A 172,902-nucleotide genomic window follows, 5' to 3' on the forward strand; every position below is an offset into this window, starting at 1 on the left:
GCCCGTTGGCCGGGGTCACAACCACAGGCGAGCCAGTCACTGGCGCACCAACCGTGGCGGTGTAAGTCACGGTGCCGCCTTCAGCGACCGACGTATCGGCGGTCAGTTTGACGGTCGAGGTGTCGATGGTGTCGGTGACAGTCGTCACGGCCGGAGCTGTGCTCGGAACGAGATTCTCGAAATTGCCACCGGCAGCGCTCGTGATCGTCGCCTGCACAGAGCCGGCGTCTTTGTAGACGTCATCAGAAGGTGCCGGAACGGTCGCGGTGCCGGTGGTTTCGCCTGCTTTGATGGTGATCACGGCGCCGTTCGACAGGGTCACGGTCACTGGCGAGCCAGCGGCGTTGGTCAGGGTTGCGGTGTACGTAATCTGGCCACCTTCAGCCACCGAATTGCTGGCGCTGAGCGACAGATTTGTAGTGTCGGCAACGTCGGTGACGGAAGTTGAAACCGGAGTTTTGTCCGCCACCAGATCTTCGAAATTGCCGCCAGTTACGCCAGTGATCGAGTTGGTGATCGGGGCGTTGCTAGTCAGTGCATCGTTCGGAGCAACAGCGGTTGCAGTGCCAGTGGTCTGACCGACGCCGATGGTGATGGTCTGGCCGTTGGCCAGAGTTACCACAACAGGCGAACCAGTAACTGGCGCACCAACGGTGGCGGTGTAAGTCACGGTGCCGCCTTCGGCTACCGACGTATCGGCGGTCAGTTTGACGGTCGACGTGTCGATGGTGTCGGTGACCTGAGTGATCGCAGGCGTAGTGCTCGGAACGAGATTCTCGAAGTTACCGCCGGTAGCGCTGGTGATCGTCGCCTGCACAGAGCCGGCGTCTTTGTAAACGTCATCGGACGGTGCCGGAACGGTCACATTGCCGGTGGTTTCGCCAGCCTTGATGGTGATCACAGCGCCGTTCGACAGGGTCACGGTCACTGGCGAGCCAGCGGCGTTGGTCAATGTCGCGGTGTAAGTGATCTGGCCACCTTCAGCCACCGAATTGCTGGCGCTGAGCGACAGATTGGTGGTGTCGTTGACATCCGTAACAGTGGTCGAGACCGGAGTTTTGTCGGCAACCAGATCTTCGAAGTTGCCGCCGGTCACGCCAGTGATCGAATTGGTGATCGGAGCATTACCGGCCAACGCATCGTTCGCAGCAACAGCAGTTGCAGTGCCAGTAGTCTGGCCGACGCCAATGGTGATGGTCTGACCGTTCGCCAACGTCACGACAACAGGCGAACCGGTTACCGGCGCTCCGACGGTGGCGGTGTAAGTCACAGTGCCGCCTTCGCCTACCGACGTATCGGCGGTCAGTTTGACGGTCGAAGTGTCAATGGTGTCGGTGACTGTCGTCACGGCCGGAGCAGTGCTCGGAACGAGGTTTTCGAAGTTACCACCGGTGGCACTGGTGATCGTGGCCTGAACAGAGCCGGCATCTTTGTAGACGTCATCAGATGGTGCCGCAACGGTTGCAGTGCCGGTGGTTTCGCCAGCCTTGATGGTGATCAAAGCGCCGTTCGACAAGGTCACCGTCACTGGCGAGCCAGCGGCGTTGGTCAAGGTCGCGGTGTAGGTGATCTGGCCACCTTCGGCAACAGAGTTGGTGGCGCTCAAGGACAGATTTGTAGTGTCGGTAACGTCGGTGACAGAAGTCGAGACCGGAGTTTTGTCCGCCACCAGATCTTCGAAATTGCCGCCAGTTACGCCAGTGATCGAGTTGGTAATCGGAGCATTCCCGGTCAGCGCATCGTTCGCAGCAACAGCGGTTGCAGTGCCAGTGGTCTGACCGACGCCGATGGTGATTGTCTGGCCGTTGGCCAAAGTCACGACGACAGGCGAACCGGTAACCGGAGCGCCGACGGTGGCGGTGTAGGTGACAGTGCCGCCTTCAGCCACCGAAGTATCGGCAGTCAGTTTGACGGTCGAAGTGTCGATGGTATCGGTGACATTGGTCACCGCTGGAACCGCGCTTGGCACCAGGTTCTCGAAGTTGCCGCCGGTCGCACCCTCGATGGTCACTTCGACTTTACCGGCATCTTTATAGACATCGTCTTTCGGTGCATCGACTGTCACGGTGCCGGTGGTTTTGCCCGCGTCGATAGTGATGGTGGCGCCGTTCGACAGGGTCACGGTCACCGGTGTGCCGGCCGGGTTGGTCAGGGTTGCGGTGTAGGTGATCTGGCCGCCTTCGGCGACCGAATCGCTGGCGCTCAGGTTCAGATTGGTGGTGTCGGTAGTGTCCGATACCACGGTGTCGGCGGACTTGCCGTCGACCACCAATTTTTCGTAGTTGCCGCCCGTGGCGCCATCAATGATCACGCTCAGCGAGCTGCCGCCCGCCAGCGGGCTGTTCGGCGCGACGTAGTTGACGCTGCCGGTGGTTTCGCCGACCGCGATGGTAATGGTCTGGCCGTTGGACAGGCTGACGATGACCGGCGAACCGGTCACTGGCGCGCCCACGGTGGCGGTGTAGACCACGGTTTCGCCTTCAGCGACGTTCGCAGTGGCGCTCAGCGACACGGTGGTGGTGTCGATGGTGTCGTTGACCGTGGTCACCACCGGCTCTTTGCTGGTGACGAGGTTTTCGAAGTTGCCGCCGGTTGCGCTCTGGATGGTCGCTTCAACGCTGCCGGCGTCTTTGTAGACGTCGTCTTTCGGAGCATCGACGGTCACGCTGCCGGTGGTTTTGCCGGCCTCGATGAGGATAGTCGCACCGTTCGACAGGGTCACGGTGACCGGTGTGCCGGCGGCGTTGCTCAGGGTCGCGGTGTAGGTGATCTGGCCGCCTTCGTTCACCGCACCAGTGGCGCTGAGCGACAGGTTGGTGGTGTCGACGGTGTCGGTCACGCTGGTGCTGACCGGGGTCTGGTCGGCGATGAGGTTTTCGAAGTTGCCGCCGCTGACGTTGGTGATCGAGTTGGTCAGCGGCGCGTGGCCGGCGAGGACGTCGTTCGGCGCGGTAGTGCTGACGCTGCCGCTGGTCTTGCCGACTTCGATGGTGATGTTCTGACCGTTGGCCAGGGTGACGACCACAGGCGAGCCGGTGACCGGTGCGCCGACGGTGGCGGTGTAGGTGACGGTGCCACCTTCGGCCGCGATTTCGGTCGCGGTCAGTTTGACCGTCGAGGTGTCGACGGTGTCGGTGACATCAGTAACCGCTGGCGTGGTGCTTGGCACCAGGTTTTCAAAGTTGCCGCCAGTGGCGTCCTTGATCGTGACTTCAACTTTGCCGGCGTCTTTATAGACGTCATCGGCAGGTGCCGGAACGGTGACGGTGCCGCTGGTTTTGCCGGCCTCGATGGTGATCACCGCGCCGTTGCTCAGGCTCACGGTCACCGGCGTGCCGGCCGGGTTGCTCAGGGTCGCGGTGTAGACAATCGAACCGCCCTCGGCCACGGAGCCGGTCGCGGACAGCGACAGGTTGGTGGTGTCGGCGACGTCGGTTACCGAGGTCACCGCCGGGGTTTGGTCAGCCACAAGATTTTCGTAATTGCCACCAATGGCGCCGTCGATTTTCACGCTCAGGGTGTTGCCGCCGGCCTGTGCATCGTTCGGCGTGGTGAAGTTGACGCTGGCGCTGCTGGCGCCGACCGGAATGGTGATGATCTGGCCGTTGGACAGAGTCACCACCACTGGCGAGCCGGTGACCGGTGCGGTCACGGACGCGGTGTAGACAACCACGCCGCCTTCTACCGCGCTGGCGCTGGCGGTCAGCGCAACGGTGCTGTTGTCGATGGTGTCGGTGACATCAGTTACCGCAGGAGTCTTGTCGATCACCAGGTTTTCAAAGTTGCCACCGCTGGTCTTGGTGATGCTCGCATCGACCTTGCCGGCGTCCTTGTACACGTCATCGCCAGGCGCGGCGACGGTCGCAGTGCCAGTGCTCGCACCCTTGGCAATGTTGATCACCGCGCCGTTGCTCAGGGTCACGCTCATGGCGGTGCCGGCCGGATTACTCAGAGTTGCCGTGTAGACGATCGAGCCGCCCTCGGCAACGCTGCCGGTAGCGCTCAGGCTGATGTCGGTGGTGTCGACGGCGTCGGTGACTTTGGTCACCACAGCCGAACGATCGGCATCGACGCGCTCGAAATTGCCGCCGCTGTGGCTGGCGATCGCCGTCCGCACGTTGCTGCCATCGATGTACGGCGTATTGGCGGGCGCCGGGAAATTCACCGAACCGCTGGTAGCACCGGCAGCGATGTTGATCACCGCGCCGTTGGCCAGGGTCACGGTCATCGCAGTGCCGGCCGGGTTGCTCAGGGTCGCGGTGTAGGTGATCTGGCCACCTTCGCTGACGGTATCGCTGGCGGTCAGGGTCAGTGCGGTTGTGTCGACGGTGTCGTTGACCGTGGTGCTGACCGGAGTCTTGCTGACGTCGAGTTTCTCGAAGTTGCCGCCGCTGGCGTCGGTCATGGTCACGGTGAGCTTGCTGAGGTCCTTGTAGACGTCATCGCTCGGTGCGGCGATCGTCACCGAACCGCTGGTCTTGCCGGCTTCGATGGTGATGGTCTGGCCATTGCTCAGATTGACGGTTACCGGCGTTTGCGCGGCGTTGGTCAGCGTGGCGGTGTAAGTGATCGAAGAGCCTTCGAGCACATAGCTTTCTGCGCTGAGGGTCAGGTGCGTGGTGTTGACCGTGTCGGCAACGTTGGTCACCGCAGGCGTAGTGCTCGGCACCAGATTTTCGAAGTTGCCGCCGGTGGCGTCCTTGATGGTGACTTCGACTTTGCCGGCGTCTTTGTAGACGTCATCGGCAGGTGCCGGAACGGTCACGGTGCCGGTGGTCTTGCCGGCTTCAATTGTGATGACCGAACCGTTGCTCAGGTTAACCGTGACCGGCGTACCGGCCGGGTTGCTCAGCGTCGCGGTGTAGGTGATCTGCCCGCCTTCGTTGACGTTGCCGGTGGCAGTCAGCGCGACGCTGGTGGTGTCGACGGTGTCGGTCACAGTGGTGCTGACCGGGGTCTTGTCGGCGACCAGATTCTCGTAGTTGCCGCCGCTGACGTTGGTGATCGAGTTGGTCAGTGGTGCGTGACCGATCTGCACGTCATTCGATACCGGGGCGGTGACGCTGCCGGTGGTCTGGCCCACGGCGATGGTGATGCTCTGGCCGTTGGCCAGCGTCACGACAACAGGCGAGCCGGTGACGGGCGCGCCGACAGTGGCGGTGTAGGTGACGGTGCCGCCTTCCGCGACCGAGGTGTCGGCGGTCAATCTGACCGTCGAGGTGTCGATGGTGTCGGTGACTTGAGTGACCGCTGGCGTGGTGCTCGGAACGAGGTTCTCGAAGTTGCCGCCGGTGGCGCTGGTGATGGTGGCCTGCACGGAGCCTGAGTCTTTGTAGACGTCGTCGGACGGAGCCGGGAAGCTCACATTACCGCTGGTTTCGCCTGCCTGGATGGTGATGGCGGCGCCGTTCGACAAGGTCACGGTCACTGGCGAGCCAGCAGCATTGGTCAAGGTGGCGGTGTAAGTGATCTGGCCGCCTTCAGCCACGGAAGCGGTCGCACTCAGCGACAGATTGGTGGTGTCGGCCACGTCGGTGACGGTGGTCGAAACTGGAGTGTTGTCCGCCACCAGGTTTTCGTAATTGCCGCCGCTTACGCCAGTGATCGAGTTGGTCAGCGGAGCGTTGCCGGTCAAGGCATCGTTCGGTGCAGTGTAGGTGATGGAGCCAGTGGTCTGGCCGACGGCAATGGTGATGTTCTGGCCGTTGGCCAACGTCACGACGACAGGCGAGCCGGTGACTGGCGCGCCGACGGTGGCGGTGTAAGTCACGGTGCCGCCTTCCGCAACCGAGTTGTCTGCGGTCAGTTTCACCGTCGAGGTATCGACGGTGTCAGTGATTTCGGTCACAGCAGGCGTAATGTTCGGCACCAGATTTTCAAAGTTGCCGCCGGTGGCGTCCTTGATGCTGACTTCGACCTGGCCGGCGTCTTTGTAGGCGTCATCGGCCGGCGCTGGAACGGTAACGGTGCCTGTGGTTTTGCCGGCATCAATGGTGATCACCGAGCCGTTGCTCAGGGTCACGGTTACCGGGGTGCCGGCCGGATTCGTCAACGTCGCGGTGTAGGTGATCTGGCCGCCCTCGGCCACAGAACCGGTGGCGCTGAGGCTCAGGCCAGTGTCATCCACCGAGTCGGTAATCGTGGTCACCGCAGGCGTGTTGCTTGGCACCAGGTTTTCGAAGTTGCCACCGGTTGCACTGGTGATGGTCGTGCTGACGGTGCTGCCATTGTTGTACACGTCATTGGCCGCAGTCGGCACGTTGACGGTGCCAACGGTTTCGCCCGCAGCAATGGTGATGGTCGAGCCGTTCGACAGGGTGACGGTAACCGGCGTCTGCGCTGGATTAGTCAGCGTGGCGGTGTAAGTGATCTGACCGCCTTCAACGATGTTGTTGGTCGCGGTCAACGTCAGACCGGTGTTATCAACCGAATCAGTGATCGTGGTAACGGCTGGCGTGGTGTTTGGCACCAGGTTTTCGAAGTTGCCACCGGTAGCGCCAGTGATCGTGGTGCTGAGGGTGCTGCCATTGTTGTAAACGTCATTGGCCGCAGTCGGCACGTTGACGGTGCCTACGGTTTCGCCAGCAGCAATGGTGATGGTCGAGCCGTTGGACAGAGTGACGGTCACCGGGGTTTGCGCCGGGTTGGTCAAGGTCGCGGTGTAGGTGATCTGGCCGCCTTCAACAATGTTGTTGGTCGCGGTCAGGGTCAGGCCGGTGTTGTCGACCGAGTCGGTAATGGTGGTAACGGCTGGCGTCGGGTTCGGCACCAGATTTTCGAAATTGCCACCGGTAGCGCCGGTGATCGTGGTCGTAACGGTACTGCCATTGTTGTAGACGTCATTAGCTGGCGTCGGCACGTTAACAGTGCCGGTAGTCTGGCCAGCGCCAATGGTAATGGTCGAGCCGTTCGACAGCGTGACGGTTACCGGAGTTTGCGCCGGGTTGGTCAAAGTCGCCGTATAGGTAATCTGCCCGCCTTCGGTCACGCTCGAACCAGCCGTCAACGTGAGGGTAGTGGTATCGACGGTGTCGGTCACTTGAGTGGTTGCCGGGACAGTCGGCGGGGTCACGGTGATGCCGTTGCCGCCGCTGGTGCCGGTGACGGTCACGTCGATCTGGGTCGGGTCGTTGTAGACCGTGTCGTTCGGCGCCAGCGGCACGTTGACGGTGCCGGTGGTGGCGCCGGCCGGGATGACGATCACTGCGCCATTGGACAGGGTGATGGTCAGGTCGGTCAGCGGCGCCTGGGTCAGGGTCGCGGTGTACACCAGCACGCCGCCGGCTTCGGTGATGGTCGGCGTGGCGCTGAGGCTCAGGGTCGAGTCACGCAGCGCGTTGGTGGTGGTGTCGGTGGTCAGGCCGCCGGTGGTGTCCTGCGCGACTTGCCCGGCAGAATTGATGCCCGCCGTCGGGAAGCCAATGGTCGGATCGACGCGGCCTGCGGTGGCGTCGAGCATGACGAAGCTGTGACCGCCACCGGCAGCACCACCGGTACCTGCGGCGGTCGGGCCGGCCGCGGTGGATTCAAGTGCGGTGGTCGGGTCGACACCGGCGGCAATGGCTTGCTGCAGTTCTTCTACAGAAGGCGCAGCCTGCGCGGTGGCTTCGGCCAGGTCAGTGCTGGAGTCAGGCGAGCTGGCGCTCCACTGGGTGTCGCGACCCAGATCGAGCATGCGGCCATCGGCCAGTTCCAGCGACACCGCGCCGGACAGACCGGTATCGATCTGGTCGCCGACATACAGGCGATCGCCTTCAACGAGTACGCGACGCACGCCCTCTGGGGACACCACGAAAACCTGACCGACAATGCTTTTGACGACGGCAACAACACTGCTCATTGAAGACTCTCCGGGGTGTCACATTCAGTTGACTTCCATGGACCTGACGGGCGTCGGCGCCACTTCAGTCTGGACGTACTTTCTATAGATGGATAACTTATTGACGCTGTATTTCCGTCAAAAATATGGCTATAAATTATCGCGATTAACTTTATGCCAAACTATTGACCTTCTGGGAGCCATCCTAAACAATCGCCCCACTAATGTCACATTGATATTTCCGCGGCGACCTGTCCTTCAGCCTGTCATCCAGTTCCTGTTTTGAACTTTCCGACATACGGTCTTTCGGGTTGCCATCATCCGACGCAGCGCCACGTTTCTGCTGTGATTCAAGACAAGAAGTTCCGGGAAAATTCCAACCATGCGTTCGCTTTTGCTCTTTGCCGCTCCCTTCGCTCTCGCCGCCTCTTTTGTACAAGCACAATCCTTACCAGAAGCCATGCAACAGGCGCTGGATGTCCATCCGGAGATTCAGGCGGGGGTCAACAGTCGGTTGGCGGCGGATTATCAGTTGAAGGCTGCGAAAGGGGGGTACCTGCCCAAGGTCGATCTGCTCGGCGGTTATGGCCGTGAAGGCACTGACAGTGTGACCACTCGAGCGAACGGTGGAAGCAATCACTGGGAGACGTTGAACCGCAGCGAGTCAAGTTTACGTCTCTCGCAAATGGTTTTTGACGGTTTCGCGACGTCCAACGAAGTTGCGCGTCAACAAGCCAACGTCAGTTCCCGTGCTTACTCGTTGCTGGGCACTTCCGAGCGCACTGCGCTGACCGTCGCCCAGGTGTATCTGGACGTGCTGACCCGTCGCGAATTCGTCCGTCTGGCCGAGGAAAACCTCAAGAGCCACCAGCGCATCTACGATCAGATCCAGCTGCGCACCCAGCGCGGTGTCGGCAGCGGTGCCGACCTTGATCAGGCCGAAGCCCGTATGGCCCAGGCCCGCAACAATCTGATCACCGAACAGACCAACCTCGCCGACGCGGAAACCAACTTCCTCAGCGCCGTCGGCCAGATGCCCGACCAGCTCGAGCGCCCGGCGCCGTTCATGGCGATGATGCCGGCCAACCTCAATGAAGCCCGCGCGCAGATGCTGGAAAACAGCCCGATCCTGCGTTCCGCCGAGTCGGACATCGCCGCTGCCGAGAAGCAGTTCGCTACCGCCAAATCGACCTTTTACCCGCGCTTCGACGCCGAACTGGGCCGTACCGCCGATAACGATATCGACGGCCAGAACGGCCATAACAACGAATGGCAGGCCATGCTGCGCATGCGCTTCAACCTGTATTCCGGTGGCAGCAACAAGGCCGATCTGGAATCCAAGTCGTACCTGGCCAACCAGGCGCTGGACATCCGTAACAACGCCCTGCGTCAGTTGAACGAAGAGCTCGGCCTGGCCTGGAACGCGCTGAACAATGCCAACGCCCAGGTGCCGATCGCCCAGCAATACGTCGATCGCAGCACTTCGGTGCGTACTGCTTACCAGCGTCAATTCAGCCTCGGCGAACGCACCCTGCTGGACTTGCTCGACAGCGAAAACGAATTGTTCACCGCCTCGCGGCGTCTGGCGGAAATCAAGAACATTCAGTTATTTACTCAGTATCGAATCAAGGCGACCATGGGCCAATTGCTCAAAAGCCAGGGAGTGGTCGCGCCGTTGGCATCCGTTGTGCAGAACGACGTGAAGCCCAAGGTCCAGCTGCCTGGGATGAACTGAGTTATCCCTTTCAACTGTTAAAGAGTGTCGAGCGTGGAATCAGAAGTCAGTCGAGTTCAACTCAGCCATGATTCACGCGCGTTGCACGACGATCCGTTGCTGGATGGTCTGCTCGCCCTGTGCATGCTGCACCAGAAGCCTGCCAGCGCGGCGATGCTGACCACTGGCCTGCCGCTGCCCAAACAACGTTTGAGTGTCGAGTTGCTGCCGCGCGCAGCAGCTCGCGCCGGCCTGCAGGGGCGGGTGTTGCAGCGCAAACTCGAAGAAATCCCGGCGATCGCCATGCCCGCGCTGTTATTGCTCAAGGATGGCCGCAGCGCCGTCCTGCTCGGCTGGCAGGGCGACGACGAAGCACGAGTGCTGCTCAGCGAAAGCGATGGCGGCGAGTCGGTGGTCAGCCGTGAACTGCTGACCGACGATTACACCGGCAAAGTCTTCTTCGCCCAGCCGCAGCACAAATTCGACGTCAACCACGGCACGCTGATCCCGCGCGCACGCTCGTGGTTCCGTGACACCCTCAAGCGTTCGCGCTGGCTGTACGCCGATGCGATCGCCGCCAGTTTCCTGATCAACATCATCGCCATGGCCGCGCCGCTGTTCGTGATGAATGTCTACGACCGCGTGGTACCGAACCAGGCCGAAGCAACCCTTTGGGTGCTGGCGCTGGGCATCACCGGCGCTTACATCTTCGACTTGATCCTCAAGAGCCTGCGCAGCCTGTGCCTGGATCTGGCCGGGAAGAAAACCGACCTGATCATCTCCGCCACGCTGTTCGAGCGCATTGTCGGCATGGCGATGAAATACCGCCCGGCGCGGGTCGGCAGCTTTGCCCAGAACATCCACGAGTTTCAGAGCCTGCGCGACTTTCTCGCCTCGCTGACCCTGACCAGTCTGATCGACCTGCCGTTCACCATCCTGATTTTCATCGTCATCGCCATTCTCGGCGGGCATCTGGTGTGGATTCCGGTGCTGGCGTTCCCGATTGCCCTGTTGATCGGCTACGCCTTGCAGAAGCCGCTGATCGCGACCATGGAGCGCACCATGGCGCTGGGCGCCGAGCGCCAGTCGAGCCTGATCGAAACCCTCGCCGGCCTGGATGCGGTCAAGGTCAACAACGCTGAAAGCGAGCGCCAGTATCAGTGGGAGCAGACCATCGGCACCCTCAGCCGTCTCGAGCTGCGAGTGAAAATGCTCTCCGGTCTGGCAATGAACATCACCTTGCTGATCCAGCAACTGGCCGGGGTGATCATGATCGTCTTCGGCGTGTACCAGATCATCGCCGGCAACCTGAGCATGGGCGGGCTGATTGCCTGCTACATGCTCAGTGGCCGCGCGCTGAGCCCGCTGGCGTCGCTGTCCGGCCTGCTCACGCGCTATCAACAGGCGCGGGTGACCATGACCTCGGTCGACCAGATGATGGAGCTGCCGCAGGAGCGCAACTTCGAGGAGCGCCCGCTGAGCCGCAAGGTGCTGCAGGGTGCGATCGAATGCCGTCAGCTCAGCTTCACCTACCCGGACCAGCAGAACCCGGCGCTGAAGAACATCAACCTGGTGATCCGTCCCGGCGAGAAGATCGGCATCATCGGCCGCAGCGGTTCGGGCAAGAGTTCGCTGGCGAAACTGCTGGTGGGCCTGTACCAACCGGACGACGGTGCCTTGCTGGTCGACGGCGTGGACATCCGCCAGATCGACGTCAGCGAACTGCGCTACAACATCGGTTACGTGCCGCAGGACATTCAGCTGCTGTCCGGCACCCTGCGTGACAACCTGGTGTCCGGCGCGCGTTACGTCGAAGACGAGCTGGTGCTGCAAGCCGCCGAACTAGCCGGCGTGCACGAGTTCGCCCGTCTGCACCCGCAAGGCTACGAGCTGCAAGTCGGTGAGCGCGGGCAGAACCTCTCCGGCGGCCAGCGGCAGAACGTCGCCCTGGCCCGGGCCTTGTTGCTCAATCCACCGATTCTGCTGATGGATGAGCCAACCAGTGCGATGGACAACACCGGCGAAGAACGCCTCAAGCAACGCCTCGCAGCAGTGATTGAAAACAAGACCGTGGTGCTGGTCACGCACCGGGCATCGCTGTTGTCGCTGGTCGATCGCCTGCTGGTGATCGACCGCGGGCAGATTCTCGCCGACGGCCCGAAAGCCGCCGTGATGGAAGCGTTGAAGAAGGGGCAGATCAGTGTTGCTTAAGTCCGGTGTCAAGGAGTCGATCCGTCGCTACTTCAAGGGCTCTGCCTCGCTGCAGGGCCAGCCGCTGCCAGAGGTCAACAAGGCGCTGATCGAAGACGCCCCGCGCGTCGTGCGCCTGACCATCTGGGCGATCATCGGCTTTTTCGTGTTCCTCATGCTCTGGGCCAACTTCGCCGTGATCGACGAAGTGACCAAGGGCGACGGCAAGGCGATTCCGTCTTCCAAGATCCAGAAAATCCAGAACCTGGAGGGCGGTATCGTCTCCGAGCTGTTCGTCAAGGAAGGCCAGATCGTTGAGGCCGGCGCGCCGCTGATTCGTCTCGACGACACGCGTTTTGCCTCCAATGTCGGCGAAACCGAGGCTGATCGCCTGTCGATGCTGCTGCGGGTCGAGCGCCTGAGCGCGGAAGTCGATGATCGTCCGCTGAATTTCCCCGAGGACGTGCTCAAAGCCGTGCCGGGCCAGGCGAAAAGCGAAGAGTCGCTGTACATCAGCCGCCGTCAGCAGTTGCACGATGAAATCGGCGGCTTGCAGGAGCAATTGATCCAGCGCCAGCAAGAGCTGCGGGAGTTCAGCTCCAAGCAGGCGCAGTACCGTCAGCAACTCGGCTTGCAGCGTCAGGAAATCAACATGTCCGAGCCGCTGGTGGCGCAGGGCGCGGTCTCGCCGGTGGAAGTGTTGCGCCTCAAACGTGCCGAAGTGGAAACCCGTGGCCAGCTCGATGCGACCACGCTGGCCATTCCGCGCGCGGAATCGGCGATCAAGGAAGTGCAGCGCAAGATCGACGAAACCCGCGGCAAATTCCGCAGCGAAGCGCTGACCCAGCTCAACGAAGCGCGCACCGATCTGAACAAGGCCCAAGCCACCGGCAAGGCGCTGGAAGACCGCGTCAGCCGTACGCTGGTTACGTCACCCGTGCGGGGCATCGTCAACAAGTTGCTGGTCAACACTATCGGCGGTGTGATCCAGCCGGGCAGCGACATGGTCGAAATCGTGCCGCTGGACGACACCCTGCTGGTCGAAGCCAAGATCCGCCCGCAGGACATCGCGTTCCTGCATCCGGGTCAGGAAGCAATCGTCAAATTCACCGCCTATGACTACACCATTTACGGCGGGCTCAAGGCGCAGCTAGAGCAGATCGGTGCGGATACCATTACCGACGAAGACAAGAAAACCACCTACTACGTGATCAAGGTGCGCACCGAGCGCAGCCACTTGGGCACGGATGAAAAGCCACTGCTGATCATCCCGGGGATGGTCGCTTCGGTGGATATCATCACCGGCAAGAAGTCGGTGTTGAGCTATTTGCTCAAGCCGATCATCCGCGCGCGGGCTGAGGCGTTGCACGAGCGCTAGATCTTCGGCGCTGATGACGGCCTATTCGCGAGCAGGCTCGCTCCCACAGGAGATTGCATTCCAACTGTGGGAGCGAGCCTGCTCGCGAAGGCGTCCTCCGAAGCGCTACATATCCGTCGGTAAGTGACACAAATGGTCACCCACGCCCTCACCATTCGCCATATCGTTATTCATTAACGGTATTTAATTTCCAATTCTTATAGCTATAAAGTCATCTCCCTGCGTACCTGCCGACCAATCGGCGCGCCGCACGACCTGAACCGACACGCAATCCAGCGTGAGTGTCTGATCGACGAGCGCGTCCGTGAGCGCGCCGTGCGTGGGAGATGATTGATGTCCGCCGCTACTGCCACCGAAAGCGCCGCAACTGCCGCGCCACAAGTTTTTGAAATTCGTCCCTTCAGCGGTGCCGTCGGCGCCGAGATCGTTGGCCTCGACCTCAGCCGGCCGGTCAATGATCAGGACTTCGCGCGGATTCACCGCGCGCACCTGGATCACCACGTCGTGGTCTTTCGCGATCAGCAGATTACCCCGCAACAGCAAATCGATTTCAGCCGCCGTTTCGGCGTGTTGCAGATCCACGTGCTCAAACAATTCCTCTTGGCCAATCACCCGGAAATCCTCATCGTTTCCAACATCATCGAGAACGGCCAGAACATCGGTCTCGGAGACGCCGGCAAGTTCTGGCATTCCGATCTCTCCTATAAAGAGCTGCCGAGTCTCGGCTCGATGCTGCACGCCCAAGAGCTGCCCGCCGAGGGCGGCGACACGCTGTTTGCCGACATGCACAAAGCCTGGGACGACTTGCCCGCTGCGTTGCGCAATGCAGTCGAAGGCCGCTTCGCCGCGCACTCCTACACGGCGCGCTACAGCGAAACCAAGTTCGAGGGCAACTGGCGCCCGACCCTGACCCCGGAACAGTTGGCTCAGGTCGCCGAAGTGGTGCATCCGGTGGTGCGCACCCATCCGGAAAACGGCCGCAAGGCCTTGTTCGTCAGCGAAGGCTTCACCACGCGAATTGTCGGTCTGCCGGAAGACGAAAGTCGTCAGTTGCTCGGCGAACTCTTCGCCCACAGCGTGCTGCCGCAAAACATCTACCGCCATCAGTGGGAACCGCATGACCTGGTGTTCTGGGACAACCGCTCGCTGATCCACCTTGCCGCCGGGTGCCCTGCGCATCTGCGCCGCAAGCTGTATCGCACGACCATTCAGGGCGACGCGCCTTTTTGATTTGCCGGAGATCGATCATGAACGCCCCTTTGCCAGGCCACGCGGCCAGCAACCCGATCGCCCGCAGCGAAGCGTTGCTGGCCGTCGATCACGTCAGCCTCGAATACCGCACGCCGCAGCGGGTGGTGCGCGCTACCCATCAAGTCAGTTTCGCCGTCGACCCGGCTGATCGTTTCGTCCTGCTCGGCCCATCCGGTTGCGGGAAATCGACCTTGCTCAAGGCGGTCGCCGGGTTCATCCAGCCTTGCGAAGGCGAGATCCGCCTGCAAGGCCAGCGCGTCGATGCGCCGGGGCCGGACCGCATTGTGGTGTTTCAGGAATTCGACCAGTTGCCGCCGTGGAAAACCGTCAAGCAGAACGTGATGTTCCCGTTGCTCGCCTCGCGCACCTTGAACAAGAAAGACGCCGAAGAGCGTGCGTTGCATTATCTGGAAAAGGTCGGCCTCGCAGCATTCGCCGACGCCTATCCACACACCTTGTCCGGCGGCATGAAAGCGCGGGTGGCGATCGCCCGGGCCTTGGCCATGCAACCGAAAATCCTCTTGATGGACGAACCCTTCGCTGCACTCGATGCGTTGACCCGCCGCAAGATGCAGGAGGAGTTGCTGCTGCTCTGGGAAGAGGTGCGTTTCACCCTGCTGTTCGTCACTCATTCGATCGAAGAAGCCTTGGTGATCGGCAATCGCATCCTCTTGCTGTCGCCGCATCCGGGGCGGGTGCGCGCCGAAGTGCGCAGCCATCAATACGATTTGCACAGCCTCGGCGGCGTGGCGTTTCAGGAGTCGGCGCGGCGCATTCATCGTCTGCTGTTCGATGAGGGCCAGGCGCCGGAGACCGAACGTGATCACGACTTCAACGATATTCGCATCGCCTATTGAGCGGCCAGGAGGACTACCCGATGAGCCATTCATCATCCGTGCGTGAAGAATTCGAAACCGTGCTCGAGCCGCTGACCGCAGTGCCGGTCGAGCGCGAATTGCCGCTTGGCACGCGCCTGTGGCAACAGGGCTGGTTGCGCAAAAGCCTGATCCTGATCGTATTGGCGATTATCTGGGAAGTGGTCGCGCGGATTCAGAACAACGACCTGATGCTGCCGAGTTTTCTGCAAACCGCACATGCCTTGTTCGACGGGCTGCTCAGTGGCGAGCTGCTGGCCAAGGTGTGGATATCTTTGGTGGTGCTGATCAAGGGCTACCTGATCGGCATCGTCCTCGCGTTCGCCCTGACGACATTGGCGGTCTCGACCCAGTTGGGACGTGATCTGCTCAGCACCATGACTTCGATGTTCAATCCGTTGCCGGCGATTGCCCTGCTGCCGCTGGCGCTGCTCTGGTTCGGATTGGGGCAGAACAGTCTGATTTTCGTGCTGGTGCATTCGGTGCTGTGGGCGCTGGCGCTGAACACCTATGCCGGATTTCTCGGCGTCTCCGAAACGCTGCGTATGGCCGGGCGCAATTATGGTCTCAAGGGGTTGCGCCTTGTGTTGTTCATCCTGATCCCGGCGGCACTGCCGTCGATTCTCGCCGGGCTGAAAATTGGCTGGGCGTTTGCCTGGCGCACCTTGATCGCCGCCGAACTGGTGTTTGGCGCGACCAGTGGCAAGGGCGGGCTGGGCTGGTACATCTTCCAGAATCGCAATGAGCTGTACACCGACAAGGTGTTTGCCGGGTTGGCGGTGGTGATCCTGATTGGTTTGCTGGTGGAGAATCTGGTGTTTGCCACCCTTGAGCGGGTGACCGTCAAGCGCTGGGGTATGCAGCGCTGAGATCTTCGTTGGCTGGGCGGCCTCTTCGCGAGCAGGCTCGCTTCCATATGAGAACGCATTCCAAGGTGGGAGCGAGCCTGCTCGCGAAGAGGCCAGCGCTGGCATCGTCACTCTTGAGGGATGTTTGCTAGCATTGCGCCCGGATCAATCCAGATCAGCCAAGAGTGCTCAACATGCAACTCCCGGACATGAACCTTCTGGTCGCCCTCGATGCCTTGCTCGACGAGGGCAGTGTGGTCGGTGCGGCGCGGCGCATGAACCTCAGTCCGGCGGCCATGAGCCGCACGCTGACGCGGATTCGCGAAGCCATCGGCGATCCGATTCTGGTGCGCGCCGGGCGTGGCCTGGTGCCGACCCCCAAGGCCCTCGAACTGCGCGAACAGGTGCGCGACGTGGTCGAGCAGGCGGCGCTGCTGTTTCGCTCCGCCGATAGCGTCGAACTGGGCACCTTGCGTCGACGCTTCAGCATTCGCGCCAATGATTTCTTCGTCGGCGTTTACGGCGGCAAGCTGTTCGATACCCTCGACCAACTCGCCCCGCATTGCGAATTGCGCTTCGTCCCGGAAGGCGATGGCGACGATGAAGCGCTACGCGAAGGGCGCATCGATCTGAGCGTCAGCAACACTCGTCCGCTTACGCCGGAAGTGAAAGTGCAGAACCTGTTCTCCACGCATTTCGTCGGCCTGGTGCGCGAGAATCATCCGTTGCTCGATGGCGAAATCACCGCTGAGCGCTACGCCGGTTTTTCCCACATCAGCATGTCGCGACGTGGCATCGCTCGCGGCCCGATCGACACGGCGTTGAATGCGTTGGGGCTGGAGCGCCGGGTGGCGGTGATCGCGCCGAGTTTCCATGCAGCAATGTTTGCCTTGCCCGACTCCGACCTGATCCTGCCGGTGCCCAAAGAAGCACTGCTCAGCGTGCGGCGGCTGGGCCTGAAACTGCGTTCATTCGACCTGCCGATTCCGCTGCCCATGCTCATGCTGACCCAGGCCTGGCACCCGCGCTTCGACAAGGACCCGGCCCACCGCTGGCTGCGCGAAACCCTCAAGACCTGCTGCGATGAAACGTGGCTGGCGGCACAGCCGTAAATCATCAGGCACCATCGAATCCCTGTGGGAGCGAGCCTGCTCGCGAAGGCGTCGAATCAGTCACCTCAATGGCGACTGGTCCACCGCTTTCGCGAGCAGGCTCGCTCCCACATACGCATTCACCGTTGTGTCTGATGCACTTATAACCTGCCAATAAGTCAATTTTCGTCAGCATCAAGCCCCACTAAAATGCTCCGGTATTTCACCGCCGGAGTTTTCATTCATGACATCCCTGACGGTCCCGGCACCCCTTGCCGCGACCAGCCCGGCGACGGCGGCTGCGCCTCCGGTGTTCGGGGCGCGGATCATCATTGGTCTGGTCGGCGTGCTGTTGGCCGTGCTGGGCTCGGGCCTCAACGAGATGGTCACCAAAGTCGCACTCGCCGACATTCGCGGCGCGCTGCACATCGGCTACGACGAAGGCACCTGGCTGGTCGCCAGCTACACGGCGACGTCGGTCGCGGCCATGGCCTTCGCGCCGTGGTGCTCGGTGACCTTCTCGCTGCGCCGCTTCACCCTCTGCGCGATCGGCCTGTTTACTCTGCTCGGCGTGCTGTGCCCGTTCGCCCCGAACTACGAAAGTCTGCTGCTGATGCGCATCCTCCAAGGCCTCGCCGGTGGTGCATTGCCGCCGATGCTGATGACCGTCGCGCTGCGCTTCCTCCCGGCGAACATCAAACTCTACGGACTGGCCGGCTACGCACTGACCGCGACTTTCGGCCCGGGACTCGGCACGCCGCTGGCCGGTCTGTGGACTGAATACGTCGGCTGGCAATGGACCTTCTGGCAGATCATCGTGCCGTGCCTGATCGCCATGGCCGCAGTGGCTTACGGATTGCCCCAGGATCCGCTGCGCTTGGAGCGCCTCAAGTCGTTCAACTGGAAAGGCCTGCTGCTGGGCTTTCCGGCGATCTGCATGCTGGTGATCGGTCTGTTGCAGGGCAATCGACTGGACTGGTTCGAGTCGAATCTGATCTGTGGATTACTAGGTGCCGGTTCGCTACTGCTGGTGGCTTTTATGATCAATGAATGGTCGCAGCCGATTCCGTTTTTCAAACTGCAAATGCTCGGCATCCGCAACCTGCTGTTTGCGTTGATCACCCTCGCCGGGGTGCTGATCGTGCTGCTGGCGGTGGTGCTGATTCCGTCGAGTTATCTGGCCCAGGTGCAGGGTTATCGTCCGGCGCAAACCGCGCCGATCATGCTCATTGCCGCGCTGCCGCAGTTGATCGCGCTGCCATTGGTGGCGGCGCTATGCAACTTGCGCTGGGTCGATTGCCGCTGGGTGCTCGGCATTGGTCTGAGCATGCTCGCGCTGTCCTGCCTGGGCGGTTCGCACCTGACTTCGGCGTGGATTCGCGATGATTTCTACGTCCTGCAATGGCTGCAGATTTTCGGCCAGCCGATGGCGGTGTTGCCGCTGCTGATGTTGTCGACCGGCAGTATCACGCCGATGGAAGGGCCGTTCGCATCGGCGTGGTTCAACACTGTCAAAGGCCTGGCCGCCGTGGTCGCCACCGGCGTCATCGAAGCGCTGACCACCGCGCGCCTGCATTTTCATTCGAGCATGTTGGTCGACAGCCTCGGCAATTCGCCGCTGGCCGATCACAGCGATCCGGGCCTCGCTCACCGCGTGCATGAGCAGGCGGTGGTGCTGACTTCGTCCGATTTGTACGTGTGCATGGCCGGCGTCGCCGTGGCTTTGATCCTGCTGATTTTCTGGCTGCCGACGCGGATTTATCCGCCGCGCGCGCCGACCTGATCGCTGTACTGAAACTGAAGGTTTTTTATGACTCAATCCAAGCAAAAACTCGCGGTGGCCGTGGCTGCCGCGCTGGCGGTGGGCGTGCTGGTATATCTGGCAATGCCCGGGCTGTTCGGCCAACGCACCGAGCAAACCACCAACGACGCCTTCGTCTCCGCCGACTACACGCTGGTGGTGCCGCGCGTGGCCGGGTTCATCAAGCAGGTGCTGGTCGAAGACAACCAACAGGTCAAGGCCGGGCAGTTGCTGGCGCTGATCGATGACCGTGATCTACGCGCAGCGGCGGAAGCGGCGGATGCGCAAACCCTGGTCGCGCGGGCGCAGTTGCAGAACGCCAACGCGACTCTCGAGCGGCAGGCTTCGCTGATCGCTCAGGCGCAGGCCACCGTGGTCTCGGCCAAAGCGGAAATGGCTTTTGCGCAGCAGGAACTGAACCGCTACAACCATCTCGCCGGTGTCGGCGCTGGCACCGTGCAGAACGCGCAGCAGGCGCGCACGCGCATTGATCAGGCCTCGGCGCGCCTCGACACCGCGACCGCGAAGCTGGCGGCCGAACGCAAGCAGGTCGAGATTCTCACCGCCCAGCGCAACGCCGCCGACGGCAATCTGAAACACGCGCAGGCGGCGCTGGAGATTGCCAGTTTCAACTTGTCCTACACGCGTATCACCGCGCCGCAGGACGGCATGATCGGCGAGCGTGCGGTGCGCGTCGGCGCCTACGTCACGCCGGGCAGCAAACTGTTGGCGGTGGTGCCGTTGCAGCAGGCCTATGTGGTGGCCAATTTTCAGGAAACCCAGTTGACCGATGTGCAGCCCGGGCAGGGTGTGCAAGTGCGGGTCGACAGCCTTGGCGGCGAAGCCTTGAGCGGTCGCGTCGAGAGCATTGCGCCGGCAACTGGCGTGACCTTCGCGGCGGTGAAACCGGATAACGCCACCGGTAATTTCACCAAGGTTGTGCAGCGGATTCCGGTGAAGATCGTGCTGGAACCGGGCCAGCCACTGGCTGAGCGGTTGCGGGTGGGGATGTCGGTCGAGGCGAGCATTGATACCGCCAGCTCAAAGGCGTCCGGGCGCGAGGTGACGCAGCGATGATCGGTGTTGAATCGGTTGGCCTCATCGCTGGCAAGCCAGCTCCCACAGGGGTCATTGGCAGGCTGAACCATTTTGCACAACCTGCGCAATCCTTGTGGGAGCTGGCTTGCCAGCGATGGCGGCATAGGCAGCAGCTCACCCTGAGTGCCTTGCTTGCAGTCAGCCTCAGCGCTTGTACCGTCGGCCCGGACTTTCAGAAACCCGAAACCAGGCAGCCTGCCGACTGGGCCAAACCGAGCCAATCCGCCCCGAGCCAGGCCGTCAGCGAACCCCTGAACGAACGCTGGTGGGAAACCTTTCAGGACCCGCAACTTTCCGCGCTCACCCAGCGCGCGCTGAACAACAACCTCGACCTGCAACTGGCCAGCAGCCGCCTGCAACAAAGCCGCGCCGCGCGTCAGGTGATCACCGCCGAGCGCTATCCGCACAGCTCTGCCACCGGCAGCTACGGGCGCAAACGCAACAGTGGCAAAGGCTTGAACGATCCATCGGGAAATAACGGCGACGAGGCTTTCAATCTGTGGGATGCCGGTTTCTCCGCCTCATGGGAACTGGACTTCTGGGGTCGCGTGCGCCGTGAAACCGAAGCCGCTGATGCCAATCTCGAAGTGGCAGAAAACGACCGTCGTGACGTACTGCTGACGGTGCTTGCCGACACCGCGCAAAACTACATTCAGCTGCGCGGGGTGCAGAACGCCCGCGCCGTCACCGAGCAGAACCTCGACGTCGCTCGCCACAGCCTGAAACTCTCGCAGTTGCGGCTGGCCGATGGCGTGGCCACCGACCTGGACGTCGCCGAAGCCGCCGCGCAAGTCGCCGCCATCGAGGCACGGCTGCCGGCGCTCGAGCAGCGTCAGGCGCAACTGATCAACGCGATCAGTCTGCTGATGGGCGAACCGCCGCAGGCCCTCGCTCAAGCGTTATCCACAGACGCGGCAGTGCCGCAGTCGCCACTGCAAGTCGCCATCGGCCTGCCGTCGCAATTGGCCGAACGCCGTCCGGATATCCGCCAGGCCGAAGCGCGTCTGCACGCCGCCACCGCCAACATCGGTGTGGCCAAGGGTGATTTCTATCCGCGCATCACCCTGTCCGGCAACCTCGGTTCACAGGCCATGCAACTGAGCGATTTCGGTTCATGGGGCTCGCGTGCCTTTGCCATTGGCCCGCAATTCAGCCTGCCGTTGTTCGACGGCGGACGCCTGCGCGGCATGCTGCAATTGCGTGAAGCCCAACAGCAGGAAGCGGCGATCGCCTACCAGCAAACCGTGCTGCGTGCCTGGCATGAAATCGATGATCAACTGACGGCCTACAACGCCAGCCAGCGCCGTCGCGACAGCCTCGCCGAAGCCGTGCGCCAGAACCAGATCGCCTTGCGCACCGCGCAACAGCAATACGTCGAAGGCGTGGTCGATTTCGTCAACGTCCTCACCGTGCAAAGCGCCTTGCTCGCCACGCAGGAACAATGGGTGGAAAGCTCGACCGGCGTTTCCCTGGCGATGGTCGGTTTGTACAAGGCGTTGGGCGGCGGATGGCAGTCGGTCTATCCGGCAGCGCAACTGGCCGCAGGCTCACTTGACGTCGCCAAACCCTGAACCCACCGCGACAGCTATGATCAACTTCACTGCAGCGAACGGCGCAACGCCGGACCTGAATTGCAGAGGAGTTGCATCATGGAAAATCCGCAGCACAGCCTACCGGCCCTGTTCAAGCAACTCGGCCTCGCCGACGACCCGACCGGCATCGACCAATTCATCGCCAGCCATTCCCCGCTCAAGCCGGATTTGCATCTGGCTGACGCGTTTTTCTGGATAGCAGGTCAGGCGCAGTTTCTGCGCGAAGAGATTTTGGACGATGCGGATTGGGCAGAGGTTGTAGATCAACTGAATGTGATGTTGCACAAGGGGCGACTAGGGTGAACCTTTGCGACCTCTGTAACCACAGCAATTGATAAGCTTCGATATCGACCGAAATTTCGATCGCATTCGAGGTCTTTACCATGCAAAGCGTTCTGGCCGATATGGCCGTCAGTATTTCTCAATTGAAGAAAAATCCTGCTGCCGTGCTAAAAGACGCAAATGGGGGTGCTGTGGCAGTGCTCAATCATAACCGGGTCATGGGCTACATGGTGCCTGCTGATGTGTACGAAGCATTGGTCGAGCGGCTTGATGATCTTGAGCTTATGCAGATTGCGCGTTCCCGAGCTCACGAGACACCCATGCCCGTAGATCTGGATGACTTATAAGCTTGAGTTTCTGTTGTCTGGAAACAAGCTGCGTCATTGGTTGCCGGGGCGCTTCACGAAAGAAACGCAGCGTGTAAAAAAAATTGTAGGAAAAGGCTGAAATGTAAAAAAAACATGCCTACTGTAAAAAAAACTGGGCTTTAATCGTCGCAGTGGATTTTTTCTGTGGAAGATGACGATGCCAGCTGTTGGATATGCCTACCTGCGTGACGCGCTGAAGCTCAAGGCATTTGCTCCCAAGCGCGTTGCGATGATCAAACCGGTCACCCGAGTTACCTTGATCGGTGATTGTCTTGCTGTTCCAGCCGCCGTCGCGCCTGCACAGGGATCAACGATCGAGCACATTCTTTTTGCGCTAAAACATGAAGGAATAAACCTGTGCATTCTTGCCCAGGCCTTGGAATCTGTTGAAGCGAGCGATCTGTTAAGTGAGCTTGGCAGATCCCCGAACGGGGTATACATCCGTAAAGCCTGTTTTCTATGGGAAAGCTTTACTGGCAAACAACTGGACTACTCAGTCCCGGTTCGAGGCAGTGTCGTCGCCTTGTTCGATCCCAAGCGCTACGTCACCGGGCCAGCGGTTCGGAATAGTCGCTGGCGAGTCGATTTCAATGGTTTGGGGTCATTGCATTACTGCGCCACCGTTGAGCGAACGGTGAAACTACAGGAGCTGATCGATCGGGACATCATTGGGCGAGCCCAGGTTTTCATGGCGACGTTGCCGCCGGAGATGATGGATCGGGCAATCAATTGGGCCTACCTGCATGAGACTCGCGATTCCTTCGCTATCGAAAAAGAAGAGCCCAGCGAAGAAAAGTCGCGGCGCTTTGTTCGGCTCTTACGTCAAGCTCACGAGCGCACAGAGCTCAGCGAGGACTATCTGGTCGAGTTGCAAAACAGCACGGTCTCGAATCCCTTCGATAAAGCAGTGCTCTTCCGTCATCAACAGAACCATTTACACAACGGCTTGAGAGGCGCCGCCGGAGTCAGTTATGTGCCGCCAGATCCGCAATTGTGTCGTGAGTTGATGGAGAATTTGATGGCGTTCGCCAATCACTCGGCGAAGCAGGTGGATCCGCTGATAGCAGCGGCGGTTGTGGCGTTTGGGTTTGTTTTTCTTCACCCGTTCATGGATGGCAACGGTCGGCTCTCACGATTTCTTATTCACCAGACGCTTTGCCATTCCGGTGCACTGCAAAACGGCTTGTTGCTGCCCGTTTCCGTGGCGATGAAGCATGAGGAATCCAGCTACTTGGAAGCGCTGAAAGAGTTTTCGAAACCAGCAAGAGAGTTCTGGAATGTCACTTGGCTGGATTCCGATGAGATGACGTTCGATTTCATCGGTCACGACGCTATCTACCGATTCTGGGATGCTACTCAATGCGCAGAATTTACTTTGCAGATGGCCATGCGGGCACTGGAAGTGGAGCTACGCGAGGAGACCGCGTTTCTTGAAAAATACGATTTCGTCATCAAAGCGGTGAATGACCGTTTCGATGTTCGGGGAAGCGATCTTTCGAAGTTGGTAATGATGTGCCTGGACAACGCTGACAAGGTTTCAAAGCATCGCCGCAAGCAATTTCAGTACAGCGTGCCGGAGGAGGTGTTCGATTACATCGAGGAAATGTCCTCAGCCTATGGCGGCTGACGATTCTGCTATGACCAAGCGCTTGGGCAATGCCGGATGTTATGGCAGGCGCTTGATCAGGGTATTCGCCGCGAGTGCTTCAAAGATTTGTTTCAAAACTTGACTGAAATTCCCCTCCAATGCGATATTGATAGTTAGCAAACTAACAGTGTCCCTTGTCCCGTGTCCGACTCCCTCGACAGTCTCCAGATGAACATCAGCAGCGCCATGGTGGTGGCCGCCCGGCATTGGCGGAAGATCTGCCAGACCACGCTGGTCAACTACGGAATTTCCGAAGCCTGCGCCGTGCCCTTGTTGATGATCGGCCGCTTGGGCGAGGGCGTGCGTCAGGTGCAAGTCGCCCAGGCTGCGGGGATGGAGAGTCCTTCGCTGGTGCGCTTGCTCGATCAGTTGTGCCATGCCGGTTACGTCTGTCGCACCGAAGACGCTCAGGATCGCCGCGCCAAGTGCCTGAGCCTGACCGATACCGGCCGCGAGCTGGTGCAGGCGGTGGAGGCCGAGCTGGTGCGCCTGCGCCACGAAGTGCTGGAAGGCATCGAGCGCAGCGATCTGGAAGCTACGCTTCGGGTACTGAGGGCTTTTGAGGCGGCGAGTTCGCCTGTGGTGGTCAATTCTTGAACGGTTTTTTCACTGGCATGCCGCCGGCCCGTGACTGGTTTTACGGGGTCCGTACTTTTGCAGCGTCGATGATTGCGTTGTACATCGCCTTGCTCATGCAAATGCCGCGTCCTTACTGGGCGATGGCCACGGTGTATATCGTCTCCAGCCCGTTTCTCGGCCCGACCAGCTCCAAAGCGCTGTACCGCGCGGCCGGTACATTTCTCGGCGCGGCGGCGGCGGTGCTGTTCGTGCCGATGTTCGTGCAGAGCCCGTATGTGCTCGTGGTGGTGATTGCCTTGTGGACGGGGATCTTGTTGTTCATGTCCCTGCATCTGCGCACCGCCAACAGCTATGCACTGATGCTGGCCGGCTACACCTTGCCGCTGATTGCCCTGCCGGTGGTGGATAATCCGCTGGCGGTGTGGGACGTGGCCGAGGCGCGTACCGAAGAGATTTTCCTTGGCATCGCCGTCGCTGCGGTGGTCGGTGCGATGTTCTGGCCGCGTCGGCTGGCGCCGGTGTTCAACGATGCAGTAAGCAAGTGGTTCGCCGACGCGACGAGCTACAGCCTGAAGTTTCTCAGCCGCGATGTGCAGCCGGAAGAAGTTACCGCGCTGCGCATGGCCATGGTCGCCAACTTCAACAGCCTCGAGTTGATGATCGGCCAGTTGCCCCACGAAGGCGCGCGGCCACAAACCGTGCGTAACACCAAGGAACTGCGCGGGCGGATGATTCACCTGTTGCCGGTGATCGATGCCCTCGAGGATTCGCTTTACGCCCTCGAACGCCGCACCCCGGAACTGGTGGAAAAATTCCAGCCGTTGCTGACCGCGACCCGGGAATGGCTGGGCCACGCGGACGCCAATCTCGAGCGCTGGCAAGCACTGAGAGATCAACTCGACGCGTTGCAACCGAGCGCCGAAGCGCTGGAGGAGCGCAAACAGTTGCTGTTCTCCAACGCGATCTACCGCCTCGGTGAATTCATCGATCTGTGGCAGGACTGCCGCAGCCTGCAGGATGCGATTCTGTGCGAGCGCCAGGACAGCTGGCGCGCGGTGTACCGGCATTGGCGCCTGGGCCGGTTGACGCCGTTCATCGATCGCGGGCTGATGCTCTACTCGGTGACCTCGACCATTCTGGCGATCATCGTTGCTTCGGTGCTGTGGATCCTGCTCGGCTGGCCGGACGGCGGCAGCGCGGTGATCCTGGCGGCGGTGGCGTGCAGCTTCTTTGCCTCGATGGACGACCCGGCGCCGCAGATTTACCGGTTCTTTTTCTGGACCGGGATGTCGGTGCTGTTCGCCAGCCTTTACCTGTTTCTGATTCTGCCCAACCTGCACGATTTCCCGATGCTGGTGCTGGCGTTTGCCGTGCCGTTCATTTGCGTCGGCACGCTGACCGTGCAGCCGCGATTCTACCTCGGCATGCTGCTGACGCTGGTCAATACCTCGTCGTTCATCAGTATTCAGGGCGCCTACGACGCTGACTTTTTCGCCTTTGCCAACTCCAACCTCGCCGGGCCGCTGGGGCTGTTGTTCGCTTTCATCTGGACGCTGGTGGCGCGACCGTTCGGCGCCGAGCTGGCGGCCAAGCGTCTGACCCGGTTCAGCTGGAAAGACATCGTCAGCATGACCGAGCCGGCCAGCCTCGCCGAGCATCGGCACTTGGGCGTGCAACTGCTTGATCGGCTGATGCAGCACCTGCCGCGCCTGGCCCTGACCGGTCAGGACACCGGTATCGCCATGCGCGAAGTGCGTGTCGGTCTGAACATGCTCGATCTGCTTGCCTACACCCCGCGCGTCACTGGCGTGCCAAACGCCCTGCTGCGACAAGTGGTGGGCGAGGTTGGCGAGTATTTCCGCGCCTGCCTCAAAGCCGACGAACGCCTGCCGGCACCGAGCGGTCTGCTGATGACCCTTGATCGCACCCGCCGTGCGCTGAACGGCCAGGGCGACGATGAAACCCGTCGACACCTGTTGCACGCCTTGAGCGGTCTGCGTCTGGCCTTGCTGCCCGGCGTCGAGTTCGTCTCCAGCGCCGAGCCCGAAGAACCGCTGCCCGATGGAGCGCCCCTATGATCGGTGATCTGGATATCAGCGGCATCTTCCTGCCGACCCTGCTGGTGCTGATGGGCATCACTTACGTGCTGTTTTTGTTGGTGCATGGCGTGCTGCAACGCCTGCACTTTTACCGTCTGGTCTGGCACCGGGCATTGTTCAACGTGGCGCTCTACGCCGTGCTGCTGTACGGCGTGGACTCACTCAGTCGATACCTGATGACATGAAAAAACCGTTTCTGACCATCGGTCGCGTGGTCCTGACCCTGCTGATCGTGACTTTTGCCGTTGTCCTCGTCTGGCGCATGGTGATGTATTACATGTTCGCGCCGTGGACCCGCGACGGCCACATTCGCGCCGACATCATCCAGATCGCCCCAGATGTGTCCGGGCTGATTCAGCAGGTCGAGGTGAAAGACAACCAGTTGATCAAGCGTGGCCAGGTGCTGTTCAGCATCGACCAGGACCGCTTCAAACTGGCTCTGCGCCAGGCCAAGGCCGCCGTCGCCGATCGCGAAGAAACCCTCGCCCAGGCCCAGCGTGAAGCGAAGCGCAACCGTGGCCTCGGCAATCTGGTGCCGGCCGAACAACTGGAAGAAAGCCAGTCGCGCGTCGCCCGTGCACAGTCGGCATTGGCCGAAGCCTTAGTGGCGGTCGATAGTGCGCAGCTCAACCTCGATCGCTCGGTGATCCGCAGCCCGGTCGACGGTTACGTCAACGACCGCGCGCCGCGTCCGCAGGAATTCGTCACCGCCGGGCGCCCGGTGTTGTCGGTGGTCGACAGCAACTCCTTCCACATCGATGGCTATTTTGAAGAAACCAAACTCGACGGCATCCATGTCGGGCAATCGGTGGATATTCGCGTGATCGGTGACCGCGCCAGGTTGCGCGGGCATGTCGAAAGCATCGTCGCCGGCATCGAAGACCGCGACCGCACCAGCGGCAGCAACCTGCTGCCCAACGTCAACCCGGCGTTCAGTTGGGTACGCCTGGCGCAGCGGATTCCGGTGCGCATCGCTTTTGACGAGGTGCCGGCCGACTTCCGCATGATCGCCGGGCGTACCGCCACCGTGTCGATCATCGACGACCAGCTTGAGGAGTCGCAGCCATGAGCAGGGCCTGGTTGATCGCCGGGTTGGGCGTGATGCTCTCGGCCTGTCAGATGGTCGGCCCGGATTATCAGATGCCCACTGACGCGGCGGTGCAGCGCAAGGATATTCAGGGCGAGCTGGCAGTCGCCGGCAAACCAGTAATCTCGGCGCCGGTACCGGCGGACTGGTGGCGGCTGTATAAAGACCCGCGCCTCGATCAACTGGTGCAGCAGGCCATGGCTTCCAATACCGACCTGCGCGTGGCGGCGGCGAACCTGTCGAGGGCACGTGCTCAGGTGGATGAAGCCGAGGCCGCTGGCGGCTGGAGCGGCGGGGTGAAAATGGGCGCGCAACGTTTGCAGGAATCCGGTCAGGCGTTCCTGCTGCCGGAGAAAGTCCCGGTGGCCAACATTGCCGATATCGGCATCAGCGCTTCGTACCAGTTCGACCTGTGGGGCACCTTGCAACGCGGCATCGAAGCGGCCAAAGCCAATGCCGATGCGACTCAGGCCGCAGCCGACACGGCGCGTATCACCTTGGTGGCGGACGTTGTTCGCGCCTATACGCAAGTCTGCGCAGCCAACGAAGAGCGGGAAATCGCCGAGCACTCTCTCGACCTGCAATCGCAGAGCACCACGCTGATCCAGCGTCTGCGCGATGCCGGGCGTGGTGACGAGACTCAGGTCACCCGTTCGCAGACCCAATTCAAATCCCTGCGCGCCGACTTGCCGCGCTATGAAGCCGCGCGTCAGGCGGGGCTGTTCCGTCTGTCGATGCTGCTGGCCAAACCGGTCGAACAGTTGCCGGCAGGTACCGCCAGTTGCGCCGAGTTGCCGAAGATCGCGCAACTGGTGCCGGTCGGTGACGGCGCTGCGCTGCTCAAGCGCCGCCCGGATATTCGTCGGGCCGGGGGGCGTCTTGCGGCGGCAACCGCCGGCATCGGCATCGCCACCGGTGAGCTGTACCCGGACATCAGCATCGGCGCGACCATCGGCACCGTCGGCATCATTGATGACCTCGGCGATCCGTCGACCAACCGCTGGGGCTTTGGCCCGTCGCTGAGCTGGAAAGTACCGACCAACGGCGCCCGTGCGCGCATTCGTGAAGCCGAGGCCAACACTCAAGGCGCGCTGGCGCATTTCGACGGCGTGGTGCTCAACGCCATCCGCGAAACGCAGACCGGTCTGGCCCAGTACAGCGCCTTGCTGCAACGCCGCGATGCGCTGGCCGAAGCCGAGCAGTCGGCCAAGCTCGCCGCCGAGCAGACGCACCGCTTCTTCCAGGCCGGCCGCGAGTCGTTCCTTGCCGACCTGCAAGCAACCCGCACCTACACCGATGTCACCGCGCAACTGGCCGCCGCCAACACCCAGGTCGCGATGAGCCAGATCGATTTGTTCCTCGCCCTGGGCGGTGGCTGGGAAAGCGGACGAACGAACACCTCGAGCGCCAGCAAACCCTGAGGCCGTTGCTATGCTTTGAAGTGTTGGAGGGGCGCCCCATGCCAAGCGCTCCTGCAATGCACATTGCTAGTGCTGGTCCAGGGGAAACCAATAATGAAAAACCCTTACGCTCTCGGCTTCTGGTGCGCTCTGGTCGCACTGGTGCTGCTCTCGGCCACGTATTTCTACGGGATCATGCTGGCCCACCAGATCGATACGGCGATGATCTTCCTCGACAGCGCCGTTGCGCTGATCGCGGTGATGGCGATCGTCGTCGTCGCGTGGACCTCAATTCAGCTGCAACGGGTCAAGAAGCGCCAGCTCGAACGCGGCAAGATGCTCGTGCTGATCTGGGACACCAAAGTCGCCCTGCGCCGGGTCGAAACCGTGTTCGACCGCTACTTCTGGGGCAGTTACTGGCAGCCCGGGCGAACCTTTGCCGAAGTCATGGGCGAGCTCACCGGCACGCCGCTGGAAAAAAGCCTCGAAGCCCTGAAGAAGCAATGCCTGGAACTCGACAAGCAGATCGCCGATGACGGCTGGCACTGGCTGAACAACGCCCGCGAGCTGTCCGACGTCGCCACGGCCATGGCTCGTGAACGCTATCAGCTGGATTTCTGCGATGTGCGAGCGGATACCACCGGCGGGGCGGTGATCGATCGCGACTTTGAAGTGCTGGTGTATACCTGGACCGCGCGGCTGAAGAGCTTTGATCATCAGTTGGATGAAATCGAGCTTCAGTACTCCTGATTTGCTGTGAATCCACCGACCTCTTCGCTCCTGCCGACTGTCCATTCCCCCCATAGACACTCTTTAACCTTTAAACATTGGGCCGTCGTCCGCGCCCGGTGCTAATCTCCACCGCTTAATTGCGCACAGTCGAGCCGCGACCCGATCCCGGGTTCAAGGAAGACGACTTCATCCACAGCCACGGAAACCGATCAGGTCATTCATGAATAAATCAGCAGGCGTGCTTCTCGGAATTGTTGTTGCCATTGGCGCGATCAGCGCAGGCGGGGCCTGGTACACCGGGACCAAGATCGAAGGCGTGCTGAACAACGCCGTGACCAATGCCAACAAAGAGTTGCAGACCGCCATGGCCGGCTCCAACGGCACCGCGTCGCTGGAACTGGTGTCGCTGGAACGCCACACCTTCACCAGCACCGCGCACTATCGCCTCAAGGGCGAAGGCGAAATGTTCGGTGATGCGCCGGTCGAGCTGCTGTTTGTCGACCACATCGAGCACGGCCCGCTGCCGTTCTCGCGTCTGGTTTCGCTGAAGTGGCTGCCGGTCATGGCCACCAGCAACTACGAGCTGGAAAAGAGCCCGTCCACGGAAAAATGGTTCGCCGCCACCAACGGCGCCGCGCCGCTCAAGGGCGTGACCAACATCGGTTACGACGAATCGACCACCAGCACTCTGAATCTGGTGCCGTTCGAAACTGCGCTGGATGAGCAATCGAGCCTGAAGTTTTCCGGTCTGAGCATGGACATCGCCGCCAGCGCCCAGGCGCAGAAGGTCAAGGCCGACGGCTACATGGACAACCTGAAACTGGTCACCGTGTCGGAAGACCAGGCGCCGGTGCAGGTCGAGCTCAACGGTCTGACCCTGGCCAGCAACCTCGCCAAGAGCAGCTACGGCTACTACACCGGGGAAAACACCCTGGAAGTGACCAGCAGCAAAACCACCTTCGGCGCCAAGCCGATGGTGCTGGGCGTGAAGAACTTCGAAATGAAGAACCGCACCGAAGAAAGCGGCAGCAACGCCTCGGGGCGTGCCGACTACAAAATCGGCGAAGTGACGCTTAACGACAAGAAAGTCGGTTCGGCGGCCATGGCCATGAGCCTGAAGAACCTCGACATTCCGTCGACCATGTCGCTGATGCAGATCTACCAGACCAAATTGCAGCCGTATGAAAAAGCCGCCGCCGAGGCCGCCGCACAAGGTTTGCCGGCACCGGAGCTGAATCTGACCGAAGCGGAAAACGCCCAGGTCAAAGCCGATCTGCAGAAGTTGCTGGCGGCCGGTCCGCAGCTGGCGCTGGAGAACCTGTCGTTCAACACCGCCAACGGTGAAAGCCGCGCCAATCTGGTGATCGACCTGACCAAGCCGCAATCGATGGACCTGCCGCCGGATCAACTCGGCAAGCAACTGATCGCGCTGCTCGACCTGAACATTCAGGTGTCCAAGCCGATGCTGGTCGATCTGCTCAGCGTGCAGGCGCAACTCGATGGCCAGACTGACGCCAAAGCCATCGTCGATCAGTCCAAGGAAGCGGCGGACATGTTCGCCGGCATGGCGGTCGGCTCGCAATTGGCTGTCGCCGACGGCACCAACGTGGTGACCAAACTGCATTACGCGGCCAATCAGGTCGAATTCAACGGCCAAAAGATGACCGTCGAGCAGTTCATCGGCTTCCTGATGAGCAAGTTTGCCGGCGTCACCCAAGAGCAATAAGCCCACCGCGCGCCCTCCAGACGCCCGGCCCCTGTGTAAACAGGCGCCGGGCGTTTTGCTGTACGGGTTTTTTACAGACAGGCCGATTCTGAACAATTATTGCGTTGTGAAAACTCGACTACGCTTGCGTGCAGACTGCCTCACCAAGCTTGGCCGAAGGCTGTCATTGTCGGCCACCGTTACGAATGGGCAAGGAGGGCATTGCGACCCGGCTGGCCATGTAAGGATGCTGACAAATGCCGCGTATTGATGGCCCTGTATTACATCGTGGTTTGCGCCCTTTGTTCCGATTCGCCCTGTGCAGCCAGTTGCTCTGGCCAGTGCTGGCGTTGGCCGACACACCCTACGACGAGATGGTGCGCGATGCCCGCGCCGGGCATTACACGCCTGCGCTGACGGTTTTGCGTCAGGTGCCGCCGGGCCAGGCCAGCGACGGCCAGGTCAGCGATCACCTGCAAATCGCCAGTTGGGCCGGGCTCGATGCCGAAGTGGTCAAGGTCTATGAAACCCAAGGTCGCGACCGCGTCCTGCCGGTGCAGGCACTGACCGCCGCCGCGCGTGCCTATCGCAACCTCAAGCGCTGGGATCAGGCCACCCAGGTCTACAACAAAGCGCTGGCGCTGGAGCCGGACAACGCTGACCTGCAACTGGGCCTCGCGCTGACCCAGGCCGATGCCGGCAAGCCCGATCAGGCCGTCACCCGCGCCCAGGCGCTGGTCGCCGCCAAACCCGACGATCCGTCACGCCGCCTGGCCTTGGGCTATGCCCTCGGCCGCGCCGGCAAACAATACGATGCGCTGTTTGAATTCGATCAAGCCTTCATCCGCGCCGGCAACAAACCGGAAGTCGCCCGCGAGTACGTGGTCGCCCTGCAAAAAGCCCGCCTGCCTGAACCGGCGCTGCGTCTGGCCAGTCAACGTCCTGGCCTGATTGATCCGGTGACCTTGCGCCGGCTCGAAGGTGATCTCGCCGCCGAACGCGTGCGCCTCGCCGAACTGGCCACGCGCAGCGAGAAGGAACGCTACGTCATTGCCGACCGCGCGCTGGCCGATTACGACAAATTGCTCGCGACCTGGACCCCTGACGCCACTGCTCACGACGACGTGACGCGCTGGCGCATTGATCGCATGGGCGCGCTCAAGGCCCGCGCGCGCACCGCCGACGTCATCAGCGAGTACCAGGAACTGCAAGCCGAAGGCGTGGAGATTCCGACTTACGCCTTGCGTTGGGTAGCGGCGTCTTATCTGGATCAACGCGAGCCTGAGATTGCCACCGATCTGTATCGCCAGGTGCTTTCGGCGCCGGACGCCGATGTCGGTGATCGTCTTGAGGACACCACTGCGCTGTACTACTCGCTGCTGGAAAGCGACCGCGCCGACGAAGCACGCAAGGTCGCCGAGGACGCAGCGAAAGCTCAGCGTCCGCGCGTCGAGCTCAAGGGCTTGCCGATCGGCAACCCCAACGACGAATGGATGGACGCCCAGCAACTCGCCGCCCAGGCCGGCACCTACGGTTCCGATCTTCCGCACGGCGAAGAGCGTTTGCAGACGCTGGTCGATCAGGCGCCGGGCAACCTTGGCTTGCGTCTGGCCCAGGCCGATCTCTACCTCGCCCGCCAGATGCCGCGCCGCGCGGAAAGCCAGCTCAAGGAAACCGAGAGCATGGCCCCGCGCGATGCCGGCCTGGAGGTCGCGCAGGCGCGCACCGCGATGGAGTTGCAGGAGTGGCGGCAGAACGATGCACTGGTCGACGACGTGGTCGCGCGCTATCCGGACAACCGCCAGGTGCAGCGCCTGGCTCGCGAACGGGAAGTGCATGACATGGCCGAACTGCGCGTCGAAGCCTACGGCGGCAAGGCCAACGGTGGCGGCAGCGGCGATGCCGGTGCGGTCAGCGGCAGCCGTGATTTCGGTATCCAGAGCACCCTTTACAGCCCACCGATCAACGAAGACTGGCGGGGGTTCGCCGGGGCCGGTTATGCCACCCGGGATTTCGCCGAAGGCACCGGTCACCATCGCTTCCAGCGCGTCGGCCTGGAACGGCGCACCCGTGACATGACCCTCGAAGCCGAGGTGTCGAATCACGATTACGGCTTCGGTGACAAACAGGGCGCGCGCCTGGCGATCGCCCGCGACATCAACGATCACTGGCAGTACGGCGGCAGCCTCGAATACCTCTCGGCGGAAACCCCGCTGCGCGCGCTCAACAGCGACATCAAGGCTAACGGCGGCAGTGCGTTCCTGCGCTGGCGCGCCAACGAAAGCCGCGAGTGGCGCGTGTCGGTCAGCCCGTCGCACTTCAGCGATGGCAACAATCGCGTCGAAGCCCTGGTGACCGGGCGCGAGGGCATTTACACCGCGCCGAACATCCAGGTCGACGCCGGCCTGGAAGTCGGCACCAGCCACAACTCGAAATCCGACGACGTACCGTACTTCAACCCGAAGTCGGACTTCAGCGTGATGCCGCTGGTCAACGTCAATCACGTGCTCTACCACCGCTACGAGACTTCCTGGAGCCAGCAATTTCAGGCCGGCGCGGGCACCTACAGCCAGCGCGACCACGGCACCGGCGGCATGGCATTGCTCGGTTACGGCCAACGGTACGCCTGGAACGACGTGTTCGATGTGGGCGGCATGTTCAGTGTGATCAACCGGCCTTACGACGGTGATCGGGAAACTGATCTGCGTCTGCTCGTCGACCTCACTTTCCGCTTCTAGAAGAGTTTGAAGATGCCTTTTATCTCGCGTTTCATCCTTCTGCTGGGAGCGCTGCTGATCAGCGCCTGCGCCCAGCAAGCCCCGGCCTTCGCGCCGCCCTCCGAGCGCCCGGTCGCGGCCAGTGAACAACCGTGGCCAAAAAACCATGTGCTCGGCATTGCCTACCACGATGTCGAAGACCGTGATCCCGATCAGGCCGTGGTGGCGGTGCGCACCGAGCGCATGATCGAGCAGCTCGCCTGGCTGCGCGAGAACGGCTACAAACCAGTGACCGTCGACCAGATCATGGCCGCGCGCAAGGGTGGCCCGGAGCTGCCGGCGAGAGCGGTGCTGCTCAGTTTCGACGACGGTTACGCCAGCTTCTATACCCGCGTGCTGCCGGTGCTGCGCGCCTACAACTGGCCAGCCTTGCTGGCGCCGGTGGGCACCTGGATCGACACGCCGCTCAATCAACCGGTGGATTTCGCCGGCACGCCGCGTAACCGTGACAACTTCCTGACCTGGCAGCAGATCCGCGAAATTTCCAAGTCCGGTCTGGTAGAGATCGCCGCTCACACCGATGCCAACCACAAAGGCATCCTTGGCAACCCGCAGGGCAACCTGCAGCCGGCCGCCGCGACCCGGCGTTATGACCCGGTGACCAAGCGCTATGAATCCGAAGCCGATTTCCAGGCACGCATTCGTACCGACGTGAAGAACATTTCCGAGAAGATCCGCAAGGCCACCGGTTACAAACCTCGGGTCTGGGTCTGGCCGTACGGCACCGCCGACGGTACCTCGCTGACCGTGGTCGGTGAGGAGGGCTATGAAATGGCCCTGACCCTGGACGACGGCCTCGACACCCTCGATAACCTGATGAGCGGGCCGCGCTTCCTCGTCGCGTCCGATCCTGACGGCGAGCATTTCGCCAACAGCATCGTTTCGGTGCAGGCCGAAGGGCCGATGCGCGTGGTGCATGTCGATCTCGACAACGTCTACGACCCGGACCCGGCCCAGCAGGACATCAACCTCGGCAAACTGGTGCAGCGCATGGCTGACCTGGGCGCCAGCACGGTGTTCCTGCAAGCCTTCGCCGATCCCAAGGGCGATGGTCTGGTGCATTCGCTGTACTTCCCCAACCGCCACCTGCCGATGCGCGCCGACCTGTTCGACCGCGTCGCCTGGCAGTTGCGCACCCGTGCCCATGTGAAAGTCTTTGCATGGATGCCGGTGCTGAGTTTCGAACTGGATTCGAAGCTGCCGCGTGTAACCCGCTGGGACCCGAAAACCGCCATCACCTCGGTCGATCCGAAGCAGTACAAACGCCTGTCACCGTTCAATCCCGAAGTGCGCAAGATCATCGGTGAAATCTATGAAGACGTGGCGCGGCTGACCTCGGTCGACGGCATTCTCTACCACGACGATGCGGTGCTCTCGGATTTCGAAGACGCCAGCCCGGATGCCATGAAGGCCTACGCCGCTCAAGGTCTGCCGGGTTCGATTGCCGCGCTGCGTGACGATCCGGCGGCGATGCAACGCTGGACGCGCTTCAAGAGCCGCTACCTGATCGACTTCACCAACGAACTGACCGCCAAGGTCCGTGCGATTCGCGGCCCGCAAGTGCTGACCGCGCGCAACATCTTCGCCGAACCGATGCTCAACCCTGAAAGCGAAGCGTGGTTCGCGCAGAACCTCGATGACTTCCTCGCCACCTACGACTGGACGGCGCCGATGGCCATGCCATTGATGGAAAAACAGACGCTGGCCGAATCCGGCCCGTGGCTGGAAGAACTGGTTGCCACGGTGAAGAAACGTCCCGGCGCGCTCAACCGCACCGTGTTCGAATTGCAGGCGCGTGACTGGAACCAGAAGGATCAGGCCGATATCGATGCCGTGCATCTGGCGGACTGGATGGGCCGGCTCAAGCGCCAGGGCGCGACCAGTTTCGGTTACTACCCGGACAACTTCCTCGACAACCTGCCAGACCTGAAAACCGTAAGGCCTGCACTCTCCAACAAATGGAATCCATAACATGCTGGATAGACTGTTAGCCCTGCTTGTTCTGGCGATTGTCCTTGGCGTTCCGCTGGGGCTGATCTTCCTCGTGACCGGCCAGTTCCTGATGTCGTTCGTGTTCTTCTACCCACTGTTCATGTCCGGGTTGTGGATCGCCGGCGGCCTGTATTTCTGGCTGCACTGGGAGCGTCACTGGCCATGGCAGGACGACACGCTGCCGCCGCCGCTGGAAGGTGAGCCGCTGATTTCGATCCTGATTCCTTGCTACAACGAAGGCGATAACGCTGCCGATACCATTTACGCGGCGCTGGCCCAGCACTACCCGAACATCGAAGTCATCGCGATCAACGACGGCTCCAAGGACAACACTGCCGAAGTGCTCGATGCGCTGGCCAAGGAAGATCCGCGACTGCGGGTTCTGCATCTGGCGGAAAACCAGGGCAAGGCTGTGGCTCTGCGCATGGGCGCGATCGCTGCGCGCAGCGAGTATCTGGTGTGCATCGACGGCGACGCCTTGCTGGCCCCGAACACTGCGGCTTATCTGGTCGCGCCGATGCTGGATAACGCACGTCTTGGCGCGGTCACCGGCAACCCGCGTATCCGCACGCGTTCGACCTTGATCGGGCGGGTGCAGGTCGGCGAGTTCTCTTCGATCATCGGTCTGATCAAACGCACGCAACGGGTGTTCGGGCGCATCTTTACCGTCTCCGGCGTGATCGTCGCGTTCCGTCGTACTGCGCTGAACCGGGTCGGCTACTGGAGCCCGGACATGATCACCGAAGACATCGACATCAGCTGGAAGCTGCAACTCGATCACTGGAGCATCTTCTACGAACCGCGTGCGCTGTGCTGGATCCTCATGCCGGAAACCCTCGGTGGCCTGTGGAAGCAGCGTCTGCGCTGGGCTCAGGGCGGCGCCGAAGTGCTGTTCAAGAACATTCGCGGCATCTGGCAGTACCGCCATCGCTACCTGTGGCCGCTGCTGTTCGAGTACTGCCTGTCCACCGGTTGGGCGTTCACTTTCCTGCTGTCGGTGATTTTCTGGGGCATGGGCAAGTTCATGGTCATGCCCGACGCGATCGCCGTCGATCACCTGATGCCACCGGCCTTTACCGGTCTGTTGCTGGCGTTCGTCTGCCTGGTGCAGTTCGCTGTCAGCATCATCATCGATCGGCGCTATGAACCGGGTCTGGGCAAGACCATGTTCTGGGTGGTCTGGTATCCGCTGGTGTTCTGGCTCGTCAGTCTGCTGACCACCCTGGTCAGCTTCCCCAAGGTGTTGTTCAGCCAACACAAAAAACGCGCGCGCTGGGTCAGTCCTGATCGGGGTATCAAACCGCTGGGCGACGACCAGGAGGAAGTCATCAAATGAAAATTATCCGGACTCGCCAACGGCCCTTTCTGGTGGTGATCGACGTGATCCTCACCGTCCTGGCCTGGGTCGGCCTGCTGTTCCTGCTGGTACGCGGGTTATGGCCATTGATCGAAACCAGCGGCGGCCCGCGCATCGATCATTCGGCGTTCGATGCCTTGGGGACTCTGCAGGTTTATATGTGGGTGGCGCTCGTCAACGCGGTGATCCTGATCGGTTGGGCGCGTTACCAGCAACGCAAAAGCCGCAGCTTCGCCCAGCGCCGTTTGCCGTCGCCGGTAATTGGTGATGAAGGTCTGAGCAAGAGTTTCAAACTGTGCGATGAGCGTTTCCAGAAACTGCGCACGCCGGGGGTGATGACCATTCACAACGATCAGGACGGCGACATCAGCCATGTCGAAACGCATTTGTGGCCGCTTCAGCAGCAAGCACTACCGGCGCCGCTGGCACCTTTGGAGCATCCACGGGTGATCTTTCTGCATGCCGAAGAAGACGACAGTCGCGAGCCGGTGAAACGCCTGACCTGACCTCGTACAGCGCCGGTGTCAGGCCTGGATCAGCGTCCAGGCCTCTTTCATCCGCAAAGGTTGCTTCATGCGCTCAGCCAGCAGCGCCATTGCGCGTTGCTTGTCGCAGGCCATCGCCGCAACAACGATGCCGTCTTTTGCGAACAGGCCAATGAACGGCGGCTGTTCCGGCTCACCGCTGAACTCGACCTCGTCCCATTCTTGAGCGTGACCGAGATAGTCGTAGTTCTTGCCAAAGTGGTAGGTCCAGAAAAACGGCACATCCAGATAATGTTCCTCGCCACCGAGCATGTTGGCCGCAGCGATGCGCGCGTGTTGCTGGGCCAGGCGCCAATGCTCAATGCGGGTTGGCTGGCCGTTCAACGGAAACGTGGCGATATCGCCGATGGCCCACAGGCCATCGGCGACGCGCATGCCGTCATCGACACGCAAGGATTGGTCTTCTTCCTTGGGCAATGATTCGAAAGGTTCAGTGGCCGGGTGAACGCCGACGCCGGCGAGAACCAGATCCGCTGCCAAGCGCAGACCGTTGTCGAGCAGCACGCCCTCGACCTTGTCCTCGCCAAGGATCTGCGTAGCCTCGTGTTCGTTGATGTACTTCACCCCGTGCTCTTCGTGCAACCCGCGAATCGCTTTGCCCACGGCCTCGCCGAATTGCTTGGCAAACGGGACTGCGTGGCGTGCCATCACGGTAACGTCGAGGCCGAACTCGCGCAGGGCTGACGCGCATTCGAGGGCGATGAAACTGTCGCCGATGATCACCGCGCGCTGGCCCGGTTGAGCGGCGTTGATGATCTGTTCAGCCTGTGCTTTCGAACGCAGGACGAAGACGTTGGCCAACTCGGCACCAGGCAGCTTCAACGGATTGGGCACGCCACCGGTGGCGAGTACAGCGGCGTCGTAGCGCAGGATGCCGCCGTTGTTCAGATGGAGCGCTTTGCCTGGGGCGTCGAGTGAAGTCACTTCGCTTTGTACGCGTTCAATGCGTTGCGCTTGATAGAACGCCTCATCGCGCAGGGGCGGCACTTCTTTCGGCGACATCTCCCCGGCGAGAACAAATTTGCTCAACACCGTGCGGTCGTAGCCGGCATCCGGTTCGCCATCGACCAGCACGATGCGTCCGCCGAAACCCTTCTCCCGTAGCGCCGCCGCGCAAGCCGTGCCCGCGGCGCCGGCACCCACGACAACAAAGGTTCTTGGATCGTCAGCGGGCGGGGTGTGCGGATCGGGCAGGGGCTGGTCATCGACCCAGACTTCATCGCCACGCAACTCCAGCGGATAGCGCTTGAGACTGTCCAGCGATGGCGGCTCGCACAGGCCACCGTCCTCGGCGCGGTACGCGGCTTTGTGCCAGGGGCAGATCAACCGGCCGTGACACAACGCCCCCTCGGCCAACGGTGCGCCGGCATGTGGACACAGGCCCTGAAACGCCCGCAACTCGCCGTTGGCACGCAGCAGGACGATCTTGCAGTCACCGATTTCGACTTGCAGGCCACGGTCTTGCGGGACATCGGCGAAACGGGCGACACGGTGCAGGGACATTTTCGGCTTCCTCGCAGGCATTTCTCTTGTGAGTTGGCGGCGCCGCGCGAGGTTCAGCCATTTGCTACTGCCAAGGCACGAACGGTACAGCTATAGTTTGCGGGCCGACGACGGCCTCACTGCACAAGGTGCTCCCGGAATGACCCGATTGACCTCTTTCAACCCATGGCTGGCGGCCATCGCCGTGACCCTTTGCATGCAGTTCCCGGCACAGGCCCAGGAGCGCTTCACCCTGAGCATCCCCGGCGTGTCGGATAACCGTCTGTTCACCTCGGCCGCCGCCAGCGACGCACCCGGTTGCGGCGGCAAGAACCAGTCGCCGGCGCTGAGCTGGAACGCCGGCCCGGCCGGAACCCAGAGCTACGCCATCGTCATGCACGACCCGGATGGCCAGAAAGGTCTGGGCGTCGATCACTGGATTCACTACGGCATCAAACCCACCACCCACCAGATCGCGGCCGGCGTCGGCGCCAAATCCGCGCTCGAAGGCGTCGGCGGCACCAACAGCAAAGGCAACACCCACTACATGGGTCCGTGCCCGCCAGTGGGCGACAGCGCGCACCACTACATCATCCAGATCTACGCCCTCGATCTTGCCCCGGACGCCTTGCCCGCCGGCCTGACCCGCGCCGAGCTGATGGAAAAAATCAAAGGCCATGTGCTGCGTAACAGCAGCGCGGTGCGGCGTTATCACCGCTGAGGTTCGGCCGCTCACGGGCGGCTGACTGCCCGATTCCCCAGCCATTTGGCATTGCCCCGCGAAAACGCGCACTATCGATCCATTGCCAATGCGCTGGAGGACACCGTGGCAGCAAAAATCGACCGCATCGCCCAGCTACTCAACTGCCCGGAAAAGGGCGAACAAATGCGGCGTGCAGTAACCGAGACACGTAAGGAATTTCTGCTGAATCAGCCGGAAGAAGACCTCGTTGAAGAAGACGAGGTATTTGACGAGGCTGAGGAGGAGGGGGATGACGACGATGAATATGATGAGTTTGACTGGACCACGGAGTGACGTGCTTTGAAATCCTACCTCCATAGGCGATGGATGCGTTTGACCCTTGACCGCGAATAGCTGACGCCTGCACGCCGTTGGCTATTTGCTGATTGACCCAAGACTTCTTAAAAGAGCACTATTAGGTACTTTTTTACGTACCCTTGGAGTCGTTATGGAGCAGCTGCTTGCTAATCGCTCGGTGAGTATTACCGAATTGAAACGCAGTCCCAGTACGGTGATTGACCAGGCTGGGACAGAACCCATCGCCGTTCTCAACCATAATCGTCCGGCTGCCTATTTATTAGCCCATGCGACATATCAAGAACTATTAGATCGTCTTCGAGCGGCTGAATTGCGTGAAGCGATTGCTGCAAGTCGAAATGATCTTCGTCCGCCTGTTGCAGCCGATACGGTATTTGCGGAGCTTGATGCGCTTATAGATGGCATCGAAGCTGAGCAAAATCATGGATGAAGCGATTATTATTTTCTGAAATCTCTCGAGATGATCTGTTGCAGATTGTCCGCTATATCGCTCGTGACAATCCTGGACGTGCTCGTTCTTTCGTCGCCGAATTACGTATGCGATGTGCTCAATTGACCAGTTTGCCAAATCAAGGAATTGCCCGGGAGGATTGCGCCAGAGGTCTGAAAATGATCACTCACGGCAGATACCTCATTTTCTACTCAATATTGAAAAGTGATGTGCTGATAGAGCGGGTACTACATGGCGCGCGGGATACAACGCGGCTATTTGATACCCCCACCACGGATCAGCCTCAATAAGTCTCATATATCGTTACCCACAAAAAAGCCCCGGACCATCACAGTCCGGGGCTTTCTCGTTTGATTCATGGTGCACCAGGCGGGATTCGAACCCACGACCCCTGCCTTCGGAGGGCAGTACTCTATCCAGCTGAGCTACTGGTGCAGCGGGCGACATCATACCTAGGTCGGCTCAGGGCGTCCATGCCGGGTTTGGCGGGTTTTGTCAGTGTGCGTGTCGGCACAAAATCGCTGCATTCCTTAAAGCGGTAACGTCCTGCAAAACCCTCGCTTGGCGCTTTGCCGGGGTTGATCTAAGGTTTTTCCTGCGGCAAGGGTTTTCGGTACGTTGATCTGAAAAGCGGCATTTTTGTTCTTTTTTTCGAACGACCTATTGTCCTTTACCCCCTTTGAACCTACGATCCGTTTGAGATTTCAAACGCTCTTTGGCGGGATGTTGCAGCGCAAGTGCGCCCGGTCGTGCACTGTTGATGCGCCACAATCCGCTCACTGATTTCCCTGACGGCAGCCTTGCGAGGCGCCTTTCTACAATCATAATTTGCTCCGCGCAGGCCGCGGTGCTGTTAAGGAAAGCCGACATGCAGCTTAAAGACACCCAGTTGTTTCGCCAGCAAGCCTTCATCGATGGCGCTTGGGTCGATGCCGACAACGGTCAGACGATCAAGGTCAACAACCCGGCCACCGGCGAAATCCTCGGCACCGTGCCGAAGATGGGCGCCGCTGAAACCCGCCGTGCCATCGAGGCCGCCGACAAGGCGCTGCCGGCCTGGCGTGCACTGACTGCCAAAGAGCGTGCCGGCAAGCTGCGTCGCTGGTTCGAACTGATGATCGAGAACCAGGACGATCTCGCGCGCCTGATGACCCTCGAGCAAGGCAAGCCGCTGGCCGAAGCCAAGGGCGAAATCGTTTACGCCGCATCGTTCATCGAGTGGTTCGCCGAAGAAGCCAAGCGCATCTACGGTGATGTGATTCCAGGCCACCAGCCGGACAAGCGCCTGATCGTGATCAAGCAGCCGATCGGCGTCACAGCTGCGATCACCCCGTGGAACTTCCCGGCAGCAATGATCACTCGCAAGGCCGGCCCGGCGTTGGCCGCCGGTTGCACCATGGTGCTCAAGCCGGCTTCGCAAACTCCGTTTTCCGCTTTCGCCCTGGCCGAACTGGCTCAGCGTGCAGGCATTCCGGCGGGCGTGTTCAGCGTGGTATCCGGCAGCGCCGGCGACATCGGCAGCGAGCTGACCAGCAACCCGATCGTGCGCAAACTGTCCTTCACCGGCTCGACCGAAATCGGTCGCCAGTTGATGGCCGAATGCGCCAAGGACATCAAGAAAGTCTCGCTGGAACTGGGCGGCAACGCGCCGTTCATCGTGTTCGACGACGCCGATCTGGATAAGGCCGTCGAAGGCGCGATCATTTCCAAGTACCGCAACAACGGTCAGACCTGCGTCTGCGCCAACCGTCTGTACATTCAGGACGCGGTCTACGATGCGTTCGCCGAGAAGCTGAAAGTGGCGGTGGCCAAACTGAAGATCGGCAACGGTCTGGAAGACGGCACCACCACCGGCCCGCTGATCGACGAAAAAGCCGTGGCCAAGGTTCAGGAACACATCGCTGACGCCGTAAGCAAAGGCGCCACCGTGCTGGCGGGCGGCAAGGCGATGGAAGGCAATTTCTTCGAGCCGACCATCCTGACCAACGTGCCTAAAAACGCGGCCGTGGCCAAGGAAGAAACCTTCGGTCCGCTGGCGCCGCTGTTCCGCTTCAAAGACGAAGCCGAAGTGATCGCCATGTCCAACGACACCGAATTCGGTCTGGCCTCGTATTTCTATGCACGTGATCTGGGCCGCGTGTTCCGTGTCGCCGAAGCGCTGGAGTACGGCATGGTCGGCGTCAACACCGGGCTGATCTCCAACGAAGTCGCGCCGTTTGGCGGCATCAAGGCTTCCGGCCTGGGCCGTGAAGGCTCCAAGTACGGCATTGAAGATTACCTGGAAATCAAATACCTCTGCCTGGGCATCTAAGCCGGGAAAGGGATCGCTGCAAACGCAAAGGGCACGAGAGCGCTGTCCCTTTGCGTGGTTTCAAACAGAAATTTTCTCTGCGGCCGGGAACGCCGTGGCAGTCGATCATCGCATGCTGCCACCGCCGATTCCTCCCGCTTCATCCTTGAACCACGCCGCCCGATGAGCGGCGAATGAGGACTGTAATGAGCAAGACTAACGCTGAACTGATGGCCCGCCGCACCAATGCCGTACCTCGTGGTGTTGGCCAGATTCACCCGATCTTCGCCGAGTCGGCAAAGAACGCCACCGTGACCGACGTTGAAGGTCGCGAGTTCATCGACTTCGCTGGCGGTATCGCTGTACTGAACACCGGCCACGTGCACCCGAAAATCATCGCCGCCGTGACTGAACAGCTGAACAAGCTGACCCACACCTGCTTCCAGGTGCTGGCTTACGAGCCCTACGTTGAGCTGTGCGAAAAAATCAACGCCAAGGTTCCGGGTGACTTCGCCAAGAAAACCCTGCTGGTCACCACCGGTTCCGAAGCCGTCGAAAACGCCGTGAAGATCGCCCGTGCCGCCACTGGCCGCGCTGGCGTGATCGCTTTCACCGGCGCTTACCACGGTCGCACCATGATGACCCTCGGCCTGACCGGTAAAGTCGTGCCGTACTCGGCGGGCATGGGCCTGATGCCAGGCGGCATCTTCCGCGCGCTGTACCCGAACGAACTGCACGGCGTGAGCATCGACGATTCGATCGCTTCCATCGAACGCATCTTCAAGAACGACGCCGAGCCGAAAGACATCGCTGCAATCATCATCGAGCCGGTGCAGGGCGAAGGCGGTTTCTACGTCGCGCCGAAGGAATTCATGAAGCGTCTGCGCGCTTTGTGCGACCAGCACGGCATTCTGCTGATTGCGGACGAAGTGCAGACCGGCGCTGGCCGTACCGGCACCTTCTTCGCCATGGAACAGATGGGCGTTGCCGCCGATCTGACCACTTTCGCCAAGTCTATCGCTGGCGGCTTCCCGCTGGCCGGCGTGTGCGGCAAGGCCGAGTACATGGACGCCATCGCTCCGGGCGGTCTGGGCGGCACCTACGCCGGTAGCCCGATCGCTTGCGCCGCTGCGCTGGCAGTCATGGAAGTGTTTGAAGAAGAGCAACTGCTGGACCGCTGCAAGGCTGTCGGCGAGCGCCTGGTCACCGGTTTGAAGGCGATTCAGGCCAAGTACCCGGTCATCGGTGAAGTGCGTGCGCTGGGCGCAATGATCGCGGTCGAGCTGTTCGAAAACGGCGACAGCCACAAGCCGAACCCGACTGCCGTGGCTGCCGTGGTGGCCAAGGCGCGTGACAAGGGCCTGATCCTGCTGTCCTGCGGCACTTACGGTAACGTGCTGCGTGTGCTGGTTCCGCTGACGTCGCCGGACGAGCAACTGGACAAAGGCCTGGCGATCATCGAAGAGTGCTTCTCTGAACTCTGATCCGCTCGCGTGACCCGCTCGACAAAAACCCGCTTCGGCGGGTTTTTTTCGTCCCTTGAAACACATCGGACCTGTTTGCGCTGTATCGAATCGCCAGCATTGGCTAAGGTTCAGGCATTGCAAGGAGAGCGCGCATGACTGCCGTTGATTTACCCGCCGTACCCCGGGTGCTGATTGCCGAGGCTGATCCCTGGTCCCGCGACCTGCTCAAACAAGTGCTGCTCAACGTGCGCTGCGATGCGCGCCTGGATTTGTGTGCCGATGGCCAGCAGGCGATGTCGTTGCTCAGCGAGGTGCCCTATGACTTGGCCATCGTCGATTGGGAGCTGCCTGGCATCGACGGATTGCATGTGCTGCGCAGCGTCCGCCAGCGCAAACGCAATCCGCCGTTGCCGTTCATTCTGATGAGCAGCCGCAACGACAGCGCCAGCGTGCGCGAAGCGATTCCGCTGGCGCCGACGGCGTACCTGACCAAACCGTTGAACATGGAAGGCCTGACCGAGCGCTTGCAGGGCTTGCTGCTCAACGCTGGCGAAGCGGTGGTTTGCGAAGTGCCGGCACTGGCGCCGGGCATGACCCTGTCGGTGTTCCTTGAGCGGCGTCGCGAGCAGGCTGATGGCGCGCCGCTGATGACCGACGTGCAAGTGGCGGTCAAGCGCAGCCTCAATCCCGAGGGGCTGGACCTCAAGCTGCTGGAGGAAGAGGTCCGCACCGATCCGCAGATTACCGCCGTGCTGATCGCAGCCGCCAACAGTGCCGCGCAACACTACGGCGCGCCGGTGCAAACCCTGGCCCAGGCGCTGCACCGACTCGGCACCGGGCAAAGCATGAACCTGATTCTCGGCCTGGCGCTCAAACGCAGCGCGCGGCTCAGCGATCCATGCCTGGCGGATTACGCCGAGCGCTATTGGGGGCTGTCACTGCACACGGCGGAATACGCCCGCACGCTGGCGCGCCTGCTCGATCTCGATCAGGAGCGCTGCTATTGCGCGGGCATGCTGCATCGGCTCGGCGATCTGGCGCTGCTGCGCTGCCTGCAGGAATGGCAGCAAGCTGGCGGCGAACTGGACGAGTTGGAGGAGGTCGGTGAAGCGTTGGCGAAGTTTGGCGCCTCTTATGGCTCGGCATTGCGCACCCGCTGGCGTCTGCCGCTGGAGTTGCGCGAGTTGATTGCTTCGGCCTACCAGCTCGGTGGTGGCGTTTACAGTCGCGAGGCGCTGGTGATGCACATGGCCGCGCAGATGGCGCGGCTGACCGAGCATGAAGGCGTTGAGGAACTGGCGAAGAGCCGGACGGCGCGGTTGCTCAAGATCGGGCTGCCGGAGTTGATGCGGATGCGCAAATGACAGATCACCACATTCCGATGTGGGAGAGAGCCTGCTCGCGAAGGTGGCGTGTCATTCAGCTTTGAGTTCACTGACAGAACGCTTTCGCGAGCAGGCTCGTTCCCACAGGTACAGCACCAGGCGTGGAAACCGGGATCAGGCCGCAATGATCCGGTTCTTGCCCTGCCGTTTCGCCTCGTACATCGCGGCATCCGCGCGGGCGAACAGGCTGTCCAGGCTCTTGTCTTCGTCGGTGAGGTTGGTCAGGCCCTGGCTTACGGTGATGCTGAATGCTTGGCCGTCGTGGTTGAAGCGCAGTCGCTGGATCTCCTGTTGCAGGCGCTCCGCCACTTGCACGGCCATCTCCGGCGCGCAGCCGGGAAACACCGCGGCGAACTCCTCACCGCCAATCCGCCCGAACAGGTCGCCACGGCGCAATGAGCCGCGCCCGCATTCGGCGATCCGTTGCAGCACATTGTCGCCTTCGGGGTGGCCGTAGCTGTCGTTGATCACTTTGAAATCGTCGATGTCCAGCAGCAGGAAGGCCAGCGGTGTGCCTTGGCGCCGCGCCTCGGCGAACTCGCGGTGGGCGCATTCGAAGAAGTGGCGGCGGTTGCTGCTTTGCGTCAGCACATCGGTGGTGGCCAAGCGTTGCAGCTCGGTTTCCATGTGTTTTTTGTCGGTGATGTCTTCGGCGATGCCGACGATGATCACCGGCTGCCCGGGCTCGTCCTGGCGATTGATAAAGCATTTGTCGCTGAGCCAGCGCACCTGGCCATCGGCCGCGATGATGCGGTACTCGCGATCTTCCACCGCACCTCGGTGCAGGACTTCGGCAAGGCTTTGTTCAGCGTACTCCAGATCATCGGGGTAAATGCTGTCACGCCACTGGTTGTAGTCAGCCAGCACAAGCGCGGCGGAACGGCCGAAGATCCGCTCATAGGCCGGACTGACGTACAGCACCTGCCGGGTTTCCCAGTTGAAAGCCCAGAGCACGGCGTTGACGCTGACCAGCAGCGAACTGATCAATTGTTCGCGCTCGCTCAGGCGCGCGACTTCGCCCTGCGCATGCATCAGCGCCATCAGCGTTTGCGCGGCCTCGGGCCATTGGGTGAAGGTTGTGTCTTTCTGGTTGTTGTTGACCATCGGCACAAATCTCAAAGGGCGCGCCGCAATATCGACAACGGCCACAGGACAACCCGCCGGAGTGGCGAAGTGTCTTTGAGATAGAGGATTTTCGGCGAAGTTCCCGGCCATTACCGAGTCCCGCCGGGCGGCGGGGTTAAGGAGGCGACGTGTGTAACGAGGCTGCGATCTTCGAGATCGCAGCCTCGTTGCAGGTCAGGCAGTCGCAGGACGCAGCGAGTAGGTTTTCAGCTGATCAGCAAAATCCCGCAACGACTGGATGCCACTGGCCTCGGCCTCGTGAATCCATTCCTTGATGGCGGCCAGCATGTCGTGGCCATTGGAACTGGTCTTGACCCAGATCTGCTGCAAAGCCAGGCGCTTCTCGTAGATCACTTTCAAAGCATGGCTGTGTTCGAGCATGGTCTGGATGCGCAGGTGATGACGGTCTTCCAGCAGGCTGGTTTCCCGCGACAGCAGGCGTTTGGCCCGGTGGAACTGGTGGCGCACCGAATGATCGACCTTGGCCAGCTCTTGCTTGACCAGCGGACCGATCACCAATTTGCGGTACTGGGCCATGATCTGGAAGCGGTTGTTGAGGATCGCCATGGCGGTGTCCATGTCCAGGCTGCCCTTGCCTTCGACGCGGTGGGCAATCGGTGCGACCCGCTGCACCTTGGCCAGACGCAGGAAGCAGAAGACCTTGATCCACGCCCAGCCGAGGTCGAATTCCCACTTCTTCACCGACAGCTTGGCCGAGTTGGGGTAGGTGTGATGGTTGTTGTGCAGCTCTTCGCCGCCGATCAGGATGCCCCACGGTACCAGATTGGTCGCCGCGTCACGGCATTCGAAGTTGCGGTAGCCGACAGCATGGCCCAGACCGTTGATCACGCCAGCGGCCCACACCGGAATCCACATCATCTGGATCGCCCAGATGGTGATGCCGATGGTGCCGAACAGCAGCAGGTCGATCACGCCCATGATCGCCACACCCAGCAGCGGATAGCGGCTGTAGACGTTGCGTTCGATCCAGTCTTCCGGGCAGTTCTTGCCGTAGATGCGCAGGGTTTCCGGGTTCTGCGCTTCGCTGCGATACAGCTCGGCGCCGGTGCGCAGCACCGTGGACAAGCCCTTGATGACCGGGCTGTGCGGGTCATCTTCGGTTTCGCATTTGGCGTGGTGTTTACGGTGGATGGCGGTCCACTCGCGGGTGTTCTGCGCCGTGGTCAGCCACAGCCAGAAACGGAAAAAGTGCTTGAGACCCGCATTCAGCTCGAGCGAGCGGTGGGCCGAGTAACGGTGCAGATAGACCGTGACGGCAACAATCGTCACATGGGTCATCAGCAGGGTGACCGCGACCAGTGACCAGGCCGACAAGCCAAGAAAACCTTCGTACCACATAGGCTATAGGGCCCTCGATAAAGATAAAAACAGCCGTTGCATTATCACTAAGCACACAGATAAAACCAGTCGCCCTTTCAGATAAGAAGTCGCTGAATGTTTCTTCACCTATAATTCCAACCTTTTTGTAGGGACATGGACGACCGAATGTCTGCGACTTACCGCGATGCCATGCGTGCAGCGCTGCTCTACCTCGTACTCGCCGCCGTATGGCTGCAGGTTTCTGATCATTTATTGAGCAGATTCTTCGATGACTCCAGTGCGCTGGCCCGTTGGCAACTGATCAACGGTTATTTGCTGGCAGCGATCAGTGCCGGGCTGATTTTTCTCGCGCGGGCGCGGCTGTGTCGGTTTCTCGGCATCGGTGCCCGCCTGCGCGAGCGCCACAGCGACCGTGAGCGTCTGCGTCAGGCGGCCGCCGTGTTCGATTGCACCCGCGAAGGCGTGCTGGTTACCGATCACCGGGGCCTGATCGTCCACGTCAACCGCGCCTTTATCCAGATCACCGGTTATCGGCGCGACGAAGTCATCGGCCAGCAGCCCAGTCTGTTCAAGTCCGGCCATCATCCGCCGGGCTTCTATCAGGCGATGTTCGCCACCCTTGAGGCTGAAGGTGAATGGAGCGGTGAGATCTGGAACCGGCGCAAGACCGGCGAGATTTATCCACAGTGGCAGACCATTCGGGTGATTCACGATGATTTCGGCCGGCTCAGCCATTACGTGGCGGTGTTCTCCGACATCAGTGCGATCAAGGATTCCGAGTCCGAGCTCAAACACCTGGCGCATCACGATCCGTTGACCGATCTGCCCAATCGCCTGCTGTTCAGCGACCGCGCCGAGCAGGCGTTGGCGTCGGCGCAGACACACAAGCGTGGCTGCGCGCTGCTGATGCTCGATCTGGATCATTTCAAGATGATCAACGACAGCCTCGGGCATAACGTCGGCGACCGATTGCTCAAAGCGGTGGCGACGAGGTTACAGGCATTGTTCGGCCCCGGCATCACCCTCGCAAGGCTCGGCGGTGACGAGTTCGCGGTGCTCGCGGAAAGTTGTCCACAGCCGGCCCAGGCCGCCGCGCTGGCGCAACGGACTCTGGACGCGTTGAAGGAGCCGGTGCTGGTAGATGGCAATCAACTGTTCATCAACGCGAGCATCGGCATCAGCCTGTTTCCCAGCGATGCCCTCAGCGCCGAGCAGTTGTTGCGCAATGCCGACAGTGCGCTGTTCAAGGCCAAAAGCAGCGGGCGCAATGGCTACGCGCTGTACACCGAAGAGCTCACCGCCCACGCCCAGCAACGGGTCGAAATCGCCTTCGAGCTGCGCCGCGCACTGGAGCAGGACGAGCTGCGCGTCTACTACCAACCGGTGCATGACCTGCAAAGCAGCCGTCTGATCGGCGTCGAGGCACTGGTGCGCTGGCAGCATCCGCAGCGCGGCCTGGTGTCGCCGGCGGAATTCATTCCGATTGCCGAGCGCACCGGGCTGATCGCCGAGATCGATGCCTGGGTGATGCAGCAGGCCTGCCGACAGATGTGCCAATGGCAGCAGAGCGGTGTGGTGCTGGCGTTCGTCGCGGTGAATGTTTCGTCGCGGCTGTTTGCCCGACGTGAGCTTTACCAGCAGGTAGCGCAGGTGCTGCACGACACGGGGCTGGATCCGGCGTACCTGGAACTGGAAGTTACCGAAAGCGCGGTGATGGACGACCCGGAAGTGGCGCTGGAACAAATGCATCGCTTGCGCGAACTGGGTGTGCGTCTGGCCATCGATGATTTCGGCACGGGTTATTCCTCGCTGTTGCGGCTCAAGCGCCTGCCGGTGCAGAAACTCAAGATCGATCAGGGCTTCGTCGCAGGGTTGCCGTGGGATGAGGATGACGTGGCGATTGTCCGGGTGATCATCGCGCTGGCGCGGAGCATGGGTATGCAGGTGCATGCCGAGGGGATCGAGCAGGCTGAGCAGGCAACATTTCTGTTGGCGCAGGAATGCGATCTGGGGCAGGGCTACTGGTTTGGGCGGCCGGTGTCTGCGGATCGGCTTGATTGGGCGAAAACGCCATTGATTGGCTGAATAGGCCTATCTGGCTATCACCGACCTTGTGGTGAGGGGATTTATCCCCGTTGGACTGCGTAGCAGTCCCTTTTTTTGGGGCCGCTTCGCGACCCAACGGGGATAAATCCCCTCGCCACAAGTTCTCTTGACGAGTTCAAATCAGCGCAAACCCCTTGCCCTTCCTCATATTATTTTCTGGTTATATAAACATTCTTAAATAGTCTTTTTAAGAATATCCATGCCTCTCTTATATTGCTCCCACGCCGAACGCAGTGCCGCCCACTGCCAGGCAAATCCCCTTCAAAGGAGCAGCACCATGAGCGCATCCCTTCGCAGCGTTGACGGTCAGGACGAAAGCACCATCTTGCGGGAAATCCAGAGCGCCCTGCGCGATCTGCGGTTCGGCGCGGTGGAGATCACTGTGCACAACGCGCAAGTCGTACAGATCGAACGCAAAGAGAAATTCCGTTTGCAGCAACCCGCTAAGCAACCGGGCTGAGATCAAAAGATCGCAGCCTGCGGCGGCTCCTACAGGGGGCTGTGTGCAGGAGCTGGCGAAGGCGGCGATCTTTCAACGGGACCCGATTCCAACAATACACAAGAAAAAGCCACCACCAAGAATTCAGGAGCTTTCACCATGTCGTCGATTCGCCGTTATGCTTTGGCCGCGCTGGCCAGTGCCGTGTTTGCCGGTTCCGCCGTTGCCAAGGATTACGAGCTGCTCAACGTGTCGTATGACCCGACGCGCGAGCTGTATCAGGAATACAACGCCGAATTCATCAAGTTCTGGCAGCAGGATCATGCCGGCGACACGGTGAAAATCCAGCAGTCCCATGGCGGTTCGGGCAAGCAGGGCCGTGCGGTAATCGACGGTCTGCGTGCTGACGTGGTGACCCTGGCCCTGGCCGGTGACATCGATGAAATCGCCAAGCTCGGCAAGAGCCTGCCCGCCGACTGGCAGAAGCGTCTGCCGGAAGCGAGCACGCCGTACACCTCGACCATCGTGTTTCTGGTGCGCAAGGGCAACCCGAAAGGCATCAAGGACTGGGGCGATCTGGTCAAGAACGACGTCTCGGTGATCACGCCGAACCCGAAAACTTCGGGTGGCGCGCGCTGGAACTTCCTCGCCGCTTGGGCCTATGGCCTGAAAGCCAACGGTGGTGACGAAGCCAAGGCGAAGGAATACGTACAGACTCTGTTCAAGCACGTGCCGATCCTCGATACCGGCGCCCGTGGTTCGACCATTACCTTCGTCAACAACGGTCAGGGCGACGTGTTGCTAGCCTGGGAGAACGAAGCATTCCTGGCGCTGAAAGAAGACGGCGGCGCAGACAAGTTCGATATCGTCGTGCCGTCGCTGTCGATCCTCGCCGAACCGCCAGTGGCGGTGGTCGACAAGAATGCCGAGAAGAAGGGCAACGCGCAGATCGCCGAAGCCTACCTCAAGCATCTGTACAGCCCGGCCGGCCAGGAAATCGCCGCGAAAAACTTCTATCGTCCACGTGACAAGGACGTAGCGGCCAAGTACGCCCAGCAGTTCCCGAAACTGGAGCTGGTGACCATCGACAAGGACTTCGGCGGCTGGAAATCCGCGCAGCCGAAATTCTTCAACGACGGCGGCGTGTTCGACCAGATTTATCAGGCGCAGTAATCTGACTTGCAAACTGAGGGAGTGAACTCTTGTGGCGAGGGGATTTATCCCCGTTGGGCTACGCAGTAGCCCCAAAATCAGCAATTGCGACAAACCAGATACACCGCATGCGATGGTTTTGGGGCAGCTACGCTGCCCAACGGGGATAAATCCCCTCGCCACAGGGCTCGCTCCCACATTGATGCGTTCAGCGGAATGCTTTTAACCAGGGACTTTTATGTCGCGTCGTATCTCCCCCGTCATACCCGGCTTCGGGCTGACGCTGGGTTACACCTTGGTGTACCTCAGTCTGATTGTGCTTATCCCGCTGGCGGCGATGTTCGTCCACGCCGCCCAGCTGACCTGGGATCAGTTCTGGACGATCATCTCCGCGCCGCGTGTGCTGGCCGCTTTGAAGCTGAGCTTCGGCACCGCGCTGTGCGCGGCGATCATCAACGGCATCATCGGCACGTTGCTGGCCTGGGTGCTGGTGCGCTACACCTTCCCCGGGCGCAAGGTGATCGACGCGATGATCGATCTGCCGTTCGCCCTGCCGACAGCCGTGGCCGGTATTGCGCTGACCGCGCTGTACGCGCCGGCCGGGCTGGTCGGGCAATTTGCCGCTGACCTCGGTTTCAAGATCGCCTACACCCCGCTGGGCATCACCCTCGCGCTGACCTTCGTCACGCTGCCGTTCGTGGTGCGCACGGTGCAACCGGTACTGGCCGATATTCCCCGTGAAGTCGAAGAAGCGGCGGCGTGCCTGGGTGCGAAGCCATGGCAGGTATTTCGCCACATTCTGGTTCCGGCACTGCTGCCCGCCTGGCTGACCGGTTTTGCCCTGGCGTTCGCGCGTGGCGTCGGCGAGTACGGTTCGGTGATTTTCATCGCCGGCAACATGCCGATGAAAACCGAGATCCTGCCGCTGCTGATCATGGTCAAACTCGACCAGTACGATTACACCGGCGCTACCGCCATTGGCGTACTGATGCTGGTGGTTTCCTTCATCCTGTTGCTGCTGATCAACTTGCTGCAGCGGCGCATCGAAACCCCATAAGGAGGCGCGAACATGTCCCAATCGTCCATTGCGGCCGCCTCTTCGGCCAACGCTGCACGCCGTGGCAGTGCCACTTCGCGCAGAGTCCTGATCGGTCTTGGCTGGCTGATTTTTTTCCTGTTTCTGCTGCTGCCGTTGTTCATCGTCGTATCGCAAGGTCTGAAAAACGGTCTCGGCGCGTTCTTCACCGCGATCTTTGAGCCGGACGCGCTTTCGGCACTGAAACTCACCGTGTTCGCGGTGCTGATCTCGGTGCCGCTGAACCTGGTATTCGGCGTCAGTGCGGCATGGTGCGTGAGCAAATACTCGTTCCGTGGCAAGAGCATGCTGGTGACGCTGATCGACCTGCCGTTCTCGGTGTCGCCGGTGATTGCCGGTCTGGTCTACGTGCTCATGTTCGGCGCTCAGGGCCTGTTCGGGCCGTGGTTGCAGGATCACGACATCCAGATCGTCTTCTCCCTGCCGGGCATCGTGCTGGCGACGATTTTTGTCACCGTGCCGTTCGTGGCCCGTGAACTGATCCCGCTAATGCAGGAACAAGGCACCCAAGAGGAAGAAGCCGCGCGTCTGCTCGGCGCCAATGGCTGGCAGATGTTCTGGCACGTCACCGTGCCCAACATCAAGTGGGGCCTGATTTACGGCGTGGTGCTGTGTACCGCGCGGGCTATGGGCGAGTTCGGTGCGGTGTCGGTGGTTTCCGGGCACATTCGCGGGGTGACCAACACCTTGCCGCTGCACGTCGAGATCCTCTACAACGAATACAACCACGTTGCCGCGTTCGCCGTGGCGAGCCTGTTGCTGATCCTGGCGCTCTTCATCCTGCTGCTCAAGCAGTGGAGCGAAAACCGTATCAACCGCCTGCGCGCCAGCGCCGCGGAGGAATAATTCATGTCGATCGAAGTGCGTAACGTCAGCAAGAATTTCAACGCGTTCAAGGCGCTGGACAACATCAGCCTGGATATCCACAGCGGTGAGCTGGTCGCGCTGCTTGGTCCGTCGGGCTGCGGCAAAACCACCTTGCTGCGCATTATTGCCGGTCTGGAAACCCCGGATCAGGGCAACATCGTTTTTCACGGCGAAGACGTTTCCGGCCACGACGTGCGTGATCGCAACGTCGGTTTCGTGTTCCAGCATTACGCCTTGTTCCGCCACATGACGGTGTTCGACAACGTCGCGTTCGGCCTGCGCATGAAACCGAAAAACCAGCGCCCGAGCGAAAGCCAGATCGCCACCAAGGTTCACGAACTGCTGAACATGGTGCAACTGGACTGGTTGTCGGATCGCTACCCGGAGCAGTTGTCCGGAGGCCAGCGTCAGCGTATCGCGTTGGCCCGAGCCCTGGCGGTGGAACCGAAAGTGTTGCTGCTCGACGAGCCTTTCGGCGCCCTCGATGCCAAGGTGCGCAAGGAACTGCGGCGCTGGTTGGCGCGGCTGCACGAAGATATCAACCTGACGTCGGTGTTCGTGACCCACGACCAGGAAGAAGCGATGGAAGTCGCCGATCGTATCGTGGTGATGAACAAAGGCGTGATCGAGCAGATCGGCTCACCGGGCGACGTCTACGAAAACCCGGCCAGCGACTTTGTTTATCACTTCCTCGGCGACTCGAACCGCTTGCTGCTGAGCGATGACAACCATGTGCTGTTCCGCCCGCACGAAGTGTCGTTGTCCAGGCATGAGCTGGAAGATCACCATGCCGCTGAAGTGCGTGATATCCGCCCATTGGGTGCGACGACGCGGGTGACACTGAAGGTGGAAGGGCAGACCGATCTGATCGAAGCGGAAGTGGTCAAGGATCACGACAGCCTGATCGGTCTGGCCAAGGGTGAGACCTTGTTCTTCAAGCCGAAGGTCTGGCAGAAAGTCGCCAATATTTAAAGGCAAAAGCTTCGCGAGCAGGCTCGCTCCCACAGGGAAAACTCATTCCAAATGTGGGAGCGAGCCTGCTCGCGAATACGATCTAGACAGCAGCGCGATTCGGATTGACCCGCACCACCCCCGCCCGCAACTCGATCTCTTGTTTCAATTCCTGCCGCAGCCCGAGCAAGAACGCCAGCTCGGCCACGACAAACAACGGCCCGACAATCAGCCCGCTGATGTCATCGACAAATGCCGGTTTGCGCCCTTCATAGTGATGCCCGACAAACTGGATCACCCAGCCGATCACGAACATCGCCAGGCCGCTGCTCAGCCAGACCAGGGTGCTCTGCTGCGCCAGTGCATGTCCGGCCCACACCGACAGGCCCATCAGCACTGTCATCAACACGCCGAACTTCAACTCCAGACGCAGGTAAAACCACGCCGAGGCCAGCGCCACTAAAACGGCTGGAGATATCCACAACCCGCCCAGCGCCCACTGCGGCCGAGACAGCAGCACAGCCACCGCCACCACGATCAGCGGAATGCCGATAAAGTGGCTGGCGATGTTGCGCGGGTCGCGGTGGTAGGCGGCGTATTGACTGAGGTGGTCGACGAGGCTTTTCATTGTTGTTCCTCCAGTGGGGTTGAATGCATCATCCCTCGGGATCCGCGTTCGCTCTGTCGGGCAGGCGACACTCCAGGAGTGGTTATGCAAATTCGTGCACGGTTGCTCAACGGCCAGTGGTTCAGCCATCTGCCTGCATCTTTTCAGGATAGCCTGCTGGCGCTGGCCCGAGAGCGGCGGCTGACGGCGGGGCAACGGCTGTTCCAGCGTGGCGATGCACCGTGCGGTCTGTACGCGGTGCTCGATGGCGCCGTGCGCATTGGCGCGGTGAGCGAGCAGGGCAAGGAGGCGTTGTTGAGTCTGGTGGAGGCGCCGCACTGGTTCGGCGAAATCTGCCTGTTCGACGGTCAGCCACGCACCCATGACGCCTATGCGGTCGGGCCGTGTACCTTGCTGAATATTCCCCAGGCGGCGTTGCTCAAATTGCTCGACGAACAGCCGCAGTATTGGCGGCATCTGGCGCTGTTGATGAGCCACAAATTGCGCCTGGCCTTCATCAATCTCGAACAGCTGAGCCTGCTGCCCGCCCCGGCGCGTCTGGCGCATCGCTTGCTGATGATCGCCGAAGGCTATGGCGAACTCGACGCACCACGCCGGACGCTGCAACTGCCGCAGGAGCAGTTGGCGGCGATGCTATCGCTGTCGCGGCAGACCACCAATCAGATCCTCAAGGATCTGCAGGGGCAGGGGATTATCGGGTTGGCTTACGGCGAAATCGAAATTCTCGATGCCGCAAGACTGCGTGCCCTGGCCACGATCTAAAAACTCACGCCGATCCAATGTCGGAACTGGCACCTGTGGCGAGGGGATTTATCCCCGCCGGGGCGCGCAGCGGCCCTGAAAAAATGGGACCGCTGCGCAGTCCAACGGGGATAAACCCCCTCGCCACAGAGACCAGTTCCAACAAAGGATCTGTGTTTATCTTACGACCCGCGATAGGTCGAGAAACCGTACGGGCTCAGCAGCAGCGGGATGTGGTAGTGCTGATCTGTCTGCTTGACCTGGAAGATCACCGGAATTTCCGGGAAGAACGTCTCGTGCTTGATCTTCTGGTAGTACTCGCCGGTCTTGAACACCACGCGGTATTCACCGGCTTCGAATGGCTGTTTGGCCGGGAACAGCTCGGCGATCCGCCCTTGCTCGTTGGTGGTGCCTTGGGCCAGTGGTTGCCAGTTTTCGCCGACGTGTTTTTCCAGGGTTACGTTGATGCCCGGTGACGGCAGGCCGTTTTCCAGGTTGAGCACGTGCACGCTCAGCGGATTGCCGGCGGCCAGCGCCAGGCTGGAAACAGCGCTCAGGCCGAGCGCGGCGAGGGTCATGCGCAGGGTGGTCATGGTGGATCTCCTTAGTGGGAACGGGTGATGCTCAGGCCGGCTTTGTCGGCGGCGGCGCGGGCGCAGTTTTCATCTTGTTCACCGCCGCCGGAACCGGCCACGCCCATGGCGCCGACCAGTTCGCTGCCGGCGAACAGCGGAATGCCGCCGCCGAGCAAGAGCAATTCATCGAGGGTGTTGAGGTTGGCGGTTTCCGGATTGCTGCGGGCGCGCTCGGCGAACAGCCGCGTCGGCGTCTTGGTCGACAGCGCGGTGTAGGCCTTGCGCTGGCTGGCGGCGGTGTTGTGCGGGCCAACCCCGTCACCACGCAGAGTCACCAGCAGGTTGCCGCCACGGTCGAGTACCGACACCGTGCCGGTGCAACTGCTCATCGCCTTGTCCGCCAGCCAGCGTGCGGTTTTCAGGTCGAGATCGGCGTGGCGCGGCAGTTCTGGCGTGGCGCTCGCTACGCCGCTGAGGCCGAGGATCAGGCTGGCGACAAGGTATTTGACGGTCATGTGCAGGCTCCGATTGAGAAGGTCTGCACCTTAACCGGCGCACTTCGTCAGAACCCCGTCAGGCGGATTACAAGTTTGTAATGGGCAACGGCGGCGAACACGCCTAGCCTGTGTACCTGATCAATCGAGGTGTGCCATGCGTTTGCTGGTCGTAGAAGATGAAGCCAAAACCGCGAATTTCCTCGCCAAGGGCCTGGGCGAGTCGGGATTCGCCGTGGACGTGGCGCTCAATGGCCTCGACGGCCGCTATTTTATCGAGCAGCAGGAATACGACCTGATCATCCTCGACGTGATGCTGCCCGGTCTAAACGGCTGGCAATTGCTCCAGCTGATCCGCCAGCGCGGCGCCACACCGGTGCTGTTTCTCACCGCCAAGGACGCCATCGAAGACCGCGTCCGTGGTCTTGAGCTGGGCGCCGATGACTACCTGCTCAAACCCTTCGCCTTCGCCGAGTTGCTCGCGCGCGTGCGCACGCTGCTGCGGCGCGGGCCGATGCGCGAAGCCGAGTCGTACAGCATCGCCGACCTGGAAATCGACGTACTGCGCCGCCGGGTCAGTCGCGGCGGCCAGCGCATTGCCCTGACCAACAAGGAATTCGCCCTGTTGCAGCTGCTCGCCAGCCGCGAGGGCGAAGTGCTTTCGCGCACGCTGATTGCCTCGCAGGTGTGGAACCTGAATTTCGACAGCGACACCAACATGGTCGAGGTCGCCGTGCGTCGCCTGCGTGCCAAGGTCGATGACCCGTACATGCCGAAACTTATCCACACCGTGCGTGGCGTCGGTTATCAACTGGAAGCGCCGGACGATGTGGAGTAAGTCGATCGCCTGGCGATTGGCGCTGGCCTTCGCCATGGTCTGCGCGCTGGTGCTGAGCGCAATCGGCGTGTTTCTCTACCGCTCGCTGGCCTCGGAACTGGCCTTTCGTGACGACATGGCCTTGCTCGGTCGCCTCGAGCAAGTGCGCGCCTTGCTCGCCGACAGCGACAGCCTCGACGCCTTGCAGGCACGGCCACGGCTGTATCAAAACATGCTCGGCAATCTCGACAGTCTGCTGCTGGTGCGCCGGGCCGACGGCTCCAGCGTGATCGCGATCAACCCGCGCCAACGTGAATTGCCGGCGCTCAATGCATTAGCGCGAGAGCAAATTCCGCAGCGCCGTGACGTGCTCACCTGGCAGGCGAGTGACGGCGCCGAGCTGGCCTTGCTGTCCGGCCAGGCCCAAGGCCCCAACGGTGAAACCCTGACGGTGATCGCCGGCAAAGTGCTCAGCGAGCGCGAGCAGATGCTCGGCAGTTATCGCCTGCGTCTGTATCTGTCCGTCGGCCTCGGCGCGGTGCTCGCGTTTGCTCTGGGCCTGCTGTTGCTGCGGCGTGGCTTGCAGCCCTTGCATCAGTTGAGCGAAGCGGTGCGCAGTATCGATCTGCGCAGCCTCGATCGACGCCTGCCCACCGAGGGCACGCCGAGCGAACTGCGCGAACCGGTGCACGCGCTCAACACCATGCTGGCGCGGCTGGACGACAGCGTGCAGCGCCTGTCGCAGTTCTCCGCCGACCTTGCCCACGAAATCCGCACGCCGCTGCACACCTTGCTCGCCAGCAACGGCCAGGCCCTGAACCACCCGCGCAGCACGGCCGAATATCAGGAAGTGCTGGCCTCGAACATGGAAGAGTTCGAACGGCTCAAGCGCATGGCCGAGAACCTGATGTTCCTCGCCCGCGCTGAGCAGGCCGAACGCGCGCTCAATCTGCACACACTGAATTTGCGCAACGTCGGCGACGAACTCTGCGATTACTTCGAAGCCCTGGCCGATGATCGCGAGCTTCAACTTGAAAACCGCATGCACGACGAGTTGCTCGCCGACCAGCAACTGCTGCAACGCGCCCTCGGCAACCTGCTGGCCAACGCCGTACGCCACGCCGACCCCGGCACCCTGATCAGTCTGCAACGCTTCGATGAACCGGGTATGTGCTGGCTGCAAGTGCACAACCACGGCCCGGTCATCGCGCCAGAGCATCTGGGCAAACTGTTCGACCGTTTCTACCGCGTCGATCCTTCACGTGCGGAACCGGGAGATTCGGGTGGGCTGGGTTTGGCGATCGTGCAGTCGATCATGCAATTGCATGGCGGGCGGGTGCGGGTGAGGAGTGACGCCGACGGCACTGTTTTTGAGCTGGGGTTTGTGGTGGTCTGACGGCCTCTTCGCGAGCAGGCTCGCTCCCACAGGGGAACGCATTCCAACCGTGGCAGCGAGCCTGCTCGCCATGGCGCCGGATCAAACAATGGTGATTTCAGCTCAACGCAACCCATCGCGAAACTGCCCCGGCGTCATCCCGGTCCAGCGCTTGAACGCGCGGCTGAAGCTGCTGGTGTCGGCGAATCCCAGCAGATAGCTGACTTCACTCAAGGAACACTGCGGGTCACGCAGGTGCAGCAGCGCCAGATTTTCACGGCTTTCGTTGAGCAGGGTGTCGAAGCGACAGCCCTCATCCGCCAGATGCCGCTGCAGGCTGCGCAGGCTCAGGTGCAAGGCCTGGGCGATGCGTTCGGCGCTCGGTTCGCCGTCGGGCAGTTGTTCTTCAATGGCATCGCGCACCTTGCGCTCCCAGGTCAGCGGTTTGAGCTGGGCGAGGGTGCGTTTGAGTACGGCTTCGTTGTGTTCGGCCAGTTCCGGGTTGGCGTCGTCGAGGTGGCTGTCGAAGTCGCTGAGGGCGAATTCCAGGCGGTCTTCGGCGGCGCAAAAGTGCACCGGCGCGCGGAAGACTTTGTGCCATTGCTGGGCATCGCTCGGTTCGGGGCGGCGCAAGTACACCGCCAGCGGTGCGTAGTCACGGCCGAGGCGATTGCGGCAGGTACGCACGTAGATCGCCGCGAAGGCGTCGATGGCTTCGACGGCCGGCGCCGGGTTGCCGGGCGGAATTTTCAGGCGGAATTGATAGCGGTCTTCGCTGCGGCTGAGCTCCAGTTCCAGCGCATCGCTGACCACCGGGTGATAGCGCACGATGCGCTCGAACACCTCGCGCAAGCTGCCGCTGGCCACCAGTGCATAACCGAGCGCGTGGAAGGTGGTCGGGCTGACGAAACGCGACACGCGCAAGCCCAGCGCCGGGTCGCCGCTGGCCTGCACGGCGAGTGCCCACAAGCGCGTGGTGCCGGACAGCGGATAGCGCGCGTTTGGGTCGTCCATCAGCGCTGGGTCGAGCCCGGCCTGTTGGCACAAGGCAAGGCTGTCCAGCCCGAGCGCGTCAAGTTGTTTGCGCAAGGCGCGGGTCCAGCTGGCGAGGGAGGTCGGTTCCTTCATGCGGATTGGCGCGTCCGGTCAACAGGTTGGCGTTCTTGGCTAGCGCGGATCGAACCCCGGCAAGGCACGATGCATTCATCTTAGACCCGAGGATGGAAGCATGGACGGTACTTCTGCAAGCCCTGAACGACTGAATGCGGCGCAGCGCTCGGCACATATTCGCCAGGTGGTGCTGGCCAAAGGTGCGCAATTGCGTGAGCGCTACCCGATTCTTCAGCATCAGGATGCCCTCGGTGCGGGGATTCTGGCGTTCGCGCTGGCCGGGATGATCGGCTCGGCGGCGCTGTACATCACTGGCCATATGGCTTGGTGGGTGTGCCTGCTGCTCAACGGGTTTTTCGCCTCGCTGACCCATGAGCTGGAACACGACCTGATCCACAGCATGTACTTCCGTAAACAACGCGTGCCGCACAACCTGATGATGGGCCTGGTCTGGCTGGCGCGGCCGAGCACGATCAACCCGTGGATCCGTCGTCATCTGCACCTCAACCATCACAAGGTTTCCGGCACTGAAGCCGATATGGAAGAGCGCGCAATCACCAACGGCGAGCCGTGGGGTTTTGCCCGTCTGCTGATGGTCGGCGACAACCTGATGTCGGCGTTTATCCGCCTGCTCCGCGCCAAGACCTGGGCACACAAGTGGAGCATCGGCAAACGCGTGCTCAAGGTCTACGCACCGCTGGCGCTGCTGCATTGGGGCGCGTGGTATGTGTTTCTCGGCTTTCACGCGGCCAATGGCATCGCGCATTTGCTCGGTTCGCCCATCGAGTGGTCGGCCACCACGCTGTCGGTGATGCAGGTGATTGATATCGCCGCCGTGGTGATCATCGGCCCCAACGTGCTGCGCACTTTCTGCCTGCACTTCATCAGCTCGAACATGCATTACTACGGCGACGTCGAACCGGGCAATGTGCTGCAGCAATGTCAGGTGCTGAATCCTTGGTGGCTGTGGCCGTTGCAAGCGTTCTGCTTCAACTTCGGCAGCAGTCACGCGATTCATCATTTCGTGGTCAAGGAGCCGTTTTACATTCGCCAGATGACCGTGCCGGTAGCGCACAAGGTGATGCGCGAGATGGGCGTGCGGTTCAATGATTTCGGCACGTTCGGGCGGGCTAACCGGTTTGTGCGCAAAGATGAGGAAGTGGTGTCCGGGGAAGCGGTGGAGGCCTGACAGATGCCCCTCACCCTAACCCTCTCCCAAGGGAGAGGGGACTGACCGAGGGATATTGAAGAGCTACACCGACGTGAAAGAGCGCCAGTGAATCCATAATCGACCTGGATTTCGCAGGTCGATGTTTGACGGCAGACAACTCGGTCGGCTCCCTCTCCCTCTGGGAGAGGGCTGGGGTGAGGGGGGCTTTTGATCTTGCTTCAATCCGGCTGAAACGGCGAAGCACTGAGGATTACTCCGGTCTCCTCGACATACCGCTGCCAATGCGCGATCAAGTCAGTGAGTTTCTGCGGCTGACTCAACGCCAGATCATGAATCTCCCCCGGATCGCTGGCCAGATCATAAAGCTGCCAGGTCGCCGGCCCCACGGGTCCCGGAATGAATACCGCTTTCCACGAGCCTTGGCGAATCGCCCGACGTCCGAACAATTCCCAACCGGTGACCGTATGCTCGTCATGCACCTGCGCGGTCTCGCCGGACAAAAAGCCCAGCCACGACTTGCCGCGCAGTTGCGCCACCGCTTTGCCTTTCCACTGTTTACCCGGATGCCGCACGCCAGCCAGATCGAGAATGGTCGGGGTGATGTCCATCACCGTGCCGAAACCATGGCTGATCTGCCCTTTGAGCGGCAATTGTGGATAGTGCAGCAGCGCCGGCACGCGGATCCCGCCCTCGGTGGTGAAAGCCTTGAACAAGCGTGACGGCGCGGTTGCCACTTGCGCCCAGTTCGGCCCGTACCAGACGTAGGAATTGGCCCGGCCGATGTTGTCGAGGCTGTTGTCGTAATGCTGGTTGAGGTAGGTCATCAGCTCCGGGCCGAACTTGGGGAACGCTTCCAGCAGCGCGCCTTCGGCACCGTTGTCGGACATGAACAGGATGAAGGTGTTGTCGAGCTGGCCTTGCTGGCGCAGGTAATCGACGACCCGGCCGATGTTCCAGTCCATGCGCTCGACCATCGCCGCGTAGACCTCCATCGCTCGTGCGGAGAACTGCTTTTGCTCGTCGCTTAACGCGTCCCACTGTTTGGTCAACTGAATCAGCGGATGCGGCTCGACGTCTGGCTCAATCAGACGGAGGGCTTTAAGTTTTTCCAGGCGCTCCAAACGCAGCACTTCCGGACCCGCGTCGTAGCGGCCGCGGTATTTCTCAACGATCTCGGCGGGCGCCTGCAACGGCCAGTGCGGTGCGGAGAAGGGCAAATAGGCGAAGAACGGCCGGGTCTGATCGCGTTCCTTGAGGTACTGCAGCAACTTGTCGCCGAAGGCGTCGGAGGAATAGAAATCCTTCGGCAACTCGTCGAGAAACTGATCGTCTTCGATGTACAGCGCCGGGGTGGATTTCAGCAGCCCGGGGGTTTGCTCATCGTAGGTCGGCTCGAACCCATAGTGGTTTGCGGCGCCCGGCAGCAGCGAAAACGAGCGCTCGAAGCCGCGTGCATGGGGCGCCAGTTCAGCCTTCAGGCCGAGGTGCCATTTGCCGCTCATCAAGGTTTGATAACCGGCCTCGCGCAGCAGCTCGGGCAGGGCGACGACGCAGTCGTTGAGGTAGCCTTCGTAGCCGGGTTTGCCGATCAGGTCCGGGGTCAGCGCTTCGGCCATGGTGCCGATGCCGGCGATGTGGTGATCGGTGCCGGTCAGCAACATCGAGCGCGTCGGCGAGCAGGTCGGTGCGGTGTGGAAATCGGTCAGGCGCAGGCCGTTCTCGGCCAGCGCATCGAGGTTCGGCGTAGCGATTTCGCCGCCGAACGCACCGATGTCGGAAAAGCCCAGGTCGTCGGCCAGAATCACTAGAAAGTTGGGACGTTGCGGCATCGCGAAACTCCTGTTCAGCAGGCAATGAACGTCAGCGGCAGATCGCGGATCTGCACCGCTGCGCTCGGTTGGTAATGGTCATCACTGGTCAACTCGTGCAGCAGTTCTTCACGCAACTGATGGAAGTCGTAACTGCTGCGCTGGCGCGGGTGCGGCAAAGCGATGCCGACCACTTGCTTGATCCGCCCCGGACGCGGCTCCATCACCACCACGCGGTCGGCCAGAAAAATCGCTTCCTCGACATCGTGGGTCACCAGAATCGTGGTGATCTTTGCCCGATCGCGGATCGCCAGCAGCTCGTCCTGCATTTGCTGGCGAGTCAGCGCATCGAGGGCGCCGAAGGGTTCGTCGAGCAACAGGATTCGCGGGCTGGCGACGAGGCCGCGAGCGATCGCCACGCGCTGCGCCATGCCGCCGGAGAGTTGATGCGGATAGGCCTGGGTGAAATCGCTGAGGCCGACCAGCTCGATGAAATCCTTGATGCGCTGTTGTTTCTGCGCGCCGCTCAGCGGTTCATTGACCAGACCGAGGCCGATGTTGTCGGCGACGGTCAGCCACGGAAACAGGCGATGTTCCTGAAAGACGATGCCGCGCTCGCCGCCGATGCCGCTGACAGCTTTGCCATCGACGCTGATCTGTCCGCGAAACTCGGTGTCGAGGCCGACCAGCAAACGCAGCAAAGTGGATTTGCCGCAGCCGCTGGAACCGACAATGGCGACGAATTCGCCCTCGGCAATGTCCAGGTTGAATTCGCGAATCGCCTCCAGTTCGAAACCGTTGACGGCGAAGGATTTGCCTACGTGGTTGAAGCTGACAATCGGTGCGTTCATGCGTGTCTCCAGCGGGTCGCGCGAATTTCCAGGCGTTGGCCGATCAGGTTGAGCAGGGCGCCGGTGAGGCCGACCAGCAGCATGCCGGCCATGATCAGGTCCATGCGCAGCAACTGTTGTGCGCCGATCATCTGGCTGCCGATGCCGCCATTGGACGGCATGAAATATTCAGCGCCGATGGTGCCGAGCCAGGCGTAGATCAGGCTCAATCTGAGCCCTGCGAAAATCCCCGGCGCAGCGCCGGGCAGGACCAGTCGACGCAGGCGCTGGCCGAGGCTCAGGCGCAGCACTTGCGCGGCTTCGTTGAGTTGCGGCGAGAGGTTGGCGACGCTGCGCTGGGTGGCGACGAACAGCGGAAAGAATGCAGCGAGAGCGACGAACACCCACTTGGCCAGTTCGCCGAGACCGAACCACGCGGTGAGCAGCGGCACCCAGGCGAAAATCGCAATCTGCCGCAGTGCGGCGTGTGTCGGGCCGAGCAGGCGTTCGCTGAAACGCGACAGGCCGAGCAACAAGCCCAGGGCGAAACCGAGTCCGCCCCCGATCAGCAAACCGCCGAGGGTGCGGCTCAGGCTCAGCGCCATGCCGTTGACCAGCGTACCGTCGAGCAGTCCGTCCCATGTCGTGCTCAGCACAGCCGCAGGGCTGATCAGAATATTCGCGTCGACCCAGTGCTGATCATTGGCGTGTTGCCAGAGCGCCAACAAGCCCAGCGGCAACAGCCACGGTTGCAGGCGTTGCCAGCCCTGATAGCGCGGGCCGCGAGTGATGTGCGCGGTGGCCGGGTGCGGCCAGTGCACCAGTCTGCGGTCGAGCAGACCGATGCCGCGATCCATGGCCACACCGATCAGACCGATGACCACGATGCACACGAACACGATGTCGAGCATGAACAGCTGCCGCGCCCAGACCATCAGATAGCCGATGCCTTCACTGGAGGCCAGCAGCTCGACCGCCAGCAACGAGGTCCAGCCGGCGGCGAGTGCCAGGCGCACGCCGGCCATGAACGCCGGCAGCGCAGCGGGAAGCACCAGGCGCCGAATCAGCAGACGCGGCGGCAGGCGCAACACGGCGGCGGCTTCGCGCAGTTTCGGTTGTGCATCGCGTACGCCAACCAGTGTGTGCAAGGTCACCGGCACCACAATGGCCTTGATCAGCACCACCAGTTTCAGCAGTTCGCCGATGCCGAAAAACACCATGAACAGCGGAATCCACGCCAGCGTCGGCACCTGCGCCAACCCGGCGAATGTCGGGAAAACCAGGCGCTCCAGACGTCGACTGAAACCCAGTGCGGCGCCAAGCACCGCGCCGGTCGAAACGCCTGCCAACAAGCCCCAGAACAACCGTTGCAGGCTGATCCACAAATGACTCCACAACTCGCCTTGGGCCAGTTCCACAGCGCTGCTCCACACCAGCGATGGCGCCGGTAAAATCTGCTCGCTCATCCACTGATTGCGCGCGGCCAGCCACCACAGGACGAACAGGCTGGCGGGCAACAGCCAGGGCAGCAGGCGTTGATTCAGGCTCGGCCAGGTGCGACGGCTTTTCAGCGGCGGCGCGGCCAGCGGCAGGCTGAGCAGGGATTGACGGGCCATGGGTGACCTCCGTTGTCGGGTTGGATCAAGATCGAGTCAAGACCAGAAGATCGCAGCCTTCGGCAGCTCCTACATGAATCGCAATCCCCTGTAGGAGCTGCCGAGGGCTGCGATCTTTAGCGGTATTAGCCACACTAAAATAGTTATAAGCCGGCGATTAAAATATCAATTTGGAGATAAGCGAAGCCATTTAAGGCTTACAGCCCTGACGCATCCAATGCATTCGAAGAATATTTTCGATGCTGTTAATGCATATCGCGCTGCAAACCGCACACGCCCTCGCTTAGCTCATATGGATATAAAAATGTGCATTTATAGTATTTAAGTGAAGGTGGGCATCCAGCCTACTTTCGGCTCCTCAGCGATCAAGGAGCCGCACCCATGAACCTTTCCTTCAAACAAATCATCAGCCTGCTGGCCGCCCCGGCGCTTGCAGGCTTTCTTGCGCTTGGCGCCCAAGCCGAAGAACTCAAGGAAATCCGCATCGCCGTGCCCGACCTCAGCGCCGGTACTCAACACAGCGGCGGCGGCATCGTCGATGTGCTGCGCGATCAGCAGATCTTCGAAAAGGCCTTCGCTGAGCAGGGCATCAAGATCCAGTGGAGTTTCTTCAAGGGCGCCGGGCCGGTGATCAATGAGGCGTTTGCCAATGGGCAGGTCGATCTGGCCTATCTCGGCGATCTGGCCGCGATCATCGGCAAATCCAATGGTCTGGACACGCGCCTGCTCAGCGCCACGGCGCGTGGGGTCAAGCAATACCTCGGCGTGGTGCCCGGCTCGGGGATCAAGACGCTGCAGGATCTCAAGGGCAAACGCGTGGCGATCTTTCGCGGGACGGCGACGCAGCTGTCGTTCGATGCGGCGCTCGCCAGTCAGGGCCTGAGCGAGAAGGATCTGAAGGTCATCAATCTGGATTTCAACGCGGCGGTTTCGGCACTCGCGGCCAAGCAGATCGATGCCTCGTGGGGCAGCTCCGCGCTGAGTGCCTTGCAAGCCAAAGGCCTGGCGGAATTGCCGCTCAACACCAAGGACCTCGGCGGCGCTGGCAGCGTGCAGGCGGTGTTGCTGGGTAATGGCAAATTTGTCGACGCCCATCCTCAGGTCATTGCGAAACTGCTCAAGGCGCAGCAGCAAGCGGTCGAGTGGCTGACGCAGGACAGCAACAAGGACGCCTATGTGCAGCTGGTATCTGGGCTGGCCAGTTATCCGCCGGTGATTCTGGCTCAGGATCTCAAGGATCAGAATCTCAGCGAGATTTTCCCGTCGACACTGGATCCGGTGTTCTTGAGCGGCCTGCAGGACAAGGTCGACCTGGCGGCGCAGCAGAAGCTGATTCGCAAGCCGTTCAAGGTCAGCGATTGGGTGGCGCCTGAACTCTCAGCGGCCAAACTTTAGCTAACAGATCGTTCCCACGCAGAGCGTGGGAACGATCGGCGTCTGCCACGAAGGTTTTTCAGACGGCGACGCTAACGTCCTGCCGATCCACCGCCACCAACGTTTCTATCATTGCCCTCGCCGCTGGCGACAGCCGGAATCCGGTGCGGCTGACGATGCCGCAGCGTGCATTCATGCTTTCAAGGTTCTGCGGCAGGTTGCGCCAGTGCAACAGCACCAGCGAGCCCTTGGCGACATCCTCGACAAACGCCTCCTCGGTACCGACACCTATCGCATTGGATTGCAGCACCACTTTGACCAGTGCCGGAAAGTGCTCGGTTTCGATGGTCGGCGAGAAATCGATGCGCCCGCTGAGGTTCGCCAGCAGCTTGCGAATGCCTGGTGGAATCAGCGTCGCGGCCAGCGGGTAGTCGAACATGTCGTTGGTCGACAGGCTTTCCTTGGCCAGCAACGGATGCCCGGGCCGGCAGAAAAATACCCCGCGCTTGGGCGTCAGCGGTTGCGTCTGGAAATTCGGGTCGGACTCGAAATGGCGGATGTCGGCGATGAAGAATTCGATCTCTTCGCGGCTCAGCGCGCGACTGAGTTTTTCCCAGTTATCCACCTGAAAACAGGTGCGCACTTTCGGGTGCGCATTGATGAACTGCGCCACCGCGTCCGGCACCAGTTTCACCGCCGGCGCCGGCCCGCAACCAAAATGCACTTCGCCGGCGTCGAGCTTGGTCATTTGTGTCACTTCAGCGCTGAGCAATGCCGCGCCCTGCACCAGGCTCAGGGCGTGTTGCAGCACCACCTGGCCTTCGGGCGTAGGGCGCAGATCCTTATTGCCGCGATCAACCAGCACGCAGCCGAACTCTTGCTCCAGCCCCTGAATGCTGCGGCTGAACGCCGGTTGAGTGATGCCCATGGCGTCGGCCGCGCGGACAAAGCTGCGGTGTTCGTTGAGGGCGATGAAGTAGCGCAACTGGCGAAGATCCATATGCTTTTCCGGCATCCTAAAAATAGCTCGAAGGCATTTGCGACGAGGGTTGCTTGAGGTTTTAAATGCAAGCTCTTATTCCGTCAACGAAGCATGTGAATATCTATTAGATATAAATGGAATATAGATAGAGCGTTGTTTCGCTGCCGCCAAAACCGCAAACCGTCGATGAGGGTCTTCCCATGAGCAATGCTGCACTCGCCGTAAAACCCGTTTCTCACGCGCTGGAAATTCACCCGGTAGCCGGTCGTATCGGTGCCGAAATCCGCGGCGTGCATCTTTCCGGTGAGCTGGACGCCGCCACTGTCGAAGCCATCCAGCAAGCCTTGGTCGAATACAAAGTGCTGTTCTTCCGCGAGCAGACGCAACTCGACGATCAGCGTCAGGAAGCCTTCGCCCATCTGCTTGGCGAACCGGTGGCACACCCGACCGTGCCATCGCGCGAAGGCACCCGTTACCTGCTCGAGCTGGACGGCGCCGAAGGTCAGCGCGCCAACTCCTGGCACACCGACGTGACTTTCGTCGACGCTTACCCGAAAGCCTCGATCCTGCGCTCGGTGGTCGCCCCGGCCTTCGGCGGCGATACGCTGTGGGCCAACACCGCAACGGCATACAGCGGCTTGCCGAGCGAGCTGCGTGAGCTGGCCGACAAACTGACCGCTGTGCACAGCAACGAGTACGACTACGCCGGTGCGAAGCCGGACGTCTCGGCAGAGAAGCTGGAGCGCTATCGCAAAGTCTTCACCTCGACTGTCTACGAAACCGAGCACCCGGTGGTGCGCGTGCACCCGATCAGCGGCGAGAAGAGCTTGCTGCTGGGGCATTTCGTCAAACGCATCAAAGGTTATTCACAGGCAGATTCGGCACACCTGTTCGGTTTGCTGCAGAGCCATGTGATCCGCCAGGAAAACACCGTACGCTGGCGCTGGCAGGCTGGAGATGTGGCGATCTGGGACAACCGCTCGACGCAGCATTACGCGATTGATGATTACGGCACCCAGGATCGCGTGGTGCGCCGGGTGACGCTCAAGGGCGAGGTGCCAGTGGGGGTGAGTGGGCAGCGAAGTCAGACCATCAAAGGTCCGGATATCGTCGGCGTCTGATTGGCCTCTTCGCGAGCAGGCTCGCTCCCACAATGGATTTGTGCCGAACATTAGGATGTGATCGACGCCAATCCCATGGGAGCGAGCCTGCTCACGAAGGGCTTTCACCACACTCCGATCTGAACCACCTTCTCGGTTTCCGGCTCACCATAACGAAACCGCTGCCCGCGCAAGTCGATCTCCTGATGGCTGATCGTCGTCCGTCGCTTCAGCCCGCGCATCCATTCAAACAGATACCCCGCATGCTCCTCGCGCACCGCCGCGTACGCCGGGTCCTCACCCAGATCATTGAGCTCCTGCGGATCATTCAACAGATCAAACAGCTGCGGTCTAAAGCCGTCGTACGCCAGGTATTTCCAGCGCTCGCTGCGGACCATGGTCATGCGGCAACGGTCGATCGGCTGGCCGAGGCGTTCCCGCGCCGGGGCCTGAAAGGCGTAGTCGTATTCGCTGATCGCGAAGCGGCGCCAATCGGGATTTTCCCCGTGCAGCAACGGGATCAATGAACGCCCTTCCAGCCGGTGTTCCGCGCCCGCTAATCCTAACGCTTGAAGAAACGTCGGCAACGCATCAATGGTTTCCGCCAGCCGCTCATCGACAGTGCCGCGAGTGACATCCGCCGCCGCCCGAGGATCGCGAACGATCAGCGGCACGCCCACCGCCTGCTCCAGCAGAAATTCCTTCTCACCGAGCCAATGATCGCCAAGGAAATCGCCGTGATCGCTGGTGAACACGATCAACGTGTCATCCCAACGCCCGTTGCTCTGCAGAAAATCGAACAGTCTTCCCAACTGATCATCCACTTGCTTGATCAGCCCCATATAGGTGGGGATTACATTCAATCGTACTGGGTCGCGGGAGAAGTTGAGGCTTCCCTCATGTTGACGAAAGGCAGTGTATACGGGGTGATTGCTGGCTTCGGAGGGCGTCGCGCGGATCGGTTTCAGAATCGATTTCGTACTGTACAAGGCGTGGTATGGCGCCGGTACGATGTAGGGCCAGTGCGGTTTGATGTACGAGAGGTGTAAACACCAGGATTTCTCGCCTTGCTCAGCGATGAAGTCGATGGCGCGATTTGTAGTGTAGACAGTCTCGGAGTGTTGCTCGGGAATTCGTGCTGGCAAATTCGCATTGCGCATTTTCCAGCCGCTGAGGATTTCGCCGTTCTCGCCTGCGGCGGCATTCGCCCAGTCGTGCCAGGGGTTTCGGCCATCGAAACCGTGCTCGCGCAGGTAATGCGTGTAGGGGGCGGATTCGCGCTTGTCGTCGAATAACGGATCGTCGGGGTAAATGCCGTCGTGGCGCAGGTACGGTTCGAAGCCGACCTCATTGAGCAACTCGGCTTGCGCGCTTTCAGGGTTGATCGCCAGACGCTGCAAGGCGTCGACATTTGCCGTCGCATGGGTCTTGCCGACCAGCGCGGTGCGGATGCCGTGGGGTCGCAGGTAATCGCCGATCGTCAATTCATCCAGCGGCAACGGCACCGCGTTCCAGGCCACTTGATGGCTGCTCACATAGCGCCCGGTGTAGGCAGACATCCGCGACGGGCCGCAGATCGTGCCTTGGGTGTAGGCGCGGCTGAAACGGACGCCTTCGGCAGCGAGACGATCGATGTTCGGCGTGTGCAGATGCGGGTGGCCGTAGCAGGACAGGTAATCGCGGCGCAGTTGATCGCACATGATGTACAGCACGTTGCGCACGGGGTTGGGCGAGGTGGGCATGGGGTTCACCGGTCATTGGGACAGGTGGGGGTTTTCGCTTTCGCGTGGGGTGTTCGGCAAGTGCATTTGGGGAATGAGTTTTATGCAGCGATTGCATCAGCCTCTTCGCGAGCAGGCTCGCTCCCACATTGGAAATGCGTATTCCTGTGGGAGCGAGCCTGCTCGCGAAGGGGCCAGCTCAGACAGCAAAATTCTCCAGCGAACACACCTCCTCATCCTCCGCATCAACCACTTTGATCTGCTCAATCATCGCTTCGGCCAGCGGCGACAGCCGATACCCCGCGCGGCTGACAATGCCGTAGCGGGTGTACAGCTCCTCCAGATCATCCGCCAGGCCTTCGATCTTCAAACAGACCAGCTCACCGTTGGCCAGATGCAGCGCATCGGAATACGCGCCGACAATTCCGATCGCCTCCGAACGCAGCACCACGCTCAACAGCGTCGAACCGTTTTCGCATTCCACATTCGGGGTGAAATCAGGGCGGCCGCTGAGGTCGACGATGACCTTGCGCAGGTTCGGCGGGCGGATGCTCACCGCCAGTGGATAACTCAGCAACTGCTCGGCGGTGATTCGTTCAAACGCCGTCAATGGATGCCCGGCACGGCAGCAGAAATGCCATTTGCGCGCCCGCAAGCGGTGGGTCTGGTAATCCGGATCTGCCTCGAATTGCCGGGTGTCGGCGACGAAGAATTCGAACTCTTCGCTGAGCAGGCGTTTGCTCAGGCTCTGCCAGTCATCGACCTGAAATTGCACCCGCGCTTTCGGGTAGCGGCCGATGAAGGCGCCGATCGCGCGCGGGATCAATCCGGCGGCTGGCGCCGGCCCGCAACCGAAGCGCAATTCCCCAGCTGCGAGGCCATTGATCTGGCTGATCTCGTTGGCCATCTGCTGCGCACCGCTGACCAATCGCCGCGCGTGTTCGAGCAGGACCTGGCCCTGTTTGGTTGGCGGCAACTCCTTGCGCCCACGGTCGACCAACTGGCAGCCGACGCTGTGTTCCAGCGCCTGAATGCTGCGACTGAACGCCGACTGCGACAGGTTCACCGCCTGCGCGCCGGCGACGAAGCTGCGTTGTTCAGCCAGAGCGATGAAGTGACGAAGTTGGCGCAAGTCGATATGCATTTTTCACATAAAAAATATCCGGGAAATGCATTGGATATGCATTAGGTCGACTCCTTATAAAGGCAATCTCTTATGCAGTAAATATTTGTAAATCCATAAATAAATAACTGAAAAGAATATGCAGTAGTGAATATGTCTGTGTGTTTTTTGACCAGGAGCCGCGCCATGAGTCCGTTGAATCTCGCGTTACCCCCATCTCCCCGACGGCTCAAACGCCTGCCTTTGGCGCTGTTGCTAGCAGGCAGCGCCACCTGGACTCACGGCTATGCCGCCGAAGCCGAAACCCCTCCGCCCGTCCCCGCAGGCACAGCGGCGGCCAATGGTTCGCAGCTGGAAACGGTGACCGTCACCACCCGCCGTCGTGAAGAAAGCTCGCAAGACGTGCCGACGCCGATGAGTGTGGTCAGTGGGCAGAATCTGGAGACGCAACGGGTGTACCGGATTCAGGATCTGCAGCAACTGGTGCCCAGCGTCAACGTCGCCTACATGCATGCGCGCCAGTCCAGCGTGTCGATCCGTGGCCTGGGCAACAACCCGGCCAGTGATGGTCTGGAAGGCAGCGTTGGTCTGTACATCGACAACGTCTATCTGGGCCGTCCGGGGATGGCGGTGTTCGATCTGATGGACATCGAGCAGCTCGAAGTTCTGCGCGGTCCGCAGGGCACGCTGTTCGGCAAGAACACCACCGCAGGGGTCATCAACATCAGTACCCGCGCGCCAACGTTCACGCCTGAGCGCAGCGTCGAAACCTCGGTCGGCGAAGACGGTTATTTCCAGACCAAGGGCACCATTTCCGGGCCGCTCAATGATCAGTTGGCCGGGCGATTTTCTGCCTACCGCACGCGCAGTGACGGCGACATCAAGAACGAGTACAACGGCCACGATCTCAATGGCGGCTCCCGTGAGGGCTTCCGCGCGCAACTGTTGTTCAAGCCCAATGAAGATTTCAATCTGCGCTGGATCGGCGATTACAACGAAGAAGATTCCAGCGCCGGCACTCGCGTGTTGTACAACACAGGGCCGACCATCAACGGCGTCAACCTGTATGAATCGCGGGCCAGTGCAGCCGGGGCAACGCTGGTCAACGGCCGGCATCGCAAGGTCAATCTCGATAACGACCAGCACGTCACCGTGCATCAGGGCGGCACGTCGGTGGAAGCCAACTGGACGTTGCCGAGCGACTTCACCCTGACGTCGGTCAGCTCTTATCGTTTCTGGAATTTCACCCCGCGCAACGACGATGGCCTCAACGTGCCGGCCAGTTACAACGCCGGCGTGTCGGTGGAAGACAAACAGTATTCGCAGGAATTTCGCCTGGCCTCGCCCAAGGGTGAGTTCTTCGATTATGTGGTCGGCGCCTACTATTTCGGCTCGGATCTGGACAACAAATCCTTCTCCTATTACGGCCCGCAGGCCGACATCTGGAATGGCACACCGGCGGGCAGCCTGGCCAACGTCACCAGCGTCGGCAACGGCCATATCCAGACCGACAGTTTCGCCCTGTTTGCCCAAGGCACCTGGCACCTGAGTGAACGTCTCGATTTTACCGCCGGGGTGCGTGGCACCTACGAAGAGAAAAACGCTTCGGTCAGCCGCAACGCGCCGGTCGGCGGCGTGGCGGTGGCGGGTGCGGCAGCCAATGCGCGTCGGGGGCGTGCCGGCGTCTACGATTCCGGTGATTTGAATCAGTACAGCTCCAGCCCCTCGGGACTGCTCAACCTGAGCTATCGCATCACCGATGATGTGCTCGGTTACGCCACGCTGTCCCACGGCGAGAAATCCGGCGGGGTCAACCTCGCGGTCGGCTCCGCACCTACCGCTGGCGCCGACTCGTTATTGATCGGCACCGAGCGCGCCAACAACGCCGAACTCGGTTTCAAAAGCACCCTGTGGGATCGCCGCCTGCAACTCAACGCCAACGTATTCTGGACCCAGGTCAACGCCTACCAGACCAACGCCTATGACGCCGCCAACCGCGTGCAATACCTGACCAACGCAGGCTCGGTGCGCTCGCGTGGCATCGAGTTCGAAAGCACCTTGGTGCCGCTGCGTGGCCTGACGCTGAACTTCAACGGTTCGTACAACGACGTCAGCTACCTCTCGTACAAGGATGCACCGTGCCCGCCGGAAGTCAGCCAGGCCCCGGGTGCACCGGCCTCGTGCGACCTCAGCGGCCATCAAGTGGTCGGCGCGTCGAAATGGATCGGCAACGCCAACGGCGAATACAAATGGAATCTGGCTAACGGCTTCGAACCCTACGTCACCGGCAGCTATGCGTTCCGCTCCAAAGCGGTGGGCACGGTCGAGGATTCCGATTACGGGCAGATCCCCAGTTACGCGGTGGTCAACTTCTCCACCGGCCTGCGCGGCGATTTCAATCAGGGCCAATGGGACGTCTCGCTGTGGCTGAAAAACGCCTTCGACAAAACCTACTACACGACCCTGTGGACCGGCGGCAACGGCGGCTATGAGGGCCTGCTCGGCACGCCACGGACCCTCGGCGTTACCGGTCGCTACGACTTCTGATTTGCCTTCAAGGAGCTGCACCATGTTGCCCATCAAAAGCGCTTTACCCCTGCTGTTATCCGGCGCAGTCCTGAGCAGCGGCGCCTTCGCCGCGCCCAGCGTGTACCCGACTGGGGTCACCCGTTATGTCCCGGACAAGGCGTTCAACCAGTACGTGATCTTCAGCGGCGCCGACAAGCAGACGCACCTGATCGACATGAACGGCAACGAAGTGAAAGCCTGGGCGCAGGCCGGTTTCCCTTCAGCCATCATCGACCCGCAACTGGTCGGCGGTAAACGCGGCCACGTACTGCTGCAATTGAGTGAAAAGGATCCCGGCAAGCTCGGCTCTGCGGGTAATGGCTTGGGCAACCAGAGCGTAGGCGAACTCGACTGGGACGGCAAAGTGGTCTGGCAGTGGGGCGACAAGGCGCCCGGTGGCGCGGCGCAGCAGCACCATGATCAGCGCCGCTTGAGCAACGGCAACACCGTGGTGCTGGCGAACAAGGTGCACAAGGCCACAGGCTTCAAGGCGCCCGAAGTGATCGATGATGTGATCTACGAAGTCAGCCCCGACGGTGCAGTGAAATGGCAGTGGCTGGCCTCGGATCATCTGAACGAATTCGGCTTCACTGCCGAGCAACTGAAGCTGGTGCGCGCCAGTGACAATCCGGATTACCTGCACATCAACAACCTCAGTCTGGTCGGGCCGAACAAGTGGTTCGACGGCGGGGACAAGCGCTTCAATCCGGACAATCTGTTGATCGATTCACGCAACGCCAACTTCATCGCCATCATCGACAAAAGCAGCGGCAAAGTGGTCTGGCGTTTAGGGCCGAACCTGCCGCTGATCAATCCTAAAACCGCGCAGAAACTACCGCGTCCGGTGGATCAGTTCGTCGGCCAGCACGATGCGCACATCATCCCTGCCGGGCTGCCCGGGGCCGGCAATCTGCTGGTGTTCGACAACCAGGGCTCGGCGGGCTATCCGAACGTCACCCTGGGCTTGATCTCCGGCTCGCGGGTCTTGGAAATCGACCCGCAGAAAAATGAAATCGTCTGGCAGTACAGCGCGGCCAATTCGAAGCAGCCGGGCTGGGCGTTCTACAGCTCGTTCATCAGCAGTGCGCGACGGTTGCCCAATGGCAACACGTTGATCGATGAAGGCATGAACGGACGGTTTTTCCAGGTAACCGCCAGCGGTGAAAACGTCTGGGAGTACGTCAGCCCGTATCTGGGCAAAGCGCCGGGTGGGGACGCGATCAGCAACTGGGTGTATCGAGCGCTGCCGGTGAGCTACGACTGGGTGCCGGTCGGTACGCCACGCTCGGAGACGGCGGTAATCGCCCCCGCGATCGGCGTTCAGCAAGCCAATGCCAGTCGTTGAGAGGCGCTGGCGGATGCCGTGGGCGAATACTTTTCATGCCGCAAAAGCATGGGGTTTATCGCTGATCGCTGCAGCCCTTGTGGCGCGCGGCCTCGGTGGAAAAAGCCGATTTGTATATTCCATGCAGATCTACGCATAACTTTAAAGATTACTTTCGGTGATAAGCGTTCAGGCCCAATGATTGCCCCGTCGACTACGCCGTGGGGGCATCACGAATGGCGAGTCGATCGCTTTGGTTAGTAGAACGAAAGAGACCGCAGGGAGTTGAACAATGGGCAATGTCCAGACCGCCGCCAGCGCAGGGGAATTGCTGTGGCGGCACACGCCGAGTGGCGAACTGGTCGATCTTGGCCGGCCGCATCGGGTGCCGTTGGGGCAGTTGCGTTTACAGCGTGCACCCAAGGGCATTTTGAGCCGGCGCGAAACCCTTCTGCTGGGTGTGCTCGCGTTGGTCGTGCATGGCGCGGTGATTTACTGGGTCAGCCAGAAACCGACACCGGTGCTGCCGGTGGTGCCGCCGGAAATTCCGCCGATGACCATCGAGTTTTCGCGTCCGGCTCCGCCCGCGCCGCCGGTTGTTGCGCCGCCACCACCGGCGCCGGTGGTAGAACCGCCACCGCCGGTGGAGGACGAGTTGGCAGTGAAACCGCCGCCGCCCAAGCCGATCGCCAAACCCAAACCGGTGGTAAACCCGCCGCCAAACCCCGCGCCGAAGGCCGTAGAGCAACCGCCAGCGCCAGCGAAACCGGCAGCCCCGGTCGCCGCGCCAGCGCCTCCTGCGCCACCGGCACCGGCGCCCGTTACGCCGGCGTCAGCCAACGCTGCGTATCTGAAAAACCCGGCACCGGAATATCCGTCGTTGGCCCAGCGTCGCGGTTGGGAAGGCACAGTGTTGTTGCGGGTGCATGTGTTGGCCAGCGGCAAGCCGGGCGAGATCCAGATTGCCAAAAGCAGCGGCCGCCAGCAGCTCGACGACGCCGCGCTCAACGCTGTGAAGCGCTGGAGCTTCGTCCCGGCCAAGCAGGGTGATGTCGCCCAGGACGGCTGGGTCAGCGTGCCCATCGATTTCAAGATTCATTAAACCGCAACCAAATTCGCGCGAAATGTTTACACGAGGGAATACATCATGACGTTACTGGCATCTCCACTGGAATCCATCGAAAGCGCGGTGATCTGGCTGCTGGTGGTTTTCTCTGTCGCTACTTGGGGCCTGGCTCTGCTCAAGGCTGTGCAGTTCGGTCGTCTGAAGGCCCAGGACCGGCGCTTTCATAAACGCTTCTGGGCAGCGTCGAGTCTGGATGCCGCGGCAGAGCTGAGCGAAACCCAGCCCGGCGCCGCAGCGCGAGTAGCGCAGGCGGGCTATGCAGCGATCCAGGTGGGCGAGGCGCCGCAGGCGAATGATCTGAGCCAGGCGATCAACCATCAGGATCGCCTCGAGCGCGCCCTGCGCCAGCAGATCGTCCGCGAACGGCGTTCGCTGGAAACCGGTCTGGCGGTTGTCGCGAGTATTGGCAGCACCTCGCCGTTCATTGGTCTGTTCGGCACGGTGTGGGGAATCATGGAAGCGTTGAAAGGCATCAGCGCCGCCGGTTCGGCGAGCCTGGAAACCGTGGCCGGGCCGATCGGTGCGGCACTGGTTGCGACCGGCGTGGGTATCGCCGTCGCGGTGCCAGCGGTGCTGGTTTACAACTACTTTCTGCGCCGTCTGAAGTTGACCGCAGCGGATCTGGATGACTTCGCCCATGACTTCTACAGCCTGGCGCAGAAGAGTGCGTTCCGCGTACTGATTCACCCAACCGCGCACAAGGTAGCAACACCGGGCAACGCGGCAAAAGTGAAGGAGGCGTCCTGATATGGCCTTCTCCACGCAAGACACGGACGAGGTGCTCAGCGAGATTAACGTGACGCCGCTGGTGGACGTGATGCTGGTGCTGCTGGTGGTGTTCATCGTCACCGCGCCGCTGCTGACCAACGCGATCCCGATCAACCTGCCGAAGACCGAAGCGGTGGCACCGGTCGAGCAGAAGGATCCGCTGGTGGTGAGCATCGACGGCGCCGGCAAGCTGTTTATCAACAAGGACCAGATTCAGCCCGACTTGCTGGAATTCAACCTCAAGTCGGCCAAGGCCAAGGACCCGGAAGTGCGCGTGCAATTGCAGGCCGATGACGGGGTGAACTACGGCGAAGTGGCGCGAGCCATGGCTTCGATTGAGCGGGCGGGGATTACCAAGTTGTCGGTGATTACTGCGCGGTGACAGGTTTTTGCTTTTCCGGGGCCGTCTCCTTGGCAGGGTGCGGCCCTTTTTTTATCCCGCGTTATTGCCACAACACACTCACCCTGTGGGAGCGAGCCTGCTCGCGAAGGCGCCATTGACCACAACATCAGCGCCGACTGATGCACCGCATCCGCGAGCAGGCTCGCTCCCACAGGATTCGCGCCTCATATGCATTATGGGTATTAATAAATAGCTTCTTATTCCTTAACGAATATAACTCCCATCCCTATACTCGACCCGGAACAGACACGCCGCAGGAGAGCTTCCCCATGCGCAACGAATCAATCCGTTACCTGATTGTGCCGGGCTGGCAAGGATCGCCAGAAGATCATTGGCAAAGCCACTGGCAGAACAGCCTGCCGAACAGCGCACGGGTGGAACAGGCCGATTGGCTGACGCCGCGCCGTGAGGACTGGGTCGCCGCGCTAGCCGAAGCGATTGCCGCCGACAGCACGCCGGTCATTCTCATCGCTCACAGCCTCGGTTGCATCACCGTTGCTCACTGGGCGGCGACTGCGCCGTTGCAGTACCTGCGTCAGGTGCGCGGGGCGTTGCTGGTCGCGCCGGCCGATGTCGAGCGTCCTGCCTGCGCGCCAGCGCTGCGCAACTTCGCACCGATTCCGACGGACCTGTTGCCATTCCCCAGTCAGGTCGTCAGCTCCGACAACGACGCCGCCGTCAGTGCGCCGCGCGCATTGGAACTGGCGCGCAACTGGGGCGCGGAGGCGGGGATTCTCGCCGGGGCCGGGCACATCAACGTCAAGTCCGGGCATCAGCGTTGGGAGCAGGGATTTGCCTATCTCTATCGCCTGCAAAACCGTCTGGAACATCACGCCCGCCGTCGCGCCTGACCTTACTATTCAACGCCCCCGTCGGCTGGCGGTTTTGGGCGGGAGCCTGCCATGAGTCTCGAAACCTTCGGTCAGCCCTTGTTGACCTTTCCCGATGCGGAAAAAAGCCCCCTGAGCATTCGCGCCAAGGCGTTGGTGTTCGTCGACCCACGCTCGCGGCAATTGCGCGAGGAGTTGGAGCAGTTGGCTCCCCGTTCGATTTCAGTGTTGATTCGCGGTGAGACTGGCACCGGTAAAGAGCTGCTCGCCCGGCATATCCACCGCGCCAGTGATCGCAGCGGTCTGTTCGTTTCGGTGAACTGCGGCGCGATCAGCCCGACCTACGCCGACGCCGAACTGTTCGGCTACGCCGCCGGCAGCTACAGCGGTTCGGCCAGCAGCCGCGCCGGCTGGTTCGGCTCGGCCAACGGCGGCACCTTGTACCTGGATGAGATCGGCGATCTGCCGCTGCCGATCCAGATCAAGTTGCTCGCGGCATTGGAAAACCACGAAGTCACCCGCGTCGGTGCGCATCAGCCGAGCCCGGTGGATGTGCGTCTGGTGGCGGCGACCAGCATCGATCTGGCCCAGGCCGTGGATGCCGGGAAATTCCACGAGCGGCTCTATCACTACCTCAGCGAGGGCCAACTCGAATTGCCGGCGCTGCGCGCGCGCACCGGCGATATCCTTTCGCTCGCCGAGTATTTCCTTGGCATCTACAGCCAGCGTCTGGACCTGCCCGTGCCGCTGATCAGCGAAGCCGCGCAACATGTGCTCGAACAACACAGCTGGCCGGGCAACACTCGCGAACTGGAAAACGTCATCCACTTTGCCTTGCTGGTCAGCACCGGCGACGAGATCCTGCCGGAACATCTGAACCTGTCTGACGCGTCTGCGCCGCAGGTTCAGATCGAACGTCTGGTCAGGCAGACCCATATAGGTGGTAGCAGTGCAGAGCGTAAGGCCTTGAAAGACTGGCTGATTCGCTTGAGCGAGGCGGTGTGAGCATTTTCTTCAACATGAACAAAATGGAATATGAAGCTGAATAAACGTTATTGTCCGGGAATAAAAAATCCGGGTATTGTCCGCCTCACGCCAGCGATATCACTTCACTGGCACACGTATTAAATGCCGTCGTTGATGACGACCGTGATTTTCGATAAGGACACTGCATGAAAAAGGTTCTGTTGTTTACCGCATTGGCGGCTGCTCTGACGGCTTCTTTCGCCAACGCCGGCGAGAAACTGGTAGTTGCCGCAACGCCGGTGCCCCACGCTGAAATCCTTGAGCTGATCAAACCGACCCTGGCCAAAGAGGGCGTGGATCTGGAAATCAAGGTTTTCACCGACTATGTGCAACCGAACGTACAGGTCGGCGAGAAGCGTCTGGACGCCAACTACTTCCAGACCCTGCCGTACCTGAACAGCTTCAACCAGGGTAAATACAAGGATGACAAATCCAAGTACCTGGTGACCGTGCAGGGCGTTCACGTTGAACCGTTCGGTGGTTACTCGAGCAAGTACAAGACTCTGGCTGAGTTGCCGGACGGCGCGACCATCGCCATCCCCAACGAAGGCAGCAACAGCGGCCGCGCCCTGATCCTACTGCAAAAGGCCGGCCTGATTGAACTGAAAGATCCGAAAAACGCTCTGGCAACGCCGAAAGACATCGCCAAGAACCCGCACAACTTCAAGTTCAAGGAACTGGAATCGGCCCTGCTGCCGCGCGTGCTGAAGGAAGTTGATTTGGACATGATCAACACCAACTACGCGCTGGAAGCCAAGCTGAATCCGCAGAAAGACGCGCTGGTGATCGAAGGTGCTGACTCGCCGTACGTGAACTTCCTGGTTGCCCGTGAGGACAACAAGAACAGCGACGCGATCCAGAAACTGGCCAAGGCCCTGACCAGCCCGGAAGTCAAAGCCTTCATCGAGAAGAAGTACAGCGGCGCGGTGTTGCCGGCGTTCTGATCTGACTTGAGTGAATCTGCTTCAGATGCAAAAACGCCGATGGCCTTGATGGTCATCGGCGTTTTTGTGTGTGCGTTAAAAAGCCCCTCACCCTAACCCTCTCCCAGAGGGAGAGGGAACCGATACGGGGATATTCGAGAGATACGCCGACCTGAACGTATCGCTCTGAATCCAGCATCGCTGAAGCCCAGCCAAGCCATAATCGCCAAGATCTTCCAGGTCGATGTACAACGCGAGACACCTCGGTCGGCCCCCTCTCCCTCCGGGAGAGGGCTGGGGTGAGGGGCTTTTGATTTACGCTGTGGTCTTCAACGCCCGTCTCAACGCCACCAGCAATTTCACGATGTCCTGCGGATCCAGCCGCTGCGGCACTTTTACGTCCATGTTGTTCTTCCTTGTGGTGAATGGGCCGGAGAGTCTGGCCAAAAGCTGTGGTTCCTTGGAGGTCTTTCGTGAAAAAAAGATCCGTCCTACAGCGCAAAGAAAAATAGCCGTCTTATTCCTTCCCGGCAAACCCACAGGATAGTTTTTTGGGTGATATCGATATGCTTTAAAGGTATTTAAATTATGGTTTTTATACCTATAAAGTCAGTGCCTGCCGGACGGCCATCCGCCGTCCATGGATTGCATCATCGCCGCTTACCAAGCAGCGTCAGGACGCTTCATGACTTTCGACTACGCCTTTATCCTCAGCACCTTGCCGGCTTTTCTCAAAGCCGTCGGCGTGACTCTGCAGGTCGGTTTGATTGCGATCGGCACTTCGCTGCTGGTGGCGCTGCTCAACGCGACGATTCTGGTGTTTCGCACGCCATACCTGCAAAAACTGGTCGGCCTCTACGTAGAGCTGGCGCGCAACACGCCGTTGCTGATTCAGCTGTTCTTCGTCTACTTCGCGTTGCCGGCGGTGGGGATCCAGGTTTCCGGTTTCACTGCGGCAATCATCACCATGACTTTCCTTGGCGGCGCCTATCTCACCGAAGTGCTGCGCGCCGGCGTCGATGCGGTGACCCAGGCACAACTGGAATCCGGGCGGTCGATTGGCCTGTCCCACGGCCAGTTGCTGCGCTATGTGATCCTGCCGCAGGCGGGGATCCTCAGCCTGCCGTCACTGTTCGCCAATTTCATTTTCCTGCTCAAGGAAACCACCGTGGTTTCGGCCGTGGCGGTGCCGGAAATCCTCTACACCACCAAAAGCTACATCGCGCTCTATTACAAAACCTACGAAATGCTCGCCGTGCTGACGCTGATCTGCATGCTGCTGTTCTTGCCGCTGTCGCTGTTGCTCAGCCGTCTGGAAAGGAGGCTCCAGCATGGCCAGTTCGGGTCTTGAGTTGCTGTGGATATCGTTGCCGCAACTGGCAAAAGGCGCCGGGCAAACCCTGTCGATCTCGTTTCTGAGCATCGCCATCAGTACGATCGGCGGTGTGCTCTACGGTGTTCTGCGCACTTTGAACGTAACGTGGCTGAACGCGATTCTGCGCATCTATCTGGAGCTGTTCCGGGCAATTCCGGTGCTGGTCTGGTTGTATCTGCTGTTCTTCGGTCTGCCGATTTTCTTCGGCCTGAGCCTGCCGAGCTTCTGGTGCGCGGTGCTGGTGCTGTCGCTGTGGGGCGCCAGCGAAGTTGGCGAGGTAGCGCGCGGTGCGCTGCATTCGTTGCCGCGCGGACAGCGTGAAGCTGGGCTGTCGATCGGCCTCAATGCAGCTCAACTCTATGGCTACGTGCTGCTGCCGCAAGCGCTCAAGCGCATGACGCCGCCGACCATCAATGTCTATACGCGGATCATCAAGACCAGTTCCCTGGCGGTGCTGATTGGCGTGGTGGATGTGATCAAGGTCGGCCAGCAGATCATCGAGCGCACCTACGAATCGGTACTGATCTACGGCGCATTATTCCTGTTTTTCTTTTTCATCTGCTACCCGCTCTCGGCCGCTTCGCGCGTGCTGGAGCGGCGCTGGACGCAAGCATGAGCGCACTGATCGAGTTTCACGGGTTCAACAAATTCTATGGCGCGCAGCAAGTGCTCGATGGCATCGACCTGCAAGTGCAGAGCGGCGAAGTGGTGGTCATTCTCGGACCCAGCGGTTGCGGCAAAAGTACTTTGCTGCGTTGCCTCAATGGTCTGGAAGAGGCCCACAGCGGCAGCCTGAAATTCCTCGACCGAGAGCTGTTGGACAAGGCCACTGACTGGCGCGAAATTCGCCAGCAGATCGGCATGGTGTTCCAGAGTTATCACCTGTTCCCGCACATGAGCGTGCTCGACAATCTGCTGCTCGGCCCGCTCAAGGTGCAGAAGCGCCAGCGCCGCGAAGCGCAACAGCAGGCTGAAGCCCTGCTTGAGCGTGTTGGCCTGCTGGATGAGCGCGATGCTTTCCCGCGTCAGCTCTCCGGCGGCCAGCAGCAACGCATCGCCATTGTTCGCTCGCTGTGCATGAATCCACGGGTCATGCTCTTCGACGAAGTCACCGCCGCCCTCGATCCGGAAATGGTCAAGGAAGTACTTCAAGTCATTCAGGGCCTGGCCCGCGAAGGCATGACCCTGTTGATCGTCACCACGAAATGGCCTTCGCCCGCGCGGTGGCCGACCGCATCGTGTTCATGGATGCCGGACGCATTCTCGAACAGTCCCCACCCGAGATTTTCTTTACGAACCCGCAAACCGCACGCGCGCAGCAGTTTCTGGAGAAGTTCTCCTTCGTTGCCACATCGCCAGAAACGAATCCGAAAAAGGAACTGGAACTGCTATGAAAACTGCCGCTTTGTTATTGCCCCTGCTTAGCCTCGCCTTGCTTGCCGGTTGCAGTAAAACCGAAGAGCCACCAAAGCCGAAAGTCGCCAGCGAAAACACCGCGCCGGCCGGTTATCTGGACAAGATCAAGGCCCGCGACAAACTGATCGTTGGTGTATTTACCGACAAGCCCCCGTTCGGTTTCGTCGATGAGGCCGGGCGCTACGTTGGCTTCGACACCGACATTGGCCGGCGCTTCGCCAAAGATCTGCTCGGCGATGAAAACAAGGTCGAGTTTGTTGCCGTCGAGCCGGCCAGTCGCATTCCGTTTTTGCAGAGCGACAAGGTCGACCTGATCCTCGCCAACATGACCGTCACGCCCGAGCGCAAGGAAGCGGTGGAATTCACCAACCCGAACCTCAAGGTCGCCGTGCAGGCGCTGGTGCCGCAGGGCAGTTCGGTGAAGAAACTCGATGATCTGGCGACGCGCACCACGATTGTCACCACCGGCACCACCGCGGATATCTGGCTGACCAAAAACCATCCGGACTGGAAACTGCTCAAGTTCGAAAAGAACTCCGAGTCGCTGCAAGCCTTGGCCAACGGTCGTGGCGATGCCTATGCGCAGGACAATCTGGTGCTGTTCAGCTGGGCCAAGCAGAACCCGGGGTATCGCGTGCTTGAAGAAAAGCTCGGAGCCGAGGCGCCGATTGCGCCGGCAGTGAAAAAGGGCAATATCGAGTTGCGTGATTGGGTCAACAGCGAATTGGCCAAATTGGGCGAGGAGAAGTACCTGCTCAAGCTGTATGACCAATATGTGCGCAAAGAACTGAGTGATGACACCCGGCCCGAGAGTGTGATTGTTGAAGGGGGCAAGTGGCAGGGCTAGTGCCTTGATTCAGCGGTGACGCTTGAATCGCTTTCGCGAGCAGGCTCGCTCCCACATTTGACCGCGTACGATTGTGGGAGCGAGCCTGCTTGCGAATTTTTCAGTCACCGCTCAATCCGGCCAATGCCACGCCGGCTCATCCAGCACCCGCTGCCCGACAATCCCGGTCTGCCCCAGCGTCTTCTCCAGCACGATGCAATTGCACTCGGGATCTTCCTGCAACGCCGAGATCAGTCGCCGCGCGTGGGACACGACCCACACCTGACATTGCTCCGAAGCTCGAATGATCAGCCGCGCCAGCGCCGGCAGCAGGTCCGGGTGCAGGCTGGTTTCCGGTTCGTTGAGCACCATCAGCGTTGGCGGGCGCGGGGTCAGCAGGGCGGCGATCAGCAGCAGATAGCGCAAGGTGCCGTCGGAGAGTTCTGCCGCCGACAACGGCCGCAACAAGCCTTCCTGATAAAACTCGATGGCAAAGCGTCCACCGGCCAACGGCGCAATGTTCAGTCGCGCGCCGGGAAACGCATCGCTGATCGCCGCTGTTAACGCCTGCGGATCGCCGATCTCGATGATCGTCTGCAAGGCTGCCGCCAGATCGCGGCCATCGTGATGCAGCACGGGCGTGCGAGTGCCCAGTTGCGGCTGCCGCACCGGCGCGTCGGCATCGCTGCGAAAGTGATCATAGAAGCGCCAGCGCCGGATGAATTCGCGCATCTGGAACACTTCCGGCGAGCTGCGCAGATTGCCGACCTGATCGAAAAGGCTATCGAAGTTCGGTGTGTGTTGCGCCAGCACATCCCAGGCGCGACCTTCGCGGGCGCGGATCATCGGACCGTTGCGATCGACCAGCAGGCTCGCCGGGCGAAACACCGGGCCGGCCCAGATGCACTCACGCTTGATCTCCGGGTCGAGGGCAAAGCATGAAGTGCTTGGCTCCGGCAGGCCCAGGCCGATGGCGTAGCTGAAATCCTCGCCGGCGAATCCCAGTCGCAACCTTTTCACGCCGTGGCGCACCGTCGGCTCGATCGCTACCTCACCGTTGCGCATGCGTCGACTGATGGTTTCCGGTCCGGCCCAGAACGTCGAGTCCAGCCCGCCTTCACGCGCCAGCGCATTGACCACGCCGCCCTGGGCGGTTTCCGCCAGCAGGCGCAAGGCGCGATAGAGGTTCGACTTGCCGCTGCCGTTGGGCCCGGTAATCAGGTTCAGGCGCCCGAGCGGAATCACCAGTTTGTTGATCGAGCGGTAATTGGCCACCGCCAGGGTGTTGAGCATGAAATCCTTCTCCGGGTCACTGCGATACGCGGGCAGCATACCTTTAATGAGATAAATCTGGTGTTGGCGCCCGCAACCGTGGAACCCTGTTCTAAGCTCTGAAGTCGTATCGTCTCGACAGCAGCATTTAAGGCCAAGGAGTGTGCATGGCGGGTCCCGGATTGAAAGTGCTGATGGCCGTGAGCGCCATGGCGTTGCTCACCGCATGCGGCGACAAGAAACCTGCTCAGGAATACTTGCCACGGGTCTTTGTGCAAGAGGTCGAACCGGCCAACTACGCCGCCGCGGTGACCCTCACCGGTGATGTGCAGGCGCGGGTGCAGACCCAGTTGTCATTCCGCGTCGGCGGCAAGATCATCCAGCGCATGGTCGATGTCGGCGACCGCGTCACGGCCAAGCAGGTGCTGGCCAAACTCGATCCGAAAGATCTGCAGACCAACGTCGATTCCGCTCAGGCCCAGGTCGTCGCCGAACAGGCCCGCGTGAAGCAAGCGGCAGCCGCTTTCGTGCGTCAGCAAAAACTCCTGCCCAAGGGCTACACCAGCCAGAGCGAATACGATTCGGCACAAGCCGCGCTGCGCAGCAGTCAGAGCGCATTGAGCGCGGCGCAGGCGCAGCTGGCCAACGCCAAGGACCAGCTCAGCTACACCGCACTGATCGCCGATGCCCCCGGGGTGATCACCGAGCGCCAGGCCGAAGTCGGCCAAGTGGTGCAGGCCACCGCGCCGATTTTCAGCCTCGCCCGCGATGGCGACCGCGACGCGGTGTTCAATGTCTACGAATCGCTGCTGGCCGAGCGGCCGTCCGATCGCTCGATCGTGGTCAGCCTGCTCGACAACCCCGAGATCAAAACCACCGGTACCGTGCGTGAGATCACGCCATCGGTGTCGGCGCAATCGGGCACCGTGCAGGTCAAGGTCAGCCTCGACAAGCTGCCGCCGGGCATGCAGCTCGGCTCGGTGGTCAGTGCCACCGCCAAGGGCACCGGCAAATCGGCGGTGGAACTGCCCTGGTCGGCGCTGACGAAAAACATCAGCGACCCGGCGGTATGGCTGGTCGATGACAAGGGTGAAGCGCAACTGCACACGGTCACGGTCGGCCGTTACCTGACCGGCAAAGTGATCATCAGCGAAGGCCTCAAGGGCGGCGAGAAAGTCATTGTCGCCGGCGGCCAGTTGCTGCACCCCGGCATGAAAGTCGAGATTGCCGAAAACACCTACAAGGATCTGCAACCGGGAGCGCAGCCATGAAGCGCCTCGGCCTGTTGTGCATGGCGTTGCTGCTGGGCGCCTGCTCGGAAAAGGAAACCCCGCCGGAACCGGTACGTCCGGTGCTGTCGGTCACGGTCAAAGCCCTCAACGAAGAAAGCCTCGGACGCTTTGCCGGCAGCATTCAGGCGCGTTACGAGAGCAACACCGGTTTCCGCGTCGGTGGACGCATCGCCAGTCGCAACGTCGATGTCGGCGCCGAGGTGCAGAAGGGCACCTTGCTCGCCACTCTCGACCCATCCGACCAGCAGAACCAGTTACGTTCGGCTCAGGGCGATCTGGCGAGGATCCAGGCGCAGTTGATCAACGCCCAGGCCAACGCACGTCGTCAGCAAGCGCTGTTCGATCGAGGCGTCGGTGCGCAGGCGCAACTGGACGTCGCCAATACCGATCTGAAAACCACTCAGGCCTCGCTCGATCAGGCGCGCGCGGCGGTCAGCCAGAGCAAGGATCAGTTGAGCTACACCGAGCTGCGCTCCGATCACAAAGCTGTGGTCACCGCGTGGAACGCCGAAGCCGGGCAAGTGGTGACTGCCGGGCAACAAGTGGTGACGCTGGCGCAACCGGACATCAAGGAAGCGGTGATCGATCTGCCCGATACCCTGGTCGATCAGTTGCCCAGCGACGTGGTGTTCTCGGTGGCTGCGCAACTCGACCCGAGCATCAACACCACGGCGATCATCCGCGAGATCGAACCCCAGGCGCAAAGCGCCACGCGCACCCGCCGCGCGCGCCTGACCCTGTCGGATACACCGGACGGTTTCCGCCTCGGCACCGCGATCAGCGTGACCCTCAGCTCGGCGATCAAGCCGCGCATCGAACTGCCGCTGACTGCGTTGCAGGAAGTCGATGGCAAACCCCGGATCTGGGTGATCGACACACAAAACAAAACCGTCAACCCGCGCGACGTCAGCGTGGTCAGCCGTGGCGACCACAGCGTGGTGCTGGCCGGTGGCGTGCAGAATGGCGAGCGCGTGGTCAGCGCCGGTGTCAACAGTCTCAAACCCGGACAATCGGTAAAACTTGACGAGGACAGTCAATGAAAGGCTCTTTCAACCTCTCCGAATGGGCCTTGAAGCACCAGTCATTCGTCTGGTACCTGATGTTCGTCGGGCTGCTGATGGGGGTGTTCTCCTACTTCAATCTGGGGCGCGAAGAAGACCCGTCATTCACCATCAAGACCATGGTGATCCAGACCAAATGGCCGGGCGCGACCCAGGAAGAAACCCTCAAACAGGTCACCGACCGCATCGAGAAAAAGCTCGAAGAGCTCGATTCCCTCGACTACGTGAAAAGCTACACCCGCCCCGGCGAGTCGACGGTTTACGTGTACCTGCGCGACACCACCAGCGCTGAGGACATTCCGCAAATCTGGTACCAGGTGCGCAAGAAGATCGACGATATTCGCGGCCAGTTTCCCCAGGGCATTCAGGGGCCGGGGTTCAACGATGAGTTCGGTGACGTGTACGGCTCGGTCTACGCCTTCACCGCCGACGGCCTGACCATGCGTCAGTTGCGCGATTACGTGGAGCAGGCGCGCGCAGAAATCCGCAACGTGCCAGGGCTGGGCAAGATCGAAATGGTCGGCCAGCAGGACGAAACGATTTACCTGAATTTCTCCACGCGCAAACTCGCAGCGTTAGGTATCGATCAGCGCCAAGTGGTGCAGAGCCTGCAATCGCAGAACGCCGTGACCCCGGCCGGGGTGATCGAGGCGGGGCCGGAGCGGATTTCCGTGCGCACCTCGGGCCAGTTCGAGTCGGAGAAAGATCTGGCCGAGGTCAATCTCAAACTCAACGATCGCTTCTATCGTCTGGCCGACATCGCCGAGATCAGCCGTGGCTACGTCGATCCGGCGACACCGGAATTCCGCTTCGACGGCAAACCGGCGATCGGCCTGGCGATTGCCATGCAGAAGGGCGGCAACGTTCAGGAGTTCGGTAAGGCGCTGCACGAGCGCATCGACCAGCTCACCGCCGACTTGCCAGTGGGCGTCGGCGTGCACACCGTTTCCGATCAGGCGGTGGTGGTGGAAGAGGCCGTCGGCGGTTTCACCAGCGCGCTGTTCGAAGCGGTCATCATCGTGCTGGTGGTGAGTTTCATCAGCCTCGGCGTGCGCGCCGGTCTGGTGGTGGCCTGCTCGATTCCGCTGGTGCTGGCGATGGTCTTTGTGTTCATGGAATACAGCGGCATCACCATGCAGCGGATTTCCCTCGGCGCGCTGATCATTGCCCTCGGCCTGCTGGTGGACGACGCGATGATCACCGTGGAAATGATGGTCACCCGGCTGGAAATGGGCGAGAGCAAGGAGCAGGCGGCGACGTTCGCCTACACCTCGACCGCATTCCCGATGCTCACCGGTACGCTGGTGACTGTCGCCGGTTTCGTGCCCATTGGCCTCAACGCCAGTTCGGCGGGTGAATATACCTTCACACTGTTCGCGGTGATCGCCGTGGCGATGATCGTCTCGTGGGTGGTGGCGGTGTTCTTCGCACCAGTGATCGGCGTGCACATCCTCAGCGACAAGGTGAAGGCCCACGATGCCGAGCCGGGTCGCGTCGGCCGGGCGTTCAATGGCGGTCTGTTGTGGGCCATGCGCAATCGTTGGTGGGCGATCGGCGTCACCGTGCTGTTGTTCGTGCTGGCGGTGTTCTGCATGCGTTTCGTGCAGAACCAGTTCTTCCCCGCTTCGGATCGCCCGGAAATTCTCGTCGACCTGAACCTGCCACAAAACGCCTCGATCGATGAAACCCGCAAAGCCGTGGACAAGCTCGAAGCGACGCTCAAGGGCGACCCGGACATCGTGCGCTGGAGCACTTACATCGGTCAGGGCGCGATCCGTTTCTACCTGCCGCTGGACCAGCAATTGCAGAACCCGTACTACGCGCAGCTGGTGATCGTCAGCAAGGATTTCGAAGCCCGCGAGGCCCTGAGTCAGCGCTTGCGTGAGCGCCTGCACAAAGACTTCGTCGGCATCGGCAGCTACGTGCAGGCTCTGGAAATGGGCCCGCCGGTGGGGCGTCCGATTCAGTATCGAGTCAGCGGCAAAGATGTCGATCAGGTGCGCAAACACGCCATCGACCTGGCCACCGAACTGGACAAGAACCCGCACATCGGCGAGATCATTTACGACTGGAACGAGCCCGGCAAAGTCCTGCGCATCGACATCGCTCAGGACAAGGCGCGGCAGCTCGGGCTGTCGTCCGAAGACGTCGCCAACCTGATGAACAGCATTGTCAGCGGCTCGCCGTTGACCCAGGTCAATGACGACATCTACCTGATCAACGTGGTCGGTCGCGCGGTGGATTCCGAACGCGGCACGCCGGAGACCCTGCAGAACCTGCAGATCGTCACGCCGAGCGGCACCTCGATTCCGCTGCTGGCGTTCGCCACCGTGCGCTATGAACTGGAGCAGCCGCTGGTGTGGCGTCGTGACCGCTTGCCGACCATCACCATCAAGGCCTCGGTGCGTGACGAGATTCAGCCGACCGATCTGGTGAAACTGCTCAAGCCGTCGATCGATGCTTTTGCCTCGAAACTGCCGGTCGGCTACAAAGTCGCTACCGGCGGTACGGTCGAGGAAAGCGGCAAGGCCCAGGGTCCGATTGCCAAGGTGCTGCCGCTGATGCTGTTCCTCATGGCGACGTTCCTGATGATCCAGTTGCACAGCGTGCAGAAGATGTTTCTGGTCGCCAGTGTCGCGCCGCTGGGCTTGATCGGTGTGGTCCTGGCGCTGGTGCCGACCGGCACGCCGATGGGCTTCGTGGCGATCCTCGGGATTCTCGCGTTGATCGGCATCATCATCCGCAACTCGGTGATTCTGGTGACGCAGATCGATGAGTTCGAGCAGAAAGGCTACGCGCCATGGGACGCAGTCGTGGAAGCGACCGAACACCGGCGCCGACCGATCCTGCTGACCGCAGCGGCAGCGAGCATGGGCATGATCCCGATCGCCCGCGAAGTGTTCTGGGGGCCGATGGCCTACGCGATGATTGGCGGCATCGTCGTGGCGACGCTGCTGACGCTGTTGTTTCTGCCGGCGCTGTATGTGGCCTGGTACAAGATTCGCGAGCCGCAGAAGGATGAAAAACCGGCGCAGTGAGCTAGCCCCTGCGATCTTTGGGAAAGGTCTGACTTACAGGGTGAGCGGACTGCGCTAACGTCCCTTCTTCATTCGAAGAGGGACGTGCCATGTCGACTGTTTCCGGCTGGTTACGCGGATGGTTGCTGCTCGCTGGCTTGAGCCTGTCGCCGGCAGTACTGGCCGAAGTGCTGCTGGAAAACCAGCTTTGGCGGGTGCAGGTCGATCCTGCGACGCTGGCGGTGCGCGTTGAAGCCGCCAGCGCTGCGCCGGTGCAGGCCTCGGCCGGTGTGCTGCGGCACAAGGTCAGCGACATGGTCAGGCGCGGCAATCGCATCGAATGGCAATGGGACGACGGGCGATGGTTGCTCAGTGTTGACCTGAATCAGCGTGACCTGACGTTTTCTGTTACGGCTAACTCGCCCTCGCAGATCGAGTTTATTCATCAGCCCGCCAGTGCAATGGGCCAGGCGCTGATCTGGCCGCTTGCCGAAGGGCGCTACGTGCCGCGCGGTGATCGGGTGTGGCAGAAGTTCCTGCTCGCGCAGGGCGCGCTCGATACCACCCAGGACTTGAGCCTGCCGCTTTGGGGGATGGAGTACGAGAGTTTCAGCCTGCACTGGCTGCTGACCAACCCTTACAACAATCAACTGCGCTTCAAGGCCACTGGCGATGCGCTGGGGTTGTCGGCCCGGCATCGATTCACATCGCTTGAACCCGCAAAACCGCTGACCTTCAGCCTGTTTCTCGGCGATGTCGATCCCTTGGCTGGCGCCAAGCGCTACAAGCAGTGGCTCATCGAAAGCGATCAATATGAAACCTTGGCGAACAAGCTGATCAAGACCCCGCAAGCCGCCAAGCTGATCGGTGCCGCGCATGTCTATCTGTGGGGCAACGATCTGCTCGGCCCTGACGATGTGCGCAGCTGGCCGCTGCTGATTGCCCGGTTGCGCGGCTCGGGTGTGCTGGTCAGTGAACTTCGGGCGGCGATGGATCCTGAAGCGCTGCGGTTGCTCGCCAGCGAGACCGTACTCGATCGCTATCAACAGACTGTAATGCTGCGCAGTCTCAATCGCGCGCTGAACGTTCAGGCGCGCAAAACCTGGCAGGCGCGTGCGGTGCCGGACATGCAGGCGCTGGTTAACGGGTACGCTGAGGTGCGCGAGCAGCTGGCAGTTGTTCTGAAGGGTACGCTGGCGCCTGATCCTTCGCGCTGGGGGCGCACCTTGTCGCGGCGAACCATTGAACGATTGCAGAGCGCAGGACTTTCGCGTTTATGGCTTGGGCTCGGCGAGGGCTGGGAGGGTGGACTCTGGCACCCGGAGGCGGTGCGCGCCGCCGTCTCTGCGGGGTATCTGATTGCCCCCTATGACTCCTACGAAACCGCGCTGCGCCGGGATGAAAATCCGGACTGGACCACTGCGCATCTAGGCGACCAGGCCAATACCGAGTGTGCGATCGTGGAGGAAAACGGTGCGCTGAAAAGCGGGTTTCAGCAGTCCGGTCACTATACCGATCCGCGATGTGTGCGACCGTTGCTTGAGCGGCGCATCGATGCAATCCAGAAGGTTGCCGGCTTCAACAGCTGGTTTCTCGATGCCTATGCCGCTGGGATGCTCTTCGACAGTTACCGTCCCGGCGCGCTGATGACCCAGGCGCAGAATGCCGCGGGCAACGTCGCTGCATCGCGCTGGATCAACGAGGTGTTGCAGCTGCCGAGCGGCTCCGAGGATGGCAGTGCCGCTACCGCTCAGGGTCTTTTATTTGCTCATGGCATGCAGACGCCGGTGATCGGTTGGGGCGATCGCGACATGCAGCAGCCGGGCACAGCGGACTTTTTCGTCGGCCAATGGTATCCACCTGAGCAGCCGGCGTTGTTCTTCAAACCTACCCGGTTGAAGGCTGACTACCGACGCGTTCATTTCGCCCCCGTCAGCCGTTTACCGTTGTATCAGGCGGTGTTCCACGGCTCTGTCATCACCAGTCATCACTGGTTGTTCGATAACCTGAAGTTGAGCGACGTGCGGGTGGAAAACGAGCTCACCCAGTTGCTCTACAACGTACCGCCGCTGTATCACCTGAGCGCGGCCAGCCTTGATCAGCGCTTGCCGTTGATCGTGCGTCAGGATCGATTCTTTCGTCCGCTGCACGAACGTCTGGCGACGCAAGCGCTGACCGCTTTTGACTGGTTGAGCGAGGATCGCCTGGTCCAGCAGACGACGTTTGCCGACGGCACGCGACTGCTGGCCAATTTCGACGCCGCTCCACGCAATTGGCAGGGCCGAACGTTACCGGGACACAGCATGACTGCACTGTTGGCGGACGGCAGCGTCAACCAGTATCAGGTACAAGCGGCGCCCTGATTCAGACTTTGCGCCACACGCTCGCCAGCCACGGCTGCTGTTCGCGCGGCAACCCCGCTGGCCGGTAGTAATGCTCCAGCTCGATAAACCCCGCCGCCGTCAGCAACCCGCGCCAGGCCTCGAGATCGTGATACGAGCCATAGCGCGGCCCGTTCCAGCCCTCTTGATTGTCGCCACGCGGATTGGAGCTGAACAGCACGCCACCCGTTTTCAATGTGCCGTGCAATTGCCGTAGCACTTGCGGCAAAACCTGCAACGGCACATGAAACAGCACGGCATTGGCGAAGATGCCGTCGAAGCGTTCCGCCGGCAGATCGAGCTTGAGAAAGTCCTGCTGCCAGACTTCGCAACCGCTGTCCTGGCGGGCCATGCGCGCGAATTCCTGCGAGCCATCGAGGCCGATCGCGACGTGGCCCATGCGCGTGAAGGTTTGCAAATCCCGGCCCGGCCCGCAGCCGAAATCGAGAATCGAGAAGGGTGCTTCACCGTGAATGTGGCGCAGCAAGGCCTCGATGTTCTGGCTGACATCGTGGTCGCGCGTGCCTTCGCGGAAATCCTCGGCCACCGAGTTGTAGTGACCGAGGGTAGTGGCGGTGATCTGTTCGAGGTCGCTGGGCGTTTGCTTCATGTTCGATGCTGTATTGGCGATGTGAGGGCGGACTATAAGCTTTTTCACCGGCAAAAAAACGCCGCCTGCGCTGGGGCCAGTGCAGGCGGCGATGGGTGCCAGGCTTCAGTGCTGCTTGGCTCCCAGACAATCGATCGAGCGGTCCATCATCGCCTTGGCCATTTCCAGCAGATGCCAGACCGAGAACACCATGGCCCGATCCGCGCCCCCGAGCTGGTCACCGCATTGATGGACGGTCACCGAAGCGCAGCGCAGCAGATCGGCAACATACAGTTGGGCGTCCTCCAGCGTCACATCTTCGCTGATGCTGTAGACGCGTTTCTGTCCAGCCAACGTGACCTGATTGCCGGCCAGATGTGAGTCGACGGCGCGGCACAGTGCAGAGCGATCCTTGAGCAAATCCTCGGTGAACCGCTTGCTTGAGGTAAGGCTGAGTGGCGGATCGGCAAGTTTCTTTTCCATGGGTAAACTCCTGACTTCAAGTGGGAGCCAACCATTTCGCGACTAAACGAGCAGGACGGCGGCTGCACGCGGATCAGTTGCCGGCCGGACAACTGAATCCAGTCACCGCAAAACAGTGACGACCGGAGATTAGCTACAGGATATTTCGGGTACAAGCGGGCAAATTATTCTAGGAATCGTCCTGCAAACCCGCGTGCTTCGGGCTGGCGAAACGACAAAAGTGGTGTAGGAAGCATCTGATTTTTGCGAAGGGCGTTGCCCAAAATACTGCGATCACATGGGCCTGGTTGATGGCCACCTGCCGCCATCGACCTTAGCGCTTATTCAGCCCCCGCGCCAGCCTGTCGCCACCCAACTGAATCACCGCCACCAGCGCCACCAGCAAGACGATCACCGTCAACATGATCTGGCTATCGAAGCGCTGATAACCGTAGCGGTAAGCGATATCCCCCAGCCCACCGGCACCAATTGCCCCAGCCATGGCCGACGAATTGATCATCGTCACCAGCGTGATGGTGAACCCCCCGACAATCCCCGGCAGCGCCTCGGGCAGCAGCACATGCCAGACGATGTGCCAGCGCCGGCAACCCATGGCCTGCGCGGCTTCAATCAGACCATGATCGACCTCGCGCAGACTCACTTCGGCAATCCGCGCGAAGAACGGCGTTGCCGCGATTGTCAGCGGCACCACAGCGGCCCAAACGCCATAGGTAGTGCCGACGATCAGGCGGGTGAATGGAATCAGCGCGACCATCAGGATCAGGAACGGGATCGAGCGGAACAGATTGACGAAGGCGCCCAGCGCACGGTTCAACAGCGGCGCCTCATAGATCCCGCCCTTGTCGCTGGTGACCAGAATCACCGCCATGGGAATCCCCACCAGCAGCGCGATCAACGAGGACACGCCAACCATCAGGAAGGTGTCGATAAAACCCTGCAGCAAGCGATCAAACCACATAGCCCAATACCTCCACTCTTTGCGCCCATTGCCCGGCGCGTTCGCGCAATTGCTCGGCGCTGAACGCCGAACCGCTGACGGCCAGTAAAAGCTGCCCCAGCGCGTGTCCCTGAATTCGTTCGACGCCGCCCTGAAGCAGCTTCACTCGGCCACCCAACGCCGCAAACAACGCGGCCAGATCCGGCTCATCAGCGGCACTGCCGGTGAACTGCAAACGCAACACCACCGCTGCATTTGAAGCCGTAGATTGCGCCTGCAAGCGGCTTTGCAGTTCTTCCGGCAAGGCGTGTTGCAGCGGTGCGAGCAAGGTCTGGCTGACTGCGTGTTGCGGATTGCCGAACACTTGCCACACCGGGCCTTGCTCGACCACATGGCCGTGCTCGAGCACGACGACGCGATCGCAGATCTCGCGGATCACCGCCATCTCATGAGTGATCAGCACAATGGTCAGGCCCAGGCGTTTGTTGATCTCGCGCAGCAGGCCGAGGATCGACTGCGTGGTCTCCGGATCCAGCGCCGATGTCGCCTCATCGCAGAGCAGAATGTCCGGGTCATGCACCAGCGCGCGGGCAATGCCGACACGCTGTTTCTGCCCACCGGAGAGTTGCGCCGGATAGGCCTTGTGCTTGCTGTGCAGGCCGACCAGTTCGAGCAATTCACGAACCTTGTTGTCGCGCTGCTCTTTGGGCACTCCGGCCACCTTCAGCGGCAACTCGACGTTCTGCCAGACGGTCTTGGCCGACATCAGATTGAAGTGCTGGAAGATCATGCCGATACGTCGGCGCAGAGCGACGAGGCGGTTTTCATCGAACTCGCCGATATCGACCTGATCGATCAACACCCGCCCCGACGTTGGCTGCTCCAGGCGATTGATCGTGCGGATCAGCGACGACTTGCCAGCGCCGCTGCGGCCGATGATGCCGAACACTTCGCCGCGCTGAATCGCTAGGTCGATGCCCTGCAAAGCCGCGACCGGACCTTGCCGGCCGTTGTAGGTTTTGCCCACGCCGATAAAGCGTACGTGGGCGCGATTCAACTCGGGGTGCAGCTCGGTTTTTTCAGCATTGTGTGGCTCTGGAAGCTCCAGTCGCCGTTGGATCGCTGCGGTCATGTTCAGCTTTCCCAGCCGGCCTGATAGAGCTTGCCGTGGGCCTTGTCCAGTGCCGCGCGAACGGCCGGCGAATGCTGATAGATGTCGACGAACTTGATCAGGCGCGGGTCGGTTTTGCTCTTCGGCTGGATGACGAACTGGATCACGTATTCCTTGTGATCGAGACCGTCGAACAGCAGCGCCGAGCCGGCATCGAAGGTCTTTGCCAGACGGATGTAGGCTGGATAACCCTGGACCAGATCAGCGTCGTCATAAGCGCGCACCAGTTGCACGGCTTCGACCTGAAGGATCCTGATCTTTTTCGGATTGGCGACGATGTCGTCCTCGGTGGCCTTGTAACCGACGCCCGGTTTCAGGGTGATCAACCCGGCCTTGGCGAGCAATTGCAAACCCCGTCCGCTGTTGATCGGGTCGTTGGCGATGGCGACGCTGGCGCCTTCGGGCAGCTCATCGAAGCTTTTGTATTTCTTAGAATACAGGCCGACGTTGTTGATGATCCCCGGCGCGAATGGCACCAGATCGAAACCGGACGCGGCTTTGGCGTTTTCCAGGAACGGGATGTGCTGGAAATAATTCACATCAATGTCGCCAGCGGCGAGGCTGACGTTGGGCGCGATCCAGTCGGTGAATTCCACCAGCTCGACTTTCAGGCCTTGTTTGGAGGCCTCTTCGACGGCGGCTTCCAGCGGGATGGCGAAAGCGGCGGTGGTGCCGATTTTCAACGGGGCGTCGGCGGCGAAGATAGCCGAGCTGAACAGGCCGAAGGCCAAGGCCAGTGCTTTGACTGGGTGGGACAGGTTTTTTTTGGTCATGGTGGCTTTTCCAGTCAGTGCATGAATTTTGCTGTCGGGGAGGGCCTCTTCGCGAGCAGGCTCGCTCCCACAGGGGTACGCATTTCAAATGTGGGAGCGAGCCTGCTCGCGAAGCTTCTGATGCCTGTACGAAGATCCGGTATGTTGCTCAGGCAACTGCGCCTCGCCGTGAAACAACTTCTCGCGCAAGGTGCCGCTGTCATACGCAGTCTTGTACGAGCCGCGCCGCTGCAACTCGGGAATCACCAGTTCGATGAAATCGACATAGCTTTCCGGGGTGACGATGCGGGTCAGGTTGAAGCCGTCCAGACCGGTTTCGGCGATCCACGATTCCAGTTCATCCGCCACTTGCTCGGGCGAACCGACCACGGTGATGTAACGGCCGCCGAGGGCGTGCTGGTCGAGCAACTTGCGCCGGGTCCAGTCGTTGTTCTGCAGGTTTTTCGTCGCCGATTGAATGGCGTTGCTCTTTACGTACTGGATCGCTTCGTCGATTTCGTACTGGGCAAAGTCGATGCCTGTAGACGCGGAAAAGTGCGCCACGCCGGCTTCGGCGCTGGCGTAGCTGAGGTACTCGGCATGCTTGGCCCACGCCGCTTCTTCGGTGGCGCCAACGATCACATTGAGGCCCATGAACACCTTGATGTCTTCAGGATTGCGTCCGGCTACGACGGCGCTGGCGCGGACTTTGTCGACCTGCACTTTGGTCGATGGTTTGTTCTGGCCGCTGATGAACACGCACTCGGCATGACGCCCGGCAAACAGCAAGCCGCGATCGGAGCTACCGGCCTGAAACAGCACCGGCGTGCGCTGCGGTGACGGCTCGCAGAGGTGATAACCCTCGACCTGATAGAACTCGCCCTTGTGCTCGACCTTGTGCACTTTTTCCGGGTGGGCGTAGATGCGCTGCTCGCGGTCGTTGAGCACCGCGCCGCTCTCCCAACTGCCTTCCCAGAGCTTGTACAACACCTGCAGATATTCTTCGGCCTGGTCGTAGCGACGGTCATGTTCGACCTGCTCGCGCAGACCCATGGCTTTGGCGGCGCTGTCCAGGTAACCGGTGACGATGTTCCAGCCGACCCGGCCGCGGCTCAGATGATCGAGCGTCGACATGCGTCGGGCGAACAAATACGGCGGCTCGTAAGTGAGATTGGCGGTGAGGCCAAAGCCGAGGGTTCTGGTGACGGCGGCCATCGCTGAAACCAGCAGCAGCGGGTCATTGACCGGCAACTGGATCGACTCTTTCAGCGTGACGTCCACCGAGTTCTGATAGACGTCGTAGACGCCGACGATGTCAGCGATGAACAAGCCATCGAACAACCCACGCTCAAGCAACTGCGCCAGTTCGGTCCAGTACTCGATCGTGTTGTAGCGGGTCGAGGTGTCGCGCGGATGCGTCCACAGGCCGTGATTGATATGGCCGATGCAGTTCATGTTGAACGCGTTGAGCAAAATCTTCTTTTTCGCAGCAGTCATCAGATCGTCCCTCGCAGCGGAGGGTTTTCATCGTTGAGGTAGTAATTGCCCACGGCGTGATATTTCCAGCGCACCGGGTCGTGCAGGGTGTGCACGCGCGCGTTGCGCCAGTGCCGGTCGAGGCCGTGTTCGCTCAGCGTCGCCTGGCTGCCGGCCAGTTCGAACAGCGTGCTGCCGGCGGCGAGGGAAATTTCCGTGCTGATCGCCCTCGCTTCGGCAACTGCGATCGACGCGGCGGCGACGGTTTCCGCGTTGGTTTCGGCTTGCGCGGCATCGAGGATATCGCCGGCACGTTCGAGCAAGGCTTCCGTGGCGTGCAGCCGAATGCTCAAGGGGCCGAAGCTCTTCAATGTCAGCGGATCTTCGGTGGCCTTGTCGTTGCCGGAATCGATCCACGGACGGGTTTTGCTGCGCACGAAATGCAAGGCATCTTCGTAAGCGGCGCGGGCAATGCCGGTGTCGATGGCGGCGTGGAGAATCTGCGCCAGCGGGCCGACCGTGGTCGGGCGCTCGAAAGCGCTCTGGAACGGCAGCACGTCTTCGGCCGCTACATACACATCTTCGAACACTACCGAGCCGCTGCCGGTGGTGCGCTGGCCGAAGCCGCTCCAGTCGTCGATCACCGTCAGGCCCTTGCTCTCGCGCGGGACGAAGGCCAGTTGCTGTACGCCGTTTTCATCGACCACCGACGTCGGAATGCGCTGCGCGTAAATCGCCCCGGTCGAGTAGAACTTGCGACCGTTGATGCGATAACCAGCGCCGTCGCGTTTGATACTAGTGACACGGTCGTGAGCGGTTTTGGTGCCCAGTTCCGCCAGCGCATTGCCGAAGCGTTGGCCGGCGAGCACCTCGGCATACAGGCGCTTTTTCTGTTCATCGCTGCCATTCACGCGCAGCACTTCCAGTGCGTAGAAATGGTTCTGCGGAATCTGCCCGAGCGAACCGTCGGCCTGAGCGATGAGTGCGATGACTTTGGTCAGGGTGACGTTGGATACGCCCGCGCCGCCATATTCTTTCGGCACGTTGATGCCCCACAGGCCGGAGCGGGAAAACACTTCCAGCTCGGCCAATGGCAGGCGGCGTTCGCGGTCGCGCAGAGCGCTGTCGCGTTTGAAATCTTCGGCCAGATCGCTGGCGACGATCAGGGCTTGCTCATCGCTGGTGATGAGCGCGACGTGATGGGAAAGCGTCATAGGGGTTTCTCCAGATGACTGGTCGTCTCAGATCCAGGAATGGCGAGCCGGCAAAGTGCCGTTCAGGCGATAGGTGCCGACCGCGTGATATTTCCAGCGCACCGGGTCGTGCAGGGTGTGCACGCGGGCGTTGCGCCAGTGGCGGTCGAGATTGAATTCGGCGAGGGTCGCGCGGCTGCCGGCCAGTTCGAACAGCTTTTCGCTGGCCAACAGCGAAATCTCGGTGGTCAGCACTTTTGCTTCGGCCACGGCGATCGAAGCGCGTGCGGCGGATTCGGCAGTCAGCGGCGCGGCGTGGACTTCATCGAGCACTTTGCCGGCCTTGCGCAGCAGCGCTTCGGCGGCGTGCAGTTCGATTTTCAGTTTGCCGATATCGGCGATCACGTAGAGGTCATCGCTGGCGCGCTCGACCTTGGCGTCGATCCATGGCCGTGCGCGGGTTTTGACGAAGTCGATGGCGTCGTCGATGGCGCCACGGGCGATGCCGGCGTCAATGGCTGCTTGAATCAGCTGCGACACTGCGCCCTGGGTGTTCGGCTTGTCGTTGATCTTCCAGTTGTCGATGACCAGGCTCGACTCGACGCGCACGTTGTTCAGCAGAATCGTGCCGCTGGCGGTGGTGCGCTGGCCGAAGCCCGACCAGTCATCGACGATGCGCAAACCCGGCGTGCCGCGCCGGACGAAGGCCAGCACCTGTTTACCGTCATCATTGAGCGCTTTCACCGCGACCCAGTGCGCAAACAGCGCGCCGGTTGAATAGAACTTCTGGCCGTTGATCACGTAATCGTCGCCGTCGGCGCTGATTCGCGCCTTCAGTTCCAGGGTGTTTTTGGTGCCACGTTCCGGGCCGGCATTGCCGATGCGCCAGCCTTCCAGAACGCTCTGGAACAGCTGTTTTTTCTGCGCTTGGGTGGCGCTGCCGAGCAGCAGATGGATGATGCCGAACTGGTTTTGCGGAATCTGTCCGAGCGCCGGGTCGGCGGCAGAAATGATCGCGAATACTTCAGCCAATGTGACGAAGGATACCTGCGGGCCACCGTATTCGCGCGGGATGGCAATACTGCCCAGACCGCTGCGGGTGAACTGTTCGATTTCCGACCATGGTAGCTTGCGCTGACGGTCGCGTTTGGCCGCCTGCACACGGGCGGCTTGCGCCAGATCAAAGGCGGCCTTGATCGCTTGAACGTCGTTGCGCAGTACTTGCGCGGGCAACAACAGTGGGGCGATGTCCAGATCGGACTGCACGTTTGCATCTGCAAGACTGGACATCAGTGCCGCTCCCTGGCTGCACGCAATGCCCTGGCGATCTGCACTGGGGTGATTGTGTTCCGGACCATACCTACCTCACATCTCATGAAAAACGTCGCGAAGTGCGACGATTGAAAGAATGTCCGGTGGTCCGGTGCATATACCCTAATCGCGTATAAAAATTAAATAAACTAACTTCTAGGAATATGCATAGAAGGGGAGATGTTCGGCTTGGTTAACGAGATTCAGGTGAGAGGTTATTGACCTCCCACCTTGGGCAGGCCTCACTTGGTATGCGATTCGGCAGCCTTGAATTCGGGTTTCAACGGGACTTTTACGTACGGATTCACGCAACCGATTTTCAACGTGCGCGGCGGCGCCCAGCGCGAGTTGTTACCGACCCGGTCGAGGATGCAGTACGTCACGTCCAGTCGCAGGTCTTCGCCCGCTTCGACGATCACCGCCGGTGGCACCCAGACCTGAATCGGCAGCCCGACATCGGCCGCAGTGAGCGCCGCCAGATCCATACGCACATCCCCCCAGCGCAGGGTGATGGCGTCGTCTTCTGCCATGTTCAGGTAAGGCTCGATAGTCAGCGGCACGCCGCGTTTGATCTGGCTGGGATTCACGCCCTGACGGCGAATCGCTTCGGGGATGATCACTGGTGCCAGTTGCTGATTTTCGTCTTCGCACTGCCCAGTGGGCTGGCCACCGGGGCAATCGAGTTTGACCTGCACCCGAGTCGCCGCCGACAGTGCCGGACCCTGGCCGACCTGCATCACGCGGTAGTGAATGCGCGCGGTGCCATTGGTGATGAAACTCTCCGGCACGCGCAGACTGACCGACTCGCCCACATCGGCCGCGCTGAGGACTTTTGACGCGACATAGCATTTGTTCCAGAACAGTTCGATCAGATCGCCAACGTCCATGTCGCGGTAGGGCGGTACACTGATCAGCAGATGGGCCGCTGTCGCCTGGTTGATGCCGGTTTTTTGTGCGCATGCCAGCGTTGGCGCTGCAAGTTCGGGGGTGTGCGAAGTGCGGGTCATCGGTTTCTCTCCTTGAAGTCTTGCAGCGAAATCCGTTTCTGGAAAACAAAAAAGACGCGAATCAACTGGCAATAAAAGCGAAAACTATTTGTTCGGTTTTAGTGCGAGTTGTTTGAACTAATTGGCGCCGGTTGCCGACTAGATAAAAGTCTGCGGAGAGGGGTGTCAATAGAGCGGCTTAGTTAATGCGTGAATTACAAGTTAATCAGAAAGCTCCTACGTCACCTAGGCAATATGCCTAGTGGTACGCGCGAAACCAGCTACAGATAAACGGCAATTGCGCAGGGTTTTGTGCGGGTTTGTTCGCAGGCAAACGTATGGAAATATGACGATTCGAAGATGCGCGTAACCGTTGCGCAATATATATCTGCGCTCGCAAGTAACAAATGTAGAGAAGATTGAAATGCCGGGAGAGAGGTAACTTCCATCCGTGGAAGTGGAGGGGTGTTGCTGAAAAAGTTGTCAGGCGTGATTCAGAAACTTGCTGAGAAACTGTTTGGTGCGTTCTTCTTTCGGGTTGGCAAACAGTGCCTTGGCTTCACCCTGTTCAACAATTACGCCCTTGTCGAAAAACACCACGCGATTGGCCACGTCACGGGCAAAACCCATTTCGTGGGTGACAATCACCATGGTGCGATTTTCTTCGGCAAGACCGCGAATGGTCGCCAGCACTTCACCGACCAGTTCCGGGTCGAGCGCTGAAGTCGGTTCGTCGAACAGAATCACTTCCGGCTCCATCGCCAGCGCCCGGGCAATCGCCACGCGCTGTTGCTGGCCACCGGAGAGACGGCGCGGATAGGCGTCCTCTTTGCCGGCAAGCCCCACCTTGGTCAGCAGTTTTTTACCCAGAGCAACTGCCTGGTCGCGCGGCATCTTCTTGACCACGATCGGGCCTTCGATGACGTTTTCCAAAGCAGTGCGGTGGGGGAACAGGTTGAAGTTCTGGAACACGAAGCCGACGTGCTGGCGCAGGTTGCGCACCAGACTTTGCTGCTGGTTCAGCGGGCGGCGGGTATCGATTTCGATATCGCCGACCTTGATCCGGCCGCTGGTGGGTTCTTCGAGGAAATTCAGGCAACGCAGGAACGTCGTTTTCCCCGAGCCGCTGGGGCCGATGATCGCGACGACTTCGCCTTCCTTTACCTCAAGGTCGATGCCGTTGAGCACGACCTGACCCTTGAATTGCTTGGTCAGTTTTTCCACGACAATCATCGCGTCAGGACTCCTGGTCGTGCCGATTGACCCGCTCTTCCAACTTGTTCTGCAAGTGCGAAAGCACCGTGGCCAGAATCCAGTAGATCAACGCGGCGGCAAGATACATGGTGAAGACTTCGAAAGTCCGGGCGGTAATCAGTTGCGCCTGACGGAACAGCTCCGGCACCTGAATGGTCGCAGCGAGGGCGGTGTCCTTGACCAGCGAAATGAAGCTGTTGCCCAGCGGCGGCAAAGCCGTGCGCATCGCTTGCGGCAGGATGGCCCGGCGCAGGGTCTGCGCGCGGGTCATGCCGATACTCGCAGCAGCTTCCCACTGACCGCGTTCGATCGAACCGATTGCGGCACGGAGGATTTCACAGGCGTAGGCGGCCATGTTCAGCGAGAAACCGATCAGTGCTGCCGGCAGCGGATCAAGCTCCATGCCCAGTTGCGGCAAGCCGTAGTAGATCACGAACAGCTGCACCAGCAACGGCGTGCCGCGAAAGAACGACACGTAGATGCGGGCCAGCCAACTGACCGATTTGAAGCGCGACAGGCGCATCAGCGCGAGGCCGAAGCCCAGCAGCAGACCGAAGAACATCCCGCCGAGGCTGAGGACTACCGTGTAGTACGCGCCCTTCAACAGAAAGGGCGCGGAATCCAGCGCGAGTTGGAAAGCCTCTTCCATTATTTAGTGACGTCTGCGTTGAAGTATTTCTTCGACAGTTTCTCGAGAGTGCCGTCAGCACGCAGTTCGTCGAGCGCCTTGTTCACCGCAGCCAGCAGTTCAGGCTCGCCTTTGCGCAGGGCGATACCGGATTCCTGACGCGAGAAGGCCTCACCGGCTGCGACGGTTTTCGGGGCTTTCTTGGCGTATTCGAGGGCAGCCAGACGGTCGATCAGGATGGCATCGGTACGACCGTTGTTGAGGTCGGCGAACTTGGTCGGATCATCATCGTAGGTGCGCACGTCAGCACCCGGCACGTTGGCGCGAACCCACTGCTCGTAGTTGGTGCCCAGGCCGACACCGACTTTCTTGCCGGACAGGTCAGCGGCAGTCTTGATGTTCAGCGCCGACTCTTTGCTTTTCAGCACGAGGGCCTGGATGCCGGACACGGTGTAGGGTTCGGAGAAGTCATACTTCTTCTTGCGCTCGTCGGAGATGGTCACTTGGTTGACCACCAGATCCAGACGCTTGGATTCCAGTGCGGCGAGGATGCCGTCCCATTTGGTCGGCTGAATCTTGGCCTTGACGCCGAGCTTTTGCGCCAGCGCTTCCGACAGCTCGACTTCGAAACCGGACAGCTTGCCGTTTTCGTCGACGAAGCTGAACGGTGGGTAAGTGCCTTCCAGGCCGACGTTGAGAACGCCCTTGTCCTTGATCTGTTGCAACTGCTCACCGGCCACTGCCTGACCGATCAGGCCAGCGCTGAGCGCAAGACCCAGCGAACCGACCAGCAGAGTGCGACGTAGTGCGGAAAAATTCATGACAAGCCCCTGTGTTTTCTTATGGAAGACGCTTAAGGAATGTAGGCAAATGGTGATTTGAACGACAGCGCTATCCTGCCTTAAAGCAGCTTAAGCGTCTCGCCCGAAATTCGCCTGCGGCGAGACTATAAGATGTCTTTTTTAGACTTGAAAATACTAGATTGTGTTTCTTTTAGGGTTTTTTGGAATATGCGCCCGTTCAGTTGTGGCGAGGGGATTTATCCCCGTTCGGCTGCACAACAGTTGCAAAGTTCTGCGGCGTTGTACTCTCCTGCGAAAGCAAGGGCCGCTCCGCGACCCAACGGGGATAAATCCCCTCGCCACAGGTAACTGCAATCTGGCGTGATCATCTTGTCAGAAAATCCTTGTAGGCAAACAACGCCGGCGCGCCACCGGTGTGCAGGAAGATGATCGGGCCGTCATCGAAGCGCTGCCGGCCAATCCCGTCGAGCAGACCGGCCATGGCCTTGCCGGTGTAGACCGGGTCAAGCAACAGACCTTCCTGAGCCGCCAACAGTTTCACCGCCGCCAAAGTACCGGCATTCGGTTCGCCGTAACGCGGGGCGAAATATTCGTCCCACAGCTCGACCTTGAAGCTGGTCGGCAATTCGACGCCCAGCAGCTCAGCGGTGCGTTCGGCCAAACCCTGGACCTTCGGGCGCTGGTCTTCTTCACTGCGCGAAACGGTCACGCCGATCACCGGCAGTTGCGGCAGCGCCTCACTCAGCGCCAGTCCGAGACCACTGTGAGTACCGGCACTGCCTGAAGCCAGCACCACCGCGGCGAAATCGAGGCCGCTGTCCTTGATCTGCTCAGCCAGCTCCAGCCCGGCGCGCACATAACCCAGAGCACCGAGCGCATTGGAGCCGCCAATCGGCACCAGATACGGTCTCTTGCCGTTGCTGCGCAGACGTACGGCGAGGGCGGCCAGTTGTTCGTCGGCATTATCGAGGTTGTCGACCAGCTCGACCTTGGTGTCGAACAGATCGAGCAGCAAGCGGTTGCCGTTGCCGGTGTAATTGCTGTCGTCCGTGCCCAGCGGGTTTTCCAGCAGCGCCACACAACCGATGCCGAGTTTCGCCGCCAGTGCGGCGGTCTGGCGCACGTGGTTCGATTGCAGCGCACCGGCCGTGATCAGCGTGTCAGCACCTTGCGCGAGCGCGTCGGCGGCGAGGTATTCGAGTTTGCGCAGCTTGTTGCCACCCATCGCCAGCGGTGTCAGGTCATCGCGTTTGATGTACACCTCGCGACCGAGCCAGATGGACAGGCGTTCGAGTTTTTCCAGCGGCGTGGGGTGGCTCAGCAGTTCGAGACGGGGGAAGCGTTGCAGCTGTTGTTTGATCATGGGTCCGTACTGGCGCAGAAGAATGAAAGGACTATAGGCACGCGCTTTTGCACGGGCAACCGTCAATCGCTTATAGCCAAATGGACTGAGGCCAGCACTATCGGTTCTTAATTCGTCAGCAAAGGCATGCCGTAAAGTAGGCGCCCATGACGCGGCCAGACAGTCCGGCCGCCCGTGAGGAGTCTTTACCGTGAGCGAGCGTTCCAGCCATTGGCAATTGCAGACCATCGTCAGCCAGCTGCGCAGTGCGCGGGATCAGTGGCGTGCACAGAATGGTCGGGCTTCAGGGGAGCAGGGCGGCCGCGAGTTGCCGTCGCGAGCGGCGATGGCGGAAATCCTCGAGGCGCTGTGTGGCGCGCTGTTCCCGATGCGTCTGGGGCCGGTCGATCTGCGTGAAGAAAGTGAAGATTTCTACGTCGGCCACACGCTTGATGTAGCGCTGAATGCCTTGCTGGCGCAGACGCGCCTGGAGCTGCGTTACGTTGCCCGCCACAGCGCGCAGGACGACAGTGAAGTCGAAACCCGCGCCATTCAGATCGTGCAGGATTTCGCCTTGGCCTTGCCGGGCCTGCGCACGCTGCTCGACACCGATGTGCTCGCGGCCTATCACGGCGACCCGGCGGCACGCAGCGTTGATGAAGTGCTGCTCTGCTATCCGGGCATTCTTGCGGTGATTCACCATCGCCTCGCGCACCATTTATACCTTGCCGGGCTGCCGCTGCTGGCGCGGATCAGCGCGGAAATCGCGCATTCGGCGACGGGCATCGATATCCACCCGGGCGCGCAGATCGGCCGCAGCTTCTTTATCGATCACGGCACCGGTGTGGTGATTGGCGAAACCGCGATCATTGGTGAGCGAGTGCGGATTTATCAGGCGGTGACCCTGGGGGCCAAGCGCTTCCCGGCGGATGAGGACGGCCAGTTGCAGAAGGGCCATCCGCGTCACCCGATCGTTGAGGATGACGTGGTGATTTACGCCGGGGCGACGATTCTCGGACGGATCACAATCGGCAAGGGCTCGACCATTGGCGGCAACGTCTGGCTGACGCGCAGCGTGCCGGCGGGGGCGAATCTGACCCAGGCGAATCTGCAGCATGATGACGGGACGCAGAAGTAAGTCTTGAATCTGCGTTGTTGTATCGGGCCTCTTCGCGAGCAGGCTCGCTCCCACATTGGAATGCGTTTCATATGTGGGAGCGAGCCTGCTCGCGAAAGATTTCCAGGCCGGATCAAGGTAGTGGCCTTAAGCCAATTCATCAGTGAACGAATCTCTCCAAACCCGCGTCATACCCCTCTTTGGGCGCTGTAGGAAACCTACCGCCCAGCCCTGCGATTAGTCCTTACCACCCCATTCATGTTTAACTTGAACGTTCATTCAAGTTAAACCGGTGGTTCGCTGCCCGCTCACAACAGGAGGCTTGCCTTTGCTGAGTCCGATCATTTCAGCCACGTTTCAACCCTTCGAGGTGCACCTTTCATGAGTGCATCGTCTACCCCCGCCAGCGGTCTGGTACGCATGAATCCGCCGGTGTTCTACTTCGCCGCGACGGTCATTCTGCTGTTTGGTCTTGTCGTCATCGCCATTCCCGAACAGGCCGGCGCCTGGTTGCTGGAAGCGCAAAACTGGGCGGCCAATACGGTCGGCTGGTACTACATGCTCGCGATGACCCTGTATCTGGTCTTCGTGGTGGTCACCGCCTTATCCGGCTACGGCAAGATAAAACTCGGTGCCGACCACGACGAGCCCGAATTCAGTTACCTGTCCTGGGCCGGCATGCTGTTCGCCGCCGGGATTAGCATCACGCTGTTTTTCTTCTGCGTTTCCGAACCGCTGACGCACATGCTGCAGCCGCCGCAAGGCGACGCGGGTACGGCGGACGCGGCACGCCAGGCGATGCAGATCCTGTTCCTGCACTGGGGCCTGCATGGCTGGGGCGTGTTTGCCTTCGTCGGCATGGCGCTGGCCTATTTCGCCTATCGGCACAATCTGCCGCTGGCCCTGCGTTCGGCGTTGTATCCGCTGATCGGCAAACGCATCAACGGCCCGATCGGCTATGCGGTGGACGGCTTCGGCATCATCGCCACGGTGTTCGGTCTTGGTGCCGACATGGGCTTCGGCGTGTTGCACCTCAACTCGGGCCTGGATTATCTGTTCGGCATCGCCCATACCCAGTGGATTCAGGTCGGCCTGATTACGCTGATGATGGGCGCGGCGATCATCGTTGCGGTCTCCGGTGTCGATAAAGGCGTGCGGGTGATGTCCGACATCAACATGCTGCTGGCCTGCGGGCTGCTGCTGTTCGTGCTGTTTGCCGGGCCGACGCAGCACCTGCTCAACACCCTGATCCAGAACGTCGGCGATTACCTCGGCGCCTTGCCGATGAAGAGTTTCGACCTCTACGCCTACGACAAACCGAGTGACTGGCTGGGTGGCTGGACAGTGTTCTACTGGGCCTGGTGGATTGCATGGTCGCCGTTCGTGGGCCTGTTCATTGCGCGGATCTCCCGTGGCCGCACCATCCGTGAATTCGTCTTCGGCGTGCTGTTGATCCCGCTCGGTTTCACCCTGGCGTGGATGTCGATCTTCGGCAACAGCGCCCTGGATCAGGTGCTCAATCACGGCATGAGTGCGTTGGGCATGTCGGCCATCGACAATCCGTCGATGAGCATTTACCTGCTGCTGGAAACCTATCCGTGGAGCAAGACGGTCATTGCCGTGACGGTGTTTATCAGCTTCGTGTTCTTCGTGACCTCGGCGGACTCTGGCACCGTGGTCCTCTCGACCCTGTCGGCCAAGGGTGGCAACCCGGATGAAGACGGGCCGAAATGGCTGCGGGTGTTCTGGGGCGCAATGACCGCGCTGATTACCAGCGCGCTGCTGTTCTCCGGCAGCATCGATGCGCTGAAGTCGGCGGTGGTGCTGACCTCATTGCCGTTCTCGTTGATTCTGCTGCTGATGATGTGGGGCCTGCACAAAGCGTTCTATCTGGAATCGCAGAAGCAGATCGCGCAGCTGCATTCGCTGGCGCCGGTCTCCGGTTCACGGCGTGGTACCGGTGGCTGGCGTCAGCGCCTGAGTCAGGCCGTGCACTTCCCGTCCCGCGACGAGGTGTACCGCTTCATGGAAAGCACGGTGCGCCCGGCAATCGAGGAAGTGACCGCCGTGTTCGTCGAAAAAGGTCTGCACGTCGTCACCCAGCCAGATCCGGCGCATGACAACGTCAGCCTGGAAATCGGTCATGGCGAGCAGCATCCGTTTATCTATCAGGTGCAGATGCGCGGCTACTTCACGCCATCGTTCGCGCGCGGCGGCATGGGTTCCAAGCAACTCAACAATCGTCGCTACTACCGCGCCGAAGTGCACTTGAGCGAGGGCAGTCAGGACTACGATCTGGTCGGCTACACCAAAGAGCAGATCATCAACGACATCCTCGACCAGTACGAACGGCACATGCAGTTCCTGCATCTGGTGCGTTGATCGACGGCTGAGTGCCGGGTCTGCTCAGGACTCGGCGCTCAGCAGCATGAACAACACCATTGCCGCCACCGGCACGCCGAACACCGCGCTGCCCATTGCAATCTTGGGCCCCGCCGTTGATCCGTCCATCTGTGATGATCATGAAACAGACTATTATTTATCCAAGTGTGTATGGTGTGTATCGCTGCGCGCTTTATCCCCTAGAGTTGTAGCTGTTGCTGTAGATAAGGGCGAAGGACATGCGCAGTCGGGAAATGATCAGGATGATCGAGGACGATGGTTGGTACCTGGTCGCGGTAAAAGGCAGTCACCACCAGTACAAGCATTCGTTCAAGCAGGGAAGGGTGACAATCAAGCATCCTGATTCGGATCTGCCCAAGGGTACGATCAACAGCATTTTAAAACAGGCGGGTTTGAAATGAGGCCCGTATCCGAAGACGAAACGCCCATCATGGACTTGCCAGAGGAAGGGTTCACCTTTATGAAATTCCCGGTCGTTCTGCACAAGGATGCCGACTCGGACTACGGCGTGATCATTCCGGACGTACCGGGGTGTTATTCCGCAGGCGCCACGGTAGCCGAAGCTTTCGAAAACACGCAGGAAGCGCTGGCGCTGCACTACGAGGGGCTGGTCGCCGATGGCGCGCCACTGCCGCAAGTGCGCGACATTGATGCTCATCTTGATAACCCGGATTACGCGGGCGGTATCTGGGGCGTGGTCGACTTTGACATCACGCCTTACTTCGGCAAATCAGTGCGCTTCAATGCCACATTGCCCGAGCAGTTGCTGGAACGTATTGACCAGACCGTCCGGCGAGACCGGCGCTACCGTTCCCGGTCCGGATTTCTGGCGGCCGCTGCGCTGCGCGAATTGTCGGTATGACGCAGATTCTGCGGGAACGAGCCTGCTCGCTCCTGCAGTCAGGTGCTTTCCCGCTCGATCACTTGGCATCGCAGCAGGTTCAGCCGTTGCACTTCGTCGCTCGGCAATACCCCAAGGCTTTCCAACACCCGCGTTGCCGCCAGCACGCCAATCTCCAGCGAGGCTGAAGCGCAGAAAAAATGTGAAACGTTTCAGCAATTGGTCGAACCCGAGGTCGGCGCCGCGCCGCTTGGGCGTATGCTGGGCGTGTTGTTCAGAACTGGATATAAGGCCGGACGTTGCGGCAGAACCTGGGGCTGGTTCGGCCTGCAAATCGCTTCGCATGATTGATGGGGCTTTTGTGGCGAGGGGATTCATCCCCGTTCGGCTGCGAAGCAGTCGTAAAACCAGCGCACTCGGTACAGATGATTCACCGAGGTTTCAGGTTTTGGGACGGCTTCGCCACCCATCGGGGATAAATCCCCTCGCCACAGAGTTTGGTTTCACCCTCAATCTGCTGTTAATCAAACAAGAGAGGATTCGATGACTTACACCGCTGCCGAAAACCGCTACGACTCCATCCCTTACCGCCGCGTCGGCCGCAGCGGTCTGGTGCTGCCGGCATTGTCGCTGGGCCTGTGGCACAACTTTGGCGACAGCACGCCGATCGAAACCCAGCGTGCCTTGCTGCGCACCGCGTTCGATCTGGGCATCAACCATTTCGATCTGGCCAACAACTACGGCCCGCCATACGGCAGCGCCGAGATCAATTTCGGTCGCCTGCTGCGCGAAGACTTCAAGCAGTATCGCGACGAGCTGATCATCTCCAGCAAGGCCGGTTGGGACATGTGGCCCGGCCCGTATGGTCAGGGCGGCGGTTCGCGCAAATACGTGCTGGCCAGCCTCGACCAGAGCCTGCAACGCTTGGGTCTGGATTATGTGGACATCTTCTATTCGCACCGCTTCGACCCGGACACTCCGCTGGAAGAAACCGCCAGCGCCCTCGCCACCGCCGTGCAGCAGGGCAAGGCTTTGTACATCGGCATCTCGTCCTATTCTGGGGTGAAAACCCGAGAAATGGCCGCGCTGCTGAAAGAGTGGAAAGTGCCGCTGCTGATTCATCAGCCGGCGTACAACCTGCTCAATCGCTGGGTGGAAAAGGACCTGCTCGATACCACCGATGAACTCGGCACGGGCGTCATCGCGTTTACGCCGCTGGCGCAGGGCTTGCTCACCGACAAATACCTCAACGGCGTGCCGGCGGATGCGCGGGTCAATCGTCCGGGCGGTGGTTCGCTGCAGGCTTCGCACTTGTCCGAGGCCAACATCGCCCACGTGCGAGCGTTGAACGAGATCGCCCAGCGTCGCGGCCAGAGTCTGGCGCAACTGGCATTGGCGTGGACCCTGCGTGATCCACGAGTGACCTCGGCACTGATCGGCGCGAGCCGGCCGGAGCAGATCATCGAGAACGTCGGGGCGCTGAAGAATCTGAATTTCAGTGCTGAAGAGCTGGCGGAGATTGACCGGTTTGCCCAGGAGGGCGGGATCAATCTTTGGGAGAAGCCTTCGACGGCGGAGTGAGCCACCCTCACCCCAGCCCTCTCCCAGAGGGAGAGGGAGCCGACCGAGGTGTCTTGCGTCTTACATCGACCTGAAATACCGAGTCGATTATGGATTCAGCAAAGTACGTTCAGGTCGGCGTACTTCTACAGTATCCCCCAATCAGTCCCCTCTCCCTCCGGGAGAGGGTTAGGGTGAGGGGCTTTTGCCTTTGAAGGGCTCAGCGAAAAAACGGCACATCCCCCAAAACCGTCGCCCGCTGCATCACCCGCCGCGCCGGTCGGTAATCATCCACCGCGTAATGCTGCGTCACGCGGTTGTCCCAGAAGGCAATATCGTCTTTCTGCCAGCGCCAGCGAATGGTGAATTCCGGCCGTGTCGCGTGGGCGAACAGATACTTCAGAATCGCTTCGCTCTCGGTTTCCGACAGTTCATTGATCTTCGAAGTGAAGCCTTCATTGACGAACAGCGAGCGCCGTCCGCTCACCGGGTGCGTACGGATCACCGGGTGCGACAGCGGTGGATTCTTGCGCCGCGCTTCTTCCCACTGCGCCAGCGCTTCAGGCGTGTTGCCGTAGCGCTCGAGTGGAAACGATCGGGTGAAATCGTGGGTGGCGCTCAGACCTTCGAGCAGGGTTTTCATCGGCGCCGACAACGCTTCATATGCCGCGATGCCGCTGGCCCACAACGTGTCGCCACCGAACTCCGGCAGCAACTTGGCGCTGAGCACTGCGCCCATCGCCGGCGTCGGCAGGAAGGTCACGTCGGTATGCCAGATCGCGTTATCGCGCACGTCGGTGACTGCGGTGTCGAGGATCAGTACTTCCGGTTGTTCCGGTACGTTCGGGTAGATCGGGTGAATGTGCAGGTCGCCGAAATAATGTGCGAAACGTGCCTGCTGTGCCGGCTCGATCGGCTGGTTGCGGAAGAACAGCACCTGATACTTGAGCAGCGCCTGCTCGATGGCGTCGCGCTGTTCCAGGCTCAGCGGCTGGCTGATGTCGACGCCGTTGATCTGCGCACCGAGGGCCGAGCTTAATGGGGTGATGCTGAGGGTGCTCATGGTCGTTCTCTTTGAATTCGGAGTGTCATGCTTTTGTGGGAGCGAGCCTGCTCGCGAATGCAGAGTGTCAGGCGACAGTGCAGTGACTGATCTGACGCTTTCGCGAGCAGGCTCGCTCCCACAGGGGAATTTTCACAAGGCGATTTAGTGCGCCTGGCCGTGCCACGGCACCAGTCTGCGCTGCAATGCGCGCAGGCCCATTTCCATGGCGAAGGCGATCAGGGCGATGACCAGAATTCCCAGCACCACGACATCGGTGACCAGAAACTGCGCGGCCGACTGCACGATGAAGCCCAGGCCACTGGTGGCCGCGATCAGTTCAGCGGCGACCAGGGTCGACCAGCCGACGCCCAGACCAATGCGCACGCCGGTGAGAATGTCCGGCAGAGCGCTCGGCAAAATCACATGGCGAATCAACTGCGCGCGCGTCGCGCCCAATGACTGAGCGGCGCGCAGTTTTGCTGGATCAACCGTGCGCACACCCGTCGCGGTGGCAATTGCAATTGGCGCAAAAATCGCCAGGTAGATCAGCAGCACTTTCGACAACTCGCCGATGCCGCACCAGATCACGATCAGCGGCAGATAGGCCAGCGGCGGGATCGGGCGGTAGAACTCGATCAGCGGATCGAGCACACCGCGAGCGATGCGGTTGGCGCCGATGGCGATGCCCACCGGCACGGCGGTGAGAATCGCAAAAGCGAGACCCAGGCCGATGCGGCTCAGGCTGGCGCCGAGGTGCTGCCACAAAGTCGAATCCATGTATCCGGATGTCGCCAGCAACCAGCCCTTTTGCAGCACGGCAGAGGGTGGCGGCAGGAACAGCGGTTCGATCAGGCCGGTCGCGGTCACCGCCCACCAGATCGCCAGCAGGCCGAGCAGTGTCAGCAGGCTGATCCAGCGAGTGCTGAGGCTGCGGCGCACTGGGATGCTCACCGAAGTTGTTTTCACCGCCGCAGCGGAAACGTCGTTACTGCTCATGCGCGCTCCTGCCGTTGTCCGGCGCTGCGTTGCGAGAAGACTTTGCTCAGCACGTGCTCGCGGGTTTCGATGAAACGCGGATCGGATTTGATCGCGCGGGCCGACTCGCCAGCGGCATAACGCTGACCGAAATCCAATTGCAGGCGCTCGACGATCTGCCCTGGATTCGGCGCCAGCAGAATCAGGTCCGTGGCGAGGAACACCGCTTCTTCAATGTCGTGGGTAATCAGGAAAACCGGCTTGGCCGTGCGTTGCCAGACTTGCAGCAACAGCTCCTGCATCTGCTCGCGAGTGAATGCATCAAGCGCACCGAACGGCTCGTCCATCAGCAACACGCGCGGGTCGGCGGCGAGGGCGCGAGCGAGGCCGATGCGTTGTTTCTGGCCACCGGACAATTGCCAGATGCGTCGGTCTTCGAAACCGGCGAGATCGACCAGCGCGAGCATTTCCCGGGCGCGCTGTTCGCGTTTGTCCTTGCCGACACCGGCCAGTTCGAGGCCGAAGGCGACGTTGGCCAACACATCCTGCCAAGGCAGTAACGCGTCATCCTGAAACACCACGCCACGTTCGGCGCTCGGGCCTTTGACTGGCACGCCGTCAAGGGTGATGCGTCCTGAACTCGGTTCGACGAAACCGGCAATCAGGTTCAACAGCGAAGTCTTGCCACTGCCGGACGGGCCGAGGGCGACCAGCAATTGCTGCGGCCCCAGGGTCAGAGAAATATCCGCCAGCACCGGCTCCGTGCTGCCCGGGTACTGTGCGCTGATGCGCTCCAGCTGTAGCAAGGCCATCGCTGTATCTCCCGATCAGTTGGTGATGTATTTGGCGCTGACGTAAGGCGCGTAGTCCGGCAGCACGGCTTCGACCTTGCCTTGCTCCTTGAGGAACGCGGCAGTGTCAGTGATGGCTTTGGTGGTCGGCGCGCCGAGATCACTGACCTGATCCGCCGCCAGCGGGTAGACGTTGCCCTGCAACAGCAATGGAATGTCGCTGGCCTTGGCGCCGGAGAGTTTCACCAGTTTGTCGACGTTGCTCTGGTTGGCCAGCCAGGCCTGCGGATCCTTGCGGTAATCGGCGTAGGCGTCGAGGGTGACCTTGGCGAACGCGGTGACGATTTCCGGGTGCTTTTCGGCGAAGTCCTTGCGCACGATCCACGCATCGAAGGTCGGCGCGCCGAACTTGGCCAGCTCGCCGGAGGTGATCAGCACTGTGCCGTTTTCCTTGGCCACGCCCAGTGCCGGATCCCACACGTAAGTGGCGTCGATATCGCCGCGTTTCCACGCCGCGATGATCGCTGGCGGCGCGAGGTTGAGCACGGTGACTTTCGACGGATCGATGTTCCAGTGCTTGAGCGCGGCGAGCAGGCTGTAGTGCCCGGTGGACACGAACGGCACGGCGATTTTCTTGCCGATCAGATCCTGCGGAGTCTTGATGCCGGAGCCGTCGCGCGCGACCAGTGCTTCAGCGGCGCCGATCTGCGTGGCAATCAGGAAGGTTTCTACCGGTACCTTGCGGGTGATCGCGGCGGCCAGCGGACTCGAACCGAGGTAGCCGATCTGCACATCGCCGGACGCGATGGCGGCGATGATATCGGCGCCGTTATCGAACTTGCGCCAGCTGATATCGGCCTTGGTAGCTTTCTCGTAGGCGCCGTCGGCCTGAGCGACCTTGGCCGGGTCGACGGTAGTCTGGTAGGCGACAGTGAGGTCGGCCGCCTGGGCCAAGAAGCTTGCAGCGGCCAGTGAGGCGGCGGCGAGCAGGCGAAGCGGGAAATTCAGTTTCAATTGAGAGCTCCAAATCAGGCGACCGAATGTCGGCGTGAGTGGAGACTAAATGATCTAAGAATCGCGAAATAAATAACTTTTTCGAATGAGCTTATGAGCGGAAAAATCTAAGGCAGGAGAGGATGTGAGCCTTTGACTGATCGTTCCCACGCTCTGCGTGGTAACGCCTCAAGGGACGCTCTGCGTCCGAAGTGACGCGGAGCATCACAGGCTGCATTCCCACGCAGAGCGTGGGAACGATCAAGGCCGGGGCGGCTTTAATTGCTGATGGCGAGAATACTCGCCTGATACGCGCCAACAAACACATCGAAATCGCCGACTTCGTTCTGCTCAAGCTCGGTCTGCTGCGCCAGCGATGCGCGCGCCAGTTGTTCAAACTTCGCTTGCTCGTCGGCCGCCAACGGCTCGCTGCGGAAGAACTCGGCGTGAGTCTGGCTCTGGCGCAGGGAGAACTGCGCAAAGCTTTCCTTGTGCTCGGCCATGGCCGCCAGCACCTGCGCCGATGGGGTCAGGGACGGGTCGTTGACCTTGGCCAGTTGCGCATCCAGTGCCTTGCTGTGGGCATCGCCGCCGACGCTCTGGTCGAGCATCGCCGCCAGCGGGGCAATCTGTTCCAGCAGCTCCGCCGCCCACTGTTTCATCTCGACCGGCTGACCGTCACGCTGCAATTGCAGGCCCGGACGGCGACCTTCCTTGACCACGCTGAGGAAGTTCGAGGTGGCGTTGCCGCACGAAGTGTTGGTCAGCAGCGGGCTGTCGTTCAGCGCGCAGTACAGCAGGAACGCGTCGATGAAGCGCGATTCGGTGAGGTCGATGCCCATCGGCAGGAACGGGTTGATGTCCAGGCAGCGCACTTCGACGTACTGGATGCCGCGCGCCATCAGCGCCTGGATCGGCCGCTCGCCGGTGTAGGTCACGCGTTTCGGGCGGATGTTGGAGTAGTACTCGTTTTCGATCTGCAGGATGTTGGTATTGAGCTGCACCCACTCGCCATCCTTGTGCGTGCCGACTTCCACGTACGGCGCGTAGGGCGTGGCCACCGCTTCGCGCAGGCTGTCGGTGTAGCTTGCCAGATCGTTGTAGCACGGTGTCAGGCCGGCCTGGGCGTTGCTCTGATAACTGAGATCGCTCATGCGCAGGCTGGTGGCGTACGGCAGATACAGCGTGTCCGGATCAAGCTGTTCGAGCTGATGCGAACGCCCGCGCAGGAAGCCGGCGTCCAGCGCCGGCGAGGCACCGAACAGGTACATCAGCAGCCAGCTGTAGCGACGGAAGTTGCGAATCAGCGCAATGTAGGACACCGACTGGAAATCGCGATCGGTGCCGACGAAACCTTCGGCCTCGCGCAGCAATGGCCAGAGTTGTTCCGGCAGGGAAAAGTTGTAGTGAATCCCGGCGATGCACTGCATGGTCTTGCCGTAACGCAGGGCCAGGCCCTTGCGATAGACGTACTTGAGCTGACCGATGTTGGAGGTGCCGTAATAGGCAATCGGGATGTCTTCCTCGGCCGGCAACGGGCACGGCATCGATGGACTCCACAGGTACTCGTTGCCGAGTTTGCTGTAGGCAAAACGATGAATCTTGTCCAGGCTCGCCAGCGTGTCGGCAGGATCCGGCAGGGCAGGCGTGATGAATTCCAGCAGCGACTCGGAGTAGTCGGTGGTGATCTGTTCGTTGGTCAGCGCGGAACCCAGGGCTTCGGGGTGCGGCGTTTGCGCCAGGCGACCTTCACTGGTCACGCGCAGGCATTCACGTTCGATACCGTGCAGGCACTGCTTGAGCAGAGAGAGGTTAGCGCGCTCGCCGAGCAGAGCCAGGCGGCGGTTGAGAAGTTCGCTCAATTTGGATTCCTTCACGCGTCAGTCGCCCCAATATGGGGGTGGGCAGGACGGTCTACAAGGGTGAAGTTGAAACTGGCGTTATCGCCTGGTTTGTAGCGGCAGGCCATTTGCCGGTCAGTCAAGAACTGCACAATCCCTGTGGGAGCGAGCCTGCTCGCGAAGAGGGTTTTGCAGTCAATGTCATCGTCGACTGACACACCGTCTTCGCGAGCAGGCTCGCTCCCACAGGATTCATTGCGCCGAAATTAACTCAAAATGATGAGCAACATCTACAGGACAGCGAAGGTGCCCTGCGCTTTTGCGACCAGTTTGTCGCCCTGCATCACTTCGGCTTCGACCACCAGCGTGCGCCGGCCCGGGTGGATCACCCGCGCCTTGCACAGCACCTCGCCCTCGGAAACGGCGCGGATGTAGTTGATCTTGCATTCGATGGTCGCGCTCTGCTGATCGAAGCCATGGCTGCTGGAGCAGGCCAGGCCCATGGCAATGTCGACCAGACTGAACAGCGCGCCGCCGTGCAGTTTGCCGCCACGGTTGCGCAGTTCGGGCTCAAGCGCCAGGGCGACTTGCGCCACCCCGGTTTCGAGACTGTGCAGGCGACAGCCCAACAGCTTGAAAAACGCGCTCTCGACGAGCCCGGCCGGCATGTCCATCAGCGTTTCTTCAACTGCTTGGCGTTGGCGAACAGCGAGGCCATCGCATTGTTCACCGGCGCGGCGGTGGCGGTTTCCTTGCGCGGCGCGTTGCCCGAAGACTGGCGCGGTGCCGAGCCCGGGCGCGAGCCACGGGCGCCATCGATTTTCTCGCCCGGGGTGTCGCTCATGCGCATCGACAGGCCGACGCGTTTGCGCGGGATATCGACTTCCATGACCTTCACTTTCACCACGTCACCGGCCTTGACCGCTTCGCGCGGGTCCTTGATGAACTTCTCCGACAGCGCCGAGATGTGCACCAGACCATCCTGATGCACGCCGATGTCGACGAATGCACCAAACGCCGTCACGTTGGTCACCACGCCTTCGAGGATCATCCCCAGTTGCAGATCCTTGAGGTCTTCGACGCCTTCCTGGAACTCGGCGGTCTTGAACTCCGGACGTGGGTCGCGACCGGGTTTTTCCAGTTCTTGCAGGATGTCGGTGACGGTCGGCAGACCGAAGGTTTCGTCGGTGAATTTCTTCGGATCCAGACGCTTGAGGAACGCGGCATCGCCGATCAGCGAACGGATGTCGCGGTCGGTTTCAGCGGCAATGCGCTGCACCAGCGGATAGGCTTCCGGGTGAACCGCCGACGAATCCAGCGGATTGTCGCCGTTCATCACGCGCAAGAAACCGGCGGCCTGTTCGAAGGTTTTCTCGCCCAGACGCGCAACTTTCTTCAACGCCGCACGAGTCTTGAACGCACCGTGTTCGTCACGGTGAGCAACGATGTTCTGCGCCAGCGTTGCGTTGAGGCCGGAGATTCGCGCCAGCAAGGCCACGGAGGCAGTGTTCACATCCACGCCCACGGCGTTCACGCAGTCCTCGACAACGGCGTCCAGACCGCGCGCCAGTTTCAGCTGCGAGACGTCGTGCTGGTACTGGCCGACACCGATGGATTTCGGATCGATCTTCACCAGTTCGGCCAGCGGATCCTGCAGACGACGAGCGATCGACACGGCGCCACGGATCGACACGTCGAGATCCGGGAATTCCTTGGCCGCCAGTTCCGAGGCCGAGTACACCGAGGCGCCGGCTTCGGACACCATGACCTTGGTCATTTTCATCGCTGGATATTTTTTGATCAGTTCGATCGCCAGCTTGTCGGTCTCACGGCTGGCAGTACCGTTGCCGATGGCGATCAGGTCCACCGAGTGCTTGGCGCACAGGGCGGCCAAGATGGCGATGGTCTGATCCCATTTGTTGTGCGGCACGTGCGGGTAAACCGTGGCGTGGTCGAGCAGCTTGCCGGTGGAGTCGACCACGGCAACCTTGCAGCCGGTACGCAGGCCCGGGTCGAGGCCCAGGGTCGCGCGCGGGCCGGCCGGAGCGGCCAACAGCAGGTCGTGCAGGTTGTGCGCGAACACGTTGATCGCTTCGGTTTCAGCACCGTCGCGCAACTCGCCGAGCAGGTCGGTTTCCAAGTGGGTGTAGAGCTTGACCTTCCAGGTCCAGCGCACCACTTCACCGAGCCATTTGTCCGCCGGGCGGTTCTGGTTCTGGATGCCGAACTGCTGAGCGATCATGCCTTCGCACGGGTGCATCGTGCCGGGCAGCTCATCGCCGACTTTCAGCGCGGAGCTGAGAATGCCTTCGTTGCGCCCACGGAAAATCGCCAGGGCGCGGTGCGACGGCATGCTTTTCAGCGGCTCGTCGTGTTCAAAGTAATCACGGAACTTGGCGCCTTCCTCTTCCTTGCCGGCGATGACGCGGGCACTGAGGATCGCTTCCTGTTTGAGGAAATTGCGCAGCTTTTCCAGCAGGCTGGCGTCTTCGGCGAAGCGCTCCATGAGAATGTATTTGGCGCCTTCCAGCGCAGCCTTGACGTCGGCCACGCCTTTTTCGGCGTCGACGAAGCGCGCGGCTTCGGTTTCCGGCGACAGGTTCGGGTCGTTGAACAAGCCGTCGGCCAGTTCGCCGAGGCCGGCTTCGAGGGCGATCTGGCCCTTGGTGCGGCGCTTCTGCTTGTACGGCAGGTACAAGTCTTCGAGACGGGTTTTGGTGTCGGCGAGCTTGATGTCGCGCTCAAGGGCAGGGGTGAGTTTGCCTTGCTCCTCGATGCTGGCGAGGATGCTGATGCGCCGTTCGTCGAGTTCTCGCAGGTAGCGCAGGCGCTCTTCCAGATGACGCAACTGGGTGTCATCGAGGCTGCCGGTGACTTCTTTCCGGTAACGGGCAATGAAGGGAACGGTAGAACCTTCATCGAGTAGCGCGACGGCCGCTTCGACCTGTTGTGGGCGTACGCCGAGTTCCTCGGCGATGCGGCTGTTGATGCTGTCCATAAAACCACCTGACATAGTATGAAAGCAGGCTCGCAGGCACGCAGATAATGGCCTGGAGGCTGATTGAGCGGCTGGAAAATTGCCGCTGCCTGGATCAAGAAGCTGCCCATTGACCCGTGAAATCGAACAGTTACTGCACAGGGCCGGAAAAAATACCGGCCACTTACGGTAACGATTCAGACGTTGCCTGGCGCAAAACGCCGCGCATTATAACCAGCGTTCTGTCATTCGGGGGCGTTGCAGGCTGTAGGCATAAACCCCGGTTTTCTGGCAGTGAAGGAAAAATCTGCTAACAATGCACACGGTGCGTATAACGACAGCTACGCCATAATGCGCGCCGAGCTAAAAGGAGCATCCAATGAGCAGCACTGCACAAACGGCTGAAGGCGAAAAAATTCTTATCGTTGATGACGATCCGGGGCTGAGCAGCCTGCTGGAGCGTTTCTTCGTCAGCAAGGGCTACCGTGCCCGTACCGTTCCGAACACCGAGCAGATGGACCGTCTGCTGGCGCGTGAAGTGTTCAATCTGGTCGTCCTCGACCTGATGCTGCCGGGCGAAGACGGCCTGACTGCGTGCCGCCGCCTGCGCAGCGCGAACAACCAGATTCCGATCATCATGCTCACCGCCAAGGGCGATGAGCTGAGCCGTATCAAGGGCCTTGAACTGGGCGCCGACGATTACCTGGCCAAGCCGTTCAACCCCGACGAGCTGATGGCTCGGGTCAAAGCGGTCTTGCGCCGTCAGGCCGCACCGGTACCGGGCGCGCCGGGCAGCGAAGACGAAAACGTCACCTTCGGTGATTACGTATTGTCGCTGGCCACCCGCGAGCTCAAGCGTGGCGATGAAGTGCACATGCTCACCACCGGTGAGTTCGCTGTACTCAAGGCGCTGGTAATGAACGCGCGTCAGCCGCTGACCCGCGACAAGCTGATGAACCTCGCCCGTGGCCGTGAATGGGATGCGCTGGAGCGTTCCATCGACGTGCAGATCTCGCGTCTGCGCCGGATGATCGAACCCGATCCGTCGAAACCGCGTTACATCCAGACTGTCTGGGGCGTGGGTTACGTGTTCGTACCGGATGGCACCGCCACCAAGTGATCGGTGATTTGTAGGAGCGGGTCTGCAAGGCTCTGGTCGCACGGCCATTGCCACAGACTCGCAATCCGCAATATGCGAGCATTGCTCGCTCCTGCAAGTGTGTAGCGGTTAAAGATGAAAACCCCCGTCTGGTTCCCCCAAAGTTTTTTCTCCCGCACCCTCTGGCTGGTGCTGATCGTCGTGCTGTTTTCCAAGGCACTGACCCTGGTTTATCTGTTGATGAACGAGGACGTGCTGGTGGATCGCCAATACAGCCATGGTGTCGCTCTGACGTTGCGCGCCTATTGGGCCGCCGATGAAGAAAACCGCGCAAAAATTGCCGATGCCGCAACCCTGATCCGCGTGGTCGGCGCCGGTGTGCCGGAAGGCGAGCAGCACTGGCCGTACAGCGAAATCTATCAGCGTCAGATGCAGGCGGAACTGGGTGCCGACACCGAGGTGCGTTTGCGCATGCACTCGCCACCGGCGCTGTGGGTGAGGGCACCGAGCCTGGGCGATGGCTGGCTGAAAGTGCCGTTGTATCCGCATCCGCTGCGCGGTCAGAAAATCTGGAACGTGCTCGGCTGGTTCCTCGCCATCGGCCTGCTATCGACGGCGTCGGCATGGATTTTCGTCAGCCAGCTCAACCAGCCGTTGAAGCGCCTGGTGTATGCCGCGCGGCAACTCGGCCAGGGCCGCAGCGTGCGCCTGCCGATCAGCGACACGCCCAGCGAAATGACCGAGGTTTACCGCGCCTTCAACCAGATGGCTGAGGACGTCGAACAGGCCGGGCGCGAGCGTGAGCTGATGCTCGCCGGGGTGTCCCACGACTTGCGCACACCGCTGACGCGCTTGCGCCTGTCGCTGGAACTGATGGGCGATCACACCGACCTCACCGACGACATGGTTCGCGACATCGAAGATATGGATGCGATTCTCGACCAGTTCCTCGCGTTCATCCGCGATGGTCGTGATGAGTCAGTGGAGGAGGTGGACCTCAGCGATCTGGTGCGTGAAGTCGCCGCGCCGTACAACCAGAACGAAGAGAAAGTGCGCCTGCGCCTGGAACCGATCCAGCCGTTTCCGCTGCGTCGAGTGTCGATGAAACGCCTGCTCAACAACCTGATCGGCAACGCCTTGAACCATGCCGGCACCGGTGTTGAGGTCGCGGCTTATGTGTCCGGAGATACCAGCGCGCCGTATGTGGTTCTGAGCGTGATGGACCGTGGCGCGGGGATTGATCCGTCCGAGCTTGAAGCGATCTTCAACCCGTTTACCCGAGGTGATCGGGCTCGCGGTGGCAAAGGCACCGGGCTGGGGCTGGCGATCGTGAAAAGGATTGCGGCGATGCATGGCGGCAACGTCGAATTGCGCAACCGGTCCGGGGGTGGACTGGAGGCGCGGGTGAGATTGCCGCTGGGGTTGATGTTGCCCCGAGATGCGGTTTAGAAGCAGCTGCAAGCTGCAAGCTGCAAGCTACAAGCTACAAGCTGCAAGCTGCAAGCAAGAGCGCTTTTCACTTGCCGCTTGAGGCTTGCCGCTAGCAGCTGCTTCTCTAGCCCTTGCCCTTGGTGCGGGTCATATTCGGCCCGCCATTCTTTTCCAGATGCTCGATGATGATTCCGGCGACATTCTTGCCAGTGGTGGTTTCGATGCCTTCCAGTCCCGGTGACGAATTCACTTCCATCACCAGCGGCCCGTGATTGGAACGCAGGATATCCACACCCGCCACTGCCAGGCCCATGACCTTGGCCGCGCGCAATGCGGTCATGCGTTCTTCCGGGGTGATCTTGATCAGGCTGGCGCTGCCGCCGCGATGCAGGTTGGAACGAAATTCGCCCGGTTTGGCCTGGCGCTTCATTGCGGCGATCACCTTGTCGCCGACCACGAAGCAGCGGATATCCGCGCCGCCGGCTTCCTTGATGTATTCCTGAACCATGATGTTCTGCTTCAGGCCCATGAACGCTTCGATCACCGACTCTGCCGCCGTCGCGGTTTCGCACAGCACCACGCCGATGCCCTGAGTGCCTTCGAGCACCTTGATCACCAGCGGTGCGCCGTTGACCATGGCGATCAGATCGGGGATGTCGTCCGGCGAGTGGGCAAAGCCGGTGACCGGCAAACCGATGCCGCGCCGCGACAGCAGCTGCAGCGAACGCAATTTGTCCCTTGAGCGGGCAATGGCCACCGACTCGTTGAGCGGGAACACGCCCATCATTTCGAACTGACGCAACACCGCGCAGCCGTAGAACGTCACCGACGCGCCGATCCGTGGGATCACCGCGTCGAAACCTTCCAGCGGTTTGCCGCGGTAATGGATCTGCGGCTTGTGGCTGGCAATGTTCATGTAGGCGCGCAAGGTGTCGATCACCACCATTTCATGCCCGCGCTCGATTCCGGCTTCGACCAGACGGCGGGTGGAATACAGACGCGGATTACGCGACAGCACAGCGATCTTCATGCAACACCTGTGGAGGAGGTAGATACCGGGAACACCGGCTTGTCTTGTACATACTTGATGCCCGGATTGACCACCAACTGGCCATCGATCAGGGCTTTGGAACCGAGCAACAGGCGATAGCGCATGGACTTGCGGCAGGCCAGGGTGAACTCCACCGGCCAGACCCGATCACCCAGGGCCAGCGTGGTGCTGATCACGTAGCGCACCTGTGCGTGGCCATTGGAGCTCTTGATGGTTTTGCGCGTGACCAGCGGCGCTTCGCAGCGCCGGTGACGCAACTGCACCACCGTGCCGAGATGCGCAGTGAAGCGCACCCATTTCTCGCCGTCGCGTTCGAACGGTTCGATATCGGTGGCGTGCAGGCTGGAGGTGCTGGCGCCAGTGTCGATTTTTGCGCGCAGGCCGGCGACTCCCAAGCCCGGGAGCGCCACCCACTCGCGCAGACCGACAACGGTCAAATGATCAAATGTCTTCAAAGAAAAAAACCAAGGGTTAACGCTTCCAGGCCTCATCCGGCACCTGGGCCAGCGCTTTGAATGCGGGTCTGGCGAACCAGTAGCCCTGCATCAGAAATATTCCACAGTCCGCGAGGAAATCCCGTTCCCCGGCGCTTTCTATGCCTTCGGCAATGACTGTAACGTCCAACTCCGCACACATTGTGACAATCCCCCGCACGATCACCTGACGGACACGGTCCTGGTCAACATCGCGGATCAGCGCCATGTCGAGTTTGATCAGGTCCGGTTGGAAATCAGCCAGCAGATTGAGCCCCGAATAACCGGCACCGAAATCGTCGATGGCGGTCTTGAAGCCGAATTCGCGGTATTCACGCAGAATATTGGTCAAATGGCGATAATTATCTACGTGCTCGATTTCCAGGGTTTCGAAAATCAGCCGGTCGATCGGAAAGTTGTGTTTGCGTGCGGCCTCCAGCGTGCTGCGAATGCATAGCTCTGGACGGTAGACGGCGTTGGGCAAAAAGTTGATCGACAAGTGTGTCTGCATATTAAGGCTCGCCGCGCCTTCGATAGCGCGGGTCCGGCAGAGCTGGTCGAAACGGTAGCGGTTGTCTTCTGTAACCTGATTTAACACCGACAGTGCACCTTCCCCGGCCACGCCTCGCACCAGCGCCTCGTGGGCGAATACCGATTGGTCGCGCAGGTCGACGATTGGCTGGTAGGCGAAGGCAAAATCGAAGTCCAGCGGCTCGCTTTGCTGGCAGCCCTGGCAACCGCCCTTGGGTGAGGTCAACGAAGATGGAAATTTAGTCACGGTCACTCCAGGCCGGTCAGGCGGCGAAGATCACAGTCTATCTGGAGGGCCGAGTTCTTGCGCCCGACAGAAACGGTAGTACAGTTCCGACTACTGGCTGAGCGAGGAATTCATATGGGACAGAAGCAGGAGGAGGACGACAAGGTCCGTCTCGATAAATGGCTATGGGCAGCGCGTTTCTACAAGACCCGTGCATTGGCCAAAGCCGCCATTGAAAGTGGCAAGGTGCATTGCCGTGGCGAGCGCTGCAAACCGGGCAAGGAGCCGCGCATCGGTGATGAGTTCGAGATTCGTACCGGCTTCGAAGTGCGCACGGTGAGGGTCGAGGCATTGTCGATCGTGCGTCGTGGCGCACCCGAGGCGCAGACCTTGTATGCCGAGACCGAGGCGAGTGTCGCCAAGCGTGAAGCGGCTGCGGCAATGCGCAAGGCGGGGTCGTTGGGCGTGAGCACCGATGGCAAGCCGAGCAAGAAACAGCGGCGTGATCTGTTCAAGTTTCGCGGTAGCAGCAACGAAGATTGAAACGTTGTGCCGGCCTCTTCGCGAGCAGGCTCGCTGCCACATTCGATCGAGTCGTCTGTGGCAGCGAGCCTGCTCGGGAATCGAGAACGACGCGGTATCAGACGCTACGCACCACACTCATCCGCGACACCATCGGCAGCTTGCCCAGCAACGCGAAAAGCGGCGCGGTCAGCTTCAACCAGAAGTTCGCCGCGTGCCAGGCGAACGGCGTGTAGTAACCCCAGCCCAACGCCCACACCGCCAGCAGCACGCCGCCGATGTAATCGTCCTGTCCCCAATGCGCACCGGCCACCAGACGCGGCAGCATGAACAACACGGCCAGACCCCATACTGTTAGAAATTGTCCGACGGTGCGGCTGAACACGCCCATGAACAACGCCCAGATCAACAACACTGAGGCATGATCACCAGGGAAACTCTGGCCGGAACGGTCCTTCAGCTCCCAGGTTTTTTCCAGGTGCGGAAAGTAATCGCTGATGTGCACGGCGCCCTCAAGCACCATTGACGGGCTGCTGTGCTGCCAGCCCATGTGATCGGCGAATTTGGAAAACAGCGCGCGGATCACCACCATCAGCAGCAGGATCGAGAAAAAACCGAAGAACGCGCGACGCACGTCGATCGCCCTGAAGACCCAGTCGCCCTTGATCAGCAGCGTCAGCAGAATCAGTCCGACGACGATATCGAACGGGCGCAGACTTGCAATTGCCCAAATGTGGAGCCATATCGGGTTGCTGGCCAGCGGTGCATTCAGCGAGCGGAACAGCCACTCGTCGAAAATCACACACAGCATCTGGCCGGTAGGCCATAACCAGAAAGCCAGCAGCGCCAACGGCACTACGTTACACAGAACCAGCCGGCCGAGGTTCCACCTTGATTGGAACAAACCCGGATTGTTCATAAAATGCCTCCCATGGCGAAAAAGCGCCGGCACCAAAAAAAGTGCCAGCAAGCGCAAATTTTCACGTTTTGTAATCATTTTGTCATCACATTCAGATACCTAGACCTATGACCGACCTAGCGGATACCGATTTCACTCAACGCTTCATCTTCGATGACAGCGACACTCGCGGCGAACTGGTAGCGCTGGAGCGCAGCTACGCCGAAGTCCTCGCCAAACACCCGTACCCGGAACCTGTCGCGCAGTTGCTCGGCGAACTGATGGCGGCCGCGTCGTTGCTGGTCGGCACGCTCAAGTTCGATGGCTTGCTGATTTTGCAGGCACGCTCGGAAGGGCCGATTCCGCTGCTGATGATCGAGTGCTCCAGCGAGCGAGAGATCCGTGGCCTGGCGCGCTATGACGCCGAGCAGATCGCGGCCGACGCTACGCTCAGCGATCTGATGCCGAACGGCGTTCTCGCCCTGACCGTCGACCCGACTGTCGGCCAGCGCTATCAGGGCATTGTCGATCTCGACGGCGAAACCCTGTCCGATTGCTTCACCAACTATTTCGTCATGTCGCAGCAGGTCGGCACGCGCTTCAAGCTGTTCGCCGACGGTCGTCGTGCCCGCGGCATGCTGCTGCAACAACTCCCCGCCGATCGCTTGAAAGACGAAGAGGATCGCGCCGCCAGCTGGCAGCACCTCACCGCGTTGGCCAGCACTCTGAGTGCCGATGAGCTGCTGAGCCTGGACAACGAAACCGTCCTGCATCGCCTGTACCACGAAGAACAAGTGCGCCTGTTCGATGTGCAGCATTTGCGCTTCAGTTGCAGCTGCTCGCGGGAACGCTCCGGCAATGCGCTGGTCAGTCTTGGGCTGGAAGATGCGCTGGCGCTGGCAGCCGAGCAGGGCGGCAAAGTCGAGATCGATTGCCAGTTCTGCAATCAGCAGTACCTGTTCGACGCGGCCGATATTGCTCAATTGTTCGCTGGCGCGGGCGTCGATACGCCGTCAGATACCCGTCACTAAAACGGTTCAGCGCAGGTAAATTCACTGCGGAATGACGGAATATCGCCGTTACGACGGGAGGACCCTACTCTTTTTGGGCTTTTCTGGCATAATCCGGCCCACTTTTTTCGCGGTAGTAGTGCACGACTTTCTACTACAAAACGTTTGGAGCACACTCGGCCACTGGCCGACGGGGAACCTCATGACGCAAGCCAATAACGCCGTGTACACCGATCTGAGTGTTGATGATCTGGTAAAAGAAGCCCTGAATCGCGGTGAAGGCGAGCTTGCCGATACCGGCGCTCTGGTTGTTCGCACCGGTCACCGCACCGGCCGCTCGCCAGTCGACCGTTTCATCGTTGAAGAGCCTTCCACTCAGGCCGCTATTGCCTGGGGCCCGATCAACCGCAAGTTCCCGGCCGACAAGTTCGATGCCCTGTGGGCTCGCGTCGAGGCCTTCAACAACGCGCAAGAGCACTTCGTTTCCCACGTGCATGTAGGCGCGGCGGAAGATCACTACCTGGCCGTGAAAATGACCACGCAGACTGCCTGGCAGAACCTGTTCGGTCGTTGCCTGTTCATCAACCCGGCCCAGTACAACCCGGCTGGCCGTGAAGAATGGCAAGTGCTCAACGTCGCCAACTTCGAGTGCGTGCCTGAGCGTGACGGCACCAACTCCGACGGTTGCGTGATCATCAACTTCGCGCAGAAGAAAGTGCTGATCGCCGGCATGCGTTACGCCGGCGAGATGAAGAAAGCCATGTTCTCGGTGCAGAACTTCCTGCTGCCGGCCGCTGACGTGCTGCCAATGCACTGCGCTGCCAACATCGGCGAAGACGGCGACGTGACCCTGTTCTTCGGTCTGTCGGGCACCGGTAAAACCACCCTGTCGGCTGACGAAAGCCGTTACCTGATCGGTGACGACGAACACGGCTGGGGCGAAGGCGTGGTGTTCAACATCGAAGGCGGTTGCTATGCCAAGTGCATCGACCTCTCCGAGAAGAACGAGCCGGTTATCTGGAAAGCCATCAAGCACGGCGCGGTGCTGGAAAACGTCGTTATCGACGACGCCAAGCACGCCGACTATGCCGATGTCAGCCTTACCCAGAACAGCCGCGCCGCCTACCCGCTGGAGCACGTTGCCAAGCGTTCCGAGAAGAACCTGGGTGGCGAGCCAAACGCGGTGATCTTCCTGACCTGCGACCTGACCGGCGTGCTGCCGCCAGTGTCGATCCTCAACGAAGAGCAAGCGGCCTACCACTTCCTGTCCGGCTACACCGCACTGGTAGGCTCGACTGAAATGGGTTCGGGCAGCGGCATCAAGTCGACCTTCTCCACCTGCTTCGGCGCACCGTTCTTCCCGCGTCCGGCTGGCGAATACGCCGAACTGCTGATCAAGCGCATCCGCGGCTTCGGCTCCAAGGTCTACCTGGTCAACACCGGCTGGACCGGCGGCGGCTACGGCGTCGGCCAACGCTTCAACATCCCGACCACCCGCGCGGTGATCGCAGCGATCCAGAGCTGCGCACTGATCGGTGCCGCCACCGAGCACCTCGACACCATCAACCTCGACGTGCCACTGGCCGTTCCGGGCGTCGACACCAACCTGCTCAACCCACGCAACACCTGGGCTGACAAGGCGGCGTACGACGAGGCAGCCAAAGCATTGGCCGGTCTGTTCATCGAGAATTTCAAGAAGTTCGAAGTGAGCGACGCGATCAAGGCGGCTGGGCCGAAGTTGTAAGTAGCGGTTTGCAGTGAATAAAAAACCGCCCTTTGGGGCGGTTTTTTCATGGGCGAATATTTGGGTAAGCTCATCTCAACGGCGGTTCGTCACTTGCCGTGTAGCAGTATGCATTCATTTTTGGCGTGATACGGCCAGAGTAATGCCACTCAACAGTACTGCAATATGATCCTCTAATTAAGGCCACTGCCGCCGTGCATGCATGACACGCAGCACTTCCATCCGGTCTTTTTTGATTGCGTAGACGATGACGTAGTTGGCGGCCGCAACGATTTCACGTGTTCCAAGGACCCTGCCCTTTCGGTACAAGGTTGGGCGCTGTCTTGCTATTTCCCCTTTTGATTCGAACATTTCATCGAGATCCGCAGCAGCGTCTGGGTTGTCCTGACCGATTCGATCAATTATCCGGTCACGGTCAGCAAGCGCTTCCGGGCGCCAGACCAACTTCATCAGCGCCCTCGTTGACGCAGGGCATCACGCTTGGCGGCGAATATTCGGCGAGCATCTTCATCGCTGATACTTGGCCTTGGATCATCGATGCTGATCTGCACCTGTCGCTTGAACCATTCCTCATAAGCGGCCGCTTCATGGGCTTGTTTCAACGCTTCAGAGCGATCGGGCCGGGCGTAGGTTTTCAGTTGCAACGGGTCATAACCGGAGGCATCCACGTTGAACTGGCTGATGCCCAAGCCCTGCAGATAGGTCACCAGCGTTTCCAGCCTCTTGAACAGGCGCGCCTGACCACTGCGTTGTGCTGTCAGTGCGCATTTGCGGCTGCCTTGCCGAATCTCGACCGACCAGCCTCCTGGTTTCGCGACGATGATTGTGCCGCTCACAGAACCGTTTTCGACCAAGCGAAGGAGGGTGCTGTGATCGATGATTTCGGTGCTGGCCATAAATGCGAGCCCTTCGTTGAGTGATGGCTCCCATCGTACGCAATCAATAGTAGTTTGCAAATTTTGACTCCTGGTGCTGGACACGGCGTGTGCAGCGATGATGTTTCGTTTGTTACTGGGCCGGGGCATCTGACTTGCAGCAGGTCGCAGCCGTCCTGTGTCAGCAGGTACAGGGCGTGGGTGATGTGGGTGTCGCTGACCAAAGCAGCGACACCATGACTATAGGTTCGCACCACCCGCTCGCGATAGCCGACAAGGCATCGGGTGAAGTAGGAACGGGACGAACAATGTGTCAGACAGTCACTACTGTCGCTTCAACGCCTTTCAACGCAGATGCTGGTAGCCGGAAATATCCAGCAGGCTCGTGGTCAGTCCGGTTGCCGGGCGGTAGATCGTGCCTTTGACCGCGGAAAACGGCACGCCTTTGCTGCCCAGCGAGACATAGCGCTCGCCTTTGTCCAGTTCGGTGAAATAGGTGTAGGACTGGCTGTGCATCTTCTTGTAGCGGGCTTCGTCGCTAACGATGGCGCCGGTGAGGCGGCGCAGGTCGGTATCGGTCAGGTTGAGAGTTTTGCTCAGTGGCACGCCCCAGCGCTTGAGGCAGGTTTCCGCCAGATGGCGAACGATGCGGCCGGGTTCGATCAGCGCGTTGAGGTCGCTGCTGCTGCTCGGCTCGCCGCCGAGTGCCGTGGCGTTGCCGGCGAGGGTGGCGTGGCGACCGGCCATTGGATAGATCGAGGTTTTTGTGCCGGTTGCGGTTTGCGGAATCACGCAGCTGAAGCCCTTCGAACGCTCATCGCGGGCATAGAAGGCGATGTATTCCTTGACGTTGGATTCGAGTTTCACGCGGTTTTCCTGGAAGTTGCCGATTCCCGGAACCGGGTCAACCGCAAAGATATTCACGGGAATATGTTTGAGTGCAGCGTCCTTGAACATTGCGTTGGCGAGCATATGGCAACTGATACCGCCACGGCTCCAGCCGACCAGATTGACTCGTGTCGGAATAACGCCGTCCTTGCGGAAAGTCTTGATGATTTGTTCCTGTAATTTCTGTTGGGTAATACTACGATCGCCATAGTTGTACTTGCGCCAGAACCAGGAGCCTTCAACTTTCACATCGTCAATGGGAATGCCTGCGGCTTTCAGGCGGTTATATTCTGTCTCAGTCAGTTGTTCGCGCTGCCAGTCGCATTTGCCTTTGATAATGTTCACGGCGTGTTGCACGTTTTCGTCCCAGCCTTTACCGAACAGAGTACCGGACAAGCCGTATTCAGAGGTCTTGGTGAACAGGTCATCGGCTTGCAGATTGCCGCTGCCCGGGCCGTCGACGACGATCCACTCGGCAAATTCCCGTCCGCTGTGGTGCGCAGCAAGCGTAGAAACGATTTCGCCATCCCAGAAGCTTTTATGTTTGTCATCAAACTTGTTGGAGCCGGTGCCGCAGAAAAAGATTGTTAAAGTTGTCATTTTGTTGCTCTTGCTTATAAATAAGAGCGATCAAGTTAGTTTGAAGTGTTGTTGTAAATAAAGGGTGCTGTTGTGTCTGCGTTTGTAATTTTTAAGTTTGTTATATATATGTAGCTTGGTTTTTCGAAAGTTTGTCGAGGCGCTTCGATTGTTACACGCTTGGTTTTCGCTTCCCATGTATCATTCAGTATCGATTCAACCCCGACCTTTTCTCGACTCGCTGCAATCGCCCGCTAGGCTTTGGGCATGGCAGCAGTCAAAGGAGTGACAGTAAATGCACCACACCCTGGAACAGGTTTTTGGTTATCCACAGTTTCGCCCTGGTCAGGAGGCCGCTGTCAGCGCGGTGCTGGCGGGGCGCTCCGCGTCGGCAATCTTTCCCACAGGCTCCGGCAAATCGCTTTGCTATCAGCTGCCGGCGCTTTTACTGCCACACCTGACATTGGTGGTTTCGCCGTTGCTGGCGTTGATGCAGGATCAACTGGCGTTTCTCAAGCGCCACGGTATCTCCGCAGGCAGTATCGATTCGGCGCAGAGCCGCGAGGATGCCAACGACGTCATGGCCCGTGCGCGTTCGGGGGAATTGAAAATTCTGATGATCTCCGTCGAACGCCTGAAAAATGAGCGCTTCCGCAATTTTCTGCAGCAGGTGCCGATCTCGTTGCTGGTAGTCGACGAGGCGCACTGCATTTCCGAATGGGGCCACAACTTTCGGCCGGACTACCTGAAATTGCCGGACTACCAACGTCAGTTCAACATCCCGCAGGCCTTGCTGCTCACCGCCACGGCGACACCAAAAGTCATAACCGACATGCAGGCTAAATTCGCCATCGCCCCGGCAGATGTGGTGACCACCGGATTTTACCGGCCCAACCTCAACCTGCTGGTCGAGCCTGTACGCGGTCAGGACAAACGCCGGCGTCTGGTCGAATGGATGACCGAGCGTCCCGGGCAACCGAGCATTGTCTACGTGACGTTGCAGAAGACCGCCGAGCACATCGCCGAGCATCTTCAACGCAACGGAGTTCAGGCCGAGGCATACCACGCAGGTTTGCCCCACGATCAGCGTGAAGACATTCAACGCCGCTTCATGGCCGGGCAGTCCAATTGCATTGTCGCCACCATTGCCTTCGGCATGGGCATCGACAAGAGCGACATCCGCAACGTGGTGCATTTCGATCTGCCCAAATCCATCGAAAACTACAGCCAGGAAATCGGCCGCGCCGGGCGTGACGGACAGCCCTCGGACTGCCTGGTATTGGCCAATCGCGACAGCCTCAATGTGCTGGAAAACTTCGTCTACGGTGATACGCCCGAGCGTGATGGCATTCGTTATGTGCTCGATGAACTGAAAGCCTCGGTGCCGGAAGGACAGTGGGAGTTTCTGCTTGGGCCATTGGCGGATCAGAGCAATATTCGCTCTTTGCCGTTGAAGACTTTGCTGGTGCAGCTGGAACTGCGAGGCCTGATCGCGCCGCGCTACGCTTATTACGCTGAATACCGCTTCAAATATCTGCTTGAGCCTGAAGCATTGCTCCAGCGCTTCGAAGGCGAGCGCAGGGATTTCGTTGCGGCGATCATCAGAACGTCCACGCGAGCACGCACCTGGGCCACAGTAGATTTCGAGGCGATGTATTCGCAGTATTCCGCCGAGCGCAATCGCGTGGTGACAGCGCTTGATTACTTCCAGGAAAAAGGCTGGGTCGAGCTTGAAAGCAAGCAGATGACCGAAGTTTACAGCCTGCTGCACAGTGATTTTGACAGCGACGCCCTGAGCGCTGAGCTCCACGAGTATTTCACTCGCCATGAACGGACTGAGGTGGCGCGGATTCACGCCATGCTTGAGGTGTTCGCCACCGAACGCTGCCTGGGTTATCGCCTGGCCGAGTATTTCGGTGATCACAATGCCCCTGAACATTGCGGGCATTGTTCGGTATGTCACGGCCAGATCGCGCGATTGCCCGAGCCGCCGCCGTTGCCAGCACTTGTGGATAAAAACTTCGCGCAATTGTGTGGTGAATTTATCCACAGGCATGAGCAGCACACAGGCAGCCTTCCGACGGCCGAACGCCTGACACGGTTCCTGTGCGGAATCAGCGTGCCGTTGTTCACCAAACTCAAGGCGCGGGCGATACCGGGTTTTGCTGCGTTGGAAGAGTATCCCTACGCCCAGGTACGCGATTGGGCGCAAGAGCACCTCTGATCCCTGTAGGAGCTGCCGAAGGCTGCGATCTTTTGATGTTGATTTTTCAGGATCAAAAGATCGCAGCCTTCGTCAGCTCCTATGTCAAGTGTCATCAAGGCGGGGGGTCTATCCATCCGCTGAATGTCGATCATCACGCTAATAAACTTCAAAAACCGCCGTTGCCTGACTAAGGTTGGAATCTGTCTTTGGGCCACCCACAAGAGAACAACATGAGCCAGACAAGCTTCGAGATTCAGCAGGCTGCCGTGATCGGCGCGGGCACCATGGGCCGTGGCATCGTCATGTGCCTGGCCAATGCCGGGGTGAACGTGCAATGGGTGGATAACAATCCACAGATGCTTGAGCAGGCGCTGACGACGGTCGCGCAAACTTATGCACACAACGTGCGTCAGGGCCGCATTGATCAGGCCGAGGCGGATGCGCGAATGGCTCGCGTATCTGCAGCGGCGGATTACGCGGCGATTCGCAACGTCGATCTGGTGATCGAAGCGGTGTACGAGAACCTCGAACTGAAGCAGAAGATTTTTCGCGAGCTGGATGGCCTGCTCAAGCCTGAGGCGCTGCTGGCGAGCAACACCTCGGCACTGGACATCGACGCCATCGCGGCTGCGACCCGGCGCCCGGCACAGGTGCTGGGTCTGCACTTCTTCAGCCCGGCGCACATCATGAAACTGCTGGAAATCGTGCGCGGTGCGCAGACCTCGCCAGCGGCGCTGGAGGCAGCGCTGGCACTCGGCAAGCGCATGGGCAAGGTCAGCGTGGTGTCTGGCAACTGCCACGGTTTTATCGGCAACCGCATGCTGCATCCGTATGTACTGGAAGCGCGCAAGATGCTTCTCGAAGGCGCTTATCCACAGCAGGTGGATGCCGCGCTGCAAGGCTTCGGCTTCGCCATGGGGCCGTTTCGCATGTACGACGTGGTCGGCATCGATCTGGAATGGCGTGCTCGGCAGCTAGCTGGCAAGGGGCAGGATGCGCCCGAGGTTCAGGTGGATAACCGCCTGTGTGAGATGGGTCGGTTCGGGCAGAAGTCCGGCAACGGCTACTACCACTATGAGCCGGGCAGTCGCCAGGCCGAGCATGATCCCGAAGTGGACGCGCTGGTGCTGCGAGTCAGCGAAGAACTGGGTTTCCAGCGTCGCGACATCGGTCCTGAAGAAATCCTTGAGCGCTGTTTGCTGGCGCTGGTCAACGAAGGCGCGAAGATTCTGCAGGAAGGCATTGCCGGCTCGGCCCATGACATCGATCTGGTGTACTTGAACGGCTATGGTTTTCCAGCAGAAAAGGGTGGGCCGATGGCGTGGGCGGATCAGCAGGGGCTAGCGGATATCCATCAGCGCTTGCTGGCGCTGGAGACACGCCAGGGCGATCAGTGGAAGCCGGCGCGGCTGATTGGCGAGCTGGGGGCGCAGGGGAAGGGGTTTGCTGATCGTTGACACCGGTCGGGTGTGCTGACGCGTTCGCGGGCAAGCCCGCTCCCACAGGTAAAGTGTTCGTCCTCACGATCAAATTCAAGTAAGAAAATGCGAGAACCCTGAATGAATCAACGCTCCGACTACCCCCACTTCCAGCCCATCACCACACGCTGGCACGACAACGATGCCTACGGTCACGTCAACAACGTTACCTACTACAGCTTCTTCGACACGGCGGTGAACACTTATCTGATTCAGATCGGTGGCCTGGATATCCATGAAGGCGAAGTGGTGGGATTCGTGGTGAGTTCGGCCTGCGATTACTTTGCCTCGATCGCTTTCCCCGATCTGATCGAGATCGGGCTGCGGGTTGGCAAGCTGGGCCACAGTTCGGTGCAATACGAACTGGCTGTGTTCAAGGTTGGCGAAAGCGAGGCGTGTGCGGCGGGGCGGTTCGTGCATGTGTTTGTCGATCGCGCGAGCAATCAGCCGGTGCCGATTCCTGCCGGTTTGCGCGGGGCGCTGGAACGGCTGGTGGTCTAGACGCGCAAAAAAAATCGCAGCTAAAAAGCTGCGATTTTTTGTTCAAGCCTTCGCCTTAGTGGTGGCGATAGTACTTGTGATGCTTGCGGTGGCCGTAGGCATGGCCGCGACCTGGATGACCACGGTCGCGGTAGTAGCGACGGTCATCATGGCGACGGTCGTAGCGACGATCATCATCGTCGCTCTTGTTGCCCATGTAGTTACCCAGCGCGCCGCCTGCACCGCCACCAGCGGCGGAGCCGATCAGGCTGCCGGTGGTGCCGCCGAGACTGCGGCCAACCACGTTACCGCCGGCTGCACCCAGTGCACCACCAATGGCTGCTTCGCCACGGCTGCGCTTGTCTGCGCCGACCGCACTACCACCCGCGCCGCCCAAGGCAGCGCCGATGGTGGAACCTGTATTGCCGCCTAACGATTGACCGACGACCGAGCCAAGAACCCCGCCCAATGCGCCGCCCACACCTGCTTCGGTGGTGCCTCCGGCAGAAGCGAAGCCACTGACCAGGCCAAGGGACAACAAGAGAATCGAGGAGAACTTCATAGAGGATGAGCCTCAAAGGGATGACGGCGCCGATCCTGAGGCTCTGCAATGGGCGTGACAATCAAAATCCGACGAATAACACGACTTGTATACAATATTGCAAGTTACTGTTTTTTCACCGGAACTTAACCGATTTTCGCCGGTCTTTAGCTACTTCGGACAGGCCGTTTTCATGCAAAAACGGCCTTTTTTGTGGGCGGTCGAAAATCTTCGCCACGGCATATCTGTTGACAGGTCGATCGCATTTGCGAGCAGGCTCGCTCCCACCTTTGAAATGCATTCCAAGTGTGGGAGCGAGCCTGCTCGCGAAGAGGTCATTCCAAGCGCCGGGTCAAGCCGACTTGGCCATGATCAACCCTGTCTCACTCGCCGCTTCCAGCCGGATCGCAATGAACTTCGACGTCGGCGTGTGGCTGCCATCGCCAGTGCTCTCCAGCGGCACCAGCGGATTGACTTCCGGATAGTATGCCGCTGCCTGCCCGGCAGGAATATCGAACGCCAACAATGTAAAACCTTTCACCCGACGCTCGCGACCGTCGTCCCAGATCGACACGATGTCGGCCTTCTGCCCTGGACGGAAGCCCAGGCGAATGATGTCGGCCTCGTTGGCGAACAGCACGTCACGCTGGCCCTTCACGCCACGGTAGCGGTCGTCGAGACCATAGATCGTCGTGTTGTACTGATCGTGGGAGCGCATCGATTGCAGGATCAGATCCGGCACCTGCCCGGTGGCGCGGGTGCGTTCGTGAACCAGATCTTTTGGCAACTGGTTAGCGCGGAAGTTGGCACGGCCCGAGGGCGTGTTCCACTTGCGGGCGCCAGCCGAGTTGCCCAGGTAGAAGCCGCCCGGGTTTTTGATCTTGTCGTTGAAGTCTTTGAAACTCGGGATGGTGTCGGCGATCAGTTCGCGAATGCGCCCGTAATCGGCCACCAGCCAGTTCCAGTCGACCGGTTGGCTGCCCAGCGTCGCGGCAGCGATGCCGGCGATGATCGACGGTTCCGAGCGCATCTGGTTCGACAGCGGCTGCAACTGGCCGTTGGAAGCGTGGACCATGCTGAACGAGTCTTCCACGGTGACCGCTTGCGGGCCTTCGGTCTGGATGTCGATGTCGGTACGGCCCAGGCACGGCAGGATCAGCGCGTCTTTACCGTGAGCGAGGTGGCTGCGGTTGAGTTTGGTGCTGATCTGCACAGTCAGGTCACAGTTTCTCAGCGCTTCGAAGGTGCGCGAGCTGTCCGGCGTGGCCTGGGCAAAGTTGCCGCCCAAGCCGATGAACACCTTGGCGCGACCTTCGGCCATCGCATGAATCGCCTCGACCACGTTGTGGCCATTGTGGCGCGGCACCTTGAACTGGAAGCGACGCTCCAGCGAGTCGAGGAACGCCACCGGTGGACGCTCGTTGATGCCCATGGTGCGGTCGCCCTGCACGTTGCTGTGACCACGCACCGGGCACAGACCGGCGCCAGGTTTGCCGATATTGCCGCGCAGCAGCATCAGGTTGGCGATTTCCTGAATGGTCGGCACCGAATGACGGTGCTGGGTGATGCCCATGGCCCAGCACATGATCACGTTCTTGCCTTTGGCGTACATGCGCGCGGCTTGCTCGATCTCGACCAGGGTCAGCCCCGATTGCTCGACGATCTGCTCCCACGAGGTGTCGTCGACAGTGGCGAGGTACTCCAGCACGTTGGCGCTGTGGGCATTGAGGAAATCATGGTCGAACACCGCCGGCTCGCCTGCCTTCTGCGCATCACGTTCCCATTGCAGAAGGAACTTGGCCATGCCGCGCAGCACTGCCATGTCGCCGCCGAGGGCCGGGCGGAAGTACGCAGTATTGGTCGGCTTGTCGCCGTTGGTGAGCATTTCAATCGGGTGCTGGGGATGCTGGAAGCGCTCCAGACCGCGCTCTTTCAGCGGATTGATGCACACCACCTGGGCGCCGCGTTTCACCGCTTCACGCAACGGTTCGAGCATGCGCGGATGGTTGGTACCGGGGTTCTGGCCCCAGACGAAAATCGCGTCGGCGTGTTCGAAATCGTCGAAAGTCACCGTGCCTTTGCCGACCCCGACACTCTGCGCCAACGCCACGCCGCTGGCCTCGTGGCACATGTTCGAGCAGTCAGGGAAATTGTTGGTGCCGTAACCCCGCACGAACAGCTGATACAGATACGCCGCTTCGTTGCTGGCGCGGCCCGAGGTGTAGAACTCGGCCTGATCCGGGCTTGGCAGATTGCGCAGGTGCTTGCCGATCAGGGCGAAGGCATCTTCCCAAGAGATTGGCTTGTAGCGATCGGACTCGGCGTCGTAGACCATCGGCTCGGTCAGGCGGCCCTGATATTCCAGCCAATAATCGCTCTGCTCCAGCAGGGAAGTGACGCTGTGCTTGGCGAAGAATTTGGCATCGACGCGACGCTTGGTCGCTTCCCAATTCACCGCTTTGGCGCCGTTCTCGCAGAACTTGACCATGCCGCTCTCCGGCGAATCACCCCAAGCGCAACCCGGGCAGTCGAAGCCGCCATTCTGGTTGGTCTTGAGCATCATGCGCAGGTTTTTCAGGGCGTTGTCGCTGGTCAGCCACGCCTGGGCCACACTGATCAGGGCGCCCCAGCCGCCAGCGGCACCTTTGTAAGGCTTGTAGCGCGGGACAGGTTTCTGGTCGGCTTGATGATGTTGGCTCACGCTTGATTCTCCATCGCGGGGCTGTACACCCGCGGCGCACTTTTCTGCGGCAGGTGGATGAGATTGAGGTTATGGCGCCGGGCCCATTGCACGGCAAGGCCGGTAGGCGCCGACAGGCTGACCAGGGTCTGGATCCCGGCACGCAAGACTTTCTGGATCAATTCGAGGCTGCAACGGCTGGTGACAATCGCCAGGCCGCCTTCGGTGGAAATCTTCTGGCGGATCAACCCGCCGATCAGCTTGTCGAGGGCGTTGTGTCGGCCGATGTCTTCGCGGCCGAGCAGCAATTCGCCACGGGCATTCATGAACACCGCTGCATGCACCGCGCCGCAGTGCTGACCGAGCGGCTGGAACGCGCCGATGCGCTGGCGCAAACCGTCGAGCCATTCGATTGGTGGCAGGGCTGCGCCCGGCAATACCTTGAGATCGGGCAACGCCTGTTCGACGGCTTCGACGCCGCACAGTCCGCAGCCGCTGGTGCCGGCCAACTGCCGACGCTGCTGTTTGAGGTTCCAGAACGCACGGTTGGCGATGGTCACCTGCGCGTATTGCGCCGAGCCTGCGCCTGTCAGTTGCAGATCGTAGATATCGCTGGCGTCTTCGATGATGCCGCTGCCGAGGCTGAAACCGACGATGAAATCTTCGAGGTCGGTCGGCGTCACGAGCATCACTGCCTGACTGATGCCGTTGTAGGCGATCGCCAACGCGACTTCCTCGGCCAGCGCAGTGCTGGCCGATTCCTCAAGGGGTAGATCGCTGTAGCTGTAGGTCTGGCTGGCGGCAGGCGCGGGCGTTTCAATTGCTGGCGCCGCGCAGGCTGGGCGCTTGGCGTTCATGGCATCACCGACGGTTTGATCTAGGTCAAGACTAGGCGCGGCAAGTTGTCGCGTCTAATCGCTATTACCGATCTACCGATAGATGCCGTCGATCAAGCGTCTTTTGACGATTTCTGATAAAGCGCGAAACAGGCTTCTGCCAGCGCTGAACGCGGCGCGCCACGGCGCATGATCAGGCCTAGCGGGGCGAGGGTGTGGGCATTTTCGATCGGTTGCAGACGCAGGTGATCAGCAAGGGTTTCCGCGCCGCCGTCGAGGGGCATGATCGCGCAGCAAAAACCGCCGTGGACCGCTTGCAGCAGTTGATGCACGGCGTCGGTTTGCAAGAGCGGTTGCGGGGTAAGGCCACGGCTGTGGAAGTTGTGGTCGATGGACTGGCGAAAATGCATGCCGCTGGTGAGCATGCACAGCGGCAGTTCTATCAGCGACTCCCAACTCAGGGGTGCTTCGCCGAAGTTGAACGAGCGCTCGTCATAGAGCAGGCCCATGCGCGTCTCGTTAAAGGCCAGCGAATCGAAGCGCTCGCTGTCCAGACGCTCCAGATAGGACACGCCAATGTCGATGCGGTTGTTCGCCAAGTGTTCGAGCACCTGCTCGGAGCTCAGCGACGACAGCTCGAAGCGCAGGTCCGGGTGCGCCGCGTGCAGTCGTTGCATCAGCGGCAAGGGATCGAAACTCGACAGCGGCACCACGCCCAGGCGCAGCGTACCGATCAGGTTGCCGCGACAGGCCGCCGCTTCCGCCTGCAAGCCGTCATAGGCTGCCAGCACCGTACGCGCCCACGCCAGCACGCGTTCGCCCGGTGCGGTGAAGCCTTCGAAGCGCTGGCCGCGATTGACCAATGGCAGGTCGAGTTCTTCCTCGAGGCTGCGCAAGCGCATCGACAAGGTCGGCTGGGTGATGTGGCAGCGCGCGGCGGCCTGGCCGAAATGGCGGGTTTCGTCGAGGGCGATGAGGAATTTCAGTTGCTTGATGTCCATCTTCGCTCCAGGCGGTTGGCGGGGTGTGGCGATTCTACCGCCTGCGGCGCGGCAGCGTCATTGGTCGGACTGGAACCGGGTTTGGCTGGGGTGGTCTAGGCTTGGACGACTGACCCTTTATTACATGGAGTGAATGCGATGAGCCTGTTCAGTTTTTTGAAAGAAGCCGGTGAAAAGATTCTCGATGCACTGACGCCGGACAAGGCCGAGGCCAACAGCGCAGCGCTGACCAAGCACGTGCAGGAAGCGCTGACCGGTATCGATACGTCGAAGATCCAGGTCAAGGTTGAGGGCGAGAAAGTCATCGCCACGGGTGAAGCGGCGAGTCAGGAAGAGAAAGAAAAGATTCTCTTGGCCCTGGGTAACGTCGCCGGCGTGAGTGGTGTGGACGATCAGATCACCGTGACGGGTGGCGTTGCCGCCGCTGCAAAATTTGTCACGGTCGAGAAGGGCGACACGCTGAGTGCGATTTCCAAGCGCGTGTATGGTGACGCCAACCAGTACAACAAGATTTTCGAGGCCAACAAACCTCAGCTCAAACATCCAGACAAGATCTACCCGGGACAAGTACTGCGCATTCCTGAATAACATTCGAAAGCGCTTTCGCGAGCAGGCTCGCTCCCACATTTGAAACGCACTTCAGTGTGGGAGCGAGCCTGCTCGCGAAGGCAGCAACGCGACGTCAAAGCCCTGCAATCAAATCGCGGTAATCCTCGACAGCGGCAAACTCTGCTGTGTCCTTCGGCCCTTTGCGGCTGTCCGGTTCTTTCACCGCCAGCAAGTGCGCCACGCCAAAATCCCGCGCACTGCGCAGGATCGGTAAGGTGTCGTCGATAAACAGGCTGCGCGCCGGATCAAAACCGATGTCCGCCTGCAAGGCATCCCAGAACTGCGGGTTCTCCTTGGGATAACCATAGTCGTGCGAGCTGATCAGCCGCTCGAAGTATGGTGCCAGTTCGATCCGTTCCAGTTTCAACGACAGCGAATCGCGGTGCGCATTGGTGATCATGATCACCCGTTTGCCGGCGCGTTTGATTGCGTCGAGAAAGGTATCGGCATCCGCGCGCAGGGCGATCAAGTGGGCGGTTTCCTGTTTGAGTTCACGCACCGACAATTTCAGTTCCGCGCTCCAGAAATCCAGGCAGTACCACTGCAACTGGCCGGCGTGGCGCTCGAACAATGGCTGCAATTCCAGCTCGGCCATGGCCCGGCTGATGCCGTGCAGTTCGGCGTAGCGCTGGGGCAAGTGCTCAAGCCAAAAATGATTGTCGAAGTGCAGATCCAGCAGCGTGCCGTCCATGTCGAGCAGAACGGTATCGATGTCGGACCACGGTAAAGAAGGCATGGCAACGTCTCGAACGGTGAAAAGATATCCGACGCAAACAATCGGGAAAGCCGCGTTATAGTAGCGCGTTCACGCCAAGGAGCTTTGCATGCGCCAGAAACCCACCGTACTCGCCCGCGAGATCGTCGCCACCAGTCGCCTGTTTCGCGTCGAAGAACTCAAGCTGCGATTTTCCAATGGCGTGGAGCGCACTTACGAGCGTCTGGTCGGCAAGGGCGCGGGTTATGGCGCGGTGATGATCGTCGCGATGCTCGACGCCGAACACGCGGTGCTGATCGAAGAATATTGCGGCGGCACCGACGAATACGAACTGTCCTTGCCCAAAGGCCTGATCGAGCCGGGCGAGGACGTGCTGGCGGCGGCCGAGCGGGAACTCAAGGAAGAGGCCGGTTATGGCGCGCGCCAGTTGGAACATCTGACCGAGCTGTCGCTGTCGCCCGGTTACATGAGCCAGAAAATCCAAGTGGTGCTGGCCACCGACCTCTATGAAGAGCGGCTGGAAGGCGATGAGCCGGAGCCGATGCGGGTCGACAAGGTCAACCTGCGCGAACTGTCGGCGCTGGCGCAGAATCCGCAATTTTCCGAGGGCCGCGCGTTGGCGGCGCTGTATTTGACCCGTGACCTGCTGAGCCAGCGCGGTGTGTTCAGCTATGAGTGAGACGTCTATGAATTTTCCCCATCCATTGATGGCGCCTGTGGTTGAGCTGGCTTTACAGGCTGGCGAGGCGATCCTGCCGTTCTGGCGTGCCGGTGTTGAAGTCACCGCCAAGTCTGATGATTCGCCGGTCACAGCCGCCGATCTGGCCGCCCATCACCTTATCGTTGCCGGGCTGACGGCACTCGATCCGAGCATTCCGGTGCTGTCTGAAGAGGACGCCGATATCCCGCAGAGCGTGCGCGCCGGTTGGCAACGCTGGTGGCTGGTGGATCCGCTGGACGGTACCAAGGAGTTCATCAGCGGTAGCGAAGAATTCACTGTGAACATCGCGCTGATCGAAAATGGCCGGGTGGTGTTTGGCGTGGTGACGATGCCGACCAACGGTCGTTTTTATGTCGGCGGTGGCGGATTTGGAGCCTGGCGTGGCGACGAGGGCGGTACGCCGACGGCGATTCAGGTGCGCGATGTGCCTGCGCCGGGCGAGGCGTTTACCGTGGTGGCCAGCCGTCGACATTCAAGTCCCGAGCAAGAGCGTTTGCTGGCCGGGTTGAGCGCGAGTCTTGGTGAGTTGCAACTGGCCAATATCGGCAGTTCCTTGAAGTTCTGTCTGTTGGCCGAAGGTGCTGCTGATTGCTATCCACGACTGGCGCCGACTTCGCAGTGGGACACGGCGGCAGCGCAGGGCGTGCTGGAAGGCGCGGGTGGCGAGGTGCTGGATCTGAGCGGCGAGGCGTTCAGTTATCCGCCGCGAGAATCACTGTTGAACGAGTTTTTTCTGGCGCTGCCGGCGAAGGCTGCGTGGCGCGGACGGTTGTTGGAGTTGGCCCGAGGCTAACTGCCTGATCCGCAATTCCCCTCACCCCAGCCCTCTCCCCCCGGGAGAGAAAGCCGACCGAGTTGTCTGGCGCTATGCATCGACCTGGAGAATCGAGTCGATTGTGGATTCGGCGAAGCAGTTTCAGGTCGACGTAAATCTGTAGCATCCCCGTATCGGTTCCCTCTCCCTCGGGAGAGGGCTAGGGTGAGGGGCTGTTGATCTTCAACGGTGCAAAACGTACTGCCCGGTAAATCTAACCGCCTCGTCCTCACTTCCCGCATTCAGTATCCGCGTATCCAGCGTCAGCCGCGCCCGCCCATATCGCCGATACATCGCCACAAAGCGCTTCCACACCGCGGCATCCGGCGCCGGGCAGATCGCCACGGCGTCCCCGGTCACCGGCAGCGGATAACTGATCTGCCCTTCCTGAATGACGATGTGTCCGTCGGTAATCCCTTCTTCCTGCAAACGTAGATGCAACCAGCCCCAGCCGGCCAGCACGGCGCCGCAGTAGAGGCTGCCGCCAAACATGGTGCTCTTGTGATTGACGTTGGGCGCAAGCGGCAGGTGCAGGCGCAGTTGCTGATCCCGCCATTCGAGAACTTCAAGTCCCATCTCGGCAGTCAGCGGAATGTCGTGATGCAGCACCGTTTGCAGGTATTCGCTTGCGCTGCTCATTCGTTGTCTTCCCCGTGGCTGCTTTCGCCGAAATTCAGACCGTGTTTGCGCAGCTTGTCATGCAGGGTCTTGCGCGGAATACCCAAGGCTTCGGCGAGGCTGCGCACCGAGCTGTGCGAGCGCGCCAGCTCGGCGGCGATCAGCGATTTCTCGAAGTTTTCCACTTGCTCGCTGAGGCCGCCGCTGACCACTTCGACCGGCGCGCCGCCGCTGCCATCAGCGCTGTTGTCCAGTGCCAGCTCAAGCCCAAGGGCGAAGCGTTCGGCGGCATTTTGCAGTTCACGTACATTGCCCGGCCAGGTGTGGCGCAGCAGCAGGGCGCGGTGTGCCGGTTGCAGTTCGTGGGGGGGCAAGCCGTGACGGGCGCTGGCTTCATCGGCGTAATGCTGGAACAACACCAGTGCGTCTTCGCCCCTTTCGCGCAGCGGCGGGATGCGCAGCGGCGCGACATTGAGGCGGTAATACAAGTCGGCGCGGAAGCGACCCTGATCCGCCGCCTGGCGCAGATCTTCCTTGGTCGCGGCGATGACGCGGATGTCCAGCGGGATCAACTGATTGCCGCCCAGGCGTTCGACGACGCGCTCCTGCAGCATGCGCAGCAGCTTCACTTGCACGTCCATGCTCATGCTTTCGATTTCGTCGAGAAACAGCGTGCCGCCGTTGGCGAATTCGAATTTGCCGATGCGGCGTTTCTGCGCGCCGGTGAAAGCGCCGGGCTCGTGACCGAACAGTTCGCTTTCCACCACCGATTCGGCCAAGGCGCCGGCGTTGATCGCTACGAACGGACCGTTGCGGCGGCTCGACAAATCGTGCAGCGCGCGGGCCACCACCTCTTTGCCGGCACCGGTCTCGCCGAGGATCAGCACATCAGCCTTGGTCGCCGCCAGCGCACCGATCTGCTCACGCAGGCGCAGCATTGGCGTCGAATGGCCGACCAGTCGCGCGCTCAATTCGTTGCGGTCGCTCAAGGCCAGACGCAGGCTGCGGTTGTCCAGCACCAGCCGCCGTAACGCGAGGGCGCGACGGACGCTGTCGAGCAGTGCATCGCTGGCAAAGGGTTTTTCCAGAAAATCGTAAGCGCCGGCGCGCATCGCCTGCACCGCCAGCGGTACGTCGCCATGGCCGGTGATCAGCAGCACCGGCAACTCGGGATCCTGTGCATGCAACTCGCTCAACAGTTCGAGGCCGTCCATGCCCGGCATGCGGATGTCGCTGACCACCACCCCCGGCCAGTCACGCTCCAGTTGCGCGGCCAGGCCCTTGGCTTCGGACAGCGGCAGGATTTTCAGGCCGGCCAGGTCCAGGGTCTGGCCAAGGGCCTGGCGCAAGTGCGGATCGTCGTCGATCAACACTACCTGGATGCGATTGTCGATGGTCATGCACTTCGATCCTCGGACGGTTGCAGGCTGACTCCCGGCGCACCGGCGCGCAGGCGCAGGGTGATCAGGGCGCCGCCTTGCTTGTGGTTGGCGAACGACAGCTCGCCACCAAAGGCGCGCATCAGCGTTTCACAAATGGCCAGCCCCAGACCCAGACCCTGGGTGCGGGTCTTGGTGGTGTAGAAGGGCTCGCTGGCGCGGCCAAGGGCTTCCATGCAGAACCCGGGGCCGTTGTCGCGAATGTACAGATTGACGCCGTCGGCGGTGGCTTCGGCACTCAGCCACAATTTGCGCGGCGGGCCTTTTTCGGTCAGGGCATCGAGAGCATTGGCCAGCAGATTGCCCAGCACTTGGCGCAGGCGGGTTTCGCCGGCCTCGACCCACAGCGTGGCTGCGGGCAAGTCGCGGATCAATTCGACCTCCATACTGCGCCGACGTTTGGCCAGCAATGCCAGCGCATCATCCAGCGCCGGTTGCAGGGCGACGCTTTCCGGTGCGTGGCGATCGCGGCGGGCGAAGGCGCGCAGGTGGGCGATGATCGAGGCCATGCGCCCGGTCAGTTCGCTGATCAGCTTGAGGTTGCCGCGCGCGTCCTCGGTGCGCTGATGATCGAGCAGCACTTCGGCGTTTTCCGCATAGCTGCGAATCGCCGCCAGCGGCTGATTGAGTTCGTGGCTGATACTCGCCGACATGGTCCCCAGCGCCGACAATTTGCCCGCCTGGACCAGATCGTCCTGGGCGCGCACCAGCTCCTGCTGCGCCTGCTCACGCTCGAGCACTTCCTGCTTCAAACGCCGGTTGAGGCCCTCCAGATCGCTGGTACGTTCAGCCACCCGGCCTTCCAGTTCGCGGCGCGCCTTGGCCTCGAAGGCGATGCGCTCCAGATAATGCCGGCGACGTTGCATCATCAAACCCACCAGCAGCATCACCACCAACAGCGTGGCGCCGCCGATCGCGACCACCGTGCGCACCGGACGATCAATCAGCGTGCGCGGGGCGAGAATGCTCACGCTCCAGCCGGTTTCGGCGATGTCGTGGGTCTGCGTCAGCCAGGCGTCGGCGCTCAGGTTCAGCGGCCGCGGTTCACGGGTCGGGTAGGGCTGGATCGCGGTGATCGCGGCGCGCTCGGCATCGCTCAACTCGCGAGTGGAACGGAAACGCCATTCCGGGCGCGACGTCAGGATGACCACGCCGTTGTGGTCGGTCACCAGCAGCTGTTCCGGGGTTTTGCCCCACAGGCTTTCGGTGTGGTCGAGGTCGACCTTGATCACCAGCACGCCGATGATCTTTTCGCCGTTGCGCACAGCAGCGGCGAAGAAGTAGCCGCGTTTGGCCGAAGTGGTGCCCAGCCCGAAGAAGCGTCCCAGGCGGCCGGCCATGGCTTCGCTGAAATACGGGCGGAAGGCGAAGTTGCGGCCGACGAAGCTGTCGCGTTTGTCCCAATTCGACGCCGCCAGCGTCTGGCCGGACGTGTCCATCAGGTACATGACTTCAGCGCCGGTCTGCGCGGCGATGTTTTTCAGCAGGCGATTGGCGTTGCCTTGGGTCACGCCGTCGTCCGGCGCACCAAGCACCGCGCGAAGGGCCGGCAGATCGCCGAGAATCTGCGGCAACACTTCATAGCGATGCAGGGTGCCGAGCAGGTTGGCGACGTACAGATCGAGGGTCTGGCGATTCTGCCCGGCGAGTTCGCTGCGGTAATAGCGCTCGGCAAGATGTTCCAGCGGCCACAGCAGCGGCGCCAGGCACAGGGCCAACAGTGCGAGGCTGCGCCAGCGAGGTCTGCGGGGGAGCGGTGGTTTCATGTGCCGGATACGCCTGTAGGGACAGGCGCATTATGCCCGGCCTCAGGCGAAGACGTCAGCGTCCTTGAGCAGCGCAGCCGCCTGGTCCTTGGCCGACAGCTTCGGCGCTTCGTCCAGTTGCCAGTCGATGCCCAGCGCCGGGTCGTCCCAGCGAATGCTGCGCTCGGAGGACGGGTCGTAATAGTTGGTGGTCTTGTAGAGGAACTCGGCGAACTCGCTCAACACCACGAAGCCGTGGGCGAAACCTTCCGGCACCCACAATTGACGGTGGTTTTCCGCCGACAGGCGCACCGCCACCGATTTGCCGAAATGCGGCGAGCTGCGACGGATGTCTACCGCCACATCGAGCACTTCACCCACGGTCACGCGAACCAGTTTGCCCTGGGTGTTCTGCAACTGGTAATGCAGGCCACGCAGCACGCCTTTTTGCGAGCGCGAATGGTTGTCTTGCACGAATTGCGTTTCCAGACCGGTAGCGTCCTGAAACGCCTTGGCATTGAAACTCTCGTAGAAAAAACCGCGCTCGTCGCCGAACACCTTGGGTTCGATGATCAGAACACCGGGCAGATCGGTGGTGATGACATTCATGAGGATTTCCATAGACAGGTGTGAATGGGCGACATTCTTGCGCAAAGTGCTGCGGGGCGCGAGTGTTGGGTTTGAATTGGAGCGTTCATTGAAGTCGGGGGTTGCGTAACCGCCAAGGCAATGGCGATATAAGCGCCTAATAAAATTTCAGGGGTCGTTTCATGCCGCTCGCCACGTTGATTCATCGCGCCAGTTTGCCCGGTCCGCAGGTTTCAGAGGCGCAGGCGCTGCAATGGCTGGCCGAGCATTACGGGCTCAGCGGCACGTTGCAGGCGCTGGGCAGCCAGCAGGATCTGAATTATCGCGTCGACAGCGAGCGTGGACGCTTCGTGCTGAAAGTCTGTCGTGGCGATTACGCTCTTGTTGAGCTGCAAGCCCAGCACGCCGGGCTCAAATACTTGGCCGAGCATTCGGCGATCAAGGTGCCGCGCGTCATCGCAGCCAATAACGGTGCAGATCTGTTGTCGCTGCAAGCCAATGGCGAAACGGTGCATGTGCGGTTGCTGGAGTACATCGACGGCCAGCCGTTGACCGATTTCGATCATCTTGGCCAGGACGTGGTTGCCGGGTTTGGCCGACTCTGTGGCGAGATGGATCTGGCGCTGGCAGGCTTCGATCACCCGGGCCTTGAACGCACCTTGCAGTGGGACGCGCGTCACGCCAACGCTTTGATCAGTCATCTGTTGCCGGTGATCACCGACGCGCAGCAGCGTGCGGTGATCAGCGCTGCCGCCGAGCAGGCCGAGCGCCGTTTGCAGCCGCTGCTGGACAAGCTGCCGGTGCAGGCGATTCACATGGATATCACCGATGACAACGTCGTCTGGGCGCGTGATGCCCAGCGGCATTGGCAGTTGCAGGGTGTGATCGACTTCGGTGATCTGGTGCGCACCTGGCGTATCACCGATCTGTCGGTGACCTGTGCGGCTTTGCTGCATCACGCCGATGGCGATCCGTTTGTCATCCTGCCGGCGGTCCAGGCTTATCACGCGGTCAATCCGTTGCAGTACGCTGAGCTGCAAGCGCTGTGGCCATTGATCGTGGCGCGGGCGGCGGTGCTGGTGCTCAGTGGCGAGCAACAGGTGAGCATCGACCCCACCAATACGTATAGCCGCGACAATCTCGGTCACGAGTGGGAAATCTTTCGCGTCGCGACATCGGTGCCACAGGCGCTGATGGAAGCGGCGATTCTCAGCGCCGTGGACCAGACCGTGCCGAAGGTCGAAAAACTGGAATTTGCGCCATTGCTGCCCGGATTGGTCGGGCGTGAATTTGCGCTGATTGATCTTGGCGTGTTGAGCCCGCACTTCGAGGCGGGCAATTGGGAGCAGCCGGGCATTGATCAGCGCTTGCTGACAGAGGCCGCAGCGGTGCACGGGCTGGCGGCGACGCGTTATGGCCAGTACCGCTTGTCACGTACTCGGCCAGACTGCGCGACTGAGCCGGACACGTTCCCGTTGCATGTCGAATTGCGTGTGCCGGCTGGAGCCGAAGTGCAAGCACCGTTCGCCGGCGTTTTGAAGCAAGCGGCAAACGGTGCGCTGCAACTCGATGGCCCTCAGTTCAGTGTTCGCCTGTGGGGCGTGACTCCCGTTCTGGAGCAGGGTGTGGCAGTGGATCAAGGCCAGAAGCTCGGTACGGTCACCGGCCCGCTGCTAGTGCAGATGTGCCGGGGAGCAGAATTCGACGCGCCGCTGTTCTGCACGCCGTCCCGTGCATCGGCGTGGCAGGCGTTGTGCCCGTCACCGGCGATGCTGCTCGGGCTGGCCTGCGACGCCGAGCCTGAGCTGGACGCCAAAACCCTGCTCGAACGCCGCGATGCCAGTTTTGCCCGCACGCAAAAACACTATTACGTTGACCCGCCGCGCATTGAACGCGGCTGGCGCAATCACCTGATCGACATGCACGGCCGATCCTATCTGGACATGCTCAATAACGTCGCCGTGCTCGGTCATGGTCACCCTCGAATGGCGGCGGTCGCGGCGCGGCAGTGGTCGTTGCTCAATACCAATTCACGCTTCAACTACGCGGCGGTCGCCGAGTTTTCCGAACGCTTGCTGAAGCTGGCGCCGGAGGGCATGGATCGCGTGTTCCTGGTCAACAGCGGCAGCGAGGCCAATGACCTGGCGATTCGTCTAGCCTGGGCATACAGCGGCGGGCGCGACATGATCAGTGTGCTTGAGGCGTATCACGGCTGGACGATCGGCGCCGATGCGGTATCGACGTCGATTGCCGACAACCCGAAGGCCCTGGAAAGTCGCCCGGACTGGGTGCACCCAGTGCCGGCGCCGAACACTTATCGCGGCGAATTCCGTGGCGCCGATTCGGCGCCGGATTACGTGCGCAGCGTCGAGCATCACCTGCAAAAACTGGCCGAGCAGAAGCGCCAACTGGCCGGTTTCATCTGCGAGCCGGTCTACGGCAATGCCGGGGGTATTTCTTTACCGCCGGGCTATTTGCCGCAGGTGTATGAAAAGGTCCGCGCGCAGGGCGGGGTGTGCATCGCTGACGAAGTGCAGGTCGGTTATGGGCGCATGGGCCATTTTTTCTGGGGCTTCGAAGAGCAGGGCGTGGTGCCGGACATCATCACCATGGCCAAAGGCATGGGTAACGGTCAGCCACTTGGCGCGGTGATCACTCGCCGGGAAATCGCCGAGGCGCTGGAGGCAGAGGGCTATTTCTTCTCGTCGGCGGGCGGCAGTCCGGTCAGTTGCCAGATTGGTATGGCGGTGCTCGATGTGATGGAGGAAGAAAAGCTCTGGGAAAACGCCCAGGTCGTCGGCGGCCACTTCAAGGCGCGCCTGGAAGCGTTGATCGATAAACATCCGCTGGTCGGCGCGGTACACGGCTCCGGTTTTTATCTGGGGCTGGAGCTGATCCGCAATCGGCAGACGCTGGAACCGGCAACTGCCGAGACTGCGTTGCTGTGTGATCGCTTGCGCGAGTTGGGGATCTTCATGCAGCCGACGGGCGATGACTTGAACATCCTCAAAATCAAGCCACCGATGGTGACGTCGCGCCAGAGCGTGGATTTCTTCGTCGAAATGCTGGATCGGGTGTTGAGCGAAGGCCTGTAAGCAAGGCGCATCCCCTGTGGGAGCGAGCCTGCTCGCGAAAGCTGTGTATCAGTCGCCACATGCGGTGACTGACACAGTGCATTCGCGAGCAGGCTCGATCCCACATTTGTTTTCGGTCTGAAGTCCGATTTGTATCGGTTTAATTGGTGTTCATACAGATAGATTCCTTCTTTACAGCTTTTAAAGCCGATATTTATCGGTTATAAAGTCGCCATTGCTCCGGCATGGTGATCTCTTGTCCGGTGCGCGCGTTTTCTTTTCGGTCGAATTCTTCGACCGTCAAAGCACTAGCCCGGAGATGATTCATGAGCCGTATCGTTACCGTCGCCGCCACGCAGATGGCCTGTTCATGGGACCTGGAAGCCAACCTCGAAACCGCTGAAAGACTGGTCCGCGAAGCCGCCGCCAAAGGCGCACAGATCATCCTCATCCAGGAACTGTTCGAGGCGCCGTACTTTTGCCAGAAGCCGAATCCGGATTACCTGCAACTGGCAACGACGGTTGAAGAAAACGTGGCCATCAAGCATTTCCAGAAAATTGCCAAAGAGCTGCAAGTAGTACTGCCGATCAGCTTCTACGAACTGGCCGGGCGTGCACGCTTCAACAGCATCGCGATCATCGACGCCGACGGCAGCAACCTCGGGATTTATCGTAAAAGCCATATCCCCGACGGCCCGGGCTATCACGAAAAGTATTACTTCAACCCGGGCGACACCGGCTTCAAGGTATGGAACACCCGTTACGCGAAAATTGGCGTTGGCATTTGCTGGGACCAGTGGTTTCCGGAAGCGGCGCGCAGCATGGCCCTGCAAGGGGCGGAAATTCTCTTTTATCCGACCGCGATCGGCAGCGAGCCGCACGACAAGACCATCTCTTCACGCGATCACTGGCAGCGAGTGCAGCAGGGCCATGCCGGCGCCAACCTGATGCCGCTGATTGCCAGCAACCGCATCGGCAATGAAGAGCAGGACGGCTACGACATCACCTTCTACGGCTCGTCGTTCATCGCCAACCAGTTCGGCGAAAAAGTGCAGGAGCTGAATAAAACCGAAGAAGGTATTCTTGTGCACACGTTCAACCTCGACGAGCTGGAACATGTTCGCAGCGCGTGGGGTTCATTCCGCGACCGCCGGCCGAATCTGTACGGCGCGTTGAAAACCCTCGACGGTTCCCTGGAGTCCTGATGACCACATTGAAAAGTACCCCGCGCGCCGATGGCTTCTACATGCCGGCCGAGTGGGCGCCACAAACCCAGACCTGGATGATCTGGCCCGAGCGCCCGGACAATTGGCGTCTGGGCGGCAAACCGGCGCAGGCCGCGCACGCCGCCGTGGCCAAAGCCATCGCCCGTTTCGAGCCGGTCACCGTTGCCGTCTCCGCCGGCCAATACGAAAACGCCCGCGCGCGCCTCGATGTGCCGAATATCCGCGTGGTGGAAATGTCCAGCGACGATGCCTGGGTTCGCGACAGCGGCCCGACCTTCGTCATCAACAACCGTGGCGAAGTGCGCGGTGTGAACTGGGATTTCAACGCCTGGGGTGGTTTCGATGGCGGCCTGTATGCACCGTGGAACCGTGATTCGCAGGTCGGCGGCAAGATCCTCGAGATCGAGCGCAGCCCGCGTTACCGCACCGAAGGTTTTGTTCTCGAAGGCGGTTCGATTCATGTCGACGGCGAAGGAACGCTGATCACCACCGAAGAATGCCTGCTCAACCGCAATCGCAACCCGCACCTGAGCCGCGAAGAAATCGAAGCCGTACTCAGCGACAACCTGTCTGTGGACAAGATCATCTGGTTGCCGGATGGCTTGTTCAACGATGAAACCGACGGCCATGTGGATAACTTCTGCTGCTACGTGCGTCCGGGCGAAGTGCTGCTTGCATGGACCGACGATCCGCAGGATCCGAACTACCCACGCTGCCAGGCCGCAATGAAAGTGCTGCAAAGCAGCACCGACGCCAAGGGCCGCCCGTTCACGGTGCACAAAATGCCGATTCCGGGGCCGCTCTATGCGACCGAAGAAGAGTGCGCCGGCGTCGATGCGGTGGACGGTTCGCAGGAGCGCAATCCTTCCGTGCGTCTGGCCGGTTCCTACGTGAACTTTCTGATCGTCAACGGTGGCATCATCGCGCCGAGCTTCGACGACCCGATGGATGCCCCGGCCAGGGAAATCCTGCAGAAGCTGTTCCCGCAACACGAAGTAGTGATGGTGCCGGGCCGCGAACTGTTACTGGGTGGCGGCAATATTCACTGCCTTACCCAACAGCAGCCAGCGCCGCACAAAGAGTGAGTTGAGTCGTAACAGCTTGAGTTGATTCACAAATCAGCCAGGCAATGATTAGCTCGCTCAGCATCAAAGCAAGCCCGCGGCCCGTCAGGACCGCGGGCTTGTTTGTATCCGCCGGTCGATATTCGGGTCGCCTTGGCATAGCTCTTGTATTGCTCCTGATGCACTAGGGAGGGCGGGGAACTTCAACAGTTCTGTCACAAACCTTGGATAACGTAGCCGCTCACGAACGGGGAGAGAGCGCTGAAATGAACGCCGAAGTGAACGTAATCAGCGAGCGGACTGTGCATCCCATGGCCGTCAACGGCGAATCGCTCCAGCTTGTCGCGCACTGGTTGAAGTCCAATGGAACGCGTCAGATCAGACAACCTGATCCGCGCCGGATGATGATCGAGCGTTACCCCGCTGGCCTGTTCAGCGAGGCCGAGCTGGAAGCCTTGTGGGATGTGATGGAAGGGTAAGAACAATAGGGCTTGGTAAAAGCGCTGCCGGGATGGCAGCGCTTTTTTTGCCTGATTTTTATCCACAGGTATTCAAAGGTGGGAGCGAGCCTGCTCGCGAAGGCGTCAGCACTGCCAATGACTTTGTTGACTGATCCAGCGCTTCGCGAGCAGGCTCGCTCCCACAATTCAAACTCCCTGTTTAATTGGTTTTTTCTGCAACAGCCCAGCAAAAAAATTACGTTTCTTAGACGTTTTTCGCCTATTTAAAGACGATTCTTGAAATTGACACACTGTTCAGGGCGCGGCTACGATTCGGCCCAACGCCTGTGGCTAACCGCCATGACTCAAAATAAGGAGCAGGCCCGCCATGACGTTAACGTCGGCGGGCTTTTTTGTTTCGGGGTGAATACAAGAGTGCAGAAAGCGCCGTTTCAGCCGTTCGACACAGCGCGTTTCAACCCGTAATAAGGAAAACAAAATGTTGAACAAGCGAATCAGTCTGATCGCACTGGGGATATTGAGTGCTACACAGGCCATGGCTAACGACCAGGCCGAATCCAAGGGTTTCGTTGAAGACAGCAGCCTGAAAGTACTGTTGCGCAACGCCTACATCAATCGTGATTACAAAGACGGTAACAAGGACAAGGCCGAATGGGGCCAAGCGGCCATCGGTACGTTCTCGTCGGGCTTCACTCAAGGCACCGTCGGTGTCGGCGTGGACGCTTTCGGTCTGTACGCATTGCGCCTGGACGGCGGCAAGGGCCGTAGCGGCGCCGGCGGCATCGACTTCTTCAAACAGGAAAATGACGGTCGTGCGAACCACGACATCGCCAAGGGCGGTGCTGCGGTCAAGTTTCGCGTATCCAACACCGTACTGACCTACGGCGACCAGATGCCGGCCCTGCCGGTGCTGAGCTACGACAACGTGCGTCTGCTGCCGGAAAGCTATACCGGTACTTTGATCACCTCCCGTGAGATCCAAGGCCTGGAATTGAACGCCGGCCGATTCACCGCTGAGTCGCGCAAGAGCGATGAAGGCCGTGACAGCGGCGGTCTGAAGTCGATCAACGTGTTGGGCGGCAGCTATCAGTTCACCGAACACTTCAAAGGCGCGCTGTATGCGTCCGACGTTGAAGACGTCTTGAAGAAACAGTACGTGAATGCCAACTATGTGATTCCGTTCAACAAGGATCAGTCCCTGACCCTGGATTTCAACGGCTATCGCACCAAGCTGGACAGCTCGTACGTACGCGAAAACACCGTACCGGGCGAAAGCATCGTCACCGGTCGCGACAACAAGATCTGGAGCCTTGCAGCCACCTTCGCCACCGGCCCGCACTCGTTCACCGTGGCGCATCAGCGTTCCACTGGCGACAGCAACTTGGGCTACGCCTATGGCGGCTATCAGAAAGACCAGGGTCGTGTCGGCGACGGTGGTAACTCCATCTACCTGGCCAACTCCTACTGGTCTGACTTCAACGCCGAAGACGAACGCAGCTGGCAGCTGGGTTATGGCCTGGACTTTGGTTCGTTCGGCGTTCCGGGTCTGAGCTACAACTTCGCTTACGTGCGCGGCGACAACATCACCACGTCCACCAGCGAAGGCGGCACCGAGCGCGAGATCTTCAACCAGTTCAAGTACGTCGTGCAAAGTGGCCCGGCCAAAGACCTGAGCGTGAAGTTGCGCAGTTCGATCCTGCGCGTGTCGCAGAAATCCAGCGAGTACAACGTCAGCGGTAACGAGCTGCGTGTATTCGTGGACTATCCGATCAACATCTTCTGATGATCGATCCGCTGTAAGAAAAATGAGAAAACCCCGATTCGTTCGGGGTTTTTTTTCGGCGTTTTTTCAGCGCGAACCGCAAATAACCGGTGTTCTTGTCATGTAAAAGTCGTTTTTCAAGCGCTGCAGATTCCGTTTCAAGCAGTGCTTCAAATGCCTGAAATTCTTTCTCATGGACGCAAATTCTCCACCCAATAGATTAGGGCGTTCAACGCAGCGGAGAATTTGGTAATGATCGTTTTGAACAGAGAAGTGGGCGAATCGCTACGGCGCGACAAGTTTGTCAACGTCCAGGGTGGTGACTTCAATCTCTACGGTCATTTTGCCGACTTCGTCAGACTGACCAAAAGTTGGGAAAACATGGAGCCTGACAGCTACTACGGTCAGGCCGAAGCCGGCATGCGCTACCGTCGTTACAGCGACTTTGAATACAACCCGAAAACCCGTGAACTCAAGCAACTTGAGCACCGCGCTTACGTGCAATCGAAAGAGAACAACGCTTACGTCGGTGGCGTGGTGCGGCATTTTCAGGACTTTTCCGAGGAAGTGATCTCTTCACCGGTGATGCGCAGCCTGATCGACACTGATTTCGAAGTATACAAAAGTGTGCTTCCGGAAGAGTTGCACGATGAAATCTGGCAGTGCCAGATCCATCAGATCCGCATTGAGATCAAACCCGGCAAACAGCTGGAAATCACCCCTGAAGGTATTCACTGCGACGGCTATCCGTTCAGCGGCGTGCACTTCTGGGGGCGTAATAACGTCGAGGGTGCGGAGAGCCGTTTGTACGATACCCACAAGCAACAACTGGCGGCGACCACCTACGAGGAAATTCTCGACACCACCTACTTCCTCGATCGCGACATGCGCCACTACGTGACCCCGGCGCGCAATACTCACACCCATGCCATGGCGTACCGGCAGATTCTGGCGATTTCCTTCTCGCGGCCCGGGACCGCTTTCGACATTGTTCGCTAATCAGATCACCCCAATCGACGGCGTCGAATGCTCGACGCCGGTGGTACTGCGCCGCGCCACCGCCAAGGATGCGCAACGCATGGAGCGCTTCTTCCGCCAGTTCGACGAAGTGTCGTTCTGCGAATGGCAGGACGCCAAATGCCTGCGCGGCGTGTTGATCCAGAAAACCACCACGGCGTACCTGGCTTTCGATGTCGAGGGCGAGATCGTCGGCGCGGTGCTCGGCGGCATGCTCGGCAGTCGCGGCACGATCAACCATCTGGCCGTGAGCCCGCGTTACCGCAGCCAGGGCGTGGGCCAGCGTCTGGTCGAAGCAGCGTCGTCCGACATGAAACGGGTCGGGGTGCTGCGGATGTTTCTGTTCGTCGACGATGCTAACCTCGCGGGCAAGCGATTCTGGGCTGCCCAGGGTTTTTGCGAGCCTCACGGCGAACGAACATTTGAGAGGGATCTATGAATGAAAGGTCCGGCAGCGCGCCGCTGATGGCGACTCATCAGCCGTCGCGCACGTTTGCCGAAGCCAGCCCGGTGGTCGCCGGGTATTTCACCGTGTCGTTTGTCTTCGGGCTGATGGCGGTCAACGCCGGCCTGCCGATGTGGCTGCCGGTGGCGATGTGCTTGTTTGTCTATGCCGGCGCTTCGCAATTCGCCGCGCTGGCGCTGATCTCCAGCGGTGCGTCGCTGACCACCATTGTGCTGACCACGTTTCTGATCAATGCGCGGCACATGCTGATGTCGGTGTACATGGCCAAAGCCCTGCGTGCATTGGGCTTGAGCCGCATGGAGCGTTGGGCTTACGCCGGTGGCCTGACCGATGAATCCTTCGCCTTTCATAGCGTCAAGCTCGGCACGGGCGCACCGGTCAACGTGCGTTACCTGATTGGTTTCAATCTGTTCTGCCACACCTCGTGGGTGCTCGGCGGTTTGCTCGGTGCGGTCTGCGCGCAGTACGCGGCGCACTTGATCAAATATCAGCTCGATTACGCGCTGACGGCGATGATGCTCTACGTGCTGGTCTCGCTGTGCAACACGCGTAACAAATTGATTGCGGCCGCTGCTGCCGTGGTCTGCATGGGCGCGCTGAGCCTGATCGGCAGTTCGCCCTTCAACGTATTTATCGCCACGTTTGTGGGCTGCGGAGTGGGTGTATGCCTGACCAAACGTTCCTGATTCTGGTGGTGGTGCTGATGATGGCGGTGACCTTCCTGCCACGCGCCTTGCCGCTGCAGATCAACACCGAACACTGGCCGCCGTTCGTGGCGCGCGCACTGGAATATCTGCCGGTGGCGATCGTCGCTGCGATCAGCCTCACGCCCCTGTTGATCAAGGACCGGCAAATTCAGCTCGATCGCCCGGAATTCTATGCCGCGATTCCGACGTTGCTATGTGCGTATTTCAGCAAAAACCTCTTTCTCAGTGTGGCGGTGGGGACGGCTGCGTACATTGCGCTCGGCTCGTTCATGTAGCGGCAGATCAACGACGTCGTTCAGCGCCTGGTGGGACAACTCCGGGTTGTTTACCGCCAGCCGGACTTCGAGGAAATCCTCGAAACCGGGAAAAATCGTCAGTCCGTTCTTCTGCGCCGCTTCACGCGAGACCATGCCGACCGCATCCATCTGCGTGATCAACGACAGCGTCAGGGTTTCGCTGCAGGAATAGACCATGCGCTGGCCGTTCTCGTGATTGCCCAGTCCGGCGTCGAGAAAGCGCAGAAAACTGTGGGAATACGGACAATCTTCCGCAGGACGCACCTGAAACTTGTTGCCCAGCAAGGTCAGCGGATCGTTTTCCTGACCGCAATGCGCACCGACCACCTGCACCTGCACATCCGGCAGGACGATGCTCGGCAGCCCCGGCCGCTGCGGGCCGATCAGCACGGCAAGGTCGAAATCTTCGTTCTTCAGCTTGCTGAGGTTTTCCATCGACTCGGCGTAGCTGAACTCCATCTGATAATCGGGAAACACCTCGATCAGGCGTCCGATCATGCGCCGGTTGAAATCAGGCGACAGGGTGTTGTTCAACGCCACCTTCAATGTTCGCTGCCCGGGCACCTTCAGCGCCTCGACCTTTTCTTCCATCTGTCGCGTGGCGATCAACACTTTGTCGATGTAAGGCGTGAGCTCCGTGCCTTGCGGCGTCAGCGTCAGGCCCTTGTTGGAACGGCGAAACAAGCGGAAACCGAACTGCTCTTCGACCTTGTTCAACTGTGCGGCCAACGCCTGCACGGTCAGGCACGAATGCTCGGCTGCGGCCGACAACGAGCCGGTCTGCACGATGCGCATGAGGTTGCGTAAGGTTCTGCTATCCATGGGTAATGCCCTCTGAAGTGGGCTGGGTATTGTTGTGTACGAAACGACCGAAACGGCGCCATATGCCGGCTATATTCCTGCACCTGAGCATAGTTGTCGCGGATTTAGTAGCGAATTGATTTCCCCGCCGATGGCTGGAGGCTGACAGAGGATCGGGGTTTTTGGTGAAGTGGGGGTGATGAAGGTCAAAAAAGTGCGTGGTTTTGGTGCGCGGGGAGATTCTTTTCGAAGAGAAACAGCTTACATCTTCCTAGCTTTTTGCCTGCGTCATACGCAGATAGCTCTCGGGTAAAGTAACGATTTAGCTGATAGCGCCCAACAGTCAAAGGAGATGAAATGGATGTCTGGCATGCGAGCCATGGTGGTACATAACCACCTATCAACTTCGCGTTGACCGACGAAGATCACTCCGAACACAATGCAGAGGTAGCGCTGATGTAGCTACAAAACCACGATGAGGTAATTGAAATGGCTGCACTCCTGAAAACTACCGATGTGCGCTGCCGCATTGATGAGGATTTGAAAGCGCGTGCCACTGAAGTCTTGAACGCTTGCGGGCTGAGCATTAGTGACGCCATGCGACTTTTTCTGCGACAGGTTGTTGCTACTCAGGGGCTTCCCTTCGAAGTGCGAGTCCCATCGGAGAAGACGGCCCGCGCAATGATGGAAGCACGAGAAATCCGTCAGCGTTTCGACTCGATAGACGACATGCTGAGGAATGCTGATGGCGAAACAGGAGAAAACACAAAAACGCGCTGATCGACCTAAACAGTGTGCACAGACTTCTGAATTCAAGAAGTCTTGGGATCGTTATAACCGTGCCGGAAGGCGAGATATGAACGACGTTCGGAAGGTGATAGCAATGTTGTTCCTGGGGCAGCAGTTACCGGCAGAATATCTGGATCATGCGCTGACTGGAGATTGGTCTGGATTCCGCGAGTGTCATATCGGTGGCGATTTTCTGATGGTTTACGAGAACACACGTCCAGACCTGATCACGTTCGTGGATGTAGGGAGTCATTCAGAACTGTTTCAATAGCGCAGAAATACGTAAGCCGGCTTAACTCCGGCTTCTGTGCGTTTGATTGTTACGATTAGTTCGTTTATGTATCAAAATACTAAAAAATTACAGTTATGTACTAGTCTTCAGCTAAGACAAAAAATCAGGAGGCGTCTATGCCTACCTCATCCCCAGCTCTCACCCCACGCGAACAACTCGACGCCCCCGAAGCCGGCCGGGTTGCGCTGAAGTTCTTCTTCAACCTCATGGAGCACTGGGGCTGCAATGCCGAGCAACAACGCACCCTGCTCGGTGGAGTCGGCAACACCACATTCTATAAATACAAACACCTGCCAAACACACGCTTGCCCCATGACACCCTCGAGCGCATCTCTTATCTGATGGGCATTCACAAGGCGCTGAGCATCATCTTCAGCAATAGCCGCGAGCGCGCTTACAAGTGGGTCAGCAGCCCCAATACGGCGGCACCGTTCAATGGCAAAACCGCGCTGGACTACATGCTGGCGGGCCGGGTGGTCGATATCGCCGATGTACGCCGCTACCTCGACGGAGTGCGCGGTTGAAAGCGCCGGCGCCGGTGGATGTGCCATGGCCGCGGGCGTATCGCATCGTCAACAGCAGCTTCCCGCCGATTGCACTGTTCGAAGATGTCCTCGATCCGGAAAATCTTGAAGTTGCCTACGCCATCGAAGCGCTGACCAACGATCGCCTGATCGAACAGGCCGGCGTACTGGCCCGCGTACGTCCCGAAGATCGCCTGTCCGGCCCCGGTTCCAGCCCGGTGATGGCCGCGTTCACTCATGTCGGCAAACGCAGCCGTTTCAGTGACGGCACCTTCGGCGTCTATTACGCCGCCAGCAGCCAGGCGGCGGCGATCGCCGAAACCTGTTTTCACCAGGAACGTTTTCTTGCTGCGACTCAGGAAGCTGATCTTGAGTTGACCATGCGCACTTACGTCAATCGGGTGATCAAGCCGTTGCATGATGTTCGCCAAGGCTTCGAACATTTGCATCAGCCCGATCCGCAAGCCTATGGGCCATCGCAGGTATTTGCGCGACAGTTGCGCGATAGTGAATCGTGGGGCTTGCTCTATAACAGCGTGCGGTTGCCCGGGCATGAATGCGTTGCGGCGTTTCGGCCGCCGGCGGTATCGATTCCGAAGCAGGGCAAGCATTTGCGCTATGTCTGGAGTGCAAGTGAGGGCAGAATTTCGTTTGTATTCGAGATCAGTCAGGTCTGAATTATCGCTTTGACTTCGTCGAGCGTTGTGACGGGAATGACGCTGGATGGAATTCGCGAAGAGGGCGACAAGTTGTAAACGGCAAATTTACTGTCGATGACTTTGTCGGACATGAGTTTCAGAGATGGAAGAATTCTGGAATGAAAATGCTGGTCCAGACCGCACGGCGAGATAGAGCTTCCATCAGTCTCGTAAAAGCGCCCGGCCGACTGGTTCATATCCGCTCCCACCAAAATCACCTTGGAAAAACCCGCGTGATAGGCAAGTTGGAGTGCGAGATACAAGACTGTGCGGGCATCAAAAAAACCATGGGCGAGGTTTTTGCTGAATCCGATACTGCGGTTTCGGCTTCCCAGAACAGCGCGATTCCGCACGAGATCCTTGTCGTTGCGCAGTAGCCATTCAGTAAGGGTCGGCTTGGGTGCTTTCTTCAGAAGATAGAGATCACCTGTCGGTTCAACGGCGAGTTCCTGGGCCTGGCGAGCCCAGAGAGCTACTCGCTGACTGGTGCGCATTGCATAGGCAAACAGTTCAGGCTGTTGTAGCGAAAAACTGGTGTCGGTGCATGCATAGAAGAACGGCTTTATGCCTGTTCCCGTGAACATGGATATCGCGCCGTTCACCGTAATCATCGGGATGTCGGCGAACTGTTCAATGGGAAAGTCCTTCGCGGAGTTGCCCGACGCGATAATGAATACAGCGCCTTGAGCAATGTTTCGACAGTCAGAAAAGTCCCTGATTTGCGAACGTGCGGAGCCGTTTGGCGTTTCTGATGTTGAGTTCATCGATGGTCTCTTGGTCCATGTCATGCATTCAGTCCGTTGTGCTGACGTGATGAAGCGAGATGACTCTTCCACAGCGCCGCGCTTTGTAAGTGAGTGTTGCGCTCGGCGTTAGTTCCCAGTTGGCTGCTGGGCAGCCGATGCGTTGGCCAAGAACGCTCCAGTGGCTGGCGGGTTATCTGGATAGATGCAGGAGGGAAGTCGGGCATGTTTTCGGCAGGCCTGAAACGCAAAAAGCCCTCGCATCAACGAGGGCTTCATATGAAGGTTTACATCAATGGTTCTGAAGCGCGCGCCAAGGTGGGGGTTTCACAAAGTGCGTTCGCCAAACTGATCGGTGTAAGTCTGCGAACTTTGCAGGATTGGGAACAGGGGCGCAGGCAGCCGACGGGTGCAGCGCAGACTCTCTTGCGGGTCGCAAGCCAGCATCCTGAGGCGTTGCGGGATTTGTATCCTGCCTGATCCCCATAGTTGACTTCTTGGCTGACTCAGAAACAACAAAGCCCCTGCATTTCTGCAGGGGCTTTATTTTGTATGGTGCCGGCACCAGGAGTCGAACCCGGGACCTACTGATTACAAGTCAGTTGCTCTACCAACTGAGCTATACCGGCGTGTGGGCGACGATTATAGCGATTGGGTAGATCCTGTAAACCCCTGAATTCAGACTATTTTTGCATTCCGGAAAAATCAGGCCCTGCGCAAATTAATGCGCAGCTTTTGTACCTCAAGCGCAGTAAGGCATTTATGCAGGGCGTACGGTTGAGTCTGGGCTTTCGGGACCCTGCAGTCATTCACTCGGCTAGCCCAATATTCGTCGGTTATGTCGTTTTGATTGGCAGCTTATGCACAACTGAAAGGCGCGAGCACTGCTTGGGCGAAGTTTTGTGAAGCCATTCTCATCTTGTTCGCAAATCCCTGTTTTACCGGTTTTTATTTATATGAACAAAAAATGACCAGTGCTGTTAAGGCGACGAAACATGCGCAGATATTGGATCCACGGAAAATCCATCAACAGAGTTATCCACAGGCTGTAGCGTTTTAAGCGCGTTCGGCGAGCAGCAGTAAGTTACGCGGCGTGAGGCAGGCGTCGCAAAAGGTGCCGAGGCGTACGACGTATCCCTGTTCTGCGAGGAAAAGTGCCCGATCCAGATTCAACCAAAGCTCCAGCGGTCGCCGGAACAATCCGCGGAGTAATTCCAGGTTGCGAACTTCGGCCAACCGCTGCCAACCGGTTGCTTCGAGTGCGGGCCAATCTGGCTCACCGATTGTGGATAACTCTTTGAGCACAGCCAGATCGCGACAGTAATCAGCGAACGGTTTGTCCAGCCAGGCGCTGGGCAGGGAGGGCGTTGGCAGGTATTCATCGACGCCGCGCACTTGCCGTTGCAGCAGGTCGAAAGCCAGGCGACGAGCCATCGAGGTGTCGCGCTGACGTCGGACGCGCGCACCGGCGGTGACGGTTTCGCTCATCGGCAACGCCAGATCTTCCAGCGACAGGTGTAGGAGTGATACCGATCCTGCGCAGGACAAGGCCTGATATTCGTTACGACTGATGCGGTTGAAGCAGCAGGGCGCAATCGCCATTTGCTGGCAACCTGCGGCACTGGCCAGTTGCATCAAGCGCACATGCAGATCACCGCAGGCGTGGAGGGCGACGGGGGTGTGGGCGGCGTTCAATACGGCCGGGGCGTCTGCCGCGAGTACATCCTGTTCGACATGCAGGGCGTGCAAGTGATGACGCTGACTCAGTGACTGGCCGCTGGCGACCAAGAAAGGATCGTATTCAACGCAAGTCAATTGTTGCCCGTCACCCAACAGGCGCCGTCCCAGATGCCCTTTGCCGGAGCACCAGTCCAGCCAATGCGTCGGCTGCGAGGCAAAGGACAAGCGACCGGCAAACGCCTCGATCTGCTGCCACTTGCGCCCGGGCACATCGACATTCAAGCGATGCCCGGCAGCCTTAAACGCATGCCCCGGAAACTCACCGACCGCACTCAACTCTGCCGACAACTTCGCCAATGAAGCGAACGGCTCTGGCGCATCGACAAGATCAGCAGGATGGTTATGCGCGCGTTCTGCATCTTCCAGCGACCGCCCGCGTAGCCACGCAGACAGCTCCGGGTAGGACGCTTCCCATGGAAGTTCTAGGTGAGTGAACGGTCGAGGTTTCCACAGCGCCTGATGCTCAATCAAAAAAGCATCCAGCGCGGTGAAGCGGGCGAGTAGAGCCTCGCCCGTCAGCACGTGGGAAGTATCAGCGGCCTTGGCAGGCATCGACGCGCAGCCAGCGCTCCAGCAGCTTGAAGCCGCGTACCAGCACGTAAGCCATGACCAGATAGAACACGCCGGCGGCGAAGAAGATCTCCACCGGCAGATAAGTGCGGGCGATGATCGTGCGGGCCATGCCAGTCAGTTCCAGCAGGGTCACAGTGCTGGCCAGAGCACTGGCCTTGAGCATCAGGATCACCTCGTTGCTGTAGGCCGGCAGGCCGATGCGCGCGGCACGCGGCAGGATGATGTAGAACATCGCTTTCGGACGGGACATGCCCAGGGCTCTTGCGGCTTCGATTTCACCCGGTGGAATCGCCTGAATGGCGCCACGCAGAATCTCGGCGATATACGCGGCTGTGTGCAGGGTCATGGTCACCGTTGCACACCAGAACGGATCGCGCAGGTACGGCCACAAAGCGCTTTCACGCACCGCGTCGAACTGCGCCAGACCGTAATAGACCAGGAACAGCTGCACCAGCAGCGGTGTGCCACGGAAAAAGAAGATGTACGCATAAGGCAGCGAGCGCACGTACCACAGCTTCGAAGATCGGGCGATGCCCAGCGGAATCGCCAGCAGCAGACCGGCAATCACGGCGATGGCGACCAGTTCCAGCGTCAGGGTCGCGCCCTGCGCCAGTTTCGGCAGCCACTTGATAATGACTTCCCAGTTCATTGCGCGCTCCTCGCAAAGCCGCGAGCGGCGCGTTTTTCCAGCAAGTGCATGCCGGTCATCGCCAGCACCGTCAGGCCGAGGTACATGATGGCGGCGACCATATAGAAGGTGAACGGTTGTTTCGACACGGTCACACCAATCTGCGCGTGACGCATGATTTCCTCAAGACCGATCACTGAAACCAGCGCGGTGTCTTTCATCAGGATCATGAACAGATTGCCCAGGCCCGGCAGGGCGATGCGCCACATCTGCGGCATGATCAACCGGGTGAAGATCCGCCACTTCGACAGGCCCAGGGCCTGGCCCGCCTCACGGTGACCCTTGGGAATGGCAAGCAGGGCGCCACGGAACACTTCCGTGGCGTAGGCGCCGAAGCACAGGCCCAATGCGATCACACCGGCGGCAAATGCATTGAGTTGCAGGTCGGGGTTGCCGAAATACTCACCGAGGGCGCGCATCAGGTTGACCGTACCGAAGTAGATCAACAGCACCCAGAGCAATTCCGGGACGCCGCGCACCAGCGTCGAATAGGTGCCGCCAAGCCATTGCAGCGGCTTGTACGGGGAAGTCTTGGCCAAGGCGCCGAGCAGACCGAGCACCAGACCCAGGCACAGGGCGGTGAGGGCCAGTTGGACGGTCATCAGCGCGCCAGCGGCGAGCGCCGGGCCGAATCCGTAGAGGTCGATAATCATGGGTTTCTGTTCAAATTGCGGCAGGCAAAGTCGGGAGCCGGTGCCGCTTGATCACGGCGCCGGTCCCACAGGTCAGATCAATAGATGCTGAACGGGAAGTACTTGTCGTTGATTTTCTTGTAGGTACCGTCAGCGACGATTTCCTTCAGCGCGGCGTTCAGGTTGTTGCGCAGTTCGTTGTCACCCTTGCGCACGGCGATGCCGATCTTGTCGCTTTCCACCACCGGGTCGCCCTTGAACTCGTAGTTCTTGCCGGCGTCGGTTTTCAGCCAGTCATAGTTGGCGTACTTGTCGGCGAGGATCGCGTCGACGCGACCGGAGGTCAGGTCGAGGTAGGCGTTTTCCTGGGTGTCGTAGAGGTTGACCTTGATGTCAGTACCATAAGTGTCCTCCAGCCAGGTGCCGGCCAGCGTTGCGCGCTGGGTGCCAATGGTCTTGCCTTTGAGCGAGTCCTTGTCGGTCTTGAAGTCGACGTTTTTCGGCGCGATGAACTGCAATTTGTTCGAGTAGTACGGGTCGGTAAAGTCCACCGCGGCTTTGCGCTCTTCGGTGATCGACAGCGAGGAGATCAGGAAGTCGAACTTCTTCGCGTTCAGCGCCGGAATGATGCCGTCCCAGTCAGAGGTGACGACGGAGCATTCGGCTTTCATCTTCGCGCACAGGGCGTCGCCGATTTCCTTGTCGAAGCCGACCACCTGGCCGCTCGCGTCTTTATTGTTGAACGGCGGGTAGGCCGCTTCGATGCCCATCTTCAGGGTTTCAGCCATGGCGCCGGCGCTGAACGCGAGGGTGACGGCGGCGGCCAGGAAGACCTTTTTGAAATTCTGCATGCATGTTGCTCCGTTAGCGGTTGCTGGACATGAATTGTTTGCAGCGCGCCGAAAGCGGGTTGTCGAACACCTGCTGTGGCGATCCTTGCTCTTCTATAAGGCCCTGATGAAGGAACACCACTTCGCTGGAGACCTGGCGGGCGAAGCCCATTTCGTGGGTCACGAGCAGCATGGTGCGGCCTTCTTCGGCCAATGCGCGGATGACACTAAGTACTTCCTGAACCATTTCCGGGTCAAGGGCGGAGGTGGGTTCGTCGAACAGGATCACCTTCGGCTGCATCGCCAGCGTGCGGGCGATCGCTGCGCGTTGTTGCTGGCCGCCGGACAATTGCGCCGGGTAGGCGTGGCGCTTGTCAGCGATGCCGACCTTGGCCAGCAACGCTTCGGCGACTTCGATGGCCTCGGCCTTGCTCTGGCCGAGCACGCGGCGCGGGGCTTCGATGACGTTGTCGAGCACGCTCATGTGCGGCCACAGATTAAAGTTTTGAAATACAAAACCAATCTCCGAGCGCAGGCGATTGATCTGTTTGCCGTCGGCGGCGACCAGTTCGCCGTTCTTCGCGGCCTTGAGCTTGAGTTCTTCACCGGCCACCAGGATCTGGCCCTGGTGCGGGTTTTCCAACAGGTTGATGCAACGCAGGAACGTGGACTTGCCGGAACCGGAAGAGCCGAGGATCGAGATCACGTCGCCGTCGCGGGCGGTCAGCGAGATGCCTTTGAGCACCTCCAGCTGTCCGTAGCGTTTGTGCAAGTTGCGGATTTCAAGCGCGGGCGTGGCCTCAGCCATGTGCGTTCCTCATATATGTTGCGCTCCTGCTGTTGGCGGGCCTTCCTGGCGAGGCGGCCAAGCTAGCATAGCGTTTCAATGGCAGCCAACAGCGCTACGAGCGGTAAACGGGTGGCATGTGGCGGGTTGTCGCATCGGCGCAGCAGACTGTCGCCCCATCAACAACCGAACGGGTGTTTGATCGTGCAAACCCGTGGGTGCCGCGTAAAAAAAGGCGCGATGTTGCCAGCTTTGGCGGGGTGTTGGAAGCGCTATCCGGCCGAACGTTCCTTATTCGCCCTTTTTCTGTGCGCCGCACACTTTTTCTGTGTGTTTCTGGTGCGCGGATTCGTCTTGAAAGTGAGTCGCCGGGTAACGTTCTGGCGAATAGCCATTAAACTCAATGACTTGCATCGGATGCCGGAGCCCCGGCACTCAAGGACTCGAAACATTTTGGCGCAAATATTGCGTGCAGAATAAGGAACAGGCCGTTGGATTCTTTTTACGAGAAAGAATTTTCAGACGCGCCGGACGCACTCGCTTTCCTTGCAAAGGTAGTCTCTATGAGCAGTACCCCAAGCTCCACAGGCCTCGAACAGGGGCTCAAACCGCGTCATGTGACCATGTTGTCGATCGCCGGTGTGATCGGCGCTGGTCTGTTCGTCGGCTCCGGCCACGCCATTGCTGCCGCCGGCCCGGCCGTGCTGCTGGCTTACGCCGCCGCCGGTACGTTGGTGGTATTGGTGATGCGCATGCTCGGCGAAATGGCCGTGGCTTCGCCGGACACCGGTTCGTTCTCGACTTACGCTGATCGCGCGATCGGTCACTGGGCCGGTTTCACCATCGGCTGGTTGTACTGGTGGTTCTGGGTGCTGGTGATTCCGCTGGAAGCCAACGCCGCGGCAACCATCCTGCACGCGTGGTTCCCGGGGGTGGATATCTGGGCTTTCGCGCTGGTCATCACCATGCTGCTGACCGTGACCAACCTGTTCAGCGTGAAGAATTACGGCGAGTTCGAGTTCTGGTTCGCCCTGATCAAGGTGCTGGCGATCATCGGCTTCATCGGCCTCGGTCTGGCGGCGATTTTTGGCTTCCTGCCGACCAGTCAGGTCAGCGGTGTGTCGCATCTGTTCGACAGCGGCGGCTTCCTGCCCAACGGCATGGGCGCTGTGCTGGGCGCGATCCTGACCACCATGTTCTCGTTCATGGGCACCGAGATCGTGACCATCGCGGCGGCGGAATCGAAGGACCCAGGCAAGCAGATCTCCAAGGCGACCAACTCGGTGATCTGGCGGATCGGCCTGTTCTATCTGGTGTCGATTTTCATCGTGGTGGCGCTGGTGCCGTGGAACGATCCTACCCTGGCCAACCTCGGTTCCTACCAGACCGTACTTGAGCGCATGGGCATTCCCAATGCCAAGATGATCGTCGACATCGTTGTGCTGGTGGCGGTGACCAGTTGCCTGAACTCGGCGCTGTACACCTCCTCGCGCATGCTGTTCTCCCTCGGCAAGCGCGGTGACGCCCCGGCCATGTCGACCCGCACCAACAAGAGCGGCACGCCTTACTGGGCGGTGATGCTGTCCACCGGCGCTGCGTTCCTCTGCACCTTCGCCAACTATGTGGCTCCGGCCGCGGTGTTTGAGTTCCTCCTGGCCAGCTCCGGCGCCATCGCCCTGCTGGTGTACCTGGTGATCGCCTTCTCGCAACTGCGCATGCGCAAGCAGCGCATGGCGCGCGGCGAGAAGATCGTCTTCAGCATGTGGCTGTTCCCGGGTCTGACCTGGGCGGTGATCATCTTCATTGTCGCCGCGCTGACCATCATGCTGTTCCAGGAAGCCCACCGCGTGGAAATCCTCGCCACCGGTCTGCTGAGCCTTATGGTGGTAGCGGCTGGTCTGCTGGTGTCGCGTCGTCGCAAGCTGGAAAAGCGTGGTGCGGTGGTGTTGAACTGAGTCGTAACGCGTGATGTAAAAACGGCCGCTGTCAGGGATGACTAGCGGCCGTTTTTGTTTCTGAGCTTTCCAGTCAGGTTAAATCCAGTCCTCGATTCGCAAACCGGAAACGCGTTGAAACTCCCGTACGTTGTTCGTCACTACAATGAGTCCAAGTGAGCGTGCGTGGCCAGCGATCATTTGGTCGTATGGCCCGATCGGCGTTCCAGCCTTCGCGAGTTCAGATCGAACCATCCCGGCCTGTGCGGCTGCGTCGTTATCGAAAGGCAAGACATCCAGTCGCGCGACAAATCCTTCAACAATTGCCAGATTTTTCTCCGGGGCCGCCGACTTTTCAGCACCGTAAATAAGCTCCATAAGCGTGATAGCGCTGATGCACAACTGCCCGGAATGTCGATTGAAGGCTTCCCGGACAATTTGTGGTTTGTTCTTGATGGTGAAGATGCAGATATTTGTATCCAGCATGTACTTGATCATCAGAACGACTCGCGCTCCTGTTCAGTGGCTTGCTCACGGTTAGCCATGAAATCAGGGCTGACGCTGTCGCCATCAAACCAGCTATCCCAGCTTTCTCCAGCAGGCGTAATGACGCGTGTTCTGCCAATCGCGATGACTTCCACTCGTTTAACGTCGCCGGGCATCGCAACTGCCTTTGGCAGTCGGACTGCCTGACTTCTGTTGCTCATGAAAATTGTGGTCTGCTCCATATTCGAGCTCCCGGGTCTGTTCCTGTGATTAGCTCAGGATAGATCGTGCTGGGGATATGTCAATGGGATATACATCGTCACCGGACAAAGAGTAGCTAGGCCATCCAAACAAAAACGGCCGCTGTCAGGGATGACTAGCGGCCGTTTTTTTGTTTCTGAGAAGGGCTTATTCGCTCTTGTCTTCCTGGGGCTCTACCGACTTGCCATAAGCATCCAGCGCCACGCCGAAATCAGTGATGAACTGCGGCTCGCTCAGCCAAGCCTGGGCTTGTTCGATGGTCATGCCGTCGGCCCACATGCGGTAGTCGATCAGCATGTCGGCAGCCAGGTGGGTGGCGGCCATGCCTTCGTTGTCGGCGTTTTCCATGTCGAGCAGTTCAGGATGGTCGACGATGATGAAGGCCAGTTCGCGCAGCAGGGTCAGCAGCATTTCGTTGCGGCTGACGGCTTCGGCGTCGCGCATTTTACTGAACATCGCCAGGGTGTATTCCGGGATCGGCTCGGCGAGGTGGCCGAGGTCTTCGTCCTGATCCAGCGGTTTGCGCCCGACCATGCGGATTTGCTTGGCTTTGGCCTTGGCGCGTTTGGCGCGTTTCTGTTGCTTGTTCAGGGATGCCATGGGAGCTCAGTTCTTCTGTTGGGTTTGTGCGGCGATCGCGTCGGATGCCGCTACATAGTCAGCTTGGAATGCCGGGGATTCGATCCACGCCAGTGCGCCAGCCTCGTCGGTTTCCTGCGACCACTGGCGATACTCGATCAGCGCGGCGAGGATGAAATCCATCGCGCCTTCTTCGCCTTCCTGCTCATAGACCAGTTCCAGCAGCGGATCTTCAAGGAACGCGGTGCACATGGCCTGTTGGCTGATCTTCTCGGCGTCGATCATTTTCTTGAACAGTTCGGTCAGGTCCACCGATTCGAAATCGATGCGGTCGTCGTTCGGGTCGAGCTCGACCGGCGCTTCGGCGCGCTTGGTGCGGTTCTGCTTGGCCTTGGCTTTGGCCCGGGTGGCGCGTTTTTGCTGCTTGTTGGCGGAGGCCATGATGTGTTCCGTCGTGCGTTGAGAGGGCTCAGCTGCGCGGGACTTGCCGCCCGGGTGTATTGGGGGCCAGTACGCCGGTTTGCAGCCAGGTCAGAGCGATGGGCCATAGTGTGGCTTGGTATGCGCTGCGAAAAAAGCCGAAATGTCCGACTTGTTGTTCGCTGATTTCCTGCGGTGCGATACGCCAGTGGGTTTTTGCCGCGTTGCTGAAGTAGCCGAGCAGGCGTTCGATCGCCGGGATCGTGCCGTAAGG

At 60.4% G+C, this 172,902-nt stretch carries 150 protein-coding genes, 2 tRNA genes and 4 pseudogenes; 90 read left to right on the forward strand and 66 right to left on the reverse strand.

The window, feature by feature from the left end:
- On the reverse strand, nt 1–7,840 hold a 7,840-nt coding region (locus OC605_RS21840; RefSeq protein WP_262139427.1), incomplete at its 3' end, for a retention module-containing protein.
- A gap of 361 nt (nt 7,841–8,201) precedes the next feature.
- Between OC605_RS21840 and OC605_RS21845 the strand changes: the two genes are divergently transcribed.
- The 24 genes from OC605_RS21845 (at nt 8,202) to pgaD (ending at nt 38,189) form a co-directional block, all read left to right on the forward strand.
- Nucleotides 8,202–9,554 (forward strand): TolC family outer membrane protein, encoded by a 1,353-nt coding sequence (locus tag OC605_RS21845; RefSeq protein ID WP_262139429.1) that lies wholly within the window; start codon nt 8,202–8,204, stop codon nt 9,552–9,554.
- 33 nt (nt 9,555–9,587) lie between these two features.
- Nucleotides 9,588–11,744, forward strand: a complete 2,157-nt coding sequence (locus OC605_RS21850) for a type I secretion system permease/ATPase (protein WP_262139431.1) — start codon at nt 9,588–9,590, stop codon at nt 11,742–11,744.
- Nucleotides 11,734–13,101 carry an HlyD family type I secretion periplasmic adaptor subunit gene (locus OC605_RS21855; RefSeq protein ID WP_024011116.1) on the forward strand — a complete coding sequence of 456 codons (1,368 nt, stop codon included), beginning with the start codon at nt 11,734–11,736 and terminating at the stop codon, nt 13,099–13,101. The genes OC605_RS21850 and OC605_RS21855 overlap by 11 nt, the downstream gene beginning before the upstream one ends.
- A gap of 333 nt (nt 13,102–13,434) precedes the next feature.
- The gene (locus OC605_RS21860) at nt 13,435–14,331 is read left to right on the forward strand and encodes a TauD/TfdA dioxygenase family protein (protein ID WP_262139432.1); all 897 of its coding nucleotides are present in this window, start codon (nt 13,435–13,437) and stop codon (nt 14,329–14,331) included.
- A 17-nt stretch (nt 14,332–14,348) separates the two neighbouring features.
- Complete coding sequence (locus OC605_RS21865; protein WP_262139434.1) at nt 14,349–15,209, forward strand: ABC transporter ATP-binding protein; 861 nt, start codon at nt 14,349–14,351, stop codon at nt 15,207–15,209.
- 20 nt (nt 15,210–15,229) lie between these two features.
- Nucleotides 15,230–16,096, forward strand: a complete 867-nt coding sequence (locus OC605_RS21870) for an ABC transporter permease (protein ID WP_122698867.1) — start codon at nt 15,230–15,232, stop codon at nt 16,094–16,096.
- 173 nt (nt 16,097–16,269) lie between these two features.
- Nucleotides 16,270–17,187, forward strand: a complete 918-nt coding sequence (locus tag OC605_RS21875; RefSeq protein ID WP_016772273.1) for a LysR family transcriptional regulator — start codon at nt 16,270–16,272, stop codon at nt 17,185–17,187.
- A 223-nt stretch (nt 17,188–17,410) separates the two neighbouring features.
- Nucleotides 17,411–18,949, forward strand: coding sequence for an MFS transporter (locus OC605_RS21880; RefSeq protein ID WP_262139438.1), 1,539 nt, complete (start codon nt 17,411–17,413; stop codon nt 18,947–18,949).
- Between the two features lie 27 nt (nt 18,950–18,976).
- Nucleotides 18,977–20,044: an HlyD family secretion protein gene (locus OC605_RS21885; protein WP_262139440.1), complete on the forward strand. Its 1,068-nt coding sequence runs from the start codon at nt 18,977–18,979 to the stop codon at nt 20,042–20,044.
- Complete coding sequence (locus OC605_RS21890) at nt 20,041–21,636, forward strand: efflux transporter outer membrane subunit (protein ID WP_262139442.1); 1,596 nt, start codon at nt 20,041–20,043, stop codon at nt 21,634–21,636. Before OC605_RS21885 ends, OC605_RS21890 begins: the two co-directional genes overlap by 4 nt.
- A 78-nt stretch (nt 21,637–21,714) precedes the next feature.
- Complete coding sequence (locus OC605_RS21895) at nt 21,715–21,960, forward strand: DUF2789 domain-containing protein (RefSeq protein WP_186568447.1); 246 nt, start codon at nt 21,715–21,717, stop codon at nt 21,958–21,960.
- An 80-nt stretch (nt 21,961–22,040) separates the two neighbouring features.
- Nucleotides 22,041–22,286, forward strand: coding sequence for a type II toxin-antitoxin system Phd/YefM family antitoxin (locus OC605_RS21900; RefSeq protein ID WP_186568449.1), 246 nt, complete (start codon nt 22,041–22,043; stop codon nt 22,284–22,286).
- 178 nt (nt 22,287–22,464) lie between these two features.
- The gene (locus OC605_RS21905) at nt 22,465–23,934 is read left to right on the forward strand and encodes a Fic family protein (protein ID WP_186568450.1); all 1,470 of its coding nucleotides are present in this window, start codon (nt 22,465–22,467) and stop codon (nt 23,932–23,934) included.
- A gap of 189 nt (nt 23,935–24,123) precedes the next feature.
- Nucleotides 24,124–24,552 (forward strand): MarR family winged helix-turn-helix transcriptional regulator, encoded by a 429-nt coding sequence (locus OC605_RS21910; protein WP_016772266.1) that lies wholly within the window; start codon nt 24,124–24,126, stop codon nt 24,550–24,552.
- Entirely contained in the window at nt 24,549–26,612 is a 2,064-nt protein-coding gene (locus OC605_RS21915; protein WP_133337580.1) for an FUSC family protein, read from the forward strand. Before OC605_RS21910 ends, OC605_RS21915 begins: the two co-directional genes overlap by 4 nt.
- On the forward strand, nt 26,609–26,818 hold the full coding sequence (locus OC605_RS21920; RefSeq protein WP_016772264.1) for a DUF1656 domain-containing protein: 210 nt from the start codon (nt 26,609–26,611) through the stop codon (nt 26,816–26,818). Before OC605_RS21915 ends, OC605_RS21920 begins: the two co-directional genes overlap by 4 nt.
- Nucleotides 26,815–27,702: an HlyD family secretion protein gene (locus tag OC605_RS21925; RefSeq protein WP_262139446.1), complete on the forward strand. Its 888-nt coding sequence runs from the start codon at nt 26,815–26,817 to the stop codon at nt 27,700–27,702. The genes OC605_RS21920 and OC605_RS21925 overlap by 4 nt, the downstream gene beginning before the upstream one ends.
- Nucleotides 27,699–29,141, forward strand: a complete 1,443-nt coding sequence (locus OC605_RS21930) for an efflux transporter outer membrane subunit (protein ID WP_262139448.1) — start codon at nt 27,699–27,701, stop codon at nt 29,139–29,141. Before OC605_RS21925 ends, OC605_RS21930 begins: the two co-directional genes overlap by 4 nt.
- Before the next feature lie 93 nt (nt 29,142–29,234).
- The gene (locus OC605_RS21935; protein ID WP_262139450.1) at nt 29,235–29,870 is read left to right on the forward strand and encodes an NADH:ubiquinone oxidoreductase subunit N; all 636 of its coding nucleotides are present in this window, start codon (nt 29,235–29,237) and stop codon (nt 29,868–29,870) included.
- A 202-nt stretch (nt 29,871–30,072) separates the two neighbouring features.
- Nucleotides 30,073–31,578, forward strand: a complete 1,506-nt coding sequence (locus tag OC605_RS21940; protein ID WP_016772258.1) for a YdgA family protein — start codon at nt 30,073–30,075, stop codon at nt 31,576–31,578.
- A gap of 236 nt (nt 31,579–31,814) precedes the next feature.
- Nucleotides 31,815–34,295, forward strand: a complete 2,481-nt coding sequence (gene pgaA / locus OC605_RS21945) for a poly-beta-1,6 N-acetyl-D-glucosamine export porin PgaA (protein WP_262139452.1) — start codon at nt 31,815–31,817, stop codon at nt 34,293–34,295.
- Between the two features lie 12 nt (nt 34,296–34,307).
- Nucleotides 34,308–36,305, forward strand: a complete 1,998-nt coding sequence (gene pgaB / locus OC605_RS21950; RefSeq protein ID WP_186568456.1) for a poly-beta-1,6-N-acetyl-D-glucosamine N-deacetylase PgaB — start codon at nt 34,308–34,310, stop codon at nt 36,303–36,305.
- Nucleotide 36,306: 1 nt separating this feature from the next.
- A complete protein-coding gene (gene pgaC / locus OC605_RS21955) occupies nt 36,307–37,662 on the forward strand; it encodes a poly-beta-1,6-N-acetyl-D-glucosamine synthase (protein ID WP_056786973.1) in 1,356 nt (451 codons plus the stop codon).
- Nucleotides 37,659–38,189, forward strand: a complete 531-nt coding sequence (gene pgaD / locus OC605_RS21960) for a poly-beta-1,6-N-acetyl-D-glucosamine biosynthesis protein PgaD (protein WP_016772255.1) — start codon at nt 37,659–37,661, stop codon at nt 38,187–38,189. Before pgaC ends, pgaD begins: the two co-directional genes overlap by 4 nt.
- Nucleotides 38,190–38,207: 18 nt before the next feature.
- On the opposite strand, the gene OC605_RS21965 is transcribed toward pgaD, so the two are convergent.
- Nucleotides 38,208–39,731 carry an FAD-dependent oxidoreductase gene (locus tag OC605_RS21965; protein ID WP_262139455.1) on the reverse strand — a complete coding sequence of 508 codons (1,524 nt, stop codon included), beginning with the start codon at nt 39,729–39,731 and terminating at the stop codon, nt 38,208–38,210.
- Between the two features lie 139 nt (nt 39,732–39,870).
- On the opposite strand from OC605_RS21965, the gene OC605_RS21970 reads away from it, so the two are divergent.
- From OC605_RS21970 to OC605_RS21985, 4 genes are all read left to right on the forward strand, one after another.
- Complete coding sequence (locus tag OC605_RS21970) at nt 39,871–40,431, forward strand: YbhB/YbcL family Raf kinase inhibitor-like protein (protein ID WP_262139457.1); 561 nt, start codon at nt 39,871–39,873, stop codon at nt 40,429–40,431.
- Between the two features lie 45 nt (nt 40,432–40,476).
- The gene (locus OC605_RS21975) at nt 40,477–40,746 is read left to right on the forward strand and encodes a hypothetical protein (RefSeq protein WP_262139459.1); all 270 of its coding nucleotides are present in this window, start codon (nt 40,477–40,479) and stop codon (nt 40,744–40,746) included.
- Between the two features lie 154 nt (nt 40,747–40,900).
- On the forward strand, nt 40,901–41,200 hold the full coding sequence (locus tag OC605_RS21980; protein ID WP_133337568.1) for a type II toxin-antitoxin system Phd/YefM family antitoxin: 300 nt from the start codon (nt 40,901–40,903) through the stop codon (nt 41,198–41,200).
- Nucleotides 41,197–41,511 (forward strand): type II toxin-antitoxin system RelE/ParE family toxin, encoded by a 315-nt coding sequence (locus tag OC605_RS21985; RefSeq protein WP_262139461.1) that lies wholly within the window; start codon nt 41,197–41,199, stop codon nt 41,509–41,511. Before OC605_RS21980 ends, OC605_RS21985 begins: the two co-directional genes overlap by 4 nt.
- Before the next feature lie 68 nt (nt 41,512–41,579).
- On the opposite strand, the gene OC605_RS21990 is transcribed toward OC605_RS21985, so the two are convergent.
- Nucleotides 41,580–41,656 (reverse strand) — tRNA-Arg (locus tag OC605_RS21990).
- 433 nt (nt 41,657–42,089) lie between these two features.
- Here OC605_RS21990 and gabD point away from each other — a divergent pair.
- The 3 genes from gabD to OC605_RS22005 all read left to right on the forward strand — a co-directional run bounded on the left by gabD (nt 42,090) and on the right by OC605_RS22005 (nt 46,341).
- On the forward strand, nt 42,090–43,532 hold the full coding sequence (gene gabD, locus OC605_RS21995; protein ID WP_024011131.1) for an NADP-dependent succinate-semialdehyde dehydrogenase: 1,443 nt from the start codon (nt 42,090–42,092) through the stop codon (nt 43,530–43,532).
- Nucleotides 43,533–43,717: 185 nt separating this feature from the next.
- Nucleotides 43,718–44,995: a 4-aminobutyrate--2-oxoglutarate transaminase gene (gene gabT, locus OC605_RS22000; protein WP_016772251.1), complete on the forward strand. Its 1,278-nt coding sequence runs from the start codon at nt 43,718–43,720 to the stop codon at nt 44,993–44,995.
- 134 nt (nt 44,996–45,129) lie between these two features.
- Nucleotides 45,130–46,341: a response regulator gene (locus tag OC605_RS22005; protein ID WP_016772250.1), complete on the forward strand. Its 1,212-nt coding sequence runs from the start codon at nt 45,130–45,132 to the stop codon at nt 46,339–46,341.
- A 135-nt stretch (nt 46,342–46,476) separates the two neighbouring features.
- Here OC605_RS22005 and OC605_RS22010 read toward each other — a convergent pair whose 3' ends face one another.
- Nucleotides 46,477–47,466 (reverse strand): GGDEF domain-containing protein, encoded by a 990-nt coding sequence (locus OC605_RS22010; protein ID WP_217865003.1) that lies wholly within the window; start codon nt 47,464–47,466, stop codon nt 46,477–46,479.
- Nucleotides 47,467–47,661: 195 nt separating this feature from the next.
- The gene (gene desA / locus OC605_RS22015) at nt 47,662–48,846 is read right to left on the reverse strand and encodes a delta-9 fatty acid desaturase DesA (protein ID WP_016772248.1); all 1,185 of its coding nucleotides are present in this window, start codon (nt 48,844–48,846) and stop codon (nt 47,662–47,664) included.
- A 147-nt stretch (nt 48,847–48,993) separates the two neighbouring features.
- Here desA and dibA point away from each other — a divergent pair, with 147 nt between their 5' ends.
- The 6 genes from dibA to OC605_RS22045 all read left to right on the forward strand — a co-directional run bounded on the left by dibA (nt 48,994) and on the right by OC605_RS22045 (nt 55,460).
- Nucleotides 48,994–50,913 carry a phosphodiesterase DibA gene (gene dibA / locus OC605_RS22020; protein WP_262139465.1) on the forward strand — a complete coding sequence of 640 codons (1,920 nt, stop codon included), beginning with the start codon at nt 48,994–48,996 and terminating at the stop codon, nt 50,911–50,913.
- Nucleotides 50,914–51,211: 298 nt separating this feature from the next.
- Nucleotides 51,212–51,394, forward strand: a complete 183-nt coding sequence (oscA, locus tag OC605_RS22025; protein ID WP_136494183.1) for a sulfur starvation response protein OscA — start codon at nt 51,212–51,214, stop codon at nt 51,392–51,394.
- A 138-nt stretch (nt 51,395–51,532) separates the two neighbouring features.
- Complete coding sequence (locus OC605_RS22030; protein ID WP_024011134.1) at nt 51,533–52,546, forward strand: sulfate ABC transporter substrate-binding protein; 1,014 nt, start codon at nt 51,533–51,535, stop codon at nt 52,544–52,546.
- A gap of 217 nt (nt 52,547–52,763) precedes the next feature.
- Nucleotides 52,764–53,582: a sulfate ABC transporter permease subunit CysT gene (cysT, locus tag OC605_RS22035; protein ID WP_016772245.1), complete on the forward strand. Its 819-nt coding sequence runs from the start codon at nt 52,764–52,766 to the stop codon at nt 53,580–53,582.
- Between the two features lie 12 nt (nt 53,583–53,594).
- Nucleotides 53,595–54,467 carry a sulfate ABC transporter permease subunit CysW gene (cysW, locus tag OC605_RS22040; protein WP_262139469.1) on the forward strand — a complete coding sequence of 291 codons (873 nt, stop codon included), beginning with the start codon at nt 53,595–53,597 and terminating at the stop codon, nt 54,465–54,467.
- A gap of 3 nt (nt 54,468–54,470) precedes the next feature.
- The gene (locus tag OC605_RS22045; RefSeq protein ID WP_024011135.1) at nt 54,471–55,460 is read left to right on the forward strand and encodes a sulfate/molybdate ABC transporter ATP-binding protein; all 990 of its coding nucleotides are present in this window, start codon (nt 54,471–54,473) and stop codon (nt 55,458–55,460) included.
- A gap of 82 nt (nt 55,461–55,542) precedes the next feature.
- On the opposite strand, the gene OC605_RS22050 is transcribed toward OC605_RS22045, so the two are convergent.
- Nucleotides 55,543–56,067 carry a DUF962 domain-containing protein gene (locus OC605_RS22050; protein WP_262139471.1) on the reverse strand — a complete coding sequence of 175 codons (525 nt, stop codon included), beginning with the start codon at nt 56,065–56,067 and terminating at the stop codon, nt 55,543–55,545.
- An 84-nt stretch (nt 56,068–56,151) separates the two neighbouring features.
- On the opposite strand from OC605_RS22050, the gene OC605_RS22055 reads away from it, so the two are divergent.
- A complete protein-coding gene (locus OC605_RS22055; RefSeq protein ID WP_262139473.1) occupies nt 56,152–56,829 on the forward strand; it encodes a Crp/Fnr family transcriptional regulator in 678 nt (225 codons plus the stop codon).
- Between the two features lie 161 nt (nt 56,830–56,990).
- On the opposite strand, the gene uraH is transcribed toward OC605_RS22055, so the two are convergent.
- On the reverse strand, nt 56,991–57,401 hold the full coding sequence (gene uraH / locus OC605_RS22060) for a hydroxyisourate hydrolase (RefSeq protein ID WP_042610175.1): 411 nt from the start codon (nt 57,399–57,401) through the stop codon (nt 56,991–56,993).
- Nucleotides 57,402–57,412: 11 nt separating this feature from the next.
- A complete protein-coding gene (locus OC605_RS22065) occupies nt 57,413–57,898 on the reverse strand; it encodes a GlcG/HbpS family heme-binding protein (RefSeq protein WP_039756342.1) in 486 nt (161 codons plus the stop codon).
- A gap of 136 nt (nt 57,899–58,034) precedes the next feature.
- Between OC605_RS22065 and OC605_RS22070 the strand changes: the two genes are divergently transcribed.
- Both OC605_RS22070 and OC605_RS22075 read left to right on the forward strand, forming a co-directional pair.
- Entirely contained in the window at nt 58,035–58,715 is a 681-nt protein-coding gene (locus OC605_RS22070; RefSeq protein WP_186568479.1) for a heavy metal response regulator transcription factor, read from the forward strand.
- Nucleotides 58,705–60,090 carry a heavy metal sensor histidine kinase gene (locus tag OC605_RS22075; RefSeq protein WP_262139475.1) on the forward strand — a complete coding sequence of 462 codons (1,386 nt, stop codon included), beginning with the start codon at nt 58,705–58,707 and terminating at the stop codon, nt 60,088–60,090. The genes OC605_RS22070 and OC605_RS22075 overlap by 11 nt, the downstream gene beginning before the upstream one ends.
- A gap of 102 nt (nt 60,091–60,192) precedes the next feature.
- Here the strand turns inward: OC605_RS22075 and OC605_RS22080 are convergent, their stop codons facing one another.
- A complete protein-coding gene (locus OC605_RS22080) occupies nt 60,193–61,197 on the reverse strand; it encodes an AraC family transcriptional regulator (protein WP_186568481.1) in 1,005 nt (334 codons plus the stop codon).
- 100 nt (nt 61,198–61,297) lie between these two features.
- Here OC605_RS22080 and OC605_RS22085 point away from each other — a divergent pair, with 100 nt between their 5' ends.
- Nucleotides 61,298–62,368 (forward strand): fatty acid desaturase, encoded by a 1,071-nt coding sequence (locus OC605_RS22085; protein WP_262139477.1) that lies wholly within the window; start codon nt 61,298–61,300, stop codon nt 62,366–62,368.
- A gap of 200 nt (nt 62,369–62,568) precedes the next feature.
- On the opposite strand, the gene OC605_RS22090 is transcribed toward OC605_RS22085, so the two are convergent.
- Genes OC605_RS22090 through OC605_RS22100 form a run of 3 tightly spaced genes read right to left on the reverse strand, consistent with a single transcriptional unit; the run spans nt 62,569 to nt 66,604 of the window.
- Nucleotides 62,569–64,179 carry an arylsulfatase gene (locus tag OC605_RS22090; protein WP_262139479.1) on the reverse strand — a complete coding sequence of 537 codons (1,611 nt, stop codon included), beginning with the start codon at nt 64,177–64,179 and terminating at the stop codon, nt 62,569–62,571.
- Nucleotides 64,180–64,193: 14 nt separating this feature from the next.
- Entirely contained in the window at nt 64,194–65,009 is an 816-nt protein-coding gene (locus OC605_RS22095) for an ABC transporter ATP-binding protein (RefSeq protein WP_262139481.1), read from the reverse strand.
- On the reverse strand, nt 65,006–66,604 hold the full coding sequence (locus tag OC605_RS22100) for an ABC transporter permease (protein ID WP_262139483.1): 1,599 nt from the start codon (nt 66,602–66,604) through the stop codon (nt 65,006–65,008). The genes OC605_RS22095 and OC605_RS22100 overlap by 4 nt, the downstream gene beginning before the upstream one ends.
- A 381-nt stretch (nt 66,605–66,985) precedes the next feature.
- On the opposite strand from OC605_RS22100, the gene OC605_RS22105 reads away from it, so the two are divergent.
- A complete protein-coding gene (locus OC605_RS22105) occupies nt 66,986–67,999 on the forward strand; it encodes an ABC transporter substrate-binding protein (protein ID WP_262139485.1) in 1,014 nt (337 codons plus the stop codon).
- A gap of 58 nt (nt 68,000–68,057) precedes the next feature.
- Here OC605_RS22105 and OC605_RS22110 read toward each other — a convergent pair whose 3' ends face one another.
- Entirely contained in the window at nt 68,058–68,978 is a 921-nt protein-coding gene (locus tag OC605_RS22110; protein ID WP_212615023.1) for a LysR family transcriptional regulator, read from the reverse strand.
- A gap of 182 nt (nt 68,979–69,160) precedes the next feature.
- Here OC605_RS22110 and OC605_RS22115 point away from each other — a divergent pair, with 182 nt between their 5' ends.
- A complete protein-coding gene (locus OC605_RS22115) occupies nt 69,161–70,081 on the forward strand; it encodes a TauD/TfdA dioxygenase family protein (RefSeq protein ID WP_024011146.1) in 921 nt (306 codons plus the stop codon).
- Between the two features lie 104 nt (nt 70,082–70,185).
- On the opposite strand, the gene OC605_RS22120 is transcribed toward OC605_RS22115, so the two are convergent.
- Nucleotides 70,186–71,802, reverse strand: a complete 1,617-nt coding sequence (locus OC605_RS22120) for an alkaline phosphatase family protein (RefSeq protein ID WP_262139489.1) — start codon at nt 71,800–71,802, stop codon at nt 70,186–70,188.
- 178 nt (nt 71,803–71,980) lie between these two features.
- Nucleotides 71,981–72,925, reverse strand: a complete 945-nt coding sequence (locus tag OC605_RS22125) for a LysR family transcriptional regulator (RefSeq protein WP_262139490.1) — start codon at nt 72,923–72,925, stop codon at nt 71,981–71,983.
- Nucleotides 72,926–73,090: 165 nt separating this feature from the next.
- Between OC605_RS22125 and OC605_RS22130 the strand changes: the two genes are divergently transcribed.
- The 12 genes and pseudogenes from OC605_RS22130 to OC605_RS22185 all read left to right on the forward strand — a co-directional run bounded on the left by OC605_RS22130 (nt 73,091) and on the right by OC605_RS22185 (nt 85,510).
- Nucleotides 73,091–75,451 carry a TonB-dependent receptor gene (locus OC605_RS22130; RefSeq protein ID WP_262139492.1) on the forward strand — a complete coding sequence of 787 codons (2,361 nt, stop codon included), beginning with the start codon at nt 73,091–73,093 and terminating at the stop codon, nt 75,449–75,451.
- A gap of 22 nt (nt 75,452–75,473) precedes the next feature.
- Nucleotides 75,474–76,817 carry an aryl-sulfate sulfotransferase gene (locus OC605_RS22135; protein ID WP_262139494.1) on the forward strand — a complete coding sequence of 448 codons (1,344 nt, stop codon included), beginning with the start codon at nt 75,474–75,476 and terminating at the stop codon, nt 76,815–76,817.
- A gap of 271 nt (nt 76,818–77,088) precedes the next feature.
- Nucleotides 77,089–77,898, forward strand: coding sequence for an energy transducer TonB (locus tag OC605_RS22140; protein WP_262139495.1), 810 nt, complete (start codon nt 77,089–77,091; stop codon nt 77,896–77,898).
- 45 nt (nt 77,899–77,943) lie between these two features.
- Nucleotides 77,944–78,669 carry a MotA/TolQ/ExbB proton channel family protein gene (locus tag OC605_RS22145; protein ID WP_042608544.1) on the forward strand — a complete coding sequence of 242 codons (726 nt, stop codon included), beginning with the start codon at nt 77,944–77,946 and terminating at the stop codon, nt 78,667–78,669.
- Nucleotide 78,670: 1 nt separating this feature from the next.
- Nucleotides 78,671–79,072: an ExbD/TolR family protein gene (locus OC605_RS22150; RefSeq protein ID WP_024011153.1), complete on the forward strand. Its 402-nt coding sequence runs from the start codon at nt 78,671–78,673 to the stop codon at nt 79,070–79,072.
- A 290-nt stretch (nt 79,073–79,362) separates the two neighbouring features.
- Nucleotides 79,363–79,944 carry an alpha/beta hydrolase gene (locus OC605_RS22155; RefSeq protein ID WP_007918704.1) on the forward strand — a complete coding sequence of 194 codons (582 nt, stop codon included), beginning with the start codon at nt 79,363–79,365 and terminating at the stop codon, nt 79,942–79,944.
- A gap of 51 nt (nt 79,945–79,995) precedes the next feature.
- Nucleotides 79,996–80,928, forward strand: coding sequence for a sigma 54-interacting transcriptional regulator (locus tag OC605_RS22160; protein WP_262139499.1), 933 nt, complete (start codon nt 79,996–79,998; stop codon nt 80,926–80,928).
- Between the two features lie 167 nt (nt 80,929–81,095).
- Nucleotides 81,096–81,893: a MetQ/NlpA family ABC transporter substrate-binding protein gene (locus OC605_RS22165; RefSeq protein WP_016772222.1), complete on the forward strand. Its 798-nt coding sequence runs from the start codon at nt 81,096–81,098 to the stop codon at nt 81,891–81,893.
- 664 nt (nt 81,894–82,557) lie between these two features.
- Entirely contained in the window at nt 82,558–83,223 is a 666-nt protein-coding gene (locus OC605_RS22170; protein ID WP_262139501.1) for an amino acid ABC transporter permease, read from the forward strand.
- Nucleotides 83,204–83,863, forward strand: a complete 660-nt coding sequence (locus OC605_RS22175; RefSeq protein ID WP_016772219.1) for an amino acid ABC transporter permease — start codon at nt 83,204–83,206, stop codon at nt 83,861–83,863. Before OC605_RS22170 ends, OC605_RS22175 begins: the two co-directional genes overlap by 20 nt.
- Nucleotides 83,860–84,641 (forward strand): annotated as a pseudogene (locus OC605_RS22180) (amino acid ABC transporter ATP-binding protein). Before OC605_RS22175 ends, OC605_RS22180 begins: the two are co-directional and overlap by 4 nt.
- Nucleotides 84,638–85,510, forward strand: coding sequence for a transporter substrate-binding domain-containing protein (locus tag OC605_RS22185; RefSeq protein ID WP_262139503.1), 873 nt, complete (start codon nt 84,638–84,640; stop codon nt 85,508–85,510). Before OC605_RS22180 ends, OC605_RS22185 begins: the two are co-directional and overlap by 4 nt.
- A 111-nt stretch (nt 85,511–85,621) precedes the next feature.
- Here OC605_RS22185 and OC605_RS22190 read toward each other — a convergent pair whose 3' ends face one another.
- The gene (locus OC605_RS22190; RefSeq protein WP_262139505.1) at nt 85,622–86,782 is read right to left on the reverse strand and encodes an AAA family ATPase; all 1,161 of its coding nucleotides are present in this window, start codon (nt 86,780–86,782) and stop codon (nt 85,622–85,624) included.
- 146 nt (nt 86,783–86,928) lie between these two features.
- Between OC605_RS22190 and OC605_RS22195 the strand changes: the two genes are divergently transcribed.
- The 4 genes from OC605_RS22195 (at nt 86,929) to OC605_RS22210 (ending at nt 94,494) form a co-directional block, all read left to right on the forward strand.
- Nucleotides 86,929–88,032, forward strand: a complete 1,104-nt coding sequence (locus tag OC605_RS22195; protein WP_024011162.1) for an efflux RND transporter periplasmic adaptor subunit — start codon at nt 86,929–86,931, stop codon at nt 88,030–88,032.
- A complete protein-coding gene (locus OC605_RS22200; RefSeq protein ID WP_130912088.1) occupies nt 88,029–89,093 on the forward strand; it encodes an efflux RND transporter periplasmic adaptor subunit in 1,065 nt (354 codons plus the stop codon). The genes OC605_RS22195 and OC605_RS22200 overlap by 4 nt, the downstream gene beginning before the upstream one ends.
- A complete protein-coding gene (locus OC605_RS22205; RefSeq protein WP_217879134.1) occupies nt 89,090–92,152 on the forward strand; it encodes an efflux RND transporter permease subunit in 3,063 nt (1,020 codons plus the stop codon). The genes OC605_RS22200 and OC605_RS22205 overlap by 4 nt, the downstream gene beginning before the upstream one ends.
- Nucleotides 92,153–92,241: 89 nt before the next feature.
- The gene (locus tag OC605_RS22210) at nt 92,242–94,494 is read left to right on the forward strand and encodes a glycoside hydrolase (protein WP_262139510.1); all 2,253 of its coding nucleotides are present in this window, start codon (nt 92,242–92,244) and stop codon (nt 94,492–94,494) included.
- A 1-nt stretch (nt 94,495) separates the two neighbouring features.
- Here the strand turns inward: OC605_RS22210 and OC605_RS22215 are convergent, their stop codons facing one another.
- The 13 genes from OC605_RS22215 to OC605_RS22275 all read right to left on the reverse strand — a co-directional run bounded on the left by OC605_RS22215 (nt 94,496) and on the right by OC605_RS22275 (nt 107,458).
- Nucleotides 94,496–95,122 (reverse strand): class I SAM-dependent methyltransferase, encoded by a 627-nt coding sequence (locus tag OC605_RS22215; RefSeq protein WP_262139512.1) that lies wholly within the window; start codon nt 95,120–95,122, stop codon nt 94,496–94,498.
- 105 nt (nt 95,123–95,227) lie between these two features.
- Complete coding sequence (locus OC605_RS22220; protein ID WP_016772210.1) at nt 95,228–95,584, reverse strand: DUF6124 family protein; 357 nt, start codon at nt 95,582–95,584, stop codon at nt 95,228–95,230.
- A gap of 313 nt (nt 95,585–95,897) precedes the next feature.
- Complete coding sequence (locus OC605_RS22225; protein WP_039756400.1) at nt 95,898–96,542, reverse strand: methionine ABC transporter permease; 645 nt, start codon at nt 96,540–96,542, stop codon at nt 95,898–95,900.
- Nucleotides 96,532–97,653 (reverse strand): methionine ABC transporter ATP-binding protein, encoded by a 1,122-nt coding sequence (locus tag OC605_RS22230; protein ID WP_262139514.1) that lies wholly within the window; start codon nt 97,651–97,653, stop codon nt 96,532–96,534. The genes OC605_RS22225 and OC605_RS22230 overlap by 11 nt, the downstream gene beginning before the upstream one ends.
- A gap of 2 nt (nt 97,654–97,655) precedes the next feature.
- Nucleotides 97,656–98,465: a MetQ/NlpA family ABC transporter substrate-binding protein gene (locus tag OC605_RS22235; protein WP_016772206.1), complete on the reverse strand. Its 810-nt coding sequence runs from the start codon at nt 98,463–98,465 to the stop codon at nt 97,656–97,658.
- Between the two features lie 84 nt (nt 98,466–98,549).
- A complete protein-coding gene (locus OC605_RS22240; RefSeq protein ID WP_262139517.1) occupies nt 98,550–99,941 on the reverse strand; it encodes an LLM class flavin-dependent oxidoreductase in 1,392 nt (463 codons plus the stop codon).
- Nucleotides 99,941–101,134 carry an SfnB family sulfur acquisition oxidoreductase gene (locus tag OC605_RS22245; RefSeq protein ID WP_262139519.1) on the reverse strand — a complete coding sequence of 398 codons (1,194 nt, stop codon included), beginning with the start codon at nt 101,132–101,134 and terminating at the stop codon, nt 99,941–99,943. The genes OC605_RS22240 and OC605_RS22245 overlap by 1 nt, the downstream gene beginning before the upstream one ends.
- 27 nt (nt 101,135–101,161) lie before the next feature.
- The gene (locus tag OC605_RS22250) at nt 101,162–102,403 is read right to left on the reverse strand and encodes an SfnB family sulfur acquisition oxidoreductase (RefSeq protein WP_262139521.1); all 1,242 of its coding nucleotides are present in this window, start codon (nt 102,401–102,403) and stop codon (nt 101,162–101,164) included.
- Between the two features lie 263 nt (nt 102,404–102,666).
- Nucleotides 102,667–103,431: a hypothetical protein gene (locus tag OC605_RS22255; RefSeq protein WP_262139522.1), complete on the reverse strand. Its 765-nt coding sequence runs from the start codon at nt 103,429–103,431 to the stop codon at nt 102,667–102,669.
- Between the two features lie 462 nt (nt 103,432–103,893).
- A complete protein-coding gene (tcyN, locus tag OC605_RS22260) occupies nt 103,894–104,643 on the reverse strand; it encodes an L-cystine ABC transporter ATP-binding protein TcyN (RefSeq protein WP_133337490.1) in 750 nt (249 codons plus the stop codon).
- Nucleotides 104,644–104,647: 4 nt separating this feature from the next.
- Nucleotides 104,648–105,313, reverse strand: coding sequence for a cystine ABC transporter permease (gene tcyL, locus OC605_RS22265; RefSeq protein ID WP_016772200.1), 666 nt, complete (start codon nt 105,311–105,313; stop codon nt 104,648–104,650).
- Nucleotides 105,313–106,113: a cystine ABC transporter substrate-binding protein gene (tcyJ, locus tag OC605_RS22270; protein WP_122508407.1), complete on the reverse strand. Its 801-nt coding sequence runs from the start codon at nt 106,111–106,113 to the stop codon at nt 105,313–105,315. The genes tcyL and tcyJ overlap by 1 nt, the downstream gene beginning before the upstream one ends.
- Before the next feature lie 346 nt (nt 106,114–106,459).
- Nucleotides 106,460–107,458, reverse strand: coding sequence for a D-cysteine desulfhydrase (locus OC605_RS22275; protein ID WP_262139527.1), 999 nt, complete (start codon nt 107,456–107,458; stop codon nt 106,460–106,462).
- 190 nt (nt 107,459–107,648) lie between these two features.
- Here OC605_RS22275 and epsC point away from each other — a divergent pair, with 190 nt between their 5' ends.
- The 4 genes from epsC (at nt 107,649) to OC605_RS22295 (ending at nt 111,819) form a co-directional block, all read left to right on the forward strand.
- On the forward strand, nt 107,649–108,575 hold the full coding sequence (gene epsC, locus OC605_RS22280) for a serine O-acetyltransferase EpsC (RefSeq protein ID WP_262139529.1): 927 nt from the start codon (nt 107,649–107,651) through the stop codon (nt 108,573–108,575).
- A 399-nt stretch (nt 108,576–108,974) separates the two neighbouring features.
- The gene (gene betT / locus OC605_RS22285) at nt 108,975–110,936 is read left to right on the forward strand and encodes a choline transporter BetT (RefSeq protein WP_167333564.1); all 1,962 of its coding nucleotides are present in this window, start codon (nt 108,975–108,977) and stop codon (nt 110,934–110,936) included.
- A gap of 239 nt (nt 110,937–111,175) precedes the next feature.
- Entirely contained in the window at nt 111,176–111,358 is a 183-nt protein-coding gene (locus OC605_RS22290) for a type II toxin-antitoxin system HicA family toxin (RefSeq protein ID WP_110644779.1), read from the forward strand.
- 59 nt (nt 111,359–111,417) lie between these two features.
- A complete protein-coding gene (locus OC605_RS22295) occupies nt 111,418–111,819 on the forward strand; it encodes a type II toxin-antitoxin system HicB family antitoxin (protein WP_039756416.1) in 402 nt (133 codons plus the stop codon).
- 38 nt (nt 111,820–111,857) lie between these two features.
- On the opposite strand, the pseudogene OC605_RS22300 reads toward OC605_RS22295, so the two are convergent.
- Nucleotides 111,858–111,980, reverse strand: a pseudogene (locus tag OC605_RS22300) (LacI family transcriptional regulator); the annotation flags it as partial.
- 361 nt (nt 111,981–112,341) lie between these two features.
- Between OC605_RS22300 and mgrA the strand changes: the two are divergent.
- Nucleotides 112,342–113,379: an L-glyceraldehyde 3-phosphate reductase gene (gene mgrA / locus OC605_RS22305; RefSeq protein WP_016772192.1), complete on the forward strand. Its 1,038-nt coding sequence runs from the start codon at nt 112,342–112,344 to the stop codon at nt 113,377–113,379.
- A gap of 199 nt (nt 113,380–113,578) precedes the next feature.
- On the opposite strand, the gene tauD is transcribed toward mgrA, so the two are convergent.
- The 7 genes from tauD to OC605_RS22340 form a co-directional block, all read right to left on the reverse strand.
- Nucleotides 113,579–114,421 (reverse strand): taurine dioxygenase, encoded by an 843-nt coding sequence (tauD, locus tag OC605_RS22310; protein ID WP_262139532.1) that lies wholly within the window; start codon nt 114,419–114,421, stop codon nt 113,579–113,581.
- 144 nt (nt 114,422–114,565) lie between these two features.
- The gene (gene tauC, locus OC605_RS22315) at nt 114,566–115,399 is read right to left on the reverse strand and encodes a taurine ABC transporter permease TauC (RefSeq protein WP_262139534.1); all 834 of its coding nucleotides are present in this window, start codon (nt 115,397–115,399) and stop codon (nt 114,566–114,568) included.
- Nucleotides 115,396–116,190, reverse strand: a complete 795-nt coding sequence (tauB, locus tag OC605_RS22320; protein WP_262139536.1) for a taurine ABC transporter ATP-binding subunit — start codon at nt 116,188–116,190, stop codon at nt 115,396–115,398. Before tauB ends, tauC begins: the two co-directional genes overlap by 4 nt.
- A gap of 15 nt (nt 116,191–116,205) precedes the next feature.
- Nucleotides 116,206–117,183: a taurine ABC transporter substrate-binding protein gene (gene tauA, locus OC605_RS22325; protein WP_186568541.1), complete on the reverse strand. Its 978-nt coding sequence runs from the start codon at nt 117,181–117,183 to the stop codon at nt 116,206–116,208.
- A 257-nt stretch (nt 117,184–117,440) separates the two neighbouring features.
- The gene (gene gshA / locus OC605_RS22330; RefSeq protein ID WP_262139539.1) at nt 117,441–119,024 is read right to left on the reverse strand and encodes a glutamate--cysteine ligase; all 1,584 of its coding nucleotides are present in this window, start codon (nt 119,022–119,024) and stop codon (nt 117,441–117,443) included.
- A 269-nt stretch (nt 119,025–119,293) separates the two neighbouring features.
- Nucleotides 119,294–119,677, reverse strand: a complete 384-nt coding sequence (locus OC605_RS22335) for a PaaI family thioesterase (protein WP_262139541.1) — start codon at nt 119,675–119,677, stop codon at nt 119,294–119,296.
- A complete protein-coding gene (locus OC605_RS22340) occupies nt 119,677–122,001 on the reverse strand; it encodes a Tex family protein (protein WP_056787091.1) in 2,325 nt (774 codons plus the stop codon). The genes OC605_RS22335 and OC605_RS22340 overlap by 1 nt, the downstream gene beginning before the upstream one ends.
- A gap of 358 nt (nt 122,002–122,359) precedes the next feature.
- Between OC605_RS22340 and ompR the strand changes: the two genes are divergently transcribed.
- Both ompR and OC605_RS22350 read left to right on the forward strand, forming a co-directional pair.
- Nucleotides 122,360–123,100 (forward strand): two-component system response regulator OmpR, encoded by a 741-nt coding sequence (gene ompR, locus OC605_RS22345; RefSeq protein ID WP_016772186.1) that lies wholly within the window; start codon nt 122,360–122,362, stop codon nt 123,098–123,100.
- A 114-nt stretch (nt 123,101–123,214) separates the two neighbouring features.
- Nucleotides 123,215–124,528, forward strand: a complete 1,314-nt coding sequence (locus OC605_RS22350) for an ATP-binding protein (RefSeq protein ID WP_016770645.1) — start codon at nt 123,215–123,217, stop codon at nt 124,526–124,528.
- A gap of 106 nt (nt 124,529–124,634) precedes the next feature.
- Here the strand turns inward: OC605_RS22350 and rimK are convergent, their stop codons facing one another.
- The 3 genes from rimK to OC605_RS22365 are packed head-to-tail and all read right to left on the reverse strand — an operon-like array spanning nt 124,635 to nt 126,812.
- Nucleotides 124,635–125,540, reverse strand: coding sequence for a 30S ribosomal protein S6--L-glutamate ligase (gene rimK / locus OC605_RS22355; RefSeq protein WP_024011184.1), 906 nt, complete (start codon nt 125,538–125,540; stop codon nt 124,635–124,637).
- The gene (locus OC605_RS22360) at nt 125,537–125,998 is read right to left on the reverse strand and encodes an ATP-dependent zinc protease (RefSeq protein ID WP_172667902.1); all 462 of its coding nucleotides are present in this window, start codon (nt 125,996–125,998) and stop codon (nt 125,537–125,539) included. The genes rimK and OC605_RS22360 overlap by 4 nt, the downstream gene beginning before the upstream one ends.
- A 34-nt stretch (nt 125,999–126,032) precedes the next feature.
- The gene (locus tag OC605_RS22365) at nt 126,033–126,812 is read right to left on the reverse strand and encodes an EAL domain-containing protein (RefSeq protein ID WP_133337474.1); all 780 of its coding nucleotides are present in this window, start codon (nt 126,810–126,812) and stop codon (nt 126,033–126,035) included.
- A gap of 114 nt (nt 126,813–126,926) precedes the next feature.
- On the opposite strand from OC605_RS22365, the gene OC605_RS22370 reads away from it, so the two are divergent.
- Entirely contained in the window at nt 126,927–127,334 is a 408-nt protein-coding gene (locus OC605_RS22370) for an RNA-binding S4 domain-containing protein (RefSeq protein ID WP_016772182.1), read from the forward strand.
- Nucleotides 127,335–127,431: 97 nt separating this feature from the next.
- Here OC605_RS22370 and OC605_RS22375 read toward each other — a convergent pair whose 3' ends face one another.
- On the reverse strand, nt 127,432–128,232 hold the full coding sequence (locus OC605_RS22375; RefSeq protein ID WP_262139545.1) for a phosphatase PAP2 family protein: 801 nt from the start codon (nt 128,230–128,232) through the stop codon (nt 127,432–127,434).
- A gap of 107 nt (nt 128,233–128,339) precedes the next feature.
- On the opposite strand from OC605_RS22375, the gene hslO reads away from it, so the two are divergent.
- Together hslO and OC605_RS22385 are read left to right on the forward strand one after the other, a co-directional pair.
- A complete protein-coding gene (hslO, locus tag OC605_RS22380) occupies nt 128,340–129,242 on the forward strand; it encodes an Hsp33 family molecular chaperone HslO (RefSeq protein ID WP_186568547.1) in 903 nt (300 codons plus the stop codon).
- Nucleotides 129,243–129,423: 181 nt separating this feature from the next.
- Complete coding sequence (locus OC605_RS22385; RefSeq protein ID WP_262139548.1) at nt 129,424–130,965, forward strand: phosphoenolpyruvate carboxykinase; 1,542 nt, start codon at nt 129,424–129,426, stop codon at nt 130,963–130,965.
- Between the two features lie 177 nt (nt 130,966–131,142).
- Here OC605_RS22385 and OC605_RS22390 read toward each other — a convergent pair whose 3' ends face one another.
- From OC605_RS22390 to OC605_RS22400, 3 genes are all read right to left on the reverse strand, one after another.
- Nucleotides 131,143–131,415, reverse strand: coding sequence for a type II toxin-antitoxin system RelE/ParE family toxin (locus OC605_RS22390; protein WP_262139550.1), 273 nt, complete (start codon nt 131,413–131,415; stop codon nt 131,143–131,145).
- Complete coding sequence (locus OC605_RS22395) at nt 131,415–131,861, reverse strand: hypothetical protein (RefSeq protein WP_122698812.1); 447 nt, start codon at nt 131,859–131,861, stop codon at nt 131,415–131,417. The genes OC605_RS22390 and OC605_RS22395 overlap by 1 nt, the downstream gene beginning before the upstream one ends.
- A gap of 324 nt (nt 131,862–132,185) precedes the next feature.
- Nucleotides 132,186–133,328: a hypothetical protein gene (locus OC605_RS22400; RefSeq protein ID WP_262139552.1), complete on the reverse strand. Its 1,143-nt coding sequence runs from the start codon at nt 133,326–133,328 to the stop codon at nt 132,186–132,188.
- 274 nt (nt 133,329–133,602) lie between these two features.
- Between OC605_RS22400 and OC605_RS22405 the strand changes: the two genes are divergently transcribed.
- The 3 genes from OC605_RS22405 (at nt 133,603) to OC605_RS22415 (ending at nt 137,492) form a co-directional block, all read left to right on the forward strand.
- On the forward strand, nt 133,603–135,531 hold the full coding sequence (locus OC605_RS22405; protein WP_262139553.1) for an ATP-dependent DNA helicase RecQ: 1,929 nt from the start codon (nt 133,603–133,605) through the stop codon (nt 135,529–135,531).
- 212 nt (nt 135,532–135,743) lie between these two features.
- Nucleotides 135,744–136,970, forward strand: coding sequence for a 3-hydroxyacyl-CoA dehydrogenase (locus OC605_RS22410; RefSeq protein WP_262139554.1), 1,227 nt, complete (start codon nt 135,744–135,746; stop codon nt 136,968–136,970).
- Nucleotides 136,971–137,072: 102 nt separating this feature from the next.
- Entirely contained in the window at nt 137,073–137,492 is a 420-nt protein-coding gene (locus OC605_RS22415) for an acyl-CoA thioesterase (RefSeq protein WP_186568557.1), read from the forward strand.
- Between the two features lie 55 nt (nt 137,493–137,547).
- On the opposite strand, the gene OC605_RS22420 is transcribed toward OC605_RS22415, so the two are convergent.
- From OC605_RS22420 to OC605_RS22435, 4 genes are all read right to left on the reverse strand, one after another.
- Nucleotides 137,548–138,033 carry a glycine zipper domain-containing protein gene (locus OC605_RS22420; protein WP_039756448.1) on the reverse strand — a complete coding sequence of 162 codons (486 nt, stop codon included), beginning with the start codon at nt 138,031–138,033 and terminating at the stop codon, nt 137,548–137,550.
- Nucleotides 138,034–138,364: 331 nt separating this feature from the next.
- Complete coding sequence (locus OC605_RS22425) at nt 138,365–140,713, reverse strand: FdhF/YdeP family oxidoreductase (protein WP_262139557.1); 2,349 nt, start codon at nt 140,711–140,713, stop codon at nt 138,365–138,367.
- The gene (gene fdhD, locus OC605_RS22430; RefSeq protein ID WP_186568561.1) at nt 140,710–141,549 is read right to left on the reverse strand and encodes a formate dehydrogenase accessory sulfurtransferase FdhD; all 840 of its coding nucleotides are present in this window, start codon (nt 141,547–141,549) and stop codon (nt 140,710–140,712) included. Before fdhD ends, OC605_RS22425 begins: the two co-directional genes overlap by 4 nt.
- Before the next feature lie 92 nt (nt 141,550–141,641).
- Nucleotides 141,642–142,529, reverse strand: a complete 888-nt coding sequence (locus tag OC605_RS22435) for a LysR family transcriptional regulator (protein ID WP_186568563.1) — start codon at nt 142,527–142,529, stop codon at nt 141,642–141,644.
- A 138-nt stretch (nt 142,530–142,667) separates the two neighbouring features.
- On the opposite strand from OC605_RS22435, the gene lysM reads away from it, so the two are divergent.
- The gene (gene lysM, locus OC605_RS22440) at nt 142,668–143,117 is read left to right on the forward strand and encodes a peptidoglycan-binding protein LysM (RefSeq protein WP_016772168.1); all 450 of its coding nucleotides are present in this window, start codon (nt 142,668–142,670) and stop codon (nt 143,115–143,117) included.
- Between the two features lie 94 nt (nt 143,118–143,211).
- Here lysM and yrfG read toward each other — a convergent pair whose 3' ends face one another.
- On the reverse strand, nt 143,212–143,874 hold the full coding sequence (yrfG, locus tag OC605_RS22445) for a GMP/IMP nucleotidase (protein WP_071174081.1): 663 nt from the start codon (nt 143,872–143,874) through the stop codon (nt 143,212–143,214).
- An 88-nt stretch (nt 143,875–143,962) separates the two neighbouring features.
- Here yrfG and nudE point away from each other — a divergent pair, with 88 nt between their 5' ends.
- Together nudE and cysQ are read left to right on the forward strand one after the other, a co-directional pair.
- Entirely contained in the window at nt 143,963–144,532 is a 570-nt protein-coding gene (gene nudE, locus OC605_RS22450) for an ADP compounds hydrolase NudE (protein WP_016772166.1), read from the forward strand.
- Nucleotides 144,533–144,539: 7 nt separating this feature from the next.
- Nucleotides 144,540–145,367: a 3'(2'),5'-bisphosphate nucleotidase CysQ gene (cysQ, locus tag OC605_RS22455; protein ID WP_262139560.1), complete on the forward strand. Its 828-nt coding sequence runs from the start codon at nt 144,540–144,542 to the stop codon at nt 145,365–145,367.
- 204 nt (nt 145,368–145,571) lie between these two features.
- Here cysQ and OC605_RS22460 read toward each other — a convergent pair whose 3' ends face one another.
- From OC605_RS22460 to rfbC, 4 genes are read right to left on the reverse strand one after another with little or no spacing between them, the layout of a single operon-like run.
- On the reverse strand, nt 145,572–146,027 hold the full coding sequence (locus OC605_RS22460) for a thioesterase domain-containing protein (protein WP_262139562.1): 456 nt from the start codon (nt 146,025–146,027) through the stop codon (nt 145,572–145,574).
- Nucleotides 146,024–147,406: a sigma-54-dependent transcriptional regulator gene (locus tag OC605_RS22465; RefSeq protein ID WP_262139564.1), complete on the reverse strand. Its 1,383-nt coding sequence runs from the start codon at nt 147,404–147,406 to the stop codon at nt 146,024–146,026. The genes OC605_RS22460 and OC605_RS22465 overlap by 4 nt, the downstream gene beginning before the upstream one ends.
- Entirely contained in the window at nt 147,403–149,211 is a 1,809-nt protein-coding gene (locus OC605_RS22470) for an ATP-binding protein (protein ID WP_125925814.1), read from the reverse strand. Before OC605_RS22470 ends, OC605_RS22465 begins: the two co-directional genes overlap by 4 nt.
- A 42-nt stretch (nt 149,212–149,253) precedes the next feature.
- On the reverse strand, nt 149,254–149,799 hold the full coding sequence (rfbC, locus tag OC605_RS22475) for a dTDP-4-dehydrorhamnose 3,5-epimerase (protein WP_186568571.1): 546 nt from the start codon (nt 149,797–149,799) through the stop codon (nt 149,254–149,256).
- 161 nt (nt 149,800–149,960) lie between these two features.
- On the opposite strand from rfbC, the gene OC605_RS22480 reads away from it, so the two are divergent.
- The 9 genes from OC605_RS22480 (at nt 149,961) to OC605_RS22520 (ending at nt 159,830) form a co-directional block, all read left to right on the forward strand.
- The gene (locus tag OC605_RS22480; RefSeq protein WP_262139568.1) at nt 149,961–152,873 is read left to right on the forward strand and encodes an aminotransferase; all 2,913 of its coding nucleotides are present in this window, start codon (nt 149,961–149,963) and stop codon (nt 152,871–152,873) included.
- 305 nt (nt 152,874–153,178) lie between these two features.
- Nucleotides 153,179–154,057: an N-carbamoylputrescine amidase gene (gene aguB / locus OC605_RS22485; RefSeq protein ID WP_123444064.1), complete on the forward strand. Its 879-nt coding sequence runs from the start codon at nt 153,179–153,181 to the stop codon at nt 154,055–154,057.
- A complete protein-coding gene (gene aguA / locus OC605_RS22490; protein ID WP_262139570.1) occupies nt 154,057–155,163 on the forward strand; it encodes an agmatine deiminase in 1,107 nt (368 codons plus the stop codon). Before aguB ends, aguA begins: the two co-directional genes overlap by 1 nt.
- A gap of 245 nt (nt 155,164–155,408) precedes the next feature.
- The gene (locus OC605_RS22495; protein WP_016772156.1) at nt 155,409–155,621 is read left to right on the forward strand and encodes a hypothetical protein; all 213 of its coding nucleotides are present in this window, start codon (nt 155,409–155,411) and stop codon (nt 155,619–155,621) included.
- Between the two features lie 460 nt (nt 155,622–156,081).
- A complete protein-coding gene (locus tag OC605_RS22500) occupies nt 156,082–157,386 on the forward strand; it encodes an OprD family porin (protein ID WP_262139573.1) in 1,305 nt (434 codons plus the stop codon).
- 231 nt (nt 157,387–157,617) lie between these two features.
- Nucleotides 157,618–158,364 carry a 2OG-Fe dioxygenase family protein gene (locus OC605_RS22505; protein ID WP_186568577.1) on the forward strand — a complete coding sequence of 249 codons (747 nt, stop codon included), beginning with the start codon at nt 157,618–157,620 and terminating at the stop codon, nt 158,362–158,364.
- A gap of 79 nt (nt 158,365–158,443) precedes the next feature.
- Nucleotides 158,444–158,821 (forward strand): GNAT family N-acetyltransferase, encoded by a 378-nt coding sequence (locus tag OC605_RS22510; protein WP_130887682.1) that lies wholly within the window; start codon nt 158,444–158,446, stop codon nt 158,819–158,821.
- On the forward strand, nt 158,818–159,534 hold the full coding sequence (locus OC605_RS22515; protein WP_016772152.1) for an AzlC family ABC transporter permease: 717 nt from the start codon (nt 158,818–158,820) through the stop codon (nt 159,532–159,534). The genes OC605_RS22510 and OC605_RS22515 overlap by 4 nt, the downstream gene beginning before the upstream one ends.
- Entirely contained in the window at nt 159,513–159,830 is a 318-nt protein-coding gene (locus OC605_RS22520) for an AzlD domain-containing protein (protein WP_024011198.1), read from the forward strand. Before OC605_RS22515 ends, OC605_RS22520 begins: the two co-directional genes overlap by 22 nt.
- On the opposite strand, the gene OC605_RS22525 is transcribed toward OC605_RS22520, so the two are convergent.
- On the reverse strand, nt 159,747–160,673 hold the full coding sequence (locus OC605_RS22525) for a LysR family transcriptional regulator (protein ID WP_016772151.1): 927 nt from the start codon (nt 160,671–160,673) through the stop codon (nt 159,747–159,749). The genes OC605_RS22520 and OC605_RS22525 overlap by 84 nt on opposite strands.
- Nucleotides 160,674–161,141: 468 nt before the next feature.
- On the opposite strand from OC605_RS22525, the gene OC605_RS22530 reads away from it, so the two are divergent.
- The 4 genes from OC605_RS22530 to OC605_RS22545 all read left to right on the forward strand — a co-directional run bounded on the left by OC605_RS22530 (nt 161,142) and on the right by OC605_RS22545 (nt 162,934).
- Nucleotides 161,142–161,432, forward strand: a complete 291-nt coding sequence (locus tag OC605_RS22530) for a type II toxin-antitoxin system RelB/DinJ family antitoxin (protein ID WP_125917396.1) — start codon at nt 161,142–161,144, stop codon at nt 161,430–161,432.
- Nucleotides 161,398–161,712 carry a type II toxin-antitoxin system YafQ family toxin gene (locus OC605_RS22535; protein WP_262139577.1) on the forward strand — a complete coding sequence of 105 codons (315 nt, stop codon included), beginning with the start codon at nt 161,398–161,400 and terminating at the stop codon, nt 161,710–161,712. The genes OC605_RS22530 and OC605_RS22535 overlap by 35 nt, the downstream gene beginning before the upstream one ends.
- 137 nt (nt 161,713–161,849) lie before the next feature.
- Complete coding sequence (locus tag OC605_RS22540; protein ID WP_262139579.1) at nt 161,850–162,257, forward strand: MbcA/ParS/Xre antitoxin family protein; 408 nt, start codon at nt 161,850–161,852, stop codon at nt 162,255–162,257.
- The gene (locus OC605_RS22545; RefSeq protein WP_262139581.1) at nt 162,254–162,934 is read left to right on the forward strand and encodes an RES family NAD+ phosphorylase; all 681 of its coding nucleotides are present in this window, start codon (nt 162,254–162,256) and stop codon (nt 162,932–162,934) included. Before OC605_RS22540 ends, OC605_RS22545 begins: the two co-directional genes overlap by 4 nt.
- On the opposite strand, the gene OC605_RS22550 is transcribed toward OC605_RS22545, so the two are convergent.
- Nucleotides 162,925–163,743, reverse strand: a complete 819-nt coding sequence (locus tag OC605_RS22550; RefSeq protein ID WP_262139583.1) for a lipopolysaccharide biosynthesis protein — start codon at nt 163,741–163,743, stop codon at nt 162,925–162,927. The genes OC605_RS22545 and OC605_RS22550 overlap by 10 nt on opposite strands.
- Before the next feature lie 255 nt (nt 163,744–163,998).
- Between OC605_RS22550 and OC605_RS22555 the strand changes: the two are divergent.
- Nucleotides 163,999–164,178 (forward strand): annotated as a pseudogene (locus OC605_RS22555) (helix-turn-helix domain-containing protein); the annotation flags it as partial.
- Between the two features lie 73 nt (nt 164,179–164,251).
- On the opposite strand, the gene OC605_RS22560 reads toward OC605_RS22555, so the two are convergent.
- The 6 genes from OC605_RS22560 to OC605_RS22585 form a co-directional block, all read right to left on the reverse strand.
- Nucleotides 164,252–164,327, reverse strand: a tRNA-Thr gene (locus OC605_RS22560).
- A gap of 427 nt (nt 164,328–164,754) precedes the next feature.
- The gene (locus tag OC605_RS22565) at nt 164,755–165,990 is read right to left on the reverse strand and encodes an SAM-dependent methyltransferase (RefSeq protein WP_262139585.1); all 1,236 of its coding nucleotides are present in this window, start codon (nt 165,988–165,990) and stop codon (nt 164,755–164,757) included.
- A complete protein-coding gene (locus tag OC605_RS22570) occupies nt 165,971–166,660 on the reverse strand; it encodes an ABC transporter permease (protein WP_056787188.1) in 690 nt (229 codons plus the stop codon). Before OC605_RS22570 ends, OC605_RS22565 begins: the two co-directional genes overlap by 20 nt.
- Nucleotides 166,657–167,352 carry an ABC transporter permease gene (locus OC605_RS22575; protein WP_016772144.1) on the reverse strand — a complete coding sequence of 232 codons (696 nt, stop codon included), beginning with the start codon at nt 167,350–167,352 and terminating at the stop codon, nt 166,657–166,659. Before OC605_RS22575 ends, OC605_RS22570 begins: the two co-directional genes overlap by 4 nt.
- A 77-nt stretch (nt 167,353–167,429) precedes the next feature.
- Nucleotides 167,430–168,182, reverse strand: a complete 753-nt coding sequence (locus OC605_RS22580; protein WP_262139588.1) for an ABC transporter substrate-binding protein — start codon at nt 168,180–168,182, stop codon at nt 167,430–167,432.
- Nucleotides 168,183–168,195: 13 nt separating this feature from the next.
- Nucleotides 168,196–168,969 carry an ABC transporter ATP-binding protein gene (locus OC605_RS22585; protein WP_024011209.1) on the reverse strand — a complete coding sequence of 258 codons (774 nt, stop codon included), beginning with the start codon at nt 168,967–168,969 and terminating at the stop codon, nt 168,196–168,198.
- A gap of 542 nt (nt 168,970–169,511) precedes the next feature.
- Here OC605_RS22585 and gabP point away from each other — a divergent pair.
- A complete protein-coding gene (gabP, locus tag OC605_RS22590) occupies nt 169,512–170,903 on the forward strand; it encodes a GABA permease (RefSeq protein WP_016772141.1) in 1,392 nt (463 codons plus the stop codon).
- A gap of 78 nt (nt 170,904–170,981) precedes the next feature.
- Here gabP and vapC read toward each other — a convergent pair whose 3' ends face one another.
- The 5 genes and pseudogenes from vapC to OC605_RS22615 form a co-directional block, all read right to left on the reverse strand.
- Nucleotides 170,982–171,380 carry a type II toxin-antitoxin system tRNA(fMet)-specific endonuclease VapC gene (vapC, locus tag OC605_RS22595; protein ID WP_262139590.1) on the reverse strand — a complete coding sequence of 133 codons (399 nt, stop codon included), beginning with the start codon at nt 171,378–171,380 and terminating at the stop codon, nt 170,982–170,984.
- Entirely contained in the window at nt 171,380–171,610 is a 231-nt protein-coding gene (locus tag OC605_RS22600) for an antitoxin (RefSeq protein WP_262139591.1), read from the reverse strand. The genes vapC and OC605_RS22600 overlap by 1 nt, the downstream gene beginning before the upstream one ends.
- Before the next feature lie 166 nt (nt 171,611–171,776).
- The gene (locus OC605_RS22605) at nt 171,777–172,229 is read right to left on the reverse strand and encodes a hypothetical protein (protein ID WP_016772138.1); all 453 of its coding nucleotides are present in this window, start codon (nt 172,227–172,229) and stop codon (nt 171,777–171,779) included.
- Nucleotides 172,230–172,235: 6 nt separating this feature from the next.
- Nucleotides 172,236–172,649: a hypothetical protein gene (locus OC605_RS22610; protein WP_016772137.1), complete on the reverse strand. Its 414-nt coding sequence runs from the start codon at nt 172,647–172,649 to the stop codon at nt 172,236–172,238.
- A 28-nt stretch (nt 172,650–172,677) separates the two neighbouring features.
- Nucleotides 172,678–172,902: pseudogene (locus OC605_RS22615) on the reverse strand (alpha/beta hydrolase); the annotation flags it as partial.

It is taken from the genome of Pseudomonas sp. Marseille-Q5117 (assembly GCF_946901175.1).
Classification (GTDB): domain Bacteria; phylum Pseudomonadota; class Gammaproteobacteria; order Pseudomonadales; family Pseudomonadaceae; genus Aquipseudomonas; species Aquipseudomonas iranensis.

Bases quoted from the DNA above. Each gene is read 5' to 3' on its own strand.
- OC605_RS21845 (WP_262139429.1), top strand. From the start codon at position 8,202: ATGCGTTCGCTTTTGCTCTTTGCCGCTCCCTTCGCTCTCGCCGCCTCT.
- OC605_RS21860 (WP_262139432.1), top strand. From the start codon at position 13,435: ATGTCCGCCGCTACTGCCACCGAAAGCGCCGCAACTGCCGCGCCACAA.
- OC605_RS21865 (WP_262139434.1), top strand. From the start codon at position 14,349: ATGAACGCCCCTTTGCCAGGCCACGCGGCCAGCAACCCGATCGCCCGC.
- OC605_RS21870 (WP_122698867.1), top strand. From the start codon at position 15,230: ATGAGCCATTCATCATCCGTGCGTGAAGAATTCGAAACCGTGCTCGAG.
- OC605_RS21875 (WP_016772273.1), top strand. From the start codon at position 16,270: ATGCAACTCCCGGACATGAACCTTCTGGTCGCCCTCGATGCCTTGCTC.
- OC605_RS21880 (WP_262139438.1), top strand. From the start codon at position 17,411: ATGACATCCCTGACGGTCCCGGCACCCCTTGCCGCGACCAGCCCGGCG.
- OC605_RS21885 (WP_262139440.1), top strand. From the start codon at position 18,977: ATGACTCAATCCAAGCAAAAACTCGCGGTGGCCGTGGCTGCCGCGCTG.
- OC605_RS21890 (WP_262139442.1), top strand. From the start codon at position 20,041: ATGATCGGTGTTGAATCGGTTGGCCTCATCGCTGGCAAGCCAGCTCCC.
- OC605_RS21895 (WP_186568447.1), top strand. From the start codon at position 21,715: ATGGAAAATCCGCAGCACAGCCTACCGGCCCTGTTCAAGCAACTCGGC.
- OC605_RS21900 (WP_186568449.1), top strand. From the start codon at position 22,041: ATGCAAAGCGTTCTGGCCGATATGGCCGTCAGTATTTCTCAATTGAAG.
- OC605_RS21905 (WP_186568450.1), top strand. From the start codon at position 22,465: ATGCCAGCTGTTGGATATGCCTACCTGCGTGACGCGCTGAAGCTCAAG.
- OC605_RS21910 (WP_016772266.1), top strand. From the start codon at position 24,124: ATGAACATCAGCAGCGCCATGGTGGTGGCCGCCCGGCATTGGCGGAAG.
- OC605_RS21920 (WP_016772264.1), top strand. From the start codon at position 26,609: ATGATCGGTGATCTGGATATCAGCGGCATCTTCCTGCCGACCCTGCTG.
- OC605_RS21925 (WP_262139446.1), top strand. From the start codon at position 26,815: ATGAAAAAACCGTTTCTGACCATCGGTCGCGTGGTCCTGACCCTGCTG.
- OC605_RS21930 (WP_262139448.1), top strand. From the start codon at position 27,699: ATGAGCAGGGCCTGGTTGATCGCCGGGTTGGGCGTGATGCTCTCGGCC.
- OC605_RS21935 (WP_262139450.1), top strand. From the start codon at position 29,235: ATGAAAAACCCTTACGCTCTCGGCTTCTGGTGCGCTCTGGTCGCACTG.
- OC605_RS21940 (WP_016772258.1), top strand. From the start codon at position 30,073: ATGAATAAATCAGCAGGCGTGCTTCTCGGAATTGTTGTTGCCATTGGC.
- pgaA (WP_262139452.1), top strand. From the start codon at position 31,815: ATGCCGCGTATTGATGGCCCTGTATTACATCGTGGTTTGCGCCCTTTG.
- pgaB (WP_186568456.1), top strand. From the start codon at position 34,308: ATGCCTTTTATCTCGCGTTTCATCCTTCTGCTGGGAGCGCTGCTGATC.
- pgaC (WP_056786973.1), top strand. From the start codon at position 36,307: ATGCTGGATAGACTGTTAGCCCTGCTTGTTCTGGCGATTGTCCTTGGC.
- pgaD (WP_016772255.1), top strand. From the start codon at position 37,659: ATGAAAATTATCCGGACTCGCCAACGGCCCTTTCTGGTGGTGATCGAC.
- OC605_RS21965 (WP_262139455.1), bottom strand. From the start codon at position 39,731: ATGTCCCTGCACCGTGTCGCCCGTTTCGCCGATGTCCCGCAAGACCGT.
- OC605_RS21970 (WP_262139457.1), top strand. From the start codon at position 39,871: ATGACCCGATTGACCTCTTTCAACCCATGGCTGGCGGCCATCGCCGTG.
- OC605_RS21980 (WP_133337568.1), top strand. From the start codon at position 40,901: ATGGAGCAGCTGCTTGCTAATCGCTCGGTGAGTATTACCGAATTGAAA.
- OC605_RS21985 (WP_262139461.1), top strand. From the start codon at position 41,197: ATGAAGCGATTATTATTTTCTGAAATCTCTCGAGATGATCTGTTGCAG.
- gabD (WP_024011131.1), top strand. From the start codon at position 42,090: ATGCAGCTTAAAGACACCCAGTTGTTTCGCCAGCAAGCCTTCATCGAT.
- gabT (WP_016772251.1), top strand. From the start codon at position 43,718: ATGAGCAAGACTAACGCTGAACTGATGGCCCGCCGCACCAATGCCGTA.
- OC605_RS22005 (WP_016772250.1), top strand. From the start codon at position 45,130: ATGACTGCCGTTGATTTACCCGCCGTACCCCGGGTGCTGATTGCCGAG.
- OC605_RS22010 (WP_217865003.1), bottom strand. From the start codon at position 47,466: ATGGTCAACAACAACCAGAAAGACACAACCTTCACCCAATGGCCCGAG.
- desA (WP_016772248.1), bottom strand. From the start codon at position 48,846: ATGTGGTACGAAGGTTTTCTTGGCTTGTCGGCCTGGTCACTGGTCGCG.
- dibA (WP_262139465.1), top strand. From the start codon at position 48,994: ATGTCTGCGACTTACCGCGATGCCATGCGTGCAGCGCTGCTCTACCTC.
- oscA (WP_136494183.1), top strand. From the start codon at position 51,212: ATGAGCGCATCCCTTCGCAGCGTTGACGGTCAGGACGAAAGCACCATC.
- OC605_RS22030 (WP_024011134.1), top strand. From the start codon at position 51,533: ATGTCGTCGATTCGCCGTTATGCTTTGGCCGCGCTGGCCAGTGCCGTG.
- cysT (WP_016772245.1), top strand. From the start codon at position 52,764: ATGTCGCGTCGTATCTCCCCCGTCATACCCGGCTTCGGGCTGACGCTG.
- cysW (WP_262139469.1), top strand. From the start codon at position 53,595: ATGTCCCAATCGTCCATTGCGGCCGCCTCTTCGGCCAACGCTGCACGC.
- OC605_RS22045 (WP_024011135.1), top strand. From the start codon at position 54,471: ATGTCGATCGAAGTGCGTAACGTCAGCAAGAATTTCAACGCGTTCAAG.
- OC605_RS22050 (WP_262139471.1), bottom strand. From the start codon at position 56,067: ATGAAAAGCCTCGTCGACCACCTCAGTCAATACGCCGCCTACCACCGC.
- OC605_RS22055 (WP_262139473.1), top strand. From the start codon at position 56,152: ATGCAAATTCGTGCACGGTTGCTCAACGGCCAGTGGTTCAGCCATCTG.
- uraH (WP_042610175.1), bottom strand. From the start codon at position 57,401: ATGACCACCCTGCGCATGACCCTCGCCGCGCTCGGCCTGAGCGCTGTT.
- OC605_RS22065 (WP_039756342.1), bottom strand. From the start codon at position 57,898: ATGACCGTCAAATACCTTGTCGCCAGCCTGATCCTCGGCCTCAGCGGC.
- OC605_RS22070 (WP_186568479.1), top strand. From the start codon at position 58,035: ATGCGTTTGCTGGTCGTAGAAGATGAAGCCAAAACCGCGAATTTCCTC.
- OC605_RS22075 (WP_262139475.1), top strand. From the start codon at position 58,705: ATGTGGAGTAAGTCGATCGCCTGGCGATTGGCGCTGGCCTTCGCCATG.
- OC605_RS22080 (WP_186568481.1), bottom strand. From the start codon at position 61,197: ATGAAGGAACCGACCTCCCTCGCCAGCTGGACCCGCGCCTTGCGCAAA.
- OC605_RS22085 (WP_262139477.1), top strand. From the start codon at position 61,298: ATGGACGGTACTTCTGCAAGCCCTGAACGACTGAATGCGGCGCAGCGC.
- OC605_RS22090 (WP_262139479.1), bottom strand. From the start codon at position 64,179: ATGCCGCAACGTCCCAACTTTCTAGTGATTCTGGCCGACGACCTGGGC.
- OC605_RS22095 (WP_262139481.1), bottom strand. From the start codon at position 65,009: ATGAACGCACCGATTGTCAGCTTCAACCACGTAGGCAAATCCTTCGCC.
- OC605_RS22100 (WP_262139483.1), bottom strand. From the start codon at position 66,604: ATGGCCCGTCAATCCCTGCTCAGCCTGCCGCTGGCCGCGCCGCCGCTG.
- OC605_RS22105 (WP_262139485.1), top strand. From the start codon at position 66,986: ATGAACCTTTCCTTCAAACAAATCATCAGCCTGCTGGCCGCCCCGGCG.
- OC605_RS22110 (WP_212615023.1), bottom strand. From the start codon at position 68,978: ATGGATCTTCGCCAGTTGCGCTACTTCATCGCCCTCAACGAACACCGC.
- OC605_RS22115 (WP_024011146.1), top strand. From the start codon at position 69,161: ATGAGCAATGCTGCACTCGCCGTAAAACCCGTTTCTCACGCGCTGGAA.
- OC605_RS22120 (WP_262139489.1), bottom strand. From the start codon at position 71,802: ATGCCCACCTCGCCCAACCCCGTGCGCAACGTGCTGTACATCATGTGC.
- OC605_RS22125 (WP_262139490.1), bottom strand. From the start codon at position 72,925: ATGCATATCGACTTGCGCCAACTTCGTCACTTCATCGCTCTGGCTGAA.
- OC605_RS22130 (WP_262139492.1), top strand. From the start codon at position 73,091: ATGAGTCCGTTGAATCTCGCGTTACCCCCATCTCCCCGACGGCTCAAA.
- OC605_RS22135 (WP_262139494.1), top strand. From the start codon at position 75,474: ATGTTGCCCATCAAAAGCGCTTTACCCCTGCTGTTATCCGGCGCAGTC.
- OC605_RS22140 (WP_262139495.1), top strand. From the start codon at position 77,089: ATGGGCAATGTCCAGACCGCCGCCAGCGCAGGGGAATTGCTGTGGCGG.
- OC605_RS22145 (WP_042608544.1), top strand. From the start codon at position 77,944: ATGACGTTACTGGCATCTCCACTGGAATCCATCGAAAGCGCGGTGATC.
- OC605_RS22150 (WP_024011153.1), top strand. From the start codon at position 78,671: ATGGCCTTCTCCACGCAAGACACGGACGAGGTGCTCAGCGAGATTAAC.
- OC605_RS22155 (WP_007918704.1), top strand. From the start codon at position 79,363: ATGCGCAACGAATCAATCCGTTACCTGATTGTGCCGGGCTGGCAAGGA.
- OC605_RS22160 (WP_262139499.1), top strand. From the start codon at position 79,996: ATGAGTCTCGAAACCTTCGGTCAGCCCTTGTTGACCTTTCCCGATGCG.
- OC605_RS22165 (WP_016772222.1), top strand. From the start codon at position 81,096: ATGAAAAAGGTTCTGTTGTTTACCGCATTGGCGGCTGCTCTGACGGCT.
- OC605_RS22170 (WP_262139501.1), top strand. From the start codon at position 82,558: ATGACTTTCGACTACGCCTTTATCCTCAGCACCTTGCCGGCTTTTCTC.
- OC605_RS22175 (WP_016772219.1), top strand. From the start codon at position 83,204: ATGGCCAGTTCGGGTCTTGAGTTGCTGTGGATATCGTTGCCGCAACTG.
- OC605_RS22185 (WP_262139503.1), top strand. From the start codon at position 84,638: ATGAAAACTGCCGCTTTGTTATTGCCCCTGCTTAGCCTCGCCTTGCTT.
- OC605_RS22190 (WP_262139505.1), bottom strand. From the start codon at position 86,782: ATGCTCAACACCCTGGCGGTGGCCAATTACCGCTCGATCAACAAACTG.
- OC605_RS22195 (WP_024011162.1), top strand. From the start codon at position 86,929: ATGGCGGGTCCCGGATTGAAAGTGCTGATGGCCGTGAGCGCCATGGCG.
- OC605_RS22200 (WP_130912088.1), top strand. From the start codon at position 88,029: ATGAAGCGCCTCGGCCTGTTGTGCATGGCGTTGCTGCTGGGCGCCTGC.
- OC605_RS22205 (WP_217879134.1), top strand. From the start codon at position 89,090: ATGAAAGGCTCTTTCAACCTCTCCGAATGGGCCTTGAAGCACCAGTCA.
- OC605_RS22210 (WP_262139510.1), top strand. From the start codon at position 92,242: ATGTCGACTGTTTCCGGCTGGTTACGCGGATGGTTGCTGCTCGCTGGC.
- OC605_RS22215 (WP_262139512.1), bottom strand. From the start codon at position 95,122: ATGAAGCAAACGCCCAGCGACCTCGAACAGATCACCGCCACTACCCTC.
- OC605_RS22220 (WP_016772210.1), bottom strand. From the start codon at position 95,584: ATGGAAAAGAAACTTGCCGATCCGCCACTCAGCCTTACCTCAAGCAAG.
- OC605_RS22225 (WP_039756400.1), bottom strand. From the start codon at position 96,542: ATGTGGTTTGATCGCTTGCTGCAGGGTTTTATCGACACCTTCCTGATG.
- OC605_RS22230 (WP_262139514.1), bottom strand. From the start codon at position 97,653: ATGACCGCAGCGATCCAACGGCGACTGGAGCTTCCAGAGCCACACAAT.
- OC605_RS22235 (WP_016772206.1), bottom strand. From the start codon at position 98,465: ATGACCAAAAAAAACCTGTCCCACCCAGTCAAAGCACTGGCCTTGGCC.
- OC605_RS22240 (WP_262139517.1), bottom strand. From the start codon at position 99,941: ATGACTGCTGCGAAAAAGAAGATTTTGCTCAACGCGTTCAACATGAAC.
- OC605_RS22245 (WP_262139519.1), bottom strand. From the start codon at position 101,134: ATGACGCTTTCCCATCACGTCGCGCTCATCACCAGCGATGAGCAAGCC.
- OC605_RS22250 (WP_262139521.1), bottom strand. From the start codon at position 102,403: ATGTCCAGTCTTGCAGATGCAAACGTGCAGTCCGATCTGGACATCGCC.
- OC605_RS22255 (WP_262139522.1), bottom strand. From the start codon at position 103,431: ATGACCCGCACTTCGCACACCCCCGAACTTGCAGCGCCAACGCTGGCA.
- tcyN (WP_133337490.1), bottom strand. From the start codon at position 104,643: ATGATTGTCGTGGAAAAACTGACCAAGCAATTCAAGGGTCAGGTCGTG.
- tcyL (WP_016772200.1), bottom strand. From the start codon at position 105,313: ATGGAAGAGGCTTTCCAACTCGCGCTGGATTCCGCGCCCTTTCTGTTG.
- tcyJ (WP_122508407.1), bottom strand. From the start codon at position 106,113: ATGAATTTTTCCGCACTACGTCGCACTCTGCTGGTCGGTTCGCTGGGT.
- OC605_RS22275 (WP_262139527.1), bottom strand. From the start codon at position 107,458: ATGATCAAACAACAGCTGCAACGCTTCCCCCGTCTCGAACTGCTGAGC.
- betT (WP_167333564.1), top strand. From the start codon at position 108,975: ATGAATCCGCCGGTGTTCTACTTCGCCGCGACGGTCATTCTGCTGTTT.
- OC605_RS22290 (WP_110644779.1), top strand. From the start codon at position 111,176: ATGCGCAGTCGGGAAATGATCAGGATGATCGAGGACGATGGTTGGTAC.
- OC605_RS22295 (WP_039756416.1), top strand. From the start codon at position 111,418: ATGAAATTCCCGGTCGTTCTGCACAAGGATGCCGACTCGGACTACGGC.
- mgrA (WP_016772192.1), top strand. From the start codon at position 112,342: ATGACTTACACCGCTGCCGAAAACCGCTACGACTCCATCCCTTACCGC.
- tauD (WP_262139532.1), bottom strand. From the start codon at position 114,421: ATGAGCACCCTCAGCATCACCCCATTAAGCTCGGCCCTCGGTGCGCAG.
- tauC (WP_262139534.1), bottom strand. From the start codon at position 115,399: ATGAGCAGTAACGACGTTTCCGCTGCGGCGGTGAAAACAACTTCGGTG.
- tauB (WP_262139536.1), bottom strand. From the start codon at position 116,190: ATGGCCTTGCTACAGCTGGAGCGCATCAGCGCACAGTACCCGGGCAGC.
- OC605_RS22335 (WP_262139541.1), bottom strand. From the start codon at position 119,677: ATGGACATGCCGGCCGGGCTCGTCGAGAGCGCGTTTTTCAAGCTGTTG.
- OC605_RS22340 (WP_056787091.1), bottom strand. From the start codon at position 122,001: ATGGACAGCATCAACAGCCGCATCGCCGAGGAACTCGGCGTACGCCCA.
- ompR (WP_016772186.1), top strand. From the start codon at position 122,360: ATGAGCAGCACTGCACAAACGGCTGAAGGCGAAAAAATTCTTATCGTT.
- OC605_RS22350 (WP_016770645.1), top strand. From the start codon at position 123,215: ATGAAAACCCCCGTCTGGTTCCCCCAAAGTTTTTTCTCCCGCACCCTC.
- rimK (WP_024011184.1), bottom strand. From the start codon at position 125,540: ATGAAGATCGCTGTGCTGTCGCGTAATCCGCGTCTGTATTCCACCCGC.
- OC605_RS22370 (WP_016772182.1), top strand. From the start codon at position 126,927: ATGGGACAGAAGCAGGAGGAGGACGACAAGGTCCGTCTCGATAAATGG.
- OC605_RS22375 (WP_262139545.1), bottom strand. From the start codon at position 128,232: ATGAACAATCCGGGTTTGTTCCAATCAAGGTGGAACCTCGGCCGGCTG.
- hslO (WP_186568547.1), top strand. From the start codon at position 128,340: ATGACCGACCTAGCGGATACCGATTTCACTCAACGCTTCATCTTCGAT.
- OC605_RS22385 (WP_262139548.1), top strand. From the start codon at position 129,424: ATGACGCAAGCCAATAACGCCGTGTACACCGATCTGAGTGTTGATGAT.
- OC605_RS22390 (WP_262139550.1), bottom strand. From the start codon at position 131,415: ATGAAGTTGGTCTGGCGCCCGGAAGCGCTTGCTGACCGTGACCGGATA.
- OC605_RS22395 (WP_122698812.1), bottom strand. From the start codon at position 131,861: ATGGCCAGCACCGAAATCATCGATCACAGCACCCTCCTTCGCTTGGTC.
- OC605_RS22400 (WP_262139552.1), bottom strand. From the start codon at position 133,328: ATGACAACTTTAACAATCTTTTTCTGCGGCACCGGCTCCAACAAGTTT.
- OC605_RS22405 (WP_262139553.1), top strand. From the start codon at position 133,603: ATGCACCACACCCTGGAACAGGTTTTTGGTTATCCACAGTTTCGCCCT.
- OC605_RS22410 (WP_262139554.1), top strand. From the start codon at position 135,744: ATGAGCCAGACAAGCTTCGAGATTCAGCAGGCTGCCGTGATCGGCGCG.
- OC605_RS22415 (WP_186568557.1), top strand. From the start codon at position 137,073: ATGAATCAACGCTCCGACTACCCCCACTTCCAGCCCATCACCACACGC.
- OC605_RS22420 (WP_039756448.1), bottom strand. From the start codon at position 138,033: ATGAAGTTCTCCTCGATTCTCTTGTTGTCCCTTGGCCTGGTCAGTGGC.
- fdhD (WP_186568561.1), bottom strand. From the start codon at position 141,549: ATGAACGCCAAGCGCCCAGCCTGCGCGGCGCCAGCAATTGAAACGCCC.
- OC605_RS22435 (WP_186568563.1), bottom strand. From the start codon at position 142,529: ATGGACATCAAGCAACTGAAATTCCTCATCGCCCTCGACGAAACCCGC.
- lysM (WP_016772168.1), top strand. From the start codon at position 142,668: ATGAGCCTGTTCAGTTTTTTGAAAGAAGCCGGTGAAAAGATTCTCGAT.
- yrfG (WP_071174081.1), bottom strand. From the start codon at position 143,874: ATGCCTTCTTTACCGTGGTCCGACATCGATACCGTTCTGCTCGACATG.
- nudE (WP_016772166.1), top strand. From the start codon at position 143,963: ATGCGCCAGAAACCCACCGTACTCGCCCGCGAGATCGTCGCCACCAGT.
- cysQ (WP_262139560.1), top strand. From the start codon at position 144,540: ATGAATTTTCCCCATCCATTGATGGCGCCTGTGGTTGAGCTGGCTTTA.
- OC605_RS22460 (WP_262139562.1), bottom strand. From the start codon at position 146,027: ATGAGCAGCGCAAGCGAATACCTGCAAACGGTGCTGCATCACGACATT.
- OC605_RS22465 (WP_262139564.1), bottom strand. From the start codon at position 147,406: ATGACCATCGACAATCGCATCCAGGTAGTGTTGATCGACGACGATCCG.
- OC605_RS22470 (WP_125925814.1), bottom strand. From the start codon at position 149,211: ATGAAACCACCGCTCCCCCGCAGACCTCGCTGGCGCAGCCTCGCACTG.
- rfbC (WP_186568571.1), bottom strand. From the start codon at position 149,799: ATGAATGTCATCACCACCGATCTGCCCGGTGTTCTGATCATCGAACCC.
- OC605_RS22480 (WP_262139568.1), top strand. From the start codon at position 149,961: ATGCCGCTCGCCACGTTGATTCATCGCGCCAGTTTGCCCGGTCCGCAG.
- aguB (WP_123444064.1), top strand. From the start codon at position 153,179: ATGAGCCGTATCGTTACCGTCGCCGCCACGCAGATGGCCTGTTCATGG.
- aguA (WP_262139570.1), top strand. From the start codon at position 154,057: ATGACCACATTGAAAAGTACCCCGCGCGCCGATGGCTTCTACATGCCG.
- OC605_RS22495 (WP_016772156.1), top strand. From the start codon at position 155,409: ATGAACGCCGAAGTGAACGTAATCAGCGAGCGGACTGTGCATCCCATG.
- OC605_RS22500 (WP_262139573.1), top strand. From the start codon at position 156,082: ATGTTGAACAAGCGAATCAGTCTGATCGCACTGGGGATATTGAGTGCT.
- OC605_RS22505 (WP_186568577.1), top strand. From the start codon at position 157,618: ATGATCGTTTTGAACAGAGAAGTGGGCGAATCGCTACGGCGCGACAAG.
- OC605_RS22510 (WP_130887682.1), top strand. From the start codon at position 158,444: ATGGAGCGCTTCTTCCGCCAGTTCGACGAAGTGTCGTTCTGCGAATGG.
- OC605_RS22515 (WP_016772152.1), top strand. From the start codon at position 158,818: ATGAATGAAAGGTCCGGCAGCGCGCCGCTGATGGCGACTCATCAGCCG.
- OC605_RS22520 (WP_024011198.1), top strand. From the start codon at position 159,513: ATGCCTGACCAAACGTTCCTGATTCTGGTGGTGGTGCTGATGATGGCG.
- OC605_RS22525 (WP_016772151.1), bottom strand. From the start codon at position 160,673: ATGGATAGCAGAACCTTACGCAACCTCATGCGCATCGTGCAGACCGGC.
- OC605_RS22530 (WP_125917396.1), top strand. From the start codon at position 161,142: ATGGCTGCACTCCTGAAAACTACCGATGTGCGCTGCCGCATTGATGAG.
- OC605_RS22535 (WP_262139577.1), top strand. From the start codon at position 161,398: ATGGCGAAACAGGAGAAAACACAAAAACGCGCTGATCGACCTAAACAG.
- OC605_RS22540 (WP_262139579.1), top strand. From the start codon at position 161,850: ATGCCTACCTCATCCCCAGCTCTCACCCCACGCGAACAACTCGACGCC.
- OC605_RS22550 (WP_262139583.1), bottom strand. From the start codon at position 163,743: ATGACATGGACCAAGAGACCATCGATGAACTCAACATCAGAAACGCCA.
- OC605_RS22565 (WP_262139585.1), bottom strand. From the start codon at position 165,990: ATGCCTGCCAAGGCCGCTGATACTTCCCACGTGCTGACGGGCGAGGCT.
- OC605_RS22570 (WP_056787188.1), bottom strand. From the start codon at position 166,660: ATGAACTGGGAAGTCATTATCAAGTGGCTGCCGAAACTGGCGCAGGGC.
- OC605_RS22575 (WP_016772144.1), bottom strand. From the start codon at position 167,352: ATGATTATCGACCTCTACGGATTCGGCCCGGCGCTCGCCGCTGGCGCG.
- OC605_RS22580 (WP_262139588.1), bottom strand. From the start codon at position 168,182: ATGCAGAATTTCAAAAAGGTCTTCCTGGCCGCCGCCGTCACCCTCGCG.
- OC605_RS22585 (WP_024011209.1), bottom strand. From the start codon at position 168,969: ATGGCTGAGGCCACGCCCGCGCTTGAAATCCGCAACTTGCACAAACGC.
- gabP (WP_016772141.1), top strand. From the start codon at position 169,512: ATGAGCAGTACCCCAAGCTCCACAGGCCTCGAACAGGGGCTCAAACCG.
- vapC (WP_262139590.1), bottom strand. From the start codon at position 171,380: ATGATCAAGTACATGCTGGATACAAATATCTGCATCTTCACCATCAAG.
- OC605_RS22600 (WP_262139591.1), bottom strand. From the start codon at position 171,610: ATGGAGCAGACCACAATTTTCATGAGCAACAGAAGTCAGGCAGTCCGA.
- OC605_RS22605 (WP_016772138.1), bottom strand. From the start codon at position 172,229: ATGGCATCCCTGAACAAGCAACAGAAACGCGCCAAACGCGCCAAGGCC.
- OC605_RS22610 (WP_016772137.1), bottom strand. From the start codon at position 172,649: ATGGCCTCCGCCAACAAGCAGCAAAAACGCGCCACCCGGGCCAAAGCC.